This window comes from Streptomyces sp. NPDC085946 (assembly GCF_044540485.1).
In the GTDB taxonomy this organism is placed as follows: Bacteria; Actinomycetota; Actinomycetes; order Streptomycetales; family Streptomycetaceae; genus Streptomyces.
The window spans coordinates 27,641-206,386 of the sequence record NZ_JBITSF010000016.1 but is presented as its reverse complement, the minus strand read 5'-3'; the positions used below and the strand labels follow the sequence as shown (position 1 = coordinate 206,386).

The 178,746-nt window shown below is 74.6% G+C and carries 136 protein-coding genes and 10 pseudogenes; 71 read left to right on the top strand and 75 right to left on the bottom strand.

Features of this window, described 5'->3' with window-relative positions; all coding sequences use genetic code 11:
• Positions 1–110: 110 nt before the first annotated feature.
• The 3 genes from ACIF8T_RS28370 to ACIF8T_RS28360 all read right to left on the bottom strand — a co-directional run bounded on the left by ACIF8T_RS28370 (position 111) and on the right by ACIF8T_RS28360 (position 1,501).
• A protein-coding gene (locus tag ACIF8T_RS28370) for an IS5 family transposase (protein ID WP_400038946.1) occupies positions 111–973 on the bottom strand; the annotation gives its coding sequence in 2 pieces (ribosomal slippage) (positions 111–599 and positions 602–973; 861 coding nt in all).
• A gap of 19 nt (positions 974–992) precedes the next feature.
• Positions 993–1,265, bottom strand: a complete 273-nt coding sequence (locus ACIF8T_RS28365; protein ID WP_400038942.1) for a hypothetical protein — start codon at positions 1,263–1,265, stop codon at positions 993–995.
• Positions 1,265–1,501 carry a hypothetical protein gene (locus tag ACIF8T_RS28360; RefSeq protein WP_400038941.1) on the bottom strand — a complete coding sequence of 79 codons (237 nt, stop codon included), beginning with the start codon at positions 1,499–1,501 and terminating at the stop codon, positions 1,265–1,267. The genes ACIF8T_RS28365 and ACIF8T_RS28360 overlap by 1 nt, the downstream gene beginning before the upstream one ends.
• A gap of 388 nt (positions 1,502–1,889) precedes the next feature.
• Between ACIF8T_RS28360 and ACIF8T_RS28355 the strand changes: the two genes are divergently transcribed.
• Positions 1,890–2,716 (top strand): IS5 family transposase gene (locus tag ACIF8T_RS28355; RefSeq protein ID WP_400038940.1). Its coding sequence is split into 2 segments (ribosomal slippage): positions 1,890–2,250 and positions 2,250–2,716, totalling 828 coding nucleotides; the frame shifts between segments, so codons are not numbered across the junction.
• Here ACIF8T_RS28355 and ACIF8T_RS28350 read toward each other — a convergent pair.
• Both ACIF8T_RS28350 and ACIF8T_RS28345 read right to left on the bottom strand, forming a co-directional pair.
• Entirely contained in the window at positions 2,713–2,937 is a 225-nt protein-coding gene (locus ACIF8T_RS28350) for a hypothetical protein (RefSeq protein ID WP_400038939.1), read from the bottom strand. The genes ACIF8T_RS28355 and ACIF8T_RS28350 overlap by 4 nt on opposite strands.
• Positions 2,938–3,155: 218 nt before the next feature.
• Positions 3,156–3,542: a VOC family protein gene (locus ACIF8T_RS28345; protein WP_400038938.1), complete on the bottom strand. Its 387-nt coding sequence runs from the start codon at positions 3,540–3,542 to the stop codon at positions 3,156–3,158.
• Between the two features lie 63 nt (positions 3,543–3,605).
• Between ACIF8T_RS28345 and ACIF8T_RS28340 the strand changes: the two genes are divergently transcribed.
• From ACIF8T_RS28340 to ACIF8T_RS28330, 3 genes and pseudogenes are all read left to right on the top strand, one after another.
• Positions 3,606–4,571, top strand: coding sequence for a helix-turn-helix transcriptional regulator (locus ACIF8T_RS28340; protein WP_400038937.1), 966 nt, complete (start codon positions 3,606–3,608; stop codon positions 4,569–4,571).
• Positions 4,572–5,130: 559 nt separating this feature from the next.
• The gene (locus ACIF8T_RS28335; protein ID WP_400038936.1) at positions 5,131–5,892 is read left to right on the top strand and encodes a hypothetical protein; all 762 of its coding nucleotides are present in this window, start codon (positions 5,131–5,133) and stop codon (positions 5,890–5,892) included.
• A 285-nt stretch (positions 5,893–6,177) separates the two neighbouring features.
• Positions 6,178–6,294, top strand: a pseudogene (locus ACIF8T_RS28330) (transposase); the annotation flags it as partial.
• Positions 6,295–6,605: 311 nt separating this feature from the next.
• Here the strand turns inward: ACIF8T_RS28330 and ACIF8T_RS28325 are convergent.
• Entirely contained in the window at positions 6,606–7,514 is a 909-nt protein-coding gene (locus ACIF8T_RS28325) for a MerR family transcriptional regulator (protein ID WP_400038935.1), read from the bottom strand.
• Between the two features lie 284 nt (positions 7,515–7,798).
• Between ACIF8T_RS28325 and ACIF8T_RS28320 the strand changes: the two are divergent.
• Positions 7,799–7,909 (top strand): annotated as a pseudogene (locus ACIF8T_RS28320) (IS5/IS1182 family transposase); the annotation flags it as partial.
• An 8-nt stretch (positions 7,910–7,917) separates the two neighbouring features.
• Here ACIF8T_RS28320 and ACIF8T_RS28315 read toward each other — a convergent pair.
• Positions 7,918–8,721 (bottom strand): annotated as a pseudogene (locus tag ACIF8T_RS28315) (transposase family protein).
• A gap of 486 nt (positions 8,722–9,207) precedes the next feature.
• Here ACIF8T_RS28315 and ACIF8T_RS28310 point away from each other — a divergent pair.
• On the top strand, positions 9,208–9,426 hold the full coding sequence (locus ACIF8T_RS28310; RefSeq protein WP_400038934.1) for a Tn3 family transposase: 219 nt from the start codon (positions 9,208–9,210) through the stop codon (positions 9,424–9,426).
• A 90-nt stretch (positions 9,427–9,516) separates the two neighbouring features.
• Positions 9,517–10,050: an RICIN domain-containing protein gene (locus ACIF8T_RS28305; RefSeq protein ID WP_400038933.1), complete on the top strand. Its 534-nt coding sequence runs from the start codon at positions 9,517–9,519 to the stop codon at positions 10,048–10,050.
• A 222-nt stretch (positions 10,051–10,272) separates the two neighbouring features.
• Here the strand turns inward: ACIF8T_RS28305 and ACIF8T_RS28300 are convergent.
• From ACIF8T_RS28300 to ACIF8T_RS28290, 3 genes and pseudogenes are all read right to left on the bottom strand, one after another.
• A pseudogene (locus tag ACIF8T_RS28300) lies at positions 10,273–10,386 on the bottom strand (hypothetical protein); the annotation flags it as partial.
• Between the two features lie 223 nt (positions 10,387–10,609).
• Complete coding sequence (locus tag ACIF8T_RS28295) at positions 10,610–12,337, bottom strand: GAF domain-containing protein (protein ID WP_400038932.1); 1,728 nt, start codon at positions 12,335–12,337, stop codon at positions 10,610–10,612.
• A 103-nt stretch (positions 12,338–12,440) separates the two neighbouring features.
• On the bottom strand, positions 12,441–13,133 hold the full coding sequence (locus ACIF8T_RS28290; RefSeq protein WP_400038931.1) for a response regulator: 693 nt from the start codon (positions 13,131–13,133) through the stop codon (positions 12,441–12,443).
• A 765-nt stretch (positions 13,134–13,898) separates the two neighbouring features.
• On the opposite strand from ACIF8T_RS28290, the gene ACIF8T_RS28285 reads away from it, so the two are divergent.
• From ACIF8T_RS28285 to ACIF8T_RS28275, 3 genes are all read left to right on the top strand, one after another.
• Complete coding sequence (locus ACIF8T_RS28285; RefSeq protein WP_400038930.1) at positions 13,899–14,573, top strand: CBS domain-containing protein; 675 nt, start codon at positions 13,899–13,901, stop codon at positions 14,571–14,573.
• Between the two features lie 550 nt (positions 14,574–15,123).
• Positions 15,124–15,579: a pyridoxamine 5'-phosphate oxidase family protein gene (locus tag ACIF8T_RS28280; protein WP_400038929.1), complete on the top strand. Its 456-nt coding sequence runs from the start codon at positions 15,124–15,126 to the stop codon at positions 15,577–15,579.
• A 401-nt stretch (positions 15,580–15,980) separates the two neighbouring features.
• A complete protein-coding gene (locus ACIF8T_RS28275) occupies positions 15,981–16,373 on the top strand; it encodes an STAS domain-containing protein (RefSeq protein WP_400038928.1) in 393 nt (130 codons plus the stop codon).
• Between the two features lie 138 nt (positions 16,374–16,511).
• Here the strand turns inward: ACIF8T_RS28275 and ppdK are convergent, their stop codons facing one another.
• The 5 genes from ppdK to ACIF8T_RS28250 form a co-directional block, all read right to left on the bottom strand.
• On the bottom strand, positions 16,512–19,208 hold the full coding sequence (ppdK, locus tag ACIF8T_RS28270) for a pyruvate, phosphate dikinase (protein WP_400038927.1): 2,697 nt from the start codon (positions 19,206–19,208) through the stop codon (positions 16,512–16,514).
• Between the two features lie 434 nt (positions 19,209–19,642).
• The gene (locus tag ACIF8T_RS28265) at positions 19,643–20,017 is read right to left on the bottom strand and encodes a hypothetical protein (protein WP_400038926.1); all 375 of its coding nucleotides are present in this window, start codon (positions 20,015–20,017) and stop codon (positions 19,643–19,645) included.
• A gap of 137 nt (positions 20,018–20,154) precedes the next feature.
• The gene (locus ACIF8T_RS28260) at positions 20,155–20,676 is read right to left on the bottom strand and encodes a roadblock/LC7 domain-containing protein (protein ID WP_400038925.1); all 522 of its coding nucleotides are present in this window, start codon (positions 20,674–20,676) and stop codon (positions 20,155–20,157) included.
• Between the two features lie 38 nt (positions 20,677–20,714).
• On the bottom strand, positions 20,715–21,476 hold the full coding sequence (locus tag ACIF8T_RS28255; protein WP_400038924.1) for a hypothetical protein: 762 nt from the start codon (positions 21,474–21,476) through the stop codon (positions 20,715–20,717).
• Positions 21,473–21,865: a hypothetical protein gene (locus ACIF8T_RS28250; protein WP_400038923.1), complete on the bottom strand. Its 393-nt coding sequence runs from the start codon at positions 21,863–21,865 to the stop codon at positions 21,473–21,475. The genes ACIF8T_RS28255 and ACIF8T_RS28250 overlap by 4 nt, the downstream gene beginning before the upstream one ends.
• A gap of 480 nt (positions 21,866–22,345) precedes the next feature.
• Between ACIF8T_RS28250 and ACIF8T_RS28245 the strand changes: the two genes are divergently transcribed.
• The 8 genes and pseudogenes from ACIF8T_RS28245 to tgmB all read left to right on the top strand — a co-directional run bounded on the left by ACIF8T_RS28245 (position 22,346) and on the right by tgmB (position 31,084).
• Positions 22,346–22,669, top strand: a complete 324-nt coding sequence (locus ACIF8T_RS28245; RefSeq protein WP_400038922.1) for a hypothetical protein — start codon at positions 22,346–22,348, stop codon at positions 22,667–22,669.
• A gap of 136 nt (positions 22,670–22,805) precedes the next feature.
• A complete protein-coding gene (locus tag ACIF8T_RS28240) occupies positions 22,806–24,167 on the top strand; it encodes a hypothetical protein (RefSeq protein WP_400038921.1) in 1,362 nt (453 codons plus the stop codon).
• A gap of 182 nt (positions 24,168–24,349) precedes the next feature.
• Entirely contained in the window at positions 24,350–24,907 is a 558-nt protein-coding gene (locus tag ACIF8T_RS28235; protein WP_400038920.1) for a (2Fe-2S)-binding protein, read from the top strand.
• A complete protein-coding gene (locus ACIF8T_RS28230) occupies positions 24,904–25,914 on the top strand; it encodes an FAD binding domain-containing protein (protein ID WP_400038919.1) in 1,011 nt (336 codons plus the stop codon). The genes ACIF8T_RS28235 and ACIF8T_RS28230 overlap by 4 nt, the downstream gene beginning before the upstream one ends.
• Positions 25,911–27,962: pseudogene (locus ACIF8T_RS28225) on the top strand (xanthine dehydrogenase family protein molybdopterin-binding subunit); the annotation flags it as partial. The gene ACIF8T_RS28230 and the pseudogene ACIF8T_RS28225, both read left to right, overlap by 4 nt.
• A gap of 1,431 nt (positions 27,963–29,393) precedes the next feature.
• Positions 29,394–29,702, top strand: a complete 309-nt coding sequence (locus ACIF8T_RS28220; protein WP_400038918.1) for a YkvA family protein — start codon at positions 29,394–29,396, stop codon at positions 29,700–29,702.
• A gap of 187 nt (positions 29,703–29,889) precedes the next feature.
• Positions 29,890–30,081, top strand: a complete 192-nt coding sequence (gene tgmA / locus ACIF8T_RS28215) for a putative ATP-grasp-modified RiPP (RefSeq protein WP_400038917.1) — start codon at positions 29,890–29,892, stop codon at positions 30,079–30,081.
• A 16-nt stretch (positions 30,082–30,097) separates the two neighbouring features.
• A complete protein-coding gene (gene tgmB / locus ACIF8T_RS28210; RefSeq protein ID WP_400038916.1) occupies positions 30,098–31,084 on the top strand; it encodes an ATP-grasp ribosomal peptide maturase in 987 nt (328 codons plus the stop codon).
• Positions 31,085–31,106: 22 nt separating this feature from the next.
• On the opposite strand, the gene ACIF8T_RS28205 is transcribed toward tgmB, so the two are convergent.
• Positions 31,107–31,322 (bottom strand): hypothetical protein, encoded by a 216-nt coding sequence (locus ACIF8T_RS28205; protein ID WP_400038915.1) that lies wholly within the window; start codon positions 31,320–31,322, stop codon positions 31,107–31,109.
• Between the two features lie 150 nt (positions 31,323–31,472).
• On the bottom strand, positions 31,473–31,946 hold the full coding sequence (locus ACIF8T_RS28200; RefSeq protein WP_400038914.1) for a hypothetical protein: 474 nt from the start codon (positions 31,944–31,946) through the stop codon (positions 31,473–31,475).
• Between the two features lie 181 nt (positions 31,947–32,127).
• Here ACIF8T_RS28200 and ACIF8T_RS28195 point away from each other — a divergent pair, with 181 nt between their 5' ends.
• Positions 32,128–33,102 (top strand): GlxA family transcriptional regulator, encoded by a 975-nt coding sequence (locus ACIF8T_RS28195; RefSeq protein ID WP_400038913.1) that lies wholly within the window; start codon positions 32,128–32,130, stop codon positions 33,100–33,102.
• A gap of 253 nt (positions 33,103–33,355) precedes the next feature.
• On the top strand, positions 33,356–33,670 hold the full coding sequence (locus ACIF8T_RS28190) for a hypothetical protein (protein WP_400038912.1): 315 nt from the start codon (positions 33,356–33,358) through the stop codon (positions 33,668–33,670).
• 102 nt (positions 33,671–33,772) lie between these two features.
• Here the strand turns inward: ACIF8T_RS28190 and ACIF8T_RS28185 are convergent, their stop codons facing one another.
• From ACIF8T_RS28185 to ACIF8T_RS28175, 3 genes are all read right to left on the bottom strand, one after another.
• A complete protein-coding gene (locus tag ACIF8T_RS28185) occupies positions 33,773–34,036 on the bottom strand; it encodes a DUF5133 domain-containing protein (RefSeq protein WP_400038911.1) in 264 nt (87 codons plus the stop codon).
• A gap of 145 nt (positions 34,037–34,181) precedes the next feature.
• Positions 34,182–35,951, bottom strand: coding sequence for an ABC transporter ATP-binding protein (locus ACIF8T_RS28180; RefSeq protein ID WP_400038910.1), 1,770 nt, complete (start codon positions 35,949–35,951; stop codon positions 34,182–34,184).
• 501 nt (positions 35,952–36,452) lie between these two features.
• Positions 36,453–37,310, bottom strand: a complete 858-nt coding sequence (locus ACIF8T_RS28175; protein WP_400038909.1) for an aldo/keto reductase — start codon at positions 37,308–37,310, stop codon at positions 36,453–36,455.
• Positions 37,311–37,626: 316 nt separating this feature from the next.
• On the opposite strand from ACIF8T_RS28175, the gene ACIF8T_RS28170 reads away from it, so the two are divergent.
• The 3 genes from ACIF8T_RS28170 to ACIF8T_RS28160 all read left to right on the top strand — a co-directional run bounded on the left by ACIF8T_RS28170 (position 37,627) and on the right by ACIF8T_RS28160 (position 39,581).
• Positions 37,627–38,064 carry a DUF4259 domain-containing protein gene (locus tag ACIF8T_RS28170; RefSeq protein WP_400038908.1) on the top strand — a complete coding sequence of 146 codons (438 nt, stop codon included), beginning with the start codon at positions 37,627–37,629 and terminating at the stop codon, positions 38,062–38,064.
• Between the two features lie 57 nt (positions 38,065–38,121).
• Positions 38,122–38,553, top strand: a complete 432-nt coding sequence (locus tag ACIF8T_RS28165) for an HIT family protein (RefSeq protein WP_400038907.1) — start codon at positions 38,122–38,124, stop codon at positions 38,551–38,553.
• A gap of 122 nt (positions 38,554–38,675) precedes the next feature.
• Positions 38,676–39,581 (top strand): Gfo/Idh/MocA family protein, encoded by a 906-nt coding sequence (locus tag ACIF8T_RS28160; RefSeq protein WP_400038906.1) that lies wholly within the window; start codon positions 38,676–38,678, stop codon positions 39,579–39,581.
• Positions 39,582–39,895: 314 nt separating this feature from the next.
• Here the strand turns inward: ACIF8T_RS28160 and ACIF8T_RS28155 are convergent, their stop codons facing one another.
• Positions 39,896–40,792: a GNAT family N-acetyltransferase gene (locus tag ACIF8T_RS28155; RefSeq protein ID WP_400038905.1), complete on the bottom strand. Its 897-nt coding sequence runs from the start codon at positions 40,790–40,792 to the stop codon at positions 39,896–39,898.
• 455 nt (positions 40,793–41,247) lie between these two features.
• Between ACIF8T_RS28155 and ACIF8T_RS28150 the strand changes: the two genes are divergently transcribed.
• From ACIF8T_RS28150 to ACIF8T_RS28140, 3 genes are all read left to right on the top strand, one after another.
• The gene (locus tag ACIF8T_RS28150) at positions 41,248–42,450 is read left to right on the top strand and encodes a beta-1,3-glucanase family protein (RefSeq protein ID WP_400038904.1); all 1,203 of its coding nucleotides are present in this window, start codon (positions 41,248–41,250) and stop codon (positions 42,448–42,450) included.
• A 136-nt stretch (positions 42,451–42,586) separates the two neighbouring features.
• The gene (locus tag ACIF8T_RS28145; protein ID WP_400038903.1) at positions 42,587–43,087 is read left to right on the top strand and encodes a hypothetical protein; all 501 of its coding nucleotides are present in this window, start codon (positions 42,587–42,589) and stop codon (positions 43,085–43,087) included.
• Between the two features lie 120 nt (positions 43,088–43,207).
• The gene (locus tag ACIF8T_RS28140) at positions 43,208–43,531 is read left to right on the top strand and encodes a SpoIIE family protein phosphatase (protein ID WP_400038902.1); all 324 of its coding nucleotides are present in this window, start codon (positions 43,208–43,210) and stop codon (positions 43,529–43,531) included.
• Positions 43,532–43,737: 206 nt separating this feature from the next.
• On the opposite strand, the gene ACIF8T_RS28135 is transcribed toward ACIF8T_RS28140, so the two are convergent.
• Entirely contained in the window at positions 43,738–43,977 is a 240-nt protein-coding gene (locus tag ACIF8T_RS28135; RefSeq protein ID WP_400038901.1) for a chaplin, read from the bottom strand.
• Between the two features lie 287 nt (positions 43,978–44,264).
• On the opposite strand from ACIF8T_RS28135, the gene ACIF8T_RS28130 reads away from it, so the two are divergent.
• Positions 44,265–44,477: a hypothetical protein gene (locus ACIF8T_RS28130; RefSeq protein WP_400038900.1), complete on the top strand. Its 213-nt coding sequence runs from the start codon at positions 44,265–44,267 to the stop codon at positions 44,475–44,477.
• Positions 44,478–44,547: 70 nt separating this feature from the next.
• Here the strand turns inward: ACIF8T_RS28130 and ACIF8T_RS28125 are convergent, their stop codons facing one another.
• The 5 genes from ACIF8T_RS28125 to ACIF8T_RS28105 form a co-directional block, all read right to left on the bottom strand.
• Positions 44,548–45,051: a DUF5709 domain-containing protein gene (locus ACIF8T_RS28125; RefSeq protein WP_400038899.1), complete on the bottom strand. Its 504-nt coding sequence runs from the start codon at positions 45,049–45,051 to the stop codon at positions 44,548–44,550.
• 163 nt (positions 45,052–45,214) lie between these two features.
• Complete coding sequence (gene prcB, locus ACIF8T_RS28120; protein WP_400038898.1) at positions 45,215–46,063, bottom strand: proteasome subunit beta; 849 nt, start codon at positions 46,061–46,063, stop codon at positions 45,215–45,217.
• Positions 46,064–46,136: 73 nt separating this feature from the next.
• Positions 46,137–47,630: a hypothetical protein gene (locus ACIF8T_RS28115; protein ID WP_400038897.1), complete on the bottom strand. Its 1,494-nt coding sequence runs from the start codon at positions 47,628–47,630 to the stop codon at positions 46,137–46,139.
• Positions 47,631–47,765: 135 nt separating this feature from the next.
• Positions 47,766–50,120 (bottom strand): glycoside hydrolase family 65 protein, encoded by a 2,355-nt coding sequence (locus ACIF8T_RS28110; protein WP_400038896.1) that lies wholly within the window; start codon positions 50,118–50,120, stop codon positions 47,766–47,768.
• The gene (locus tag ACIF8T_RS28105) at positions 50,117–50,857 is read right to left on the bottom strand and encodes an HAD family hydrolase (protein ID WP_400038895.1); all 741 of its coding nucleotides are present in this window, start codon (positions 50,855–50,857) and stop codon (positions 50,117–50,119) included. The genes ACIF8T_RS28110 and ACIF8T_RS28105 overlap by 4 nt, the downstream gene beginning before the upstream one ends.
• Before the next feature lie 125 nt (positions 50,858–50,982).
• On the opposite strand from ACIF8T_RS28105, the gene ACIF8T_RS28100 reads away from it, so the two are divergent.
• Both ACIF8T_RS28100 and ACIF8T_RS28095 read left to right on the top strand, forming a co-directional pair.
• Positions 50,983–51,639: a nucleoside/nucleotide kinase family protein gene (locus tag ACIF8T_RS28100; protein ID WP_400038894.1), complete on the top strand. Its 657-nt coding sequence runs from the start codon at positions 50,983–50,985 to the stop codon at positions 51,637–51,639.
• A 138-nt stretch (positions 51,640–51,777) separates the two neighbouring features.
• On the top strand, positions 51,778–52,287 hold the full coding sequence (locus ACIF8T_RS28095; RefSeq protein WP_400038893.1) for a GNAT family N-acetyltransferase: 510 nt from the start codon (positions 51,778–51,780) through the stop codon (positions 52,285–52,287).
• A 455-nt stretch (positions 52,288–52,742) separates the two neighbouring features.
• Here the strand turns inward: ACIF8T_RS28095 and ACIF8T_RS28090 are convergent, their stop codons facing one another.
• Both ACIF8T_RS28090 and ACIF8T_RS28085 read right to left on the bottom strand, forming a co-directional pair.
• On the bottom strand, positions 52,743–53,144 hold the full coding sequence (locus tag ACIF8T_RS28090; RefSeq protein ID WP_400038892.1) for a DUF3662 domain-containing protein: 402 nt from the start codon (positions 53,142–53,144) through the stop codon (positions 52,743–52,745).
• Between the two features lie 57 nt (positions 53,145–53,201).
• Complete coding sequence (locus ACIF8T_RS28085) at positions 53,202–53,375, bottom strand: hypothetical protein (RefSeq protein ID WP_400038891.1); 174 nt, start codon at positions 53,373–53,375, stop codon at positions 53,202–53,204.
• 215 nt (positions 53,376–53,590) lie between these two features.
• Here ACIF8T_RS28085 and ACIF8T_RS28080 point away from each other — a divergent pair, with 215 nt between their 5' ends.
• The 4 genes from ACIF8T_RS28080 to ACIF8T_RS28065 all read left to right on the top strand — a co-directional run bounded on the left by ACIF8T_RS28080 (position 53,591) and on the right by ACIF8T_RS28065 (position 58,445).
• On the top strand, positions 53,591–54,508 hold the full coding sequence (locus ACIF8T_RS28080; RefSeq protein WP_400038890.1) for a MurR/RpiR family transcriptional regulator: 918 nt from the start codon (positions 53,591–53,593) through the stop codon (positions 54,506–54,508).
• Between the two features lie 382 nt (positions 54,509–54,890).
• Positions 54,891–55,271, top strand: a complete 381-nt coding sequence (locus ACIF8T_RS28075) for a hypothetical protein (RefSeq protein WP_400038889.1) — start codon at positions 54,891–54,893, stop codon at positions 55,269–55,271.
• 94 nt (positions 55,272–55,365) lie between these two features.
• Positions 55,366–55,932, top strand: a complete 567-nt coding sequence (locus ACIF8T_RS28070; RefSeq protein ID WP_400038888.1) for an antibiotic biosynthesis monooxygenase — start codon at positions 55,366–55,368, stop codon at positions 55,930–55,932.
• A gap of 101 nt (positions 55,933–56,033) precedes the next feature.
• The gene (locus tag ACIF8T_RS28065) at positions 56,034–58,445 is read left to right on the top strand and encodes a SpoIIE family protein phosphatase (protein WP_400038887.1); all 2,412 of its coding nucleotides are present in this window, start codon (positions 56,034–56,036) and stop codon (positions 58,443–58,445) included.
• A 43-nt stretch (positions 58,446–58,488) separates the two neighbouring features.
• Here ACIF8T_RS28065 and ACIF8T_RS28060 read toward each other — a convergent pair whose 3' ends face one another.
• Positions 58,489–58,689: a peptidoglycan-binding domain-containing protein gene (locus ACIF8T_RS28060; protein WP_400038886.1), complete on the bottom strand. Its 201-nt coding sequence runs from the start codon at positions 58,687–58,689 to the stop codon at positions 58,489–58,491.
• Between the two features lie 548 nt (positions 58,690–59,237).
• Positions 59,238–60,101: a hypothetical protein gene (locus ACIF8T_RS28055; RefSeq protein ID WP_400038885.1), complete on the bottom strand. Its 864-nt coding sequence runs from the start codon at positions 60,099–60,101 to the stop codon at positions 59,238–59,240.
• Positions 60,102–60,221: 120 nt separating this feature from the next.
• On the opposite strand from ACIF8T_RS28055, the gene ACIF8T_RS28050 reads away from it, so the two are divergent.
• Both ACIF8T_RS28050 and ACIF8T_RS28045 read left to right on the top strand, forming a co-directional pair.
• The gene (locus ACIF8T_RS28050) at positions 60,222–60,956 is read left to right on the top strand and encodes a TetR family transcriptional regulator (RefSeq protein WP_400038884.1); all 735 of its coding nucleotides are present in this window, start codon (positions 60,222–60,224) and stop codon (positions 60,954–60,956) included.
• Positions 60,957–61,117: 161 nt separating this feature from the next.
• Positions 61,118–61,531 (top strand): Zn-ribbon domain-containing OB-fold protein, encoded by a 414-nt coding sequence (locus ACIF8T_RS28045; RefSeq protein WP_400038883.1) that lies wholly within the window; start codon positions 61,118–61,120, stop codon positions 61,529–61,531.
• Positions 61,532–61,584: 53 nt separating this feature from the next.
• On the opposite strand, the gene ACIF8T_RS28040 is transcribed toward ACIF8T_RS28045, so the two are convergent.
• Positions 61,585–61,971 (bottom strand): PPOX class F420-dependent oxidoreductase, encoded by a 387-nt coding sequence (locus ACIF8T_RS28040; protein WP_400038882.1) that lies wholly within the window; start codon positions 61,969–61,971, stop codon positions 61,585–61,587.
• A gap of 51 nt (positions 61,972–62,022) precedes the next feature.
• Positions 62,023–63,231 carry a MalY/PatB family protein gene (locus tag ACIF8T_RS28035; protein ID WP_400038881.1) on the bottom strand — a complete coding sequence of 403 codons (1,209 nt, stop codon included), beginning with the start codon at positions 63,229–63,231 and terminating at the stop codon, positions 62,023–62,025.
• Positions 63,232–63,694: 463 nt separating this feature from the next.
• Here ACIF8T_RS28035 and ACIF8T_RS28030 point away from each other — a divergent pair, with 463 nt between their 5' ends.
• Entirely contained in the window at positions 63,695–65,047 is a 1,353-nt protein-coding gene (locus ACIF8T_RS28030) for a S1 family peptidase (protein WP_400038880.1), read from the top strand.
• 67 nt (positions 65,048–65,114) lie between these two features.
• Here the strand turns inward: ACIF8T_RS28030 and ACIF8T_RS28025 are convergent, their stop codons facing one another.
• The 3 genes from ACIF8T_RS28025 to ACIF8T_RS28015 form a co-directional block, all read right to left on the bottom strand.
• Positions 65,115–65,300 carry a hypothetical protein gene (locus tag ACIF8T_RS28025; RefSeq protein WP_400038879.1) on the bottom strand — a complete coding sequence of 62 codons (186 nt, stop codon included), beginning with the start codon at positions 65,298–65,300 and terminating at the stop codon, positions 65,115–65,117.
• Positions 65,301–65,418: 118 nt separating this feature from the next.
• On the bottom strand, positions 65,419–66,114 hold the full coding sequence (locus ACIF8T_RS28020; protein ID WP_400038878.1) for a L,D-transpeptidase family protein: 696 nt from the start codon (positions 66,112–66,114) through the stop codon (positions 65,419–65,421).
• Between the two features lie 120 nt (positions 66,115–66,234).
• Positions 66,235–67,050: an SDR family NAD(P)-dependent oxidoreductase gene (locus ACIF8T_RS28015; protein WP_400038877.1), complete on the bottom strand. Its 816-nt coding sequence runs from the start codon at positions 67,048–67,050 to the stop codon at positions 66,235–66,237.
• Between the two features lie 51 nt (positions 67,051–67,101).
• On the opposite strand from ACIF8T_RS28015, the gene ACIF8T_RS28010 reads away from it, so the two are divergent.
• On the top strand, positions 67,102–67,638 hold the full coding sequence (locus ACIF8T_RS28010; protein ID WP_400038876.1) for a hypothetical protein: 537 nt from the start codon (positions 67,102–67,104) through the stop codon (positions 67,636–67,638).
• A 2-nt stretch (positions 67,639–67,640) separates the two neighbouring features.
• Here ACIF8T_RS28010 and ACIF8T_RS28005 read toward each other — a convergent pair whose 3' ends face one another.
• The 3 genes from ACIF8T_RS28005 to ACIF8T_RS27995 all read right to left on the bottom strand — a co-directional run bounded on the left by ACIF8T_RS28005 (position 67,641) and on the right by ACIF8T_RS27995 (position 70,353).
• Complete coding sequence (locus ACIF8T_RS28005; protein ID WP_400038875.1) at positions 67,641–68,555, bottom strand: SDR family oxidoreductase; 915 nt, start codon at positions 68,553–68,555, stop codon at positions 67,641–67,643.
• A gap of 83 nt (positions 68,556–68,638) precedes the next feature.
• Positions 68,639–69,268, bottom strand: coding sequence for an MBL fold metallo-hydrolase (locus ACIF8T_RS28000; protein WP_400038874.1), 630 nt, complete (start codon positions 69,266–69,268; stop codon positions 68,639–68,641).
• Entirely contained in the window at positions 69,268–70,353 is a 1,086-nt protein-coding gene (locus ACIF8T_RS27995) for an S-(hydroxymethyl)mycothiol dehydrogenase (RefSeq protein WP_400038873.1), read from the bottom strand. Before ACIF8T_RS27995 ends, ACIF8T_RS28000 begins: the two co-directional genes overlap by 1 nt.
• Before the next feature lie 149 nt (positions 70,354–70,502).
• Between ACIF8T_RS27995 and ACIF8T_RS27990 the strand changes: the two genes are divergently transcribed.
• Positions 70,503–72,257, top strand: a complete 1,755-nt coding sequence (locus ACIF8T_RS27990; RefSeq protein ID WP_400038872.1) for an ABC transporter ATP-binding protein — start codon at positions 70,503–70,505, stop codon at positions 72,255–72,257.
• 86 nt (positions 72,258–72,343) lie between these two features.
• Here the strand turns inward: ACIF8T_RS27990 and ACIF8T_RS27985 are convergent, their stop codons facing one another.
• The gene (locus tag ACIF8T_RS27985) at positions 72,344–72,640 is read right to left on the bottom strand and encodes a hypothetical protein (protein WP_400038871.1); all 297 of its coding nucleotides are present in this window, start codon (positions 72,638–72,640) and stop codon (positions 72,344–72,346) included.
• Positions 72,641–72,811: 171 nt separating this feature from the next.
• Here ACIF8T_RS27985 and ACIF8T_RS27980 point away from each other — a divergent pair, with 171 nt between their 5' ends.
• Positions 72,812–73,177 carry a nuclear transport factor 2 family protein gene (locus tag ACIF8T_RS27980; protein WP_400038870.1) on the top strand — a complete coding sequence of 122 codons (366 nt, stop codon included), beginning with the start codon at positions 72,812–72,814 and terminating at the stop codon, positions 73,175–73,177.
• Positions 73,178–73,312: 135 nt separating this feature from the next.
• Here the strand turns inward: ACIF8T_RS27980 and ACIF8T_RS27975 are convergent, their stop codons facing one another.
• On the bottom strand, positions 73,313–73,981 hold the full coding sequence (locus tag ACIF8T_RS27975) for a TetR/AcrR family transcriptional regulator (RefSeq protein WP_400038869.1): 669 nt from the start codon (positions 73,979–73,981) through the stop codon (positions 73,313–73,315).
• Positions 73,982–74,176: 195 nt separating this feature from the next.
• On the opposite strand from ACIF8T_RS27975, the gene ACIF8T_RS27970 reads away from it, so the two are divergent.
• A complete protein-coding gene (locus ACIF8T_RS27970; protein ID WP_400038868.1) occupies positions 74,177–75,433 on the top strand; it encodes a YncE family protein in 1,257 nt (418 codons plus the stop codon).
• On the opposite strand, the gene ACIF8T_RS27965 is transcribed toward ACIF8T_RS27970, so the two are convergent.
• Complete coding sequence (locus ACIF8T_RS27965; RefSeq protein WP_400038867.1) at positions 75,399–75,665, bottom strand: hypothetical protein; 267 nt, start codon at positions 75,663–75,665, stop codon at positions 75,399–75,401. The two genes, ACIF8T_RS27970 and ACIF8T_RS27965, sit on opposite strands and share 35 nt — an antisense overlap.
• Positions 75,666–77,011: 1,346 nt before the next feature.
• The gene (locus ACIF8T_RS27960; RefSeq protein ID WP_400038866.1) at positions 77,012–77,512 is read right to left on the bottom strand and encodes a metallophosphoesterase family protein; all 501 of its coding nucleotides are present in this window, start codon (positions 77,510–77,512) and stop codon (positions 77,012–77,014) included.
• 96 nt (positions 77,513–77,608) lie between these two features.
• Here ACIF8T_RS27960 and ACIF8T_RS27955 point away from each other — a divergent pair, with 96 nt between their 5' ends.
• From ACIF8T_RS27955 to rfbC, 3 genes are all read left to right on the top strand, one after another.
• Positions 77,609–79,627 (top strand): DEDDh family exonuclease, encoded by a 2,019-nt coding sequence (locus ACIF8T_RS27955; protein WP_400038865.1) that lies wholly within the window; start codon positions 77,609–77,611, stop codon positions 79,625–79,627.
• Between the two features lie 158 nt (positions 79,628–79,785).
• Positions 79,786–81,723, top strand: a complete 1,938-nt coding sequence (locus ACIF8T_RS27950; protein WP_400038864.1) for a glycosyltransferase family 2 protein — start codon at positions 79,786–79,788, stop codon at positions 81,721–81,723.
• Positions 81,724–81,727: 4 nt separating this feature from the next.
• Positions 81,728–82,336, top strand: coding sequence for a dTDP-4-dehydrorhamnose 3,5-epimerase (rfbC, locus tag ACIF8T_RS27945; protein ID WP_400038863.1), 609 nt, complete (start codon positions 81,728–81,730; stop codon positions 82,334–82,336).
• Positions 82,337–82,383: 47 nt separating this feature from the next.
• Here rfbC and ACIF8T_RS27940 read toward each other — a convergent pair whose 3' ends face one another.
• From ACIF8T_RS27940 to ACIF8T_RS27910, 7 genes are all read right to left on the bottom strand, one after another.
• A complete protein-coding gene (locus ACIF8T_RS27940) occupies positions 82,384–83,187 on the bottom strand; it encodes a class I SAM-dependent methyltransferase (RefSeq protein ID WP_400038862.1) in 804 nt (267 codons plus the stop codon).
• Positions 83,174–84,061: a dTDP-4-dehydrorhamnose reductase gene (rfbD, locus tag ACIF8T_RS27935; RefSeq protein WP_400038861.1), complete on the bottom strand. Its 888-nt coding sequence runs from the start codon at positions 84,059–84,061 to the stop codon at positions 83,174–83,176. Before rfbD ends, ACIF8T_RS27940 begins: the two co-directional genes overlap by 14 nt.
• Positions 84,058–85,038, bottom strand: a complete 981-nt coding sequence (rfbB, locus tag ACIF8T_RS27930; RefSeq protein WP_400038860.1) for a dTDP-glucose 4,6-dehydratase — start codon at positions 85,036–85,038, stop codon at positions 84,058–84,060. The genes rfbD and rfbB overlap by 4 nt, the downstream gene beginning before the upstream one ends.
• On the bottom strand, positions 85,035–86,102 hold the full coding sequence (locus tag ACIF8T_RS27925) for a glucose-1-phosphate thymidylyltransferase (RefSeq protein WP_400038859.1): 1,068 nt from the start codon (positions 86,100–86,102) through the stop codon (positions 85,035–85,037). Before ACIF8T_RS27925 ends, rfbB begins: the two co-directional genes overlap by 4 nt.
• Before the next feature lie 84 nt (positions 86,103–86,186).
• Positions 86,187–86,366 (bottom strand): hypothetical protein, encoded by a 180-nt coding sequence (locus ACIF8T_RS27920; protein WP_400038858.1) that lies wholly within the window; start codon positions 86,364–86,366, stop codon positions 86,187–86,189.
• A 201-nt stretch (positions 86,367–86,567) separates the two neighbouring features.
• Positions 86,568–86,990 carry a CBS domain-containing protein gene (locus ACIF8T_RS27915; RefSeq protein ID WP_400038857.1) on the bottom strand — a complete coding sequence of 141 codons (423 nt, stop codon included), beginning with the start codon at positions 86,988–86,990 and terminating at the stop codon, positions 86,568–86,570.
• A 70-nt stretch (positions 86,991–87,060) separates the two neighbouring features.
• Positions 87,061–87,996 carry a LysR family transcriptional regulator gene (locus ACIF8T_RS27910; protein WP_400038856.1) on the bottom strand — a complete coding sequence of 312 codons (936 nt, stop codon included), beginning with the start codon at positions 87,994–87,996 and terminating at the stop codon, positions 87,061–87,063.
• Positions 87,997–88,081: 85 nt separating this feature from the next.
• Here ACIF8T_RS27910 and ACIF8T_RS27905 point away from each other — a divergent pair, with 85 nt between their 5' ends.
• Positions 88,082–88,927 (top strand): IS5 family transposase, encoded by an 846-nt coding sequence (locus tag ACIF8T_RS27905; RefSeq protein ID WP_400038855.1) that lies wholly within the window; start codon positions 88,082–88,084, stop codon positions 88,925–88,927.
• A gap of 19 nt (positions 88,928–88,946) precedes the next feature.
• Here the strand turns inward: ACIF8T_RS27905 and ACIF8T_RS27900 are convergent, their stop codons facing one another.
• The 3 genes from ACIF8T_RS27900 to ACIF8T_RS27890 all read right to left on the bottom strand — a co-directional run bounded on the left by ACIF8T_RS27900 (position 88,947) and on the right by ACIF8T_RS27890 (position 92,762).
• On the bottom strand, positions 88,947–90,329 hold the full coding sequence (locus ACIF8T_RS27900) for a cytochrome P450 (protein WP_400038854.1): 1,383 nt from the start codon (positions 90,327–90,329) through the stop codon (positions 88,947–88,949).
• A 352-nt stretch (positions 90,330–90,681) separates the two neighbouring features.
• On the bottom strand, positions 90,682–92,214 hold the full coding sequence (locus tag ACIF8T_RS27895; protein WP_400038853.1) for an MFS transporter: 1,533 nt from the start codon (positions 92,212–92,214) through the stop codon (positions 90,682–90,684).
• On the bottom strand, positions 92,211–92,762 hold the full coding sequence (locus ACIF8T_RS27890; RefSeq protein WP_400038852.1) for a TetR/AcrR family transcriptional regulator: 552 nt from the start codon (positions 92,760–92,762) through the stop codon (positions 92,211–92,213). The genes ACIF8T_RS27895 and ACIF8T_RS27890 overlap by 4 nt, the downstream gene beginning before the upstream one ends.
• 472 nt (positions 92,763–93,234) lie before the next feature.
• On the opposite strand from ACIF8T_RS27890, the gene ACIF8T_RS27885 reads away from it, so the two are divergent.
• Together ACIF8T_RS27885 and ACIF8T_RS27880 are read left to right on the top strand one after the other, a co-directional pair.
• Positions 93,235–94,407, top strand: a complete 1,173-nt coding sequence (locus tag ACIF8T_RS27885) for an FAD-dependent oxidoreductase (RefSeq protein WP_400038851.1) — start codon at positions 93,235–93,237, stop codon at positions 94,405–94,407.
• Positions 94,408–94,506: 99 nt separating this feature from the next.
• Complete coding sequence (locus ACIF8T_RS27880) at positions 94,507–95,061, top strand: TetR/AcrR family transcriptional regulator (protein WP_392120568.1); 555 nt, start codon at positions 94,507–94,509, stop codon at positions 95,059–95,061.
• A 501-nt stretch (positions 95,062–95,562) separates the two neighbouring features.
• On the opposite strand, the gene ACIF8T_RS27875 is transcribed toward ACIF8T_RS27880, so the two are convergent.
• Positions 95,563–95,706 (bottom strand): hypothetical protein, encoded by a 144-nt coding sequence (locus ACIF8T_RS27875; RefSeq protein ID WP_400038850.1) that lies wholly within the window; start codon positions 95,704–95,706, stop codon positions 95,563–95,565.
• A gap of 191 nt (positions 95,707–95,897) precedes the next feature.
• Between ACIF8T_RS27875 and ACIF8T_RS27870 the strand changes: the two genes are divergently transcribed.
• From ACIF8T_RS27870 to ACIF8T_RS27840, 7 genes and pseudogenes are all read left to right on the top strand, one after another.
• Positions 95,898–97,253, top strand: coding sequence for a flavin monoamine oxidase family protein (locus ACIF8T_RS27870; RefSeq protein WP_400038849.1), 1,356 nt, complete (start codon positions 95,898–95,900; stop codon positions 97,251–97,253).
• Between the two features lie 319 nt (positions 97,254–97,572).
• Complete coding sequence (locus tag ACIF8T_RS27865) at positions 97,573–98,790, top strand: FAD-dependent monooxygenase (protein WP_400038848.1); 1,218 nt, start codon at positions 97,573–97,575, stop codon at positions 98,788–98,790.
• Between the two features lie 255 nt (positions 98,791–99,045).
• Positions 99,046–100,290 (top strand): cytochrome P450, encoded by a 1,245-nt coding sequence (locus ACIF8T_RS27860; protein WP_400038847.1) that lies wholly within the window; start codon positions 99,046–99,048, stop codon positions 100,288–100,290.
• A gap of 173 nt (positions 100,291–100,463) precedes the next feature.
• A complete protein-coding gene (locus ACIF8T_RS27855) occupies positions 100,464–100,904 on the top strand; it encodes a TIGR02611 family protein (RefSeq protein WP_400038846.1) in 441 nt (146 codons plus the stop codon).
• 329 nt (positions 100,905–101,233) lie between these two features.
• A pseudogene (locus tag ACIF8T_RS27850) lies at positions 101,234–101,947 on the top strand (cation:proton antiporter); the annotation flags it as partial.
• Positions 101,948–101,954: 7 nt separating this feature from the next.
• Positions 101,955–102,593, top strand: coding sequence for a transposase (locus ACIF8T_RS27845; protein ID WP_400038845.1), 639 nt, complete (start codon positions 101,955–101,957; stop codon positions 102,591–102,593).
• 124 nt (positions 102,594–102,717) lie between these two features.
• Positions 102,718–103,413 carry a type 1 glutamine amidotransferase domain-containing protein gene (locus tag ACIF8T_RS27840; protein ID WP_400038844.1) on the top strand — a complete coding sequence of 232 codons (696 nt, stop codon included), beginning with the start codon at positions 102,718–102,720 and terminating at the stop codon, positions 103,411–103,413.
• Between the two features lie 70 nt (positions 103,414–103,483).
• Here ACIF8T_RS27840 and ACIF8T_RS27835 read toward each other — a convergent pair whose 3' ends face one another.
• From ACIF8T_RS27835 to ACIF8T_RS27795, 9 genes are all read right to left on the bottom strand, one after another.
• Positions 103,484–105,949, bottom strand: a complete 2,466-nt coding sequence (locus tag ACIF8T_RS27835) for a SpoIIE family protein phosphatase (protein ID WP_400038843.1) — start codon at positions 105,947–105,949, stop codon at positions 103,484–103,486.
• Positions 105,950–106,030: 81 nt separating this feature from the next.
• Complete coding sequence (locus ACIF8T_RS27830; protein WP_400038842.1) at positions 106,031–106,546, bottom strand: GNAT family N-acetyltransferase; 516 nt, start codon at positions 106,544–106,546, stop codon at positions 106,031–106,033.
• Positions 106,547–106,785: 239 nt separating this feature from the next.
• Positions 106,786–106,989: an MbtH family NRPS accessory protein gene (locus tag ACIF8T_RS27825; protein ID WP_155072829.1), complete on the bottom strand. Its 204-nt coding sequence runs from the start codon at positions 106,987–106,989 to the stop codon at positions 106,786–106,788.
• A gap of 110 nt (positions 106,990–107,099) precedes the next feature.
• A complete protein-coding gene (locus ACIF8T_RS27820; RefSeq protein WP_400038841.1) occupies positions 107,100–127,157 on the bottom strand; it encodes a non-ribosomal peptide synthase/polyketide synthase in 20,058 nt (6,685 codons plus the stop codon).
• 13 nt (positions 127,158–127,170) lie between these two features.
• On the bottom strand, positions 127,171–145,767 hold the full coding sequence (locus ACIF8T_RS27815) for a non-ribosomal peptide synthase/polyketide synthase (RefSeq protein ID WP_400038840.1): 18,597 nt from the start codon (positions 145,765–145,767) through the stop codon (positions 127,171–127,173).
• 173 nt (positions 145,768–145,940) lie between these two features.
• Positions 145,941–147,287, bottom strand: coding sequence for a serine hydrolase domain-containing protein (locus tag ACIF8T_RS27810; protein ID WP_400038839.1), 1,347 nt, complete (start codon positions 147,285–147,287; stop codon positions 145,941–145,943).
• Between the two features lie 261 nt (positions 147,288–147,548).
• Positions 147,549–148,673, bottom strand: coding sequence for a cytochrome P450 (locus ACIF8T_RS27805; RefSeq protein ID WP_400038838.1), 1,125 nt, complete (start codon positions 148,671–148,673; stop codon positions 147,549–147,551).
• A gap of 835 nt (positions 148,674–149,508) precedes the next feature.
• Complete coding sequence (locus ACIF8T_RS27800; protein ID WP_400038837.1) at positions 149,509–150,288, bottom strand: thioesterase II family protein; 780 nt, start codon at positions 150,286–150,288, stop codon at positions 149,509–149,511.
• Between the two features lie 1,678 nt (positions 150,289–151,966).
• Entirely contained in the window at positions 151,967–153,301 is a 1,335-nt protein-coding gene (locus ACIF8T_RS27795) for a S1 family peptidase (RefSeq protein WP_400038836.1), read from the bottom strand.
• Positions 153,302–153,487: 186 nt separating this feature from the next.
• On the opposite strand from ACIF8T_RS27795, the gene ACIF8T_RS27790 reads away from it, so the two are divergent.
• The 10 genes from ACIF8T_RS27790 to ACIF8T_RS27745 all read left to right on the top strand — a co-directional run bounded on the left by ACIF8T_RS27790 (position 153,488) and on the right by ACIF8T_RS27745 (position 163,847).
• Entirely contained in the window at positions 153,488–153,901 is a 414-nt protein-coding gene (locus ACIF8T_RS27790; RefSeq protein WP_400038835.1) for a PaaI family thioesterase, read from the top strand.
• A 453-nt stretch (positions 153,902–154,354) separates the two neighbouring features.
• The gene (locus tag ACIF8T_RS27785; RefSeq protein ID WP_400038834.1) at positions 154,355–154,570 is read left to right on the top strand and encodes a type A2 lantipeptide; all 216 of its coding nucleotides are present in this window, start codon (positions 154,355–154,357) and stop codon (positions 154,568–154,570) included.
• Between the two features lie 97 nt (positions 154,571–154,667).
• Entirely contained in the window at positions 154,668–155,474 is an 807-nt protein-coding gene (locus ACIF8T_RS27780) for an HlyD family efflux transporter periplasmic adaptor subunit (RefSeq protein WP_400038833.1), read from the top strand.
• Complete coding sequence (locus ACIF8T_RS27775; protein ID WP_400038832.1) at positions 155,471–157,693, top strand: NHLP family bacteriocin export ABC transporter peptidase/permease/ATPase subunit; 2,223 nt, start codon at positions 155,471–155,473, stop codon at positions 157,691–157,693. Before ACIF8T_RS27780 ends, ACIF8T_RS27775 begins: the two co-directional genes overlap by 4 nt.
• Position 157,694: 1 nt before the next feature.
• Positions 157,695–160,508, top strand: coding sequence for an NHLP bacteriocin export ABC transporter permease/ATPase subunit (locus ACIF8T_RS27770; RefSeq protein ID WP_400038831.1), 2,814 nt, complete (start codon positions 157,695–157,697; stop codon positions 160,506–160,508).
• A 60-nt stretch (positions 160,509–160,568) separates the two neighbouring features.
• Positions 160,569–161,579, top strand: coding sequence for a Ppx/GppA family phosphatase (locus tag ACIF8T_RS27765; RefSeq protein ID WP_400038830.1), 1,011 nt, complete (start codon positions 160,569–160,571; stop codon positions 161,577–161,579).
• A gap of 51 nt (positions 161,580–161,630) precedes the next feature.
• Positions 161,631–161,807, top strand: coding sequence for a hypothetical protein (locus ACIF8T_RS27760; protein ID WP_400038829.1), 177 nt, complete (start codon positions 161,631–161,633; stop codon positions 161,805–161,807).
• Between the two features lie 176 nt (positions 161,808–161,983).
• The gene (locus ACIF8T_RS27755; RefSeq protein WP_400038828.1) at positions 161,984–162,997 is read left to right on the top strand and encodes an iron-containing redox enzyme family protein; all 1,014 of its coding nucleotides are present in this window, start codon (positions 161,984–161,986) and stop codon (positions 162,995–162,997) included.
• A 12-nt stretch (positions 162,998–163,009) separates the two neighbouring features.
• On the top strand, positions 163,010–163,669 hold the full coding sequence (locus ACIF8T_RS27750; RefSeq protein WP_400038945.1) for a HemK2/MTQ2 family protein methyltransferase: 660 nt from the start codon (positions 163,010–163,012) through the stop codon (positions 163,667–163,669).
• Entirely contained in the window at positions 163,650–163,847 is a 198-nt protein-coding gene (locus tag ACIF8T_RS27745; RefSeq protein ID WP_400038827.1) for a CDGSH iron-sulfur domain-containing protein, read from the top strand. Before ACIF8T_RS27750 ends, ACIF8T_RS27745 begins: the two co-directional genes overlap by 20 nt.
• A 157-nt stretch (positions 163,848–164,004) precedes the next feature.
• Here the strand turns inward: ACIF8T_RS27745 and ACIF8T_RS27740 are convergent, their stop codons facing one another.
• Complete coding sequence (locus tag ACIF8T_RS27740; RefSeq protein WP_400038826.1) at positions 164,005–164,439, bottom strand: protease inhibitor; 435 nt, start codon at positions 164,437–164,439, stop codon at positions 164,005–164,007.
• 885 nt (positions 164,440–165,324) lie between these two features.
• Here ACIF8T_RS27740 and ACIF8T_RS27735 point away from each other — a divergent pair.
• Complete coding sequence (locus tag ACIF8T_RS27735) at positions 165,325–166,494, top strand: alpha-hydroxy-acid oxidizing protein (protein WP_400038825.1); 1,170 nt, start codon at positions 165,325–165,327, stop codon at positions 166,492–166,494.
• A 122-nt stretch (positions 166,495–166,616) separates the two neighbouring features.
• Positions 166,617–167,118: pseudogene (locus tag ACIF8T_RS27730) on the top strand (transposase); the annotation flags it as partial.
• Here the strand turns inward: ACIF8T_RS27730 and ACIF8T_RS27725 are convergent.
• The 3 genes and pseudogenes from ACIF8T_RS27725 to ACIF8T_RS27715 all read right to left on the bottom strand — a co-directional run.
• Positions 167,084–167,185: pseudogene (locus ACIF8T_RS27725) on the bottom strand (IS5/IS1182 family transposase); the annotation flags it as partial. The pseudogenes ACIF8T_RS27730 and ACIF8T_RS27725 sit on opposite strands and share 35 nt — an antisense overlap.
• A gap of 35 nt (positions 167,186–167,220) precedes the next feature.
• Positions 167,221–167,806 (bottom strand): annotated as a pseudogene (locus ACIF8T_RS27720) (IS5 family transposase); the annotation flags it as partial.
• A 55-nt stretch (positions 167,807–167,861) separates the two neighbouring features.
• Positions 167,862–168,266, bottom strand: coding sequence for a type II toxin-antitoxin system PemK/MazF family toxin (locus ACIF8T_RS27715; protein WP_400038824.1), 405 nt, complete (start codon positions 168,264–168,266; stop codon positions 167,862–167,864).
• A gap of 148 nt (positions 168,267–168,414) precedes the next feature.
• On the opposite strand from ACIF8T_RS27715, the pseudogene ACIF8T_RS27710 reads away from it, so the two are divergent.
• A pseudogene (locus ACIF8T_RS27710) lies at positions 168,415–168,852 on the top strand (transposase); the annotation flags it as partial.
• A 225-nt stretch (positions 168,853–169,077) separates the two neighbouring features.
• Entirely contained in the window at positions 169,078–169,860 is a 783-nt protein-coding gene (locus ACIF8T_RS27705; protein WP_400038823.1) for a sulfite exporter TauE/SafE family protein, read from the top strand.
• Here the strand turns inward: ACIF8T_RS27705 and ACIF8T_RS27700 are convergent.
• Positions 169,749–170,087: a MerR family transcriptional regulator gene (locus tag ACIF8T_RS27700; protein WP_400038822.1), complete on the bottom strand. Its 339-nt coding sequence runs from the start codon at positions 170,085–170,087 to the stop codon at positions 169,749–169,751. The two genes, ACIF8T_RS27705 and ACIF8T_RS27700, sit on opposite strands and share 112 nt — an antisense overlap.
• 90 nt (positions 170,088–170,177) lie before the next feature.
• Between ACIF8T_RS27700 and ACIF8T_RS27695 the strand changes: the two genes are divergently transcribed.
• On the top strand, positions 170,178–170,402 hold the full coding sequence (locus ACIF8T_RS27695) for a hypothetical protein (protein WP_400038821.1): 225 nt from the start codon (positions 170,178–170,180) through the stop codon (positions 170,400–170,402).
• Positions 170,403–170,768: 366 nt separating this feature from the next.
• On the opposite strand, the gene ACIF8T_RS27690 is transcribed toward ACIF8T_RS27695, so the two are convergent.
• The 7 genes from ACIF8T_RS27690 to ACIF8T_RS27660 form a co-directional block, all read right to left on the bottom strand.
• Positions 170,769–171,890, bottom strand: coding sequence for an alpha/beta hydrolase (locus tag ACIF8T_RS27690; protein WP_400038820.1), 1,122 nt, complete (start codon positions 171,888–171,890; stop codon positions 170,769–170,771).
• Between the two features lie 178 nt (positions 171,891–172,068).
• Positions 172,069–172,836, bottom strand: coding sequence for an SDR family NAD(P)-dependent oxidoreductase (locus ACIF8T_RS27685; protein WP_400038819.1), 768 nt, complete (start codon positions 172,834–172,836; stop codon positions 172,069–172,071).
• Between the two features lie 37 nt (positions 172,837–172,873).
• Positions 172,874–173,065, bottom strand: coding sequence for a hypothetical protein (locus tag ACIF8T_RS27680; RefSeq protein ID WP_400038818.1), 192 nt, complete (start codon positions 173,063–173,065; stop codon positions 172,874–172,876).
• Between the two features lie 41 nt (positions 173,066–173,106).
• Complete coding sequence (locus ACIF8T_RS27675) at positions 173,107–173,640, bottom strand: cyclophilin-like fold protein (protein ID WP_400038817.1); 534 nt, start codon at positions 173,638–173,640, stop codon at positions 173,107–173,109.
• The gene (locus tag ACIF8T_RS27670; protein ID WP_400038816.1) at positions 173,637–174,320 is read right to left on the bottom strand and encodes an SDR family NAD(P)-dependent oxidoreductase; all 684 of its coding nucleotides are present in this window, start codon (positions 174,318–174,320) and stop codon (positions 173,637–173,639) included. Before ACIF8T_RS27670 ends, ACIF8T_RS27675 begins: the two co-directional genes overlap by 4 nt.
• An 18-nt stretch (positions 174,321–174,338) precedes the next feature.
• The gene (locus ACIF8T_RS27665; RefSeq protein WP_400038815.1) at positions 174,339–174,749 is read right to left on the bottom strand and encodes a cupin domain-containing protein; all 411 of its coding nucleotides are present in this window, start codon (positions 174,747–174,749) and stop codon (positions 174,339–174,341) included.
• A 25-nt stretch (positions 174,750–174,774) separates the two neighbouring features.
• A complete protein-coding gene (locus ACIF8T_RS27660; protein ID WP_400038814.1) occupies positions 174,775–175,791 on the bottom strand; it encodes a zinc-dependent alcohol dehydrogenase family protein in 1,017 nt (338 codons plus the stop codon).
• 227 nt (positions 175,792–176,018) lie between these two features.
• Between ACIF8T_RS27660 and ACIF8T_RS27655 the strand changes: the two genes are divergently transcribed.
• The 3 genes from ACIF8T_RS27655 to ACIF8T_RS27645 all read left to right on the top strand — a co-directional run bounded on the left by ACIF8T_RS27655 (position 176,019) and on the right by ACIF8T_RS27645 (position 178,448).
• Positions 176,019–176,912 (top strand): helix-turn-helix transcriptional regulator, encoded by an 894-nt coding sequence (locus tag ACIF8T_RS27655; RefSeq protein ID WP_400038813.1) that lies wholly within the window; start codon positions 176,019–176,021, stop codon positions 176,910–176,912.
• A 322-nt stretch (positions 176,913–177,234) separates the two neighbouring features.
• The gene (locus tag ACIF8T_RS27650) at positions 177,235–177,954 is read left to right on the top strand and encodes a DUF6152 family protein (protein ID WP_400038812.1); all 720 of its coding nucleotides are present in this window, start codon (positions 177,235–177,237) and stop codon (positions 177,952–177,954) included.
• 11 nt (positions 177,955–177,965) lie between these two features.
• Entirely contained in the window at positions 177,966–178,448 is a 483-nt protein-coding gene (locus ACIF8T_RS27645) for a DUF6644 family protein (RefSeq protein WP_400038811.1), read from the top strand.
• Positions 178,449–178,746: the final 298 nt, after the last annotated feature.

Below are 178,746 nucleotides of genomic sequence, written 5' to 3'. Positions count from 1 at the left end.
GACCTGCTGAGGTGCTGGACCGGCACCTGCACCACCTGCGGCCGCCCCCTCAAGACCAGCAGAACCAGAGCCAGAACCTAACGAAGCACTACTAGGCAGTTTCGTTTGGATCATCGGGCGGACCGGAGGAAGATGCCCGCGATGTGGAGTCCGGCCAGGTAGATGGTCGCGGTCTTCTCGTAGCGGGTGGCGATACCGCGCCACTGCTTCAAGCGGTTGATGCACCGCTCGACGGTGTTGCGCTGCTTGTACGCCTCCCGGTCGAAGGCCGGCGGTCTGCCACCGACCGGTCCGCGCCGCATCCGGTTGGCCTGCTGATCGGCCCGCTCCGGGATCACCGCCCGGATGCCACGTCTGCGCAGGTGGTCGCGGATCTGGCGGGAGGAGTAGGCCTTGTCGGCCAGGACCAGGTCCGGCCTGGTGCGCGGACGACCGCGCTGTCGGGGAACGCGCAGGCGGGCCATGACGTCGGTGAAGGCAGGTGCGTCGCCGGCCTGGCCGGCGGTGAGGTGGAACGCCAAGGGCCGGCACCGGCCGTCGGCGGCAAGGTGGATCTTTGTGGTCAGTCCGCCGCGGGAGCGGCCGATGGCATGGTCGGCCGGCTCGCCGGCCGGGGCCCTTTTTTGCGGGCCCCGGCCGCGTGCTGGTGAGCCCGCACGATGGTGGAGTCCACCGACACGGCCCAGCTGACGTCTTCCTCCGCGTCGGCCTGGGCCACCAGGGCGGTGAAGACCCGCTCCCAGGTGCCGTCGACGGCCCACATCCGCAGCCGGTTGTAGACGCCCCGCCAGTTGCCGTACTTTTCCGGCAGATGCACCCACTGCGTACCGGTCTGGAACTTGTAGGCGATCGCGTCGATCACCTCACGATGGTCCCGCCAGCGGCCACCCCGCTTCGGCGTGCGGTCCGGGAGCAACGGCTCGATCCGCGCCCACTGCGCATCAGTCAACGGCACACCCAGACCAACGACCAACTGATCCAAACGAAACTGCCTAGACCTCGATGTAGGCGACGACCACGACGGTGCGCAGCGCGGTGACGAAGTGCAGGACCCGGACGGACTCGATGTCGTCGGTGTACTGGCGCAGCTGGGGGCCGGAGGTGCCGCCGGGGATTGGCTCGCCGATGTCGGGGGCGACGGAGATGACGACCAGGGCGCGGTCCAGGGCGTGGATCTCCGCCTCGCTGGTGATGTTCTCCAGCTGTTTGGCGGCGGAGTCGGAGAAGGCGATGCGGGCGCGGCGCGGGCCGCGCTGCGGGGTCATCAGGCGACGGCCGGGCGCTGGCGAGCGAGCCGGGCGAGGTGGGCCTCGCGCAGCTCCTCCCATGGCGTGCAATCATCCACCGAGGGCAGGCCGTTGGTGGCGATGTCCTCCAGGACGGCGGCGAACCGGTCGGCGTCGGCGCGGGTCTTGGCCGCGTACGCGCGCACTGCGTCAGCGGCCGCGGGCTCCAGCTGCTGCCGGGCGGCGGTGTCGGCGGGGGCCGGCTGTTCGCTCATTGAGGGCTCCAGGGCGCGTAAGGCGTGTCTGACCACGGTATCGCCGGGCGGAAGCGCCGGGGACCACTCCTGCCGAATCCGACATCGACTGCGGACCGTAGGCGAGCCCGGGGGTGTCACGCTGATCGGCGCAAGGTCGATATTCGAGGGCCGGGTTTGTGATTTCGTGCTGAGTCCACAGCGTGGCACCGGAGCGGGACCCTCTGGTCCTGATGGACCGCGATCCGCAGGTCTTGGGGATCTTTTCGTATGTCAGCGGCGGGTGACGGTGTAGCCGGTGTCGTTGACAGCGCGGGTCCACACGTCGCGGTCGAACCACTTAGAATTCCTAACAGAATGCTGCAACTTGCCTTGGAATGACGGTGTCTGATGGCTTGTCAGCCTGCACATGAGGAGGGGTGAGCGGCCGCCGTGGATCGTCCCCGATGAGCTGTGGGCGCGGATCGAGCCGTTGCTGCCGGTCGTGCAGCGCCGCACTGATCACCCGGGGCGCAAGCGTCTGGACGACCGGAAGGTGCTGTCAGGCACCCTGTTCGTGCTGTACACGGGCATTCCGTGGGAGTTTCTGCCGCAGGAGCTGGGCTTTGGTTCCGGCATGACCTGCTGGCAACGCCTGCGCGACTGGAACGACGCGGGTGTCTGGCAGCGTCTGCACGAATCGCTCCTGGCCGAACTGAACGCCGCCGGCGCGCTGAACTGGTCGAAAGCGGTGATCGACGGCTCCCACGTGCGGGCCATGAAAGGCGGCCCAAAACCGGACCGAGCCCGGTCGACCGTCCCCGAACAGGCTCCAAGCACCATGTGATCACCGAAGGGCACGGCATCCCGCTGGCGGTTTCGCTGACCGGTGGAAACCGCAACGACGTCACCCAGCTCATCCCCCTGCTTCAGGCCGTCCCGCCCGTACGCGGCCGGCGAGGGCGGCCTCGACAGCGACCGATCACGCTCTGTGCCGACCGCGGCTACGACCACGACAAGTACCGCAAGCAGGTCCAGGCCCTGGGCATCACCCCCGTCATCGCCCGTCGCGGCACCGACCACGGCTCAGGTCTGGGCGTCCACCAGTGGGTGGTCGAGCAGAGCTTCGCGCTGCTGCACTGGTTCCGTCGGTTACGCATCCGCTGGGAAATCCGCGACGACATCCACGAAGCGTTCCTCAGTCTGGCCTGCGGCATCATCTGCTGGCGCCGACTGGTCAACCTCTCACTTTGTTAGGGGTTCTTAGGCCACGGAGTGATCTGCGCCCACCGGCCGGGCGTGTACCGGATCGTGCGCGCGCCGGGTGTCCCGTCCGCGTAAGCAGCCGCATTCGTCTCCCACCAGCGGCCCAGCGCCCGTACAACGGGACCGGGCAGCAGGCGTGCGGCCATCTCGCGGTCCACCGCGTCCGCACGCTCCTGGCGGCCCCGTCCGTCCTGCTCCTCCTGCTCGGTCACGAGCCGTTCCCTGCCTGACGTGCCGCCGAGTCGGGGGAGGAGGCGGCGGATTCGTCCGGTTCGGGTTGCTTCGGTACGCCCCCGCCGCCCCGGAAGCGTGCCACCTGCGCGAACGCTTCCCCGGACAGCATCGGGCAGAACAAGCTCAGGACAACGACGAGTCGCCACCTTGTGCCGGCTCACGGCCGCGGTCGCGGTCATCGGCCGGCCGGTCGTGCCTAGCCCTGCGTGGAAATGCAGAAGGGATGGCCTGCGGGGTCCAGCAGGACCCTCCGCTGATCGGGGTGCGGCTGGACAGGCGGTTCCATGGCGCCCAGTGCCAGCATCCGTGCGTGGGCGGCGTCCAGATCGTCGACGCCCAGTTCCATGTGGGCCTGCTTGCCCTGGGACGGGTCCGGCCAGGTCGGACGCCGGTAGTCGGCCACCCGGATGAAGCCCAGTCCGGGTGAACCCTCCCGGCCGAGCAGGACGAAGTCGTCGCTGGAGTGGACGACGGGCAAGCCGAGCGCGTCGCCGTAGAAGCGGGCCAGTTCGGCGGGGTCCGGGCAGTCGAAGTCGACGGACAGCAAGCGGATCGCGGGCCCGGATGCGGGTTCGGTTCTCATGGGGAGGACGCTATGACGGGACCAGGACAGTTCCGGTCCTGGTCATGAGGAACACTTCGGGATGTGATCAGTACCTCCGCCCGCCTGCTGCGACTGGTTTCGCTGCTGTCCACTCGACCGACGTGGACCTGCCGCGAACTGGCCGAGCGTATGGCGGTCACCGACCGCACGGTCCGGCGGGACATCGCCCGGCTGCGGGAACTCGGCTACGGCATCGAGTCCGACCCCGGCCCTTGGGGCGGCTACCGCCTCGGCGGCGGCACCCGGGTACCGCCGCTGATCCTCGACGACGAGGAGGCGTTCGCCGTGGTCGTCGCGCTGCGGGAGGCCGCGCTCAGCGGCGTCCTGGGCAGCGACCAGGCCGCGCTGTCGGCGCTGCTGAAACTACGGCAGGTCCTGCCGCCCCGGATCGCGGACCGGCTGGGCGAGATGGACGCGACCTTCGTGCACACTCCCAGGTCCGAAGGCCGGCAGATCTCGCCCGGCCTGCTACTGCAACTGGCCGTCGTCTGCCGCCGTGGCGAGCGCACCCGTCTGTCGTACCGGGACCACGCGGGGAAGGACACGGTCCGGGACGTCGCCCCCTACCGCCTGGTACACACAGGCCGCCGCTGGTACTTCGTCGCCCACGACATCGCCCGGGGACAATGGCGCACCTTCCGGGCCGACAGGGTGGCACAGGTACAACCGACCGGACACACCGTCGAACTCGTCGACCCGCCCGACCCGGCGCTTCTCGTCTCCCGGTCCATCGCAAGCGTCGTGTACCCGCTCTATGTCACAGTCCGGCTGCCGCACCCCATGGACCAGGCGCTACGGCTGGTCCCACCCACCATCGGCACCCATCGCCCGGACGGCCCGGACACCACCATCGTCGACATCGGCGGCAACGACGCCGACCAGCTCGCCACATACCTCCTCAGCCTGGGCACCACGCTACGGGTCCTGTCACCGGACCCCGTACGGGAGGCGCTGCTGCGCCGCACCCGGACCCTGTTCGAGGACAACAGAGACAGCCAGCCCCGGTAGCGGACGCTGCACCGGATACGAGGTCTCAGCCGCACCCACCGCCTCCGACCGGCTCGCCCCGGCCCGAGCCCGCCGGGGGTTCAGGAACATCCGGGCTCACCCTGCCTGCCCGACCCGTGTTCCTGAACCCCGAGGCACCGACCCCGGACGGCCTCACACCACATGAGCAAGGCTGATCACACAGCAGAGCGTCCGTGCCGACCGCACCCGGCACGGACCCTCTGCACGGGGCCCGCGCAGACGTTCCAGTGCGGACGGTCAGACGGTCTCCCCGCCAGGGCCGGCGGCGATACCAGGTGGCGTGCGCCGGATCCGTGCGGCCGGGATCATTTCCGGACGGCGGCAGTCCATGCTGGGCCCGGAGCACGTCAGCCTGCGCCTCGAGAAGTCCAGCCTGAACACGCACCTTCTCGGCGCCGGCTGTTCCTCATGACCGGATGAACCGAGCGAGACCGCATTGTGATGCGCGGGTGCACAACCCCGTGCGGATGCCAGCCGTCTGTAGGGCGCTGGAGGGATATCCCTTCGGCCGCATTGCGGTACGGAGATTGGGGATCAGGTGGGGAAGCAGTTGTGGAGAGTCGTCGTGGCCGGTGGCGCGGCGGCGGTGTTCACGGCCGTGGCCGCGGCGCCGGCCGGGGCGGCCGAGGGTGGTGTCTCGTTCACCCGTGTCCAGGTGAACGACGGCAAGCCGATCGTGATCGGGGTGTCGAACGAGGTCGCGGTGCCCGCCTCCTTCCGGATGGCGACCACTCAGGCGTGGGAGTACCCAGCGGTGTACCTGTACCGGAGCGGCGGGGATGAACTGTGGCACGCCATCGAGACGAGCGACTGCATCAAGGTGAGCTCGGGCGTCTGCGACTTCAACGAGACGATGTACTTCGACCCAAGTGTGTGGGACATGCGCAACAGTGAGGCCGGGGCCTGGAAGGTCGCGGCCCGGGTGTTCTTCAAGGGCGACGGCGGCGACACCGACGACGAAGGGCTGACGGTCCACGTCAAGCGCAACTCCCGCCTGACCGTCAACGCCTCGCCCGAACCGGTGGCCAAGGACAAGACCATCACCGTGACCGGAAAGGTCACACGGGCCAACTGGGAGACCAGGAAGTACGCCTCCTACGGAGGCCGCCTGGTGAGCCTGCAGTTCAAGCCCTCCGGCGCCGCCTCCTACACCACGGTGAAGAAGGTGTACGCCAGCAGCTCGGGTGATCTCAGCACAACCGTGAAGGCCTCCAAGACGGGTACGTGGCGCTGGGCGTACTTCGGCAACAGCACCACCGGACCGTCGACGTCGTCAGGGGACTATGTCGTGGTGAACTGATGTCCGCGTGCAGATCTCACAGGATGACGGTCACAGCCGCGACCAGTCCCTGGAACTCGCCGTCTCCGTCGCAACGTGACAGTGCCATGCTTCGACGATCCGGTCGAACCCCGGCTGCCCGCCCCGGTCCCACTCCACCGCCACAACCGCCCCTTGCCGCAGATCCCGCCCGGCCGATGATCCCACTCGACACTGACACCCCACCGGGGCGACCTCTCGCATCCCAGCGGCGCCGGATCCTTCAACGGGCGGGCCAAAGCCCGCAGCAGGCACCGCGCTGGCCGGCCTGCGGACGGCCGCGCCCGCTTCGGCTCCAAGCACCACCTGATTGTCGATCGGCAGGGAACCCCACTCGCAGCCACGCTCACCGGCGGCAACCGGCATGACGTCACTCAGCTCCTGCGATCCCCGCAGGTTTAGGGAAACCGGAGGTCTATCAGCGCGAACCCGCGGGTCCATCGATGTGCGTCAGGCCGATGCATCTGTAGGTTCGGGTGAAACGCGAGGATGCTGAGCGATCCGAAGGATCTCGTCGGTGACGTCGGCCTGGATGTCCTCGGTCATCACGACCGCCTGCCGAGCTGCCAGTTGTGCACCCAGGGTCGGCGTACCGGTCCGGGGCCGGGGTGGCGCGTGCCGTGTCCGGGTCCGGCCTCCGGACCAACGCCGCCGTCCCCAGCCAGGTGGTGCCCCGTGCAGAGTCGAGCAGCAGGTCAGGTCTGATCCGCGGCGCGCAGGGCCCGCGCCAGCCATTCCAGCTCCTCGGTCGCGTCGGGCGACGAATTCCGCCCGCGCACACGGGCGACGAGCCTGCGGTAGTGCTCCGCTCCTGCCTCGATCCCGGCCTCCAGGCTGCGCAGCACGGCGGCCCGATCGGCGTCGCCGAACAGCTCGGACAGCACCTCGGCCGCCTCCGGTCCCTCGGGGGCGACCCCGCGTTTTCTGACCTCCGCGACGGTCTGCACGATCTGCCTGGCCCACCAGATGGACGCCCCAGGGGGGCGGCCCTGCCCCGCTATGGGCGTGTTGAGCTCCATCCATGTGCGCAACCGGGCGCGGAACCCGGGGTCCCGAACCAATTCGGCCAAGTCGATCCAGGCGTCGACCTGCTCAGGTGTGGGATCGTCGGGCAATTCGATGCTGAAGGCGCGTATGCGGTCGCGCAGGCGCGGGTCGTCGAGGTCGCCGAACACCTCCTCCTTGAACTCGTCGATGATCTGCTTGCGCTCGGCGGCGGAAAGCCGCGCCAACCGGTTCATCAGTGCTGTCTCCTCAACGGTGGAACCCCGTTTCGCCACGGTGGACAGGACGGCCCGGCTCACCTTGAGGGAGCGGATCTGCGCGTCGAGCGCGGCCACATGCGCGTCGGCGACCTCGGCGACCGTGGTGCGACCACTCAGGACACGGCACACGTCGTCGAGCCCGAGGCCCAGCTCCCGCAGGGTACGGACCAACTCGACGCGGGCCACGGCCCCGGCGTCGTACAGCCGGTAGCCGCTCGCGGAGCGGGCCACAGGGGGCACCGCTCCCTCGTCCGACCAGAAGCGCAGGGTACGTACCGGAAGTCCGGTGCGGTGCGCGAGCCGGCCGATGGTGAGCACTTCGGGGCGTTCGTCGTCCATGAGTAAGATCCTGAACCCTCCGGCGGCTGGAGACTCAAGCGCCTCAGTGCGACATCCCGTGAGTTCTCCAGGACTCTGCCGAGTCTCCTCACCACCGCCAGCGTCGACAGCATGCGCCTGCCCGCCTTCGACCAGACCGCAGACTGATCAGATCGGACGAGAAAGCTTCAGGAATCCCGAAGTCACGTCACTGACCGGCCGATCACGCGAACGAGAGCGAAGCCCCAGGCCAGGAACTCAGGGTTTCGGTAAGAACCACGGGAACCCACGGGATGTCGCACACCCTTCTGGACGTGGTCTCACCGATCCGGGGCCTGCGCGGACGACCGCGCCGCAAGCTCCGACGGCTCTACGCCGACCGGGGCTACGACTTCGACAAGTACCGCTCCCTACTGAACCTCTTTCATCCTGAATAGTCGCAGTTCAGCAGCGTGTGGATGGCTTGGACGGTGCGGCTGATGCGACGGGTGGAGGAGCGTGCTCTGCGCATGATGCGCCAGGACTTGAGTCGGGCGAAGGCGCATTCACCGAGGGCTCGGAGTCGGGCGTGGTCGCGGTTGAACTGCTGGTAGTGCTCGGGCTGTTCGCTGTGGTGGTAGTACGGGGTGCGGAAGGTGGAGCCGGCGCCCTGGTAGGCGCGGTCCGCGAGCACGAGGATTGCCGGGTCAGGCAGGCCTGAACGATGCCGTGGGCGCGGGCTGGGGTCAGGTCATGTGTGCGGCCGGGTGTCGCGCGGGAGAACCACAGGGGTGTGCCGTCCGGGCGGGCGATGATCTGTACATTCATGCCGCGCTTCTTGTGCTTTTGCGAGTAGTCGGCTGATCGGCGCGGACGCGGTCGGTGGGGATCAGGGTGCCGCCAACGATGACGTGGTCGCCTTCACCGAGGCCGGTGAGGGCTTCGTGGAGGCCTGGGGCCCGGGAAGCCAGCACCTCCAGGGCCTCGTCCACGTAGCGCCAGGCGGTGGCCTGCGATATCGCGAACCCGGCGTCGAGCTGGGCGAAGGTCTCGTTCTTGCGCAGGTGGACCAGCGTGAGCAGCGCCTGGTCGAAGCAGCCGAGCTTGCGCCAGCGGGTGTTGCGTGTGCGGCGGTGCTCGTACAGCGGCCGGGCAACATGCTCGACGAGCTCATGCGGGACGTCGAGCGTGGCAGGATACGGAACCGACAGGGCCCTTCGGTCGCCGGTGTGCTGAGTGGAATCACCACGCCAACGACGAGGGGCCCTGCCTCGTCACCACGCCCGCTGACCAGCCCATTTCACCCGCCAGCACAGGATGAAAGAGGTTCACTGAGCTCTTTCAGAATGGCCACTGATCGGGTGACAGGTCGGTGTTCCGCAACGCACGAGGCTCCCGTGCCGTTGAGAAGCGCCGGAGCCTCGTTGGTTCCCTGTCCTGCCGCACTCGACCTGCCTCACGCCCGGCCGTCGCTTCAGGCCCATCTCGTTGACTGCTTCCGGTCCACCGCGGTGGCCGAGGTGACGGGGCCGGATGCCGGACCGTCACCTCGGCTGACCTCGACGCCCCCGTCCGGCCGCGTACACCGCGCCGAGTCGCGCGGGCGCACCATTCGACCGGCCGTGGAGGGACCGGCCGGTAAGCACGACGCGGGGCCGGTTGGATTGCTCGCACACCGGCCCCGCGCGGGCCCAAGCACCCGACGTACCGGGCGATCGAGGAGCTGGGCCGGGCGGTGCGGACCTCGTTCGTCTGCGATTACCTCGCCGACGCCGAGATGCGCCAGGAGATCCACGAGGGCTTGCAGGTGGTGGAGAACTGGAACTCCGCGAACAAGGACCTGTTCTACGGCAAGGACGGCGACCTGGCCGGTGCGGACAAGGAATTTCAGGAGGTGTCCATGCTTGCGCTGCACCTGCTCCAGTCCGCGTTGGTGCACGTCACACGCTGCTGATGCAGGAGGTCCTGGCCGATCCGAAGTGGGCGGCACGGATCACCGACGCGGACCGTCGGGCGCTGTCCCCGCTGTTCTGGACCCGTGTGAATGGACTGTGTCGACACCCTCTGCATCGCCGACCACTACAACAACCGGATCCGGAAGATCACCTCAACGGGGATGGCCGGGCGGCCCGAATCGGGCACGGTGGTCTCCTGGGCCAACGTCCGCAGCCGACTGCGCATGGGCATTTACCGCGAATCCCTCAAGGACGGAGCCCAAGTCCACCAGTCGCCGGCTTCTCCCCGGCACCACCAGCGATGGCGCCTGATCGCTACCAGCCAGGTGGACGGCGACATCCTCTACCGGATCGAGAACGTCCGCAGCGGCAAGGTCCTGGAAGTCACCGACGCACAAGAAACAGCAGGAGCGCCGGTGACACAGTGCGCCTACGCAGGCATCGACGCACGCCACCAGCAATGGAGGCTCATCCCAGTGGGGCCCGTGACCGATACCCCACAGGTGTTCGAAATCGCCGACCACTACAGCGGCCTGCTCCTGCACGTCGGCACCAACGCCCTCACGCAGCACAAAGCGGACGGCGACCACCGCAACCGCCAATGGCAGCTGCTCCCCGCGTAACACGACGAGGAGGCGGGGACAATGTCGTCCCTGCCTTCTTCTCCTCGGAAAACGGACCTGACAGGTCGTCCAGTTGTTGCTGCTACGGACGTAACCGCATGAAGGAACAGCCGGCCGCGAGCGCGGCGGCCGAAGTGACGACGATGCCCAGCACGCCCATCGCATGCCGATGGCGGAGAGCTGCTCGACCCGTTCGGGGGACAGCGTCGCGGCCCGGGAGCGTTGGTTGCTGATCCATGCCCCCAGCTTCAGCTCCCGCACCTCCTGGTGCTCCCCGCTCCCGTCTCCGTCCTCGTTGCCGAGGACGATGATCCGTTCGATGTGCTTTCGCGGCACCCGCAGGTGCCCTCGCGCTCGTGGAACTGCCGTGCGGCCGCATAGTTCATGGCCCGTTTGTCGGCCTGGCTACGGCGCGGCCGGGGTTTCTCGGTCCCGGCTGCGGGTTGGATGTCGAGGATGTGTTCGCACATCCACTGCTGCACACCGGTGAGCTCGTCCCAGCCAAGTCGCTGCGCCCGAACCCAGCGTCCGAGGTCTTCGCCCTGATGCACGACGTCGCCTAGGACTCCTCCAACGGGACCCGCCACACCAGCGTGGTGCCGGACTCGGCGGAGCTGGTCACCTCCAGGCGTCCGCCCAGCTGTTCGGCGCGCTCGGCCATGTTGCGCAGGCCGCTGCGGCGGCCCTCGGGCGGGATGCCGACGCCGTTGTCGGAGACGGTCAGGCGGACCTCGCGGCCGTCGGTGGCCAGGAGGACCTCGACGCGGTCGGCGCGGGCGTGCCGGGCGACGTTGGTCAGCGACTCGGACAGGACGGCCACGATGTGGTCGGCGACCTCCTTGGGGACGTGGGTGTCCACCAGGCCCTCCATCCGCACGCCGGGCGCGAAGCCGAGGACCGGCGCGGCCTCCCCGATCACCCGGACGGCACGGGAGCGCAGCCCGGTCCCGGCCGCGCCGCCCTCGCGGGAGCGCAGGCCGAAGATGGTCGACCGGATGATCTTGATGGTCTCGTCGAGGTCGTCCACCGCCCGCAGCACGCGCTCCGACGCCTCGGCGTGGTCGATGAAGCGTCCCGCGCTCTGCAGGGTCATGCCGGTGGCGAACAGCCGCTGGATCGCCAGGTCGTGCAGGTCGCGGGCGATCCGGTCGCGGTCCTGCAGGACGGCGATCTGCTCGGCGTCCCGGCGGCGTTCCGCGAGCTCCATCGCCACGGCGGCCTGCGCGGCGAAGCCCCGCAGCGGCTCGATGTCCTGCGCGGTGAACCGGTCGTCGCCGGCGGCGCGCACCAGCAGGACGATGCCCCGCACCCCGTCACCGGTCCCGATGGGGACCGCCACGGCGGGGCCCAGTCCCTCGAAACGCCCGGGTCCGGCCGCGGCACGCTCCTCCTGGGCGACGTCCGCGCTGGTGACGGGGGCGGCGCTGGAGAACGCCCGGCCGATCAGACTGTCGTCGACGGGCACGACGAGACCGCGGTGGGCCTCCTCGCCCTCCCCGATGGCGAGTTCCACGGTGAGCGAGCCGGTGTCCTCCATCGGGACCGCCACCACGGCCAGGGCCGCGCCGGTGATCTCCCTGGCCCGCTCGGCGATCAGGCCGAGGGCCTCGCCGCGTCCGCTGCCGGACATCAGGCTGTGGGTGATCTCCGCGTTGGCCTGCAGCCAGCGTTCCCGCAGCCGGGACTCCTCGTACAGCCGGGCGTTGTCGATCGCCACGCCGGCGGCGACGGCCAGGGTGGACAGGACCGACTCGTCGTCCTCGTCGAACTGCGCCCCGTCCCGCTTCTCGGTCAGGTACAGGTTGCCGAAGATCTGGTCGCGCACCCGGATCGGAACGCCGAGGAAGGTGTTCATCGGCGGGTGGTGGGCCGGGAAGCCGTACGAGGCGGGGTGCTGGGAGAGTTTGGGCAGCCGCAGCGGTTCGGGGTGGCGGATCAGCTCGCCGAGGATGCCGTGGCCCTCCGGGTAGTGGCCGATCCGGGCGATGTCCTCCTCGCTGACCCCGACCGTGTGGAAGGCCGACAGCCGCTTGCCGTCGGGGCCGATCACGCCCAGGGCGGCGTACTGCGCGTCGACCAGCGCCGCGGCGGCCTCCACGATGCCGTGCAGGGCCTGCTCCAGGTCCAGTTCGCGGCCGACCGAGAGGACGGCCTCCAGCAGGTTGTGCACCCGGTCCTGCGTGCCGCGGGCCGTGTCCAGGCGGGCCTGCAGCTCCTCCAGCAGTTCGTCGAGCCTGAGCTGCGGCAGCCGTACGCGGGCGCCTCCGTTCCGTTCGGCGCTTGGCACGCGTGGTCCTCCGGGTCCCCTTGTTCCTCGCCGGGACCCGACCGGTCCCGGCAGGTGCCACGCTAGCGCCTGGGGACGCGGGGGGACACAGGGGTCCGGGTGCTCAGCGCTCGCCCTGCCGGAGCCGGTCCTGAGCCTGGGTGGCGATGACCGCCGCCTGGATGCGCCGCTCCACGCCGAGCTTGGCCAGCAGCCGGGAGATGTGGTTCTTCACCGTCTTCTCCGCCAGGTACAGCCGCTGGCCGATCTGCCGGTTGGTGAGTCCCTCGCCGATCAGGGCCAGGATCTCCCGCTCCCGTTCGGTCAGGCCCGGCAGCGCGTCCGGCTCGGGCCGGGGCTCCTGTTCCTGGCGCAGGCGGGCCATCAGCCGGGTGGTGGCGCTCGGGTCGAGGAGGGACTGCCCGGCGGCCACCGTACGGACGGCCGCCACGAGGTCGGAACCCCGGATCTGCTTCAGCACGTACCCGGACGCGCCCGCCATGATCGAGTCCAGCAGGGCCTCCTCGTCGTCGAACGAGGTCAGCATCAGGCACGCCAGTTCCGGCATCCGCGAGCGCAGCTCCCGGCACACGCTGACGCCGTCGCCGTCCGGCAGCCGCACGTCGAGCACCGCGACCTGGGGCCGCAGCGCGGGGACGCGGGCCAGGGCCTGCGCGGCGGTGGACGCCTCGCCGACCACCGTGATGTCCGGCTCGTCGTTCAGCAGGTCGTGCACGCCCCGGCGCACCACCTCGTGGTCGTCCAGCAGGAAGACCCGGATCGGCTGGTCGGCTCCGGGCCGCTCGCTGTCCGCCATCACATGCTCCTTCGTGTGTTCCGGCCGTCGCCCGGCCGTGCCCCGTCACCGGGATCCTCCCCGGTGCGGGGCCGGACGGCCAGGGCCGATCGGCCCTGCTTCTCCCGACGTTACCCACCCTGCGTCCCGTGTCCCGGTCCCGCGCGCAGGTCACGCGTCGCCGTCCCGGTGCGGGCGCGGGGACCCCCGGCCCCGGGGCCGGGACCGTGCGGCCCTGGGACCGGTGCGGTGCCCGGTTCAGGCTGGACACGCCGACGACCACCGAAGGAGGGGAGCGCATGGCTCCCGGGACACCGGCGTCCGGACCGTCCGCGCCGTCCGCCGCACCGCCGCCCCCGCCGTCCTGGTACGGGCCGAGGGGGACGGCGGTGGGGAGACCTCGCCTGCGTGCGGGCCGGGGCGGGGCGGCAGCGGTACCCGGGCGGCCGGGGCTGCCAATCCTCGGCGGCGAGGTGCGGGTCGTCCGGGCGTCCGGGCGTCCGTGCCGAGCGACCGTGGTCGGCACGGGCACTCGGACGATCCGGGCGGGCGCCGCGCTCGTCGTCGTGCACGCCCGTGAAGGGTCCGCGCACGAGCGCGCGGACCGGTCGCGGGACCGGCCGCGCGGCCGGGTCGACCGGGTCGCGCACCGCGGGGACACGCTCCGCCGGCCGGCCGCGGCTGCCGTGGCGTGGCCGGCCGGGCCGGGGCGGCCGGACGAGGGCCGGCGGGACCGGGCGGGTGCGCCGGGGCGAGCGCCCCGGCGCGGAAGGAAGGAGAGGTGCCGTGCAGCACACCACCGTCGGTGAGGTGATGACCCGTGACGTCGTCCAGGCGCACGGGAACACGCCGTTCAGGGATGTCGTCCGGCTGCTGGACCGCCACCGGATCGGCGGGATGCCGGTCGTCGACCACGACGACAAGGTCCTCGGGGTGATCTCCGGGACCGATCTGGTGCGGGAGCAGGCGGCGCGGGCCGGAGACGGGCGGCCGACCGCCGCGACGGCCGGGGAGCTGATGTCGACGCCCGCCGTCACCGTGCATCCGGAGCAGTCCGTGCCGGACGCCGCGCGGGTGATGGAGCGGCACGGCGTCGAACGGCTGCCCGTGGTGGACGAGGAGGACCGGCTCATCGGCATCGCCACCCGCCGCGACCTGCTGCGGGTGTTCCTGCGGTCGGACGCCGCCGTCCGCCGCCAGGTGATCGACGAGGTCCTGGTGGACGCGCTGGGCCTGCCGCCGGACGCCGTCGCGGTCTCCGTCCGGGACGGCGTCGTCACGCTGAAGGGCAGCGTGGAACGGCGCGGCGACCTGGCCGCGGCGGTCCGGTCGGCGTGGCGGGTGGAGGGAGTCGTCGGCGTCGTGAACGGGCTGACCTGCCCCGTCGAGGAGGGGCGCCCGCGCGCCGGAGCCGTGGCGGGACGAGCCGGGGGGCGGCGGGCGCCCCGCGGTGTCGGGTAGCCCCTGCGCCCGGGGACCGTGGGCCGCTGCGGTCCGGCGATCCCGCGATTCCGCGATTCCGCGATCCGGCGATCCGGCGATCCGGTGTCCTCGGCGTCCCGGCGGCCCCGTCCTTCCCGTCCCTCCCGTGCCCCCGGTGGTCCCGGCAGGGTCGGGACGGTCAGGCCGGAGCAGGGACCGTTCGGCACCTGGGGTGCGGGGCGGGATCCGGGGATCGTGGGGGGCAGGAGCGGCACCGGTCCCCCGCGGTGTCGCTCCGCACACCGCCCGCCGTGTGCGCGGGCACCCGACCAGGAGGGCCCGCCCCATGACCCGACAGGACGCCGGAGACCGGACGGCGGGCGCCGCCGCGGAGCCGGTGCGCGCGGCCCGCGCGGCGCGGACGGCCGAGGCCCGCGCGGCACCGCGGACCGCCCGCGCCCCGGCAGGGCCGGGCGGACCGGAGCCGGGGCCGAACGGCCCTGGCCCCCTCCCCCGCCCCCTGATCGAATGGTCCGCTCGACCGATCCGGATCCGCTCGACCGAAGACGCCCTACCCACGGAAGTCCTCATGCCCCTCCACAACGCCGGTCCGGCCCCCGCGGGGGCCCACCGGAGCATCGACCTCGACGCCGCCGAAGCGCTGCGGCTGCTGGGCAGCGTGTCCTTCGGCCGGATCGTCTTCACCCAGCACGCGCTGCCGACGATCCGCCCGGTCAACCACGTCCTGGACGCCGACGGCGACATCGTCATCCGCACCCACGACGGCATGGCGCTGACCTCGCGGACCCGGCAGGCCGGCGCCCCGGGCGTCGTCGTCGCCTACGAGGCCGACGCCATCGACCCGGACACCCACCTCGGCTGGAGCGTGGTCGTGACCGGCTACGCCCGTCTGGTGACCGACGAGCGGGAACTGGCCCGCTACCGCTCCCTGTTGCGGCCCTGGGTGCAGCACACCATGGACCACGCCGTGCGCATCCGGCCGGACCTGGTCACCGGGCTGCGCATCACCGCCGACGGCGCGTGACGGACGGACGGCCGGCCCGGGGCGGACGCCGGGGCCGGCCGTATCGGCGCCTCCGCCTCCCGTGCCGCCGCGGCCGGCCCGGCCGGCCGCGGGACTCCCGGCGGAGCCGTCCGGGCTGGCGGTGGCGGTACGGGACCTGAGGGTCCTCCTTCGGATGCGCTCCCGCTCTCGGTGTCCCGCGCCCGGGGCAGCAGGCCCGCGGGTCCTTCCGTCCCGCCGGCGGGCCCCGGGGTCCGGGGGCGGGCGCGAGGTCCGACCGGGGGTCCCGGGACGCACGCCCGTCCGGACGGCCTGGTGCGGGCCCGGCGGAGCGGGGGCCCGGGACGACCGGGCTCCTCGGACCGGCCGGTAGGGCCGGTCGGCCCTACCGGCCGCCTCGCCCGACCCGGTTCTCTCGAGGCATGTCCGAAACGCACAGGAGGTCCCCGGCGGGGCCGACGGAGCGCGTCGTCGCCGGGACGACGGTCGTCGGGCTGTCGGGCGAGATCGACATCCTCGCGCAGCCGGCGCTGTCGGCACGCCTCGACGCCCTCACCTCCGGACCCCGCCCCGAAGTGGTCGTCGACCTGCGCTCCGTGTCCTTCATCGACTGCTCGGGACTGAACGTCCTGTGCCGTGCGCGCATCCGCGTCGCGGCACGGCGGGGCCGGCTGCGGCTGGTCGCGGACAGCCCGCGCTTCCTGCGCCTCCTGCGCCTCCTGCAGCTCGCGGACGCCTTCGACGTGTACGCCCGCCTCTCCGACGCCCTCGCGGCCGCGGCGGCCACGCGCGGCGCGCAGGACCGGACCGGCTGACGTACGACGCCCCGGAGGCCGCCTGGGGTATGAGGGCCCGTGGGCACGCGCCGCCGAACCGCCCCGGGCCGGCGCGCGGCACGGTCGTTCCGGGGCCACGGGCCGGCCGCGTGCCGAGACCGGCCGCCGGGCCGGTGCTCACCGGCTGTCGCTGCCCGCCGCGTCCAGCGCCGCCCGGCCCGCCTCCAGGCGGGCGACCGGGACGCGGAAGGGGGAGCAGGAGACGTAGTCCAGGCCCACGCCGTGGAAGAAGTGGATCGACTCGGGGTCGCCGCCGTGCTCCCCGCACACGCCGATCTTCAGCCCGGGCCGGGCGGCGCGGCCCTCGGTGACGGCGATCTCGACCAGGCGGCCGACGCCCTCGCGGTCGATGGTCTCGAACGGGGACTCCTTAAGGACGCCCTGCTCCAGGTAGGCGGAGAAGAAGGCCGCCTCGACGTCGTCCCGGGAGAAGCCCCAGGCGGTCTGGGTGAGGTCGTTGGTGCCGAAGGAGAAGAACGCGGCCTCCTCGGCGATCCGGCCCGCGGTCAGCGCCGCCCTGGGCAGTTCGATCATCGTGCCGACCGGGCAGTCGACGGCGACGCCGGTCGCCTCGGACACCTCGGCCAGGACCCGGTCCACCACCGCGCGGACGACGCGGAGTTCCTCCACCGTGCCGACGAGCGGGACCATGATCTCCGCACGCGGGTCGCCGCCGGCCCGCCGGCGTTCGGCGACCGCCTCCGCGACGGCCCGGACCTGCAGGGCGACCAGGCCGGGCACCACCAGGCCGAGGCGCACGCCGCGCAGGCCGAGCATGGGGTTCTCCTCGTGCATGCGGTTGACGGCGTCGAGGAGTGCCGCGTCGTGCGGGTCGGGGGTCTCGCCGCGCGCCGCGGCCTCGGCGACCCGGACGGCGAGGTCGGTGCGGTCGGGCAGGAACTCGTGCAGGGGCGGGTCGAGCAGCCGGATCGTCACCGGCAGTCCGTCCATCGCGGCGAGGATGCCGACGAAGTCCTCGCGCTGCGGGGGCAGCAGCTCCGCGAGCGCCCGGTCGCGCTCGGCGTCGGTGCCGGCCAGGATCATCGCCTCGACGTAACGGCGGCGCTCCCCGAGGAACATGTGCTCGGTGCGGCACAGCCCGATGCCCTCGGCGCCGAACCGGCGGGCGCGGGCGGCGTCCTCGGGGGTGTCCGCGTTGGCCCGCACGCCGAGCCTGCGCAGTCCGTCGGCCTGCCGCAGGGCGTCGGCGACGGCGTCGACGAGTTCGTCCGCGTGGCCGCCCCCGCCGGTGCGGCCGGTCTCGAAATACCGCATCACGGCCGAGTCCGCCAGGGGCACCGCCCCGAGGTGGACCGTGCCCTCGGTGCCGTCCACGGAGACGAGGGTGCCCTCCGTCACGACGGTGCCGCCCGCGGTGAACCGTCGGGCGTGCGGGTCGACGGCCAGGTCCTCGGCGCCGCAGACGCACACCTTGCCCATGCCGCGGGCGACCACGGCCGCGTGCGAGGTCTTGCCGCCGCGGCTGGTGAGGACCGCCTGCGCGGCGACCATGCCGGGCAGGTCGTCGGGGGTGGTCTCCTGCCGGACGAGGACGACCTGCTCGCCGGTCGCGGCGCGCCGCACCGCCTCGGCGGAGTCGAAGACCGCGGCGCCGACGGCGGCGCCGGGCGAGGCCGGGATGCCGCGGGCGAGCGGGGCGCCGGCCGCGGTGCCGTCGAAGCGGGGGAACATCAGCCGGGCGAGTCCGTCGCCGCTCACCCTGGCCAGTGCCTCGGCGGGGGTGATCAGCCCTTCCTCCACCAGTTCCGCGGCGATCGCGAACGCGGCCTCGGCGGTGCGCTTGCCGACCCGGGTCTGGAGCATCCACAGCGTGCCGCGCTCCACGGTGAACTCGATGTCGCACAGGTCGCGGTAGTGGTCCTCCAGCGTCCGCAGGTAGCCGCGCAGCTGCCGGTAGGCGGCGGGGTCCAGGCGTTCCAGCTCGTCCAGCGGTACGGCGTTGCGGATGCCGGCGACGACGTCCTCGCCCTGGGCGTTGGGCAGGTAGTCGCCGTAGACGCCGGGGCGGCCGGTGGCCGGGTCGCGGGTGAAGGCGACGCCGCTGCCGGAGTCGGTGCCGAGGTTGCCGAAGACCATCGTCTGGACGTTGACCGCCGTGCCGAGGTCGTCGGGGATGTGCTCGCGCCTGCGGTAGAGGCGGGCGCGTTCGCCGTTCCAGGACTCGAAGACGGCGCGGACCGCGCGGCGCAGCTGCTCGGCGGGGTCCTGCGGGAAGTCCTCGCCGGTCTCCCGCCGGATCAGCGCCCGGTAGGCCGTGACGAGACCGGCGAGGTCGGCGGCGTCCAGGTGCAGGTCGTCCGGGGCGCCGCGGGCGGTCCTGAGTTCGGCGAGGGCCTGCTCGAAGAGGTCGCCGTCGACGCCCATCACCGTGCTGCCGAACATCTGGACCAGGCGGCGGTAGGAGTCCCAGGCGAAGCGGTCCTGGCCGGAGACCTCGGCGAGGCCCTGGACGGAGGCGTCGTTCAGCCCGATGTCCAGGATGGTGTCCATCATGCCGGGCATGGAGAACCGGGCGCCGGAGCGGACGGAGAGCAGCAGCGGGTCGTCGGGCCGGCCGAGCCGTCGTCCGGCGCGTTCCTCCAGTACGGCGAGGTGGTCGGCGATCTCCTCGGCCAGGCCCTCGGGTTCCGTGCCGGAGGCCAGGAAGGCGCGGCACGCCTCGGTGGTGACGGTGAAGCCGGGCGGCACCGGCAGGCCCATCCGGGTCATCTCCGCGAGGTTGGCGCCCTTGCCGCCGAGGAGGGCGGCCATGTCCCGGCCGCCTTCGGCGAAGTCGTACACGTAGCGGGTCATGGCCTGCTGCCTCTTCTTCGTGGGGGTGGGGGCCGGCGGGGCACCTCGCGAGGACGACGCGTGCCCCGGGCGCGCCGCGCAGGAGGTCCGCGGAGGACTCGTCGACGCTCTCCGGCGGCCGCGGTTCGCGGACGGCCCGCGTCCGGCCGGCCCCGTGCGGGCGGAACGCCTCGGCGAGGTCCTGCCGGGTACCCACGACGGAGCCGATGACCGAGGTGCCGTCCGGAAACGGCGCCGAGGACGGGGACCCGGATGCTCCGTCTTCAGCGTCCGCCGGAGGGGCCCCGCCCGGCAGGTCCCGGACGTCCCGCCCGCCCGGGCCGGTGGGCCCCTGTCCGCCGGCCCCGGAGGGACGCCCGCGAGGTCCGGGCACGCCGCGGGCCCTCCGCGAGTGGTGCGCGCGGAGGGCCTGCGTCGGTGCGGTCGGGTGCCGGTCAGACCTCCAGGTCGTTCTCGATCCGGCGCAGCTGGTGGCGGGCCATCGCCAGGTTGGCCCGGCCGGCGTCCAGTACGAGGTAGAGGAACAGGCCGTTGCCGCCGCGCCCCTTCAGCAGGCGGATCAGGTGGTACTGGGTGTTCAGGGTGATCAGGATGTCCTCGATCTCCTCCTTCAGCCCGAGGAGTTCCATCGTGCGCAGCTTGGACCGCACGACGTCGGTGTTCCCCGCGGCGGCGACTTCGAGGTTGAAGTCCTTGCTGCCGCCCAGGGTGCCGAGGGCCATGCCGCTCGTGTAGTCGACGAGTGCGACGGCCGTGGCTCCGTCGATGGAGCTCAGGCACTCCTTCAGCGAGGTCTCCGTGTTGGCCATGCGAACGGTTCCTTTCCATGGGTGATCATTCGGGTGTGGCGTGTGGCGTGCGGCCTGTGGTGGCCGGGGCCGGACGCCGGTGCGGCCGCGGCCCGTACGGGGCCGGGCGTGCGGCGGGGGAAGGCGAGGGCCGGGGCTCAGCCGCCGGGCTGGGGGCGGGGCTCGTGGGCGGGCCGCTGGGGGGTGCGCACCGGGAGGGTGCCGATGGGGCGGGCCGGGTCCGCCGCGGCCGGGGCGACGTGCTCGGTGGTGTCCGTCCGGTCGGCGTGGCGGCCGCCGCCGGGCGCGATCCGGGTGGTGACCAGGTCCGCGATCCGGGCGCCGCTGCGCCGGCCCTCCAGGTGCAGGCGGCCCACGTTGACCCGGTCGTCGGCGAGGAGGGTGAGCACGGCGGCCCGGCCGGCGGCGTACGTGGCGACGTAGCCCCCGGCGCCGCGCACCAGCAGTTCGCGGAACTCCCCGCGCGCGGCCGCGTCCGTCGTGCGGTGCGCGACGCCGAGCGCGGCGGCGGTCAGCGCGGCCAGGCCCTCGGGTTCGACACCGGGGGCGTCGTGGGCCAGGACCAGCCCGTCGACGGTGGCCGCGAGGGATCCCGTCAGCTGGGGGATGCGGTTGCGCAGCCGACGCAGTTCGTCCAGCACGTCGGTCTCGACGGCCATGAGCAGTCTCCTTTCGGCACGCTGTCGACGCGCGCGGATCACAGTGCCTCCAAGGCGTCCAGAAGCCGTCGCAGCAGTGCGGTGTCGGGCTCGTCCTGCGCCGCCGGGTACCGGGCGGGGTCCGGCCGGACGGCCGTGGGGACGACCAGTCCGGCGGCGGCCAGGCGGCGCAGCTCCACGAGCGTGGGGAAGGTGCGGCAGGCGAGGTGCGCGGCGATCTGCGCGGCGGTGCGGACGCCGTCGACCTGGGCCAGCGTCCGGCGGCGGCGCGCGGGGAGCGTGACGGGGCGGGCGCCGGGCGCGCGGGCGAGCGGGGCGGTGTCGACGGCGGGCTCGGGCCAGATGCGGTGCAGCAGGACCCGGCGGCGCCGCGACTCGCGCAGCACGCTGTCGACCGGTACGGGGCGGACCGCGCCGAGCCAGTGCGCGACGCCCGGCCGGAAGCGCAGCGCCGGCCCGTCATGGGCGAGGACGAAGTACGCCGCGTCGAAGAGGGCGCCCAGGTGGCACAGTTCCAGCGCGCCGGTGGTGAGGCGGCCGCTGTCCACCAGTTGCCGTCCGACCCGCTGGTGGCCGCCGGCCCGGTCGATCGCCTCCCACCAGCCGTCGGGGGCGAGGGCGCCGCTGCCGGTGAGCAGGGTGCCCAGGTCGGGGGTGAGGGCGGACTCGACGTGTGTGACGCGTCCCGCCGCGAGGTAGACGACCCCCGCCTCGGTCGACAGGGCCCCGGTGGCGCGCTCGGCGGCGAGGCTGCCGAGCAGGGCCGAGGCGGGCCGGTCCGTGCGCGCCGTCGCGTTCATCCGAGCACCAGACGGTCCGCGAGCTCGGCCAGCCGGATGCGGGCCAGGGCCAGGTTGCCGTCGTTGCGGTCGAGCCACAGGTGGAGGAAGACGGTGCTCTCGAACGGCGTGGTGACGAACCGCAGCAGGTGGTACGCGTCCGCGTTCGTCAGGATCAGGTCCTCGACGGGCGGTTCCTTGCCGCTCGCCTCGGCGGCCGGGGCGAGGGTGCCGCTCTCGGTGGCGAGCCGGGCGAGTTCGGCGGTCTCCGCCGCCGTCTGCTCGATGTCGCCGCCGGGGGCCTCGCCGACCGATCCCAGCGGGAGGCCGCTGATCCAGTCCACCACCGCCGCCCCCCGCACACCGGGCAGACGCATGGCTTCCAGCAGACTCTCGTCGATTCCGGGCACGCCGGATCCCCTCCCTGCACGGCAGTACCGCGAACGTGAGCTCGACACTACGCACCGTGCTCGGCGCTGGTGAGGGCTTTGGCATTTTCCAATGGAATGTGCACGGAGAGGGCCGCGATCCGATACCCTTTGCCGCCGCACGCGCAGGGACCGCCCCGGCGCGGAGGGCGGGCGGGCCCCGCTCGCGGACCACGGCCGGGGGCGGCCGCGGCGCTGACCACGGGTGAAGGTGTATCAACACGGGCACTTCCCGCACACCCCGTACGCGCGGTACGCCCCTTCACGCCCGCGCGGGCGCCCCGAGCCCCGAAGGACCGACCGGGCGCCGATGCGTGCGGGCGCGCGCCCCGGGCACCGGCGTGCGCTCCCCACCCGTCGGTGCACGCCCCCGACCCGTACGGGCACCTCGCACCCGGGGCCCCGCCCACATCCCCTCGCCCCGCCCCACATGCCGGCGCCCCACGCGGGTACGCGGTGCGCATGACTGACGGCAAGAGCCCGGAACCCCAGGACAGCACCAGCCCGGCAGAGCGCTCCGAGGAGGAGCGGGCCGCGGCCCGTCCCTTCAGCTATCCGCACCCCGAACGCCGCGCCGGCGTCCGCGCCACCCGGCACATCAGCCGGGAGCAGGCGGACGCGGACAGCGTCCCCGGTGTGCCCGGCGGCTACGGCAGCACCAGCGGCGGCCAGGCCGGCGGCCGCAGCACCCCCCGTCCCGGCGAGGACGCGACGGACGAGTCGGGCGTGACCGAGATCGTGTCGGGCCGCGAGCCCCACGACGAGCGGGGGCGGGAACGGGAGTAGGCGCGCCCGCGACGGCGGACCGGGGCGGGTGGTTCCCGGGGCAGGACCCCGGGCGATCGCCCTACCCCCGGGTGAGCGCCGGCGACCTGCGGCGACGATACTGGCAGGGCACGTGCCCCCACCCACAGATGGACTCATGCCGACCTCCCCCACAGTCCGCTCCACGACTCCCCCGACGGTGTGGCTGGCGCGCGGCCGCCACACCGGGCCCGCCCCCGAGGACGTCCTCACGCGCTCGCTCCGGCGCCTCAAGGACAGGCGGGCCGTCGACGATTTCCTGGCGGTGCCCCCGACCGGGGACGACTCCTCCGATCGGGTCTTCGAGGCCCGTTGGAGGGTCCCCGATCGGGTGACGGTGCGCGCCCGGCTGCGCCTCGTGCCGGCCGCCGGCGACGGGTGGCGGTGGACGCTGCTCGCGGAGGCCGAGGCACCGTGGGACCAGGCCTGGCCGTCCCCCGCCACCCGCTTCTGGCCCGAGGAACCCGAGGAGCGCGGGGAGCCGGGCGCGGGCTGGGACCGCGACGCCGCCACCGGCCTGTCCCTGACCTCGATCAACCCGCTCCCCCGGGACGACAAGGCGGTGCGCCGGCTGTTCAAGGACGCCGCGCGCGACGGGTGGGGCATCCACGTCGTCGTGCACGAGGCGATGACCACCGACGAGCGCGGGCGGCTGCCGCTGGCGCGGTGGCTCCCGCCGGGTCTGCGGCACCGCGTGGTGGAGCACCGCGCCGCGCCGCACCAGCTGCGGGTCGTGAACTGGGCCCTGCGCGACCAGGACGTGGAGGTGCCGCGCGGCGGTGCGGTGGTGCTGCCCGGCCGGGCGGTCCCGCCCGGGTACGACGCCCGGGACTTCTCCGTGCGCGCCGTCTTCCTGGACGGCTCGGAGCCGGCCGACCTCACCGCGGCGGTGGCGCGGTTCGCGGCGCTGCCCCGGCCGCTGCCGGAGGGCGCCGAGGCCGAGCTCACGGCGCTGCGGGAGGACTGGCGCCTGCTGACCCTGGAGGAGGAGCTGGCGCGCGAGCGCAGGCTGGTCGCCATGTACGCCGAGGCGCTGGAGGCCATGACGAAGTCCAGGGACCTGTACCGGGAGGCGGCCGAACGCGCCCACGAGGCCCTGGCCGTCTACCGGGAGACCGCCGGGGCCGTCTCCGCCCCCGCCGCCGGGACGCCGCGGCCGCCGTCCGGCTCCCCGTTCCAGCAGCTCACGCGGACGCTGGAGCGGCTGAAGGACTCCGCCCGGCTCCTGCGGCCCGCCGGCTCCGCGAGCCCGGCGGACCCGCGTCCGGAGACCTCGGCCGGCCACCTGCCGGAAAGCGCCGCGGAGCCGTCCGGGAGTGCCGCGGACCCGCCGCCCGGAACGGCCGCGGCCCCCCTGCCGGACGACACCGCGGACCCGCGGCGCGAGGATCCCGCGAACCGGCGGCCGGCGGACCCCGCGGACCCGCGGCCAAAGGACCGGGAGAGCGCCGGGGCCCGGGCCGCGCACGCCGAGCGCTAGGGGCTGTCCGACCGTTCCCGTCGTCGCCCGGAGGGCGGTCTCGCGGCGTCAGGTGCGTGCTCTCGGCGTGCCGGGCGCGCCCCGGGTGGGGGGCGGCGGCCTTCGGGCCGGACGTGTCAGCCGGTGTCCCGTGGATACGCGGACCGCACAGCACGGCCCCCCACCCGGAAGGTCACCACGCCATGGGAAGCCATCCCCGCGACGTCACCGCCGCCTCCCCGCCCCACCGCACCGAGACCACGCTCCAGGTCAACGGCAAGCCGCACACGCTGACCGTGGACCACCGGCGCGTCCTGCTGGACCTGCTGCGCGAGGACCTCGGGCTCACCGGCGCCAAGAAGGGCTGCGACCACGGCCAGTGCGGCGCCTGCACGGTCCTGGTGGACGGGCGGCGCGTCAACAGCTGCCTGCTGCTCGCGGTCACGCTGGACGGCCGCGAGGTGACCACGGTCGAGGGGCTGGCCGGCGACGGCGAGGAACTGCACCCGGTGCAGCGGGCGTTCGTGGCCCGGGACGCCTTCCAGTGCGGCTACTGCACACCGGGCCAGATCTGCTCCGCGGTCGGCGCCCTCGCCGAGGCCGCCGCCGGGCACCCCTCGCACGTCACCGACCCCGCGGCCCCCTCGGGCGAGCCGGTGCCGCTGGGCCGGGAGGAGATCCGCGAGCGGCTGAGCGGCAACCTGTGCCGCTGCGGGGCGTATCCGTTCATCGTCGAGGCCGTCGAGGACGTGGTCCGGTGAAGCCCTTCGCGTACGTCCGCGCCGGGAGCGTCGAGGAGGCGACCGCCGCGTACGCCGACCGGCCCGGCGCCCGCTACCTCGGCGGCGGCACCAACCTCGTCGACCTGATGAAGCTCGGCGTGGAGGCGCCCGCCGCCCTCATCGACGTCACCCGGCTCCCGCTGGACACCGTGGAGGAGCAGGCCGACGGCTCGCTGCGGATCGGTGCCCTGGTCCGCAACAGCGACCTCGCCGCCCACCCCGCCGTCCGGGACCGGTATCCGGCCCTCTCGCAGGCGGTCCTCGCCGGTGCCTCGGGGCAGTTGCGCAACGCCGCCACCACCGGCGGCAACCTGCTCCAGCGCACCCGGTGCCCGTACTTCCAGGACCTGTCCAAGCCGTGCAACAAGCGGGAGCCGGGCAGCGGGTGCGGCGCGCGGGACGGGGTGCACCGCGACCACGCGGTCCTCGGGCACTCCCCGCACTGCATCGCGACCCACCCCTCGGACCTGGCGGTGGCGCTGGCCGCGTTCGACGCGCGCGTCGAACTGTACGGTCCCGAGGGCGCCCGGAGCCTGCCCGCGGCCGACTTCCACCGGCTGCCCGGGGACCGTCCCGAGCGGGACACCGAGATCCGGCCCGGCGAGCTCGTCACCGGGGTGCTGCTGCCGGCCGCCGCGGCCGGGCTGCCGTCGGCGTACCGCAAGGCCCGCGACCGGGCGTCGTACGCCTTCGCGCTCGCCTCCGTCGCGGCCGTGCTGCGCGTGTCCGACGGGGTCGTCAGCCACGCCGGGATCGCCTTCGGCGCGCTGGCGCACCGGCCGTGGCGGGCGCGGCGGGCCGAGCGGGCGCTGCTGGGCGCGGCGCCCACCGCGGCGGCGTTCGAGCACGCCGTGGGCCTGGAGCTGGCGGCCGCGCGGCCGCTGCGGGACAACGCGTACAAGGTGCCGCTGGCCCGCCGTCTCGCCGTGGGCGTGCTGACCGGACTGGCGGAATCCGGCCCGGCGTCGACGAGGAGGACCTCATGACCGGCTCCCGGACGGCCACCGCCCTGGGCGCTCCCGCCGAGCGCCGGGAGGGACGGCAGAAGGTCACCGGTGCCGCGCGGTACGCCGCCGAGCACCGCCACCCCGGCCACACCCACGCCTGGCCGGTCCCGGCCACGACGGCCCGGGGCCGGGTCACCGGCGTCGACGTCTCGGGCGCCCTCACGCTGCCCGGGGTGCGGGCCGTGCTCACGCACGAGAACGCGCCGCGTCTGGCGGAGCCGGACGACCCCACCCTGGCCGTGCTGCAGAGCGACCGGGTGCCGCACCGGGGGTGGTGCGTGGCGCTGGTGGTGGCGGACACCCTGGAGGCGGCCCGGGCCGGTGCCGCCGCCGTGCGGGTCGGGTACGAGACGGAGGACCACGACGTGGTCCTGAGCGCCTCCCACCCGGGCCTGTACGTGCCGGAGGAGGCCAACGGCGGGCACCCGGCCGTCCGTGAACACGGCGATCCCGACGGCGCGTTCGCCTCCTCGGACGTCCGGGTCGACGCGGCGTACACGGTGCCGCCGCTGCACAACCACCCGATGGAGCCGCACGCCAGCACCGCCCGCTGGGAGGGCGACCGGCTGACGGTGCACACCTCCAGCCAGGGCACCACCGTCGTACGGGCCGTGCTCGCCGGGCTGTTCGGGCTGCCCGAGGAGCGGATCACGGTCGTCGCCGAGCACGTCGGCGGCGGGTTCGGCTCCAAGGGCACGCCGCGGCCCGACGTGGTGCTGGCGGCGATGGCGGCGCGGCAGACGGGCCTCCCGGTGACCGTGGCGTTCCCGCGGCGGTACCTGCCCGCCGCCGTCGGGCACCGGGCCCCCACCCTGCACCGGGTCCGGCTCGGGGCCGGCGCCGACGGCCGCCTCGCCTCCGTCGTCCACGAGGTCACCACGCACACCTCGCGCGTCAAGGAGTTCGTGGAGCAGGCGGCCGTGCCCGCGCGGGTCATGTACGCCGCTCCGCACAGCCGTACGGTGCACCGGGTGGCGGCGCTGGACGTGCCCACGCCGTCGTGGATGCGCGCGCCCGGCGAGGCGCCCGGCATGTACGCGCTGGAGTCCGCCGTGGACGAGCTCGCCACCGCGCTCGGCATGGACCCGGTGGAGCTGCGCGTGCGCAACGAGCCCGGGGTGGAGCCGGACAGCGGCCGGCCCTTCAGCAGCCGGAACCTGGTCGCGTGCCTGCGCGAGGGCGCCCGCCGCTTCGGCTGGTCCGGGCGCGACCCCCGGCCGCGCTCCGGCGCGCGGGGACCGCTGCTGGTCGGCACGGGGGTGGCGGCGGCGACGTATCCGGTGCTGGTGTCGCCGTCCACCGCGGCGGTCCGCGCCCTGCCCGACGGAACGTTTCTGGTGCGGATCAACGCCACCGACATCGGCACGGGCGCCCGGACGGTGCTCGCGCAGGTCGCCGCCGACGCCCTGGACGTGCCGCTGGAGCGGGTGCGGATCGACGTCGGCAGCAGCGACCTGCCGTCCGCGCCGCTGGCAGGAGGATCGTCGGGCACCGCCTCCTGGGGCTGGGCGGTCCACGAGGCCTGCGCGGACCTGGCCCGGCGGCTGGCCGCCCACGCGGGGCCGCTGCCCGGGCGGGGCGTCGAGGCCCGCGCCGACACCTCGGGCACGGCCGACGCCGGCAGTTCCCTGGCGCGGCACGCCTTCGGGGCGCACTTCGCCGAGGTGGCGGTCGACCCGGTCACCGGCGAGGTGCGGGTGCGCCGGCTGCTCGGCGTCTACGCGGCGGGGCGCATCCTCAACGCCCGTACCGCGCGCTCCCAGTTCGTGGGCGGCATGACGATGGGCCTGGGCATGGCGCTGACCGAGGGCAGCACCATGGACGCCGCGTTCGGCGACTTCGCCGAGTCGGACCTGGCGTCGTACCACGTGCCCGTGCACGCCGACGTCCCCGCGATCGAGGCGCACTGGATCGACGAGGACGACGCGCATCTCAACCCCCTGGGCAGCAAGGGGATCGGGGAGATCGGCATCGTGGGGACGGCGGCCGCGATCGGCAACGCCGTGCACCACGCCACCGGCGTCCGGGGGGCGTCACTCGGCCATGCGGCGCGCCTCGGGAGCCGGCCAGGCCGCCCAGCGCCCGCCCGGGTCCGACGCCAGGCGCAGCACCAGGGCGGCGAGCGCGATCAGCGACGCGCACACCGCCGACGCGACGGCCAGCCACGGCGGCGCCAGCGACAGGCCGACGGCCCGGGACAGCCCCGACGTCGGGGCGGCCCCGCCGTACGCCTGGGCCGCGGCCAGCGCCGCCGGCACCACGACCGCGGCCGCCAGCACCAACGTGACCGGGCGGACGGCCAGCAGCAGGGCCAGCACCATGCACAGCACCGACAGGCCGAGCGCGATCGCGTGCAGGCGCAGGGGGGCGCCGTCCTGCTGCAGCGGGAAGTGCGTCACCGCGCAGACGGCGAGCGCCACGGCGGCGGCCAGGCCGGGCCAGTGCGCGGTCCCGGCGGCCCGCTGCGGCGGGCGGTCGCGGACCGCGGGCACCGGACGCCGGGTGCGGCGGGCGCCGCGGCCCGGGGCCGCGCGGGCGGCGCCGATGCGGACCGGACCGCGCGCCGGGCCGGGTTCCTCCGCCTCGCCGGCGGGCGGCTCGGGCTCGGACGGCGGCCGGACGGCGGGTTCCAGCCGCTCGACGGCGAGGCGGTCGATGAGCTCGACGAGTTCCGGGACGGACCGGCCGGTGGCCGCCGCCCGCAGCGCCTCCTCGCGCACGTGCTGCTCCATGGGCTCCCGGTGCAGCAGCGTCACCAGCCGGGTCACCTCCTCGACGGGCCGGTGCTCGGCCGCCGCGTGGATGGCCTCGTCGGCGCTGGCGGCGTCCCGCGGCGGCCGGGTCAGCAGGGCGATGAGCCGGGTGACGTCCTCCACGGGCCGGTCCATGCCGGCCGCGCGGAGCGCGTCGGCCATCGCCTGCGCGTGCTCCGGCGACCGCTCCAGGGAGGTGATGAGATCGACGACCTCCTCCAGGGGCCGGTCGGCCACGGCGGCATGCACCAGATCGCTGACCGCGTCGCCGTACGGCGCCCCGGTGCGCTCGCCGGCCGCAAAGGGCCGTTCGACCAGCGGCCCCACCGGGTGCGTGCCGGTGGCGACGGCCGTCTCCTCGGACGGCTGGAAGGGCCCGGTGGTCACGGCGGGAGGTATGGCGGGTTCGTTCGAGCGGGGTGATGAAGAGCAAGTGGTCATGCTCGGCTCCATGGGAAGGGTGCGGCCGCTCCGCGCACCCCCGACGTGCGACGAGCGACGTTACGTTGACCATTACTAGGCGCCCCCGCACCCCGGTGCCACCCGGGTGGGCCACCGGGGTGACGGCGCCGCCCCGAACGGCCGCCGCGGGCCCGCCCGGAGTGGGCCGCGCCACATGTCCGGGCCCGAGAGCCATACAGCGGCCGGAAACGGGAATGCCAGAGAGGACGCGTGCGTCACGGCACGCCCTGAGGAGGTGAGCCCGTGGACGCGACCACAACGGTGATCACCGTGGCCGCGGTCCTCGCGGCCGTCGTACTCGCCCTCGCCGTCGCCCTCCTGGTGCGCCTGGTCCGCACCCGGCGCGAGCTGCGGCGCGCGGGCCTGCCCACCGGGCCGCGCTGGGTGTTCTGGGGCGCGGTCCTGTATCTCGTGCTGCCGGCCGACCTGTTGCCCGACCCGGTGTACCTGGACGACATCGGCGTCCTCCTCCTCGCGCTGCGCTCCGTCCGCGCCCCCCTCGGCGGGCGCGACCGCGGAACGCCGCGGCCCCCGGACAGCGAACCCGCCTGACGCGGCCGGCCTTCCGGCCCGCGCGACCGGCGCGGGCCGCGCGCCCGCGCGATGACTACGCTCCGTAAGGAAACCAACCACCCGTTCGATTCGTATAAGTCTCTGGAAGCCGAAGGAAGTCGGCGGACCAGGCGGTGGCGCACGTGGGCCGCCGCTTGATCGGCGCAGCACCGACGAGGGAGAGACGATGCAACCGTTCGCGCTCAACTACGCGCGCCCAGCCGTGCAGTTGGAGGCGGTCACGCCGTACGCGTACGACTCCGGGCTGCAGTTGAACGTGCTTTCCGACGGACGGGTCGCCGCCCGCGACCACGCCCTGTTGAGAGAGGTGGGGACCACGACGTCCACCGCCGGTTCGAAGACGCACTTCGACGACTGATCACGGGCCGTCGACGATGACCGTACTGATCCTCACCTGTGAGGAGGACGTGACCGCGGACCTGGTGGTCGTGGAACTGCACGCGTCGGGCGTTCCGGTGGTCCGTCTGGACCCCGCCGACCTGACCGGCGGTGTCGCCCTGTCCGGCGAGTACGTCCACGGCTCCTTCCGCGGTCATCTGTCCGCCGGGGGCCGCCTGGTGAGCATCACCGGACTGAGGTCCGTCTGGGTGCGCAGACCGGGCGTCCCGGCGGCCCGTGCGGCGCAGCCGTCCGCGTGGCTGACCGAGGAGGCCTCCCAGGCGCTCTACGGCATGCTGCGGGGCTCGGACGCGCGCTGGATGAACCATCCCGACGCGGCCCGCCGGGCCCGGCACAAGCCGTGGCAGCTGCGGCTGGCGCAGCGGTGCGGTCTGCCGGTGCCCGCGACGCTGATCACGACGTTCCCGCGGGCCGCCCGGGAGTTCGCCGAGCGCTACCCGGATCTGGTGGTCAAGCCGGTGTCGGGCGCGCATCCGCAGGACCCGCCGCGGGCGGTGCCGACCAGCCGGGTCGCGCCGGACGCCGACTTCTCCGCCGTCGCGTACGGGCCGACGCTGCTGCAGCGGCGGATCGCCAAGGCGGCCGACGTCCGCCTGACCGCGGTCGGCGAGCAGTTGCTGGCCGCCCGCAAGGCGACCGCTCCGGACGCGGATCCCGACGAGGTCGACGTGCGGTTCGCCGCGTCCGGCGCGCCGTGGCGGCCGGCCGGCGTTCCGCCGCGTGTCGCCGCGGCCGTGCGCGCGTACGTCCGCGAGGCCGGTCTGGCCTACGGGGCGTTCGACTTCGCGGAGGACGCGGACGGCACCTGGTGGTTCCTGGAGTGCAACCAGTCGGGGCAGTTCGGGTTCGTCGAGGTGGAGACGGGGCAGCCGATCGCCCGCGCGATCGCCGAGTGGCTGGCGCATCCCGCCGGTCAGGAGGCCGCGGCGCACCTCGACGGCACGGACACGGCGGTCTCCTGAGGGCCGGGGCCCCGCGCCGCCGTCACTGCGGACGCGGGCCCGGCAGCAGGGCGGAGCGCTGCCATCCCGCGCCCGGGTGCTGGGGCCGGTCGAGTCCGGGTGCGTAGCCGGGGGACTGCAGAGGCCGCATGACCAGCTCCAGTTCCCTGCTCACGCGTTCGGCCTCCCGGCGAACCTGTGCGGGCACGTCGCCGCACTCCGCGATGAGTCGGTCGTAGATGGGGGAATCCTGGAACACCCGTCAACGCGCCTTTCTTCTCCTCGGCCCCCGTACGGGGACGCGAGTGCGAGTCTAGGCGCCCGGACCGGCGGGGGTGCGGTAAACCCCTGCGGCACGTGACGGCGGGCGGGGGCGCGGGCGGCGCGCCGCGGGTGTCCGGGACGGGGGTCAGGCGCCCGTCGTGGAGCCGGGCCGCACGATCATCAGGACGGTGACGGTGGCCCACAGGAGGTTGAACACGCCGGTGAACATCGCGAGTTGCACGGTGGCCGACCGCTCCACGGGTGCGCTGCCGCCGAGCCCGTCGAGGAGTTCCTGCTGGCGGGGCAGGACGAAGGCGACGAGGACGCCGGCGGCAGCGGCGGTGAGGGCGATGGAGGTGACGAGCCATCCGCTGCCCAGGACGTCCATGGCGACGGCGGTGGCGAAGCCGAGGAGGGGCACCGTCAGCCCGACGCCGGCGTAGACCCGGCAGATGCGGTGCAGCAGCGCGACCGTGCCCGCCGCCGCCGGGTCGGGACGGTCGCCGGCGGCGGCCGCGGCACGCCGTACCGCCGGCGGGAACATGCTGGCCGCGACGGTGACGGGGCCGATGGCGACGATGGCGGCCAGGACGTGGAGGGACAGCAGGAACTTGGTCACCGGGACCCTTTCGTGAGGTGGTCGGCGCCCCACGCTAGGCAGCCCCGCCCGGTTGTCCCATGGGCTGGAACGACAGCTTCCGACGGATTCCCGCCAACCGCTCCGACCAGTGCTTCTCCCGCGGACGGCGACCGCACCGCCGGTCGGCCGCCCGGCGCGGCAGCCGCCTATCGTGGCCGTCATGCACTCCGTGGCGATCCTGGTCCTGGACGGCGTGGTGCCGTTCGACATGGCGGCCCCCCTGCAGGTGTTCGACTGGACGCGGCTGCCCGACGGCCGGCGTCCCTACCGGGTCCGGCTGTGCGCCGAGTCGCCGGAGGTGCGCGCGGACGGCGGGTTCGCCCTCCGGGTCGACCGGGGGCTGGAGGCGCTGGCCGACGCGGACACGGTCGTCGTGCCGGGCCGCTCCCCCGGCGCCGCGCCGCCCTCCCCCCGGGTGCTGGACGCCCTGCGGGAGGCCGCCCGGGCGGGCACGCGCATCGCCTCCGTGTGCGTGGGCGCGTTCGTCCTGGCGGAGGCCGGGCTGCTGGACGGGCTGCGCGCCACCACCCACTGGGCGGCCGCGGAGGACCTGGCCCGGTGCTATCCCCGCGTCGAGGTGGCGCCGGACGTCCTGTACGTCGACAACGGGCAGATCCTCACCTCGGCCGGTGCCGCCGCCGCGCTGGACATGTGCCTGCACATGATCCGGCGGGACCTCGGGTCGGCGGTCGCCGCGGACGCCGCCCGGATGTCGGTCATGCCGCTGGAACGGGAGGGCGGGCAGGCCCAGTTCATCGTGCACGCGCATCCGCCGGTGCCCCGGGGGTCGGCGCTCGAACCGGTGCTGGAGTGGATCGAGGACCACCTGGGCGGCGAGGTCACGCTGGCCGCGATGGCGGCGCGCGCCGGGATGAGCGAGCGCACCTTCAGCCGCCGGTTCCGCGAGCAGACGGGCACGACGCCGCTGCAGTGGCTGCTGCGGGCGCGGGTGCGGCGCGCCCAGTACCTGCTGGAGAACAGCGACCACCCCGTCGAGCGCGTCGCCCGGCAGGCGGGGTTCGGTTCGCCCACGGCGCTGCGCGAGCGGTTCCGCAAGGTGGTCGGCACGACGCCGTACGCCTACCGGGCGGCGTTCCACGGGAAGGCGGCCGCGCGGGAGACGCCTCACCGCTGAGGCCGGGCGGCGAGGTCACGGGGGCGGGCCTCCTGACCTCCCCGGGCGCAACCGCCTTTTCCGGCGCGGCTGTTGCGGGGAGCGGTGGGGAGCGGTGTCGAAGGGGGCGCGCCGTGCGCCGCCCGCCGGGAGCAGGTCGGGCCCGTGGGTCATGCCGTGCCCGGCCTCGCCGCCCGTCCGGCCCTGCCGGCCGCGTACGCCGACCGGCTCGTCGCGGCGGCGGACGCCGGCCTCGCCCGGGAGCTCGCCGCCCGTGACGGCCTCCGTCCCGCGCGGGCGCGCACCGGCCGCGCCGGACGCGTCACCGGTGCTGCCGGCGGACCTGGCGCGGCAGGACCCGCCGGTGCGCAAGGCGCCGCGCCTCGTCGCGGGGCACCGCAGGGCGACGGCCCCTACGCTCCCGGCCTGCCTCGCGGACGGGCGGGCCGGGGTCCCGGTGGCCGGTCACCCGGCGCTGCCGCCGGAGGTGGCCACCGGTCTGCCGGCCGGCGACGGCCCGCAGGTGGTGGAGGCGGCGGCCGCCGATCCGTCGCTGCCCCGCGCCGCGCCGGCGGCCCCGCTGCCCTGACCGGCCGCACGCCCGTGGGGAGGGGCGCGGTGCTCGCGCACCGCGCCCCTCCCCACGGGTTCGCCGGTCACCGCCCGGTTCGCGGCCCGGTCCGGCGCGGGATCACACGGCCAGCGACAGGTCGTTCTCCCCGTCCGGGTCCGCGACCGCCGGGGCGGCCGCCGGCCGCCCCTTCGCCAGCAGGAGTTCGTCCGCCTTGGCGATGGCGTCGTGGACGCTGGTCGTTCCCATCATCACGCACAGCGTGTAGCTGACGTCCTCCAGCTCACGGGCCGCAGCCGGGAGCTGCCTCTCCGCCTGAGCGATCCGCAGCGACGCGTAACGCGTCAGCAGGTTCCTGACCACCTTCGGGTCCGGTACGAGCACGTAGCGCCCCTCTCTCCGATTGCGCTGCGTATGCCCGGACCGTGCGAAACCATTCACACCTTCCTCGCACCTGCCGGAATGTGACCGGATTCCGTCACCTCCTGACCGCTCGTCCGTTTCCGGCCCTCCGACGCCCTCAAGGCCCTCAGGCGACCTGCCCGCCGTGCAGGGCCGTGTACGCCCCGCCCCGGCGCAGCAGTTCCTCGTGCGTGCCGATCTCCTGGATCCGGCCGTCGCCCATCACCACGATCCGGTCGGCGCCGCGCACCGTGGACAGCCGGTGGGCGACGACGAACGTGGTGCGTCCGCGCAGCAGCCTGGCGAGCGCCTCCTGGACGAGCGCCTCCGAGCGGGTGTCCAGCGCCGAGGTCGCCTCGTCGAGGATGAGCACCTTGGGGTCCCTGATCAGCGCCCGGGCGATGGCGAGGCGCTGGCGCTGCCCGCCGGACAGCCGCGCGCCGCGCTCGCCGACCAGGGTGTCCGGGCCCTGCGGCAGCCGGTCGACGAACTCCAGCGCGTTGGCGTCGCGCAGCGCCGCCCGGACCGCCTCGTCGTCGGCGTCGTCCATGCCGTAGGCGACGTTCTCGCGGATCGTGCCGTCGAAGAGGATCGACTCCTGCGGCACCACCGACAGGAAACGCCGGTAGGTGCGCAGGTCCAGGGTGCTCATGTCGGTGCCGTCGAGCAGGATCCGGCCGGAGGTCGGGCGGATGAAGCCGATGACGAGGTTGAGCACGGTGGACTTGCCGGCGCCGGAGGCGCCCACGAGCGCGATGGTCTCCCCCGGCCGCACGTCCAGGGTGAAGTCGCTGATGGCGCGGCGCCCGTCGGTCTCGTAGGCGTAGTCGACGTGCCGGAAGGCGACGGCGCCGCCGAGCGCGGTCAGTTCCGCCTTGCCCTCGTTGTCCTCCAGCTCCGGCGCCTGGAGCACCTCGCCGACCGAACGGACCGACTCCAGGCCCTTGGTGATGACCGGGGCGAGGCCCGCCAGCGTGGTCGTGGAGTTGGTGAGGGTGGTCAGGAACGCGCTGAGCATCACGACGTCGCCGGGGGTGACGCCCCAGACGCCGTAGTACGAGATGAGCGCGGCGCCCGCGAGGACGAGCACGCCGATCACGTTGAGGACCACCCAGGCCAGCGAGCCGAACCGGCCGTTGACCAGGTCCAGGCGCATCCCGGAGGTCAGCAGCCGGTCCAGGGTGCCGTTCATGCGGCGCAGCGCCTTGCCCTCCAGGCCGTGGGCGCGGGTGACCGGGATGAGGCGGGTCATCTCCGTCACCCGGGACGACAGGGTCTCCACCTCGTGGCGGAAGTGCTCGTTGTGGGTGCGCAGCCGGGCCCGCAGCCGCGCCACGAGCAGCGCCGCGGCCGGGACGACGACGAGGAAGACGGGCAGGAACTCCGGCGTGCGCACGCCGATGATGATCAGGCCGCCGGTGAGCACGGTGAGCGCGCCGAGTCCGTTCTCGGCGGTCTGCTGCACCATCTGCTCGACGGTCTCGACGTCGCGCACCACCTTGGCCTGCAGCACACCGGCGCTGACGCGCGCGTGGTAGCCGATGGAGAGCTGCTGCATGCGCGTGCACAGCGCGGAGCGCAGCGCGGTGCCCATGCGGCGGACGCTGCCGTACAGGAGCCGGACGTAGAGCAGGTGCAGCGGGTAGTTGACCACCAGGATGAACATGATGATCCCGGTGCTCGTCCAGAGGTTGGCGATGGGCTGGTGCTGGACGACGGTGTCGATGATGGACGCGGTGATGAGCGGCAGCAGCCATATGGGGCTGTGCTTCACCGTGAACACGACGACGGCCGCGGCCAGGCGGGCCCGGTCGGCACGGAACAGGTAGGCGAGCGTGCGGATCGGGTGCTCGCCCCGGTAGCGGTGGTCGAGCGGTCTTTCCAACGGCGATGCCATCGGCGGTGGTCCTCCCCGGTTGCCGTAGGGACGTGGAACGCGGGGGAAAGTGCGGAGGGAAAGCGCTTTCACCCTGTGCGGACAGCAGTACACCAGACATCCGCGGACGCCCTGGGGGCGTCCGGGGCCTGAGACTGCGGGTGGGGCAGGAGGCGACGAGCGCGTACCGGGCCGCCGGGGCGATCAGCGGGTGCGGGTCGCCGCGGGGCGCCCGGTACGCACGGCACCGCTCGTACGCCGACCCGCCCCCGCCGCGCGGGCGGGCGCGGCGGGGGCGGGGTGCGGGGGGGGGGGTGCGGGGGGGGGGGTGCGGGGGGTGGGGTGCGGGGGGTGGGGTGTGGGACTCAGGGTCGTGTCACGTGACAGCGCCTTGTTCGCGGGCGCCCCGCGCAGCGGCACCTCGCACGGGGCGCCCGTGCGGTGGTGCGGGCGCGACGGTGCGCGGCGCGGTGGTGCGTCTGCGGGACCCGGGCGCGGCGGGCGGCCCGGGCCGGCGCCGGTTCAGGCGGCGTCCAGCTCCGCGAGGTCCGCGGCGGTCAGGACCAGGTCGGCGGCGGCCAGCGAGTCGCGGGCGGTCTCGGGCCGGCTCGCGCCCGGGATCGGGACGACGACCGGCGACTTGGCGAGCATCCACGCCAGGCACACCCGCTGCGGGCTCACGCCGTGCCGCTCGGCGACACGGGCGAACGGGGCGTGCGCGGAACCGAGTTCACCGGCCTGGGAGATGCCGCCGAGCGGGCTCCAGGGCAGGAACGCGATGCCGAGTTCGTCGCACAGCCGCAGTTCGGGCTCGCTGGAGCGGAAGGCCGGCGAGAACCGGTTCTGCACGGACACCAGCCGCCCGCCGAGGATCTCGTCGGCCTGCCTGATCTGTTCCGGGTCGGCGTTGGAGATGCCCGCCATGCGGATCTTCCCCTCGTCCAGCAGTTCCCGGAGGGCGCCGACCGACTCCTCGTAGGGGACCTTCGGGTCGGGCCGGTGGAACTGGTAGAGGCCGATGGCCTCGACGCCGAGCCGGCGCAGGGACGCCTCGCAGGCCTCCTTCAGGTGCCGGGGGCTGCCGTCCAGCGTCCAACTGCCGTCGCCGGGGCGCAGGTGCCCGCCCTTGGTGGCGACCAGGACGTCCTTGCCCCGGTGGTGGGAGGCGAGGGCCTTGGCGATCAGGGTCTCGTTGTGACCGACCTCGCCGGCGTCGCGGTGGTAGGCGTCCGCGGTGTCGATCAGGGTCGCTCCGGCGTCGAGCGCGGCGTGGAGGGTGGCGAGGGAGCGTTCCTCGTCCGGTCGTCCCTCGATCGACATGGGCATCGCGCCCAGGCCGATCGCGCTGACGTCGACGTCACCGATGCGGCGGGTCTGCATGTGCTCGTGGCCTCTTCCCGGCTGTCGTCTCGGTTGTCGTTCGTGCCGTCCCGGCCGTCACGCGGAACGGCCGGGGGCCGGCACGGACCGGGAGGGCGGCGGTGCCGGCGCACACCCAGCCTGGCCGCCCGAGGGCCGCAGGTCCAATAGAAGAAAGAGAACGCATTCAGCAGCCGGGCCGCTGAATCGGAGGGCTCGGCCGCCGGACCGCAGGGCGGTGCGTCGCACCGCTGCCTGGGGAGGCTCCCGCGCCGGCGGGGCGGCCCTGTCGGTGGCCGGTGCGATGATCACCGGACCGCCGGAGTGAGGGGACGTCATGGGCACGTGGGGCATCGACCCGTTCGACAACGACATGGCCGCGGACTTCGTCCGCGCCCTGGACGGAGCGGCACCGGAGGAGCGCGAGGCCTTCGTGCGGGCGGCGCTCGCCCGCGCCGTCCGCACGCGGGACTACCTGGAGAGCCCGGAGGGCGCGGAGGCCGTCGCCGCCGCCGCGCTCGTCGCGGCGCAGTGCCCGGGCGGTGCACCGGTCCGGGCCGGCCACGGACCCCGCGAACCCCTTCCGCGCTTCTCCGGCGATCTCCGGCCGCTCGCCGTCGAGGCGCTCGACCGGGTGGCGGCCGGGGCGTCCGAAGTCGCCGAACTGTGGGACGAGACCCCCGACGGCCCGGCATGGCGGCGGACCGTCGGCCGCCTGCGCGCCGTGCTGGCCGCCGGGTCCCCGGCCCGGGAGACCCCGCCGCCCGCTGCCTGAGGGACCGGCCTCGGGGCCACCGGCCCGACGCGGCCCCGGAGATGTGATACTCACGGCATGCCAACGCTCTTTTCCCGGATTCTCGCGGGTGAACTGCCCGGTCGGTTCGTGTGGCAGGAGGACGACGTCGCCGCGTTCCTCAGCATCGCGCCCCTGACGCCGGGGCACACGCTGGTGGTGCCGCGGCAGGAGGTGGACCAGTGGACCGACGCGGACGGGGCGCTGCTGGCCCGCTGCACCGTCGTGGCGCAGGCGATCGGCCGCGGGGTGAAGCACGCCTGGGACGCGCCGCGCGCCGGGCTGCTCGTCGCGGGCTTCGAGGTGCCGCACCTGCACATCCACGTCGCTCCCGCCTGGGGCATGGGCGATCTGGACTTCCGCCGGGCCGAGGTGGAGAAGGACGAGGCCGCGCTCGACGACGCGGCGCACCGGCTGCGCACGGCGCTGCGCGAGCTCGGCTTCGGCGCGTACGTCCCCGCGGACGCCTGAGCGGTCCACACGCCGAGGGGGGTTGGTCACCGGCCGGGCCGGTGTGACACGCTCGGCGCCGGTCCGGCCGGTGCCGCACACCGGCCGGTGACAGGCAACGGCATTCCCGGAGAGGCGGCGGCATGCGTATCGGACTGCTCGGCACCGGCCCGTGGGCACAGGCGGCACACGCCCCCGCCCTGAGCGGGCACGGGGAACTGGACTTCGTCGGCGTGTGGGGCCGGCGCCCGCAGGCCGCCGAGGAGCTGGCCGGCCGGCACGGCACGCGCGCGTACGACGACGTCGACGCCCTGCTCGCCGACGTGGACGCCGTCGCCGTCGCCCTGCCCCCGGACGTCCAGGCCGGCCTGGCGGTGCGGGCGGCGCGCGCGGGCCGTCACCTGCTGCTCGACAAGCCGCTCGCCGCGACGGTGGAGCAGGGCCGGGCCGTGGCCGACGCCGTCCGGGAGGCGGGGGTGGCCTCCGTCGTCTTCTTCACCACCCGCTTCCATCCCGAGCCGGAGGCGTGGATCGCCGAACAGGCGCGTACGGGCGGCTGGTTCACGGCCCGGGCGCAGTGGCTCGGGGCGGTGTTCACCGGCGACAGCCCGTTCGCGGCCTCGCCGTGGCGGCGGGAGAAGGGCGCCCTGTGGGACGTGGGCCCGCACGCCCTGTCGGTGCTGCTGCCGGTGCTCGGGGACGTCCGGCGCGTGAGCGCCGCGGCGTACGGCCCCGGGGACACCGTCCATGTCGTCCTCGACCACGCCGGCGGGGCGTCGAGCACCCTGACCCTGAGTCTGACGGCACCGCCTGCGGCGGCCGGTGCCGCCGTGGAACTGCGGGGCGAGGCCGGGGTGACGCTCCTGCCGGAGAGTTCCCAGGGGGTGGTGCCGGCCCTGACCGGGGCGGCGGACGCGCTGCTCGACGCCGCCCGCACCGGCCGCCCGCACCCGTGCGACGCCGCGTTCGGCCTGCGGGTCACGGAGGTGCTCGCCGCGGCGGAGGCGCTGCTGACCGGCGGTGCCCGCCCGGCCGGGTCCGGGGTCTAGGGTCTGTCCGACCGTTCCCGTCGTCGCCCGGAGGGCGGTCCCGCGGCGTCAGGTGCGTGCTCTCGGCGTGCCGGGCGCAGAGCCTCGTACGGGACGTACTCGGCTCTGCTCCCGGTGCGGCGAGTACGTACATGGCGTCGCGAGACAGGCGGGAACGGTCAGACAGACCCCAGGGCCTGGCGACGCCGCGGACGCGTCGCGCGAGCACGTACCGGAGGCGACGACGCGGGAGGCCGGGAACCCCGTCTCCGCCTCCGCCGGCCGTGGCCGGTCTCCGGTGCCGGCGACCGGCCACGGCCTACCTCACTGTCCGCTCAACGGCCCCGCGGCATGTGGAAGTTGAGGCGCTCCCGCACCACCGGGTATCCCGCCTTGGCGAAGTTGGCGGCCATGGGGACGTTGCCCCGGTCGGTCGCCGCGGTCACGAACCCGGCGCCCCGCTCGACCAGGAAGTGGGTGCACTCGGCCAGCAGGTCGTAGGCGTAGCCCTGTCCGCGGTGTCCGGGCAGGACCCCGATGAAGCCGATGCACGGGCCCGACGGATTGTGCGCGGGGATGTGGATGCCCACCGGCTCGCCCTGCCGGGTGGAGGCGACCTGCCACCACTCGCGCGGCGAGGGGCACCAGTGGAAGAAGTCGAGTTCCTCCTGGGCCGCCCGGTCGAGTCCGCCCTCCTCGACGGCCTTGAGCGCGTGGGCGTCCAGGGTGGCGGAGTGGATGCGGCGCAGCGCGTCGAAGAACACGCCGTCGTCGGGTTCGGGGCGGAACACCAGCCGGCCGGGCCGCCCGGGCAGCCCGCGGTCGGGGGTCCAGCGGTACAGGAGACGTTCGACCAGGAGCTCGTACCCGGCCGCCCGCGCGGCGGCGAAGAGCGTGCCGGCGGCGGTGCGCACGGCCGGGTCGTCCCGGTGGCCGGGAGGCAGGTTCACTTCCAGTTCGACCTGCCAGGGGGCGGTGCGCAGGAGCGCGGCCCCCGCCTCCTCCTCCCCCTCGGCCACGTCGAACCAGTTGAGGACGATGGGCTCGGTGTCGTCGGGGCCGCCCCACCAGGCGCCGCGGGCGACGACCCGGCCGTCGCGCAGGGCCACCCGCTTCCAGTCGGGGCGGTGCCGGGTCAGCCGGTGCCCCTCGCGGGCGCCCAGCGGGTCCGGCAGGGTGTCGAAGAGATGCGCGTCGCTCGCGTCGAGCGCGCGGATGACCACGTCGGTCACGGGTTCCTCCGGGATGCGTACTGCGGGGAGCGCTCCCGGTCGGGTCACACGAGGCACGCCGGGCGGACGGGGCGGGAGCGCGGGAACGGGGTGGACTGCACGGCTCTCCCCTCCTTCCCTCGGCCTCGGGGCGTGACGTCACACGCTACGGAGACTCCCGGCGGCTCGTCCACCCGTTTTCCGCTCCACCGCGCGACGGGTCTCCTTAAGGGCGCCTTAAGGGGCGCTCAAGCCGGTCTTGGCCGGCCGCCGGTATCCGCGACTCGGCCCGGTTACAGGGGATTTGAGCACCGCGCGACGGGTTGGCGCGGGCGGTGCGCCTTCGTAGCATCGGGGCCCGCCGGACGTCCGCGCACGGCCTGAGAGCGCTCTCAATACCTCTCACCCGTGCCCCCCGCGCCCGCGCCGCAGCAACCGAGCACCTCGCACACGAGCACGTCAGGAGACCCCCCCACATGACTCCTCGTCACCAGCGCCGCCCCGGCCGCCGTTCCCTCCTCTTCGCCCTCGGCGGAGCCGTCGTCGCCGCGCCCGCCGCCGCGGCGCTGGCCCCGTACGCCCTCGCCGGCACCGGTGAGGGCGGGCGCACCGCGGCGGCCGGCTCCCTGCCGCTGACGATCGTCAACAGCAGCGGTTCCTTCGCCGACTCGAACGTCCACGTCTACGTCGTGGGCAACCAGGACGGCCGGCAGGTGCGCCTCACGCCCGACGGCACCCTGGCTCCGGTGGCGCTGTCGGACAACGGCGCCGACGGCTTCGCCGACTACGCGATCGGCCTGGCCGGCGGCGGCGAGACCCGGCTGTCCCTGCCGTACATGTCCGGCCGGATCTACGTCTCGCTCGGCGCCAAGCTCAAGTTCAAGGTGGTCACCGACGGCAACGGCGCCCCGGCGCTCCAGTACCCGGCGGGCTGGGTGGCGTCGGACCCCAGCTACGGGGTGCTGCACGACTGCGCCGAGTTCACGTACAACTCCGCGGGCATGTTCTGCAACACGACCATGGTCGACATGTTCAGCGTGCCGCTGAGCATCCGGCTGACCGGCGCCGCGGACCAGACGACGGGCACCCTGCGGGACGGCGGCCGCGCGGCCGCGTTCGCCGCCGTGCGGCAGGTCGAGGAGTTCGCGCGGCTCGTCGTGGACGACACCCGGATCATCGCCCCCGGGCACGGGCTGGACGCCGGTCTGTTCCCGAAGGACTACTTCGCCCCGTACATCGACGAGGTGTGGAGCACGTACACCGGCCGGGACCTCACGGTGACCACGAACGCCGGGACCTTCACCGGCCGGGTGCGCGGGGAGCGGCTCACCTTCGACGGGCCCGCGCAGGTGTCCTTCGGCAAGCCGTCCACGCGGGACGTGCTGTTCTGCGACGGCGCCCTCGCCGCGCCCAACGACGGCAGGACCGGCCCCGTGGCCGCCGTGCTCGGCGCCGGCTTCAACCGCTCGACGCTGCTCAGCCACCCCGCCCAGCCGACGACCGACGCCTCGGTGTTCTACGGCACCGGCCTCACCAACCACTACGCCAAGGCGCTGCACGCGGCGACCCGGGACGGCAAGGCGTACGGTTTCGCCTTCGACGACGTGGCCGACTTCGCCTCGTACATCCAGGACACCTCCCCGACGGGCCTGCGCCTGACCCTCACGCCCTTCGAATGAGGGGCCCGGGGGCGGTGGTCCGCCCCCGGGGCCGTTCCCGGCGCGTGACGCTGCGGCGGGCGCAGCGGCGTGGTGGTGTGCGTGCGCAGCGCGTCCGGGCGCCGCGCCGGGACCGGGACGGGGACCGGCGGGGCTGGTGGGGGGCGCGCCGCCGCCGGGGTGGTTCCGGGCCCTGCCGGCGGCCGTGTGCCTGGCGGAGCCGGTCAGTCCCGAGCCGCTGGACATCGGGTTCGTGCTGGGCGCCGTTCCGCCGCCGGCCGTCCTGTCGTGCGGGCCGGCCGCGACCGCGCTGCTCGGCGCGCCGACGGCGGTGGTGGTGCCGGCCACGCCGGTCTTCCGCCCGGACGACCCGGGCAGCACGGACGTGCTGACCGTCCGCTTCGTCGCGGCGCTGAGCGTGCCCCTGTCCTGTGTCCGCACCCGCCGCGACGCCCGGCTGACGACCGAGCGGGCCGTCGCGCGGGCCGTGCAGCGCGCCGTCGCGCCGCCGCTGCCGGAGGGGGTCGGGCCGGTGCGGTGCGGTGCGGTGCGCGGGCCGGTACCGGGCCGCGCAGCGCGGCACCCTGGTCGGCGGCGCCTTCTTCGACGTGCGCGCGGGTCCGCACGGCATACGGGCGGTACGGCGTACGGGCGGTGAGGGGCGACGTCCGGGGCCGCGGCCTGTCGGCGGCCGCCACCGTCGCCTCGCTGTCGGACGCCTTCCGGGAGGCGGTGCCCGACCGGCCCGGAGCCGGCGGCCCGGCTCGACCGCGGGCCCGTGGTGGACCGCGCGGACCGGCCGCGCGGCGAGCTGGTCGCCACCGCGGTCCTGCCCGCCTTCGGCGCCGACGCCCGGACGGTGCGGATCGTGGCGTGCGGGCAGCCCGGCCTGCTGCTACTGCTGCTGCTGCGGGACGGCAGGGCCGTCGAACCGGACGTCGAGCCGGGGACGCCGCTCGGGCCGGGGCTCGCCGGGGCCGTCCCGCCCGCCTCCTGCGCGGTGCCGCCGCGGCCCGGTGACCGGCTCATCCTGGCCCCCGGCGGCGTCACCGAGGCCCGCGGCACCGACGGGGCCTCCTCTATCCGCCGGCCGGGCGGCTGACGGCGTTCGCGGACGGGCAGCCCGCCGAGCCGGCCGAACCGGTGCGGGCGGGCCTCCCGCGGTACTGCCCCGACGTACGCGACGACGTCACGGTGCTCGTGCTCGCGCCCCGGCCGGAGGAGCGGGCATGACGGCGCCCCGGCGACGGACCGCGCGGTGCCGCGGGTCCGCCGCCGGGGCGCCGGGGGAAGCCGGACGGCCCGGACTCAGTCCTTGCCGGTAGTGCAGGTGTTGCCGAAGGCGGGATTGAGCAGGCCCACCACGTTGATCGAGTTGCCGCAGAGGTTGAGGTCGAGGTCGACCGGGACCTGGACGAGGTTGCCGGAGAGGACGCCGCCGCTGCCGTACACGACCCCGACGGGGTCCGAGTCGGCGCTCGCCGTTCCGGCGAAGGCCAGCAGGGCCGCGCTCGCCATGGCCGCCGCGGTGATCAGACGTGTGCCCATCGAAAAGCTCCTGTCAGTAGCAGGGACACGGGCCTCCACACTCACCCCGGCCGGGGCGGCGCGACATCGGAGGGCGTCCGAACGGGGGACGGACGTCCCGTTCCGCCGGCGCGGCCAGGTTTCCCCGGGGCCCCGGAAAGGTACCCCTGCACCCATGGGAAGCGGCCCTCTCACGGCGGTGCCCGCGCCTTCCGGATGCACGGCGCGCCCCCGCGTTGAATGGTGATACCGGACCCGATGACAGCACCGGGGGCCGCTACAGCGATCCGGAACCCGAGGAGCAGAGTATGTCGACGTCAGAGCCCGACGCGTCCGCGTCCCGGCAGCCCGAGGACCGTGCCACCCCGGACCGCCTGCTCCACACCCGCACCGGCACCGACGTGTCGCCGGAGGACGTGGTGCTTGCCTCCGGCAAGGACCTCACTCCGCGCAACCTGGAATGGGCCAAGCGCAAGCTGGCAGCGGAGGGGCCCGCCGCCCTCGACAAGCTGCTGCCCTGATCCCCGGACGAGGACGGCACCTCCCCCAGCGCTGAGGGAGGTGCCTTCTCACGGACCGCCTCGGACCGTCTCAGACTTCCCGGTCGCCCTCCGGGAGGGCCGTCTCGTCCTCCACGACGTGCACGGCGGCCTCCTCGGCGCCGGCCGCTCCGCCGTCGATCCCCACGTCGGCGGCGACGGTCTCCTTCGTGGTGTCCGTGCGCACCCCCTCGTCGGGGGCGACCAGGCGTCCGGCGCGCTCCGCGCCCGCCTCGGGGTCGACGGGTTCGCCCTCGCCGCCCGGGCTGTCGCCGATGCCGTCACCGGCCGGCACCGACACGTCCGGCACCTCCTGGGCCAGCCGCTGGTCGAGGGTCTCGCCCTCGTGCTGCTCGGCGGCGGTGACGCCGTGCTTGGTGACGCCGAGCGGCTTCTCCGGCGGGGAGTAGCCCTCGTCGAGGGTGTCGTCGTAGGTCCGTTCGTCGAGGGCGTCCTGCATGTCCAGGGGCGCGGCGTCCTCCTGCTCCTCGTTGGTTCCGGTCGGCTGGTACGCGTCGTCCGCCATCGCCTCGGGGCCCGTCGGTTCCGTGCCCATGACCGCCTCCTTGTCGCGCTGCGTCGACTCGTTCGTATCGCGTGCCCGTTCCGCGTTTCCCGTTACGCGATCTCTAACCTCGATGATCTCCGACCTCGGTGATCTCCGGCCCCGGTGATCTCCGGTCCTCGCGCTCCCCGGCCGGCGGGAGGCGCCGCGGACGTCACAGCGCGGCGTGCGGTCCGTCCGGGCGGTCGGCGCGCTGCCCAACCGTCGCGCGGCTCAGCTCCTCCGTCTCCGGCTCGCCCAGCCGCTCGAAGCCGTCCTCGGTGATGACCGAGACGACGGGGAAGATGCGGCGGGTGAGGTCGGGGCCGCCGGTCGCGGAGTCGTCGTCGGCGGCGTCGTAGAGCGCCTGGAGAGCGGCCAGGGCGGCCTCGCGGCGGGTCAGGCCGGGGCGGAACAGCTTCTTCAGCGCCCCGCGGGCGTACGGGGAGCCCGAGCCCTCGGCGTGGAAGCCGGACTTCTCGTACGTGCCGCCCGCGACGTCGTACCCGAAGATCCTGCCCCGTCCGCCGCCGGGGGCCGTCACGTCGTACCCGGCGAGCAGCGGGACGACGGCGAGGCCCTGCATGGCCTGGGCGAGGTTCTGCCGGATCATGCCGGCCAGCCGGTTCGCCTTCGCCGCGAGGGTCATGGGGATGCCCTCGACCTTCTCGAAGTGGGCCAGCTCGACCTGGTACAGCTTCACCAGGTCCAGCGCGAGCCCGACCGACCCGGCGAAGGCGACCGCGGTGTGGTCGTCGGCGGGGTGCACCTTCTCCAGGTCGCGCTGGGCGATCAGGTTGCCCATCGTGGCCCGGCGGTCGCCGGCGATCAGCACGCCGTCCCGGTAGGTGAGCGCGAGCACCGTCGTGCCGTGCGGGACGCCCTCGGCGCGGACGCCGTCCGGCAGGGCCCGGCGGGTGGGCAGCAGCCCGGGGCGGTGCGCCGCCAGGAACTCGGTGAAGGACGACGTGCCCGGGGTGAAGAACTCCGCACCCAGCCGGCCGTCGTGGTCCGTCGCCGCCATGTCGTCTCCCCCTCGTCGGTGATCCGTCGCCCGTGTCCTACCTGGACGCGGCGGGCGGGAAAAGCCCCCGCGGTCACGGGCCGGCGGCCCGCGGGGGGTCGGGGGCGAGGTGGACGCGCAGGTCGGCGATCCGGTGGACGGGCCAGGAGCGGGCGTAGCCGGCCGGTGCGCCGCCGGAGGGGGTGAGGTGGGCGACCGGGACGCGGCGCGCGGCGGCGAGGATCCGCGCCGCGGTGGTGTTCTCGTTGTGGCCGCCGGTGGCGCCGGAGGCGCAGCCCGTGTAGTAGCCGATGGGGATGGCCTCGTGGCCGGTGATCAGGCAGGGCGGGCGGACGCCGAGGCGGTGCAGCCCGGCGGCGGTGCGGGCCCAGTCGCGGCGGCTGTCGACGTTGCGGTCGGTGGTGTGCACGAGGACGGCGAGCTGCACCGCCAGGTGCCCGGCCAGCCCGAGGGCGACCAGGGACGCGACGACGGGCCGCCACCGGCCGGCCGGTGTCCTGGCCAGGTGCCACAGCGCGTCGGCGACCGGGACGGCCAGCAGCGCGTAGGCGGGCAGCAGGAAGCGGGGGGCCGCGTAGCCGATCATGAAGAGGTAGGGCAGGGCGGCCGTGGTGGCGCAGGCCAGCGGCAGGAGGGTGCGGGCGGTGCGGCGGGCGCGGACCGCGACGGCGAGGCCGAGCCCGGCCAGCAGCGGCAGCGTGAACCACCACAGCGTGACCACCGGGTGGGGCATGGACCCGGTGCACGGCCGGCACAGCGCCCGCCCGCCCAGACTGCGCAGCTGGTCGTCGACGGCGATCTGCCAGCCGAGGCCGCCCTGGATGCGGGAGGCGTCGTGCAGCCGCTGCGCGAGGCCGCCGTGGCCGAGGTACGCCTCGATCACCCACTCGGCGGCGCCCGCGGCGAGGCCCGCCAGGAGCGCGAGCAGCAGCCGTCCGTGGCGCCGGACCACCGCCAGGACGAGCAGGGGCACCGTCACCCACACCGCGTCGGTGGGCCGCATCCACGCCATGAGCAGGGCGCCGGCGCCGACGCCCCACAGCGCCGTGCGCGCGGTGGGGTCCGACCGGAACCGCAGGAAGCAGCCGGCGCAGATCAGCGCGCCGACGGCGACCCAGTAGTTGGGCATGGCCTGCGGGCCGTAGAAGAGGGTCACCCACAGGGAGGCGAACACGGCTCCGCCGGTGGCCAGGACACGCGTCGGGAACAGGCCCCGCCAGGTGCGCAGGGCCAGGTGGAGGGCGAGACCGGACAGCACGGCGAGGTAGACGCGCAGCAGCGGGGTGGAGGACGTCCAGGACGCGACGGGCGCGACGAGCAGGGACACACCCCGGGCGCGCGGCGCGCTGAAGAAGGCGGCCGGCGCGTGGCCGGAGACCTGGCTGACGTACACCACCTCGTCCCAGCCGAGGCCCAGCACCGGGCGGACGAGGAGGAGCTGCGCCAGCGTGAAGGCGCCGGCAACCGCCGCGAGCGGGCCGGTGCCGCGGGTCCGGCGGGAGGTGCCGGACGCGGCGGCCCGGTCGCGGCGCGTGCCGTCGAGGATGGCGTGCGCGCCGTCGGTCATCGTCCGCCCCTTCTCCCCCACGCGTCGTGGGACACGGGAACACGTCGCGGGAAACCGGAAAACACCGACAAACTAACCCGCGTTCCCCGACGACGCAGAACGGGATACGGCCGACTGCCCGAACCGCCGCGCGGATCAGCGGGCGTTGGGTTTGCGGTGCGGGGGCTGTTCGGGGGCGGGGCGGTGCTCGACCGGGGGCAGGTCGCACGTGACGGGGGCGTCCTCGCTCACGGTCAGTTCGCCGCCGTGGTGGCGGATCGTCAGGGGCGGTCCGGACCGCAGGGTGTAGGTGGCCCGGCCCCCGGCGATCTCCACGCGCAGGCGCCGGCCGAGGAACCGGACCGTGAAGGCCAGGCGGCCGAAGCGCTGCGGCAGCCGCGGGGCGAAGCGCAGCTCGCCGTCCTGGCAGCGCATGCCGCCGAACCCGGCGACCAGCGCCATCCACGTGCCGGCCAGCGAGGCGATGTGCAGTCCGTCGCGGGTGTTGTGCTCCAGGTCCCCGAGGTCCATCAGCGCGGCCTCGGCCGTGTAGTCGTAGGCCAGGTCCAGATGGCCCGACCGGGCCGCCATAACGGCCTGGACGCACGCCGACAGGGAGGAGTCGCGCACGGTCAGCGGCTCGTAGTAGGCGAAGTTCCGGGCGATCTGCTCCTCGTCGTGGAACTCCTCGAAGTAGGCGCCGCAGGTGTACATCGCGAGCACCAGGTCCGCCTGTTTGACGACCTGCTTGCGGTACAGGTCGAAGTACGGGAAGTGCAGCATCAGCGGGTACTGGTCCGGGCGGGTGCCCGCGAAGTCCCAGTGCTGGTAGCGGGTGAAGCCGGCGTGCTGCTCGTGCACGCGCAGCTCCTCGTTGTAGGGCACGTGCACGGCCTCGGCGGCGTCCCGCCAGGCGGCGCTCTCCTCCTCGTCGACGCCGAGCCGCGCCGCCTCGTCGGGGTGGCGTTTGCAGGCGTCGGCGGCGGCCATCAGGTTGGCGCGGGCCATGAGGTTGGTGAAGGTGTTGTCGTCGGCGATCGCGCTGTACTCGTCGGGGCCGGTGACGCCGTCGATGTGGAAGGCGCCCCGGTCGTCGTGGTGGCCGAGGGAGCGCCACAGCCGGGCGGTCTCCACCAGCAGTTCGACGCCGACCTCCCGCTCGAAGTGCTCGTCGCCCGTGACGGCCACGTACCGGACGACGGCGTCCGCGATGTCGGCGTTGACGTGGAAGGCGGCCGTGCCGGCCGGCCAGTACGCGGAGCCCTCCGAGCCCTCGATGGTGCGCCAGGGGAAGGCGGCGCCGCGCAGCCCGAGCTGGGCCGCGCGTTCCCGGGCGGCGTCCAGGGTGTTCTGCCGCCAGCGCAGCGCCTCGGCGGCGGCGTCCGGCGCGGTGTAGGTCAGCACGGGCAGGACGAACGCCTCGGTGTCCCAGAAGGCGTGCCCGTCGTAGCCGGAGCCGGTCAGCCCCTTGGCGGGGATCGCGCGCTGCTCGGCGCGGGCGCCGGCCTGCAGGACGTGGAAGAGGGCGAAGCGGACGGCCTGCTGGATCTCCTCGTCGCCGTCGACCTCGACGTCGGCGCGCGCCCAGAAGTCGTCGAGGTAGGCCCGCTGGTCGTCGAGCAGGCCCTGCCAGCCGCTGTGCGAGGCCGCGGCGAGGGCCGCCTCGACCTGGTCGCTCATCGCGGGCCGGGAGCGGACGCCGGACCAGCCGTGCGCGACGAGCTTCTCCACGCGCAGGGTCTGCCCCGGCTCCAGCACGGAGGTGACCGTCAGCCGGGCCACGTCGACGTTGCTCTCGCTGGCCGTCGTGGTGCGCTCGGGGCCGCTGACGACGTGGTCGGCGGCCACCGCGACCCGCAGCCCGCTGCGCCGGGTGCGGTGCACCAGGCGCAGGCGGGTGCCGACGGCGAGGTCCTCCTCCGGTTCCAGCGGCGACTTCAGGGCCCGGGCGGCGCGCGGGTCGTCGTTCGGTTCGGGCAGGCTCTCGTTGGCGACCAGTTCCGACTGCACCACCACGCGGGTGCGGCTGTCGACGGGTTCCACCTCGTACGCCACGGCCGCGACCGCCCGCTGGGTGAGGGAGACGAGCCGGGTGGAGCGCACGCGTACGGTCGAGCCGGCCGGGGAGGTCCACTCGCAGGACCGTTCCAGGACGCCGCGGCGCAGGTCGAGCACGCGCTCGTGGCGCACCAGCCGTCCGTAGCGCAGGTCGAACGGCTCGTCGTCGACCAGCAGGCGCAGCACCTTGCCGTTGGTGACGTTGATGGCCGTCTGGCCGGACTCGGGGTAGCCGTAGCCGGCCTCGGCGTAGGGCAGCGGGTGCAGTTCGAAGACGCCGTTGAGGTAGGAGCCGGGCAGGCCGTGGGGTTCGCCCTCGTCGAGGTTGCCGCGCCAGCCGACATGGCCGTTGGACAGCGCGAAGACGGACTCGCTCTGGGCGAGGAGGTCGAGGTTGAGGTCGCTCTCCCGCACGGTCCACGGCTCGACGGCGTACGCCCGCTGTGCGATCACTGCTTCTCCCCCAGTTCGGCGAGGTCCTTCACGACCCGGTCGGCGCCGTGCGCGTACAGCGCGTCGGTCTGCCCCACCCGGTCGACGCCGACGACGTAGCCGAAGCGGCCGGCGCGGCCCGCGTCCATGCCGGCCAGCGCGTCCTCGAAGACCGCCGCGCGGGCCGGCGTGACGCCGAGGTCGCGGGCGGCGGCCAGGAAGGTGTCCGGGTGCGGTTTGCCGGGCAGTCCGCGTTCAGCGGCCACCACCCCGTCGATCCGTACGTCGAAGAGGTGCTCGGCGCCGATCGAGCGCAGCACGTCCCGGCAGTTGGCGCTGGAGGAGACGATCGCGGTGCGCAGCCCCCGGGCGCGGACCGCCTCCAGGTAGCGCAGGGTGCCGTCGTAGGCCTCGACGCCGTCGGTGCGGATCTTCTCCAGGAGCAGTTCGTTCTTGCGGTTGCCGAGCCCGTGCACGGTCAGGGCGTCGGGCGGGTCGCCGGGGCCGCCCTCGGGCAGTTCGATGCCGCGCGAGGCGAGGAAGGTGCGGACACCGTCGGCGCGCGGGCGGCCGTCGACGTACTCGTCGTAGTCGTGGGCCGGGTCGAACGGCCGGTAGTGCTCGCCGTCGCGTGCGCGCAGGAAGGCGTCGAACGTCTCCTTCCACGCGGCCGCGTGCACCACGGCCGTCCTGGTGACGACCCCGTCGAGGTCGAAGAGGCAGGCCTGGATGTCTTCGGGAAGACCGAGCTCCGTCATACAGGACCCGTTCCCCGCGACAGGGCCGTCCAGTTTGTGGCGCACGCCACACGGTGCCGCCGCGGGAGCCGGTTCCGTCCCACCGCGCGGCCGCCGCCCGGGCACCGGGTGACACACTCTCCTGTGTGGCGCTGACCTTCGACGACCTCCTCCGCCGCGCCCGTGCCCTGTCCCGGGACGGGCGGCGCGCGATCCTCGGCATCGCCGGCAGTCCCGGCGCGGGCAAGACGACACTGGCCGAGTGCCTGGTGCGGGAGTTGAACGCGGGCGGCGAGCCGTGGGTGGCGCACGTGCCCATGGACGGCTTCCACCTCGCCGACGCCGAACTGGAGCGGCTGGGCCGCCGGGACCGCAAGGGCGCGCCGGACACCTTCGACGCGGCCGGGTACGCGGCGCTGCTGCACCGCCTGCGCGAGGAGCCGGACGGCGAGGTGGTCTACGCGCCCGGCTTCGAGCGGGTGCTGGAACAGCCGATCGCCGGGGCGGTGCCGGTGCCGCCGACGGCCCGGCTGGTGGTCACGGAGGGGAACTACCTGCTGCTGCGGACCGGCGCCTGGGCCCGGGTCCGGCCCCGGCTCGACGAGGTGTGGTTCTGCGAACTCGCCGAGTCCGAGCGGGTGCGGCGGCTGGTCGCCCGGCACGAGAAGTTCGGCAAGGGCCACGACGAGGCGGTGGCGTGGGTGCGGAACACGGACCAGCGCAACGCCGACCTGGTCGCCGCGACCCGGGACCTGGCCGACCTCGTCGTACCGCAGTCCGCGCTGCCGCGCACCGGCACCTGAGGGGGCGCGGGCGGGACAGTGCCCGAACGGCCGTGCCGGAAAAGGGAGTTCAGGCCTCGCCTCCGGGAGGCCCTGGTCGTCCACGGCGACGCCGGCCCCGCGTGGACACCCGTCGGCGCGGTGGACCATGATCTGGGCATGATCAGGCATGCCACCGTCGGCGACGTCCCCGAGATCCGCGCGATGATCCGTGAACTCGCCGCGTACGAACGGGCCGTCGAGCAGGCCCGCGCCACCGAGGAGCAGCTGCGGGAGGCGCTGTTCGGGCCGCACCCGGCGGCCTACGCGCTGGTCGCCGAGGACGACGACAGCGGCGGGACCGTCGGCTTCGCCCTGTGGTTCCCGCGCTTCGCCACGTGGACCGGCGTGCGCGGCATGCACCTGGAGGACCTGTACGTCCGCCCGGGGGCCCGCGGCGCCGGCCACGGCAAGGCCCTGCTCGCCGCGCTCGCGGCGATCTGCGAGGAGAACGGCTACGAGCGCTTCGAGTGGTGGGTCCTGGCCTGGAACGAGCCGACGATCGCGTTCTACCGGTCGCTCGGGGTGGAGCTCCTGGAGGAGTGGACGGTGTGCCGGCTCACCGGCGGACCGCTGCGGCGCCTCGCCGCCCAGGCACCGGCGGTCGGGGACCCGGCTCCGGCGGCGTGACACACGGGGCGGAGCCGGGCCGGGCCGTCACACGAGGCGGGGGCGGCACGACCGACCGGGCGGAGCCGGCCGGAGCGGCGCCGCTGCGCCGGAGCGAGGGCGGTCCGGGTGGTGCCCCGGGCGGGCGACGGGCCACTGCCGTCACCGGCAGACCGGGTGGTGTCCCACGGGCCCGTGCCCGGGCGTCTCGGTCCGGGTAATGCCCCGCAGGGGCGACGGGCCGCTGCCGTCACCGGCAGGCCGGGTGGTGCTCCGCGGCCCGTGCCCGGGCGACCGGTCCGAGGCGGACGCGGACGAGCCGCACCCGTGCGGGAAGGGCTCGACCGGCGTCGCCGGGTGGCCGGTCCCGCTGGATCGAGGGAGCGCCGGTGGGCCGTGCCCGTACGGGGAGGGCTCGACCGGCGCCGTTCCCGCACGGGCGTCCCCGCCCGGCCCACCGCCGGTGACGCGCGCTCCTAGTGGCCCGCGTGCTGGAAGCCCTCGGCGCTGACGTGCGGCATCACGCTGCTCGTCACCCGGTAGCGGCCGTTGGGCACGTCGGGCGACCGGGTGATGTGCACGGTGAGCGGGCCCGCCCACTCGTAGCCGTGGCGTTCGGCGTGCCGCGCGAGGCTGTCGGTGAGCACCTGGCCCACGCCGCCGCCCCGCCGGGTCAGCTCCTCGTGCACCTCGTCCGCGAGTTCCACGTCGTAGGCGTTGGGCACCATGACCCGGCCCTCGGCGCACACCACGGTGTTGCCGTCGCACTCACGGTGCAGGGCGTCGAGGAGTTCGACCGGTTCCTTGTCGAAGACCCGCGCCCACAGCGCCTCCCATCGGTTCTCCAGGGCTTCTTCCAGCGCACTGAGTGCGCCCATACGAATCTCACCTGCCGGATACGTCGTCGGGTGGGGGTGGGTTGGGGTGGGCGGCCGCTACCGCTCGTCGAAGTCGTCGGGCCGCACCTCGGCCTCCTCCAGCGCCTCGCGCAGGGTGCGGCCGGTGCCGCCCGGCGCGCGGGACCCGGTCCCCTCCCGGTTCTCGTCCCGGTTCTCCAGGACCTCGTCGGTCGTGTCCGTCTTGGGGCGGTTCTCCTCGGGGGTGGTCATGTCGGAAGCTCCTTGTGCGTCGTGCCGGACGGCCCCCGGCGTACCGCCGGGGACGGTCCGCGGTGTGTCGGGTCCGTCTGCGGCGGCGGGTTCCCGCACGGCGCGGACCTATCCGTCCCGAAGGGCGCCGGATGCGCGGGCCGTCCGCGCAGGCCCTGGTCACCACGGTGCGTGGGCTATGTTGAACGTCCGTGGGAGACAAAGGAGGCGCACCGGTGCCATCGCCGCAGCAGGCACGCGCACAGGCGTCCGCGATCACCTCGGGCAAGGCGGACCCGGAGGCGGAGGCCTCCCCGACCTCGCAGCTGCGCACGCTCTTCGACCGGCCCCGGCTCTCCCCCGGCCAGCGCCGCATCGCCCAGTACCTCATCGAGCACCTCACCGAGGCGGCGTTCCTGTCGATCACCGATCTCGCGGACCGCGTCGGCGTCAGCCAGCCCTCGGTGACGCGGTTCGCCTCGGCGGTCGGCTTTACCGGCTATCCGGCGCTGCGGGAGAAGCTCCAGGCCATCGCCCTGGGCACCTTCGCCGGCGGCCCGGCCGAGGAGAACCGGGGCAACGAACTCCAGGCCGCGGTGGACGCCGAGATCGAGAACCTGGAGAACCTGCGGCGCGACCTCGCCGACACCGACCGGGTGATCCGGACCGGCCGCGAGCTGTCGGCGTCGGCCCCGCTGACGGTGCTCGGGCTGCGCATCTCCGTCTCGCTGGCGGAGTACTTCGCGTACGCCGCCCGCCGCATCCACCCGGACGTGCGGCTGGTGACGCGGGGCGGCAGCGTCGCCTACGACGCCCTGCTGCAGTCCCGCGAGGCGGGCGGCACCTGGGTGCTGGCCTTCTCCATGCCGCGGCACGCGCACGAGACCCTGACGGCCGTGCGGGTCGCGCGGCGGGCCGGGCTCAAGGTGGCCCTGATCACCGACCTGGCGCTCGGGCCGGTCGCCGACGAGGCCGACGTCACCTTCGCCACCGGCACCGGTTCCCGTCTGGTCTTCGACTCCTACGCCGCGCCGGGCGTGATGTGCGCGGCCCTGCTCCAGGCCATGACGGACGCCGACCCCGAGCGGACCCAGGCCCGTCTGGAGGAGTACGAGCAGGTCGCCGACCGGCTCCAGTTCTTCCTCAAGGACTGACGGCGGCCCCGGGCCCGCTCCGCAGGTCCCTCGCGCGCACCCCGGCACAGGGGATCCTCCCGGCCAAAGCGCGCATGAATGTTTTCATACGTCTTGCAAAGCAGATGGCATATATAAATACTGCTCACGCACCACCCGCTCCGCCCGGAAAGCCGACCGTCCGCCATGCGCACCCAGCACCACCCGCCGCACGGCCGGCACCCGCTCCCCCCGGGCGTCCGCACGCGCACCCGACGCCGCCGGCTCCTACCCGCTCCGGCGTACCGGGTGCCCGGTCGGGCCTCACCCGCCCGACCGCCCGTGGCGGTCCCGGTCATCCCCTAGGCCGGGACCGCCCCACCCCCCGTCGTCCACCCCTCACGGCGCCGCACACCCGGAAGCGATGAACATGCCCCTGACGTCCACGCGCATCAGCCCGGACTGGCCCTGCCAGGTCAAGACCCCGGGCAGCTTCGACTGGGAACGCTCGGCGGCCAAGTGGCTGCGCGAACTGGTGCCGGCGCGGTACGCCGGCTACCCCGCGTTCATCCGCCACCCCCTGCTGCTGGCCCGGCACGCGCAGATCCAGGTCCAGCACGAGATCCGGGTGGCCCGCACCGCCCTGCAGACGGCCCGGGCCGACCTGCCCCGCCTCGGCCTGCCCGAGTCGGTGATCGAGCACACCATCAAGCTGTACGCGGCGGAGGTGCTGCACCTGCAGCACATCGCGCGCAGCGTCCGGGCCGTCGCCGAGGCCCTGGCCGACCGTCACGCCGGACGCTGACCCGTCCGGACGTCGATCTGCCCGGACGCCGGCCTGCCCGGGCAGGTGCCCGGGCGCGCGCATGAGCCGTCCCGCGCGTGGCACACGGGAGGCGATGAGCGGCAGCGACGTCCGGCGCGGCGAGCCGGTGACCACGGTCCTCTCCTGGCAGGTGCGCCCGGGCCGGGAGCAGCAGTTCGAGGAGTGGACGCGCGGGATCACCCGGTGCGCCCGGCAGTTCCCCGGCAACGAGGGCGTCTCCTGGCTGCGGCCCCAGCACGGCCACCGCTTCCACGTGATCCTGCGCTGGTCCGATCCGCACCGGCTCGCCGCCTGGCTGGACTCCCCCGAGCGCGCCGACTGGCACCGGCGGATCGAGGACATCGCCACGGAGATCGGCAGCGAGCGCCAGTCGACGACCGGCCTGGAGACCTGGTTCAGCCTGCCGGGCACCACCGTGCAGGCCCCGCCCCGCTGGAAGATGGTCCTCACCACCTTCCTCGGCGCCTACCCCTTCACCCTGCTCATCCAGTGGCTGCTGGCGCCCCGCACGGCCGACTGGCCGCTGCCGCTGCGGGCCCTGCTGTTCCCGGTGGTGCTGCTGCCCGTCCTCACCTACCTGGCCATGCCGCTGCTGAGCCGGCTGCTGCGGCTGTGGCTGTACCGCGGCAGCGGCCGCTGACCCGGGCGCCGGTGCGGGGCGCCCGGCGGTCCGCCGGTGCCCGCGCGGTTCCCGGCCGCAAGCCGCTCTGGGGACCCGGTCCGGTGTGCGATGCTCGACGCGTGACGAGCGAGCCCCCTCCGCCGGCGGAGACCGGTGCCGCGTCGGACCTGGCCGAACTGGCCAAGGTCGTGGCCCGGCAGCGCGCCGAGCTGGACCGGCTGCGCGACCAGACGGCGACGTCCGCGGTCGTGGAGCGGGCCAAGGGCGCCGTCATGGCATCGACCGGGTGCTCCGTGGACGCGGCGGGCGAACTGCTGCTCCAGCGGGCCAAGGCCGCGCGCCGCACGCTGCTGGAGGAGTGCTGGATCACGCTGGGCGGGCTGGCCGCCCCGCTCGCCGGCCTCGCCGCCGGGCCCCCGTCCGCCGGGAGCCCGCGGCCGGGCACCGCGTCCGGGGCCCCGGAGGCCGACGCCCTGGCCGAGGCGGCCGCCCCCGACGACGTCTCCTCCGCGCTGGCCCGCCTCGGCCGGAGCCTCGTGCGGATCCACGCCCCGCAGGAACTCGCCCGCTGCCTGCTGGAGCACCTCGCCGCGGACATGGGCGCGGACGCCGTCCTGCTCTACGCCCGGCGGCCCGCCGGAGGCCTGGAACTGATCGGGCACGCCGGGGCCGGCGCCACCGTGGCCGCCGAGTGGCGCCACATCCCCCCGGTGAGCGGGGTCGCGGCGCTGGACGCCCTCCGGACGGGCGAACCGCGCTGGCTGGAGGACCTCGCCGAGGACCGCAAGCGCTACCTCCTGATCGGCGAGCCGCCCGAGCGCTGGCGCTCCCGGGCCTGGCTGCCGCTGCCCGTCACGGGGGACCACGAGGTCTGCCTGGGCGTGCTGCGCGGCCGGGCCGGCCCGTTCACGCCGCGCGACCGCGCCCACCTGCGGGGCGTCACCCGGCTGTGCGCGGGCTGGCTGCGCGCCTTCGGCACCGGGCCCGAGCGCTCCGCCGACACCTCCTGGGACACCGTACGGGCGGTCTTCGCGGTGCTGCCGGTCGCGGCGATGCTGCTCACCCCGCTGCGTGCCGCGTCGGGCGAGGTCGAGGACTTCGCCGTGGACGCCGCGACCGCCCAGGCGAGCGGTCTGCTGGGCGGCGCCGACGCCGGCCTGGCCGGGCGGCGGCTGCGGGAGTGCCGGCCGGCCGCCGCGGACGAGCCGCTGTGGCGGGGCTGCCTGCACGTCCTGGCCACGGGCGAGCCGTACGAGAGCGAGCCGTTCGCCCACCAGGAGGACGGGGACGGCGGCGGGGGGCTGTCCGTCTACAGCGTCCGGGTGGCCCGGCTGGGCGAGGGCCTGGTCGTCACCTGGGTCCGGCACGGCTCCTCCGACCGGCAGGAACAGCGGCTGGCGGACCTGCAGCGGCTGGGCAACCTGGGCTGGGCGAACTGGAACCTGGCCACCCGCGAGGCCTCCTGGTCCACCCAGGTCTTCGCCATCCTCGACCGGGACCCGGCGCGCGGCCCGGTGCGCCTGACCGACCTGCCGGAGATCGCGCTGCCCGACGACGTGCCGGCCCTGTCCCGCGCGGTCGAGGCCCTGCTGTCGGAGGGGCACCCGTTCGACCTGCCGTTCCGGGTCCTGACCACCCGCGGCGTACGGCATCTGCGGCTGGTGGCCGAGGCGGTGGCGGACAGCCGCGGCACCCCCGTCGAGGTGCACGGCTTCGTGCAGGACCTGACCGCGCGGCGGCGGGCGGAACTGGCCCTCGTCGAGAGCGAGCGGGCGATCCTCACCCAGCACGACGTGCTCCAGGCCGAACGGACCCTGGCCGCCCGGCTCCAGCACGCGCTGCTGCCGCTGCCGCAGCGGCCGGTGAGCCTGGCCGGGCTGCGCGTCGAGGTCGCCTACCTGCCCGCCCAGTCCGGCGTCCACGTCGGCGGCGACTGGTTCAGCGCCATCGAACTGCCCGACGGGGACGCCCTGTTCGTGGTGGGGGACGTCGCCGGGCACGGTGTCGACGCCGTCGCGACGATGGCGCAGCTGCGCTTCACCGCCAAGGGCATGGTCGTCACGGGTTCCTCGCTCACCGGGGCGCTCGCCCGGCTGAACACCCTGCTGCTGCACTCCCGCGACTCCCACGGCTCCGCCACCCTGGTGCTGGCCCGCTACAGCCCCGCCGAACGGCGGCTGGTGTGGACGCAGGCGGGCCACCCGCCGCCGCTGCTGCTGCGGGACGGCGAGGTGCGCTACCTGCCCCGCCCGGGCGGCCCGCTGCTCGGCGCGTGCGCCGCACCGGTCTACGAGGAGGCCGCGTTCCGCCTCGAACCGGGCGACCGGCTGATCATGTACACGGACGGCCTGATCGAGCGCCCCCCGGAGAGCATCGACCGGGGGCTGGAACGGCTCGCCGAGGCCGTCGCGACCCACCACACCGACCGGCCCGGGTCCCTGGGGCCGCTACTCGGCGCCATGCTGGAGGAGGTGCGGCGCGACGACGTCTGCGTCCTGGACATCCGGGTCCCGCGGGAGCCGGAGGGGTAGGCGGACGGATCCCCCGCGCCGGGCGCCTCGCCGGGGCGCGGATTCAGCCACCGTCCGGGGCCGTGCGGGATTCCAGGGCGCGGCGGGTGTCGTCGCCGTAGACGCCGGTCTCGTCGCCGCGCACGCCGTACCAGAGCTGGAAGCGGGCCACCGCCGCGGTCAGGGCGGCGTCGTAGCGGCCGTCGGCGGAGCCGTTCGCGTAGACGTCGGGGACGCGCAGCAGGCGTCGCTGGAGTTCGGCCACCTCCGGGCCGGTGTCCCCCTCGCCGAGAACGCCGGGAGCGCCGGGGGCCGCCGGGGGCCGCCGGGAGCGGGGTGGCAGAGGACGGGCTGCCCCGGGGCGGCGCGGCCGGGGGTGCGGCCGGGGCGGACGGCTGCGGCACGGGGGCCGCGCGGTCCCCGGTCGTCCGGCCGGGCAGCAGGAGGGCGCCGCCGAAGCCGATCAGCGCGGCCGCGGTGACGGCGGCCGCCACCGCCGCACGGCGCCGTCCCCGCCCGGCCCCGGCGGGACGGCCGTCCGGGCCGACGGGCGGGAGTTCCCGCGTCTCGTCCTCGGAGCCGGGCGGGGGCGCGGGCGGCGGGACGGACCCGTGGCCGCCGGACTCCCGGGGCGGCTCCCGGAACAGCTCGGCGAGGGCGTCGGTGCGGCGGGGGCGCAGGACACGGACCGGTTCGAGGGCCGGGCCGTCGTGCGACGGCCCGGGTGCGGACGGTGCCGGCACGCTGTTCTCCTTCCGTCCCGGACGCGGAAGACCGCCTCACGGGGAGATACGGGGCCGGTGCCCGGGCCGTTCAGCGGCCTCCCCCGGCGCTCCGGCCGAGGAAGCGGTGCAGGGACGCCTTCACCGCGGCCACGAACGCGTCCCGGCCCGGCTCGTCGAGCGCGTCCAGCGACAGGTACGGGTTGAGGTCCTCCAGTTCGACCAGCAGCAGTCCGCCGTCCGGCGCGCGGCAGGCGTCGACGCGCTGGATGCCGTGCTCGACGGTGTTCCAGTCGATGAAGCGGCGGGCGAACTCCAGGTCGTCCGGGGTCGGCGCGTAGGGCTCCAACTGCCAGCGCCGGTCGGGGTGCGGGGCGTACAGCGCGTACTGGAAGGCGTCGTCGACGAAGTAGAAGGAGACCTCGTAGGCGAAGTCGACGCGCGGCTGCACGAGGAGCTCGCCGGCGGCGAGGCCGGGCGCCTCGGCGAGGCCGGGCAGGTCCGCGGCCGGGACGAAGCGCAGGCCGATGGAGTCGGCGCCCAGCTTGGGCTTGACGACGTACTCCGCCGCGCCGGGCAGCCGGTCCAGGTCGCCGGAGCGGTCGACGGTGGGGATCACCGGGTACCCGGCGGCGGTCAGGTCGAGCAGGTACTGCTTGCCGGCCATGTCGGCGCGGCCGGAGAGCTGGTTGTAGACGGGGGTCCCGGTCGCGGCGGCCCGCGCGCGGAAGGCGTCGTACGCGGCCCGGTGGGCCAGCACGGGGCCGCTGTTGCGGACCATGACGGCGTCGAAGCCGTCCAGCAGCGCGGCGGCGTCCCCGGGGTGGCACAGCGCGAGGTCGAAGTCCTCGCGCAGCCGTGCGGTGAGGAAGACGTCCTCGTCGCCGTAGCGGCGCCCGCGGGCCGGATAGGCCAGGTCGGTCACGTACAGGATGCGGGGACGGGCGGGCGGCATGCGGGGCTCCTCGGCGACGGCGGGAGCCGATCATATGGTCGACCCGTCCGGCGGCACTCAGTACCTCCCCCGGAGAGCACTGAGTGCCATCCGGGCCGGCCGGGTGCTACGTTCCCGTCCATGAGCTCCAGCGATGCGGTGCCCGGCGGCGGCGGGGGGACGGAAGCGGCGACCGGGCGGCCGCCGATACGGGAGGCGCTGGTCGCGGCGGCCTTCCGGCTGTTCCTGGAGCGGGGTTACGAGCAGACCACCGTCGACGACATCGTGGCGCTCGCGGGGGTCGGACGGCGGTCGTTCTTCCGCTACTTCCCGTCCAAGGAGGACGTGGTCTTCCCCGACCACGAGCGGTGCCTGGCCGACATGACGGCCTTCCTGGCCCGCAGCGCCGAGGACGACGAGCCCGTGCGGCGGGTCTGCGACGCGGCCCGGATGGTGCTGCGGATGTACGCGGAGAACCCCGCCTTCTCCGTGCAGCGCTACCGGCTCACCAAGCAGGTGCCGGGGCTGCGCGCGTACGAACTGTCGGTGGTGTGGCACTACGAGCGCGCCCTGGCCGCATACCTGCGCGGGCGCTTCGCCGCCCGGCGGGACGGCATCCTGCGGGCGGACGTCGTCGCGGCGGCCGTGGTCGCGGCGCACAACAACGCGCTGCGCTCCTGGCTGCGGTCGGACGGGCAGGGCGACGCGGGCGCGGCGGTGGACCACGCGCTCGGCCACGTGCAGTCCGTGTTCGGCTCCGCCCAGGTCCCCCCGGCCGGTGAGCAGACCGAGGACGTGGTGGTCGTCGTCTCGCGGCGTGGCGCACCGCTGTGGCGGGTGGTGCAGGAGATCGAGACGACGCTCGGGGCCCGCTGAGCCCGTCCGGGACGCCGGACATTGAGGGTACGCAGTGCCTTTACGCGTGGCACTCAGTGCCATACTCTGACCGCGTGCACGGTGGCACGGTCACCCGTGCACGCGCGTGCACGGGTGATCCCGCACGCGGGATTCCGGCCGAGTGCAGGGAGTTGACCAGCGTGTACCACCACTCAGGAAGCCCCGCTCAGCAGGCGGCGGGCTCCGCGACGGGCGTGCTCGAACCCCGCGGCGCGGACGGCGACGCCATCCTCTTCCAGCGCTGCACCTGGTGCGGCACCACCATGTACCACCGGCTGCTGTGTCCGGTCTGCCGGGGCAGCGACCTGCGCACGGAGCGCAGCGAGGGCGTCGGCACGGTCCGCCACTCCACGGTGGTGCACCGCAACACCCCCGCCGCGCGCAACGTGTCGCTGATCGAGATGGCCGAGGGGTTCGTGGTGCGCGGCCGGGTCATGGGCCCGCCCATCGGCATCCACAGCGGGGACCGGGTCCGGCTGTCCACGGCGAAGGACCCGGTGCGCGGCGAGCCGGTCTTCCAGCTGGTCGACGAGCCGTACCGCGCCTGGACCTGACCGACCGGCCCGGCCCCCGGCGGCAGGTGTCAGGGCGTCAGGGCGTCAGGGCGTCAGGGCGTCAGCGTGATCCGCACCCCGACCGTGCCGGCCGCGCCCCTGCGCAGCCGGCTGCCGAGCAGGGTGAGCCGGCCGACGATGCCGTACTTGCGGGCGATCAGCCGGCGGTAGCGGGCGGTGGTGGGCGCGTCGCAGATCTCCGCGGTGGCCGGTACCTGGTCGCCGGTCGGGTTGCCGCGCACGTCGCACGGGCCGACCAGCACGTCGGCGCGGTTGCGGATCCGCTTGACCTTCCAGGAGCCGGCCGCCGTCCACGCCCCGAGCGCGTCCCCGTCGCGCACCACCCACACCGGGGTGGCGACGGGCGTACCGTTGCGGCGGTAGCTGGTCAGGAGCAGGTACTTGCCCGCGCCGAGCCGGTCGAGCGGTGTGTCGTCCATGGCGGGGAGTCTAGACCGGCCCCTCCGGCCGCCGCCCGCGCGTGCCGCGGATCAGCCGCCCTGCACGGCCCGGGCCATGCGCCGCACCGCCTCGTCCAGCACCTCGGGCGAGGTCGCCAGGTTCAGCCGGGCGTGCCCGGCCCCCACGCCGCCGAAGTCGGGGCCGGGGACGAGCGCCACCCGGCCGCGGCGCAGGAAGACCTCCGCCGGGTCGTCGCCGAGGCCGAGCGCGCGGCAGTCGAGCCAGGCGAGATAGGTGCCCTCGCCCGGGCGGTAGCCGATCGCGGGCAGGTGCTCGGCCAGCAGCCGCGCGAGCAGCCGCCGGTTCTCGTCGAGCCCGGCCAGCAGCGCGTCCAGCCAGGCGGTGCCGTCGCGCAGGGCGGCGGTGTGGGCGATGACGCCGAGGTGGCTCGGGCCGTCCGCGACCTCTTCGGGCAGCCGGGCCAGGTCGGCGCCGGCCCCGGGACCGGCGACGGCGAGCGCGGCCTTGAGCCCGGCCAGGTTCCACCCCTTGGTCGCCGACATGAGCGACAGCCCGCGCTCGGCGCCCGGCACGCTCAGGTACGGCACGAAGTCCGCGCCCGGCAGGACGAGCGGCGCGTGGATCTCGTCGGCGACGACGCGCACGCCGTGGCGCTCGGCGAGCGCGGCGACCGCGGACAGTTCCTCGGCGGTGTGCACGGTGCCGGTCGGGTTCTGCGGGTTGCACAGCAGGTAGGCGGCCCTGCGCGCGCGGCCGGACGGGAGTGCGGCGCCGTCCCCGACGGCCCGCCGGAAGGCGTCCTCCAGGACGTCGAGGTCGATGCGGCCGTCCGCACCGAGCGGTGCCTCGACGACCTGCCGGTCCATGTGTGCCACGAAGGCGAAGAACGGCGGGTACACCGGCGGGTTGACGACCACCGGGTCCCCCGGCCCGGTGACCAGCCGGAGCATCTCGACGACGCCCAGCATGACGTCCGGCACCAGCGCGGTGCGCCCCACGGCGAGTCCGTCCCAGCCCCACCGCCCGGACGCGAAGCCGGCCAGCGCCTCGGCGTAGGCGGTGCCCGCGGCGTACCCGGTGTCGCCGAGCGCGAGCGCGTCGGTGACGGCCCGCACCACGGGTTCCGCGAGCGGCACGTCCATCTCGGCCACCCACAGCGGCAGCACGTCCTCGGGATACGCCCGCCACTTCTGGCTCGTCCGGAGCCTCAGCCGGTCGAGGGTCAGCGCGCGCAGGGGGCCGGGTTCACCGGACGTCTCGTGCGGGATGCTGGTCATGGCCACAAGATAGGGGGCCGTGGGGCGAGGGGAAATCGCGCGCACGCGCCGGGGGGCGGGCGTCCGGCCGGTCCCTCGGGGTCGCGGGCGGGCCGTTGCGCGGCGCGGTCGAGGGGGTGCGGCACGCCCGCGCCCGTACGGAGGCGGTGGGGGCCCTCGGCCGGCCCGCCGCGAACCGGTCGCGGGCGGAGGGGTACCGGGCGCGGCTGCCGGACGGGCCGGTCCCGGTCCCGGTCCTGGTCTTCGCCCCCTCCTGTCCGCGGTCCTGCGCGCGGCCGCGCACCGGAGCGCCGGCGGCCGCACCGTCCGTCCGGTGCGCGACCGGATGACGGCGGCACCCCGGCCGAGACGGGCGCCCGTGCGCTGAACGCCCCCGGCTCCGGCCCCGTATGGAAGGACGGTGCTCCGCTCAGGGGGAGCCCCGCGGCGTCGCCGCCGCGCTGCTGAGGTTCGGGAGCCACGCATGAGGCACGCACGACGACGGGTCGTCCGGCGAGTGACACGGCTGGCGGCCGTCGGCGGACTGCTCCTCGGAGGGACGCTGGTCACGCGCGCCGTGGCGAGCGAGCCCGCCGGGGTCTCTGCGGTCCCCTATTCCTCCGCCCGGGCGGCCGCCGGCACCGGGACCGACCTCGTGGCCCGGCTCGGGGCGTCCCGTACGGCGGGCAGCTGGGTCGGCGACGACGGGCGGACGGTCGTGGCGGTCACCGACCGGCGGGCGGCTGACGAGGTCAGGCGGGCGGGCGCCGAGCCGAAGCTGGTGCGCCACAGCCTGCGCGACCTGAGGTCGGCGACGCGGACCCTGCGCGCGGCACCCCGCGTGACCGGCACGGCGTGGGCCGTGGACTACCGGTCCAACGAGGTGGTGGTGCGGGGCGACCGCACGGTCTCCGCGGCGGACTGGTCGCGGCTGACCGAGGTCGCGGACGGCATCGGCGGCTTCGTCCGCATGGAGCGCACGGAGGGCACCTTCACCACCCGCCTCAACGGGGCGCGGCCCATTCTGTCGACGGCCGGGCGCTGTTCGGCGGGCTTCAACGTGACCGACGGGCGCACCGAGTACATCCTGACGGCCGGGCACTGCGGGCCCGACGGCTCCGTCTGGTTCACCGACGACCGGGCCCGCGGGCAGATCGGCACGACCGTCGGCCGGAGCTTCCCCGGCGACGACTACTCGCTCGTGCGGTACGACGGCGGCCGGGCGGGCGCGGGCGCGGACGTGGTGGCGGTCGGTGACGGCAAGGGCGTGCGGATCACGGGCTTGGCCGATCCGGCCGTCGGGCAGCGGGTGTTCCGCAGCGGCAGCACCACGGGGCTGCGCGACGGGCAGGTGACCGCGCTGGGCGCGACGGTGAACTACCCCGAGGGCACGGTCGGCGGGCTCATCGAGACGAACGTGTGCGCCGAACCCGGCGACAGCGGCGGCCCGTTGTTCTCCGAGGGCGTCGCGCTGGGGGTGACGTCGGGCGGCAGCGGGGACTGCCGGACGGGCGGCACGACGTACTTCCAGCCGGTCACGACGGCGTTGTCGGAACTGGGCGTGAAGCTGATCGTGTCCGCGCCGGCCGGGGCCGGCGCGAGCACTCCGCCCTCGTCGGCACCGGCCGGCCAGGGGGCCGCCGGGCCCGGCACGCCGACGCCGGCCGACGGCCCGGACGCGGCGACGCTGCTGGCCCGGCTGGCCGATCCCCGTGCCGTCGGCCCCGGACTGCTGGTCATCGCGGGCAGCCTGATCGCTCTGGTGGCCACGCGCTGGATCAGGACGGAACAGGACCGCAAGGCGTATCGCCGGTACTACTCGGCGACGTGGGGATGACGGGGCGACGGGCGGGAGCCCGTGCCCGGTGACGACATGTCGGCGGGGCGGCCGGCCTACGAGGTTGTCAGGCGACCTTCACCGGCTGCGGAAGGGCCGCGGCCCACTCCAGAACGAGCCGCTGGTACTCCTCGCGCTGCTCGCTGCTCAGTGTCCCGCCCGACCGGAGCCACAGGGCCCGGATCTCCTCGTTGACCTCGTCAGCCGATCGCTCGGAAGAGGGTTCAACAGTGGTGGACATGCTGTGAAGCATACGGCTCCGGAAGTGAAGGCGATGTGAGTCATCACGAACGAAACGGGCATAACGGACCGTGTTGCTGATCACGTGATCACCCCGTCCGCCGGCTGCCGTGGCCCCGTCCGCACGGTTCTCAGGTGCCCGGCTTGCGGCCGTACACGAAGACGTCGTCGCCCTTCTTCAGCAGCGACCAGTACTTCTTGGCGTCGGTGGTGGTCATGTTGACGCAGCCGTGCGAGCCCGGCGGGTTCCACATGCTGACGCCGGCCGAGTGGAAGGCCTGCCCGCCGTCGAAGAACTGGCTGTAGGGCATCGGCACGTCGTAGAGGGAGGAGACGTGGTCGATGTGGCGCCAGTAGACCTTCTTCAGGCCGGTGCGGGTCTCGTGCCCGTCACGGCCCGTGCGGACCGGCACCGGCCCGTAGACGAGCTTGTCGCCGTCCTGGATCCAGCTCAGCTGGAGCGTGAGGTTCACGCAGGCGATGCGGCCCTTGTTCACCGGGCACTTGCCGTCCTTGTTCGGGGTCTTGCCGACGGCCTTCTGCTTGAGCATGAGGTCCATCACGCCCCAGGTGACGGGACCGGCGTATCCGATGTTCGGCGTGATGCCGTGCTTGTTCTGGAAGGCCTGGATCGCCTTGCAGTCGGCGGCGGACTGCTTGCCGTCGACCGGGCGGCCCAGGAACTTCTCGACCTGCTTCTGGTACGGGCCGGTCTGCGTGGTGCAGCTCGCGGCCTGCGCCGGAGTGGCGCCGAGCGCGAGGGTGAGCGGTGCCACCAGTGCGGTGATCCCGAGTGCGACGGCTCCGCGTCCGCGTGTGTCCCCCATGAGGTGGCCTTCCCTGCCTGGTCGGTGTGTGTCCGACCAGGTAGACAGGCGTCCGGGGCGTTCGGTTGTACGGGTGACCGCGATGCGACCGAACGGTGACATTCGGCGGGTCGCGCGGCCTCACGGGGAGGCGGGTCCCGCCGGCCGGGCCGCGTGCCCCAGTGCCTGGTGGAAGCCCGTGTGCACCGCGGTGAGGCCACCGTCCACGACCAGGGTGGTGCCGGTGATCCAGGACGCGTCGCGGGAGGCGAGGAAGGCGACGGCGGCGGCGATGTCCTCCGGCTCGCCGACCCGGCCCAGGGGGTACAGCCGCCGCACCGCCGCCAGGTCGTCGTCGCGGCCCTCCCAGGCGCGGGTGCGCACGGTGCCCGGTGCGACGAGGTTCACCCGGACGCCGTCCGCGGCGGCCTGTCCGGCCAGGGTGCGGGTCAGGGAGGCGAGGCCCGCCTTGGCGGCGCTGTAGGCGTGGTTGCCGAAGTCCTGCACGCCGTTGACGCTTCCGACGCTCACGATCGCGCCGCGGCCGGAGGCGGCCAGGTGCGGCAGCGCGGCGCGGCAGCAGCGGTACGCGCCGGTCAGCGTGATGTCGAGGTCCGCGGCCCACGCCTCGTCGGGCCCGTCCTCGAAGCGGGGGGTGTCCGGGGAGCAGTGGGCGGCGTTGTTGACCAGGACGTCGAGCGTGCCGAACGCCTCCGCGGCGTACGCGACGGCCGCCTCCACCGACGTCCGGTCCGCCACGTCGCACGCCCGGCCCTCGGCGGCCAGGCCGCGGCCGCGCAGGGCGGCCGCGGTCCGCTCGGCCCCGGCCGGGTCCGCGTCGGTCACCAGGACCCGCGCCCCCTCCTCGGCGAACCGGCGCGCGGTGGCCGCGCCGATGCCGCGCGCCGCTCCGGTGACGACCACCCCGTACCCCTGGAACCGCCTGCTGTCCGTCATGCCGCCGACCGTACTGCGCGGTGATCGGCGGGGGCAGTAGCGTGCCGTCCCATGTCTGCCTTCCTCGAGCAACTCCCCGCGCTCCTCGGCGTCGTCATCGGCGCGCTCGGCTCGTACCTCGCCCTCGTGCGCAGCGACCGGGTCCGGTTCCGGCGGGAGACGGCGGCCCGCTGGGAGGAGCGCAGGCTGGCGGTGTACGCGGACTACGCGCGGGCCCTGAAGAAGAGCGTCACGGTGACGTACCGGCTCGCCGCCCACCTCGGCAACGACCCGCACCCGCACCCGCTGACCCCCGAGGAGGCCGCTCCGCTGCTGGCGGAGGCGGCGGTCGGCCGGGACCCGTCCGGGGAGGCACTGCTGCTGCTCGGCAGTCCGGAGGTGGTGGACAAGGCCCGGGCCTGGGTCGTCGCGGTGATGGACATGGAGCGGTTCCTGCGCGAGGGCACCCGCGACCCCGAGGCCTGGCAGGCCCTGCTGGAGCGGCAGCGCGCGGGACGGGAGGGCTACTACGCGGCCGTCCGCGACGACCTGGCGCTGCCGCCGGGCCACTCGGCGCGCCGGCCGCTGCCGGCCCCGCCGCGCGGGTGAGCTCAGCGGTAGCCGGTGGTGTCGGCCGGCCTGCCGGCGTCCTGGACCTCGACGAGGTAGCGCCAGGCGTCGGGGCGGCTGCCGTCGAGGTCGGTGAAGCCGTACTCCCGGGCGAGGCCGCCGCTGGAGAGCGAGGTGCCGTTGAAGCGCGCCACGTCCGGGTCGGCGGCGAGCGCGGCGACCGCGCGGCCCACGTAGCGCGGGGTCTCGGAGATGGCGAAGTGCGGGACGCGGTCCAGGGCGTCGCGCCAGTTCTCCTCCCCCACCCCGAAGTGCTCCAGCATGATCTCCGAGCGCAGCCAGCCGGGGGTCAGGGCGACGGCGGTGGCGCCGCGCGGGCCCAGTTCGTGGCCGAGGGCGAAGGCCATGCGCAGCACGGACGCCTTGGCCAGGTCGTAGAAGAAGTTCACGCGGTAGGTGTCGCGGTTGTAGTCGGCGGTGCCGTCGGTGACCTCGACGACCAGGCCGCCGGGGTGGCGCAGCAGCAGCGGCAGGGCGTGGTGGCTGGTGACGGCGTGCGTCTCGACGGCGAGGCGGAGCAGGCGCAGCCCGTTGTCGAGGTCGTGCTCCCACATCGGGACGTCCCACTCGAAGAGCGTCTCGCCGCCCCAGATGTCGTTGACGAGGACGTCGAGGCGGCCCTGCTCGTCCGCGACGCGGTCGACCAGCGCCCGGACCTGGGCCGGGTCGAGGTGGTCGGCGGGGTGGGCGATGCCGTGGCCGCCGGCCTCGGTGACGAGGTCGGCGGTGTCCTCGACGGTCTCGGGGCGGCCGTACTCCGAGCGCCGGGCGCGGGTGCTGCGCCCGGTGCAGTAGACGGTGGCGCCGGCCGCCCCGAGTTCCACGGCGATGCCGCGCCCGGCTCCCCGGGTCGCCCCGGCGACCAGTGCGACCTTGCCCTTGAGCGGTTGTGACATGTCCGGCCTCCTGTCGGTTGCGCTTCGCGTCGAGGATGGCGGGTGAACCGGACATCTCCTGTCACCTTTTCCCGGTGGTCGCCTCAGTGGCCCCGGTCGATCCACTCCTGCAGGTGCGGCGCCTCGGCTCCGATGGTCGTCGCGTCGCCGTGCCCGGTGAGGACCTTCGTCCCGGGCGGCAGCGTGAGCAGCCGGTCGCGGATCGAGTCGATGATCGTCGGGAAGTGCGACCAGGAGCGGCCGGTGGCGCCGGGCCCGCCCTGGAAGAGGGTGTCGCCGGTGAAGACGGTCTCCAGGCCCGGGTCGTACAGGCAGACCGCGCCGGGCGCGTGCCCCGGGGTGTGCAGCACGCGCAGGTCGGCGCCGGCGGCCTCGATCACCTGGCCGTCGACCAGCCAGGCGTCGGGCTCGCGGTCGGGGTGGGTCTGCTTCCACAGCGGCAGGTCGTCGTGGTGGAGCCAGATGGTGGCGCCGGTGCGCTCCGCGAGGGCGGGCGCGGCGTCGATGTGGTCGTTGTGGGCGTGGGTGCAGACGATGGCCGTCAGGCGGCGGTCGCCGACGGCCTCGGCGATGGCGTCGGCGTCGTGGGCGGCGTCGATGACGACGGCCTCGTGGTCGTCGCCGACGATCCAGACGTTGTTGTCGACGTCCCAGGTGCCGCCGTCGAGGGTGAACTGCCCGGAGGTGACGAGGCGTTCGACGCGCGTGGTCATCACAGCACCACCACCGAGCGCAGGACGTCGCCGTGGTGCATGCGCTCGAAGGCCTTCTCCACCTCGTCCAGGGCGATGGTCTCCGTCACGAACGCCTCCAGGTCCAGGCGGCCTTGGAGGTGCAGGTCGACGAGCATCGGGAAGTCGCGGGAGGGCAGGCAGTCGCCGTACCAGGACGACTTCAGGGCGCCGCCGCGGCCGAAGACGTCCAGCAGGGGCAGTTCGAGCTTCATCTCGGGGGTGGGCACGCCGACGAGGACGACGGTGCCGGCCAGGTCGCGGGCGTAGAACGCCTGCCGGTAGGTCTCCGGACGGCCGACGGCCTCGATGACGACGTCGGCGCCGAAGCCGCCGGTCAGCTCGCGGATCGCCTCGACCGGGTCGGTGGCGCGGGAGTTGACGGTGTGGGTGGCGCCCATCGCGCGGGCGGTCTCCAGCTTGCGGTCGTCGATGTCCACGGCGATGATCCGCGCCGCGCCGGCCAGGCGCGATCCGGCGACGGCCGCGTCGCCGACGCCGCCGCAGCCGATGACCGCCACCGTGTCGCCCCGGCCGACGTTCCCGGTGTTGATCGCCGCGCCGATCCCGGCCATCACCCCGCAGCCGAGCAGTCCCGCGGCCTGCGGGGAGACGGCCGGGTCGACCTTGGTGCACTGCCCGGCCGCGACCAGGGTCTTCTCGGCGAAGGCGCCGATGCCGAGGGCCGGGGAGAGCTCGGTGCCGTCGGTGAGGGTCATCCTCTGCCGGGCGTTGTGCGTGTCGAAGCAGTACTGCGGGCGTCCGCGCAGACAGGCGCGGCACTTCCCGCACACCGCACGCCAGTTGAGGATCACGAAGTCACCGGGAGCGACGTCGGTGACTCCGTCGCCCACCTGTTCGACGATGCCCGCGGCCTCGTGACCCAGCAGGAAGGGGAAGTCGTCGCCGATGCCGCCCTGCTTGTAGTGCAGGTCGGTGTGGCACACCCCGCAGGCCTGGACGCGCACGACCGCCTCGCCGGGGCCCGGGTCGGGCACCACGATCGTCTCGATGCGCACGGGCTCGTTCCTCCCCGGTGCGATCACGCCGCGTACTTCCTGGGCCATGGTGCTGACTCCTTCGTCGAACGGTGTCCGTCCCCCCGACCCTACGCGCGACCGGCGGGTAACGGCCGCAGGGAGGGCCCGCCGACGGGCCGGTGCCACCCCCGGACCGACGTAGCCTGGAGGCTCGCGCCGGACCCCCGAGGAGAGACGTGAGCATCGCAGCGACGGAGACGGACACACCCCCCTGGCGGCTCCTCCTCGGGTACGTGCGGCCGCACCGCCGGGCCCTGCTGGCGGGGGCCCTGCTCTCCCTGGTGACGGGGGCGACCGGGCTGATGCTGCCGCTGGTGGCCCGGGACCTGATCGACGACCTGGCGCACGACCGGGCCATCACCGGCGCGCTCGTCGCGATGTCGGCCCTGGTCGTCGCCAACGCGGCGGTGGGGGCGCTCGGTTCGTACGTGCTGCGGCGCACCGCCGAGTCCGTGGTGCTCGGCGCCCGCCGCGCGCTGTCGTCGTACCTGCTGCGGCTGCGGATCACGGCCGTGGACCGCAGCGAGCCGGGCGACCTGATGGCCCGGATCACCTCCGACACGACCCTGCTGCGCGAGGTCACCACCGACTCGCTGGTCGGCCTCGGCACGGGCGGTCTGACCCTGATCGCGACCGTCGTGCTGATGGGGCTGGTGGAGCCGGTCCTGCTCGCGGTGACGCTGGCCGTGATCGTGGGCGCCGGGACGGTCCTCGGGATGATCGTGCCGCGCATCAACAAGGCGAGCCGGCAGGCGCAGGACGCGGTCGGGGTGATGGGGGCCGCCCTGGAGCGGACCCTCGGCGCGCTGCGCACCGTGAAGGCGTCCGGCGCCGAGCACCGGGAGGAGCGGGCCCTGCACGAGGCGGCCCGGGAGTCGTGGCGGCAGAGCGTGCGCGCCGCGAAGTGGTCAGCGGCGGCGGGCAACACGGCCGGACTGTCGATGCAGGTCGCCTTCATCACGGTGCTCGCGGTGGGCGGCGCGCGGGTGGCGACCGGCGCCATCGACGTCGGCACGCTGGTGGCGTTCCTGCTGTTCGTCTTCTACCTGATGTCGCCGATCCAGCAGGTGGTGGGCGCGGTCACGCAGTACCAGACCGGCGCCGCGGCCCTGCTCCGCATCCAGGAGGCGCTGCGGCTGCCCGCCGAACCGGCCGCGTCGCCCGCGCCGTTGCCCGAGCCGGACGGGGAGCCCGCCGCGCTCGCCTTCCGCGACGTCCGCTTCCGGTACGCCGAGGACCTGCCCTACGTCCACCACGGGGTGACCTTCGAGGTGCCCGCGCGGGGCATGACGGCGTTCGTCGGGCCGTCCGGCGCGGGCAAGACGACCGTGTTCTCGCTCATCGAGCGGTTCTACGACCCGGACTCCGGCGTGATCACGCTGGACGGCCGGGACGTGGCCGACTGGGAGCTGCCGCGCCTGCGGGCCGCGATCGGCTACGTGGAGCAGGACGCCCCGGTCCTGTCCGGCTCGCTGCGGGACAACCTGCTGCTGGGCAACCCGGACGCGGACGAGGAGACGCTCGCGCGGGTGCTGAAGACGACCCGCCTGGACGGCCTGGTGGCCCGGCTGCCCGACGGCCTGGACACGCTGGTCGGGCACCGCGGCACCCGGCTGTCCGGCGGCGAACGGCAGCGCGTCGCCATCGCCCGCGCCCTGCTGCGCCGCCCGCGGCTGCTGCTGCTCGACGAGGCCACCTCGCAGCTGGACGCGGTGAACGAGGCGGCGCTGCGCGACACCGTCGCCGACGTGGCCCGCACCACCACGGTCCTGGTGGTCGCGCACCGCCTGTCCACGGTGACGACGGCCGACCGGATCGTGGTGATGGAGGCGGGCCGGGTGCGCGCCGTCGGCAGCCACCGCGCGCTGGTCACCGCCGACCCGCTGTACGCCGAGCTGGCGGCGACCCAGTTCCTGGCCGCGGACGACTGACCCGCGGCGGGCCGGCCGGCCCGTGACAGCGCGCCGGGGGCCGCCCGGGATCCCGGACGGCCCCCGGCGCACTCCGGGCGCGGCGGTCAGGTGCGGATGCCGGGGAGGAGCTGGAAGGCGGGGGCGACGGGAGCGGCGAGCTGCTCCAGCTGGTTGAGGTCCTTGAGCCTCTTGAACCCCTGCATCTGGGTGGAGGGCCGCAGGATCTCGTCCCTGTGCTCCGTGGGGATGTCGCGCAGGGCCAGCGAGTCGAGCGTGGCCGCCGGGTCGATCAGGCCGGGTTTCCGGGGGACCGTGCCGGCCGCGTCCGCCGCCGGGGCGGCGAGGCCGGTGACACCGACGGCGATGCCGACGGCGGCGACGAGGCGTCGTGTGGAGATCATGCCTTCGACAACGCCGGGGGCCGCGCGCGGACACGGGCGCGGGGCGCCGCTCACCCGTCAGGCGCAGCGCTCGGGCTGCGCTTGCCGAGCGCCCCGGGCCGGAGGAGCCTCGGAGGGAGAGGCCCCGTGCGGCCCGCTCCCGCCCGGGCCGCGGCCCCGAAGGAGGTCATCATGGGAATCGCTGCGGACTCCGCCTTCGACACCGAGACGCTGCGCCGGGCTGTGGAGAGCCGGAGCCCCGAGCCGCTCCTCTCCCTGTACGCGGACGACGCGGAGCTGCGCATCGTGGACCGCACCAGCCAGCCCAGCCACCCCAAGGTCCTGCACGGCCGGGACGAGATCGCCCGGATGCTGGAGGACGTCTACAGCCGCGACATGTCGCACACCCTGGAGCGGTGCGTCGTCCAGGGCGACCAGGCCGCGTACAGCGAGTCCTGCGAGTACCGGGACGGGGTCCGGGTGCTGTCCGAGTCGATGCTCTCGCTGCGCGACGGCAAGATCACCGAGCAGACCCTGGTGCAGGCCTGGGACGAGTAGGGCGGCCGGCCACGGCGGCCTCGGACCGGCCGGGGCCGGGCCGGCCGTGCGGTCCCGGCCTTCCGTCCCGCCCGGCGGCGCCGGCCCGGTGGCGGCCGCCGCGCCGCCGGCGCGTACGGTGGCCGCCGCGGCCCGTCAGTCCGGGGGCCGGGCCGGGTGCCAGTCCGGCGGCCGCAGGATCCCCAGCAGCTGCCGGACCAGTTCCGCCACGACCTCGTCGAGCGTGGCGTCCACCCAGCCCGCGCTCCAGTCGTGGAGCAGGCCGTTGACGCTGCCGATGAAGCCCGTCGCGGGCAGGCGGTAGTCGCGCGGCGCGGCCTCCCCGCGGGCCGCCGCCGCCCCGGCCTCGGCGCACAGGAGGTCGATCCAGCGGGCGCGGCGGGCGAGCCGCTGCTCCTCCAGGCGCGGGCTGACACCGATGATCTCGACGAAGGTGATGCGGATGCGGCGGGGGTCGGCCGTGACGCTCCCGGCGTAGGCGTGGAAGATCGCGGCGGCCCGTTCGGGCAGCGGCAGGCCGGCCGCCGCGGCGGCCGCCCGCAGCACGGCTTCCTCGGCCAGGCCGTTGACCTGGAGGTGCAGGGCGGCCAGGACGTCCTCCAGGGCGCGGAACTCCTCGTAGAACTGGCGGGTGGACAGGCCCGCGGCCTCGCTGAGGGCCGCGACGGTCGTGGAGCGGTACCCCGGGGTGTCCCCGAAGAGCTGGAGGGCCGCGGCCAGGAAGCGCCGGCGCCGTTCCGCCTGCCGTTCCTCGGCGGTCTTCCCCCCGTACCGGCCGGTCGGCGCCCTGAGTCTGCCCGGCACCCGCCCTCCCTTCCTCGGTCGCTGGACGAGTTTGTCGTGTCCGCAGTCTTGTGGAGAAGGCTGCCACTCCTTACTTTGCAGTAAGTTCACTGTGAAAGCACGCCTGTTCAGAAACACGGGCCCGCGCTTTGTCATGGACCATTCATGTCTGGGCCCTCGTCCCCGACGTCCCCACCCGCTAAGGAGGGAGCAGTCGTGCCTGCCTTCCGGCCCAGACACCTGTGCTCCGTAGCCGCCGCCCTCGCCCTCACCGCGACCGTCCCCGCGACCGCCGCCACCGCCGCCCCGGACCCGTCCTCCGCCGCCCTGCGCGAGGTGCTGTTCGTGGGCAACAACTGGGACGGCACCGCCGACGTGCTCGCCTCCACCGGCGACTTCGCGCGGATCGGCCGCATCGACGTCGTCCCCGACAAGGCGGAGCGGATGGCGGAGATCAACGCCGACCCGATCCGGTGGATCTACTTCATGGCCATCCGCAACAGCGTCGGCGAGGGCCACGACCAGTTCGTCGACGACATGTACTCCACGCCGGACGGGACGTCGGTGGTCGTCTCGCGGCCCAGCTTCGCCGACGTCGTCTCCCTCGACCTGGCCACCGGGCGGATCAACTGGCGCTTCCCGGTGGCCGGCCACCGCGCCGACCACATGGCGGTCTCCCCCGACGGCACCCGGGTCGCGGTCTCCGCGTCGACCGCGAACACCGTGCACGTGCTGGACATCGTCACCGGCCGGCAGCTCGGCTCCTTCGCCACGGGCGACAAGCCCCACGAGAACGTCTTCACCAAGGACGGGAAGTACGTCTGGAACATGTCCATCGGCGAGGTGAACACCGCGCTGGACGCCCCGTGGCTGGACTGGACGAAGGGCGACCGGCGCATCACGGTCGCCGACGCCACCACGTACCGGCAGGTCAAGGTGATCGACATGCGCGAGCGCCTGGACGCGGCCGGGCTGAAGGAGTACTCCGACGCCGTCCGGCCCGCGGCCTTCTCCCCCGACGAGTCCAAGCTGTACTTCCAGGTCTCCTTCTTCAACGGCTTCCTGGAGTACGACGTCGCCGCCGACCGGATCACCCGGGTGAAGACGCTGCCGGAGAACCCGGACACCAGCACGGACCGCACGACCTGGGTCAACGACTCGCGCCACCACGGCCTGTCGATGAAGCCGGACGGCAGCAAGCTGTGCGTGGCGGGCACGATGGACGACTACACCACGGTCGTCGACCGCGCGACCCTCCAGCAGGGTCCGCTCGTCCCCACCTCCAAGCCCTACTGGGCGACGGTCAGCGGCGACGGCAGGTCCTGCGTGGTCTCCGAGAGCGGCGCCGACCAGGTCACGGCCATCGACTTCGCCACCGGCAGGAAGACGGTGTCCGTGCCCGTCGGCGACCATCCGCAGCGCGTGCGGCTGGGCCACGTCACGGCGGACTGGTCGGGTCCGTCGGCCCGTTGACCTCCCGCGCGGCCCACGCCGCCGGCCCGGCGCGGGCCGCGTCCGGCGGCTCCGCCGAGGACGCCGCCCCGCCGGCCACCGGCGCGACGTGCGGGACGCCGGTGGCGAGGAAGGGCTTCGGGTCTTTCTCCCTGCCGGACCGGACCGCCTCTCCCGTGCCGGCCGGCCGCTCCACCCACAGCGGCGTCGTCACGCGGAGGGCGACCTCGGTCCCGTACGCGTCGGCGAGCACGGCCCGGAGGGCCTGGCTTGCGCACCTCGCCGTACAGCGACACGGACGCCTCCCGCCGCAGCCCGTCGTGGCGCGGGCCGATCGGCGGGTCCTGCCGGGTGAGCGCGAGGCGCGGCGCTCCCCCGGACACGCCGGGGCCGGGCACCACGTCCGTCTCCGGGGCCGGCGGGGCGAAGACCCGCCCGCCGGCCCCGCGCGGTGCGCCGAGCGCGTCGCGCGGGGACGGCTGCCGGCCGGTCCCCACGGCTCCTGCCGGCCGGTCCCCGCGGCTCGGCGGTGCGGTCCGCCGGGTCGGCGTCGGCGGGCGGCAGGCGGCAGGCGGCAGGCGGCAGGCGGCAGGCGGCAGGCGGCAGGTCCCGGATACCGGACAGCAGCGGGGCGGGCCCGCACCGGTGATCGCGGAGGCGGCACACACCGGACGGACCAGGCACCGCCGCGTCCGCGCGACGGGCGCGGCGCGCAAGCGGGTGCGGCGCGCAGACGGGCGCAGCGCGCAGACGGGCACGGCGCGCAGACGGGTGTCCGTGACGGTGGCCTCGGCGCACGCGGCGGGCAGGCCGTCGCCGTGGTCGGCGAGGACGGCGGGACCGGGGCGGCGCGGGTGCCGGAAGCGGCGCAGATGCCAAGAGCTGCCCGAGTGCCGGGAGCAGCGCAGGTGCCAGAAGCGGCGCCGGTGCCGGGAGCGGTGCAAGCGCCGGGATGGTGCGGGTGCCGGGAGCAGTGACCGTGCTCCTCGGCACGGGCGGCAGGGTGTGGCGGCGCGCGATCGAGCGCGGCACCCCCGCGTACCGCGCCCCGCGCCGGCCGGTCCTGTCGACGAAGGGCAGGGCCGGGGCGCCCGGCCGGCGCGGGGTCCGCGTCAGCACGCGGGGCCGCGCCCGGCCGCCCTCGACGGTGAAGACCACGAGGGCGGCGCCGTCGAGCAGGCCGAGCGCCCGTTCCACCGCGGCGACGCGGTCGGGGTGACCGGGAGGCCGACGAGGCCGACCGTCACGTCACCGAGGGGAACGGGACGACGGCGGAACCGACGGTGATGCCGCGCCGCCGCTCCGGCGCGAGGGTGCCGGTCCGCGTGTTCCGGCGGCGCCGGCCGTGGCCGTGCCGGTCGCCGCGGAGGAGCCGTGCGCTCCCCACACCGGAGAAAAATGGATTAAATCCGTACGTATGTGTGTGACCCGGGCAGGGGGTGGGTAGGCGGCGCTTCGACAGACGAGGCATGCATGTCCTTCGCACCTCCGGACATCGGGAAGGAGGTCCGTGAAAGCGCACTCTCACAATGACCGGGCCGCTCCCGTGGAGAGGGAGCGGCCCGGCCCTGTGCGCGCGGGCGGCCGCCCGGGCAGCCCTTAGCGCCTCGGCAGCCGGTGCAGCTCGACGTCCGTCAGCCGGCCGCCGGCGGCCGTGGCCGTCATGTACGTGCAATGGGGCTGGCGGCGGCGGTCGGTCGGCGAGCCCGGGTTGAGCAGGCGCAGGCCGCCGGGGGCGACGGTGTCCCACGGGATGTGGCTGTGGCCGAACACCAGGACGTCCAGGTCCGGGAAGCGGGCGGCGCAGCGGGCCTCGCGCCCCTGGGCGGGACCCGTCTCGTGGACGACGCCGAACCGCAGACCGCCGAGCTCCGCGTACGCCACCTCGGGCAGCCGGGCGCGCAGCCCGGGTCCGTCGTTGTTGCCGTACACCGCGACGAGCCGGCGGCAGCGGTCCTCCAGCAGGTCGAGCGTGGCCGTGTCGACCCAGTCCCCGGCGTGGACGACGACGTCCGCCCGGGGGAGCTCGTCCAGCAGGGGCGCGGGCAGTTCCTTGGCGCGCTTTGGGAGGTGGGTGTCGGACATCAGCAGCAGACGCACGGGAACCAGCCTAGAGGGTGACGACCGGCGCGGACTTATGCGGATGAATCGGCATCCGAGTTGAAGGACGGGTGAAGATCACACGATCCTTCCTCCATGTCTCTCGCCTCCCCCGCCCTCGACGTGTCCGGCCCGCGCGACCACGCCCACGACTGGGCGGTCGTGGACGTGGAGACCTCCGGGCTGGTCGCGCGCCGCGACCGGGTGCTGTCCGTGGCCGTGGTGACGCTGGGGCCCGACGGGGAGCAGACCGGCGAGTTCTCGACCCTGCTCGACCCCGGCTGCGACCCCGGGCCGGTGCACGTGCACGGGCTGACGGCGCAGCGGCTGCGGGGCGCGCCGTGCTTCGACCAGGTCGCCGGGCGGATCGGCGCGCTGCTGCGGGACCGCGTGTTCGTCGCGCACAATGCCCAGTTCGACTACGACTTCCTCGCCCACGAGTTCGCCCGCGCCGGCATGCCGCTGCCGGTGTCCCGGCGGCTGTGCACCCTCGCCCTGAACCGGCGGGTGGATCCCCCGACCGACGACCTGCGGCTCGGCACGCTCGCCGCGCACTACGGCGTCCGCCAGGTCAGGGCGCACGACGCCCTGGACGACGCGCGGGTGCTGGCCGGCGTGCTGCGCGCCTCGCTGCGGGAGGCCGCCCGGCTCGACCTGCCGCTGCCCCTGGTGCCCTGCCCGCCGCGCCAGGACCCCCGGTTCGCGCCCCGGGCGCCCAGGACGCCGTGCGCGTACCGCAATCCGGGACGGCCGGCGCCGGGCGGGCCGCTGGTCCAGGGGATGAAGGTCGCGATCACCGGGGAGACGCGGGTGCCGCGGGCCGAGCTGGAGCGCCGGGCCGCCGAGGCCGGGCTGAACGTGATGTCGTCCGTCAGCCGGCACACCGGTGTGCTGGTCGCGAACGACGCCGCGTCCGGCTCCGGCAAGGCGCGCCGCGCCCGGGACGAGGGGGTGCCGGTGCTCGACGAGGCCGCGTTCCTGCGGCTGCTGGAGGACGTGCGGCCGGGAGAGCCGCACGAGCGGGGGCGGTCCGGCGGGGCCGCGCCCGCCGCGGCCGGGGCCCCCGTGGCCCCGGGGCCCGCGACGGCGCCGGGGCCCGCTTCCGGCCGCGCCGGTGCGGGGGCGTCCGTTCCCGGCGGCGGCGCGGCGCGCGCGTCCCTCGTGGGCGTCGACGCGGGACGTCCGCCCGCCCGGGACGCCGACGGGGCCCGCGCCTCCGTCCCGGGCCCCGCCCGCTCCCCCGGCACCGCACCGGTCTCCCGGCCCCCTTCCGCCGCACGGCCGGGAGGCGCCGCGCCCGGCGAAGCCGCCCGCCCCCTCGCCGGGCGCCGGGTCCTGGTCCTCGGCGGGACGCACCCCGAGGCCGCGGCCGCCCGTGCCCGGGTCGTCGAACTCGGCGGCGCCGCGGCGATCAACCTCTCCGCGAGCGTCACCGACGTCGTCCTGCTGGACGGCGGCGGGAGCGACCGCCGCATGCGGCGGATCACCGCGCTGGAGGTGCCCACGCACCCGGCCGTCTGGCTGGACGCCCCGGTCGTCGCCCCGCTGCCGCGGCACGAGGCGCGGCGGTCGGCACCGCTCGTCCTGCCGCGGGGCGGGGTCCTCGACCTGCCGGGCGCGGGCGGCCCGGGGGCGGCACCGCCGTGGACCGTCACCGCGTCCTGGGCCCCGCAGACGGCGTGCGAGATCGACGTGGTCGCCTTCGTGGTCGACGAGGACGAACAGGTCGCGTGCGACGAGGACTTCGTGTTCTACGGCGCCCCGGAGAACCCGGGCGGCACGGTGCGGCTGCACAGCGACGGGCCCACCGAGCAGACCGTCGGCGCCGACCTGGCGGCGCTGCCGCCCTCGGCCCGCAAGGTGGTCGTCGCGGCCGCCGTCGACGGGGCGGCCACCTTCGGCGACGTCGGCGCGATGCACCTCCGCTGCGGCCCGGGCACGAGCGCCGCACCCCTGGTGCAGGCCACGCTGGACGCCGCGACGACCGAACGCACCCTGCTCCTCGCCGAGTTGTACCGGCGCGGCCCGCTGTGGCGGCTGCGCACGGTCGGCCAGGGGTACGACCACGGTCTGGACGCCCTCGCCCGGCAGTACGGCGTCGACGTCGCCAACTGACCCCGCGCGCACGCCTGATGGGCCGCGCTGCGATGATCACGGCACGGTCTCGGCGCCGGGGGCGGGGCGAGACGACGGCCCGCGCGGGGTTAGCATCAGGCAACGCGCCCCCAACCAGCACGTCAACGGCAAACCACCCGAAGGGCCCCGGAATTCCGATGCCGGTCAAGGTCAGCGTCATCGTCCCGGTCTACAACCCGGGCAGCTACATCGAGGACTGCATCGCCTCGCTGCGCAGACAGTCCCTGCCGCCCGACGAGTACGAAGTGATCTACGTCGACGACGGCTCCACCGACGCGACCCCGGCCCGGCTCGACGCCCTCGCCGCCGAGGACCCCCGGGTCCGCGTCATCCACCAGGAGAACTCCGGCTGGTCGGGCAAGCCCCGCAACGTCGGCATCGAGGCCTCCCGGGGCGAGTTCGTGATGTTCGTCGACAACGACGACTACCTCGGCGACGAGGCCCTGGAGCGGATGTACGACTACGCCGTGGCCCACGGCGCGGACGTCGTCGTCGGCAAGATGGCCGGCAAGAACCGCGGGGTGCCGGTGGAGCTGTTCCGCCGCAACCACCCGCGCGCCACCGTCGAGAACGCGCCGCTCATCGACAGCCTCACCCCGCACAAGATGTTCCGCCGGGCGTTCCTCGACCGCATCGGCCTGCGGTTCCCGGAGGGCCGGCGGCGCCTGGAGGACCACGTCTTCGTCACCGAGGCGTTCCTGCGCGCGGACAACGTCTCCGTGCTCAGCGACTACGTCTGCTACTACCACGTCCGCCGCGACGACGCGTCCAACGCGGGATTCCAGCGCTTCGACCCTGCGGGGTACTTCGGCAACCTGCGCGAGGCCCTCGACGTGGTCGAGCGGTACACCGAGCCGGGACCGGTGCGCGACCGGCTCTTCCGTCGCTGGCTGCGCGTCGAGATGGTCGAGCGGCTGCGCGGCCGGCGCCTCCTCGCGCTGCCGGACGACTACCGCAGGGAGCTGTTCACGGAGATCCACAAGGTCGTCGTGGAACGGTTCGGGCCCGGTGTCGCCGCCGGGCTCCAGCCGACCCAGCAGGTCGTCGCCGCGCTGGCGGCCGCCGACCGGTACGACGCGGTCGTGGCGTTCGCCGAGTGGGAGGCCGGCGTGGCGCCCCGGGCGGTCCCCGGCGCGGTGGAGTGGCAGGACGACGGCACGCTGCGGATCGCGTTCACCGCGGAGTACGCCTCGGCCGGCGAGCCGATGACGTTCCCCGCCGGTGCCGCCGGCACGCCGCTCCGGGAGGCGCCCAGGGACGTCGCCGAGGCCGTGGCGTGGGTGGGCGCGGAGACCGCCGCCCGCTTCGGCCAGGCCACGGCCGACCTCCTGCTGCGCCGCCGCTCCGACGCCGCCCAGTACTTCCAGCCGGTGGAGTTCACCCGGGAGACGGTGCCCGTCGGGGACGACGGCGAGCGGGTCCGGCTGGTGCTGCGGGCGACCGCGGCCGTCGACCCGGCCGCCCTGCCGGCCGGCGGCGTCTGGGACGCCGTGGTCCGGGTCAAGCTGGGCGGCTGGACCAAGGAGTGCCGGCTGGGACCGGCCCCGCGCGCGGACCGCCCCGCGCCGCCCGCCGGGGTCGTCGGCGGCCGCGCGTTCCTGCCGTACTGGACGGTGCCGCACGGCAACCTCTCGCTGGACGCGGGCGTCGGCGGCAAGCGGCTCGGGCTGGGCCGCGCCGACCGGGCGGCGGCCGCCGTCCGCGGTGACCGGCTGAGCGCCGTGCTGCCGCTGCACGTGCCCGCGGAGACACCGGTGCGGGTGCGGCTGACCGCCGCGGACCGGACCGTGCACGTGCCCGGGACGCTGTCCCCCGCCCCGCGGGGGACGGGGGCGCTGCTGGTGGCCGCGCTGCCGTCCGCGCGGGCCCGCGGCACCTGGCGGCCCGCGCTGAGCCTGGCCCCCGAGGCGGCCGACCCGCGGTACACGGCCCTGCCGTTCGCGCTGCGCGGCGTGGGCGGCGGCATCCGCGTGGTGCCGGTGCCGGGTCCCGGTGTCCTGCGGCGGCTGGCGCGCACGGCGCGGCGCGTGCTCGGCGCGGTCCGGCGCCGGATCGTCACGACGGGAGGACGGTGACCTGATGCGGCCTCTGGGAATAGCCGGCGCCTGGGTGCTGGAGCCCAAGATCTTCCCGGACGACCGGGGCAGCTTCCACGAGTGGTACCGGGGCGCGGAGTTCCGCGAGGCCCTCGGCCACGACCTGGAGCTGGCGCAGGCCAACTGCTCGGTCTCGCGCCGGGGCGTGCTGCGCGGGGTGCACTTCGCCGACGTGCCGCCCGGCCAGGCGAAGTACGTCACCTGTGTGCGCGGCGCCGTCCTCGACGTGGTGGTCGACCTGCGGGTGGGCTCGCCGACGTACGCGCGGTGGGAGGCCGTACGGCTCGACGAGGAGACGCGGCACGCGGTGTTCCTCGCCGAGGGGCTCGGGCACGCGTTCATGGCGCTCACCGACGACGCCACGGTGGTGTACCTCTGCTCCACCGGCTACGCGCCGGAGCGTGAGCACGGCGTGCACCCGCTGGACCCGGCCCTCGGCATCGCGTGGCCCGAGGGCGTCACGCCGGTGCTGTCGCCGAAGGACGCGCAGGCGCCGTCGCTGGCCGAGGCCGAACGGGCGGGCCTGCTGCCGTCGTACGAGGCGTGCCGCGCCCACTACGCGGAGCTGCGCGGCCGGGCCGGCGCGGACTGACGCCGGCGGTCCGCGGCAGGGCGGTGGCGCCCTGCCGCGGCGCGGTGTCAGCGGCTGACGCCGACCTGCTGCAGGGCGCGGCGCAGCGGCTCCCAGCCCACGGAGCGGGGCAGGCCGCGGTTGCGGGCCTGGACCAGCGCCCGCCAGAACCCGGCCTCCAGCAGCGCCTCGGGCGGCACCGCCCCGGCCCGTTCCAGGATCGCCTCGGGCACCTTCTGCGGGTCGGGCACCTCGTACTCGGCGATGATCTCGTCGTACTTGTCGTGCAGCACGGTGTTCTTCGGGTCGGCGCCGAAGACGACGAGCTGGCCGGTGGGCCGGGTGTCGACCTGGACGGTGACCAGGTCGGGGCGGTACCGCGCCAGGATCTCGGTGATCTTGTAGACGTCGCCGGTCCAGGCGTCGGTGTGCCGGTCGCGGGCGGCCTCGTCGATGCTGCGCGGCAGCATGTCGTCGAGGACGATCACGCTGGACCAGTCGGAGTGCTTCTCGACGTTCATGAAGTCGCGCAGCGCGTACTCGAACAGGTGCATGCCGTCGATGAACGACAGGTCCAGGGTGGTGCGGCGCCAGTAGCCGAACGGGCTGCGGCCGCGGCGCAGGTTGCGCAGCGGGTGCCGGCCGCCCTTGAGGTGCTGCAGCGGGTTGTCGCGGGCGAAGAAGTCGTCGCTGGTGGCCTTCACCAGGTGGACGTCGCACTTCAGCTCCGTGACCACCTTGAAGGCGGGGTCGACCGCGATGCTGGGGACGCGGGACAGCCGCAGGCTGCGGCCGTCGTTGACGCCGATCTCCAGGTAGTTGCGGTTGGCGCTGACCTTGTGCAGCTCCCGCAGGAACTCATGGCGTTTCACGAAGGGGACTCTCCTTGCGGATCCGGGGCAGTGCTTCGTGCAGGGCGGCGCGCCAGTCGCGCAGCGGGGGCAGGCCGGTGTCCTGCCACCCGTCGTGCGCGAGGGCGCTGTAGGCGGGGCGCGGGGCGGGCCGCGGGAAGGCCGCGCCGGTGGTGGGCCGCACCCGCTCGGGGTCGGCGCCCGCCAGGCGGAACACCTCCCTGGCCAGCTCGTACCAGGTGGCCTCGCCGGAACTGGTGGCGTGCAGGACGCCGTGCACGCCGTCTCCGACGCGGGGGCCGAGGTCGGCTATGCGCTCGGCCACGTCCGCGCTCCAGGTGGGCTGGCCCCGCTGGTCGTCGACGACGTCGACGGTGGGGCGGCGGGCCTCCAGGTCGATCATCGTGCGCACGAAGCTGGTGCCGTGCTCCCCGTAGAGCCAGGCGGTGCGCAGGATCACGCTCGCCGTGGGCAGTTCCTCGCGGACCGCCCGTTCGCCGGCGAGTTTGGTGCGGCCGTAGGCGGTGCGCGGGGCGGGGGGATGGTCCTCGGGGTAGGGGGTGGTGCGGGCGTCGCCGGAGAAGACGTAGTCGGTGGAGAGGTGGACCAGGCGGGCGCCGTGTGCGGCGCAGGCGCGGGCGAGGACGCGCGGTCCGTCGCCGTTGACGCGCAGGGCGCGTGCCTCGTCGGTCTCGGCGGCGTCGACGGCCGTGTACGCGGCGCAGTTGACCACGAGGCCGGGGCGGTGGTCCGTCAGCGCCCGGTCGACGGCGTCGGGCCGGGTGATGTCGAGGGCGGCGCGGTCCAGGCCGGTGACGTGCTCGCCGCGCCGGGTGAGTTCGGCGACGACGTCCCGGCCGAGCATGCCGCCCGCGCCGGTGACCAGCCACCTCATGCGCGCTCCTCGGCGACGCGCCGCTTGAGCGGCTCCCACCAGGCGCGGTGCTCGCGGTACCAGGCGACGGTCGCGGCGAGGCCGTCCTCGAAGCCGTGGCGGGGGCGGTAGCCGAGCTCGTCGCGGGCCTTGCTCCAGTCGACGGAGTAGCGCAGGTCGTGGCCCTTGCGGTCCGCCACGTACTCGACCTGGTCCCAGTCGGCGCCGCAGGCCTGGAGCAGCAGGCCGGTGAGCTCCTTGTTGGTCAGTTCGGTGCCGCCGCCGATGTTGTAGATCTCGCCGGGGCGGCCCTGGGTGCGCACGAGGTCGACGCCCCGGCAGTGGTCGTCGACGTACAGCCAGTCGCGGACGTTGCGGCCGTCTCCGTACAGCGGCACCTTGCGGCCGTCGAGGAGGTTGGTGACGAACAGCGGGATGACCTTCTCGGGGAACTGGTGGGGCCCGTAGTTGTTGGAGCAGCGGGTGACGCGGACGTCCAGGCCGTGGGTGCGGTGGTAGGCCAGGGCGAGCAGGTCGGAGGAGGCCTTGGAGGCGGAGTACGGGGAGCTGGGCAGCAGCGGCCACTCCTCGGTGGCCGAGCCGGTCGCGACCGAGCCGTACACCTCGTCGGTGGAGACGTGCACGAAGGTGTCCAGGCCGTGCCGCAGGGCCGCGTCCAGCAGGGTCTGGGTGCCCACCACGTTGGTGAGGACGAAGTCGGACGCGGTGAGGATGGAGCGGTCCACGTGGGACTCGGCGGCGAAGTGCACCACCTGGTCGGCCTCGGCGACGAGTTTGCCGACGAGTTCGGCGTCGCGGATGTCGCCCTGGACGAACTCCAGCCGGGGATGGTCGAGTTGGAGGTTGTCCAGGGTGCCCGCGTAGGTCAGCTTGTCCAGCACGGTGACGCGCGGCGCGTCGGGCGCGTCGGAGTCGAGGAGCATGCGGACGTAGCGGGAGCCGATGAACCCGGCGGCGCCGGTGACGAGGAGGTTCATGAGTGGATCTGCACCTTGCTGTGGTCTCCGAGGACGAGGCGGTGGGCGCTGGGGACGCTGGGGGCCGGTGTCACCTCGACGTGCCGGCCGATCAGCGAGGACTCGATCCGGCCGACGCCGTGGATCGAGGAGTCCCGCAGCACGATGGAGAACTCCAGCTCGCTGTCGGTGATCCGGCAGTTCTCCGCGATGGACGTGAAGGGGCCGACGTAGGAGTTGTCGACGACGGTTCCGGAGCCGATGACGGCGGGCCCGACGATGCGTGAGTTGACGATCCGGGCGCCCGGCTCGACGACGACCCGGCCGACGGTCTCGGAGTCGGCGTCCACCTGTCCGTCGATGCGGCGCTCCACGCCTTCGAGGACCATGCGGTTGACCTCGAGCATGTCGCCGACGTTCCCGGTGTCCTTCCAGTAGCCCTCGATGACCGTGCTGCGCACGGTGGCGCGGGAGTCGATCAGGTGCTGGATGGCGTGGGTGATCTCCAGTTCGCCGCGCCAGGACGGCTCGATGGCGCGCACCGCGGCGTGGATGGCGGGGGTGAACAGGTAGACGCCGACCAGCGCGAGGTCGCTCTTGGGCCGGTCGGGCTTCTCCTCCAGGCCGATCACCTGGCCGGACGGGTCGAGTTCGGCGACGCCGAAGGCGCGCGGGTCGGCGACGCGCGTGAGCAGGATCTGGGCGTCGGGCCGGGTCCGGCGGAACTCCTCGACGAGGTCGGTGATGCCGCCGACGATGAAGTTGTCGCCCAGGTACATCACGAAGTCGTCGTCGGCGAGGTAGTCCCGGGCGATCAGGACCGCGTGGGCCAGCCCGAGGGGCTTCTCCTGCGGGATGTAGGTGACCTTCAGGCCGAACGCGGAGCCGTCGCCGACCGCCTCCTCGATCTCGGCCGCGGTGTCCCCGACGATCATGCCGACTTCGGTGATGCCGGCGTCGGCGAGGGACTCCAGCCCGTAGAAGAGCACGGCCTTGTTGGCCACGGGCACGAGTTGTTTGGCCGAGGTGTGGGTGATCGGCCTGAGCCGTGTTCCGGCGCCGCCGGCGAGCACGAGAGCCTTCATCCGTCTCACCTTAGCCGTGATCCGCCGGAACGGAACATCCTTTGTTTACTTGTTGATTACGGCGGTTTCTCGGCCGCGCCGCCCTCAGTCCTCGCCGCGGACGATGTTGTCCCACGGGCCCTCGCGGGACGCGCCGGCGGCGCGGTCGTCCTCGATCGCCGGGAGGCAGGTGCGCGGGGCGGTCTCGCCGCGCGGCCTGCGGGCCTGCGCCCAGCCCGTCTCGGGTCCGAGGGCGGCGGGTCGGTCAGTGGTGGAGGGGGTCACGGCTCATCATCTTCCTTCTGCGTCCGGCGGCCTTCGGGTCCCCGGGGGCGGGGCGGGCAAACCCGGGGCCCGGGCCCGGCCCGCAGGCGCGGAGCAACTCCCCTTCCCCGACGCGCGGTTCGGCACCGTGACGCGCGGCGGTCCCGCCCGCGGCCCCCGTGCGGGGCGCGGGCGGGACCGCGGGTGACGGGCGGGTGCCGGTCAGGTGTTGGGCCGGGCCACGCTGATGTCGCCCAGGGCCGAGTCCGGGTCGCGCTCCATGGCCAGGTCGCCCAGGGAGACGATGCCCACGGCGTGGTGCTCCTCGTCGACGACCGGGATGCGGCGCACCGAGTGCTCGCGCATGAGCCGCACCGCCTGGTCCAGGTCCTCGTCGGGGGTGACGGTCACCAGGTCGTCGCTGCACGCGCCGGCCACGGTGGTCTGCTCCGGGTCGCCGCCCTCGCACAGCGACCGGACCACCAGGTCACGGTCGGTGACCAGGCCCCGCAGGTCGTCGCCGTCCGTCACGAGTACGGCTCCGAGGTCCTGGTCGCGCATGATGCGGGCGACCTGGGCGACGGAGGTCTGCGGCTCCACGGTCACCAGGTCGCTGGTCATGATGTCGCGCACGTGCTGGGTCATGGCGGGTCCTCCTCGCGTTGTCTCGCGTCCTGTCGGCCGCGCGCACCGGGTACCCGGCATGGCGCCCGGCTCACCAGGTGCGGCCCGCCGCCAGGAGGTGGTCGCGGACGAGGGCGACGTGCGGGTTGTCGGAGGTGCCCGGCCGCTGCACCAGGAAGCCGGTGTTGATCGGCGCGTCCGCGGGTTCGTCGAGGAGCCGCAGGTCGCCGGAGGCCAGCCGGGCGGCGCACAGGTAGCGGGGCAGCACGCTGAACCCGGCGCCGGCCGTGACGAGCGCCAGGACGGCCCGCAGGTCCGGGACGGACACGGCGGCGCGGGCGGTCAGCCGCCTGCCGTAGACGTGCCGCCAGTAGCGGCGGACGATGGGCAGGTCCTCGGCGTAGCTGATCAGCGGCACGTCCTGTAGGGCTCCGGGGCCCTCGGCCGCCAGGCGGGGCCGCAGGCGCTCGGCCCAGACGGGGGCCGCCACCAGGACGAACTCCTCGTCGGTCAGCGGCGTGGCGGTCAGGGTGCGGCCGCGCGGGCGGCTGGTGGCGATCACCAGGTCGTGGCGGCCGGCGCGCAGTTCGTCGAGGAGCGGGTCGGTCAGCCCCGTGGTGACGCGCAGCCGCACGCCGCCGGTGACCAGGGGCGCCAGCGCGGGCAGGGCCCGGGTGGACAGCAGCTCGGCGGGGCCGGCCAGGTGGACGGGCTCGGGCCGCGCCCGCGCGGGCGCGTCCTGCCCGGTGGCGGCGGCCAGGGCGTCGAGCGGGCCGGCGATCCGGGCGGCGAGCTCGTCGGCGACCGCGGTCGGCGCCGCGCCGCGCGGCAGCCGCTCGAACAGTTCGCGGCGCGTCTGCCGTTCCAGCGCGCGGATCTGGGTGGTGACGGTCGGCTGCGACAGGCCCAGCAGCTGCGCGGCGGCCGTGAAGGACCCGGAGCGGTACACGGCCAGGAAGGTGCGCAGGAGGTTCAGGTCGGGCGGGGCGGGCGGGGCCGTGCCCTCCGGGGCGGTGCTGTGTCTCACCCGTCCGACCCTAGAGGGCGTCTGAAAAGCCTGTCAGCGGGCAAGCCTCTGGTAGCGGGGTGGTGACGCGTGTTCGGGGGCTGGAGTGTACGGGCTGCGTACCCGTTATTCGACGGATGTGTCCGATCAGGAGTGGGAGATCCTCCGTCCGCTGGTTCCGGCGGTCAAACCTGGTGGGCGACCGGCGAAGCACACGCGACGGGAGATCCTCAACGCGTTGGCGTACTGGCTGCGGGCCGGCTGCGCCTGGAGACTCCTGCCGCATGACTTACCACCGTGGCAGACGGTCTACCACTACTGGCGACGCCGGCAGAAGGACGGCGTGTGGGAAGAGATGCTGACGGCGCTGCGTGAACGCGAGCGGGTGCAGCTCGGCCGGGATCCCACTCCCAGCGCGGCCGTCGTGGACAGCCAGAGTGTCCGGGCCAGTGAACGTGGCGGCCTGCACGGTTACGACGGCGGCAAGAAGGTCAGCGGCATCAAGCGGCACCTGCTCGTCGACACCCGCGGCACCATCCTGGTGACGTGCGTGAGCCCGGCCAGTGTGGGTGACCGCGATGGCGCCGTGGTGCTGTTCGCCCGGGCTGCCGATGCCTTTCCGCGCCTGCGGCACGTATGGGCGGACCAGGGCTGTCGCGGTGCCGACTTCCACGCCTGGGCTCTGGAGGCCACCGGTATCACCGTGGAGATCGTGCAGCGCCGTGACGGTGGTCTCCGTTCGACCTGGGCCCGGGTGGGGACACCGCCGCCGGCAGTGCCCCAGTTCGCGGTGGTCCCGCGTCGTTGGGTGGTGGAGCGGACGTTCGCCTGGCTGGGACGGTGCCTCCGCCTGTCGAAGGACTACGAGTACCTGCGGGTCTGCTCGGAGAACGCCATCTACCTCGCCATGGCCATGCTTCTGGTGCGCCGCCTCGCAAGACCAGCCCGCTGACAGGCTTTTCAGACGCCCTCTAAGACTGGGGCGCAGTTGTGGATGTGTGGAACGGCAGATGGGTGAAGCCGCTGACGGCTCCCCCGGGTCTGCGGACTGCCTGCCCCGCCGGGTGCAGTTGCGGCAGTCGGCTCGCCAGGGTCCAGAGAGCGGCCTCTCCTGTCAGCCGGGCCAGGGAGACGGCGAGTTTCATGGAGCCGTCGGCAGTGAGGGGGCTGGGTTGGGAACTTCGTGTGAGGTCGAAGCGGGCAGGGTCGGGAAACCGGTTCGAGTCGCGCTGGGCCGCAGCGAGCATCACGAGAATGCCGTTGCCGGGCGGCACCGCGTGACCTGCTATCTGCACTCGCGCGGTGGGCGCACACAGGGTGAACTGGTGCGGAGGATCAAAACGCAAGGTCTCTTCGACTGCCTTGCCCGCAAGTTGCGGGGCTGATCGGAGCGTCTGCCATTGGTCGGGGTGGGCCGCGAGTGCGGCTACCGCGTTGCCGATGAGGCAGGCTGCGGTGTCGAGGCCCGAGACAACCAGGGTGCTGCAGACCTGGGCGATCTCCTCCAGATTCAGTTTGCCGGAGGGTATGCCTGGCCGTCCGGCCCCACCTGTTTCCTGTTGGTCCTGACGGTCACCATGCCGATGCACGTATTCGAGCAGGCTGCGGAGATCAACGTCTGTCTTGTCTGCGTCGCGGGGAGCGGTGAGCCGGCTGATCAGGTCGCTTCCCGGGCTGTGTCGCCGCTCATGTTCGAGCCGGATGACCAGGGCCGCCAGGTCTTCGTGCGCATCGTGTGCTGCTTCGGCTGTGGACCTGGAGGGCGTGCCGTGGATGGGTTTGCCGATGAGGTCGCATATCTCGGCGAAGCGTGATGAGTAGGCCGCCGGAATGTCCAGCACTTCACTGAGGCACGCAACGGCCAGCGGGAAGGCGAAGTCGTTGATCAGGTCCAGGGAGTCGGCGTCGGCATGCCGGCGGAGCAGGTCATGGGCAGTGGTGTCGATGCGGGTGGCGGACCGGTGCAGTGCCGGCCGCAATAGCGGAGCGGCGGCTGCGTATGCCTGATCGAATTCCTTCACCCGTGATCCGCCGGGACTGTCCTCGGCCACCTGTGGCGTGGACGTGGGCATCCGGGCCGGGCGAGCGGCGGGCTCGCATATCGAGAAGCTGGCGTCTTGGAGAACTTGGCTGCAGTGGTCGTACGAGAGGATGGCAAGCATCCCTGTGCGGCTGCGGTGGACTGGTCCTCGGGACCGCATGCGCTCGTACAGCGCATAGGCGTCGCCTTGGAAGCCTGGCTCGAGGAGCTTCGCCACGGGGTCGCCGGTGCGGGCCAGGAGCCACAACCGCATGCTGTGCGGACCGGCTTTGTCGGTGCAGGTCCGTGTGATGTCGGCGGGGCGATTGCTCATGGTCTTCCCCTCAGCGGGTTGCTGTTGGCAGGGCACTGGAGGCGGTTGTTGGCGAGCGTCGGGCTGTTTCCGGGGCCGTCTTGGCTCGTGTGCCGGGACTGACGCGCCGGGAACGGTGCCCTGGGTGCCCCTGCGGTGCAGGGGCACCCAGGGCGGTCTGGTCCCGCTGGATGAAGTAGGCTCCGCGGCTGGTATCGCGGTTCTCCTCGACCGGGACGAGGTCCCAGCCGGTGAGCTCCAGCCACTGTGCGGCGGAGCCGTCGGCGACGCGGGCCCTGGCCGCCAGGGCCTGCCTGCCGGTGCAGCTTCTGCCTGCGGCGGCAGGCGCGGCGTCCAGTGTTCTTCTCACTTCTCAGTGCTGGACGGGTCCGTTGGTCAGCTTCTGGCCGCGCAGCAGGAACCAGGCGACGGCGGAGGCGAGGAGCAGTAGGCCGGCGCCGACGCCTGCGGCGAGTGCCACGCCGTCGACGAAGGACTCGCGTGCCGCCTGCAGCAGCGCGGCGGCCGCGTCGGCGGGCAGGTGGACTGCGGCTACGACGGCTCCTGCCAGTGACTCGTGTGCTGCCGGCGGGGTTCCGGCCGGTCCGGCGAAGTCCTGGTAGATGTTGGTGACGACCGATCCCAGCAGAGCGATGCCCAAAGCGGTGCCGAGTTCGTACGCCGTCTCCGAGACCGCGGAGGCGGCGCCGGCCTGTTCCTTGGGGACGGCGGTGAGGATGATGTCCGAGGTGATCGTGAACGACAATCCGGCGCCGAAGCCGACGACCAGCAGGGTGGTGCCGATCAGGGGGTAGCCGGTGGTCTGGGTGAGCGTGGTCAGTGCGGCCAGGGACAGGCCGATGACGGCCAGGCCGCTGGAGACGACCGCGCGCACCGAGAAGCGCCGTGCCGCGGCGCCGGCGATCAGACCGGCCACGACCGCGCCTGCGGCGGCCGGCAGTTCGGCGATGCCCGCTTCGATGGGCCTTCGGTCCTGGACCAGCTGCAGGTACTGGGAGAGGAAGAACAGCAGACCGGACAGCCCGAGGATGGTCAGCAGGTTCGCCAGGACGGCGCCGCTGAAGCCGCGGTTGCGGAACAGGCGGACGTCCACCAGCGGGACGGGCAGGGCGCGCTGGCGCCGGACGAACCCGTAGAGTGCGGCCGCACCGAGCACGCCTGCCGCGAGGATGGGCCAGGTGAACCCGTCGGCGGCGGCCTCCTTGATGGCGTAGACGACGCCGACCATGCCGATCAGAGAGAGGAAGACACTGGGCAGGTCCCACGGTCCCGGGGAGGGGTTGCGCGATTCCGGCAGCATCTTGATCCCGACGGCGACCAGCAGCGCCATGACGGGCAGGTTGATCAGGAAGACCGAGCCCCACCAGAAGTGTTCCAGCAGCAGCCCGCCGACGATCGGGCCGACCGCCATACCCGCCGAGGCGGCGGCGCTCCAGATACCGATGGCAAGACTGCGCTCACGGGGGTCGTGGAAGAGGTTGCGGATCAGCGCGAGGGTGGACGGCATCAGTGTGGCGCCGGCGACACCGAGCAGTGCCCGGGCGACGATCATCATCTCGGGTGTCTGTGCGTAGGCGTTGAGTACCGAGACCAGGCCGAACGCGGTCGCTCCGATCAGCAGCAGGCGCTTGCGGCCGATGCGGTCGCCCAGACTGCCCATGGAGATGAGCAGGCCGGCGATCACGAACGAGTAGGCGTCGCCGATCCACAGCAGCTGGGTGCCGGAGGGCTGCAGGTCCTCGCTGAGGTAGGGCGTGGCCAGCCCGAGGACGGTGGCGTCCACCGCGACGAGGAGCACAGCCAGGACCAGCACTCCCAGGGCGATCCAGCGGCCCGGGGCCCGTGGTGTGCTGACCTGCTCAGCGGTACGCAGGGGATGGGTCATGATGCGTCCCTTCGCATCGTGCCGCCGAGCAGCAGCTCGACGATCATGTGGGTGAAGTCGTTGCGGGCCACCCGGCCCTCGATGACGGCCCAGCCGCCGGCGGCCAGCAGGCCGTAGAGGGCCTCGGTGAGCCACACCGCACTGAGGTCGATGCGGAACTCGCCGGCTTCCTGGCCCCGGCGGAACAGGGCGGTGAGGCGCTCATCGATCCGGGACCAGCCCGCGTGCTGCTCCTCGCCCTCGAAGAGCTGGTTTTCGGAGTAGAGGAAAGCGAGCAGGCTTGTGCAGGGCTCGAGGGTGCGGACCAGGCGGCGTACCGCGTCTTGTGCAGTGCCCTCCTCCAGGCGGGCCGCGTCCAGGGCCGCCTCGCACTCGGCGATGCCAAGGGCCTCCAGGGCGCGCACCAGGGCGTCACGTCCGGGGAAGTGACGGTTCAGCGTCGCCCTGCTGATCCCGGCGGCCCGGGCGACCTCTTCCGTGGTCGCTGTGGCTTTGCGCGTCAGCAGATCGGCAGCGGCACGCAACACATGATCACGATTAAAGCTCATGAGACAACACTAATCCATGTGAGACATTCATGTCTCATACGCAACACAAATGCCTCCCGTGCGACCGAAAGGCACGGAAGGCTCCGCATGGCCCGTGCCGGTGCGCTCGAATCCCTGGATCCGGCAGCTGCCTGCCCGTCCGACCGGACGACGGACAGCTGCGCATCGCCGGGTGCCGCCCCTGCCGGCCTCCGCACTCGACTCCTCTCGCGCATGCAGCCGCCGACCGTCCCGCACGCGTACAACCTGGCCAGGTCGACCCGAGAGCCTCTGACCGCCCGTGCGCTCACGCGAGGCCTGACGCTCACGGGAGTCCGGCCGCCTCGCCTGCCGCCCAGTACGCCACCCGCATATGCCCCCGGACCCTCGGACGGGAGCTGCACCTCCAGCCGAGGCTGCCCCACCCGCATTGACACACCATCACCCTCCCCAGTTACTGTACTGACAAGTCAGACTAGTTTTGGAGGGGTGTATGGCATCCGAGGCCGTGGGACCGGTTCGCCGGCGGGCTCTTGTGGTGGGCTGCGGGATGGCCGGGTGCGCAGCGGCGTGGTGGCTGGAGCACGAGGGATGGGAGGTCGTGCTCGTCGACAAGGAGGTCGAGCCGTACCCGAGCAGCTATCTGCTGCAGCTCGACGCCGAGGCGACCCGGGTGTTGCGGCTCATGGGCGGCGAGGAGATCATCGACCAGGTGACCTTCGCGGCGCCGGCGATGTCGGTGCGGTGGGGCACGCGCAAGGTCCGCGAGCTCAAGATCGACGGTGACAGCGAGTGGCGCCTTGCTCGTCGTTCGGTGCTGCTGTCGAGGCTGTTCGCGCACTTGCCGGACACGGTCCACAAGCGGCTGGGCGTCGGGCTGGAGGCGTTGGAGCACCGTAGCGACGATGTCCTGGCCCGGTTCAGTGACGGTTCGACGGAGTCGTTCGACGTGGTGGTCGGGGCGGACGGGCTGCACTCGACGGTGCGCCGGCTGACGTTGGCGTCCGAAGCACACAGTGTGTACCGCAACGGCCTCACGCACGTGTGGATCAACGCCGACGTGCCCCTGCCTGACGGGCGTGCGGTGATCGCGTCCCGCGAGGGGATGCTGTCGCTGATCTACCCGTTCCTGGACACCGACCAGACGTCGGTCATGGCGGTTGTTCCCGTGCCGACTTCGACCAGGCCGGACGAGGCGATGCTGGTCGAACGGGTCTGTGACATGGTCGAGCGCCTGGGCCCGGACCTGCGCGCGGTCGCGGCGGCAGCACGGAAGTCCGAGGACACCAAGCTGACCCGGTTCTCGCAGGTGCGGCTGCCGCGCTGGTACACCCGCCGGGTCGTGCTCCTGGGCGACTCCGCGCACTGCATCGACCCGGTGTCCGGCATGGGGGCACACGCGTCGTTGCCGGGTGCCAAGGTGCTGGCCGAGTCCCTGCGGGACACCGATGACGTCACTGTGGCCTTCGCGCGGTTCGAGGCCGAGGTCCGGCCCTTCGCCAGGACGGCGCAGAGCATCACGGCCCGGGCCGTGGAGTTCAGCACCAGGGCCGAGGGACGCAGCCGTGTGGCCACCCTCGCCGGAGGGGTCGGTGATCTGTTGGCCACCATCCCGGCGACGCTGACGAGGCGCAGCAACCGCAGACAGGCCGCCCTGCGAGCATGACCCCCCTGCCCCTGACAGGTCAGCGATCGACATCAGGTCGCGTTGTGGCCGGGCACACTGGTCGCCGAACGATGTCGCTACTGCACATGAGAGAGAGCAATGGGACGCACAGCAGGACGAGGTCCGGAGAACACCAAGCGGTTGATCCTTGACGCCGCGAGGGGCGTCGTCGTGGCCCAGGGAGCCCGGGCGACCCTCGACGACGTGGCGGCCGCGGCCGGGCTGACCCGCGGAGCAGTGATCTACCACTACAGCTCGAAGAACGCGATGTGGATCGCCCTGGCCCACGATGTGCTCGCCCAGTTCCGTCAGGCGGTGCAGGACCGCATCGAGGACGGCCGGGAGCCAGGGCGTCTGGCGCGCGCCTACATCCGCGCATCGCTGGAAGGTGATGAGATCGATGCCGTCGGCGAACGGCAGTTCCTCCTGGCCGCCCTCGCTGTCGCCCCCGGGGTCGCCGACATCGTCGCCGAAGACGGTGCACGCTGGAAGGCCGAGATGGCCGAAGACGGACTCTCCGTCGGAGCACGCACCGTCATCCTCAACGCCGTCGACGGCGCCGGGCTGATGACCGGATGGGGACTCAAGCCCGACCGAACCGAACTGGCCGCCCTGCGCACCGAGTTGGAGAAACTCACCACCCCCGGCGGTTAGCGCCGCGTCGACCTCCCAGCCCGGCGCCGCCTGGCTGTGCACACGCCCGCCCTGTCAGCTCGTCGAGCGATGACCTCGTGCACGGCGGGCCCCGATCCGGCCTTACCGGCGCAGGAAGTCGCAGAAACACACCTATCCCTGGCAGGAAAAGCACGGCGCCGGGTTCGCAGGAGGCCTTCAAGGCGTCCGCACCGCCGCCCTTGCCCTCGGGCCGGCCGAACATGATCATGACGGGCTCGATGTGAGCGTGCGGCGGAGGCGAACTTCCCTGCCATGGCCCAGGCCGAGGACGAGCAGCCCCGGCGTTGGCGAGGCCGGTGGCGACGGCGGCCCTGGTGCCGACGAACTGTTGACGGCCGGGGTGCGGTGACGGCGAAAAGGGCTCCAGCGATCCCGGCAGTACCAGTGAACGTCATCGTCACCGACCCCACGCCGAAGACGTGCAGCCCGGCAGCACCCGCTGGCGCCCTGAGCAATCGACGACCACGGCGAAGGGCGCGCCTACCACCCGGCCCGGACGAAGGCCTGCGCGCCCGCGATCCGCGCCCGCCGGTGCGACGCCGGTCGCAGCTCGGCCGCCGTGTCCGGCAGCACGATGCGCGGGACCGTCTTGTCCGCCGCGATCGTGAGCGGGCGTGCACTCACACGGCGCCCGCCGCCGTCCGGGCGACAGCCCTGCCACCGGAGGCGCCGGCAGATGGGGCGGTCTCCGTCGCATCCTTCCCCCTTCGTACCGATGGGTGACTCACCGCCTTGAAAACTGTACTGACATGTCAGTACAGTAATTCGCGGAGGAACCAGACGGCCGGCAGGCCGCACACGAACGGAGCGCGACCATGAACAGTGCCAGCACCCGATCCGCCGACGTCGTCGTCGTCGGAGCCGGGCTCGCAGGACTCACGGCAGCGGACCAGCTCTCCCGAGCCGGGCACGACGTCGTCGTCATCGAGGGCCGTGACCGCGTCGGCGGACGGATCCACACGGTCGAGGTCGCGGGCGTCCCCGTCGATGCCGGAGCGACCTGGGTCGCACCGGGTCACACCGCGGTACGCGACCTCGCACGCCGGTTCGGCTGCGAGTTCGTGCCCCAGTCCCAGCCGGGCAAGGGCGTCATGTCCTTCGGAGGCAAGCGCAGGATCGAGAGCGCCACGTCCATGGCGCCCTGGGCGATGCTCGACCTCACGCGGATCATGGGCACCCTGCAGAAGATGGTCGACGGCCTTCCCGTCTCGTCCCCCTGGGAACACCCCCATGCCGAGCACTTCGATTCGATGTCGCTCGGCGAATGGCTGACCTTGAAGCACGCCCTGAAGGACACCCGCAAGTTCATGAACATGTTCAGCCTGGTGCACTGGGGCGCACCCGTCGGCGAGGTGTCACTGTTCAACGTGATGCGGTACATCAAGAACCTGGGCGGCATCGAGCACATGCTCGCCGTCGAGGGCGGCGACCAGCAGGACCGGATGCTGGGAACGATGCACACGCTGGTCAGCAGGCTCGCCGGCACGCTGGAAGACTGCCTGCTCCTCGCCTCCCCGGTGGAGCGCATCACCACGGCCGGAGAACGCGTCACGGTCGAGACCAGCAACCACACCATCGATGCCCGGTACGTCATCGTGACGGCATCGCCGACACACCGATCGACCATCGAGTTCACGCCCGCACTCCCGGAGCGTCACTACGGGCTCTCGCGCAGCTGGCGACTGGGAGCCCTCAGCAAGGCTTTCGTCGCCTACGACCGCCCCTTCTGGCGAAGCGAAGGTCTCTCGGGAGAGGGAATGTCCGACGACGAGACCGCCTTCCTCACCTTCGACGTCAGCCCGGACGCCGACGGCCCCGGCATCCTCATGGTCTTCTGTGACGCACGCGGGTTCGACGCATACGACGAGGCCGAGCGCCGCCGCCGCGTGATGCGGCACCTCATCCACCTGTACGGTGAGCCGGCCCGCCACGCCATCGACTACACCGACTTCTCCTGGGGCAACGACAGCTTCGCACCCGGCGGGCCGAACCCGGCAGTCGGGCCGAAGACATGGACCACCTTCGGACCGTACCTGCGCCAGCCGGTCGGACGCGTCCACTGGGCCGGCACCGAAACAGCCGACGAGACATCCGGCACCATGAACGGCGCCATCCTCTCGGGCCAGCGCGCAGCCACCGAAGTGGCAGCACGCCTCGACACCGGGCAGTGACGACATCCCCTTACCGGCCGCCAACGCCTCCGTCTTCCTCGCCGCCGGCCCCAACTCTCCGCACGGCACCGGACCACCGGCCCATCACAGTTCGACGACGCAGGTTACGAGCAGCCTCGGCCGACGGAGCGGAAGCCGAGCCCTCCCCCGGACCGGACGTCCTGGAGGGCTGCTCCACCTCCTGGACGCGATCCGCCGTCCTCCACCACGCCCACCGGGCAGGACCCCGCCGCCGCACCCACCGTCCCCATGCGACCCCGGCAGCCACACCCGTAGCGATTCCCGCAGCCACAGACCCGCCTGGAAGAGGAGACACCCCTTGAGCAATCCCGCACCCCGAGCTCTGGTCGTCGGCATGGGCATCGGCGGCCTCGCCACGGCGATGCGCCTGTACGAGATCGGCTGGGAGCCCGTCATCGTCGAACGGGCCCCCGAACGCCGCGCCGCCGGCTACTTCATCGGTCTCTTCGAGACCGGCCGCGCCGCCGCCAAGCGCATGGGCATCCTCGACGCCATCGGCAACCGCACCGACTCCACCAGCATCACCTACGACGTAAGACGGGACGGACGCCGCCGTCCCGGCATGGGCTACGGCGACCTGCCCGGCGGCCCCCGCCTGATCCTGCGCGGTGACATCGAGACCGCCCTCTACAACACCGTTGCCCCTCGCACCGAGATCCGCTATGGCACCACGCCCACCGCCCTTGACGAACACCCCGCAGGAGTCGACGTCACCCTGCATACCACCACCGGCGACGACGTCTCGCCCACCACCGAGCGCTTCGACCTCGTGGTCGACGCCGACGGCCTGCGCTCCACCATCCGCCGCCTCACGTTCGGCCCCGACAGCCAGTTCATGCGCCCGCTGAACCACATCGTCGCCGCCACCATCATGAAGGAACCCGTTCCCGGCTACCGACCCCAGGACGGCATCGTCCTGGCCGAACCCGGGCGCTCGGTGTGGACCTTCCCCTTCACCGACCACCGGCCCGGACTGCTGTTCAACTACCGCACCGACAACGAGGACGCCCAGTTCCGCCGCCCGCCCATCGCATCCCTGCGCGCCGCCTTCGGACCGGAGCCCACCGGCCCCGTCCTGGAACACCTGCTCCAGCAGTTCGAGCAGGCAGACGACTACATCTTCGACTCCGCCCACCAGATCGAGATGGACACCTGGCACACCGACCGGATCGTACTGCTCGGTGACGCCGCCTGGTGCCTGACCCTCTACTCCGGCATGGGCGCCTCCACCGCGATGGCAGGCGCCGACCTGCTGGGCACCCTCCTCCAGCGCAACCCCAACAACACCCCCCGCGCCCTTCGCGAATGGGACCAGAAACTGCGCCCCTTCATGACCCTCCAGCAGAAGTCCGCCCGCACCGAGGGCCTGACCACGTTCGTCCCCCAAAGCCGCGGGGACGCGATGATGCGCACCGCCATGCAGAAGGTGCTGGCCACCCAGACAGGCAAGAAGGTCATGTCGGCACTGTTGGCCAAAGCGTTCAAGGAAATGTCCATCGACATCGCCGCCGTCTGACCCCGCCCCTCACCAGCCGACAACCGCCCCGCCTTCGAAGACTGACGACCGCCCCGCAGCCGGCACCAGTGAGGCGGTTCGGAGATGCGTGAGCAGTAGCGGCAGATGCAGTCGAGGATCTGACCGGCGGTCCTGGTCCACCTCAAGGACCAGGCGCCCTGGTTCCAGACCCTGTGTATCTCGCCGCCGCGACCGCTCCCGCAGCGCGCCCCGCAAGGGCACCGACCACGCCGCACCGCACGAGAGGCCCGCACGATGACCCGCGACTCAGCCGCCCCGGCGCACTCGGAGTGCAACGAGCCCTCGCTGTTCGACCCGTTCGCAAAGGGGTTCACCGACGACCCTTATCCGCAGTACGCGCGCATACGGCAGAGCGCCCCCGTACATGAGCACCCGCTCGGCTTCTGGGTGGTGTCCACCTACGACGACGTCTCGACGTTGCTGCGCTCCGGCGCCTCCGTTGAGCTGCGAAACGTGACCGGCCCGGAGACCCGACAGCAGGATCGGACAGCACACGCTGCCCTACAGCCGACCGACAGCATGTCGATGCTCGACCGCGATCCGCCCGACCACACGCGCCTTCGTCGCCTCGTACAGAAGGCCTTCACGCCCAGGGCCATCAGCGCGCTCGAGCCCCGAATCCGCAACATGACCGATGGATTGCTCGACCGGATGGACGTCACGGGAAGCGTGGACCTGGTCTCCGCACTGGCCTTTCCCTTGCCGTTCGCGGTAATCGCCGAGATGCTCGGTACGCCCCCCACCGACCATGCCCGGATCCGCGAGCTGAGCGGGATCGCCGTCCGTTCGCTGGAACCGGTGGTCGATCCGGAAGTGATGAGCAAGGTCCAGGCGGCGCACGAGGAACTCGTCGGCATCACGGCCGAAGTGATCGCGTGGAAGCGCACTCATCCCGAGGACGACCTGCTCACCGCGCTCATCACCGCCGAGGAAGGCGGGGACGTCCTGAACGAGGAGGAACTGGTCGCTCAGGTGCTGTTGCTGTACATCGCCGGCCACGAGACCACCGTGAATCTGCTCGCCAACGGCACCGCCGCGCTGCTGCGCAACCCCAATCAGATGAAGACACTCCTCGCCGACACGACTCGCCTGCCAGGAGCCGTCGAGGAGTTCCTTCGCTACGACAGCCCTGTGCAGGCGAGCGGTCGTGTCACGTTGGAACCGACCGTGCTGAGCGGTGTCGAGATCCCGGCGGGCTCCTTCGTCATGGCACTGCTCGGCTCGGCCAACCGGGACGAGCGGCACTTCGGCCACGACGCCGCGCAGCTGCGCGTCGACCGACAAGACGCCCGCCACCATGTCTCCTTCGGGGCCGGCCCCCACCACTGCCTGGGCGCGGCACTGGCGCGCCTGGAAGGACGAGTGGTGTTCGAGCGGCTGCTGGACCGTTTCCCTCGTATTTCCCTGGCCGGGGACGTCACGTGGAACGGCCGGATCAACCTGCGCGGCCCCGCGACGCTCCCGGTGACGTTGTATTGACCCCGCTTGGTCGGCCGCGCGAGGCACTCGCACTCGTTCAAGTCCATTTCCGCACAGAGGTGTCCACCACCGCATCCATCCTTGCGATGCTTCAAGTCGTTCGTTTTCACGTGTGACCCTTTGGGTCACACCTCCATTTCGGTGAAGGTCTCGGTTCCGATGGGTTGGGCTTCATGAACGCGGAGAATGACAAGCAGAAGATGGTCGCCGCGACGGTGACCGCTGATTCCGCCGCGGGGGACGATCGGGCGGCGGAGCGAAAACTGGGTACGCGGGCCCCCGGGTTCATCCAGAAGTCAAGTTTGCTTCGCCTGGGCTGGCAGGTCGGAATCTTCGTCGTTGGCCTCGCCGTAATTGGGGCCGGCATCGCGATGCTGGTACTGCCCGGCCCGGGCTGGCTGGTGGTCTTCGGAGGCATGGCCATCTGGGCAACCGAATTCGCCTGGGCACAGATCGTCCTACGCTGGACCCGGCGCAAGGTCACCGAAGCCGCCCAGCGCGCACTCGATCCCAGGGTACGGCGGCGCAATATCATTCTCACCACGGCGGTGCTATTGATCATCACGGCGCTGGCAGGGATCTACCTCTGGAAGTTCGGCATAGTCATACCGTGAAAGCTTGAGCAGTGATTCAGCAATGGTCCGGCAGCGCAGCCGACAAAGGGGAAAGCCTGTCATTCGCCTAATCACCTGGTTTCGAAGCCGCGAGTTGGGCGGTGGCGCCGATCAGCTTAGTTTTGTTGCTCACGCCTTGGCGCACAGTAAAAGGAACCCGGCCGGTCCACAGCACTGACGGGCGCACTGCGGCGCCTGCGGCCATCCAGGCGGTGCTCAAGATGTACAAGACGCGCCTACGGAAACCCCCTCGCTCAGCGGGTTAGCAGGGTGTTCGCGGCCCGTTCCGCTTCGAAGACGACATTCCTTTGTTGATCCCAGTCCTGATCGTGATCACTGCCGTGACGGCCGGCTGGTCGCTTCTCGCCGGGCGGCTGGAGCGACTGCACGTACGGGCATCGCCGGTGCTGGTGCTCGCAGGCGTGGTGACCGGTCTGTTCACACACAGCGAGATCGCCGTCGCACTGAACTCCGAGATCGCCCAGCACGTGGCCGAGATCATCCTGGCAGTCCTGCTGTTCGTGGACGCCACCGAGCTGCGGGGCGGGCGGCTGTTCGGCCGAGACCCGGGCTCCGCTGCCCGTCTGCTGCTCGTGGCCCTGCCCCTCAGCCTCGGCGCGACAGCCCTGCTGGGCGGCGTGCTGCTGCCCGAACTGTCGGCCGCGATGCTGCTGCTGATCGCCTGCGTCGTCACCCCGACCGACTTCGCTCCCGCCGAGAGTTTGGTCCGCGACCGGCGGATCCCGGCGCGGGTGCGCAACGTGCTCGACGTGGAGAGCGGCCACAACGACGGCATCGTCTCACCGATCTTCCTGTTCGCGCTGATTCTCGCCGGGTCGACGGCTGAGAAGCGCACACCATCGGAGGCACTGGCCACCACCGTGCCGTTCGCGGTCAAAGCCCTCGTCATCGGGACCCTGATCGGCGCGCTGCTCGCCTGGCTGACGAACCGCGCCCAGCGCGCGAACCCCATGACCGACCAGTCCCGGCGAATCATCGGGCTGGTCATCCCGCTGCCGACCTACACGTCGACGGTCGCGGTACACGGCAATGGCTTCGTCGCGGCGTTCGTGGCCGGTGTCACCTTCCGGTACGTTCGGCAGGCCGCTCAGCGCCACGGCGGCGCCGCACCGGCCGGCTCCGACGTTCCTCGACGCATCGGGTGTGTCGCTCCTGCCGCAGGTCCGTCGCACTTACGCGCCCCGCGGCCAGACTCCCACGCTGCGGCATCGGCTGAGCCGGAAGCGTGCCTGGATGGCCGCGGCTCTCGACTGTCACGCCGCCGGCCCCGAGCGCGGGCCGCGTCTGTGTCTCCACCTCAAGCCCGGCAGCTACGACACCGCCGGACTCGTCGAGGTCCTGGAGCAGATGAAGGTGTTCTACCGCGGGGAGCGGGTGGTCCTGGTCCGGGACGGACTGTCCGCCCACTGGAGCCGGGCCATGCGGACCCGGGCCGCCGAACAGGACTGGCTCACCCTGGAGCGATTACCGGCTTGCGCACCCGAGCTCGACCCGGTGGAACTGCTGTGGTCCGCGCTGAAGAAACGCGAGCTCGCCAACCTCGCCGGCGACCACCTCGCCGACGTCGCCGAACAAGGCATCCACCGCATCGACCACAACCCACGCCTGCCCTGGTCCTTCCTCACCCCCACCGGCCTCACCCTCCACCCACCAAACCCACCCGACTAACGAAAAGATCAGCAGGACACGAGCCATGCGGAATCCTATGGCAGCCATAGGATCCGGCATTGGAAACCCGGAGGCCGGCCGCCGTACCGTCGGGGCATCGTCCGACGCAAGGAGAAGCACCACCATGTCGAAGATCCTCTTCGTCGTCACCGGCGCCGACCGGTGGACCCTGGCCGACGGCACGCTCCACCCGACCGGGTTCTGGGCCGAGGAGGCCGTCGCCCCGTACGAGGCGTTCACGGCGGCCGGTCACGAGGTCGTCGTCGCCACGCCCGGCGGGGTCGTGCCCACCGTCGACCGGGCCTCGCTCGCGCCCGAGGTGAACGGCGGGCAGGAGAACGCCGACCGCGTCGCGGCGGCGCTGGACGCCTTCACCGGCCTGCGGAACCCGGTCGCGCTGGAGGAGGTCGACCTCGACGACTACGCGGCCGTCTTCTACCCCGGCGGGCACGGTCCGATGGAGGACCTCGCGGTGAACGCCGACTCCGGCCGGCTGCTCGTCCGGGCGCTGGAGTCGGGCACGCCGCTCGGTGTCGTCTGCCACGGTCCGGCCGCGCTGCTGGCGGCCGTCGGGCCCGACGGCCGGAACGCCTTCGCGGGGTACGAGGTGGCCGCGTTCACCAACGCGGAGGAGATCCAGGGCGGCCTGGCCGGCAAGGCGAAGTGGCTGCTGCAGGACCGCCTCACCGAGGCCGGTGTCGTCGTCCGGGCCGGGGAGCCGTGGGCGCCGCACGTGGTCGTCGACCGCACCCTGGTCACCGGGCAGAACCCGGCCTCCTCCGCTCCGCTCGCCGACGAGCTGCTGAAGCGGCTGGGTTAGTCCCCCGGTCCGGTGCGCGGGGTGCCGCCGGGCGCGGGTCGTCGCCGGGCCCGGGTCCCGGCGTGTCCGGCTACGCCGGCGGGCCGGGCTCCCGGCGCTCGACCTGCATCTCCGCCCACACCTGCTTGCCGCCGCTGGCCGGCACGGTCCCCCAGGTAGCGGACATCGCCTCGACCAGGAGGATGCCGCGACCGCCCGTGGCCTCCCAGCCGATGCTGGTCGGTTTGACGGGGGTGCGGGGCGAGGCGTCGGCGACCGCGACGCGCAGCCGGTCGTGGAGGAGGGTGAGGTCGAGGCGGACCCGGCCGTCGGTGTGCACCAGGGCGTTGGTGACCAGTTCGGAGACGATGAGCAGCGCCGGGTCGACGCCCTTGGTCACGCCCCAGGAGCGCAGGGTGCGCCGGGTGAAGCGGCGGGCGTGCCCGACCGCCTGCGGCACCCGCCACACCGTCCAGCTCTCCCGCAGCGGGCGCAGCGCCATCCCGTCGTAGCGCATCAGGAGCAGGGCGACGTCGTCGCTGCGGGGGGCGTCGCCGAGCAGGGTGTCGGCGACCTGGCCCAGGTGGGCGGGGTCGGCGGCGGCCAGCTGGCGGACGAGGCGGTTCATGCCGACGTCGATGTCGACGGCGGCGGACTCGACGAGCCCGTCGGTGGTCAGGACGAGCACGGCGCCGGGCTGGAGCCGGAGCGGGCTCATCGGGTACTCGGCCTGTGCCACCACGCCGAGCGGCGGGCCGCCCTCGCTCTCGGCGATCTCGGTGCTGCCGTCCGGGTGGCGCAGCACCGGCGGCAGGTGCCCGGCGCGCACGCACCACGCGGAGCCCTCCTCCATGTCGAGGTCGACGTAGGCGCAGGTGGCGAAGAGGTCGGTCTCCATGTCCGTCAGCAGGCGGTTGGCGTGCGAGACCACCACGTCCGGCGGGTGCCCCTCGACGGCGTAGGCGCGCAGCGCGGTGCGCATCTGGCCCATGAGGGTGGCGGCGCCCGCGCTGTGGCCCTGGACGTCGCCGATGACGAGGGCGACGTGGTGGTCGGGCAGCGGGATCACGTCGTACCAGTCGCCGCCGAGCTCCAGGCCGGCCGTGCTGGGCAGGTAGCGGGCGACGGCGACCGCGCCCGGCAGCCGGGGCAGGCGGCGCGGCAGGAGCTGGCGCTGGAGCATGCCGACGAGTTCGTGTTCGGCGTCGAAGGCGCGGGCCCGCGTCAGGGCCTGCCCGGCGAGGCCGGCCGAGGCGGTGAGCAGGGCGCGTTCGTCGGGGCCGAAGTCGTGCGGGCTGTCCCAGCCGATCAGGCAGCAGCCGGCCATGCGGTTGCCGGCGGGCAGCGGCAGGACGGCGAGGCCGCCGCGGCCGACGTCGGCGAGGGCGGGCTCCAGCGGGGTCCCGGCGGGCCAGATGCGGGCGCGGCCCTCGCGCAGGGCGGCGGCGAGGGTGGGCATGGCCCGTACGGGGGCGTCGGGCCATTCGGTGCGCCACTCGGTGCGCCACAGCTCGGGCCAGGCCTCCGGCTGCGGCGGGTCGAGGACGGTGACGACCAGCCGGTCGTTCTCCAGTTCGGCGAGCGCGATCCGGTCGGCGCGCAGCGGGCGGCGCAGGGCGGCGACCACGGCCTCGCCGACGTCGCGGACGGTGACGGCGGTGGCCAGGGCGGCGGCGAGGCGCTGCACGCGGCCCACGTCGGTGATGCCCGGGCGCAGGGTGGAGGCGTCGACGACGGTGCCGACCATGCGGGCCGGGTGGCCCTCGCCGCCGGGCAGCAGGCGGCCGCTCAGCCGCAGCCACCTCGGCGGCCCGGCGGGCTGGAGCACCCGGAACTCCAGCTCGCGGTCGCCGATCGACATGTGGTCGGCCTCCACCACGGACATCAGCGACGGCAGGTCCTCGGGCACGGTCAGCCCCAGCAGGGTCTCCACGCGGCCGTCGAACTCCGCCGGGGCCAGGCCGAACAGGTCCAGGATGCCGTCGCCGACGCGGACGCGGCCGGTGTCCATGACGAGGCGGAAGGCGTACGGCGGCAGCTCCGCGCTCTCGGCGGCCGCGGGCGGGACCGGGAAGGCGACGGCCGCGGCGACGAGCTCCAGGCACGTGCGCTCCTCGGGGCCGAAGCCGCCGGGCCGCTCGCTGACGGCGAGCAGGCAGCCCCCGCCGTCCGCGCCGGGCAGGGGCAGGGCGGCGACGGAGAAGTCCCGCACCGGCACCTGCCCTGCCCGCGCGGGCGCGGCGAGCTCGTCGGGGCCGAGCCACACCGGCCGGTCCTCGCGGTGGGCCCGGGCGGCCGGGGACCCGCCGTCGAGGGCGTAGCTGTCCCGTACGCCGTACAGGGCCCTGGGCACCCCGGCCGACTCCGCCAGGCACAGCAGCTCGCCGTCGTCGGCGGGGGTGTACACGGCCGCGAGGGCCGCGTCCGCGAAGACGAGCGCCTGTTCGAGGACGCGGCGCACCCGTCCGGGTGACTCCTGGTCGGCCGCGATCGCCCTGAGGGCCGTCTCGGCACGCAGCGTTCGCGTTGCGCGTCTCGTAGTGCCCTCACCGACCACGTCCGTATTACAACGCGTCCACGGCGGCGGCGCAGCCCCAGTGCACGGCCCGGTGCGCTCCCGGGCGCCGGTCCGCCCGGTTCAGGGCCGGGGGTCCGTCGTGGCGACCACCAGCATCCGCGTCACCGTGCCGTCGTCGCCGACCACGTCGCGCACGTGCCGGAAGCCCAGGCGGCGGCAGAGGGCCAGACTGGCGGTGTTCTCCGCGCCCACCATGCCGTAGGCCTCCGTCAGGCCGAGGTCGTCGGCGGCGTGGCGCAGCAGGCCGCGGACCACCTCCGAGCCCAGGCCCTTGCCCCAGTGGGACGGGGCGAGGGCGGCGACGAGTTCGTGGCCGTCGACGTTGCCGGTCCGCTTCACCTCCGCGTGGCCCACGTAGGCGCCCTCGTGCCACAGGCCCCACACGTCGAAGCGGCGGGTGGGGTAGACGTCGGTGAGGATGGCGCGGAAGAGCGCGCGGACGTCGGCCTCGGGGATCCGCTCCTGGCCCATCCAGCGGCAGACCTCCTCGTCGCGCAGCAGGCCGACGAAGGCGTCCTCGTCCTTCGGCCGGTAGGGCAGGAACTCCAGCCGTTCGGTGCGCAGTTCGGGCGTCATGGGTCTCCTCGGTGGGAAGCGGGCCCGGGGGGGGGGGGGGGGGGGGCCCCCCCCCCCCCCCCCCCCGGGGGGGGGGGCCCGCGGGGGGCCGCCCCCCCCCCCCCCCCGCCCCCCCCCGGGGGCCCGCGCCCCCCCCCCCCGGGCGGGGGGGGCGGGGGGGGGGGGGCGGGGCCGGGCGGGGGGGGGGGGGGGGGGGGGGGGGGGGCCCCCCCCCCCCCCCCCCCCCCGGGCCCCGGGGGCTAGGCTCCGGCGTTCTCCATCCGCTCCCGCAGGCTGCGCGGCCGCATGTCGGTCCAGACCTCGTCCACGTAGGCGGAGCACTCGGCCTCCGTGCCCTCCTTGCCGACGGGGTGCCAGCCGGCGGGCACCTCCACGTCGACGGGCCACAGCGAGTACTGCTCCTCGTCGTTGCGCAGGACCTGGTAGCGGGTGTTCTCGTCCATCGGGTGCTCTCCTGTCGTGAGGTGGTGCCGGTCGGTGCAGGTCGGGTCGGTGGGCGGGGCCGGGCACGGTGCCCGGGGGGCTCCCGGCCGGTGCCGGGGGCGCGGGGGCGTCACCGGCGGCTCCGGGCGTGCCGGGCGATGTGGCGCAGGGCCTCGGCGAAGTCGGCGGCGGCGCGCCGTACGCCGGCCGGGTCGTGGACGTCGGCGCGGTGGTGCCAGGTGAAGGCCAGACGGCCGTCCTGCACCGCGCCCACCACCTCCAGCGGGTGCGAGCCGCCGTCCCGGGGGTCGTGGTCCCGGCCGCAGGAGCCGTGCTCGGCGCGGACCAGGCCGCCGCCGGGGCCGCCGTCGCCGGAGGCGGCGCGGGCGTCCCACTGGCCGAGGTAGTTGAACACCACCTGGCTGTGCGCCGCCGCGCCGAGGCGTTCGCGCACCTCGGGCGGGCCGAAGGTGCGCAGGGCGCCGAAGCCCAGTCCGTTGCCGGGGACCGCGCGCAGCTGGCGGCGGACCGACTTCACCAGGGCGCGCCAGTCGCGGTCCGCGGCGAGGTCGCCGGGGTCGTCCACCCGGAGCGCGACCGGGTGGACGGTGGTGAACCAGCCGACCGTGCGGGACAGGTCGACGTCGTCGAGCACGTCCTCCCGGCCGTGGCCCTCCAGGTCCAGGCGGACCCGGTCGCCGCCCGTCCAGCGGGCCAGCGCCAGCGCGAGGGCGGCCAGCAGGACGTCGTTGACGCGGGTGCGGTAGGCGCCCGGCGCGGCCCGCAGCAGGGCTTCGGTGTCCTCCTCGTCCAGCTCGACGGTGAGGGCGCGGGTCTCTCCCGCGTCCGCCGGGGGCGTGTCCGCGCCGGCCGCCGGGGGCGGGGCGGCGGCCACCGTCTCCTCCCAGTACGGCAGCTCGTGGTCCAGGCCGCCGTCGGCGACGTGCGCGGCGAGCCTGCGGGCCCAGTCGCGGAAGGAGGTGGTGCGCTCCCCCAGGGCCACCGGCTCGCCCCGCCGGGCCTGCGCGTAGCCGGCCTCCAGGTCGTCGCGCAGGATCCGCCAGGACACGGCGTCGATCACCAGGTGGTGGGCGACCAGGAGGAGGAAGGCCGGGCGGCCGGGGTCCCCGGTGAACAGGGCGGCCTTCAGCAGCGGTCCCCGCCCGAGGTCGAAGCCGGCGTGCAGCTCGTCGGCGGCCTCGCGCAGGGCCGCGTCCGCCGCCGCGGCGGACAGTCCGGCCAGGTCGTGGTGGTCGAGGACGGGCTCGGCGTCGCCCGGCGGCGGGTTGAACTGGTGCCAGCCGCCGGCGTCCCGGGTGAAGCGCATGCGCAGCGCGTCGTGGTGGTCGAGGAGCGCCGCCAGGGCCGTCCGCAGGGCTGCCGGGTCGGGCGGGCCGTCGAGCTCCCACAGGGCCGACTGGTTGAAGTGGTCGTGGCTCGCCCGCGGCGTGGTCAGGAACCACTCCTGGATGGGGGTCAGCGGCACGTCACCGGTGACCGGGCCGTCCTCGGCGCGCTGCGGCGCGGAGCCGGCGACGGCGGCCAGCTCGGCGACGGTCTGGTGGGTGAACAGGTCGCGGGTGGCCACGTGCAGGCCCTCCCGCCGGAGCCGGGACACCACCTGCATGGTGAGGATCGAGTCGCCGCCGAGGTGGAAGAAGTTGTCGTGCGCGCCGACCTCGTCCACCCCGAGGACGTCGGCCCAGATGCGGGCGACACGGCGTTCGGTGTCGGTGCGCGGCGCGGTGCGCGGCCCGGCGGCGGTCTGCGCCGGTCCCGGTTCGGGCAGGGCCCGCCGGTCGGTCTTGCCGTTCGGGGTGAGCGGCAGGCGCTCCAGCGCCACGAACGCCGACGGGACCATGTACGGCGGCAGCAGCCCGGCCAGGTGCTCGCGCAGGTCCGCCGGGTCCGGCCCGTCCTGGGTGCCCTCGGCGGGGACGACGTAGGCCACGAGCCGTCCGGGGCCGTCGGCGCGGACCACGGCCACCGCGTCGCGCACCCGGGGGTGGCGGCGCAGGGCGCTCTCGATCTCGCCCGGTTCGATGCGGAAGCCGCGCAGCTTGACCTGGTCGTCGGCCCGTCCGGCGAAGACGAGCTGCCCGGCGGCGTCCCAGCGGGCCAGGTCGCCGGTGCGGTACATCCGCTCCCCCGGCGCGCCGAACGGGTCGGCGACGAACCGCCGCGCGGTCAGGCCCGGGCGGTTCAGGTAGCCGCGGGCGAGGCCGGGTCCGGCCACGTACAGCTCGCCGGTGACGCCGGGCGGGACGGGCCGCAGGGCATGGTCGAGGACGTGGACGCGGGTGGCGCCGGCCGGGCGGCCGATCGGCGGGACGCCCGCGCCCGGGGTCAGCGGGCCGGTCCAGGTGGCGACGACGGTGGCCTCGGTGGGGCCGTAGGAGTTGATCATGCGGCGGCCGGGGGCCCACCGCTCCACCAGGTCCGCGGGGCACGCCTCGGCGCCGACGATCAGGGTCCGCAGCTCGGGCAGGGCGCCGGACGTGCCGGGGTCGACGGTGGCCAGGGCGGCGGGCGGGATCAGCGCGTGGCTGATCCGCCGTCCGGCGAGGACCTCGGCCAGCCGCTCCCCGACCAGCGGTCCTTCCTCGCCGGTGACGAGCGTGGCGCCGCCGAGCAGGGACACGCACAGCTCCAGGACGGAGGCGTCGAAGCTGGGCGAGGCGAACTGGAGCACCCGGTCGCCGGGGCCGGCCGCGTAGCGTTCGGCCGCGGCGGCGGCGAACCCGGCCAGTCCGCGGTGCGGCACGACCACGCCCTTGGGGGTTCCGGTGGACCCGGAGGTGTAGATGACGTAGGCGGGGTGGTCGGGGGTGAGGGCGGCGGTGCGGTCGGCGTCGGTGGGGGCCGTGCCGGGCCCGGCGGCGTCCCGGACCTCCGCCGGGTCGGCCAGCACCAGGTGGGCGCCGGCGTCGCGCAGCATGAACTCCCGCCGCTGCTCGGGGTAGTCGGGGGCGACGGGCAGGAAGGCGCCGCCGGCCTTGGCGACCGCGAGCTGCGCGACGACCGTCTCGGCGGAGCGGGGCAGGGCGAGGGCGACGACGCGCTCGGGGCCGACGCCGAGGCCGATGAGCCGGTGCGCGAGCCGGTTGGCCCACCGGTCGACCTCGGCGTACGTCCACTGCCGGGCGCCGTCGGCCAGGGCGGGCGCGTCGGGGGTGCGGGCGGCCTGCCGTTCGAACAGCTCGGGCAGGGTCGCCGCCGGCACCGGCCGGGCCGTGCCCCGGCCCTGCTCCAGGACGCCCCGCAGCGTCTCCTCGGAAGCCAGCGGCAGGGCGCCCAGCGGACGGTCGGGGTCCTCGGCGACGGCGGTGAGCAGTGTGGCGAGCTGGCCGGCCATGCGCTCGGCGGTGGCCGCGTCGAACAGGTCGGTGTTGTAGGTGAGCAGGCCGTCCAGGGCCCCGGAGGGGGTCTCGGCGAACTCCAGGGTGAGGTCGAACGCCGCGTGCCGCAGGTCCGTCTCGACGTCGGTGACCTCCAGGCCGGGCAGGTCCAGGCCGGCGGCCGGGGTGTTCTGCAGGACCACCATCACCTGGAACAGCGGGGTGCGGCTGGTGTCGCGCACCGGCTGCACCTCGTCCACGACCTGCTCGAACGGCACCTCCTGGTGCGCGAAGGCGTCCAGGACCGTGGCGCGCACGTCGGCGAGGAACGCGGGGAACGGCCGCTCGGGCTCGACCCGCGAGCGCAGCACCAGGGTGTTGACGAAGAACCCGATCAGGCGCTGGGTCTCGGCCCGGTCCCGGCCGGAGGTGACGGTGCCGACGGCGATGTCCCGTCCGCCGGACAGCCGCGCGAGGTAGGTCTGCGCGGCGGCCACGAGCGTGGTGAACAGGGTGGTGCCCCGGTCCCGGCCGACCTGCGCGAGGCGGCGGGCGGTGTGCGGCGGCAGGGAGAGCCGGGCGGTGGCGCCCGAGCGGGTGCGCACCGCCGGGCGCGGCCGGTCGGTGGGCAGGTCCAGCGGTTCGACGCCGGCCAGCCGCTCCTTCCAGTAGGCGAGCTGGTCGCCGGCCGCGCCCGCGGTGCGCTGCCAGTGGGCGTAGTCGGCGTACTGCACCGGCAGCGGCGGCAGCTCCCCGTCCCCGGCACCCGTCTCGGCCCGGTACAGGTGGGCGAGGTCGCCGGTGAGCACGGCCGTCGACCAGCCGTCGGTGACGATGTGGTGCAGCGTCAGCGCGAGCACGTGGTCGTCGTCGGCGAGCCGGACCAGCGCGGTGCGCAGCAGCGGGCCGCGGCGCAGGTCGAACGGGCGGGTGCGGTCGTCGGCCAGCAGGGCCTCCAGCCGGGCCGTGCGGTCCGGTTCGGGGAGGGCGGCCAGGTCGTGCAGCGGCAGCGGCACGTCCTGCGGCGGATGCACGATCTGCACGCCGTGGCCGTCCACCGAGTCGAAGGTGGTGCGCAGCGACTCGTGCCGGGCGACCAGCGCGCGCAGTGCCGCGGCCAGGGCCCGGGTGTCGAGCGCGCCGCGCAGCCGCAGCGCGAGCGCGGTGACGTACTCGGCGCCGCCGGGCGCGAACTCCTCCAGGAACCACAGGCGTTGCTGGGCGTACGACATGGGGGCCGCGGTGTCGCGGGCGACCGGGACGATGCCGGGCCGCCCGGGGGTGCCGCCGGACGGCGTCCGGGCGAGCAGGGCGGCGAGCCCGGCCGGGGTGGGGTGGGTGAACACGGCCCGCGGCGACAGCTCCGTGCCGAACGCCTCGGACAGGCGGGCGGCGAGGCGGATGCTGAGGATGGAGTCGCCGCCCAGCCGGAAGAAGTCGTCCTCCACGCCGGGCGGTTCGGTGCCCAGCACCTCGGCGAAGACGTCGGCCGTGCGGCGCTCGGCCTCGGTGCGCGGCGCGGTCCGCGCCGCGCCGGGGTCCGTGCCCGCCTCGGGGGCGGGGGCCGGGAGCGCGGCCCGGTCCACCTTGCCGTTGCCGCTCAGCGGCAGGGCCGCCAGCGGGACGAACGCCGCGGGGACGAGGTAGTCGGGCAGGGTACGGCGGGCGAACGCCAGCAGGCCGGGCAGGTCGTCGCCGGCCGGGCCGACCACGTACGCCACCAGGCGCCGGCCGCCCGGGCGGTCCTCGCGGGCCAGGACCGCCACGTCCGCGACCCCCGGGGCGGCCGCCAGGGCGGCCTCCACCTCGCCGGGTTCGACGCGGAACCCGCGGATCTTGACCTGGTCGTCGGCGCGGCCCAGGAACTCCACCGTGCCGTCCGGGCGGCGCCGGGCCAGGTCGCCGGTGCGGTACATCCGCTCCCCGGGCGGGCCGGACGGGTCCGCGAGGAACCGGGCCGCGGTCTCGCCGGGCCTGCCCAGGTAGCCGCGGGCCACGCCCTCGCCGGCCACGTACAGCTCGCCCGCGCAGCCCGGCGGGACGGGGCGCAGCCGGGCGTCGAGGACGTGCACCCGCAGGTCGTCCAGGGGCCGGCCGATGGGCACGGTGTCCGGGACCGCCGCCGGGTCGGTCAGGGCGTGGGACGTCGCGAAGGTCGTCGTCTCGGTCGGCCCGTAGCCGTCCACCACGGTCAGGCCGGGGCAGGCGGCGAGCACCCGGCGCACGGCCGCCGCCGGGACCACGTCACCGCCGGTCCACACCTGCCGCAGCCCGGCGAAGCAGTCCGGCGCGTCCTGCGCCAGCAGCCGGAACAGGCCGGCGGTCAGCCACAGCGCCGTCAGCCCGTCCTCGCGGGCCAGGGTGCGCAGCAGGGCCGCGTCCAGCGGGCCGTCGGGGGCGACCACGACGCAGCCGCCGCCCAGCAGCGGCGCCCACACCTCGAAGGTCGCGGCGTCGAACGCCACCGGCGAGTGCAGCAGCACCCGGGCGCACACGCCCCCGCCGAAGCGGCTGTCGGTGGCCAGCGCCGCCACGTCCCGGTGGCGCACCGCGACCGCCTTGGGCTCGCCGGTGGAACCGGAGGTGAACATCACGTAGGCGAGGCGGTCGGGGTCGGCGGGCGGGAGGACCGGTCCGCCGGCCGGGGCTGCCGCCTCGCCGGCCGGGGCTGCCTGCCGGGCCGCGGCGACCTCCCCGGCGGTCAGCCGGACCCCGGCGTCCGCCCTGGCGAGCAGGGTGCGGCGGCGGTCCTCGGGGGCGCGGGTGTCCACCGGTACGTAGGCGCCGCCGGCCTTGAGGACGGCGAGCTGGGCGGCCACGAGTTCGGCGGAGCGGTCCATGAGCAGGGCGACCCGGTCCTCCGGGGCGAGGCCGCCGGCCAGCAGCCGGGCCGCCAGCCGGTCCGACCAGTCGGCGAGCTCGCGGTACGTCAGCCGCCGGTCGCCGTCGCGCAGCGCGACCGCGTCCGGGGTGCGGCGCACCTGCTCGGCGAACAGGTCCACCGGCGAGGCGGGCGCCGCCCGCCGCGCGGGGGCGTTCCACGTGTCCAGGAGGGCCCGGTCGGCCGGGGTCAGCAGGTCCAGCCCGGCCACGTCGCCGTCGGCGCCGTCGGCCAGGGCGGTGAGCAGGGCGGCCAGGCGGGCGGCGGCGCGCTCCACGGTGTCCCGGTCGAACAGCGCCGTGTCGTAGGCCAGGTCGAAGCCGAGCCGGTCGGCGAGGTGGGCGCGCAGGCACAGCGGGAAGGTGGTGGCGTCGTCGGCGCGGACCTCCTCGACTCGGACGCCGGTGCGGGCCGTGGCGGACGCGTCGACGGGGTAGTTCTCGAAGACGACCATGCTGTCGAACAGCGCGTCCCCGGCCGGGACGCCGCTCAGGGCCTGGATGCGGGGCAGCGCGAGCCAGTCGAAGCGCCGGGCGTCGCTCTGCTCCTCCTGCACGGCGCGCAGCCACGGCAGCACGCCGCCGCTCCCGGGCACCCTCACCCGGGTCGGCACGGTGTTGATGAACATGCCGACCATGGACTCCACGCCCGGCAGGTCGGCGGGGCGGCCGGAGACGGTGGTGCCGAACACCACGTCGCGCTGCCCGCCGTACCGGGCCAGCAGCAGCGCCCAGGCGCCCTGCACCACGGTGTTGACGGTCAGTCCGGCGCGGGCGGCCGTCTCCCGCAGCCGCCGCGAGACGTCCGCGTCGAGCTCGCGGGTCACGGCCGCCCCGGAGCGGGCGCGGTGCGCCTCGGCGGGCGTGCGGTCGTAGGGCAGCGGGGTGCGGGCGGTGACACCGGCCAGGGCGTCGGCCCAGTACCGTTCGGCCGCGCCGGTGTCCTGGGCGTCCAGCCAGCGCAGGAAGTCCGCGAACGGGCGCCGGACGGGCGGGGCGGCCTGCGGGCCGCCGGTGAGCGCGGCGTACGCCTCGCACACCTCGGTGAGCAGGTGCGCCGTGCTCCAGCCGTCCAGGATCAGGTGGTGGGTGGACCACAGCAGCAGGACCTCGTCGCCGGGCAGCGCGGCGAGCGTGACACGGGTGAGGGGCGCGCGGGTCAGGTCCATGCCGGCGGCGCGGTCCTCGGCGAGCAGCCGCTCGGTCGCCGCCGCGCGTCCCTCGTCGGTGAGGTGCCGCCAGTCCAGGTGGGTGACGGGCAGCTCGGCGCGGTCGTGGACGACCTGCACCGGGTGCGGCAGGCCCTGCCAGTGGACGGAGGTGCGCAGCGCCGGGGTGCGGTCGGCGACCCGCTGCCAGGCCGCCGCGAACGCCGCCGGGTCGGCCACCCCGGACAGCCGGACCGCCGTCCGGTCGAAGTAGGCCCCGGCGTCGTCGACCAGGCCGTGGAAGAGCATGCCGGACTGGAGCGGGGTCAGCGGCAGGACGTCGGCCACGCCCCGCCCGTCGCCGATCAGCCGGTCGAGCCGGTCCTGGGCGAGGCGGGCGAGCGGGAAGTCGGACGGGGTCCGGCCGCCGGCGTCCGGGCGGGCGCAGTGCGCGACGATCTCGCGCAGCGCCGCGCACATCTCCTCGGCGAGCCGCCGGACGACCGGCTCGTCGTACACGGCCGGCGGGTAGGTCCAGCCGAGCTCCAGCCGGCCGTCCTGGACGGCGCCGGTGATGTCCAGCAGGTAGGGGCGGGGCTCGTCCGGGTCGGTGTCGCGGCCGGCCGGCGGCAGGGCGGCGCGGTACAGGCCGTCGCCGGTGCCGCGGCCCGCGTCCCACCGGCCGTGGTAGTTGAAGCCGACCCGCGGGTGCGGGGCGCCGGCCAGGGGGCTGTCCGGCAGCAGGTGGCGCAGCGCGCCGTGGCTGAGGCCCCGCAGCGGCACGGCCCGCAGCTGTTCCTTGACGGCCCGCAGGGTGTCGTGCCACCCGGCGTCGGGCGCGACGCGCAGGGCGAGGGGGAACTCGGCGGTGAACCAGCCGACGGTGCGGGACAGGTCCACGTCGTCGAAGAGGTCCTCGCGGCCGTGGCCCTCCACGCCGACCAGCACGGTGTCGCGTCCGCACCAGCGGGCCAGGGTGCGGCCCAGGGCGCTGAGCAGCACGTCGTTGACCTGCGTGCGGTACGCCTCGGGGACCCGGCGCAGCAGGGCCTCGGTGTCCTCGGCGGTCAGGCGCACGGTGACGGTGGCGGCGGTGCCGTGGGTGTCGGGGCCGGGGCGGCCGGGCGGCAGGTCCGCCGGGGCGGTGCCGGTGCGCTGCCAGTACGGGAGGTCGGCGTCCAGGGCGCCGGAGCGGGTGTGCCGCTCCAGGCGGGCCGCCCAGTGGCCGAACGAGGTGCCCGTCGGGGGCAGTTCGACGGGCCGGCCGTCGGCGGCGGCCCGGTGGGCGGCCTCCAGGTCGGCGAGCAGGATCCGCCAGGAGACGCCGTCGACCACCAAGTGGTGGACGGTGACGACGAGTTGGGCGGGGCGGTGCGGGCCGCCGTCGAAGTGCAGGACCCGGACGACCCTGCCCTCGGTGGGGTCGAGGGAGGCCTGGGCCGTGTCCGTCGCGCGCTGCACCCGCGCCTCCGCGGCCGCCAGGTCGGCGTCGGCCAGGTCGTGCCGGGTGAACACGCCGTCCGGCGCGTCCGGCAGGACCTCCTGGCGCCAGCCGTCCTCGGTGCGGCGGAAGCGGGTGCGCAGCGCCGGGTGGTGGCGCAGCAGCGCCTCGACGGCCCGGCGCAGGGCGGCCGGGTCGGTGCCGGGGGCGAGTTCCAGGCGCTGGGTCATGGTGAAGCGCAGCGGGTCGCCGGGGCGGCGGCCGTCGAGGTACCAGCGCTGGATCGGGGTGAGCGGCGCCTCGGCGGGCTCCGGGCCGTCGGGCGTCCCCGCCGGGCGGGGGGCGGAGCCGGTGGCGCACAGGGCGAGTTCGGCGACCGTCTGGTGGCGGAAGACGTCCTTGGTGGTCAGGGCGAGTCCGGCCTGCCGGGCCCGGGAGACGATCTGGATGCTGAGGATCGAGTCGCCGCCGAGGGCGAAGAAGTTGTCCCGCGCGCCGACGCGGGCGACGCCGAGGACCTCCGCCCAGATCGCGGCCAGGCGCTCCTCGGTGCCCGGGCGCGGGGCCACGTACGCCGTGCCGCTGTCGGGCTGCTCCGGCGGGGCGGGCAGGGCGCGCCGGTCGGTCTTGCCGCTGCTGGTGCGCGGGATGCGGGCCAGCGGCACGAACGCGGCGGGCACCATGTGGTCCGGCAGCGTCCTGCGCAGCGCGACCCGCAGCGCGTCGGCGGACGGCGGGGTGCGGTCCGCGGTGGGCACGACGTACGCCACGAGCACCGGCCGGCCGGCGTGCTCGCGGACGGCGACCGCGGCCTCGGTGACGTCCGGGTGGGCGAGGAGCGCGGCCTCCACCTCGCCGGGCTCGACGCGGAACCCGCGGATCTTGACCTGGTCGTCGACGCGGCCCAGGAACTCCAGCAGGCCGCGGTCGTCCCGGCGGGCCCGGTCGCCGGTGCGGTACATCCGCTCCCCCGGCGCGCCGAACGGGTCGGGGAGGAAGCGGGCCGCGGTCAGGCCGGGCCGGTTCAGGTAGCCGCGGGCGACCTGGGCGCCGGCCAGGTACAGCTCGCCGGGGACGCCGGGCGGGACGGGCCGCAGCGCGCCGTCGAGGACGTAGGCGCGCAGGTTGCGGCCCGGGCGGCCGATGACCGGGCGGTCGGGGCGGTCGGCGGGGCGGCCGTAGGCGGCGTCGACGGTGCACTCGGTGGGGCCGTACATGTTGTACACGGCGATGCCGAGGCCGCGTTCGGCGTCGCCCAGGTCGCGCCAGGCGGCGGCGGGGACCGCCTCGCCGCCGACGAGCAGCAGCCGGGGGTGGTGGCGGCCGGGGGCGAGGAGTCCGGCGGCGGTGAGCTCGCGCAGGAAGGACGGGGTGACGTTCACCAGGTCCAGGCGGCGTTCGTCGACCAGGGCGCAGAACGCGTCGGGGTCCAGGCGCACGTCCTCGTCGACCAGGTGGACCTCCTGGCCGAGGGCGAGCAGCAGCGGCCCCTCCCAGGAGGTGTCGAAGGCGAAGGACGCGCTGAGCGCGGCGCGCAGCCGGTGCCCGTCGGCGGTGTGCGGGGCGACGAGTCCTTCGCGGTGGTCGTGGCAGAGGTTGACGAGCTGGCGGTGTTCGACCGCGACGCCCTTGGGCCGGCCGGTGGAGCCGGAGGTGTAGACGACGTACGCGGTGTTCTCCGGGCGCAGCGGAGCGGTGCGGTCGGCGTCGGCCGGGTCGTGGGCGGGCAGCCGGTCCCAGGGCACCTCGCGCAGGGCGTCCGCCGTGAGCACGGTGTGCGGGGCGGCGTCCCGCAGGAGGAACGCGACGCGCTCCTCGGGCAGGTCCGGGTCGAGGGCCAGCAGGGTGCCGCCGGCCTTGAGGACGGCGAGCAGCGCCACGTACGCGTCGGAGGTGCGCGGCAGCCGGACGGCGACCACGCGTTCCGCGCCGACGCCCCGGGCGATGAGGTGGTGGGCCAGCCGGTTGGCGCGGTCGTTGAGGGCGGCGAAGCCGAGGGTGGCGTCGCGGGCGACCAGGGCGGTGGCGTGCGGGGTGCGGGCGGCCTGTGCCTCGAACAGGGCCGGGAAGGTGGCGGCGGGCACCGGCAGCCGCTCGCCCTGCCACTCCTCCAGCACCCGCCGCCGTTCGGCGCCGGTCATCAGCGGCAGCGCGCCGGTGGCCCGGTCGGGGTGCTCGGCGGCGGCCTCCAGCAGCAGCCCGAGCTGTGCGGCCAGGCGTTCGGCGGTGGCGGCGTCGAACAGGCCGGTGTTGTACTCCAGGTAGCCGGTGACGCCTCCGTCGCGCTCGACGAAGTCGAAGGCGAGGTCGTAGGTGGCGTGCCGGACCGGCGGCGTCACCGGTTCGACGTCCAGGCCGGGCAGGCGGGGGGTCTCGGCGCCCAGGTTGTGCAGCGCCACCATGACCTGGAACAGGGGGGTGCGGCTGGTGTCGCGCTCGGGCCGGAGGGCGTCCACCAGCCGTTCGAAGGGCACCTCCTGGTGGGCGAACGCCTCCAGGACGGCGGTGCGGACGTCGCCCAGGAGCTGACGGAACGTCATGTCCGGCCGCACCCGGCTGCGCAGCACCAGGGTGTTGACGAACATGCCGACCACGTCGTGCAGTTCGGGCTGTTCCCGGCCCGCGGCGACGGTGCCGACCGCGACGTCCTCCTGGTCCGCCCAGCGGGCCAGCAGCACCGTGCAGGCCGCCAGCAGGGTCATGTACAGGGTGGCGTCGGCGTCCCGGCCGGTCTCCCGCAGCCGGTCGGTGAGCGCGGCGGGCAGGTGGAAGGTGACCAGGGCGCCGTCGCGGGTGCGGACGGCGGGGCGCGGCCGGTCGGTCGGCAGCTCCAGCGGGGCCAGTCCTTCCAGCGCGTCGCGCCAGTAGGCGAGTTGCTTCTCGGCGAGGTCGGTGCGGGCGCGCTGCCAGGCGGCGTAGTCGGCGTACCGCACGCGCAGCGCGGGCAGCCGGGGCGCGCGGTGCTCGTGGGCCGCCGTGTACAGCTCGGCGAGGTCCCGGCCGAGCACGCCGACGGACCAGCCGTCGGTGACGATGTGGTGGACGGCCAGGACCAGGACGTGCTCGTCGGCGGCGAGCCGGGCCAGGCGGGCCCGCAGCAGGGGGCCGCGGGCCAGGTCGAAGGGGGTGGCGGCCTCGCGCTCCAGGAGGGCGTCCAGCACCCCGGGGCCGCCGCCGGTGAGGTCGTCGGCCGGCAGCTCCACCGGGTGCGGCGGGTGCACGGTCTGCCGTGCCTGCCCGTCCCGGTCGGCGAAGGTGGTGCGCAGCGCCTCGTGCCGGGCCACCAGGCCGTCCAGGGCGGTGCGCAGGGCCGCCTCGTCGAGCCGGCCGCGCAGCCGCAGCACGGACAGCGTCGTGTACTCGGTGCTGCCCGGCTCGAAGCGGTCCAGGAACCACAGGCGCTGCTGCGCGTACGACAGCGGCACCGGGGCGTCCGGGTCCGCGGCCGGGATGACCTCCGCCGCCCGGTGCGGGTCCGGGTCGCCGAGGGCGGCGGCCAGGTCGGCCAGCCTGGGGTGGGTGAACAGCAGCCGCGGGGAGACGTCGGGTCCGAAGGCCGCGCGCAGCCGGGAGGTGACGCGCACGGCGAGGATCGAGTCGCCGCCAAGGGCGAAGAAGTCGTCGCCGGTGCCCACCTCGTCCGTGTCCAGGACGTCCGTCCAGGCGGCGGCGACGGCGCGTTCGGCGGGGGTGCGCGGTGCGCTGCGGTCGGCGCCGGAGGCGAACCCGTCCGGTCCGGGGGCGGGCAGCGCGCGCCGGTCGAGCTTGCCGTTGACGGTGAGGGGCAGCGCCGCCATCGGGACGTAGGCGGCGGGCACCATGTGGGCGGGCAGCAGGCGCTCCAGGTGGGCGCGCAGGTCGGCGGCGGACGGCGGGCCGGTGTGCCCGTCCGCGCCGACGACGTGGGCGACCAGCCGCCGCGTTCCGGAGCCGTCCTCGTACACGCCGACCGCGGCGGCGCCGACGCCCGGGTGGGTGTGCAGGGCGGCCTCGATCTCGCCGGGCTCGATGCGGTAGCCGCGGATCTTCACCTGCTGGTCGGCGCGGCCGAGGTACTCCAGGGTGCCGTCGGCCCGCCACCGGGCGCGGTCGCCGGTGCGGTACATGCGGCTGCCGGGCCGGCCGAACGGGTCGGCGGGGAACCGGGACGCGGTCAGGCCGGGGCGGCCGAGGTAGCCGCGGGCCAGGCCCTCCCCCGCCACGTACATCTCGCCCACGGCGCCGGGCGGTACGGGGGCCAGGTCGCCGTCGAGGACGTAGATCCGCAGGTCCGGTATGCCGGTGCCGATGGGGCTGGCGGTGCCCGCGGCGGCCGTCGCACGGTCCAGGGGCGCGTGGGTGACGTGCACGGTCGTCTCGGTGATGCCGTACATGTTGACCAGGCGCGGGGCGGTGTCCGGGTGGCGCGCGTACCAGTCGGCGAGCCGGGTGACGTCCAGCGCCTCGCCGCCGAAGACGACCGTGCGCAGGGCCAGCCGCCCGCCGAGCTCCGGGTGCTCGGCGTCGGCGCGGATCAGCGGGTAGAAGGCGGACGGGGTCTGGTTGAGGACGGTGACCCGTTCGTCGGCGAGCAGCCGCAGGAAGTCCTCCGGGGAGCGGGCGGTGTCGTCGGGGACGACCACCAGCCGGCCGCCGTGCAGCAGCGCGCCCCACAGTTCCCACACCGAGAAGTCGAAGGCGTAGGAGTGGAACAGCGTCCACACGTCGTGCTCGTCGAAACGGAACCAGTCGCGGGTGCGGGTGAACAGCCGGACCACGTTGGCGTGCGGTACGACGACGCCCTTGGGGCGGCCCGTGGAGCCGGAGGTGTAGATGGTGTAGGCGGCGTTCTCCGGCAGGGGGCGGCGGGCCGCCGGCGGGCCGCTCGCGGGGCGGCGGGCGAGGTCGTCGCGTACGGCGGGGTCGTCCAGGGCGAGGACGGGGACACCGGTGCCGGGCAGGTCCTCGAAGGCGCCGGCGGCGGGCACGCCCGTGCCGGCGGCCCGTACGGCCGTCTCCCCGCCGGTGACGAGGAGGACCGGCGCGGCGTCGGTCAGCAGGTGGGCGACGCGCTCGGCGGGCAGCTTCGGGTCGATCGGCAGGTAGGCGGCGCCCGTCTTCAGCACGGCGAGGACCGCCACGACCAGGTCCGTGGAGCGGGGCAGGGCGAGCGCGACGTGGCGTTCGGGGCCCGCCCCGGCCTCGGCGAGCCGGTGGGCGAGGCGGCCGGCCGCCGCGTCGAGCGCGGCGTAGTCGAGCCGGTCGTCGCCGCAGGTGACGGCGATCGCGCCGGGAGTGCGGGCGGCCTGCGCCTCGAACAGGTCGACCAGGGTCTCGGCGGGGCGGCCGTGGGCGGTGCCGTTCCAGTCGGCCAGCATCCGCCGCCGCTCCCCGGCGGTCGTCCAGGCCAGGGCGCGCAGCGGGCGGTCGGGCCCGTCGGCGATCTCCGTCAGCAGCAGGCGCAGGCGGTCGGCGAGCGAGCGGACCGTAACCTCGTCGAACAGGTCCGGGTCGTAGGCCAGGTCGAAGCCGAGCCGTTCGCCCTGGTGGGCGCGCAGGACGAGGGGGTAGTTGGTGGCGTCGCGGGAGGTGACCTCCGCCAGGCGCACCCCGGAGCCCGCGGTGCGGGCCTCGTCGAAGGGGTAGTTCTCGAAGGCGACCATGCTGTGGAACAGCGGGGTGCCGGACGGCACGTCGCTCAGCGCGGTCAGCTCGGCCAGGGAGACGGCGGCGAAGCGCCGCGACTCGGCCTGCGCCCGCTGGAGGTCGCGCAGCCAGTCGGCGGTGGTGCGGCGCCGGTCGACGTGGACGCGCGTGGGCACGGTGTTGATGAACATGCCGACCATCGACTCGGCGCCCGGCAGGTCGTCGGGGCGTCCGGACACGGTGGTGCCGAACACCACGTCCGTCTCCCCGCTGTAGCGGGCCAGCAGCAGCGCCCAGGCGCCCTGCACCACCGTGTTGACGGTGAGTCCGGCCTGCCGGGCGGTGGCGGCCAGCGCGGCGGACGCCGCCTCGGGCAGGGCGGCGGTGTGGACGGCGGCGGAGCGGGCCGCGTGCGTCTCGCGCAGGGGGCGGTCGGCGGGCAGCGGGGTGGGGGTGGCGAACCCGTCGAGGACCGTGCTCCAGTGCGCGCGGACGGCGGCGGTGTCCTGTCCGGCCAGCCAGCGCACGTAGTCGCCGAAGGGGCGGCGCGCGGGCGGGCTCGCCTCGGCCCCGGCAATGAGGGCCGCGTACTCCTCGGTGACCTCGGTGAGGACCTGGGCCAGGCTCCAGCCGTCCAGGATCAGGTGGTGGGAGGTCCACAGCAGGTGCAGCCGGGCGTCGGGCAGCCGGACCAGGGTGAGCCGCATCAGCGGGGCCGTGCCGAGGTCGATGCCGCGCGCCAGGTCGTCGGCGCGCAGCCGCGCCAGCCGCTCGGCGCGCCCGTCCGGGTCCGTCTCCCGCCAGTCCAGGTGGGTGACGGGCACGCGCACCTCGCGGTGCACGACCTGGAGGGGCACGGGCACGTCCTCCCACACCACCGAGGTGCGCAGGGCGGGCGTGCGGTCGGTGACGCGCTGCCAGGCGAGCGCGAAGGCGTGCGGGTCGGCGACGCCGTCCAGCAGCAGGGCGGCCTGGTCGACGTAGACGTCGTCGTCGCCGCCGACCAGGCGGTGGAAGAGCATGCCCTCCTGGAGCGGGGTCAGCGGCAGGATGTCCTCGACGCCGCGGCCGTCGCCGGCCAGCCGGTCCACGCCGGCCTGGTCCAGGCGGGCCAGGGGGAAGTCGGAGGGGGTGCGGCCGCCGGCGTCCGGCCGGGCGCAGTGCTCGGTGATCGCGGTGAGCGCGCCGGTCATGGCGTCGGCGAGCGCGCGGACGGTGTCCTCGTCGTGCACCTGGTCGCTGTAGTGCCAGGTGATCTCCAGTTCGCCGTCGGCGACCACGGCGGTGACGTCCAGCAGGTGGTCGAGCGGCTCGTCGGCGGCGACGTCCCGGCCGGGCACGTCGGCGGCCGGGGCGAAGTCCCGCCCGGCGGAGCCGTCCCACTGCCCGTGGTAGTTGAACGACACCTGCGGCAGGGGCACGTCCCGCAGGGCGCGGGCGGCCGGGTCGGGCGAGCCGAGCCGGGCCAGTGCCTCGTAGCCGAGGCCGCGCCGGGGCACGGCGCGCAGGCGCTCCTTGACGGCCTTCAGGGTGGCGGCCCAGTCCGGCGCGGCGGACGGCCCGGCCGGGGTGAGGGTGACGGGGTACTGAGTGGTGAACCAGCCCACCGTGCGGGACAGGTCGACGGTGTCGTCCTCGCGGCCGTGCCCCTCCAGGGCGACGGTCACGTGCGCGGTGCCCGCCCAGTCGGCGAGCACCCGGCCCAGCGCGCTGAGCAGGACGTCGTTGACCTGGGTGCGGTAGACGCCGGGCACCCGGCGCAGCAGTGCCCCGGTGGTGGCGCGGTCGACGCGGGTCCGCACCGTGCGCACCGATCCGGCCGACGGCGTGCCGGGCCGGTCGACGGGCAGCGGGGTGCGGGGCGCGGCGGCCTCGGCGGTCCAGTACGGCAGGTCGTCGTCCAGTTCGCCGTCCCGGACCCGGCGGGACAGGTGCGCGGCCCACGCGGTGAACGGTGTGGTGGCGGGCTCCAGCCGGACCGGTTCCCCGGCGGACGCCTGGCGGTACGCCTGTTCCAGGTCGGCGAGGAGGATCCGCCAGGAGACGCTGTCGACGGCGAGGTGATGGGCCGTCAGGAAGAGCTGGGGGCGCTCCCCGGCCGGCAGCAGCAGGGCGGCGCGCAGCAGGGCGCCGGCGGCCGGGTCGAGGGCGGCGCGGGCGGCGTCGGCGGCCCGCTCGCGGAGGGGGGCGGCGGCGCCGTCGGCGGGCAGGACGTGCCGGGTCAGCAGGCCGGTGGCCGGGCCCGCGCCGGGGTGCTGCTCCCAGGTGCCGCCGGTGCGGACGAACCGGGTGCGCAGCGCCGGGTGGTGGGCGGCCAGCGCCTCCAGCGCCCGTTCCAGGGCGGGCTCGTCCAGGTCGTGGGGCAGATCCAGGAGGAGCGACATGGCGAAGTGCCGCAGCGGGCCGTGCGTGGCGAAGAACCACTCCTGTACGGGGGTCAGCGGGGCGGGCCCGTCGTCCGCCGGCAGCCCGGGGGCGGGCGCGGCGGGCCCGGTCCGGCGGGCCACGGCGGCGGCCAGGTCGGCGACGGTCTGGTGGCGGAAGACGTCCTGCGAGGTCAGGTGCAGGCCGGCGGCGCGGGCGCGGGAGACGGCCTGGATGCCGAGGATGGAGTCGCCGCCCAGCTCGAAGAAGTTGTCGGTGGCACCGACTCTGCGCACGCCCAGCACCTCGGACCAGATGCCGGCCAGCGTCATCTCCTGGGGGGTGCGCGGGACGACGAACTCCTTGTCGCGTCCGGCGGTGTCGAGGTCGGGGGCGGGCAGGGCCCGGCGGTCCAGCTTGCCGCTGGTGGTCAGCGGGAGGGCGTCGAGCACGGTGAAGGAGGACGGCACCATGTGCTCGGGCAGGACCCGGCGGCAGGCCTCCCGCAGCGCGGCGGCGGTGGGGTGCGCGGCCCCGGCGGCGGGGACGGCGTAGGCGGCCAGGCGGGTGTGGCCGTGCGCGTCGGCCACCGCGACGACGGCCGCGGCGGTGACCTCGGGCAGGTCGAGGAGGGCGGCCTCGATCTCCCCCGGCTCGATGCGGTGGCCGCGCACCTTCACCTGGTCGTCGGCGCGCCCGAGGTAGTCCAGACGCCCGTCGGCGGTCCAGCGGGCCAGGTCGCCGGTGCGGTACATCCGCGCGCCGGGCGGCCCGAACGGGTCGGCGACGAAACGGGCGGCGGTCAGGCCGGGGCGGCGGGCGTAGCCGCGGGCCACCTGGGCGCCCGACAGGTACAGTTCGCCGCCGACCCCGGGCGGCACGGGCCGGAGCCGGCCGTCCAGGACGTAGGCCCGCACGTTGGGCAGCGGACGGCCCACCAGCGGGCGGCCGTCGCCCTCGATGCGGCAGGCCAGGGCGTCGACGGTGCACTCGGTGGGGCCGTAGAAGTTGTACGCGGCGACGCCGTCGTGGGCGGCCAGTTCGCGCCACAGGGCCGGGCCGATCGCCTCGCCGCCGAGCATCAGCACCCGCGGCCGGTGGCGCGGGTCGGTGAGCAGCCCGGCGGGCAGCAGCTGCCGCAGGTAGGACGGGGTCAGGTCGAGGAAGTCGACGCGGTGGGCGACGACGTACTCGACCAGGGCGGCCGGGTCCAGCCGGGTGGCCTCGTCGACGAGGTGCAGCCGGTGTCCGCCGGCCATCAGCACCACGCCCTCCAGCGAGGTGTCGAAGGAGAACGACGCGGTCAGCGCCACCCGCAGCGGCCCGCCGCCCGCCTCGGCGACGAACCCCTCGCGGTGGGCGGCCAGCAGGTTGGCCAGCGAGCGGTGCGTGACGGTGACGCCCTTGGGCCGGCCGGTGGAGCCGGAGGTGTAGAGGACGTACGCGGTGTGGTCCGGGTCGGGCGGGGCGGGCCGGCCGGCGCCGGCCGGGCCGGTGTCCGGGGCGGTGGCGGGCACCGCGCGCAGCGCGGCCTCGTCCAGGACCAGCGCGGGGCGGGCGTCGTCGAGCAGGAACCGTACGCGGTCCTCGGGCAGGGACAGGTCGACGGGCAGGTAGCCCGCGCCGGACTTCCACACGGCGAGGATCGCCACGATCATGTCGGCGGTGCGCGGCAGCCGCAGCGCGACCAGCCGCTCGGGGCCGGCGCCCCGGGCGACGAGGTGGCGGGCCAGCCGGTCGGCGCGGGCGTCGAGCGTCGCGTAGTCCAGGTGTTCCCCGCCGGCGACCAGGGCGGTGGCGTGCGGGGTGCGGGCGGCCTGCTCCTCGAAGAGCCGCGGGCAGGTGGTGTCGGGGACCGGGCGGGCGGTGGCGTTCCACTCGTCGGTGACGCGGCGCAGCTCCCGCGGGGAGAGCAGGGGCAGGGTGCCCAGCGGCCGGTCCGGTTCGGCGGCGGCGCCCTCCAGCAGCCGCAGCAGCTGGTCGGCCATGCGCCGCGCGGTGTCCGGGCCGATCAGGTCGGTGCGGTACTCCAGCAGCCCGGTCAGCCCGTCCCCGTCGGGGACGAACTCCACGCTCAGGTCGAAGGTGGCCGCCTGCCGGGGCACGGCGACCGGGACGGCGGCCAGGCCCTGCGGGTCGGGTGCGGCGGGCGGCTCGGGGTGCAGCAGGACCATCACGTCGAACAGGGGGTTGCGGCCGGCCTCGCGGGGCGCGCCCACGGCCTCCACGAGCCGTTCGAAGGGGGTGTCGCCGTGCGCGAAGGCCCCGTTGACGGTGTCGGCGGCGGCGGTCAGCAGGTCGTGGAAGGTGCCGGTGGTCTCCACCCGGGTGCGCAGGGCGACGGTGTTGGCGAAGAAGCCGACGGCCCGTTCGAGGTCGGTGCGGGAACGGCCGGGGGTGAGGGAGCCGACGGTGACGTCGTCCTGTCCCGACCAGCGGGCCAGCAGCGCCTGGCAGGCGGCGACCAGGGCGGTGAACAGGGTGGTGTGCCGCCCCGCCGCCAGCTCGCGCAGCCGGGCGGTGACGTGCGCGGGGACGCCGAAGGCGTGCACGGCTCCGGCCCCGGACTCCTCGCCGCGGCGCGGGCGGTCCAGCGGCAGTTCGGGCGGTACGGCCCCGGACAGGTGCTCCTTCCAGTACGCGAGGTGACGCTCAAGACGGGCGCCGGACAGCTCCTGGCGCTGCCACACCGCGAAGTCCGGGTACTGCGCGGCCACCGGCGGCAGGCCGGGGGCCGCGCCCCGCACGAGGGCGTCGTAGGCGGTGCACAGCTCCTGGAGGACCACGCCCATCGACCAGCCGTCGGTGACGATGTGATGGGCCGTCAGCAGCAGGACGTGCGCGGTGTCCGTCTCGCGCAGCAGCAGGGCGCGCAGCAGCGGGCCGGTGCGCAGGTCGAAGGGGCGGGAGTACTCGGCCAGCAGCGCGGCGTCCAGCGCGCCGCGCGGCCGCCCGGCGTCCGGGGCCTGCTCGGCGTCCGCCGCGTCCGCGGTGCCCGGCGCGGGCAGGTCGCGGACCGGCAGCGGCACCGGCCCGGCCGGGTGGACGGTCTGCACGGGCCGGCCGTCGTGCTCGTCGAACGTGGTGCGCAGCGCCTCGTGGCGCTCCACCACGAGGGCCAGCGCCCGGGCGAGGGCCGCGTGGTCGAGCGTCCCGGTCAGCCGCAGCGCGACGGCGCTGTTGTAGCGGGCGTCGCCGGGCCGCAGCCGGTCCAGGAACCACAGCCGCTGCTGGGCGAAGGACAGCGGCAGCGGCCGGGTGCGGTCCGCCCGCGGGATGCCCTTGCGGGCGGGTGTGCCGGCCGCGCCGGCCCGTCCGGCGAGCCGGCGGCGCAGTGCCTCCTGGAGGTCCTGGGGCAGGGCCTCGGCGCGGTTTCGCTTCGAAGACGTCATGGTCGTCCGGTCCTCACCGTTCGTCGGGGTCGCTGTCGCCGCGTGCGGCGTCTTCGAGTTCGCTGAGCACCTGCTCCTCCACCAGGTCCGCCAGGGCGGCGACCGTGCGGCCGACCAGGACGTCGCGGGGGGTGAGGGTCACGTCGAACATCTCGCCCGCCCGGGAGGCGATCAGCACGGCGCGCAGGGAGTCGCCGCCGAGGGCGAAGAAGTCGTCCTCGGCGCCGACCGTGGTGTGCAGGGCCTCCTCCCACAGGGCGGCCAGGGCCTCCTCGGTGGGGGTGCGGGGCGCGACGTGCTCGCGGTCCCCGGTGCTCGGGGCGGTGTCGGGGGCGGGCAGGGCGGCCCGGTCGGTCTTGCCGTTCTCGGTGAGCGGGAAGCGGTCCATCACCACGAACGCCGACGGGACCATCGGGGCGGGCAGGGTGCGGGCGGCCAGGTCCCGCAGCCCGGCCGGGTCGGGCGGCTCGGCGCCGGGCGCGGCGAGCACGTGGGCCACCAGGCGCGGCAGCCCCGGCTCGTCCTCCCGCACGCTCACCACGGCGTCCAGCACGGCCGGGTGGCGCACGAGGACGGCCTCCACCTCGCCCGCCTCGACGCGGTGGCCGCGCAGCTTGAGCTGGTGGTCGGTGCGGCCGAGGTAGTGCAGTTCGCCGCGGGCGTCGCGCCGCACCAGGTCGCCGGTGCGGTACATGCGGCCGCCGGGCGGGCCGAACGGGTCGGCGGTGAACCGGGCCGCGGTCAGGCCGGGCCGGTTCAGGTAGCCGCGGGCCAGGGCGGGCCCGGCCAGCCACAGGTCGCCGGGCACGCCGTCGGGGACCGGCCGGAGCCGGGCGTCGAGGACGTAGGTCCGGGTGCCGGGCAGGCGGCGGCCGACGGGCGGCGCGGTGCCGTCCGGTTCCAGCGGGTCGGACCAGGTGGCGACGACGGTGGCCTCGGTGGGCCCGTAGGAGTTGACCATCCGGTGGTGCGGCGCCCAGCGGGCCACCAGGTCGGCGCCGCAGGCGTCGGCGCCGACGATCAGGGTCTTCAGGGCGGGCAGGGTGCCGGGGGTGTCCGGCGGCAGGGTGGCGAGCGCGGCCGGCGGGAGCAGGGTGTGGGTGATGCGCCCGTCGCGCAGGACGGCGGCCAGGTCGGCGCCGAGCAGCGGGCCGGGCGGCGGGACGACCAGCCGGGCGCCGTGCGGCAGGGCCGCGCACAGTTCCAGCACCGAGGCGTCGAAGCTGGGCGTGGCGAAGGCCAGCACCCGGTCGCCGGGGGCCACGCGGTAGTGCTCGGCCTCGGCGGCGGCGAAGGCGGCCAGGCCCCGGTGGGTGACGACGACGCCCTTGGGGGTGCCGGTGGAGCCGGAGGTGTAGATGACGTACGCCGGGTCGTCGAGGTGCAGCGGGCGGGTGCGGTCGGCGTCGGTGGGGCGGTGCTCCGGGCCGCCGCCGGGGTCCGCCGCGAGCAGGGCGGCGGCCTCGTCGGCGTCGAGGGTGACGGCGGGGGCCGCGTCGCGCAGCATCAGCGCGACCCGCTCCGGCGGGTAGCCGGGGTCGACGGGCAGGTACGCGGCGCCGGTCTTGGCCACGGCGAGCTGCGCGAGGACCATGTCGGCCGAGCGCGGCAGGACGAGGGCGACGAGCTCGCCGGGGCCCGCGCCGCGTGCGATGAGGTGGTGCGCCAGGCGGTTGGCCCGCGTCTCCGCCTCGGCGTAGCTGAGCAGCAGGCCCGGTGCCTCCAGGGCCGGGGCCGCGGGCCACCGGTCCACCGCCGCCTCGATCAGCGCGGGCAGCGGCACGGCGGCGGGGGGCGGGGTCGCGGGCCGGGCGGGCGGGTCCAGCAGCCGCGCCCGCCGGTCGGGCGGCAGCACGTCCAGCGCGTCCAGGCGGACGGCGCCGTCCGCCTCGGCCAGCGCGTGCAGGGTGTGCAGCAGCTGGTCGGCGAGGGAGCGGGCCGTGGACTCCTCGAAGTACCGCGGGTCGTAGCCGAGTTCGACGACCAGTTCGTCGCCGGGCGAGAGCACCACGGTGAGCGGGTAGTTGGTGGCCTCGCGGGCGTCCAGGTCCCGTACGGCGATGCCGTGCTCGCCCGCGGTCGCGTCGCCGACCGGGTAGTTCTCGAACACCAGCAGGCTGTCGAACAGGGAGGTTCCGGCGGGGAGTTCGGCGAGGCGCTGCAGCTCCGTCAGCGGGATGTGGTCGAAGCGGCGGTCCTCGGCCCGCGCGGCCTGCACCGCGCGCAGCCACGCGTCGCAGGGGGCGTCGCCGTCCACGGTGATCCGGGCGGGCAGGGTGGTGATGAACAGGCCGGTGATGGTGTCGGCGCCGGGCAGGTCGGCGGGCCGCCCGGAGACGGTGGTGCCGAAGCACACCTCCCGCTCGCCGCTCCAGCGGGCCAGCAGCAGCGCCCAGGCGCCCTGCGCGACGGTGTTGAGGGTGAGCCGGTGGCGGCGCGCGAAGTCCTGCACCCGGGCGGTCTCCTTCGCCCCGAGCCGCGTGGACAGCCAGGTGCCGGAGCGGGCGGTGGCGTCCGGGCCGGGCCGCCGGTCGTACGGCAGCGGGGTGGGCGCGGTGAGCCCGGCGAGCGCGGTGCGCCAGTGCTCCGCGCCCTCGGCGGTGTCCCGGCCGGCGAGCCAGGCGGCGTAGTCCGCGAACGGGCGCCGCTCCGGCAGGCGCGGTTCCTCCCCCCGGGCGAGCGCGGCGTGGCTCGCCAGGACGTCCGCCAGGACGTGGAAGACGCTCCAGCCGTCCAGCAGGACGTGGTGGAAGGTCCACACCACCCGCACCTGGTCCTCGGCGAGCCGGATCAGGTGCAGGCGCAGCAGCGGTGCCCGGTCCAAGGGAAGGCCGCGCGCCTTGTTCTCGGCCAGCAGCCGTTCCAGCCGGGCGGCGCGGGCGTCCGGCGCCAGGGCGGTCCAGTCGTGTCCGGTGACCGGCAGGACGGCGGTGCGGTGCACGACCTGGAGCGGTGCGGGCACCCCGCCGAGCACCACGGCGGTGCGCAGCACGGGCGTGCGGTCCACGACGTGCTGCCAGGCGGCGGCCAGCAGCCCCGGCTCGCGCACCCCGTCCACCACGAAGGTGATCTGCTCGACGTACAGGCCCTGCCCGGCCTCGTCCAGGGCGTGGACGACCATGCCGGTCTGGGTGGGGGTGAGCGGGTAGACGTCCGTGACGTCGCGGCCGGTGCCCACCAGCCGGTCGACGGCCGCCTGGTCGAGCCCGGCCAGCGGGAAGTCCGACGGGGTGCGGCCGCCGGCGCCGGGCCCGGCGCAGTGCCGCACGATCCGGCGCAGCTCGTCCGCGAGTTCGGCCGCCAGCCGGGCGACGGTCTCGCGCCGGTGCACCGCGCGGGAGTACGCCCAGGTGAACTCCAGCCGCTTGCCGGTGACCCGGCCGAGGACGTCGATGAGGTGCGGCCGCTCCGCCGCCCGGTCCATGCCGCCCGTCAGCGGGCCGTACGGCCCGTGCAGCAGGCCGTCGGAGGCCGCGTCGCCGTCCTGCTGCCCGAGGTAGTTGAACCCGATCTGCGGCAGGCCGGGCAGTCCGGCGCCCGCGGTGGGGTGCAGGTGGCGCAGGGCGCCGTAGCCGAGGCCGCCGCGCGGCACCGCCCGCAGGTTCTCCTTGACCGCCTTCAGGACGGTCCCGGTGCCGGCGTCGCGCGGCACGTCGAGGGCGACGGGGAACATGGTGGTGAACCAGCCGACGGTCCGGGCGAGGTCGACGTCGTCGAACAGGTGGTCCTCGCGGCCGTGGCCCTCCAGCGCCACGAGCACCCGGTCCCGGCCGGTCCAGCGCGCCAGGACCCGGCCGAGGGCGGTGAGCAGGACGTCGTTGACGCGGGTGCGGTAGACGTCCGGCACGTCCTGGAGCAGGCGGCGGGTGTCCTCGCCGTCGAGGGCGACCGTCAGGGTCTCCTCGTCGGCGGCGGTGTTCGGTCCGGCGTGGTCGGTGGGCAGCGGGGCGTCGTCCGCGAGGGCCTGCCAGTGGGCGAGTTCGTCGTCGAAGCCGCCGGCGGCGGTGTGCGCGGCGAGCCGCTGCGCCCAGGCGCGGAACGAGGTGGTCTTCGGCCCGAGGTCCGGCGGGTTCCCGGCGCGCAGCGCCCGGTAGGCGGTGTCCAGGTCCTCCATGAGCACCCGCCAGGACACCGCGTCCACGACCAGGTGGTGGGCGGCCAGCAGCAGCACGGGCCGGGAGCCGTCGCCCGGGCGGACCAGGGCGGCCTTCAGCAGCGGACCGGCGGTGAGGTCGAATCCGCCGCCCAGCCGCTCGGCGAGCCCGTCGGTCCCCGGGGTGCCGGGCAGGTCGTGCACCTCCAGGTGCGGCGCGGCGCCGGGCGCGGTGCCGTACTGCCGCCACCGCCCGTCCCCGGCCGGCTCGAACCGCAGCCGCAGCGCGTCGTGGTGGTCCAGTACGGCGGCCAGGGCGGCGCGCAGCAGGCTCTCGTCGGTGTCGGCGGCCAGGTGGAAGGAGACGGCCTGGGTGAAGCGGGCCGGGTCGCCGGTGAGGGTGTCCAGCAGCCAGTGCTGGACGGGGGTGAGCGGCGCGTCGCCGACGACCGCGCCCTGCTCGGCGGTGACCGCCGGGGCGGGCAGGTCCCCGGCCGCCGCGGCCAGGTCGGCGACGGTCTGGTGGGTGAACAGGTGCCGGGGGGTCAGCGCGAGCCCGGCCCGGCGGGCGGCGGAGACGATCTGGATGCCGAGGACGGAGTCGCCGCCGAGCGCGAAGTAGTTGTCGTCGGCGCCGACCTCGGGGACGCCCAGGACGTCGGCCCAGATCGCGGCGAGCGTCTTCTCGGTGCCGGTGCGCGGCGGCCGGCCGCCGCCGGAGGCCGGGGCGGCCCACACCGGCTCGGGCAGGGCGCGCCGGTCCAGCTTGCCGGTGGCGCCGAGCGGCAGCCGGTCCAGCGGCAGCACGGCCGCGGGGACCAGGTGGTCGGGCAGGGTGCGCTGGAGGAAGGCGCGCAGTTCGGCGGGGTCCGGGGCGTCGGTGCCGCGCGGCACCGCGTACGCCACCAGGCGCCGGTGCCCGTCGCTCTCCACGACGCGGGCGGCGGCCGCGGCGACCCGCGGGTGGCGGGCCAGCGCGGCCTCCACCTCGCCCAGTTCGATGCGGAAGCCGCGCACCTTGACCTGGTCGTCGGAGCGGCCGAGGTACAGCAGGTCGCCTTGCGCGCTCCAGCGGACCAGGTCGCCGGTGCGGTACATGCGGCTGCCCGGCGGGCCGTAGGGGTCGGGCAGGAAGCGGGACGCGGTCAGGCCGGGCCTGCCGAGGTAGCCGCGGGCCACGCCGGTCCCCGCGAGGTACAGCTCGCCGGGGGCGCCCTGGGGCACCGGGCGCAGCCGGTCGTCCAGGACGTAGGCGCGGGCGCCGCCGACCGGCCGGCCGATCGGCGGGACGCGGTCGGGGTCGGCCGGGTCGCAGGTGAAGGCGGTGGCGTAGACGGTGGCCTCGGTGGGGCCGTAGACGTTCATCACCCGGCAGCCGGGCACGACCGCGCGGACCTGGCGGACGGTGGCGGCGGGCAGTGCCTCGCCGGCCAGGACGACGGTGTCGGCGCCGACCTCGACGGTGTCGTCGGTCAGCAGCCGGCCGAGGGCCGAGGGGACCGCGCTGAGCAGTCCGGCCCGCCACGGGCCGCGGCGTTCGGCGAGGGCGAGGACGTCGCGGACGATCTCGACGCGGCCGCCGGAGAGCAGCGGCGAGAAGATCTCGAACACGGACACGTCGAAGTTGAGCGAGGTCGAGGCGACCACGTGCTCCAGGCCGCGCCCGGCGAACTCGGCGGCGGCCCAGTCGGTCAGCGCCACCACCGACGCGTGGGCGACGACCACGCCCTTGGGGCGGCCGGTCGACCCGGAGGTGTGGATGACGTAGGCGGGGTGGCCGGGCAGCAGCGGCGCGTGCCGGTCGGCGTCGCCCAGGGCGGCGGCGGACGCGGCGGCCAGGCGGGCGGCGCAGGCCGGGTCGTCCAGCGCGATCCGGCGGAACGGGCCGTCGGGGAGCCGGGCGGAGGTCTGCGAGGTCGTGACCACGGCGGTCGGCTGGACGTCCGCGAAGAGGAACCCGAGCCGCTCGTCCGGGTAGCCGGGGTCGACCGGCAGGTAGGCGGCGCCGCTCTTGAGGACCGCCAGCAGCGCCACGACCAGGTCGGCGGTGCGGGGCAGCGCCAGCGCGACGAACCGCTCGGGTCCGGCGCCGGCGTCGACGAGCAGCCGGGCCAGCCGGTTGGCGCGCCCGTCGAGCTCCCGGTAGGTCAGCGACGCGTCGCCGGCCAGGACGGCGACGGCGTCGGGGGTGCGGGCGGCCTGTTCCTCGAACGCCTCGGGCAGGGTGCGGTGCGGTGCGCGCACGACCGGCCCGCCGAACCGGTCGAGCAGGGCGCGGCCCCGCCCGGCGTCCATCAGCGGCAGGTCGGCCAGCGACCGGTCCGGGTCGGCGGCCATCGCGGTCAGCAGCGTGCGCAGGCTCGCGCCGAGCTCCTCGACCGTCGCGGCGTCGAACGCGGCCGGGTCGTAGTCCAGGGCGACCGTCAGGCGCTCGCCGGGGGCGACGACCACGCTGAGCGGGTAGTTGGTGGGCTCCACGTCGCGCTCGTGCTCGACGGCCAGTCCGTGCCGGGCCAGGGAGCCCTCGTCGAACGGGTAGTTCTCGAAGACGACGATGCTGTCGAACAGGTTGGTGCCGCCCGGCACGTCGCTCCAGGACTGGAGCTGGGCGAGGGAGACGAAGTCGTGGCGCCGGGCCTCCGACTGGGCGGCCTGCAGCTCGCCCAGCCACTCCAGGAGGCGGCGCCGCCCGTCGATCCGCGCCCGGGTGGGCAGGGTGTTGATGAACAGGCCCACCATGCCCTCCACGCCCGGCAGTTCGGCGGGCCGGCCGGACACGGTCGTGCCGAAGACCACGTCGTCCCCGCCGCCGTACCGGGACAGCAGCAGCGCCCAGGCGCCCTGCAGCACGGTGTTGAGGGTCAGCCCGGCCCGCTGGGCGGTCTCCCGCAGCCGTGCCGAGCGGTCGGCGTCGAGCGTCACCGTGACCGACCCGGAGGAGGAGGTGCGGTGCGCCTCGGCGGGGCGGCGGTCGCGCGGCAGCTCGGTCGGGGCGGAGAAACCGGCGAGCGTCTCGCGCCAGTGGCGTTCCGCCCGGGTGGTGTCCTGTCCGGCCAGCCAGCGCAGGTAGGCGGCGAACGGGGCCCGCTCGGGGACCTCGGGGCGGCGCCCGGCGGTCAGCGCCGCGTACCGCTCGCACACCTCGTCGAAGACCTGGGCGGCGCTCCACCCGTCGAGCAGCACGTGGTGGAAGGTCCACACCAGCCGTACCCGGTCCGCCGAGAGCCGGATCAGGGTCAGCCGCATCAGCGGCGCCGCCGCCAGGTCGATGCCGGCGTGCCGGTCCGTCTCCAGCAGCTCCTCCAGCGCGCGGGCGCACCACGCGGCGGACCGGCCGGACCAGTCGTGGTGGGTGACGGGCACGGTCGCCCGGTGCTGCACCAGCTGGAGCGGTTCGGCGGTCTCCTGCCACACCAGCCGGGTGCGCAGCACCGCGTTGGCGTCGGCCGTGTGCTGCCAGGCCTCGGCGAGGGCGTCCGGGTCGGTGACGCCGCGCAGGACGAGCTGCACCTGGTTGACGTAGGTGCGCGCGTCGGGGTCCATCAGGCTGTGGAACAGCATGCCCGCCTGCATCGGCGTCAGCGGGTACAGGTCGGCGACGGAGCGGCCGTCCCCGGCGACCCGGTCCACGGCCGTCTGGTCCAGGCGGGCCAGCGGGAAGTCCGACGGGGTCCGGCCGCCGGCGTCCGGGCGCAGGCAGTGCGCGACGATGTCCTCCAGTGCGCCCAGCATGCCGGAGGCGAGGGCGGTCACCGTCCGCTCGTGGTGCCGGCCGGCGCTGTAGTGCCAGGTGATCTCCAGCGCGCCGTCGTGGACGTGGGCCACGACGTCCAGCAGGTGCGGGCGCGCGGACTCGGGCGCGTCGGCGCCGCCCAGCCCGCCGGGCACGGAGCGGACCAGGGCGGCGGTGTCGTCGGCGGACCAGTCGAACCGGCCCAGGTAGTTGAAGCTGATGCCGGGCGCGGGCGCGGCGGCGAGCTCCTCGTCGCGGGCCAGGTACCGCAGGGCGCCGTAGCCGAGGCCCCGGCCGGGCACCGCGCGCAGCTGCTCCTTGACGGACTTCAGCGCCGCGCCCCAGTCCCCGTGCGGCACGTCCAGGGCGACGGGGAACAGGGAGGTGAACCAGCCGACCGTGCGGGACAGGTCGACGTCGTCGAACAGGTGGTCCTCGCGGCCGTGGCCCTCCAGGCCGACGGCGACGGTGCTCCGCCCGGTCCAGTCGGCGAGGACGCGGCCCAGGGCGGTGAGCAGGACGTCGTCGATCCGGGTCCGGTAGGCGCCGGGGACCTCGCGCAGCAGGGCGTCGGTGCGGGCGGAGTCGAGCCGGACCGTGACCGCGCGCAGGTCGGCGGCGGTGTTGCCGCCGTCGGAGTCGGTGGGCAGCGGCGGGGCGCAGTGCCGGGCGACGGCCTTCCAGTGCGCGCGCTCGGCCGCGAACCCGCCGGCGGCGGTGTGGGCGGCGAGCCGCCGCGTCCACTCCTGCACGGAGGTGGTGCGCCGCGGCAGGCGCACCGGCTCCGCGGCGCGGGCCTGCCGGTAGGCGGTCTCCAGGTCCTCCAGCAGGACGCGCCAGGAGACACCGTCGACGACCAGGTGGTGGGCGGCCAGCAGGAGCCGGGCGGGCCGGCCGCCGGTCCGGGTGAACAGGCGGGCGGTGAACAGCGGCCCGGTGTCCAGCCGGAACGCGGCGTGCGCCTCGGCCGTCAGGCGGGCCTCGGCCTCCTCGGCCGCCGCCGCGCCGAGCCCGGCGAGGTCGTGCACGCGCAGCAGTCCGGGAGGCTCCTCGCCGGGTGCCGGGCAGTGCTGGTGCCAGGTGCCGTCGCCGCGCCGGGCGAACCGGGTGCGCAGGGCGTCGTGGTGCTGCCACAGGGCGGCCAGGGCGCGGCGCAGGGCGTCCGGGTCGGGGTCGCCGGGGCTCTCCACGACGACGGACTGGTCGAAGAAGTCGGGCCGTTCGGGCCCGGCGTCGAGGAACCAGTGCTGGATGGGGCTCAGTTCGACGTCGCCGGTGACCGGCCGGGTCCCGGCGACGGGCGCGGCGCCGCCGCCCGCGGCGGCCGAGGCGGCGGCCAGCGCGGCGATCGTCGGGTGCCGGAACAGGTCGCGGGGGGTCAGCGCCAGACCGGCGGCGCGGGCCCGGGAGACGACCTGGATGCTGAGGATCGAGTCGCCGCCCAGCATGAAGAAGTTGTCGTCGACGCCGACCCGTTCCACGCCCAGCAGCTCCGCCCACACGGCGGCCAGGGCGCGCTCGGCGTCGGTGCGCGGCGCGCGGTAGGCGCTCTGCCCGGCCGCCGACCAGTCGGGGGCGGGCAGCCGGCGCCGGTCCACCTTGCCGTTGGCGGTCAGCGGCAGCTCCGCCACGGGGACGAACGCGGCGGGCACCATGTAGTCGGGCAGCTCGGCGGAGACGTGGGCGCGCAGTTCGGCCGCGGAGGGCACGGCCGCCCCGGCGGCGGGCACCAGGTGGGCGGCCAGGCGCTTGCGCCCGTCGTGGGGGTACACCGACACGACGGCCTCGGCGACGGCCGGGTGGGCGGTGAGGCGGGCCTCGATCTCGGCGGGTTCGACGCGGAACCCGCGGATCTTGATCTGGTCGTCGGCGCGGCCCACGAAGTGCAGTTCGCCGTCGGCGCTCCAGCGCACGAGGTCGCCGGTGCGGTACATCCGCTCCCCGGGCGGCCCGAACGGGTCGGCGAGCCAGCGGGCCGCGGTCGCGCCGGGCCGCCCGGCGTAGCCGCGCGCGAGCCCCGCCCCGGCGATGTACAGCTCGCCCGGCACGCCCGGCGGCTGGGGCTGGAGGGCGTCGTCGAGGACGTAGACCCGCATGTTGTCGAGCGGGCGCCCGATGGGCAGGACGGCGGGCAGCGGGTCGCCGGCCCGGAAGGTCCGGCGGGTGGCGAAGGTGGTGGTCTCGGTGGGGCCGTAGCCGTCCACGACGGTCAGGCCGGGGCAGGCGTCCAGGACCCGGCGCACCACCGCGCCCGGCACGGCCTCGCCGCCGGTCCACACCTCCCGGGCGCCGCGCAGGCAGCCGGGGTCCTCCTGCGCGAGGAGGCGCAGCAGGCCCGCGGTGAGCCACAGGCACCGCACGCCCCGCTCGGTGACCGCGTCGCGGATCACGGCGGCGTCCACGTCGCCGGGCGGGGCGAGGACGGCCGTGCCGCCGCGCAGCAGCGGCACCCACAGCTCGTAGGTGGAGGCGTCGAAGGCGTGCGGGGAGTGCACCAGCACCCGGTCGTGGCCGGCGAAGGCCCGGTCGAGGGCGAGCGCGGCGACGTCCCGGTGGCGCACGGCGACGCCCTTGGGGGTGCCGGTGGAGCCGGAGGTGAACATCACGTACTGGACGTTGTCCGGGTGCGGGGCGGGCACGTCGGCCGCCGGCCGTCCGGTGAGCGGGAGGTCAGCCCGTACGACCGTGCCCTCCGGCAGCACCGCGCGGGCCGTCTCCTCCCACCCGCCGTCGGTGAGCAGCAGGTCCGCGCCGGCCTCGGCGAGCATCCGCCGCAGGCGTTCGCGCGGGGCCCGGCCGTCCAGCGGGACGTACACGCCGCCGGTGCGGGCGAGGGCGAGCTGGGCGACGACCAGGGGCACGGAGCGGTCCATCAGCACGCCCACCGGGCGTTCGGCGGCCACGCCGAGCGCGGCGAGGCGGGCGGCGAGGCCCGCGGCCCGCCCGTCCAGCTCCCGGTACGTCAGGCGCTCCTCCCCCGCCTCCAGGGCGACGGCGTCGGGGCCGCGCCGCACCCGGTCGGCGAACAGGTCGCCCGGGGTGGCCTCCGGCAGGGCGGCCGCCGTGTCGTTCCACGCGTGCAGGACCTGCTCGCGGCGCTCGGGGGTCAGCAGCGGCAGCCGGGCGGGCGCCCGCTCCGGCCCGGCGGCCATGCCCTCCAGCAGCACGGTGAGGTACTCGCCCATCCGGGCCGCCGTCGCCGCGTCGAACAGCTCCGGGTCGTAGCCGAGGCGCAGGGTGAGCCGCTCGCCCGGGTAGGCCACCAGGCTGAGCGGGTAGTTGGTGGTCTCGATGCCGTCCAGGTCGCTCAGGCGCAGTCCGTGGGCGGCGGCCAGGCCGTCGTCGACCGGGTAGTTCTCGAAGACGACGATGCTGTCGAACAGGGACGCCCGCTCGGGCAGTCCGGTGAACGCCTTCAGGCGGGTGAGCGGTACGTGGCCGAGGCGCCGGTCCTCGCTCTGCTCCTGCTGGAGCCGGCGCAGCCAGTCGAGCAGGGCCGTCCCGCGCGGCACGGTGACCCGGGCGGGCAGGGTCGTGATGAACAGGCCGGTCATGGTGTCGGCCCCGGCCAGCTCGTCGGGCCGCCCGGAGACCGTCGTGCCGAAGACGACCTCGTCGCGGCCCGTCTGGCGGCTCAGCAGGACGGCCCACGCGCCCTGCACCAGGGTGTTCAGGGTCAGGCCGGCGGTCCTGGCGAGTCCGGCCAGGGCCCGGGTGGTGGCGGCGGGGACCGTGACGCGGACCGCCCGGGTGGACTCCGCGCGGTGGGTCTCGCGCGGTTCGCGGTCGAAGGGCAGCGCGGTGGTCTCGGCGAGGCCGGCGAGGCGGTCCCGCCAGTGCCGTTCGGCCTCGTCCCGGTCGCGGTCGCGCAGCCAGGCCACGTAGTCGGCGAAGGGCCGGCGGTCGGGCAGGGGCCGGTCCGCGAGGCAGGCGAAGACGTCCGAGAGGACCTGGAACAGGCTCCAGCCGTCCAGGACCAGGTGGTGGAAGGACCACACCACGCGCACGGCCGTGTCGGAGACCCGCGCGAGCACCAGGCGCTGCAGCGGGGCCCGCGCCAGGTCGATGCCCTCGGCGCGGTCGCGGTCCATCAGGTCGCGCAGCCGGGCGTCCCGCTCGGCCTCGGACAGGTCCCGCCAGTCCGTCCGGGTGACGGGCACGGGCGCGTGCCGCTCCACCACGAGCAGCGGTTCGGGCACGTCCTGCCACCGGACGCGGGCGCGCAGCACCGGGGTGCGGTCCGTGACCCGCTGCCAGGCGTCCGCGAGCGCGCCGGGCTCCGGCACGCCGTCCAGGACGAAGGTGAGCTGCTGGAAGTAGGTGCCGCGGCCGTCCTCGCCCATACCGTGGAAGAGCATCCCGGCCTGGGTGGGGGTGAGCGGGTGGACGTCCTCGACCGCCGCCGGGTCGTCGCCCGTGATGCGGTCCACGGCGGCCTGGTCGAGCGCGGCCAGCGGGAAGTCGGAGGGGGTGCGGCCGGCGGCGCCCGGGCGGGCGGCGTGGCGGGCGAGGGAGGCCAGCGCGTCGGCGAACCGCCCGGCCAGGTCGGCGACGGTCTCCTCCCGGTGCAGCCCCTCGCTGTACATCCAGGTGAACTCCAGCGTGTCGTCCACCAGCTGGCCGATGACCTCCAGCGGGTGCGGGCGCTCGGCGGCGGGGTCCGCGTCCAGTTCGAGCGGGCGCAGCGCGCCCCGGTACAGGCCGTCCGGGTGGTCCGGCGGCGCGAAGCGGCCCAGGTAGTTGAAGCTGACCTGCGCGGCGGGCCCGCCGGGCGGGGTCGCGGTCAGGTGGCGCAGGGCGTCGTGGCCCAGGCCGTGCCGGGGCACGGCCCGCAGCTGCTCCTTGACCTGTTTGAGCACGGCGTCCCAGTCCGCGTCCGGCGGGACGGCGAGGGCGACAGGGTGGCGGGTGGTGAACCAGCCGACGGTACGGCTGGTGTCGACGTCGGCGAACAGCTCCTCGCGGCCGTGCCCCTCGACGTCGACCAGCACCCGCTCGTGTCCGGTCCACGCGCACAGCACCCGGCCGAGGGCGCTGAGCAGGACGTCGTTGACCCGGGTGCGGTAGGTGTCGGGCAGGGTGCGCAGCAGGACGGCGGTGTCCTCTGGGGTGAGGCGCACGGTCACCGCGCGGGCCGTGGCGTAGGTGTTGCCGCCGGGCAGGTCGGCGGGCAGGGCCGTCGCGGCGCCGGCGACGGACCGGGCCCAGTACTCCCGTTCGCTGTCGAAGCCGCCCTCGGCGGCGTACCCGGTGAGCCGCTGCGCCCAGTGGCGCAGCGCGGAGGTGCGGGGCGGCAGCGCCGCCGCGCCGTCGCGGCCGTCGCGGCGGGCCCGGTAGGCCCGGTCGAGGTCCTCCAGCAGCAGGCGCCAGGAGACCCCGTCGACCACCAGGTGGTGGACGGCCAGGTGCAGGGCGGGCGGCCGGCCGGCTCCGCGGTCGTGCAGGACGGCGCGCAGCAGCGGGCCGCGCGTGAGGTCGAAGGGGCCCCCGTGCGGGGTGCCGGTGTCGTCGCCGGTGCGGCGTGCCAGCCGGAGGCGGGGGGTCTGCGCGTCGATGTGCCAGCGGACGCCGTGCGGGCCGTCCGGGTCCGGCGGGAGGAAGCGGGAGCGCAGCGCGTCGTGGTGGGCGACCACGTCGTTGAGGGCGTCCTCCAGCGCGGCGGCGTCGACCGGGTCCGCCAGCTCCAGCGACAGCGTCTGGGCGAAGTGGCCGGCCCGCTCCCCGGCGGTGTCGAACAGCCAGCGCTGGATGGGCGTCAGCGGCGCCGGGCCGGTGGCCGGCACGGCGGCCGGCGCGGCGGCCGGCGCGGCGGTCCGGCGGGTGCCCGCCGCGTCCGCGCAGCGCGCGAGGGCGGCGACGGTCTGGTGCCGGTAGACGTCCCGGGAGGTCACGGTCAGACCGGCCTGCCGGGCCCGGGCCACCACCTGGATGCTCAGGATGGAGTCGCCGCCCAGCGCGAAGAAGTTGTCGTCCGCGCCGACCCGTTCCACGTGCAGGACCTCGGCCCAGATCGCGGCGAGGGTCCGTTCGGTGGGGGTGCGCGGCGGGACGTGCCGCGCGGTGTGCACGGCCGGGCCGGGGTCGGGGAGTCTGCTGCGGTCCAGCTTGCCGTTGGGGTTGAGCGGCAGCTCCGGCAGCACCACGACGGTCGCGGGCACCATGTAGTCGGGCAGGGTGCGGCCGAGCTCCCGGCGCACGGCCTCCGGTTCCGTCCTGGCTCCCTCGGCGGGGACGACGTACCCGACCAGGCGGCGGTGGCCGTCGCCGTCCCGGGCCACGGCGGCCGCCTCGACCACGCCCGGGCAGCGCCGCAGCGCCTCCTCCACCTCGCCGAGTTCGATGCGGAAGCCGCGCACCTTGACCTGCTGGTCGATGCGTCCGAGGTACTCCAGTTCGCCGTCGGCGGTCCACCGCACCAGGTCCCCGGTGCGGTACATGCGCGACCCCGGCTCCCCGAACGGGTCGGCGACGAACCGGCCGGCGGTCAGGCCGGGGCGCCGCAGGTAGCCGCGCGCCAGTCCCCCGCCGCCGAGGTACAGCTCGCCGGTGACGCCGGGGGGCTGCGGGCGCAGCAGCCGGTCCAGCACGTAGGCGCGGGTACGGGCCACCGGCCGGCCGATCGGGGGTGCCTGCTCGGGCAGGGTGTCCCCGGCGAACCAGGCGGTGGCGTAGACGGTGGCCTCCGTCGGTCCGTAGAGGTTGGCCACCTCGCAGGCGGGCAGGGCGTCCCGCAGGTCCCGGACCGTCTGCGCGGGCAGCGCCTCACCGGCCAGGACGACGGTGTCCGCCTCGAAGACGGCGTCCTCGGTGAGCATCCGGCCGACCACCGACGGCACACCGCTGACCAGCGCGGCCCGGCGCGGGCCCGCCCCGTCGGCCAGGGCGGGCAGGTCGGCGACGACTTCGACGCTGCCGCCGGCCAGGAGCGGGCAGAGCATCTCGAAGACCGAGACGTCGAAGTTCAGCGAGGTCGAGGCCACCACGTGCGCCAGCCGCCGGGCCCCGAAGCGCTCCCGGACCCAGCCGGCCAGCGCCGCCACGCTGCGGTGGGTGACCACGACGCCCTTGGGCCGCCCGGTCGAGCCCGAGGTGTAGATGACGTACGCGGGGTGGTCGGGGTGCGGCGGCCGGGGCCGGTCCGCGTCCGTGCGGTCGCCGGCGGCGCCGGACGCCGGGCCGGCCGCGCAGTCCTCCAGGATCAGCGGCTCGCATCCGGCGGGCAGCGCCCCGGCGGTCCCGCGGGCGGCCAGGACGAGGGCGGGGGCGGCGTCCGTGAGCATGAGGCGGATGCGTTCGGCCGGGTAGCCGGGGTCCACGGGAAGGTAGCCCGCGCCCGACTTCAGGACGGCCCACAGCGCCGGCAGCAGGTCGATGCCGCGGGGCAGGCACAGCGCGACCAGCGTCTCGGGGCCCGCGCCGCGGGCGGTCAGCAGCCGGGCGAGCCGGTCGGCGCGGCGGTTCAGCTCCGCGTAGGACAGCCGCTCGTCGCCGTGGATCACGGCGGTCGCGTCGGGGGTGCGGGCCACCTGCGCCTCGAACAGCTCCGGCAGCGTGGCGTCCGCGGGGGCCCGCCCGGCGGGCGCGGGCGGGTTCCAGGCGTCCAGCAGGGTGCGCCGTTCGCCGTCCGACAGCAGCGGGAGCTCGGCGAGCGTGCGGTGCGGTCCCTCCGCCATGCCGTCCAGCAGGCGGTGCAGGTGGCGGCTCATCCGCTCGGCGGTGCGCGCCTCGAACAGGTCGGTGTTGTACTCGACCGTCAGCGCGAACCCGCCGTCCGGGGCGGGCTCGAACTCCAGCACGAGGTCGAAGCGGGCGGCCGGGCGGGGCAGCGGATGGTCCTCGATGCGGACCCCGCCGGCCTGCGGCGGGTGGGCCGGCGCGGTCTGCTGGACCACGAGCGCCTGCACCAGCGGGGTGCGGCTGGGGTCCCGGGGCGGGGCGATCTCCTCCACCACCCGGTCGAAGGGCACGGCGCCGTGCGCGAAGGCGTCCAGCAGGGTGGCCCGCACCCGCTGCACGAACCGGTCGACGGTGACGGTGTCGTCCACCTCCTCGCGCAGCACCACCGTGTTGACGAAGAAGCCGGCGACGTCCTCCAGGTCCGTGCGGTCCCGGCCGTTGGTGACGGTGCCGAACACCACGTCCCGCTGCCCGGAGTACCGGGAGAACAGCACGGCGGCCGCCCCGGCGAACAGGGTGAAGACGGTCGTGCCGCGGCCCGCGGCCAGGTGGCGCAGCCGGGCGACCAGGTCCGCCGGGAGCCGGTGGCGGTGGGCGGCGCCGGCGGTGGTGCGCACGGCGGGCCGGGGACGGTCGGTGGGCAGGTCGAGCTGCTGCATCCCGACGAGGTGCCGTCTCCAGTAGGCGAGGTCGTCGGCGTCGGCCTGCGCGGGGCGCCGCCGTTCCCACGCCGCGAAGTCCGGGTACTGCACGGCCGGTGCGGGCAGGCCGTCCGGGGCGTCGGGGGTGCCGGACGTCTCCGCCGCGTACAGGGCGGCCAGGTCGCGGGTCAGCAGGCCCACCGACCAGCCGTCGGTGACGATGTGGTGCTGGGCGAGCAGCAGCAGTCGGTCGTCGTCGGCGCACCGGACCAGCAGGGCCCGGGTCAGCGGGCCCGCCGCCAGGTCGTACGGGCGGCCGAGCTCCTCGGTCAGCAGGGCCTCGGCGGCCTCGTCGCGCCGCTCGGCGGGCAGGTCGCGCAGGTCGGCCGTGCGCAGCGGGAGGACGGCGGCGTCGGCCACCCGCTGGACCACCTGCCCGTCGACCGTGGCGAACGTGGTGCGCAGGGCGTCGTGGCGGGCGGCGAGCCGGTCCAGGGCGCGGCGCAGCGCCGCGGTGTCCAGCGGGCCGCGCAGCCGCAGGGCCACGCCGGTGTTGTACTCGGTGCCGCCGGCCGTGAGGTCGTCGAGGAACCACAGCCGGCGCTGTCCGCTGGACAGCGGCAGCGGCCGGTCGCGCGGGGCGTGCGGGATCGGGTCCGGCGGCGTCGCGGCGGACGGGTCGCCCACCAGCGGGGCGAGGGCGGCGACGGTGCGGGCGGTGAACACGTCGCGCACCGACAGCCGGACGCCCAGTTCCTCCCGGATCCGCGCCAGCGTCCGCGCGGCCAGGACGGAGTCGCCGCCGAGGTCGAAGAAGTCGTCCCGCACGCCGACGGCCCCGGTGCCGAGCACGTCCGCCCAGATGGCGGCCAGGGCCCGTTCCCCGGCCGAGCGCGGCGGGACGTGCCCCTCGGCGGACGGGCGGCCGGGGGCGGGCAGGGCCCGGCGGTCGATCTTGCGCTGCGGGGTGAGGGGCAGCGCGTCGAGGACGACGACGGCGGAGGGCACCATGTGGGCCGGGAGGGCGCCGGTGAGCGCCGTGCGCAGGTCGCCGGGGTGCGGGGGCCGCTGGGCGTCGGCGGGCGTGACGTAGCCGACGAGCCGTCGCAGGCCGGGTTCGTCCTCGCGGACCACCACCACGGCGTCGCGCACCGCGGCGTGGCGCTGCAGCGCCGCCTCGATCTCCCCGGGCTCGATCCGGAAGCCGCGCAGTTTGACCTGGCGGTCGGCCCGGCCGAGGTACTCCAGCTCCCCGCCGGCGGTCCGGCGCACCCGGTCGCCGGTGCGGTACAGCCGGGCGCCGGGCGGGCCGAAGGGGCTGGCGACGAACCGGGCGGCGGTCAGGCCGGGGCGGCCGAGGTAGCCGCGGGCCACGCCGTCGCCGCCCACGTACAGTTCGCCGTCGGTGCCGGGCGGGACCGGTCGCATCGCCGCGTCCAGGACGTGCGCCTCGGTGCCCGGCAGGGGGCCGCCGATCGTCGGGGTGCCGCCGCCCGCGGACAGCGGCCCGGTCCAGGTGGCGACGACGGTCGCCTCGGTGGGCCCGTACGAGTTGATCATGCGCCGGCCGGGCGCCCAGCGGTCGACGAGCCAGGCCGGGCACGCCTCGGCGCCCACGATCAGCGTGCGCAGGTACGGGGCCGCGCCCGTCGTGGCGGGGTCGGGCAGGGTGGCGAGGGCGGCGGGCGGGATCAGGGCGTGGGTGATGCGGTGTTCCTCCAGGACGGCGGCGAGTTCGTCGCCCAGCCAGGGCCCGTCCGGCGGGACGACGAGGGTGGCGCCGGACAGGACGGAGGCGCACAGCTCCAGGACGGAGGCGTCGAAGCTGGGCGAGGAGAACTGCAGCACCCGGTCGCCGGGGCGCACGGCGTACCGTTCGGCGGCGGCCGCGGCGAAGCCGGCGATGCCCCGGTGGGTGACCGTCACGCCCTTGGGCGTCCCGGTGGAGCCGGAGGTGTAGATGACGTACGCGGCGTGGTCGGCGTCCACCGTGACGCCCGGGGCCGGGGGTGCGGCCGCGTCGTCCAGCAGGCGGCGGACCTCGGCCGGTTCGTCGAGGACCACGGCGGGCCGGGCGTCGGCGAGCATCAGCGCCCGGCGTTCCGCGGGGTAGTCCGGGTCGACGGGCAGGAAGGCGGCGCCCGCCAGGGCCACCGCCAGTTCCGCCGCGACGAGTTCGACCGAGCGCGGCAGGACCAGCGCCACCGTGCGGTCGGGGCCGGCCCCGCGCCGGGCCAGGTCCGCGGCCAGGCGCCGGGCGCGGACCGCGAGTTCCTGGTAGCTCCACGTCCGGCGCCCGTCGGTGACCGCGGGGGCGTGCGGCGTGCGGGCCGCCCACGCGGCGAACAGCTCGCCGAGCGGTGCGTGCGGCGCCGGGCGGGACGCGTCGCCGCCCGCCGTGGGACGGGCATGGCCGGCCTGCGGCAGGGGGGACACCGGTGCGGGCTGGTGGTGCAGGTCCGTCATGGGTCAAGTCCTTCGGGGGCAGGAGCGGTGCGGGCACGCGGGCAGGGACGACCGGGGCCGTCGTCCGGGGAAGTGCGGCCGGGCGGCCGGCGGACCCGCACACGGGCAGGGCGGGCCACGGGTCGCGCGGACCCGGGGCGGGGTGTGCGGGGCTGCGGCCGGGCGGGCGGGCGTCAGGCCGGGTCGCGGCGGGCGGCGCGTCCGGAGATCTGCACGCGGTCGATGACGCCGGTGGCCGGGTCGCGGTGGAACAGACCGCCGGGCTGCGGCCGGCCGGTGGCCGGGTCGACCAGGTCGCAGGAGAGGTCCTGATAGCAGATCAGCGGGATCGGCAGGTCGCCGTCCACGGAGAGCGCCGGGGAGCCGTCCGCGCCGAGGGTGATCCGGTACTCGCTCCGCCCGTTGCGGTACGTGCCCGCGCACTCGGGCAGGGCGACGGCGGGCCCCCGGCGCACGGGGGCGCACCGGGCCGGCACCCGCAGGCCGGTGAGGTGCGCGAGGTCGTCGGCGAGGTCCTCCCACAGGGCGGTCGCGCCGCCCGAGTTGCCGGTGAAGGCGACGACGACGCCGCTGTCCGGTTCCGCGCGCAGGTGGCAGGAGGTGCCCTGGGCGTTGCCGTCGTGGCCGCACCACCACAGCCCGTCCTGCCGGAACAGCGCCAGGCCCGGTCCCCAGCCGTCGGCCAGGCCGGCCGGGACGGCGTGCGGCTGCGGGCTGCGCAGGTCCGCGGCGGCCGCGGCGGGCAGCGCGGCGGAACGGCCGGCCACGGCCCGGCCCAGCGTCAGCAGGTCCGCGGCGCTCGCCAGCAGGCCGCCGGCCGGCGCCTCCACCGGGGCCAGGTTCTGCCGTGCCGGGAGCAGCCGGCCGGACGCGGTGTTGCGGGCGTGGCCGGAGGCGGCCGGGCGGGCGGGGTACGCCTCGCCGAGGAAGGCGGGGACGGTGCCCAGGGGTTCCAGCAGCAGCGCGCGGACGGCCTCCTGCCAGGTCATGCCTGTCACCGCCGCCACCACCCGGCCGGCGGCGACGTAGCCGGCGTTGGAGTAGGAGAAGCCGCTGCCGGGCGCGAAGAGGGTGTCGCGCGCGGTGCACACCGTCGTCAGGTAGCGGGAGACGGTGGTCCGGGCGGCGGTGTCCGAGTCGGGGCCGGTGGGCAGGCCCGCGGTGTGGCTGAGCACCTGACGTATCGTCACGTCGGGTAACTGCCGCAGTTCGGGAGCGAATTCGGCGACGGGGTCGTCCAGGTCCAGGTCGCCGTCGTCGGCCAGCAGCGCCACGGCGGCGGCCGTGTAGGTCTTGGTGAGGGACCCCAGGGGAACGGCCGTGTCGCCGGTCATCGGGGTACCGGTGACGGCGTCGGCCACGCCCGTGGACACGCTCAGCACCTCGGTGCCGGTGTGCACGGCGAGCTGGGCGCCGGGCACCCGGTGGGTGCGGGCGAGGGCGTCCAGGCGCTGCTGGAGCGTCCGGCGCGTGAGGAGCGGTCGCCGGTCGACGACCCGGGCGGTGGTGGTGTACGGCATGAGGGGGATCTCCCGGTAGCTGGGCTCATGAAGGGCGACGCGCCTGCCGGCGAGCGGTGCGGCCTGGGGACGGGCGGGACGCGTCGGTGCGGGTGCTGTCTGCGTGCGGTGCCGTGCGTGCGGGTGCTGTCTGCGTGCGGGTGCTGCGTATGTGCGGGTGCGGTCCGTACGGATGCGGTGCGCGCGGGGCCGCGTGCGTGCGGGTGCGGTCTGTACGGATGCGGTGCGCGGGGCTGCCGCGCGCCGCCGTCGCGTCGGCCGCTACGTCCGCTTGACCTCGACCGGCAGGTGGCGCACGCCGACGATGACGGCCGGGTTCTGCAGGACGACGTCCGCGGAGGAGGGGACGGCGAGATCACAGAAACGTTCAAGCAGCAGGCGGAACGCGATCCTGGCCTCCAGCCGGGCGAGCGGCGCCCCGAAGCAGAAGTGGATGCCGTGGCCGAAGGTCAGGTGGGGATTGGGACGGCGCCGCACGTCGAACACGTCCGGCGCGGGGAAGCGGGCCGGGTCCCGGTTGGCGGCGCCGAGATGGGCCATCACCAGGGCGTCGGCGGGGAGCCGGTGACCGCCGAGCTCGACGGGACGGGTGACGCGGCGGCCGAGTTCGGGGAACGGGGGCAGCCAGCGCAGCACTTCCTCCAGGGCGTCCGGCAGCCCGTCGGGATCGGCGCGCAGCGCGCCGAGCGTGCCGGGGTGCCGGTCGAAGGTGACGACGGCGTTGCCGAGCAGCGCCGTGGTCGTGATGTGCCCGGCGACCAGCAGCAGGGCCACGAACCCGACCATCTCCTGGTCCGCCAGCCGGACGCCGTCCACCTCGGCGGCGATCAGCGCGCTGGTGAGGTCCTCGCCGGGGTGGGCGCGGCGGTGGCGGATGTGGTCCAGCATGTAGCCGTTCATCTCGCGCACGGTCGGGGCGATCGCCTCCAGCGCGCGTTCCAGGTCGGCCATGTCGGGCGCCTCGCCGAGCTGGTCGCCGCCGAACAGCACGCTCGCCCACTCCTGGAAGAGCCGGTGGTCGCCGGCCGGGACGCCGAGCAGTTCGGCGATGACGATGATGGGGAGCGGGTAGGCCAGCGCGTCGACCAGGTCGAACCGGTCGTGGTCCTCGACGGCGTCCAGCAGGCGCGTGCACACGGCCTCGATGCGCGGCTGGAGCCCCTGCACCACCCGCGGGGTGAACGCCTGGCTCACCAGGGTGCGGAGCTTGCGGTGCTCCGGCGGGTCCATGCCGACGAAGTTGCCCTGCCGGAAGGTCTCGAAGTCCTGCTGGGTGGGGGCGATCGGAGTCAGGTCCGAGGAGTAGGTCGCCGGGTCGGCCAGCACCGCGGCGACGTGCTGATGGTCGGTCACCTGCCAGACGCCCTGGCCCTCGTCGTACCGCACGGGGCCGCTCTCGCGTAAGGACCGCCATCGCTCCGACAGCGTGTCGAAGGGTAAGTGCTCCTCGGTGAGTCTGTCTCTGGTCACCCGAATCTCCCTCGTGGTGGGGCGTGCGGGGGCACGGCGAGGCCGTGCCGTGGGGCATGGACGTGCGGGGATCTGCGACGGTGCCGTGGAGGTGGCGCGTGCGCCGGCCGTGCGGCGCGGTGGCACCGGCGGGTCGGCCCGGCGGGGGGACGGCGGTACGGGCGCCGCGGCCGGCGTCCGCGCCGTCTCACCGGTCCGTGCGGTGCGGTCCGCCGCTCCGGGCGGGGCGGTGCGGTCCGCCCGTCACGGGACCGGGCGCGTCACCGGAAACGGACGCGCGGCGTCAACACGTCCGCACCGTCGGGACGTTGCCGCCCGTCCGGCCGAGGACGGACGGTGGCCTCCACATCGCGGCGGCGGACCTAGCCGACATCAAGACATCCCCCTGTCACTCACCCGCGCAGCCGTTGCGCGGGGCCTTCCCCCAGCAGGTACGAACAGACGGCGGGCCGGACGGAGCCGGCCGCTCGGTGCCGGTTTCCGAGGGTATACACACCCGACGCGCCTTGTCCGACAATCGCGAAAGCGCATCACAAAGCCCTCGTCCCGGCCGAAACCGCCCCTAGTTTTCACGGTGGGTCACCCCATGGCAACCCCCCGGAGTTGAACGGGCGGTGCCGGTGTGACCCGTGTGGATGGCCGCCGGTCGCCTCGGTGAGACATGGTGCCGAGCGGCGGCATCCGGGCCGGGTCGCCGCCTGCGCGGGTGCCCCGGGTCCATGCCTTCAAACCCGCGAGATCCCCTCGGATTTCAATCGCCGTCCGGCGGGACGGGGCCGCCGGGTACGGATTCCGCCCATTCCGTGACCAGTCGGGCCACGGTCTCCCGGTGCTCCGTCAGGAAGAAGTGGCCTCCCGGGAAGGTCCGCAGGGCGAAGTCCGACGAGGTGTGCTCCTTCCACACGGCGGCGTCCTCGGGCGTGGCCCGGGGGTCCTGCTCACCGACGAGGCACAGCACCGGCAGGTCCAGCACGGTGCGTTCCGCCGGGCGGTACCGCGCGACCGCCCCGTAGTCGTTGCGCAGCGCGGGCAGGAACAGCTGCGCGAGTTCCGGGCGGTGGAGGATCTCGGCGTCGGTCCCGCCCAGCGCGGCCAGGTGCGCGAGGATCTCCTGGTCCGTGCCGCGGTGCACCTCGTCCCTGGGGCCCGTCGACGGGGCGGGACTGCCGGACACCACCAGGCGGCAGGGTGCCGCGGGGCCGGCCGCGGTGAGGCGCGCCGCCGTCTCGAAGGCCACCCTGGCTCCCATGCTGTGCCCGACGAGCACGAGCGTCACCGGGCGGGCGGCGTACGGCCGCAGCGCCTCGGCCAGGTGGTCGGCGAGGCCCTCGACGGTGTCGACGAAGGGTTCGCCGTAGCGCTCCTGGCGCCCGGGGTACTGGGCGGCCGACACGTCGAAGTCCGCGGGCAGGTGCCGGGTGAAGGGCGCGAAGAAGGTGGCGGCGCCCCCGGCGTGCGGGAAGAAGACCACGTGCGCCGCAGGCCGTGCCGTCCTGCGCAGTTCCCGGATCCACGGGTTGTTCCCCACCATCCGCGCTGTCCCCTGTCTCTCGAATGTCTCTCGAAGCGGTGCCGGCTCGATACGGTGGCCGGCTCGAAGCGGTGCCGGTTCCCGGCGGTGCGGGTTCCCGGCGCTGCCGGCGTCGCGCATGCCGGACGGAGCGGTGCCGGACGCCACCGGGCCGGCGGGAACCGGCTGCCGGCGATGGCGACCGCGGCCGCGACCGCCCCGGTCCGGTGTCCGCCGCCGTACGCGGCGCCGGACGGGTCCGGCCCCGGGTCCGGCCCTCGGGTCCGGCCCCCGGCGACTGTAGGGCGTCCCGTCCGCGGCCGTCGAGTACGGCCGGCCGCCCGCCGTTTCCCGCGGTGGGGGCAGGCGGAGCCCCACCCGTGCCCTCCCGTGCGGCCGGTGCCGGGCTCCGGCCCCTCACCGCCCCCGCGTCCCCGGTCGTCCCCCGCGACCGTCCCCGACCGAAGACATCCGGCCAACAGGATGCGCGGGGGCGCACAGAAGGCGCCCGTACGCCGTCCCGCGCATCGAGTCGAGGGGCATGAGCCCGGAAGTCCGGGGTAGTTGGAGGGGTTCGCCGTGGTGCGGGCCCTGTGTGTCCGTGACCGGGCGGTTCCGAACGCGTTCCCGTACCGCCCGCCGTGCGCGACGCGACGGCAGGGGGAGATGCGTCTCCGGGACCCGTCGCCCTGCCGTACGAGGAGGTGGTCGGCGTGTCCGGCGGGCAGGCGCCCGCACAGGCGCCGGCCACGGACGCAGCGTCGGCCGGACGGCCGCTGCTGTCCTTGACCCTGGCCTCGGTGACGGACGAGGTGCACGCCCGCTCCGGCGCGGTCTGCCTGCTGGCACCGGACCGGCCGGTGCTCCGGATGACGGCGGTGGCGGGACTGCCCGGGCTTTCGCCGCGCCGTGGGAGCGGGTCCGGCCGAACGCGCCCGTCCCGGTCGCCGACGCGGCGCGCGAACGGCGGCCGGCCCAGGTCGGGGCGAGGAGGAGACGGCCCGCCGCCACCCGCGGATCGCCGTGGTGCCACCCACCTCTTCGCGCCGGCCGCCGATGCCGGCGGCGACGGCGACGACCTCGTACGGAGCGGTGTTCGTGACATGGCCCGGCTCGCATCCGCCGGAGCTGTCCGGCGGGGAGCGGGATCGCCTCGCGGCGGCCTGCGACCGGCCGGCGCTGCGGACGGAGCGGGCCGCCGAGCGGGGCCGCCCGCCGCTTCCCGGACCCGGCCGGCTCGGCGGCCCGGCGGTGGGCGGCCCGGCCGGCACGCTCGGCGCGGTGGAGGCCGCGCGGCCGGCGGGGCGGCCGCCGGAGGAGCTCGCCGGCCTCCTCGTCCGGCGCGAACGGCACACCACGAACGGCACATCGCGGACGGCACACCGCGGACGGACAGGAGTGCCGCGACGACATCGCCCTGCTGCTGATCAGGGCCCGTCCGGAGCACTGGCGGGGCGCAGGGCCGGCGGTTCTCCGCACCCCCTGCACCACGACGGACCGGCCCTCACGGAGAGGGCCGGTCCGCCGCACCGCCGGCGGGTCGGCCGGCGGCCGGGTCACCGGTGGGCCGGCCCGTCCCGCCACGGCGTCGGGCGGGACGGGGCCGGCGTGGGGGCCACCGGCGCCGGCGGGGCCGGGCGGCGCGGCACCGGGACCGGGCCGGCCGCGGGAGCGCGCCCCGCGGGACGGTGAGGCAGGATCAGTGGCTCTCCACCAGCCCGGAGCCGTCCGCGGCCTCCTCGCCCGCTCCGGCCTCCTCACCCGCACCGAGGTCACCGGCACCGGCCTCCTCGCCACCGGCCTGCTGCCCGTTCCCCTGGCCGTTGCCGACGCCCTGGCCGTTCTCCGCGCCCTGGCCGTTGCCCTGCTGCCCGGCGCCGGCGTCCTCGCCGTCCGCCTGGTCGCCGGCCCCGCCGCCCGCGCCGAGGGTGGCGCCGACCGCCTCCAGCGCGGTGGTGACCGGCTGGAAGAACGTCTCGCCGCCGGAGGTGCAGTCACCGCTGCCGCCGGAGGTCAGGCCGATCGCGAGACCGTCCTGGGTGAACAGCGAGCCGCCGCTGTCGCCGGGCTCGGCGCACACGTCGGTCTGGATGAGGCCGGTGACCGTGCCCTCCGGGTAGTTCACCGTGGCGTCGAGGCCGAGGACCTGGCCGTCGGCGAGCCCCGTGGTGCTGCCCATCCGGAAGACCTGCTGGCCGACCGTGGCCTCGGCGGCCTCGGTGATCTGGACGGTCTGCTCGCCGAGGTCGACCTCGCTGGGCGCCGCAGTGGCCGGGTCGTCGTACGTCACGAGCCCGAAGTCGCCCTCGCCGGGGAACACGGACCGGTCGACGGTGCCGATGGGCGCGCCGCCCTGCGCGTCGGACCACTGCTGAGCGGCGGCCGTGCAGTGCCCGGCGGTCAGGAAGGCGGGCGAGCCGTCGCTCGCGGTGACGTTGAAGCCGAGCGAGCAGCGCGCGCCGCCGCCGAAGATGGCGTCGCCGCCCGAGGCGAACGTCCTGAAGGTGCCCGCGGACTTCTTGAGGGTCGCCATGCCGGAGCCGAGGCTCTCCACGGCGGACTCCAGCTGGTCCCACCGGGCGCCGGTGACCGTGCTGTCCGCGGTCACCAGCAGTTTGTTGGTGCGCGGGTCGATGGCCCACGACGTGCCCGGGACGCTCGCCTCGGACTTCAGGGTCTGCGCGCCGGCCTGCAGTTCGGACCAGCTGTTGTCGACCTCGCGGACCTCGGCGCCCGCCTTCTTCGCCTGCACGATGACGTTGTTGTTGTCGCCCGGGACGACGTTGACGACGAGCTGCCGGTCGCCGGCGTCGTAGTAGGAGCCGCCGAACGCGTCGCCGAGGAGCCCGGCGAGCTGCGAGGCGAGGTCCGGGGCGTCCGCCGCCTTGAGGGTCTTCGGCGCGGCCGCCGCGCCGCCCGACGCGCCGTCCTGGGACGCGTTGGCGTGAGGGAGCAGGATCGCGGCCGCGCCGAGCGCCACCACGCCGCCCGCGGCCATCGCCGCCTTGCGCTTCGGAATTCGCTTGTGACTCAAACTTCTCGACCTCCTGGGGGACCGGAGTCCGTGTGCCGCGGTTCGGCGGTAGTCGGGGGCGCCTGGACGGCTGTTGGTACGCACGGCTGATCCGGGGTGTTCAATTCCGTTCGCGGGCGCGGCGGTTGCGGCACCGATTCGGCCGGCTCCCGCGTCCGGCGCGGCCGCGGCGGGAACACTCGGGGCATGACGATGACCACCGCGGAAGCCGGCACCCTCCTCTCCGTCCACTTCGCGCCCTGGGTGCTCGACCTCGGCCTGGCCGTCGAGGCGGTGGGCGAGGACCGGGCGGTCCTGCGGCTGCCCTGGTCGGACCGGCTGGCGCGGGAGGGCGGCGCGCTGTCCGGGCAGGCGCTGATGGCCGCCGCCGACACCGCGACGGTGATCGCCGTGTCGGCGGCGCGGGGCGGCTTCGTCCCGATGACGACGGTGCAGCAGTCGACGTCGTTCCAGCGCGCGGTGACGGGTTCGGACGTCCTCATCGAAGCGGTGCTGACCAAGCTGGGCCGCCGGATGGCGTTCGCCGACATCGCCCTGACCGCCGACCCGTCGGGTGAGCTGGCCGCCCGCGCGAGCACGGTGTACGCCCTCCTGGGCTGACACGTTCCGTGCTCGGTCGGAAACGGTCAGTGGCGGACACGGAGCGGAACCACTGCTTCAGCGAATCTGCACAGCGCATGCCCAACCCGGTCACGAGACCCCCGGGGACGGACCGGGACCGGCGGTCCCGGCCGCGCCTCCGGGGCGGGAGTGCCGGGTTCGCCGCCAGGAGGCAAGGACTCTGCCGGGCCGATGCCGTGACGCATGTGAAGAAGCTGCTCCCGCGGCGTGCACGGGTGTGCACGCCTGGCGGCGTCCGGCACACAAGTGCGCTGGTGGGAGCGTTGGTTGATTGGAAGCGGGCGCCCGCCGCGTGCTTTGATCCATCGCACCGCGGGGGCCGCGAAGGGCTCCTGGAGACGGGCGTCCGGCGCCCGCGGTCGCGGCCGTCCATCTGTCCCCAGAGGGGGCCGCTCCCCCCTTGTACGTATCCATACGAAGGGAAGTTCCATCATGAACTCCACCCCCCAGGTCCAGACCGCCGAGATCTCCGACGCCGAGCTCGACAACGTCTCCGGTGGCCTGTCCGTGAACGCGGTCAACACCGTCGTCGGCGCGGTGGACGGCATCGCCCCGGTCTCCGGTCTGGTCGACACGGCCGTCGGCACCGTCGAGGGTGTCACCGGCCTGAACACCGCCCCGGTCACCAACCTGGTCGCCGGTCTCTGATCGCGCCCCCGTGCCCTTGAGGTCCCGGAGCCGCAGCCGGCGGTTCCGGGATTCTCGGGTGCCGTGAACGTTTCCTTACCAGGGTGAGGGAAGTCCCTTGCAGTTCCGCCAACAGGCCCTCGCCAAGCTCCAGTCGCCGGAGGAACTCGACCTTCCGGTGCGCTTCGCCCGTCCGCAGGGCTGGCTCGCGCTGTCCGTGACGGTGGTCGCGATGGCGGCCGCCTCGGTGTGGGCGGTGACCGGCTCGGTGGTCTCCACGGTCAGCGCGCCCGCCGTCCTCACGCACGGGCAGGGCAGCTACGTCCTCCAGAGCCCCGTCGCGGGCCAGGTCACCGCGGTCCTCGCACAGCAGGGCCAGCGGCTGCCCGCCGGCTCCCCCGTCCTGAAGGTCCGTACGGGTCAGGGGGAGACCGTGGTGCGCTCGCTCGACGCGGGCCGGATCTCCGCGCTCGCCGCCACCGTCGGGCAGATCCTGCGGACCGGCGCGGACGTCGCCGCCGTGGAGAGGGTCGCCCACGCCCGGGACCCGCTGTACGCGACGGTGTACGTGCCCGCCCAGAACGCCGCCGCCATCCCCGCCGGCGCCGCTGTGGACCTCACCGTCCAGTCCGTGCCGAGCCAGGAGTACGGCGTGCTGCGCGGCCGGGTGAAGGCGGTGGACCGCACCGCCCAGTCGGCGCGGCAGATCGGCGCGTTCCTCGGCGACGCCCAGCTGGGCGAGCAGTTCACCGAGGAGGGCAGGGCGGTGGCCGTCACGGTCCGGCTCGACCGGTCGTCCGCGACCGAGAGCGGCTACCGCTGGTCGACCGCGGACGGACCGCCGTACCGGCTGACCTCCATGACCCTGGCCACCGGCTCGATCCGGCTGGCCGACCAGCGTCCCGTCGATTGGCTGCTGCCGTGACCACCGCACACCAGACCCGGGGCGGACGCCGTGCCGCCCCGCCCCGCCGCGGCGTGCCCAAGGCCCGGGGCCGAAGCGTCCGCACCCCCACCGTGCTCCAGATGGAGGCCGTCGAGTGCGGCGCCGCCTCCCTGGCGATGGTGCTCGGCCACTACGGCCGGCACGTCCCGCTGGAAGAGCTGCGCATCGCCTGCGGCGTCTCCCGCGACGGCTCGCGCGCCAGCAACCTGCTGAAGGCGGCCCGCAGTTACGGCCTGACCGCCAAGGGCATGCAGATGGACCTGGCCGCCCTCGCCGGGGTGGCGGCGCCGGCCGTGCTGTTCTGGGAGTTCAACCACTACGTCGTCTACGACGGCATGGGCCGCCGCTTCGGCCGCCGCGGGGTGTACATCAACGACCCCGCCAAGGGCCGCCGTTTCGTGCCGCTGGAGGACTTCGACGGCAGCTTCACCGGTGTCGTGCTGGTGATGGAACCCGGTGCGGACTTCACCCGGGGCGGCCGCAGACCGGGCGTCCTCGGCGCCATGCCCGCCCGGCTGCGCGGCACCGCGGGCACCCTGCCCGCGGCCGTGCTGGCCAGCCTGCTGCTGGTCGCGGTCGGCGCGGCGGTGCCCGCGCTCAGCCGCACCTACATCGACTCGTTCCTCATCGGCGAGCAGACCTCGCTGCTGGGCGTGCTGTTCACGTCGATGGCGGCGTGCGTGCTGCTCACGGTGGTGCTGACCTGGCTACAGCAGGCGAACCTGCTGCGCGGCCGGATCATCTCCTCCACCCTGTCCAGCGCCCGCTTCCTGCGCCACCTGCTGCGGCTGCCGGTGACGTTCTTCTCCCAGCGCAGCCCCGCCGACCTGGTGCAGCGCCTGCAGTCCAACGACGCCGTGGCCGAGACCCTGGCCCGCGACCTGGCGGCGGCGGGCGTGGACGCGGTGGTCGTCGTCCTGTACGCCGTCCTGCTGTACACGTACGACCCCCAGCTCACCGCCGTCGGCATCGGCGTGGCGCTGCTGAACATCGTGGCGATGCGGGTCGTCCTGCGCCTGCGGGCCACCCGCACCGCCAAGCTGCGCGCCGACACGGCCCGGCTCACCAACACCGCCTACACCGGGCTCCAGCTGATCGAGACGATGAAGGCGACCGGCGGCGAGGACGGCTACTTCCGCAAGTGGGCCGGGGAGCACGCCACCACGCTGGAGGAGCAGCAGCGGCTCGGCGTGCCGTCCGCCTGGCTGGGCGTGGTCGCGCCGACGCTGGCCACGCTCAACAGCGCGCTGATCCTGTGGATCGGCGGCCTGCGCGCCGTCGAGGGCCACCTGTCCGTCGGCCTGCTGGTCGCCTTCCAGGCGCTGGTGGCCCGCTTCACCGCCCCGCTGACCCGGCTGAACGGCGTGGCGGGCCGCATCCAGGACTTCGCGGCCGACGTGGCCCGCCTGAAGGACGTGGAGAACTTCCGGGCCGACCCGCTCTACGGCCGTCCCGGCGCGGGCGGGCCGGCACGCCGCCTCGACGGGCACGTCGAGCTGCAGGACATCACCTTCGGCTACAACCCGCTGGACAAGCCCCTGCTGGCCGGCTTCGACCTGACCGTGGGCCCCGGCCAGCAGGTCGCCCTGGTGGGCGGCTCGGGCAGCGGCAAGTCCACGGTGTCCCGGCTGATCTCGGGCCTGTACGCGCCGTGGGAGGGCGTGATCCGCATCGACGGGCGGCGCATCGAGGACATCCCGCGCGGCGCGCTGGCCGCCTCGGTCTCCTTCGTCGACCAGGAGGTGTTCCTCTTCGAGGGCACGGTCCGCGACAACGTGGCGCTGTGGGACCCGTCGGTCCCCGACGACGCCGTGGTGGAGGCGCTGCGGGACGCCGCGCTGTACGACGTGATCATGCGCCGCCCCGGCGGCATCCACAGCAGGGTCGAGCAGGACGGCCGGAACTTCTCCGGCGGGCAGCGCCAGCGCCTGGAGATCGCCCGGGCCCTGGTGCGCCGGCCGAGCATCCTCGTCCTGGACGAGGTGACCAGCGCCCTGGACGCGGAGACCGAGCTGCTCGTGATGGACAACCTGCGCCGGCGCGGCTGCGCCTGCGTGGTGATCGCGCACCGGCTGAGCACCGTCCGCGACAGCGACGAGATCGTCGTCCTGCAGCACGGCACGGTCGTGGAACGCGGGCGCCACGAGGAGCTGGTGGCGCGCGGCGGCGCGTACGCGGCGCTGGTCAGGGAGCGGTGAGATGACGACCCCCCAGCACGACGACTACGTGCTCGGCGCGTTCGGCGCGCTCGGCACGCGCCTGGACTGCGCCGGGACCGGCCGCCTGGACCTGGCGGGCCCGCAGGTGCTGTGGCTGGTCGCGGCCGGCGCCGTGGACCTGTTCGCGGTCGACGCGGGGCAGCAGGGCCAGTGGCACCACCTGGGCCGCCTGGAGGCGGGCTCGCTGCTGCTCGGCCCGGCGCCCGGACCGCAGCACACGCTGGTGGCGCGCCCGCTGCGGGACTGCGTGGTGCACCGCATCGACCTGCGCGAGCTGTACCAGGCGGCGGGCACGCAGACCTGGTCGTACGACGAGTACGGCACCCCGCGGTACGTCCCGCCGGCGACGAGCCCGCTGGAGCACGCCCTCGCGCTCGGCGTCGGCCGCAGCCTGTCGGTCCTCTTCCAGGCGCCGCTGGCCGACCGGGCCGAGGAGGTCACCGACGACGACGTCTTCTGGATGCAGGTCCCGCCGGGCAGCGTCCAGTACGGCTCGCTGTACGGCGCGGAGGCCGCGGCCGACCTGCTGGTGGACCCGGCGCTGTGGCGGAGCATGGTCGACCAGCAGTACCGGCTGCTGACCACCCTGGACCGCTGGATCGAGCAGCTGGAGCGCACCCACGAGACCCGCACGGCCGCGGGCATCAGGGCCGGGGAGGCGGTGCGCGCCCGGGCCGACCGGACGCTGCTCGCGTCCATCGGCGAGCGCCCGGCGCGGCAGACCACCCCGGCCGACGCCGACGCCACCTACGCGGCCTGCCGGCTGGTGGCCCGGGCGGCCGGGATCACGCTCGCCGAGCCCCCGCGGGGCGGCACCGGCGGCGACCGGCTCGACCCGGTGGAGCGGGTCGCCCTGGCCTCCCGGGTCCGCACCCGGGCGGTCCGCCTGGACGGCCGCTGGTGGCGGGAGAACGTCGGGCCGCTGGTCGGTCACCGGGCGCTGTCCGGCGCGCCGGTGGCCCTGCTGTGGCGGCGCGGCGGCTACGTGGCCGTCCACCCGGCGACCGGCCGGGAGACACCGGTGGAGAAGGCCAACGCCGACGAGTTCGAGCCGCGCGCGGTGATGTTCTACCGGCCGCTGCCCGAACGGCGGCTCGGCCCGCTCGGGCTGCTGCGGTTCTGTGTCCGCGGCACCGGCGGCGACCTGGTGAACCTCCTGGTCAGCGGGCTGGTCACGGTGGCGATCGGGGCGCTGGTGCCGATCGCCACCGGCAAGGTGCTCGGCGAGTTCGTGCCCCGGGCGCAGACCGGGCCGATCGCGCAGGTGTGCCTGGCCGTGATCCTGAGCAGCGTGGTGGCGGCGGCGTTCCTGCTGCTGCAGAACCTGACGCTGCTGCGGCTGGAGGGCCGTATCGAGGCCACGCTCCAGCCGGCCGTGTGGGACCGGCTGCTGCGCCTGCCGACCGGCTTCTTCACCGAGCGCTCCACCGGCGAGCTGGCGAGCGCGGCGATGGGGATCAGCGCGATCCGCAGGCTGCTGGCGGGCGTCGCGCCGACGGTCGCGCAGTCCGTCACCGTCGGCGCGATGAACCTGGCGCTGCTGTTCTGGTTCAGCGTGCCGATGGCGCTGGCGGCGGTCGGCATGCTCGTCGTCGTCGCCGCGGTGTTCCTGGGGCTGGGGCTGTGGCAGGTGCGCTGGCAGCGGCGGCTGGTGGTGCTCTCCAACAAGCTGAACAACCAGGCCTTCCAGACGCTGCGCGGCCTGCCCAAGCTGCGGGTGGCGGCGGCCGAGAACTACGCGTACGCCGCCTGGGCGGACCGGTTCGCCCGCAGCCGCGAGCTCCAGCAGAGGGTCGGCCGGATCAAGAACCTCACGACGGTGCTGGGCGCGGTGTACCTGCCGCTGTGCACCCTGCTGATGTTCATGCTGCTGGCGGGTCCGGCGCGCGGCACGATGTCGGCGGCCGCGTTCCTCTCCTTCAGCACCGCCGTGACGATGGTCCTGACCTCCGTCACCCAGCTGACCGGCGCGTTCGTCTCGGCGGTGGCGGCGCTGCCGCTGTTCGAGGAGATCCGGCCAGTGCTGGACGCCCTGCCCGAGGTGCGGGCCTCGAGCACCCGGCCGGGCCCGCTGTCCGGGGCGATCGAGGCGCGGCGGCTGTCCTTCCGCTACTCGGACGACGGGCCGCTGGTCCTCGACGACGTGTCGTTCGAGGTGCGGCCCGGCGAGTTCGTGGCGGTCGTCGGTCCCAGCGGCTGCGGCAAGTCCACGCTGCTGCGCCTGCTCATCGGCTTCGACCGGCCGCTGTCGGGCAGCGTGCTGTACGACGGGCAGGACCTGGCGGCCCTCGACCCCTCGGCGGTGCGCCGCCAGTGCGGGGTCGTGCTCCAGCACGCGCAGCCGTTCACCGGCTCGATCCTGGACGTCATCTGCGGCACCGAGCCGTACACGCCCGAGGAGGCGATGGCGGCGGCCGAGATGGCGGGGCTCGCCGAGGACATCAGGCGGATGCCGATGGGGCTGCACACCATCGTCTCGGGCAGCGGCGCGGTCTCCGGCGGGCAGCGGCAGCGGCTGATGATCGCCCAGGCGCTGATCCGCCGCCCCCGGGTGCTGTTCTTCGACGAGGCGACCAGCGCCCTGGACAACGAGACGCAGCGCACGGTCATCGAGAGCACCAAGGCCCTGAACGCGACCCGGATCGTCATCGCGCACCGGCTGTCCACGGTGCTGGACGCCGACCGCGTGATCGTGATGGAGGACGGCAAGATCGTCCAGCAGGGCCCGCCCGCGCACCTGCTCGCCGACACGGGCGGGCGGCTGCACGAGCTGGTGCGGCGGCAGATGGCGTGACTTCGCTCTCCATGGAAACCCGTTCCGTTGGTCCGGCGCGGAAATGGGTACCCACGGGCCATGCGGACCAGCGTCATGGATGTGGGATCGAAGACCGTCAGACTCGTGGTGGCGGACGCCCGGGACGGGGTGCCCCTGCCGGTGCACACCGCCAAGTGGCGGCTGAGGCTGTCGGAGCAGATGGTGCCGGGCGGGCCGATCCCGGAGCCGGCCGTCGAGCAACTCGTCGCCGCGGTCGACGAGGCGAACGCGACCGCGGCCCGGTGGGGCGCGGACGGTCCGCTGGCGTTCGCCACCACCGTGGTGCGCGGCGCGCCCAACCGTGACGAGGTGCTGCGCACGGTCCGGGCCCGGACCGGTGTCGAGCTGTGCACGCTGCCCGGCGAGGTCGAGGCGGAGCTCACCTTCCTCGGCGCCCGGCGCTGGATGGGCTGGCGGTCGGGGCCGCTCGCGCTGCTCGACATCGGCGGCGGTTCCCTGGAGGTCGCCTTCGGCCGGGGCCGGCTGCCGGACTTCGTGGCCTCGCTGCCGCTGGGCGCGGGACGGCTCACCCACGAGTTCCTCGACGGCGGTCTGGAGCCGCCGCTGCCGGAGCAGGTGCGGGCGCTGCGCCGCAGGGTCCGCCACCAGCTGCGGGACGTCGCGGCCCGGATCCGCTGGGAGGGGCCGCGCACGGCGGTCGCCACCTCGCGCACCTTCCAGCAGCTGGGCCGGCTGTGCGGGGCCGCGCCCGGACGGCACGGGCCGTTCGTGGAGCGGCAGCTGTACCGCTCCGACCTGCGGGAGGCGGTCGGCCGGCTGTCCGCGCTGTCCGCCGCCGAACGCGCCCACCTGCCCGGCATCTCCGCGCCGCGCGCCGCGCAGAGCCTGGCCGGAGCCGTCGTCGGGCACACCGTGATGAAGCTGACCGGCCTGAAGGCCGTGACGATCTGCCCCTGGGCGATCCGCGAGGGCATCCTGCTGCGGCACATCGAGGACGGCCCGTCCTGGTGGGCGGAGGTCAGCCGCCGCAACGAGGAGTCGGCGCCCACCGACCCGGTGCCGCTGCGCATCGCCAGCTCCCAGAGCTGACCCGGCGGACCGAGCCGGGCGAACCGACCGTACGAAAGGGAAGGAGACCCCGTGTCCGAGGACGCGCACCGCAAGGAGCCCCGGACGGCCGCCGAGGAGGTGCTGCGCGAGGCGGAGGACGCCGGGAAGCGCACCCGGGACACCGAGGAGCAGCGGCGGCACCGCGGTGAGGCCGGCGAGGCCGTCACCCCGAACAGGCAGGCACAGCGGGAGTCCCACGGGGACTGACCCCGCGGCGGCCACCGGGCCCCTGACGGGCCCGCCCCGCCCGCGCCGCGCCGGGAGAGACCGGCGGCCACGGCGCGGGCGGCCCGCGTTCCCGGCCCCCTGGCGCCCGGCCCGCGCGTCCCGCCCGTCGCCGCACCGTCAGGGCTGGTCCGGCCCCTCGCGGGTACCCGCACCCCATGGAGCACGACCTCGAAGGACCTCAGCTGCCGACGCCGCGCGGCCCCCTGTCCGCGGCCGTCAAGGAGTACCTGCTCGACACGGGGGTACTGCCCGGCCCCGCGGAGGTCGCCGGCGCGTCCGTGTACGGCGACGACCTCCAGCTCGCCCTCTACCTCTGCTACGAGCTGCACTACCACGGCTTCGCGGGCGTGGCCCCGGAGCGCGAGTGGGACCCGGACCTGCTGCGCCTGCGCGCGGCGCTGGAGGACCGCTTCCTGTCCGCCCTGCGCCGGGACGTCCCCGCGCACGACACCCTGGCCGACGCCCTCGCCGACCTGCTCGTCGAGCCCGTGGACGGCACGGGCGTCAGCCATTTCCTGCGCGACGAGGGCGAGCTGTGGCAGGTGCGCGAGTACGCGGCCCACCGTTCCCTGTACCACCTCAAGGAGGCCGACCCGCACGCCTGGGTGCTGCCGCGGCTGTGGGGCCGGGCCAAGGCGGCGATGGCCGCGGTGGAGTTCGACGAGTACGGCGGCGGCCGCGCCGACCGGGTGCACGCGCGGCTGTTCGCGGACCTGATGACGGACCTCGGCCTGGACACGACGTACGGGCGGTACCTGGACGCCGCGTCCGCGGAGGCCCTGGTCACGGTGAACATGATGTCGCTGTTCGGCCTGCACCGGGCCCTGCGGGGCGCGCTCGTGGGCCACTTCGCGGCCGTCGAGATCACCTCCTCCCCCGGGTCCCGGCGGCTCGCCGAGGCGATGCGCCGCACCGGCGCCGGACCCGCCGCCGAGCACTTCTACGACGAGCACGTGGAGGCCGACGCGGTGCACGAGCAGGTGGTGCGCCACGACGTCATCGGCGGTCTGCTGGAGGGGGAACCGCACCTGGAGGCCGACGTGGCCTTCGGCATCGACGCCACCGTCTTCGTCGAGGACCGCTTCGGGGACCGGCTGCTCGCCGACTGGCGGGCTGGCCGGCCGTCCCTGCGCACCCCGCTGACTCCTGTTACCAGCCATATCTCCTGAGAGTGCGGGTACCTGGGTGCTGTGAATCCACTGGTACCGCCGGGTGTGTACGCCCCGCAGGAGGACACCGAGCTGCTGGCCGAAGCCCTGGCCGAGGAACCGCTGCCCCCGGGCGCGGAGGCTCTCGACGTGGGTACGGGCAGCGGGGCTCTGGCACTGGAGGCGGCGCGGCAGGGCCTGCGCGTGACCGCCGTGGACGTCTCACGGCGCGCGGTGTGGGCAGCCCGGCTCAACGCGCTGCTGGCCGGGCTGCCCCTGCGCACCCGGCGCGGAGACCTCTTCGCCCCCGTGCGGGGGCAGGCCTTCGACGTGATCCTGGCCAATCCGCCGTACGTGCCGGCCCCGCACGACAGGAAGCCGCGCGGGGCGGCGCGGGCGTGGGACGCGGGTGGTGACGGGCGCCTCATCCTGGACCGGATCTGCCGGGAGGCGCCCGGGCTGCTGCGGCCGGGCGGCGTGCTGCTGATCGTGCAGTCCGCGCTCAGCGACTCCGAGCGCACGCTGCGGATGCTGCGCACGGCCGGTCTGAAGGCCGCGGTGACCCGCCGGCAGCGGATCGCGTTCGGCCCGGTCCTGCGCGGCCGGGAGCGCTGGCTGCGGCAGCGCGGCCTGCTGCACCACGACGAGAACGAGGAAGAGCTGGTGGTCGTCCGTGCCGAACTCCCCGTCTGACGCGCCGCGCCGCCTCAGCATCCAGCGCAAGGGCCCGCTGCTGGTGGAGGGCCCGGTGGAGGTGGAGCTGGAGGACGGCACCACCGTCAGCTCCGACCGTTTCCGCGTGGCGCTGTGCACCTGCCGCCGCAGCCGCCGGTACCCGTGGTGCGACACCAGCCACCGCGACCGGGCCTGAGCGTCCCCGCGGCCCGGGTGTGACACGACCCAGGGGCCGGCAGGCGGCCCCACTCCGCCTGCCGGCCCCCTCGTACGAGACCGCGGGTCCCCGTGACGGCGACCGCACTCCCCAGTTACGGGCGCCCGGTGTCACGGCGGCCATGCGGCCCCGGCTCTCAGAACGCGAAGACGCTGTGGCTCTGGGCGTTCTTCACGCACTCGTTGGAGAAGCCGTGCTCGTAGGAGATCCGCCGGCCCTGCCACACGCCGTCGACGGTGACGACGACCGGGTCGTACTCCTTGGTGCACAGCACGTCACTGCGGGCCGTGAGGGCACTGAAGTCGCCCTCGACCCCGCGCAGTTCGGCGCAGGCGGCGACGGGGTCGGGATGGGTGCCGGACGGCCTCGGGGCACAGGCCAGGGTGACCGCGCGGACGGGAGTGGCGCCGATCGCGCTCTCTCCGTGGCCCACGGTGAGCACCAGGGCCGACGGGGCGTAGAGCGCGGAGGGGGCGGTTCCCGGGGAGGCGAGCGCCGTCCCGGACAGGGGTGCGCAGACGGCGGTGGCCGCGAGTCCCAGTGTCGTCGCCCAGCGCGCGGTGTTCCGCATTGTGTGCATCCTTCCGCTCGGTCGAAACGGGTGCCGGTCCGTGCTCGGTGGTGCCGGGCCGGCGAGCGCGAGTCTGCCGAGTCCGCCGCCGAATCTCACATCGACCCCGTGGGTTTCAGTAACATTGCGTATTGAATCAGTGGCGTGAAGTCACGGAAATCGAACGGGCCGGCCCAGTAACGAAGCCACCGGCGGCGGCACGAAGCGGCCATCTGGCCGGAACCCCCTTGCTGAGCAATAGGCCTGAAACATTCCGCTTCGGCGGTCTCCGAGGCCCGTTCGACGCCCGTTCGACGCGGAGGGGTCCGCTGCGTCGCCCCCAGGAGCGACTCCGCACGGGCGGCGGGCGCGGGGACTCGGTGCGGGGGCCCGGGACGAGAGGGCGGCGTCCTGCGGGCGGCCCGGGCAGGGCGTCCGTCCCCTGAGCCTGTCTGTCCGGCCTCACCGGGAAGAGGGCGGCCACGACGGTGTCCGGCCGCCCCGACGGCCGGCGACCGCGCCGGCCAGGGCCTGACGGACGAACGGACCGGCCGCGCCGTGGCGGGCTCAGCCCCGCACCCGGGCACGACGCCGGCCGAACCGGCCGAACCGGCACGCCCGCTCGGCGAACCGCCGGGCACCCGCCTCCCGTGCCCGCCCGACGGCGACGAACCGTGGGGCGCCGCGGCCCGGCTCCCGGAGGGCGACCGCCGGGAGCCGGTGAGGCCGGGCACCGGGCGGTGTTCTCCCGGCCGCGTGAACTCGCCCCACTCCCCCACGAGTCGGCCGCACGCGACCGAGCGGGCGGGCCCGCCCCGTGGACGCACCCGCCCCCGCCCGTCGGTTCGCTCGTCAGTATCGTCGGGGCGGGCGCGTTCTCAGCGACGAGAGGGGCGGGACGGACCGATGGGCAGGCACTGGGCGGACTTCCAGTACGAGATCTACCTCAACGGGATGACGGGGGCCGTCCCGCGGCTGCCGACCGACCTGACCCGGCTGGAGGAGCTGACGGAGCAGCGGCTCGGCCCCGGCCCGGTGGGTTACGTGGCCGGCAGCGCGGGCGACGGCAGTACCGCCCGCGCCAACCGGGCGGCCCTGCGGCGCCGCCGGATCGTGCCGCGCATGCTGCGGGACGTGCACGAGCGGGACCTGTCGGTCGAGGTGCTGGGCCGTGCCCTGCCCGCCCCGCTGGCCCTGGCGCCGGTCGGCGTGCTGTCGCTGATGCACCCGGACGCCGAGTGCGCCGCGGCCCGGGCCGCCGCCGCGCAGGGCGTGCCGTTCGTCCTGTCCTCCGCCTCCAGCACGCCCATGGAGCAGGTCGCGGAGGCGATGGGCGACGCCGAGCGCTGGTTCCAGCTGTACTGGCCCCGGGACCCCGAGGTGGCCCGGAGCTTCCTGGGCCGGGCGAAGGCCGCGGGGTTCACCGTCCTCGTCGTCACGCTGGACACCCCGCTGCTGTCCTGGCGGCCCCGTGACCTGGACCAGGCCTACCTGCCCTTCCTGCGCGGGGTGGGCACCGCGAACTACTTCTCCGACCCCGCGTTCCGGGCGGGCCTGGCCAAGCCGGTGCACGAGGACCCGGACGCGGCCGTCATGCACTTCGTCGGGATGTTCGCGGACCCCGCCAAGAGCTGGCCCGACCTGGCGTTCCTGCGGGAGCACTGGGACGGCCCCATCGTCCTGAAGGGCGTGCTGCACCCGGACGACGCCCGGCTGGCCGCCGACGCCGGGATGGACGGGGTCGTGGTGTCCAACCACGGGGGCCGTCAGGTGGCGGGCGCGGTCGCCGCGGCCGACGCGCTGCCCGGTGTCGTGGCGGCGGCCGGCGACCGGCTCACCGTGCTCTTCGACAGCGGTGTGCGCACCGGCGACGACGTCTTCAAGGCCCTCGCCCTCGGCGCGCGGGCGGTGCTCGTCGGACGGCCGTACGTCTACGGCCTCGGCCTGGACGGGCAGGCGGGCGTGGAGCACGTGATCCGGTGCCTGCTGGCCGAGTTCGACCTCACCCTCGCCCTGTCGGGCCACGCCACCCCCGCGACCCTCACTCCCGCCGACCTCGTGGCGGACCCGGCGTGAACCCCGGCGGGCCGGAGCGGACGGCACGGCCGCCCGGCCCGCCGGGAGCACCGTACGCGGCGCCCTGGTACTCCAGTCAGAAATCGCTGCCTGAGCTGGTCGGCTTCGCTGGTACAGACATGGTGGGGACGGACGGAGCTGACATGTGGACTGGGGAGTCGGAGCCGGGGTTCGCCCGTGTGGCGGGCCGGTTCTCACGGGGGATCCGCGGTGGCGGATGCGGGACCACGGGCGTGGTCTGCCGGCTCCGGTGGAGCGGAGGAACGGCTGGCAGCTGGCCGAGCACGCAGGTCACCGCGGACCGGTCGGCTTCCGGCATCTGCTCAATGGTGCCTCCTGGGACGCTGACGCGGTCCGGGAGGACCTGCAGCAGTACGTCGCCGAGCGGTTCGGCACCCTGGACGGGGTTCTGATCGTCGACGACACCCGCTTCCTGAAGAAGGGCACCACCCCTGCGGGCGTGCAACAGCAGTACTCCGGCACCGCCGGGCGCACCGAGAAACCCCCAAAGGGGGTACCCCCAGCCAGATCGGCGTCTTCCTCGGCTACGCAACCGACCGCGGACGAACGCTGATCGACCGCCGTCTGTATCTGCCCACCTCCTGGACGCAGGACCACGACCGTCGACCCTCGGCAGCAGCAGCGCTACCCGCTCCCACGCCGCATCCGTCAGCTCACCACGACCCACCACAAGATCAGTCATCAGACAGGTCCTGGGGTCCGTCTTCAAACGGATCTTGCCCAGAGCAGGAACGACGCGAGTGTGACTGCTGCTTCGTGGGAGGTGGCGGTCTTGTCGTATCGGGTGGTGATGCCGCGGAAGCCCTTGAGCCGGTTGAAGCAGCGTTCGATGGTGTTACGTCGGCGGTAGGTCTGTCGGTCGAATCCTGGTGGCCTGCCGCCCCGGCGACCCCGGTTCAGTCGGTGGCGCTGTTGGTCGGCCTTCTCGGGATGGTGTGGGCGATGCCGCGTCGTCGCAGGTAGGTGCGGAAACCGCGGGAGCTGTAGGCCTTGTCCGCGACGACCTGGTCGGGGCGGCAGCGTGGCCGGCCGAGGCCGCCGCGGGGAACGCGGATACGTTCGAGCAGGATGCGTGCGCAGGTGCTGTCGTGGCGCCGACCAGGCGTGACGAGGATGGCCAGAGGGCGGCCCTTGCCGTCGCAGGCGGGATGGAGTTTCGTCGTCAGTCCGCCCCGGGATCGGCCGAGGGCGTGATCGTCCGGTTCGTCCGGCCGGTGCCTCCCCCTTTTCGGCCGGTGGCGGCGGCGTGCTGGTGGGCGCGGACGACAGTGGAGTCGATCTGGACCAGCCACCGATATTCATCTGGACGAGATTGACCACGCCACGGGCGTCCGTCCCTTCTCTACCTACTCGAGCCCGCCGGGACGCAAGGCATCTTTCATCTCGCTGAACTTCGCGGTCGTTGCCGGGGTCCATTCCTTCGGCTGTTCAGCAAGACGGAGGGCATCCTCAATCTCGCGGAGCTTCGAGGAGGGCAGCACGCCCGCCCGCTCGATCAAGTCGTCCCGGGACACGGTGGTCAGCCACGTGCAAGGGGTAAAGCCTGGATGAGCGAACGCGAGCCGCAGCACACCTTCAATGGGCAGTCCTTCCATGGTGCCTACGGCCACCTCGACGCCCAGACCGCTGATGTCGATGCCCGCCGGAGCAACGATCTGCATCGCCCTGAGCTGGGACGCCTCGGCTCCCGACAGCAGTACGACCAGCCGGCGCTCGTCGAACTCGACCCACCAGACTTCGCCGCGTTGCATATGGCCTCCAGGCACGATCTGCGGTGAGGGCGCTGAGGATACGGGTGCGGCCACCAGTGATCATCAGTGTGTGAAGACAGAAGATCAGTCGGTGGCCGCAGGTCACAGCATAGATCCTGCCCGTTGGCAGGACATGCTCGATGCCCTGATGGGCCGCATCGCGCCGCGGTTCACGCGGGTGGAACCGCGGCGTCGGGCACGGGAGTTCGTCCTTGGCCTGTTGTCGGATCTGCCGCGCAAGAACTGATGGACGTTCGCCGAGCACGCCGGGGACGCGACCCCGGACGGCTTGCAGCATCTGCTGTCCAGGGCCAGGTGGGACGCCGACGCGGTCCGCGACGACCTCCGCGGCTTCGTCATCGAGCAACTGCAGGACGACGACGCAGTGCTGGTCGTCGATGAAACCGGCGATCTCAAGAAGGGCGCCGCCACGGTCGGGGTCCAGCGCCAGTACACCGGCACCGCCGGACGCATCGAGAACAGCCAGGTCGCCGTCTACCTCGCCTACTCCAGCCCTGGCCGTACCGCTCGGCGGCTACACGCCCCTCTTCCTCCTCCTGGCCACCGTCTCCGCAGCCGCCACGCTCATCGCGCCCTGGACCGCGACCGCTACCGGCGCAGTACGCCGCCGATCACCCCAGCCCTGACAACCCGCGCCCCCTGCAGACCCAGACGAGCCCACCCTCGTTTCCGGCTGAATTGCGGCGGCAACGCGCGGGGTGCGCGTGAACATCTCGTTGCCGGATCACGATCCCACCACTCGCTCCGTCGATACTGACCGGGCGATCACAAAGCGGCGGCGGAGACAGTGGTGGAATGGACGATCTGGGCCGGGTTCGCGGCTGGCTTGCTGATCTCGACGGTGACCGCTCCGGTCGGCGTGTCCGGGGCGGTCTTCCTCCTCCCGGTCCAGCTCAGCGTCCTCGGCGTGCCGAGCCCAGCAGTCACCCCGACGAATCTGCTGTTCAATGTGGTGGCCGGGCCGGGCGCACTCTGGCGCTACCGCCGCGACGGCGCTTTGCGCGGCTCACTGGCCCGGCGCCTCGTCGCCTGGACACTGCCCGGCGTCATCGCAGGTGCTGCCATCCGCGTCTTCGCCCTCCCCGGTGCCGACGTCTTTCGCATCCTGGTCGCCGCCTTCCTCCTCCCGCTCGGCGCGTGGCTGTGCCTGCGTACCCTGCGCCCCGTCCGGCGGCGGCCGGACACGGCCGAGCCGTCGGCGCCCGCACTCGCCGCCCTGGCCCTCACGGTCGGAGTGATCGGCGGCATCTACGGCATCGGAGGCGGTTCCCTCCTCGGGCCCATCCTCGCCGCGCGCGGCATGCCGATGGCCCGCATCGCACCGGCCACCCTCGCCGCGACCTTCACCACCTCAGTCGCCGGCGCCGCCGCGTACGCGCTGCTGGCCCTGGCAAGCCCCGGTCCCGTCGCACCCGACTGGCGACTGGGCCTGGCCTGCGGCCTGGGCGGGCTGATCGGCGGCTACCTCGGCGCACGACTCCAACCGCACCTGCCCGAGACCGCGCTCCGGCTCCTTCTCGGCGCCCTCGCCGCCACCCTCGGTGCGCTGTATGCCATCCAGGCCCTGGCCTGATCCCGGAGCGGCGGGCTCAGTGGCCGCGCGGACGTACAGCCGATCTCCTTCAGCGGCAGTCCCAGATGCCTGGCCGCGCCGATGAACGCCAGCCGCTCGACCGCGTCCTCACCGTACAGCCGGTAGCCAGCCGGGGTCCGGTCGGCGGGCAGTAGTCCGGCGCCTTCCCAGAGGCGCAGGGTGGTCGCCGGCACGCCGGAGCGCTCGGCGAGCCGGGAAATCCGCATCGTGCTCTCACTACCGACGGTAGACCTTCCACCTGGGCCGGAGGTCAAGCCCGAACCCGCGCGCTCGTCGATGTCTGAGCACCGCACACGATGCGGTTCCGGCGTCATCACGTCTGGGAATCCGCGAACCCGCACTCTTCCGACCGGGCCGCGCAGAAGACCCGCCGCCAGGAGCAGGGCCACCAGTACGTCGAGGCCCGGCTGATCGCGTTGGGCGCTCCCGTACCGAGGGCCGGCTGCAATCCCGCGGTGTGGCCGCAAGAGGCCCTGGCAGCGATCGGTGCCCGCGTCCACGAACTCGGCGCGGACAAATAGTGCTTGGAGCGCGCGCTTTCACCCAAGCGTTCGCCCGCATCGAGGAACTCACCGGACAGCTGAGCGGGGCACAGGACGCTTGACGCTGCCCGCGCCTGCCTCCGCCGGATGATTCGGACTGGCATCGTGCAGTCGGCTACGGCCTTCCATGACCGTCCGGACGGCTCATCCTCGTTTGGTTCGTTGCGCTTGCGCCGTTCGATCAGGTCGAGTCTGTGCCCAGGGGGGGAGACGCTCCGTTGCTTACCACGGTGGCATCGGGAAGCTACGCGAGGTCCCCGTCCCAACCGCTCCCGACAGGTCGTTGCCGACGCGAGGGCCCCCGACAGACCAGTGGCGGTACGGGCCTGTCGGGGGGCATGACGGTCAGGCGAGGTTCTCGGTGAAGAACTCGTCGAGCCGGTCGAAGGGGATGAGGTCCTTGCGGTCGTACAGGTCGACGTGGTCCGCGCCCGGGACGATCACGAGGTCGACGGTGCCGGGGGCCTTTGCCTGGACGTCCTCGGAGTAGTAGCGGGAGTGCGCGTCGGCGCCGGCCACCAGGAGCGCCTTACGGGGGGCCAGCATGTCGATGTTCGTCATCAGCGGGAAGGCGAAGAACGACATCGGCGTGGTTCCGGTCCACGCGGTGGTGGAGTTGATCGAGCGCGGGTGGTAGCCGCGCTCGGTGCGGTAGTAGTCGAAGAAGATCTTCGTGACCGGGTCGGCGTCCGCCGGGAGGGTCTTGGGCAGCACGCGGTTGGAGGGGGCGACGTTACCGTTCTCGTCGAAGGGGACCTCGTGGGAGAGCCGCGCGTAGGTACCGTTCTCGGCGTCGATCCAGCGCTGCCGGCTGAGGTGGTCCACGACCTTCTGGCGCTGCTCACGCGTGTAGTAGTCCTCGTGACCGCGGGATATGCTCCGCGACATGTCGTACATCGAGGCGGTGGCGACGGCCTTGATGCGGCTGTCTGCCGCCGCTGCGGTGAGCGCCATGCCGCTCAGGCCGCAGATGGCCTGAGCGCCGATCCGCTCGCGGTCGACGATCTTTTGCAGGCCGAGGAAGTCGACGGCTGCACTGTAGTCCTCGGTGTAGATGTCGGGCGAGGCCACGTCGCGCACCATGCCGCCGCTCTCCCCGGTGAAGGAAGGGTCGAAGGCGAGGGTGACGTAACCGCGGCGGGCGAACTCGTTGGCGTAGAGCCCCGAGGACTGTTCCTTGACCGCGCCGAACGGGCCGCTGACGACCAGGGCGGGCAACTTGCCCCTGCCCTTTTTCGGCACGTAAAGGTCTGCGGCGACCTCGATGCCGTATCGGTTCTTGAACCGCACCGACGTCCGCTTGACGTTCGGGTCCAGCGCGAAGGTGTAGCCGCCCTTGGCTGCGGTCCTGCCCCGTCCTGCGGCGCCCGCGGCGCGGCCGGTCTCCGCACCGAAGGAGGGCGCGGCCGTGAAGGAGGCGGCGGCACCGGTGGCGGCGATCAGTCCGAGCGCTTTGCGACGTTCCATGGAGTGAACCTCATCTTCAGTCGGTGGAGGAAGTGCGCGACGGCCCGCGGGGGCGCGACCGAGGCGCCATGTGCGGAGACCACTTCTTGCGTCAGACGCGGCGAGTCGGGTGCTGCGCGACCCGGACACGCCGGAATTGGACGAGGAGGATCTGACGGCTTGACGGCAATGCAGGGGGTTACTGGGCGGTGTAGCCGCCGTCGACGGGCAGGGCGATGCCGGTGACGTAGCTGGCGCCAGGGCTGGAGAGCCACAGGACGGCCTGGGCGATTTCGTCGGCGGTGCCGAGACGGTCGATGGCCTGGCCTATTTCGGCCTGGGTGGGGTCGAGTTCGCCGCCTTCGATCATGGCGTCGACCATGGGGGTGGCGATGGTGCCGGGGCAGACCGCGTTGATCCGCACCCCGCGGGAGCCGTACTCGAGGGCGGCGCTCTTGGTCAGGCCGATCACGCCGTGCTTGGAGGCGTGGTAGGCGGCGCGGCCGGGGTTGCCGACGAGCCCGCCGAGAGAGGAGCAGTTGACGATCGCGCCGGTGCCCTGCTCCCGCATGTGGCGCAGTTCGTGCTTCATGGCCGCCCAGATGCCGCGCAGGTTGATGTCCTGGACACGGTCGAACTGTTCGGCGCTCTCCTCGGCGGCGTCGGTGGGCGGGGGCATGATGCCTGCGTTGTTGTAGGCCATGTCGAGGCGGCCGAAGGTGTTCATGGTGCGGTCGACGGCGGCGGCGACCTGGTCCTCGTCGGTGACGTCGCAGACCAGCGCGAGGGCCCGGTGGCCGGCGTTGGTGAGTTCCTTCACGGCGGTGTTGACGGCTGTCTCGTCGATGTCGGCGAGGCCGACGGCGGCGCCTGCTTCGGCGAATGCGCGGGCGGTCGCCAGGCCCATGCCGGAGGAAGCGCCGGTGACGAAGGCGACCTGGCCCGTGAAGTCGTAGGTGGGATTCATGACGGTGGCTCCCAACAAGGTGGTACGGGTGTGGAGTTCAGCTCGCGGACGTGACGTCCGGGGTTCGCGGTTGTTCGGTGCCGGTGGTGTGGTGGGCGACGATCCGGGAGGGGCCGGTGGTGCCGCGCAGCGCGAGGGCGATCAGGGGCAGCAGGGTGAGCGCGGCGAAGACCGCCCCGACCAGGGCCGGACCGGTCAGGCCGGGGACGGACCCGGTGGCGGAGGGCATACGAAGACTTCTTCCCGTACGAGGAGAGCGGCCGGGGGAGGTCAGGAGGCGGCCTCGATGGTGATCCGGTCGGCCCCGGACAGCAGATCGGCGTCGGCGTCGATGTGGCCGAGGACCAGCAGGTCCTGGGAGGCGGAGGGGCCATCCTTGTGGAAGATGGCGAGGTTGCCCCACGGGGCGTAATAGGTGAGGTCCCCGGTCTTCGGCGCCTGCGGTTCGGGCGCGTTCTCGGTGGTCAGCTTCCTGGGCGGGTCGGCGATCCGCTCGGTCCCGTGGAAGTCCTCCAGGTCCAGGGTGAGCGGGAGCAGGGAGGCCAGGTCGCGGGCGGCGGGGCTGTCGTTCAGGGTCGCCTCGACCTTCTGCCCGTCGATGGTGACGCGGATGTCCATCGGGGTGCTCCTGTCTGATCCGGTCGGGCTCGCCGAAGCCGGTGTGGAGGCCGGGGCGGACGACGGGACTGAGGTGGTGGGGGCCTGCTCGGCGGACGAGTCGTCGGAGCAGGCGGTCACGGCCAGCAGCAGCACGCCGACGGTGGCGGTGGTGGTGAGGGCCCGGCGGAGGGTGAGGGTGGTCATGGGGTGCCGTCCTGCGGGTTGGGCAGGGGCTCGGCGTAGTGGCGGAAGCCGTCACGGTCGGTATGCAGGCCGTGCAGCAGCTCGGCCAGCTTCTCGGGGCTGGAGGTCGCGGAGTCGGGACTGATCGCCCCGGGCACGATGAGCTGCGCGACGTGAATGTTCTCCGGCGCGAGAGCGGTATGGAGCATCTGCGCGTACGCGCTCTCGCCGGCGAACGCGATGGAGGTGCCGGCCACGGTGTCCTTCGGACGCACCGCGCTGCCGCCGTTGACGAACAGCGGGCTGCCCCGGCCCCACGTGCGCATGCCGGGCAGGACCGTGTTCACGCAGGTCACCGGGGTCTTCACGGAGAACGCCGGCGGGGCGTCCAGGTCGGCTGCGGTGGTCTCAAGGACCGGCTTCATGAAGTCGGCCCGCGGTACGGGGCTGTACTGCAGGATCTCGATGGGCCCCAGGTCCTCGGCCGCCGCGTGCAGGGCGTCGGTCAGCGCGTCGGGGTCGAGGACGTCGGCGGTGTAGCCGTGGGCCTGGATTACGTCGCCGTCGAGCGCGGCCACCAGATCATCGAGATGCCCCCGGTCGCGGGCCAGGAGTGCGACGGTGTGGCCCGCCTTGCCGAAGCGGCGGGCGGCGGCCAGGCCCAGGCCGGGGCCGGCGCCGATGAGGGCGAAGGTGGTCACAGTGGCGGTTCTCCTCGTTCAGCCGGTGGCCGGGGTTGCGTGGTATTCCTCGTCAGTGACGGGGTTCAGCCAGTGCACGACGGCGTGGTCATCGTCGCCCTCGTTGATGGCCAGGTGGACCATCAGGCGGTTGGGGGCGGCGCCGTGCCAGTGCTCCTCGTCCGCTTCGAACAGGACGCGGTCGCCGGGCCGAATGACCTCCACTGGTCCGCCGCGTCGCTGGCACAGGCCGACGCCTTCGGTAACGAAGACGGTCTGCCCGAGCGGGTGGCGGTGCCAGTGGGTGCGGGCACCGGGCATGAAGTGCACCAGGCTCGCGGTGACCCGGGACGGGGCGGGCGCGGCGGCGACGGCGTCGATGTAGACGTCGCCGGTGAACCAGTCGGCCGGCCCCTTGACGGTGTCGACCGAGCTTCGGGTGATCTGCATGATCGTTCCTTGTCCGGGGAGGGGGTCAGGGCTTGAGGAGGGTCTTGATAGCGCGGCGCTCGTCCATGGCCCGGTAGCCCTCGGCGACCTGCTCCAAGGGCAGGGTGAGGTCGAAGACCTTGCCCGGGTCGATCCGGCCGGACAGGACGCGCTCGATCAGGTCGGGCAGGTAGCGGCGTACGGGGGCGGGGCCGCCGCGCAGGCCGACGTGGGAGAAGAACAGCTCCTGCCCGTCGATCGCGACCTCGTGCGGGACGCCGACGAAGCCGACGTTGCCGCCGGGGCGGGTGGAGTGCAGGGCCTGGCTCATGGACTGCTGCGTCCCGACGCACTCCAGGACGCTGTCCGCGCCGATCCCGCCGGTCAGCTCCTTGATCCGGGCGACGCCTTCCTCGCCGCGCTCGGCAACGATGTCGGTCGCCCCGAACTCGCGGGCCAGCTTCTGCCTCGGCTCATGGCGGGACATGGCGATGATCCGCTCCGCCCCCAGCTCCTTCGCGGCGATGACCGCGCACAGGCCGACCGCGCCGTCGCCGACGACCACGGCGGTGGAGCCGGGTTTGACCTCGGCAGCCTCAGCGGCCCACCAGCCGGTGCCCATGACGTCCGAGACGGCCAGCAGGCCCGGCCAGAACTTCGCGTCCGGGATGCCGTCGGTGGCGACCAGGGTGCCCTGGGCGTTGGGGATGCGGACGTAGTCGGCCTGGCAGGTGGACATGAACTCGCGGTTCAGGCAGTTCGACTGGAACCCGTTGCGGCAGTTCGCGCAGGTGTTGTCCGAGGTGGCGAAGGACCCGACGACGAACTGGCCGGGCTTGACCGCGGTCACCTCGGAGCCGACTTCCTCCACGAAACCGACGTACTCGTGGCCCATCGGGTGCGCCGCGGCGGTGGGCTCCGCGCCGCGGTAGGGCCACAGGTCCGACCCGCACACACAGGTCACAGCCGTGCGGATGATCGCGTCGGTCGGCTTGAGGATCTTGGGGTCCTCCAGGTTCTCGAAGCGGATGTCGCCGGGGGCGTGGATCACTGCGCCGCGCATGAGAGGGATTCCTTCGCGTTGCCGGGTACAGAGTGCGAGCCCAGGAGCACGGGCGGCGAACCGACCACGCTCCGGGCGGGGAGCCCCCGTCGGGCCCGGGGGGGGGGAGGCCCAAGGAGCACCACGCTGTCCAGGAAACTCCCTCGTCACGCCCGGAGCGAGTCACTGACAAGAGGTGTACTGGCAGTACATCCCTATGGCCGCGTACGGCACGTACCGTCGAAGGCATGGACAACAGTGAGGAGGTCCGCGAGTTCCTCACCTCGCGGCGCGCGAAGATCACCCCCGACCAGGCCGGGCTCCCCGCAGGCTCCCGGCGCCGGGTGCCGGGCCTGCGCCGCAGCGAGGTCGCCGCGCTCGCCGACGTGAGCGTGGAGTACTACTCCAAACTGGAGCGCGGCAACCTGGCCGGGGTTTCCCCCTCCGTGCTGGAAGCCCTCGCACGCGCCCTCCAGCTCGACGACGCCGAGCGCGCCCACCTGGTGAACCTGGCCCAGGCCGCCGACGGCTCCGACGCCCTCACCCGTCCCCGCCGCCGGCGCACGAAGGAGCAGTGGAAGCCGCACCGCAGCCTCCAATGGGCCCTGGACGCGGTCACCGCCGGACCGGCGTTCGTCCGCAACGGCCGGATGGACGTCCTCGCCGCCAACCAGCTCTTCCGCGCCTTCTACACCGACCTCTACGCCACACCGGGCAACCAGCGGAACCTGGCCCGTTTCACCTTCCTCGACCCCGCCGCCCGCCGCTTCTACCCCGACTGGGAATCCTTCGCCGACATCACCGTCGCCATCGTGCGCACGGAGGCCGGCCGCAACCCCCACGACAAGGACCTCCACGACCTGGTCGGGGAGCTGTCCACCCGCAGCGACGCCTTCCGCACCCGCTGGGGCGCGCACAACGTCCGCCACCACGGCACCGGCACCAAGCACTTCCACCACACGGCCGTCGGCGACCTCACCCTCGCCTTCGAGGGTCTGGAGATGACCGCTGCCCCCGGTCTCACCCTCACCATCTACACCGCCGAACCCGGCTCCCCCTCCGAGGAAGGACTGCGCCTCCTCGCCACCTGGGCCGCCACCAACGAAGCCAGCCCGGACACTGAACGGTCGGCCACCGGCTGACGGACGGCGGTGTTGGCGCCGTACAGCTCTTCTTCTCGTCGCCAGACCCGCAGACCCGCTTGCTGTCTTCTCCAGCACGGCGGGTTTGCAGGGGTACTACGGGGTGACGCCGGTGTGCATGCGAAGGGCGTCGAGCAGCCGTCCTGCGCACGGGTGCCGCCCGCTGAGGAGTGCCCATCCGAGGGCCGGTATCCGCAGCTCGCGCCAACCTCCCATCGAGGGATGCCCTGCCAGTACATCCCTCGACAGGAACTCCCTGCGTCCCGCGGCAGCAGGTTCGCTGGCCCCAACACCGCCGGCTACCTGGAAGGACCGACTCGACATGCACTCCACCACCACCGCGGCCCCGCGGGCCCGCACCGGCATCCGTCACACCAGGCTAGCGACGGCGTCGCTGGTCTCCGCGACCGCGCTCCTCGTCTTTTCGGCAGGTGCCGCGCAGGCGCACCACGGCTTTGACGACTTCGACACCGACCGCCTCTACTACATCGCCGGCACGGTCTCGGAAGTCCGCTGGGGCGAGCCGCACTCCTACTTCACCGTGACCGTCGAGGACGACCTCCCCGCCGACACTCCCGAGCACGATCTGCCGGACGGACTGCGCGACGCCGCCGACAGCGACCCGATCAACACCGCACCCTCCTACGACGGTTCGCACGACGAGCTGGCCGTCACCATCGCCCCACCGAGCTTCACCTCGATGTGGGGACTGGACCGCAAGCTCGACGACGGCGAACGGGTCGAAGCCGTCGGCTACATCGGCAAGAGCCACAACGACGAGTTCCGCCCCGTCGTGTTCTGGGTCAACGACGGGCAGCCCGTCAACCAAGTACTCAACGAAGAACTCCCCGCACAACCGCTGCCGGTCCCGTACCCGCAGGGCGACCAGTCCGCCTCCGGCGCCGACCAGGACGCGCCGTCGGCCTCAGCGGACTCCGCGGGCACGTCACCGGTGGCGGTGTGGAGCACGCTCGGCGCCATAGCGGTCGCCGTCATCACCGGTGGGGCCTTCTACCTGCGCGCCCGCTCGCGCCGGACATGACGGTGCCCGTCATGGACAACGTCTTCACCTGGCTCGAAGGCACTTGGCTCGCCGAGATCATCCGCAGCACGGCTTACCTGTATCCGGTGCTCGAAAGCGTCCACATCATCGGCATCGCCCTCCTCATCGGCCCGGCCGCAGCCTTCGACCTCCGCCTCCTCGGCGTCGGCCGACAAACGCTGAGGGTGACCACGGCGGCCAACCACCTTCTGCGCCTGTCCCACCTCGGCTTCGTGATCGCGGCCGCCACCGGCGTGGCCATGTTCCTGCCCGGTGCCAACCTCATCGCCGACCGGGGCAGTGCCACGTGGAAACTCGGCCTCATCCTCCTCGCCGGCATCAACATCCTGATCTTCCACCGACGGACCTACCGCAGCGTGGCCGACTGGGACGCGGACCGGCCAACACCTCTCGCCGCCCGCTGCGCCGCGGTCATCTCCCTCACCTCGTGGGCGGGAGTCACATCGGCCGGGAGACTCCTGGCCTACACCTGACCGCTAGCGTTGAGCCCGCGCAGCCCGTACGGAAGACGCCGCGAGAGTGGACGCCCACACACAGCCGGCGCGGACCAAGACCATCCGGATCGCGTGCAGCCCCTTCCCCTGGACGGGTCTGCGGATTGAGCCGGTCACACCGGGCGATAGTCCAATGGGATCGGATCAGCCGACGGCGGCGGGGGGCCCCCCCCCCCCCCCCCCGCGGGGCCCCCCCCCCCCCCCCCCCCCCCCCCCCCCCCCCCCCCCCCCCCCCACCCCGGGGGGGGGGCGGGGGGGGGGGTGGGGGAAACCCAGG

Excerpts from the sequence above, each read along its gene's own strand:
- ACIF8T_RS28365 (WP_400038942.1), bottom strand. The coding sequence starts at position 1,265 with ATGACCCCGCAGCGCGGCCCGCGCCGCGCCCGCATCGCCTTCTCCGAC.
- ACIF8T_RS28360 (WP_400038941.1), bottom strand. The coding sequence starts at position 1,501 with ATGAGCGAACAGCCGGCCCCCGCCGACACCGCCGCCCGGCAGCAGCTG.
- ACIF8T_RS28345 (WP_400038938.1), bottom strand. The coding sequence starts at position 3,542 with ATGAGAACCGAACCCGCATCCGGGCCCGCGATCCGCTTGCTGTCCGTC.
- ACIF8T_RS28325 (WP_400038935.1), bottom strand. The coding sequence starts at position 7,514 with ATGGACGACGAACGCCCCGAAGTGCTCACCATCGGCCGGCTCGCGCAC.
- ACIF8T_RS28305 (WP_400038933.1), top strand. The coding sequence starts at position 9,517 with ATGGACTGTGTCGACACCCTCTGCATCGCCGACCACTACAACAACCGG.
- ACIF8T_RS28290 (WP_400038931.1), bottom strand. The coding sequence starts at position 13,133 with ATGGCGGACAGCGAGCGGCCCGGAGCCGACCAGCCGATCCGGGTCTTC.
- ACIF8T_RS28280 (WP_400038929.1), top strand. The coding sequence starts at position 15,124 with ATGCCCCTCCACAACGCCGGTCCGGCCCCCGCGGGGGCCCACCGGAGC.
- ACIF8T_RS28275 (WP_400038928.1), top strand. The coding sequence starts at position 15,981 with ATGTCCGAAACGCACAGGAGGTCCCCGGCGGGGCCGACGGAGCGCGTC.
- ppdK (WP_400038927.1), bottom strand. The coding sequence starts at position 19,208 with ATGACCCGCTACGTGTACGACTTCGCCGAAGGCGGCCGGGACATGGCC.
- ACIF8T_RS28265 (WP_400038926.1), bottom strand. The coding sequence starts at position 20,017 with ATGGCCAACACGGAGACCTCGCTGAAGGAGTGCCTGAGCTCCATCGAC.
- ACIF8T_RS28260 (WP_400038925.1), bottom strand. The coding sequence starts at position 20,676 with ATGGCCGTCGAGACCGACGTGCTGGACGAACTGCGTCGGCTGCGCAAC.
- ACIF8T_RS28255 (WP_400038924.1), bottom strand. The coding sequence starts at position 21,476 with ATGAACGCGACGGCGCGCACGGACCGGCCCGCCTCGGCCCTGCTCGGC.
- ACIF8T_RS28245 (WP_400038922.1), top strand. The coding sequence starts at position 22,346 with ATGACTGACGGCAAGAGCCCGGAACCCCAGGACAGCACCAGCCCGGCA.
- ACIF8T_RS28240 (WP_400038921.1), top strand. The coding sequence starts at position 22,806 with ATGCCGACCTCCCCCACAGTCCGCTCCACGACTCCCCCGACGGTGTGG.
- ACIF8T_RS28235 (WP_400038920.1), top strand. The coding sequence starts at position 24,350 with ATGGGAAGCCATCCCCGCGACGTCACCGCCGCCTCCCCGCCCCACCGC.
- tgmA (WP_400038917.1), top strand. The coding sequence starts at position 29,890 with ATGCAACCGTTCGCGCTCAACTACGCGCGCCCAGCCGTGCAGTTGGAG.
- tgmB (WP_400038916.1), top strand. The coding sequence starts at position 30,098 with ATGACCGTACTGATCCTCACCTGTGAGGAGGACGTGACCGCGGACCTG.
- ACIF8T_RS28195 (WP_400038913.1), top strand. The coding sequence starts at position 32,128 with ATGCACTCCGTGGCGATCCTGGTCCTGGACGGCGTGGTGCCGTTCGAC.
- ACIF8T_RS28180 (WP_400038910.1), bottom strand. The coding sequence starts at position 35,951 with ATGGCATCGCCGTTGGAAAGACCGCTCGACCACCGCTACCGGGGCGAG.
- ACIF8T_RS28175 (WP_400038909.1), bottom strand. The coding sequence starts at position 37,310 with ATGCAGACCCGCCGCATCGGTGACGTCGACGTCAGCGCGATCGGCCTG.
- ACIF8T_RS28170 (WP_400038908.1), top strand. The coding sequence starts at position 37,627 with ATGGGCACGTGGGGCATCGACCCGTTCGACAACGACATGGCCGCGGAC.
- ACIF8T_RS28165 (WP_400038907.1), top strand. The coding sequence starts at position 38,122 with ATGCCAACGCTCTTTTCCCGGATTCTCGCGGGTGAACTGCCCGGTCGG.
- ACIF8T_RS28160 (WP_400038906.1), top strand. The coding sequence starts at position 38,676 with ATGCGTATCGGACTGCTCGGCACCGGCCCGTGGGCACAGGCGGCACAC.
- ACIF8T_RS28150 (WP_400038904.1), top strand. The coding sequence starts at position 41,248 with ATGACTCCTCGTCACCAGCGCCGCCCCGGCCGCCGTTCCCTCCTCTTC.
- ACIF8T_RS28135 (WP_400038901.1), bottom strand. The coding sequence starts at position 43,977 with ATGGGCACACGTCTGATCACCGCGGCGGCCATGGCGAGCGCGGCCCTG.
- ACIF8T_RS28130 (WP_400038900.1), top strand. The coding sequence starts at position 44,265 with ATGTCGACGTCAGAGCCCGACGCGTCCGCGTCCCGGCAGCCCGAGGAC.
- ACIF8T_RS28125 (WP_400038899.1), bottom strand. The coding sequence starts at position 45,051 with ATGGGCACGGAACCGACGGGCCCCGAGGCGATGGCGGACGACGCGTAC.
- prcB (WP_400038898.1), bottom strand. The coding sequence starts at position 46,063 with ATGGCGGCGACGGACCACGACGGCCGGCTGGGTGCGGAGTTCTTCACC.
- ACIF8T_RS28115 (WP_400038897.1), bottom strand. The coding sequence starts at position 47,630 with ATGACCGACGGCGCGCACGCCATCCTCGACGGCACGCGCCGCGACCGG.
- ACIF8T_RS28105 (WP_400038895.1), bottom strand. The coding sequence starts at position 50,857 with ATGACGGAGCTCGGTCTTCCCGAAGACATCCAGGCCTGCCTCTTCGAC.
- ACIF8T_RS28095 (WP_400038893.1), top strand. The coding sequence starts at position 51,778 with ATGATCAGGCATGCCACCGTCGGCGACGTCCCCGAGATCCGCGCGATG.
- ACIF8T_RS28090 (WP_400038892.1), bottom strand. The coding sequence starts at position 53,144 with ATGGGCGCACTCAGTGCGCTGGAAGAAGCCCTGGAGAACCGATGGGAG.
- ACIF8T_RS28085 (WP_400038891.1), bottom strand. The coding sequence starts at position 53,375 with ATGACCACCCCCGAGGAGAACCGCCCCAAGACGGACACGACCGACGAG.
- ACIF8T_RS28075 (WP_400038889.1), top strand. The coding sequence starts at position 54,891 with ATGAACATGCCCCTGACGTCCACGCGCATCAGCCCGGACTGGCCCTGC.
- ACIF8T_RS28070 (WP_400038888.1), top strand. The coding sequence starts at position 55,366 with ATGAGCGGCAGCGACGTCCGGCGCGGCGAGCCGGTGACCACGGTCCTC.
- ACIF8T_RS28055 (WP_400038885.1), bottom strand. The coding sequence starts at position 60,101 with ATGCCGCCCGCCCGTCCCCGCATCCTGTACGTGACCGACCTGGCCTAT.
- ACIF8T_RS28050 (WP_400038884.1), top strand. The coding sequence starts at position 60,222 with ATGAGCTCCAGCGATGCGGTGCCCGGCGGCGGCGGGGGGACGGAAGCG.
- ACIF8T_RS28040 (WP_400038882.1), bottom strand. The coding sequence starts at position 61,971 with ATGGACGACACACCGCTCGACCGGCTCGGCGCGGGCAAGTACCTGCTC.
- ACIF8T_RS28035 (WP_400038881.1), bottom strand. The coding sequence starts at position 63,231 with ATGACCAGCATCCCGCACGAGACGTCCGGTGAACCCGGCCCCCTGCGC.
- ACIF8T_RS28030 (WP_400038880.1), top strand. The coding sequence starts at position 63,695 with ATGAGGCACGCACGACGACGGGTCGTCCGGCGAGTGACACGGCTGGCG.
- ACIF8T_RS28025 (WP_400038879.1), bottom strand. The coding sequence starts at position 65,300 with ATGCTTCACAGCATGTCCACCACTGTTGAACCCTCTTCCGAGCGATCG.
- ACIF8T_RS28020 (WP_400038878.1), bottom strand. The coding sequence starts at position 66,114 with ATGGGGGACACACGCGGACGCGGAGCCGTCGCACTCGGGATCACCGCA.
- ACIF8T_RS28015 (WP_400038877.1), bottom strand. The coding sequence starts at position 67,050 with ATGACGGACAGCAGGCGGTTCCAGGGGTACGGGGTGGTCGTCACCGGA.
- ACIF8T_RS28010 (WP_400038876.1), top strand. The coding sequence starts at position 67,102 with ATGTCTGCCTTCCTCGAGCAACTCCCCGCGCTCCTCGGCGTCGTCATC.
- ACIF8T_RS28005 (WP_400038875.1), bottom strand. The coding sequence starts at position 68,555 with ATGTCACAACCGCTCAAGGGCAAGGTCGCACTGGTCGCCGGGGCGACC.
- ACIF8T_RS28000 (WP_400038874.1), bottom strand. The coding sequence starts at position 69,268 with ATGACCACGCGCGTCGAACGCCTCGTCACCTCCGGGCAGTTCACCCTC.
- ACIF8T_RS27995 (WP_400038873.1), bottom strand. The coding sequence starts at position 70,353 with ATGGCCCAGGAAGTACGCGGCGTGATCGCACCGGGGAGGAACGAGCCC.
- ACIF8T_RS27985 (WP_400038871.1), bottom strand. The coding sequence starts at position 72,640 with ATGATCTCCACACGACGCCTCGTCGCCGCCGTCGGCATCGCCGTCGGT.
- ACIF8T_RS27980 (WP_400038870.1), top strand. The coding sequence starts at position 72,812 with ATGGGAATCGCTGCGGACTCCGCCTTCGACACCGAGACGCTGCGCCGG.
- ACIF8T_RS27955 (WP_400038865.1), top strand. The coding sequence starts at position 77,609 with ATGTCTCTCGCCTCCCCCGCCCTCGACGTGTCCGGCCCGCGCGACCAC.
- ACIF8T_RS27950 (WP_400038864.1), top strand. The coding sequence starts at position 79,786 with ATGCCGGTCAAGGTCAGCGTCATCGTCCCGGTCTACAACCCGGGCAGC.
- rfbC (WP_400038863.1), top strand. The coding sequence starts at position 81,728 with ATGCGGCCTCTGGGAATAGCCGGCGCCTGGGTGCTGGAGCCCAAGATC.
- rfbD (WP_400038861.1), bottom strand. The coding sequence starts at position 84,061 with ATGAGGTGGCTGGTCACCGGCGCGGGCGGCATGCTCGGCCGGGACGTC.
- rfbB (WP_400038860.1), bottom strand. The coding sequence starts at position 85,038 with ATGAACCTCCTCGTCACCGGCGCCGCCGGGTTCATCGGCTCCCGCTAC.
- ACIF8T_RS27925 (WP_400038859.1), bottom strand. The coding sequence starts at position 86,102 with ATGAAGGCTCTCGTGCTCGCCGGCGGCGCCGGAACACGGCTCAGGCCG.
- ACIF8T_RS27915 (WP_400038857.1), bottom strand. The coding sequence starts at position 86,990 with ATGACCCAGCACGTGCGCGACATCATGACCAGCGACCTGGTGACCGTG.
- ACIF8T_RS27900 (WP_400038854.1), bottom strand. The coding sequence starts at position 90,329 with ATGAGCAATCGCCCCGCCGACATCACACGGACCTGCACCGACAAAGCC.
- ACIF8T_RS27895 (WP_400038853.1), bottom strand. The coding sequence starts at position 92,214 with ATGACCCATCCCCTGCGTACCGCTGAGCAGGTCAGCACACCACGGGCC.
- ACIF8T_RS27890 (WP_400038852.1), bottom strand. The coding sequence starts at position 92,762 with ATGAGCTTTAATCGTGATCATGTGTTGCGTGCCGCTGCCGATCTGCTG.
- ACIF8T_RS27885 (WP_400038851.1), top strand. The coding sequence starts at position 93,235 with ATGGCATCCGAGGCCGTGGGACCGGTTCGCCGGCGGGCTCTTGTGGTG.
- ACIF8T_RS27880 (WP_392120568.1), top strand. The coding sequence starts at position 94,507 with ATGGGACGCACAGCAGGACGAGGTCCGGAGAACACCAAGCGGTTGATC.
- ACIF8T_RS27870 (WP_400038849.1), top strand. The coding sequence starts at position 95,898 with ATGAACAGTGCCAGCACCCGATCCGCCGACGTCGTCGTCGTCGGAGCC.
- ACIF8T_RS27860 (WP_400038847.1), top strand. The coding sequence starts at position 99,046 with ATGACCCGCGACTCAGCCGCCCCGGCGCACTCGGAGTGCAACGAGCCC.
- ACIF8T_RS27855 (WP_400038846.1), top strand. The coding sequence starts at position 100,464 with ATGAACGCGGAGAATGACAAGCAGAAGATGGTCGCCGCGACGGTGACC.
- ACIF8T_RS27845 (WP_400038845.1), top strand. The coding sequence starts at position 101,955 with ATGGCTTCGTCGCGGCGTTCGTGGCCGGTGTCACCTTCCGGTACGTTC.
- ACIF8T_RS27840 (WP_400038844.1), top strand. The coding sequence starts at position 102,718 with ATGTCGAAGATCCTCTTCGTCGTCACCGGCGCCGACCGGTGGACCCTG.
- ACIF8T_RS27830 (WP_400038842.1), bottom strand. The coding sequence starts at position 106,546 with ATGACGCCCGAACTGCGCACCGAACGGCTGGAGTTCCTGCCCTACCGG.
- ACIF8T_RS27825 (WP_155072829.1), bottom strand. The coding sequence starts at position 106,989 with ATGGACGAGAACACCCGCTACCAGGTCCTGCGCAACGACGAGGAGCAG.
- ACIF8T_RS27820 (WP_400038841.1), bottom strand. The coding sequence starts at position 127,157 with ATGACGTCTTCGAAGCGAAACCGCGCCGAGGCCCTGCCCCAGGACCTC.
- ACIF8T_RS27815 (WP_400038840.1), bottom strand. The coding sequence starts at position 145,767 with ATGACGGACCTGCACCACCAGCCCGCACCGGTGTCCCCCCTGCCGCAG.
- ACIF8T_RS27810 (WP_400038839.1), bottom strand. The coding sequence starts at position 147,287 with ATGCCGTACACCACCACCGCCCGGGTCGTCGACCGGCGACCGCTCCTC.
- ACIF8T_RS27800 (WP_400038837.1), bottom strand. The coding sequence starts at position 150,288 with ATGGTGGGGAACAACCCGTGGATCCGGGAACTGCGCAGGACGGCACGG.
- ACIF8T_RS27790 (WP_400038835.1), top strand. The coding sequence starts at position 153,488 with ATGACGATGACCACCGCGGAAGCCGGCACCCTCCTCTCCGTCCACTTC.
- ACIF8T_RS27785 (WP_400038834.1), top strand. The coding sequence starts at position 154,355 with ATGAACTCCACCCCCCAGGTCCAGACCGCCGAGATCTCCGACGCCGAG.
- ACIF8T_RS27770 (WP_400038831.1), top strand. The coding sequence starts at position 157,695 with ATGACGACCCCCCAGCACGACGACTACGTGCTCGGCGCGTTCGGCGCG.
- ACIF8T_RS27765 (WP_400038830.1), top strand. The coding sequence starts at position 160,569 with ATGCGGACCAGCGTCATGGATGTGGGATCGAAGACCGTCAGACTCGTG.
- ACIF8T_RS27755 (WP_400038828.1), top strand. The coding sequence starts at position 161,984 with ATGGAGCACGACCTCGAAGGACCTCAGCTGCCGACGCCGCGCGGCCCC.
- ACIF8T_RS27740 (WP_400038826.1), bottom strand. The coding sequence starts at position 164,439 with ATGCGGAACACCGCGCGCTGGGCGACGACACTGGGACTCGCGGCCACC.
- ACIF8T_RS27735 (WP_400038825.1), top strand. The coding sequence starts at position 165,325 with ATGGGCAGGCACTGGGCGGACTTCCAGTACGAGATCTACCTCAACGGG.
- ACIF8T_RS27715 (WP_400038824.1), bottom strand. The coding sequence starts at position 168,266 with ATGCAACGCGGCGAAGTCTGGTGGGTCGAGTTCGACGAGCGCCGGCTG.
- ACIF8T_RS27700 (WP_400038822.1), bottom strand. The coding sequence starts at position 170,087 with ATGCGGATTTCCCGGCTCGCCGAGCGCTCCGGCGTGCCGGCGACCACC.
- ACIF8T_RS27695 (WP_400038821.1), top strand. The coding sequence starts at position 170,178 with ATGCGGTTCCGGCGTCATCACGTCTGGGAATCCGCGAACCCGCACTCT.
- ACIF8T_RS27690 (WP_400038820.1), bottom strand. The coding sequence starts at position 171,890 with ATGGAACGTCGCAAAGCGCTCGGACTGATCGCCGCCACCGGTGCCGCC.
- ACIF8T_RS27685 (WP_400038819.1), bottom strand. The coding sequence starts at position 172,836 with ATGAATCCCACCTACGACTTCACGGGCCAGGTCGCCTTCGTCACCGGC.
- ACIF8T_RS27680 (WP_400038818.1), bottom strand. The coding sequence starts at position 173,065 with ATGCCCTCCGCCACCGGGTCCGTCCCCGGCCTGACCGGTCCGGCCCTG.
- ACIF8T_RS27675 (WP_400038817.1), bottom strand. The coding sequence starts at position 173,640 with ATGACCACCCTCACCCTCCGCCGGGCCCTCACCACCACCGCCACCGTC.
- ACIF8T_RS27665 (WP_400038815.1), bottom strand. The coding sequence starts at position 174,749 with ATGCAGATCACCCGAAGCTCGGTCGACACCGTCAAGGGGCCGGCCGAC.
- ACIF8T_RS27660 (WP_400038814.1), bottom strand. The coding sequence starts at position 175,791 with ATGCGCGGCGCAGTGATCCACGCCCCCGGCGACATCCGCTTCGAGAAC.
- ACIF8T_RS27655 (WP_400038813.1), top strand. The coding sequence starts at position 176,019 with ATGGACAACAGTGAGGAGGTCCGCGAGTTCCTCACCTCGCGGCGCGCG.
- ACIF8T_RS27650 (WP_400038812.1), top strand. The coding sequence starts at position 177,235 with ATGCACTCCACCACCACCGCGGCCCCGCGGGCCCGCACCGGCATCCGT.
- ACIF8T_RS27645 (WP_400038811.1), top strand. The coding sequence starts at position 177,966 with ATGGACAACGTCTTCACCTGGCTCGAAGGCACTTGGCTCGCCGAGATC.